Source organism: Microbispora rosea (genome assembly GCF_900156315.1).
Taxonomy (GTDB): domain Bacteria; phylum Actinomycetota; class Actinomycetes; order Streptosporangiales; family Streptosporangiaceae; genus Microbispora; species Microbispora rosea.
The window spans coordinates 1-225641 of record NZ_FTNI01000009.1 but is presented as its reverse complement, the minus strand read 5'-3'; the positions used below and the strand labels follow the sequence as shown (position 1 = coordinate 225641).

217 protein-coding genes, 3 tRNA genes, 2 pseudogenes and 1 riboswitch (1 of these 223 running past the window's edge) are annotated in these 225641 nt (G+C 70.6%); of the genes and pseudogenes, 113 read left to right on the top strand and 109 right to left on the bottom strand.

Going from position 1 to position 225641, the window contains the following annotated elements; genetic code table 11:
* From BXA11_RS15725 to BXA11_RS15710, 4 genes are all read right to left on the bottom strand, one after another.
* Nucleotides 1-797, bottom strand: partial view of an MFS transporter gene (locus BXA11_RS15725; RefSeq protein ID WP_076435141.1) — the 5' portion only. It extends 481 nt beyond the left edge of the window; the window shows 797 of its 1278 coding nt (coding positions 1-797); it begins with the start codon at nt 795-797; its stop codon lies off the left edge, out of view.
* Nucleotides 798-837: 40 nt separating this feature from the next.
* Complete coding sequence (locus BXA11_RS15720; RefSeq protein ID WP_204053969.1) at nt 838-1302, bottom strand: MarR family winged helix-turn-helix transcriptional regulator; 465 nt, start codon at nt 1300-1302, stop codon at nt 838-840.
* 131 nt (nt 1303-1433) lie between these two features.
* Nucleotides 1434-1859, bottom strand: a complete 426-nt coding sequence (locus BXA11_RS15715) for a hypothetical protein (RefSeq protein ID WP_030511762.1) — start codon at nt 1857-1859, stop codon at nt 1434-1436.
* 61 nt (nt 1860-1920) lie between these two features.
* A complete protein-coding gene (locus BXA11_RS15710) occupies nt 1921-2835 on the bottom strand; it encodes an AraC family transcriptional regulator (protein WP_076435139.1) in 915 nt (304 codons plus the stop codon).
* A gap of 171 nt (nt 2836-3006) precedes the next feature.
* Between BXA11_RS15710 and BXA11_RS15705 the strand changes: the two genes are divergently transcribed.
* Entirely contained in the window at nt 3007-4020 is a 1014-nt protein-coding gene (locus BXA11_RS15705) for an aldo/keto reductase (RefSeq protein WP_030511764.1), read from the top strand.
* A 34-nt stretch (nt 4021-4054) separates the two neighbouring features.
* On the opposite strand, the gene BXA11_RS15700 is transcribed toward BXA11_RS15705, so the two are convergent.
* Entirely contained in the window at nt 4055-5080 is a 1026-nt protein-coding gene (locus BXA11_RS15700) for a LacI family DNA-binding transcriptional regulator (protein WP_204053970.1), read from the bottom strand.
* Nucleotides 5081-5479: 399 nt separating this feature from the next.
* Between BXA11_RS15700 and BXA11_RS15695 the strand changes: the two genes are divergently transcribed.
* Together BXA11_RS15695 and BXA11_RS15690 are read left to right on the top strand one after the other, a co-directional pair.
* Nucleotides 5480-6937, top strand: coding sequence for a GH1 family beta-glucosidase (locus BXA11_RS15695; protein WP_143734289.1), 1458 nt, complete (start codon nt 5480-5482; stop codon nt 6935-6937).
* A gap of 135 nt (nt 6938-7072) precedes the next feature.
* On the top strand, nt 7073-7876 hold the full coding sequence (locus BXA11_RS15690; RefSeq protein ID WP_076435219.1) for an SAM-dependent methyltransferase: 804 nt from the start codon (nt 7073-7075) through the stop codon (nt 7874-7876).
* A gap of 104 nt (nt 7877-7980) precedes the next feature.
* Here the strand turns inward: BXA11_RS15690 and BXA11_RS15685 are convergent, their stop codons facing one another.
* Together BXA11_RS15685 and BXA11_RS15680 are read right to left on the bottom strand one after the other, a co-directional pair.
* On the bottom strand, nt 7981-9195 hold the full coding sequence (locus BXA11_RS15685; RefSeq protein ID WP_076435135.1) for a globin domain-containing protein: 1215 nt from the start codon (nt 9193-9195) through the stop codon (nt 7981-7983).
* Nucleotides 9196-9268: 73 nt separating this feature from the next.
* Nucleotides 9269-9697 (bottom strand): RrF2 family transcriptional regulator, encoded by a 429-nt coding sequence (locus BXA11_RS15680; RefSeq protein WP_030511769.1) that lies wholly within the window; start codon nt 9695-9697, stop codon nt 9269-9271.
* 123 nt (nt 9698-9820) lie between these two features.
* Between BXA11_RS15680 and BXA11_RS15675 the strand changes: the two genes are divergently transcribed.
* Nucleotides 9821-10387: a cysteine hydrolase family protein gene (locus BXA11_RS15675; RefSeq protein WP_076435133.1), complete on the top strand. Its 567-nt coding sequence runs from the start codon at nt 9821-9823 to the stop codon at nt 10385-10387.
* 167 nt (nt 10388-10554) lie between these two features.
* Nucleotides 10555-11202 carry a protein-L-isoaspartate(D-aspartate) O-methyltransferase gene (locus BXA11_RS15670; protein WP_239105235.1) on the top strand — a complete coding sequence of 216 codons (648 nt, stop codon included), beginning with the start codon at nt 10555-10557 and terminating at the stop codon, nt 11200-11202.
* Here the strand turns inward: BXA11_RS15670 and BXA11_RS15665 are convergent.
* The gene (locus tag BXA11_RS15665; protein ID WP_425293412.1) at nt 11190-12809 is read right to left on the bottom strand and encodes a fatty acyl-CoA synthetase; all 1620 of its coding nucleotides are present in this window, start codon (nt 12807-12809) and stop codon (nt 11190-11192) included. The genes BXA11_RS15670 and BXA11_RS15665 overlap by 13 nt on opposite strands.
* A 107-nt stretch (nt 12810-12916) precedes the next feature.
* Between BXA11_RS15665 and BXA11_RS43910 the strand changes: the two genes are divergently transcribed.
* Both BXA11_RS43910 and BXA11_RS15660 read left to right on the top strand, forming a co-directional pair.
* Entirely contained in the window at nt 12917-13072 is a 156-nt protein-coding gene (locus BXA11_RS43910) for a hypothetical protein (RefSeq protein ID WP_204053971.1), read from the top strand.
* Between the two features lie 28 nt (nt 13073-13100).
* Nucleotides 13101-13502 (top strand): annotated as a pseudogene (locus tag BXA11_RS15660) (inositol monophosphatase family protein); the annotation flags it as partial.
* A gap of 34 nt (nt 13503-13536) precedes the next feature.
* Here the strand turns inward: BXA11_RS15660 and BXA11_RS43660 are convergent.
* Both BXA11_RS43660 and BXA11_RS15655 read right to left on the bottom strand, forming a co-directional pair.
* Nucleotides 13537-13680, bottom strand: coding sequence for a hypothetical protein (locus BXA11_RS43660; protein WP_167769261.1), 144 nt, complete (start codon nt 13678-13680; stop codon nt 13537-13539).
* Between the two features lie 101 nt (nt 13681-13781).
* Nucleotides 13782-14654 carry a LysR family transcriptional regulator gene (locus tag BXA11_RS15655; protein WP_030511774.1) on the bottom strand — a complete coding sequence of 291 codons (873 nt, stop codon included), beginning with the start codon at nt 14652-14654 and terminating at the stop codon, nt 13782-13784.
* A gap of 117 nt (nt 14655-14771) precedes the next feature.
* On the opposite strand from BXA11_RS15655, the gene BXA11_RS15650 reads away from it, so the two are divergent.
* Nucleotides 14772-15635, top strand: coding sequence for an aldo/keto reductase (locus tag BXA11_RS15650; RefSeq protein ID WP_076435129.1), 864 nt, complete (start codon nt 14772-14774; stop codon nt 15633-15635).
* Nucleotides 15636-15661: 26 nt separating this feature from the next.
* Here BXA11_RS15650 and BXA11_RS15645 read toward each other — a convergent pair whose 3' ends face one another.
* Together BXA11_RS15645 and BXA11_RS15640 are read right to left on the bottom strand one after the other, a co-directional pair.
* The gene (locus BXA11_RS15645) at nt 15662-16504 is read right to left on the bottom strand and encodes an ACT domain-containing protein (RefSeq protein ID WP_076435128.1); all 843 of its coding nucleotides are present in this window, start codon (nt 16502-16504) and stop codon (nt 15662-15664) included.
* A gap of 113 nt (nt 16505-16617) precedes the next feature.
* Nucleotides 16618-16995: a VOC family protein gene (locus BXA11_RS15640; RefSeq protein ID WP_083744267.1), complete on the bottom strand. Its 378-nt coding sequence runs from the start codon at nt 16993-16995 to the stop codon at nt 16618-16620.
* 114 nt (nt 16996-17109) lie between these two features.
* Here BXA11_RS15640 and BXA11_RS15635 point away from each other — a divergent pair, with 114 nt between their 5' ends.
* On the top strand, nt 17110-17934 hold the full coding sequence (locus BXA11_RS15635; RefSeq protein ID WP_076435124.1) for an SAM-dependent methyltransferase: 825 nt from the start codon (nt 17110-17112) through the stop codon (nt 17932-17934).
* A 30-nt stretch (nt 17935-17964) separates the two neighbouring features.
* Here the strand turns inward: BXA11_RS15635 and BXA11_RS15630 are convergent, their stop codons facing one another.
* The 8 genes from BXA11_RS15630 to BXA11_RS15595 all read right to left on the bottom strand — a co-directional run bounded on the left by BXA11_RS15630 (nt 17965) and on the right by BXA11_RS15595 (nt 25318).
* Nucleotides 17965-18768 carry an ABC transporter permease gene (locus BXA11_RS15630; RefSeq protein ID WP_076435122.1) on the bottom strand — a complete coding sequence of 268 codons (804 nt, stop codon included), beginning with the start codon at nt 18766-18768 and terminating at the stop codon, nt 17965-17967.
* The gene (locus tag BXA11_RS15625) at nt 18765-19739 is read right to left on the bottom strand and encodes an ATP-binding cassette domain-containing protein (protein ID WP_076435120.1); all 975 of its coding nucleotides are present in this window, start codon (nt 19737-19739) and stop codon (nt 18765-18767) included. Before BXA11_RS15625 ends, BXA11_RS15630 begins: the two co-directional genes overlap by 4 nt.
* 28 nt (nt 19740-19767) lie before the next feature.
* Complete coding sequence (locus tag BXA11_RS15620; protein WP_076435216.1) at nt 19768-20613, bottom strand: DUF4097 family beta strand repeat-containing protein; 846 nt, start codon at nt 20611-20613, stop codon at nt 19768-19770.
* 86 nt (nt 20614-20699) lie between these two features.
* A complete protein-coding gene (locus tag BXA11_RS15615; protein ID WP_076435118.1) occupies nt 20700-21257 on the bottom strand; it encodes a toxin-antitoxin system HicB family antitoxin in 558 nt (185 codons plus the stop codon).
* 172 nt (nt 21258-21429) lie between these two features.
* Nucleotides 21430-22044, bottom strand: a complete 615-nt coding sequence (locus BXA11_RS15610; protein WP_076435116.1) for a TetR/AcrR family transcriptional regulator — start codon at nt 22042-22044, stop codon at nt 21430-21432.
* Nucleotides 22045-22061: 17 nt separating this feature from the next.
* On the bottom strand, nt 22062-23678 hold the full coding sequence (locus BXA11_RS15605; RefSeq protein ID WP_076435114.1) for an MFS transporter: 1617 nt from the start codon (nt 23676-23678) through the stop codon (nt 22062-22064).
* Between the two features lie 36 nt (nt 23679-23714).
* Nucleotides 23715-24668, bottom strand: coding sequence for a DNA polymerase domain-containing protein (locus BXA11_RS15600; RefSeq protein WP_076435112.1), 954 nt, complete (start codon nt 24666-24668; stop codon nt 23715-23717).
* Nucleotides 24669-24700: 32 nt separating this feature from the next.
* Nucleotides 24701-25318, bottom strand: coding sequence for a TetR/AcrR family transcriptional regulator (locus BXA11_RS15595; protein WP_204053972.1), 618 nt, complete (start codon nt 25316-25318; stop codon nt 24701-24703).
* Between the two features lie 86 nt (nt 25319-25404).
* Here BXA11_RS15595 and BXA11_RS15590 point away from each other — a divergent pair, with 86 nt between their 5' ends.
* The 6 genes from BXA11_RS15590 to BXA11_RS15565 all read left to right on the top strand — a co-directional run bounded on the left by BXA11_RS15590 (nt 25405) and on the right by BXA11_RS15565 (nt 31953).
* Entirely contained in the window at nt 25405-27549 is a 2145-nt protein-coding gene (locus BXA11_RS15590; protein WP_076435108.1) for an MMPL family transporter, read from the top strand.
* Nucleotides 27550-27585: 36 nt separating this feature from the next.
* Complete coding sequence (locus BXA11_RS15585; RefSeq protein WP_076435106.1) at nt 27586-28398, top strand: methyltransferase domain-containing protein; 813 nt, start codon at nt 27586-27588, stop codon at nt 28396-28398.
* 106 nt (nt 28399-28504) lie between these two features.
* On the top strand, nt 28505-29452 hold the full coding sequence (locus BXA11_RS15580) for a ribose-phosphate diphosphokinase (RefSeq protein ID WP_076435104.1): 948 nt from the start codon (nt 28505-28507) through the stop codon (nt 29450-29452).
* A gap of 43 nt (nt 29453-29495) precedes the next feature.
* The gene (locus BXA11_RS15575; RefSeq protein ID WP_083744265.1) at nt 29496-30209 is read left to right on the top strand and encodes a hypothetical protein; all 714 of its coding nucleotides are present in this window, start codon (nt 29496-29498) and stop codon (nt 30207-30209) included.
* A gap of 1 nt (nt 30210) precedes the next feature.
* Nucleotides 30211-31335: a CapA family protein gene (locus BXA11_RS15570; RefSeq protein ID WP_076435102.1), complete on the top strand. Its 1125-nt coding sequence runs from the start codon at nt 30211-30213 to the stop codon at nt 31333-31335.
* Between the two features lie 12 nt (nt 31336-31347).
* Complete coding sequence (locus BXA11_RS15565; RefSeq protein WP_076435213.1) at nt 31348-31953, top strand: CBS domain-containing protein; 606 nt, start codon at nt 31348-31350, stop codon at nt 31951-31953.
* 44 nt (nt 31954-31997) lie between these two features.
* On the opposite strand, the gene BXA11_RS15560 is transcribed toward BXA11_RS15565, so the two are convergent.
* The 5 genes from BXA11_RS15560 to BXA11_RS15540 all read right to left on the bottom strand — a co-directional run bounded on the left by BXA11_RS15560 (nt 31998) and on the right by BXA11_RS15540 (nt 36070).
* A complete protein-coding gene (locus tag BXA11_RS15560) occupies nt 31998-32738 on the bottom strand; it encodes an ABC transporter permease (protein WP_076435101.1) in 741 nt (246 codons plus the stop codon).
* Nucleotides 32735-33634 carry an ABC transporter ATP-binding protein gene (locus BXA11_RS15555; RefSeq protein WP_076435212.1) on the bottom strand — a complete coding sequence of 300 codons (900 nt, stop codon included), beginning with the start codon at nt 33632-33634 and terminating at the stop codon, nt 32735-32737. The genes BXA11_RS15560 and BXA11_RS15555 overlap by 4 nt, the downstream gene beginning before the upstream one ends.
* Nucleotides 33635-33744: 110 nt before the next feature.
* Nucleotides 33745-34413: a response regulator gene (locus BXA11_RS15550; RefSeq protein ID WP_076435100.1), complete on the bottom strand. Its 669-nt coding sequence runs from the start codon at nt 34411-34413 to the stop codon at nt 33745-33747.
* The gene (locus BXA11_RS15545) at nt 34388-35518 is read right to left on the bottom strand and encodes a sensor histidine kinase (protein ID WP_083744263.1); all 1131 of its coding nucleotides are present in this window, start codon (nt 35516-35518) and stop codon (nt 34388-34390) included. Before BXA11_RS15545 ends, BXA11_RS15550 begins: the two co-directional genes overlap by 26 nt.
* Nucleotides 35519-35617: 99 nt before the next feature.
* The gene (locus BXA11_RS15540) at nt 35618-36070 is read right to left on the bottom strand and encodes a MarR family winged helix-turn-helix transcriptional regulator (protein WP_076435098.1); all 453 of its coding nucleotides are present in this window, start codon (nt 36068-36070) and stop codon (nt 35618-35620) included.
* A gap of 97 nt (nt 36071-36167) precedes the next feature.
* Here BXA11_RS15540 and BXA11_RS15535 point away from each other — a divergent pair, with 97 nt between their 5' ends.
* From BXA11_RS15535 to BXA11_RS15525, 3 genes are read left to right on the top strand one after another with little or no spacing between them, the layout of a single operon-like run.
* Entirely contained in the window at nt 36168-36938 is a 771-nt protein-coding gene (locus tag BXA11_RS15535; RefSeq protein ID WP_030511796.1) for a pirin family protein, read from the top strand.
* A 26-nt stretch (nt 36939-36964) separates the two neighbouring features.
* Complete coding sequence (locus BXA11_RS15530) at nt 36965-37297, top strand: GNAT family N-acetyltransferase (protein ID WP_030511797.1); 333 nt, start codon at nt 36965-36967, stop codon at nt 37295-37297.
* The gene (locus BXA11_RS15525) at nt 37294-38256 is read left to right on the top strand and encodes a pirin family protein (protein WP_076435097.1); all 963 of its coding nucleotides are present in this window, start codon (nt 37294-37296) and stop codon (nt 38254-38256) included. The genes BXA11_RS15530 and BXA11_RS15525 overlap by 4 nt, the downstream gene beginning before the upstream one ends.
* Here the strand turns inward: BXA11_RS15525 and BXA11_RS15520 are convergent.
* The gene (locus BXA11_RS15520) at nt 38249-39712 is read right to left on the bottom strand and encodes an MFS transporter (RefSeq protein ID WP_239105237.1); all 1464 of its coding nucleotides are present in this window, start codon (nt 39710-39712) and stop codon (nt 38249-38251) included. The genes BXA11_RS15525 and BXA11_RS15520 overlap by 8 nt on opposite strands.
* A 118-nt stretch (nt 39713-39830) precedes the next feature.
* Here BXA11_RS15520 and BXA11_RS15515 point away from each other — a divergent pair, with 118 nt between their 5' ends.
* Together BXA11_RS15515 and BXA11_RS15510 are read left to right on the top strand one after the other, a co-directional pair.
* Entirely contained in the window at nt 39831-40754 is a 924-nt protein-coding gene (locus BXA11_RS15515) for an SDR family oxidoreductase (protein WP_076435095.1), read from the top strand.
* A gap of 1 nt (nt 40755) precedes the next feature.
* A complete protein-coding gene (locus tag BXA11_RS15510; protein WP_076435094.1) occupies nt 40756-41601 on the top strand; it encodes a MaoC/PaaZ C-terminal domain-containing protein in 846 nt (281 codons plus the stop codon).
* Nucleotides 41602-41641: 40 nt separating this feature from the next.
* Here BXA11_RS15510 and BXA11_RS15505 read toward each other — a convergent pair whose 3' ends face one another.
* A complete protein-coding gene (locus BXA11_RS15505) occupies nt 41642-42313 on the bottom strand; it encodes a TetR/AcrR family transcriptional regulator (RefSeq protein WP_083744262.1) in 672 nt (223 codons plus the stop codon).
* 174 nt (nt 42314-42487) lie between these two features.
* Here BXA11_RS15505 and BXA11_RS15500 point away from each other — a divergent pair, with 174 nt between their 5' ends.
* Both BXA11_RS15500 and BXA11_RS15495 read left to right on the top strand, forming a co-directional pair.
* Nucleotides 42488-43657, top strand: coding sequence for an acyl-CoA dehydrogenase family protein (locus BXA11_RS15500; RefSeq protein ID WP_030511803.1), 1170 nt, complete (start codon nt 42488-42490; stop codon nt 43655-43657).
* Nucleotides 43658-43659: 2 nt separating this feature from the next.
* On the top strand, nt 43660-45786 hold the full coding sequence (locus BXA11_RS15495) for an acetate--CoA ligase family protein (protein WP_076435093.1): 2127 nt from the start codon (nt 43660-43662) through the stop codon (nt 45784-45786).
* 65 nt (nt 45787-45851) lie between these two features.
* Here the strand turns inward: BXA11_RS15495 and BXA11_RS15490 are convergent, their stop codons facing one another.
* On the bottom strand, nt 45852-46541 hold the full coding sequence (locus tag BXA11_RS15490) for a class I SAM-dependent methyltransferase (protein WP_083744261.1): 690 nt from the start codon (nt 46539-46541) through the stop codon (nt 45852-45854).
* Between the two features lie 91 nt (nt 46542-46632).
* Here BXA11_RS15490 and BXA11_RS15485 point away from each other — a divergent pair, with 91 nt between their 5' ends.
* On the top strand, nt 46633-47247 hold the full coding sequence (locus tag BXA11_RS15485; RefSeq protein ID WP_076435092.1) for a TetR/AcrR family transcriptional regulator: 615 nt from the start codon (nt 46633-46635) through the stop codon (nt 47245-47247).
* Between the two features lie 69 nt (nt 47248-47316).
* Here BXA11_RS15485 and BXA11_RS15480 read toward each other — a convergent pair whose 3' ends face one another.
* Complete coding sequence (locus BXA11_RS15480; protein WP_076435091.1) at nt 47317-47913, bottom strand: hypothetical protein; 597 nt, start codon at nt 47911-47913, stop codon at nt 47317-47319.
* Nucleotides 47914-48040: 127 nt separating this feature from the next.
* Nucleotides 48041-48736 carry an alpha/beta fold hydrolase gene (locus tag BXA11_RS15475; protein WP_076435090.1) on the bottom strand — a complete coding sequence of 232 codons (696 nt, stop codon included), beginning with the start codon at nt 48734-48736 and terminating at the stop codon, nt 48041-48043.
* A 254-nt stretch (nt 48737-48990) separates the two neighbouring features.
* Here BXA11_RS15475 and BXA11_RS15470 point away from each other — a divergent pair, with 254 nt between their 5' ends.
* The 4 genes from BXA11_RS15470 (at nt 48991) to BXA11_RS15450 (ending at nt 51246) form a co-directional block, all read left to right on the top strand.
* Nucleotides 48991-49734: an AraC family transcriptional regulator gene (locus BXA11_RS15470; protein WP_076435089.1), complete on the top strand. Its 744-nt coding sequence runs from the start codon at nt 48991-48993 to the stop codon at nt 49732-49734.
* A gap of 202 nt (nt 49735-49936) precedes the next feature.
* The gene (locus tag BXA11_RS15465; protein ID WP_076435088.1) at nt 49937-50365 is read left to right on the top strand and encodes a cellulose binding domain-containing protein; all 429 of its coding nucleotides are present in this window, start codon (nt 49937-49939) and stop codon (nt 50363-50365) included.
* Between the two features lie 191 nt (nt 50366-50556).
* On the top strand, nt 50557-50898 hold the full coding sequence (locus BXA11_RS15455; protein WP_204053974.1) for a VOC family protein: 342 nt from the start codon (nt 50557-50559) through the stop codon (nt 50896-50898).
* Between the two features lie 9 nt (nt 50899-50907).
* Nucleotides 50908-51246, top strand: coding sequence for a YciI family protein (locus BXA11_RS15450; protein WP_076435086.1), 339 nt, complete (start codon nt 50908-50910; stop codon nt 51244-51246).
* Nucleotides 51247-51264: 18 nt separating this feature from the next.
* On the opposite strand, the gene BXA11_RS15445 is transcribed toward BXA11_RS15450, so the two are convergent.
* The 5 genes from BXA11_RS15445 to BXA11_RS15425 all read right to left on the bottom strand — a co-directional run bounded on the left by BXA11_RS15445 (nt 51265) and on the right by BXA11_RS15425 (nt 56588).
* On the bottom strand, nt 51265-51891 hold the full coding sequence (locus tag BXA11_RS15445) for a Uma2 family endonuclease (protein WP_030511813.1): 627 nt from the start codon (nt 51889-51891) through the stop codon (nt 51265-51267).
* 78 nt (nt 51892-51969) lie between these two features.
* A complete protein-coding gene (locus BXA11_RS15440; RefSeq protein WP_076435085.1) occupies nt 51970-54297 on the bottom strand; it encodes a hypothetical protein in 2328 nt (775 codons plus the stop codon).
* 156 nt (nt 54298-54453) lie between these two features.
* Nucleotides 54454-55581 (bottom strand): thiolase C-terminal domain-containing protein, encoded by a 1128-nt coding sequence (locus BXA11_RS15435; RefSeq protein ID WP_076435084.1) that lies wholly within the window; start codon nt 55579-55581, stop codon nt 54454-54456.
* Nucleotides 55578-56000: a Zn-ribbon domain-containing OB-fold protein gene (locus BXA11_RS15430; protein WP_076435083.1), complete on the bottom strand. Its 423-nt coding sequence runs from the start codon at nt 55998-56000 to the stop codon at nt 55578-55580. Before BXA11_RS15430 ends, BXA11_RS15435 begins: the two co-directional genes overlap by 4 nt.
* A 75-nt stretch (nt 56001-56075) precedes the next feature.
* Nucleotides 56076-56588 carry a VOC family protein gene (locus BXA11_RS15425; protein WP_076435082.1) on the bottom strand — a complete coding sequence of 171 codons (513 nt, stop codon included), beginning with the start codon at nt 56586-56588 and terminating at the stop codon, nt 56076-56078.
* Between the two features lie 178 nt (nt 56589-56766).
* On the opposite strand from BXA11_RS15425, the gene BXA11_RS15420 reads away from it, so the two are divergent.
* Nucleotides 56767-58089, top strand: coding sequence for an MFS transporter (locus BXA11_RS15420; RefSeq protein WP_076435081.1), 1323 nt, complete (start codon nt 56767-56769; stop codon nt 58087-58089).
* 3 nt (nt 58090-58092) lie between these two features.
* On the opposite strand, the gene BXA11_RS15415 is transcribed toward BXA11_RS15420, so the two are convergent.
* Nucleotides 58093-58728: a TetR/AcrR family transcriptional regulator gene (locus BXA11_RS15415; protein WP_076435080.1), complete on the bottom strand. Its 636-nt coding sequence runs from the start codon at nt 58726-58728 to the stop codon at nt 58093-58095.
* 74 nt (nt 58729-58802) lie between these two features.
* Between BXA11_RS15415 and BXA11_RS15410 the strand changes: the two genes are divergently transcribed.
* From BXA11_RS15410 to BXA11_RS15385, 6 genes are all read left to right on the top strand, one after another.
* Nucleotides 58803-59789 (top strand): daunorubicin resistance protein DrrA family ABC transporter ATP-binding protein, encoded by a 987-nt coding sequence (locus BXA11_RS15410; RefSeq protein ID WP_030511820.1) that lies wholly within the window; start codon nt 58803-58805, stop codon nt 59787-59789.
* Nucleotides 59786-60640 (top strand): ABC transporter permease, encoded by an 855-nt coding sequence (locus BXA11_RS15405; RefSeq protein WP_030511821.1) that lies wholly within the window; start codon nt 59786-59788, stop codon nt 60638-60640. The genes BXA11_RS15410 and BXA11_RS15405 overlap by 4 nt, the downstream gene beginning before the upstream one ends.
* Before the next feature lie 142 nt (nt 60641-60782).
* Nucleotides 60783-61895 carry a polyprenyl synthetase family protein gene (locus BXA11_RS15400; RefSeq protein ID WP_083744258.1) on the top strand — a complete coding sequence of 371 codons (1113 nt, stop codon included), beginning with the start codon at nt 60783-60785 and terminating at the stop codon, nt 61893-61895.
* A gap of 232 nt (nt 61896-62127) precedes the next feature.
* Nucleotides 62128-63501, top strand: coding sequence for a family 2B encapsulin nanocompartment shell protein (locus BXA11_RS15395; protein WP_076435209.1), 1374 nt, complete (start codon nt 62128-62130; stop codon nt 63499-63501).
* Nucleotides 63501-65795, top strand: a complete 2295-nt coding sequence (locus BXA11_RS15390) for a terpene synthase family protein (RefSeq protein WP_076435079.1) — start codon at nt 63501-63503, stop codon at nt 65793-65795. Before BXA11_RS15395 ends, BXA11_RS15390 begins: the two co-directional genes overlap by 1 nt.
* On the top strand, nt 65792-67123 hold the full coding sequence (locus BXA11_RS15385) for a family 2B encapsulin nanocompartment shell protein (protein WP_076435078.1): 1332 nt from the start codon (nt 65792-65794) through the stop codon (nt 67121-67123). The genes BXA11_RS15390 and BXA11_RS15385 overlap by 4 nt, the downstream gene beginning before the upstream one ends.
* Before the next feature lie 57 nt (nt 67124-67180).
* Here BXA11_RS15385 and BXA11_RS15380 read toward each other — a convergent pair whose 3' ends face one another.
* Nucleotides 67181-67945: an SDR family NAD(P)-dependent oxidoreductase gene (locus tag BXA11_RS15380; RefSeq protein WP_076435077.1), complete on the bottom strand. Its 765-nt coding sequence runs from the start codon at nt 67943-67945 to the stop codon at nt 67181-67183.
* 53 nt (nt 67946-67998) lie between these two features.
* Between BXA11_RS15380 and BXA11_RS15375 the strand changes: the two genes are divergently transcribed.
* The 4 genes from BXA11_RS15375 to BXA11_RS15360 all read left to right on the top strand — a co-directional run bounded on the left by BXA11_RS15375 (nt 67999) and on the right by BXA11_RS15360 (nt 70850).
* A complete protein-coding gene (locus BXA11_RS15375) occupies nt 67999-68343 on the top strand; it encodes an ArsR/SmtB family transcription factor (RefSeq protein WP_076435076.1) in 345 nt (114 codons plus the stop codon).
* 82 nt (nt 68344-68425) lie between these two features.
* Nucleotides 68426-69223 (top strand): IclR family transcriptional regulator, encoded by a 798-nt coding sequence (locus BXA11_RS15370; RefSeq protein WP_159454783.1) that lies wholly within the window; start codon nt 68426-68428, stop codon nt 69221-69223.
* Nucleotides 69224-69349: 126 nt separating this feature from the next.
* Nucleotides 69350-69901 carry a hypothetical protein gene (locus BXA11_RS15365; protein WP_076435075.1) on the top strand — a complete coding sequence of 184 codons (552 nt, stop codon included), beginning with the start codon at nt 69350-69352 and terminating at the stop codon, nt 69899-69901.
* A gap of 94 nt (nt 69902-69995) precedes the next feature.
* On the top strand, nt 69996-70850 hold the full coding sequence (locus tag BXA11_RS15360; RefSeq protein ID WP_076435074.1) for a sulfotransferase family protein: 855 nt from the start codon (nt 69996-69998) through the stop codon (nt 70848-70850).
* 7 nt (nt 70851-70857) lie between these two features.
* Here the strand turns inward: BXA11_RS15360 and BXA11_RS15355 are convergent, their stop codons facing one another.
* Nucleotides 70858-71055: a hypothetical protein gene (locus tag BXA11_RS15355; protein WP_030512484.1), complete on the bottom strand. Its 198-nt coding sequence runs from the start codon at nt 71053-71055 to the stop codon at nt 70858-70860.
* A 103-nt stretch (nt 71056-71158) separates the two neighbouring features.
* Here BXA11_RS15355 and BXA11_RS15350 point away from each other — a divergent pair, with 103 nt between their 5' ends.
* On the top strand, nt 71159-71791 hold the full coding sequence (locus tag BXA11_RS15350; protein ID WP_076435073.1) for a LysE family translocator: 633 nt from the start codon (nt 71159-71161) through the stop codon (nt 71789-71791).
* A 28-nt stretch (nt 71792-71819) separates the two neighbouring features.
* The gene (locus tag BXA11_RS15345) at nt 71820-72887 is read left to right on the top strand and encodes a DUF6461 domain-containing protein (protein WP_076435072.1); all 1068 of its coding nucleotides are present in this window, start codon (nt 71820-71822) and stop codon (nt 72885-72887) included.
* On the opposite strand, the gene BXA11_RS15340 is transcribed toward BXA11_RS15345, so the two are convergent.
* Together BXA11_RS15340 and BXA11_RS15335 are read right to left on the bottom strand one after the other, a co-directional pair.
* A complete protein-coding gene (locus BXA11_RS15340) occupies nt 72884-74263 on the bottom strand; it encodes a condensation domain-containing protein (protein ID WP_076435071.1) in 1380 nt (459 codons plus the stop codon). The two genes, BXA11_RS15345 and BXA11_RS15340, sit on opposite strands and share 4 nt — an antisense overlap.
* Before the next feature lie 249 nt (nt 74264-74512).
* A complete protein-coding gene (locus BXA11_RS15335; RefSeq protein WP_076435070.1) occupies nt 74513-74782 on the bottom strand; it encodes a DUF6191 domain-containing protein in 270 nt (89 codons plus the stop codon).
* 126 nt (nt 74783-74908) lie between these two features.
* Here BXA11_RS15335 and BXA11_RS15330 point away from each other — a divergent pair, with 126 nt between their 5' ends.
* From BXA11_RS15330 to BXA11_RS15320, 3 genes are all read left to right on the top strand, one after another.
* On the top strand, nt 74909-75823 hold the full coding sequence (locus BXA11_RS15330; RefSeq protein WP_076435069.1) for a DNA-3-methyladenine glycosylase family protein: 915 nt from the start codon (nt 74909-74911) through the stop codon (nt 75821-75823).
* A 130-nt stretch (nt 75824-75953) separates the two neighbouring features.
* A complete protein-coding gene (locus tag BXA11_RS15325) occupies nt 75954-76394 on the top strand; it encodes a cupin domain-containing protein (protein WP_083744256.1) in 441 nt (146 codons plus the stop codon).
* Nucleotides 76391-76717: a cupin domain-containing protein gene (locus tag BXA11_RS15320; RefSeq protein WP_076435068.1), complete on the top strand. Its 327-nt coding sequence runs from the start codon at nt 76391-76393 to the stop codon at nt 76715-76717. Before BXA11_RS15325 ends, BXA11_RS15320 begins: the two co-directional genes overlap by 4 nt.
* Before the next feature lie 309 nt (nt 76718-77026).
* On the opposite strand, the gene BXA11_RS15315 is transcribed toward BXA11_RS15320, so the two are convergent.
* Entirely contained in the window at nt 77027-78091 is a 1065-nt protein-coding gene (locus BXA11_RS15315; RefSeq protein ID WP_204053975.1) for a ferritin-like domain-containing protein, read from the bottom strand.
* A gap of 252 nt (nt 78092-78343) precedes the next feature.
* Between BXA11_RS15315 and BXA11_RS15310 the strand changes: the two genes are divergently transcribed.
* Nucleotides 78344-79624, top strand: a complete 1281-nt coding sequence (locus tag BXA11_RS15310) for a cytochrome P450 (protein ID WP_239105238.1) — start codon at nt 78344-78346, stop codon at nt 79622-79624.
* 56 nt (nt 79625-79680) lie between these two features.
* Here BXA11_RS15310 and BXA11_RS15305 read toward each other — a convergent pair whose 3' ends face one another.
* The 4 genes from BXA11_RS15305 to BXA11_RS15290 all read right to left on the bottom strand — a co-directional run bounded on the left by BXA11_RS15305 (nt 79681) and on the right by BXA11_RS15290 (nt 83093).
* Nucleotides 79681-79911: a hypothetical protein gene (locus BXA11_RS15305; RefSeq protein ID WP_076435067.1), complete on the bottom strand. Its 231-nt coding sequence runs from the start codon at nt 79909-79911 to the stop codon at nt 79681-79683.
* A 216-nt stretch (nt 79912-80127) separates the two neighbouring features.
* The gene (locus BXA11_RS15300; protein WP_076435066.1) at nt 80128-80883 is read right to left on the bottom strand and encodes an SDR family oxidoreductase; all 756 of its coding nucleotides are present in this window, start codon (nt 80881-80883) and stop codon (nt 80128-80130) included.
* Between the two features lie 128 nt (nt 80884-81011).
* A complete protein-coding gene (locus BXA11_RS15295; protein ID WP_204053976.1) occupies nt 81012-82235 on the bottom strand; it encodes a low temperature requirement protein A in 1224 nt (407 codons plus the stop codon).
* A gap of 123 nt (nt 82236-82358) precedes the next feature.
* Entirely contained in the window at nt 82359-83093 is a 735-nt protein-coding gene (locus BXA11_RS15290) for an SDR family oxidoreductase (protein ID WP_076435064.1), read from the bottom strand.
* Between the two features lie 817 nt (nt 83094-83910).
* On the opposite strand from BXA11_RS15290, the gene BXA11_RS15285 reads away from it, so the two are divergent.
* Complete coding sequence (locus BXA11_RS15285; RefSeq protein WP_076435063.1) at nt 83911-86139, top strand: alpha/beta hydrolase; 2229 nt, start codon at nt 83911-83913, stop codon at nt 86137-86139.
* Between the two features lie 793 nt (nt 86140-86932).
* On the opposite strand, the gene BXA11_RS15280 is transcribed toward BXA11_RS15285, so the two are convergent.
* The 6 genes from BXA11_RS15280 to BXA11_RS15250 all read right to left on the bottom strand — a co-directional run bounded on the left by BXA11_RS15280 (nt 86933) and on the right by BXA11_RS15250 (nt 92875).
* The gene (locus BXA11_RS15280; RefSeq protein ID WP_076435062.1) at nt 86933-88129 is read right to left on the bottom strand and encodes an LLM class flavin-dependent oxidoreductase; all 1197 of its coding nucleotides are present in this window, start codon (nt 88127-88129) and stop codon (nt 86933-86935) included.
* Nucleotides 88130-88164: 35 nt separating this feature from the next.
* Nucleotides 88165-88848 carry a class II aldolase/adducin family protein gene (locus BXA11_RS15275; protein ID WP_083744253.1) on the bottom strand — a complete coding sequence of 228 codons (684 nt, stop codon included), beginning with the start codon at nt 88846-88848 and terminating at the stop codon, nt 88165-88167.
* Nucleotides 88849-88892: 44 nt separating this feature from the next.
* Complete coding sequence (locus BXA11_RS15270; RefSeq protein ID WP_076435061.1) at nt 88893-89768, bottom strand: ABC transporter permease; 876 nt, start codon at nt 89766-89768, stop codon at nt 88893-88895.
* Complete coding sequence (locus BXA11_RS15265; protein ID WP_076435060.1) at nt 89765-90607, bottom strand: ABC transporter ATP-binding protein; 843 nt, start codon at nt 90605-90607, stop codon at nt 89765-89767. Before BXA11_RS15265 ends, BXA11_RS15270 begins: the two co-directional genes overlap by 4 nt.
* A 27-nt stretch (nt 90608-90634) precedes the next feature.
* Nucleotides 90635-91723 carry an ABC transporter substrate-binding protein gene (locus tag BXA11_RS15260; RefSeq protein ID WP_159454782.1) on the bottom strand — a complete coding sequence of 363 codons (1089 nt, stop codon included), beginning with the start codon at nt 91721-91723 and terminating at the stop codon, nt 90635-90637.
* Between the two features lie 117 nt (nt 91724-91840).
* Nucleotides 91841-92875 (bottom strand): ABC transporter substrate-binding protein, encoded by a 1035-nt coding sequence (locus BXA11_RS15250; RefSeq protein ID WP_076435057.1) that lies wholly within the window; start codon nt 92873-92875, stop codon nt 91841-91843.
* Between the two features lie 419 nt (nt 92876-93294).
* Between BXA11_RS15250 and BXA11_RS15245 the strand changes: the two genes are divergently transcribed.
* The gene (locus BXA11_RS15245; RefSeq protein ID WP_143734286.1) at nt 93295-93792 is read left to right on the top strand and encodes a hypothetical protein; all 498 of its coding nucleotides are present in this window, start codon (nt 93295-93297) and stop codon (nt 93790-93792) included.
* On the opposite strand, the gene BXA11_RS15240 is transcribed toward BXA11_RS15245, so the two are convergent.
* From BXA11_RS15240 to BXA11_RS15225, 4 genes are all read right to left on the bottom strand, one after another.
* The gene (locus BXA11_RS15240; RefSeq protein ID WP_143734285.1) at nt 93758-94828 is read right to left on the bottom strand and encodes a hypothetical protein; all 1071 of its coding nucleotides are present in this window, start codon (nt 94826-94828) and stop codon (nt 93758-93760) included. The two genes, BXA11_RS15245 and BXA11_RS15240, sit on opposite strands and share 35 nt — an antisense overlap.
* A gap of 418 nt (nt 94829-95246) precedes the next feature.
* Nucleotides 95247-95906, bottom strand: a complete 660-nt coding sequence (locus BXA11_RS15235; protein WP_083744251.1) for a class I SAM-dependent methyltransferase — start codon at nt 95904-95906, stop codon at nt 95247-95249.
* A 765-nt stretch (nt 95907-96671) separates the two neighbouring features.
* Entirely contained in the window at nt 96672-97289 is a 618-nt protein-coding gene (locus tag BXA11_RS15230) for a response regulator transcription factor (RefSeq protein WP_076435201.1), read from the bottom strand.
* A gap of 7 nt (nt 97290-97296) precedes the next feature.
* On the bottom strand, nt 97297-98505 hold the full coding sequence (locus tag BXA11_RS15225) for a sensor histidine kinase (protein ID WP_204053918.1): 1209 nt from the start codon (nt 98503-98505) through the stop codon (nt 97297-97299).
* A 155-nt stretch (nt 98506-98660) separates the two neighbouring features.
* Here BXA11_RS15225 and BXA11_RS15220 point away from each other — a divergent pair, with 155 nt between their 5' ends.
* The 5 genes from BXA11_RS15220 to BXA11_RS15195 all read left to right on the top strand — a co-directional run bounded on the left by BXA11_RS15220 (nt 98661) and on the right by BXA11_RS15195 (nt 104799).
* Nucleotides 98661-99191 carry a hypothetical protein gene (locus BXA11_RS15220; RefSeq protein ID WP_076435052.1) on the top strand — a complete coding sequence of 177 codons (531 nt, stop codon included), beginning with the start codon at nt 98661-98663 and terminating at the stop codon, nt 99189-99191.
* A 15-nt stretch (nt 99192-99206) separates the two neighbouring features.
* A complete protein-coding gene (locus BXA11_RS15215) occupies nt 99207-99695 on the top strand; it encodes a PH domain-containing protein (protein WP_076435051.1) in 489 nt (162 codons plus the stop codon).
* Nucleotides 99692-101230, top strand: coding sequence for a PH domain-containing protein (locus BXA11_RS15210; RefSeq protein ID WP_076435050.1), 1539 nt, complete (start codon nt 99692-99694; stop codon nt 101228-101230). Before BXA11_RS15215 ends, BXA11_RS15210 begins: the two co-directional genes overlap by 4 nt.
* A 716-nt stretch (nt 101231-101946) precedes the next feature.
* On the top strand, nt 101947-102333 hold the full coding sequence (locus BXA11_RS15200) for a TraR/DksA family transcriptional regulator (RefSeq protein WP_076435048.1): 387 nt from the start codon (nt 101947-101949) through the stop codon (nt 102331-102333).
* Nucleotides 102334-103209: 876 nt separating this feature from the next.
* A complete protein-coding gene (locus tag BXA11_RS15195; RefSeq protein WP_239105197.1) occupies nt 103210-104799 on the top strand; it encodes a flavin monoamine oxidase family protein in 1590 nt (529 codons plus the stop codon).
* 374 nt (nt 104800-105173) lie between these two features.
* On the opposite strand, the pseudogene BXA11_RS44550 reads toward BXA11_RS15195, so the two are convergent.
* Nucleotides 105174-105695 (bottom strand): annotated as a pseudogene (locus BXA11_RS44550) (SAM-dependent methyltransferase).
* 798 nt (nt 105696-106493) lie between these two features.
* On the opposite strand from BXA11_RS44550, the gene BXA11_RS42100 reads away from it, so the two are divergent.
* Nucleotides 106494-108179, top strand: coding sequence for a zinc-ribbon domain-containing protein (locus BXA11_RS42100; RefSeq protein WP_076435044.1), 1686 nt, complete (start codon nt 106494-106496; stop codon nt 108177-108179).
* Nucleotides 108172-108978 carry a hypothetical protein gene (locus BXA11_RS42095; RefSeq protein WP_143734283.1) on the top strand — a complete coding sequence of 269 codons (807 nt, stop codon included), beginning with the start codon at nt 108172-108174 and terminating at the stop codon, nt 108976-108978. Before BXA11_RS42100 ends, BXA11_RS42095 begins: the two co-directional genes overlap by 8 nt.
* Nucleotides 108979-109244: 266 nt before the next feature.
* Here the strand turns inward: BXA11_RS42095 and BXA11_RS15170 are convergent, their stop codons facing one another.
* A complete protein-coding gene (locus BXA11_RS15170) occupies nt 109245-109844 on the bottom strand; it encodes a hypothetical protein (protein ID WP_076435043.1) in 600 nt (199 codons plus the stop codon).
* A 297-nt stretch (nt 109845-110141) separates the two neighbouring features.
* Here BXA11_RS15170 and BXA11_RS15165 point away from each other — a divergent pair, with 297 nt between their 5' ends.
* Nucleotides 110142-110330 carry a helix-turn-helix transcriptional regulator gene (locus BXA11_RS15165; RefSeq protein WP_076435042.1) on the top strand — a complete coding sequence of 63 codons (189 nt, stop codon included), beginning with the start codon at nt 110142-110144 and terminating at the stop codon, nt 110328-110330.
* A complete protein-coding gene (locus BXA11_RS43655) occupies nt 110327-111571 on the top strand; it encodes a tyrosine-type recombinase/integrase (protein WP_239105196.1) in 1245 nt (414 codons plus the stop codon). Before BXA11_RS15165 ends, BXA11_RS43655 begins: the two co-directional genes overlap by 4 nt.
* A 142-nt stretch (nt 111572-111713) precedes the next feature.
* Here the strand turns inward: BXA11_RS43655 and BXA11_RS15155 are convergent, their stop codons facing one another.
* Both BXA11_RS15155 and BXA11_RS15150 read right to left on the bottom strand, forming a co-directional pair.
* Nucleotides 111714-112055 (bottom strand): hypothetical protein, encoded by a 342-nt coding sequence (locus BXA11_RS15155; protein ID WP_143734282.1) that lies wholly within the window; start codon nt 112053-112055, stop codon nt 111714-111716.
* Nucleotides 112056-112296: 241 nt separating this feature from the next.
* Nucleotides 112297-112370, bottom strand: a tRNA-Arg gene (locus BXA11_RS15150).
* A gap of 361 nt (nt 112371-112731) precedes the next feature.
* Here BXA11_RS15150 and BXA11_RS15145 point away from each other — a divergent pair.
* The 8 genes from BXA11_RS15145 to BXA11_RS15115 all read left to right on the top strand — a co-directional run bounded on the left by BXA11_RS15145 (nt 112732) and on the right by BXA11_RS15115 (nt 118804).
* Complete coding sequence (locus BXA11_RS15145) at nt 112732-113547, top strand: phosphotransferase enzyme family protein (protein ID WP_076435040.1); 816 nt, start codon at nt 112732-112734, stop codon at nt 113545-113547.
* A gap of 41 nt (nt 113548-113588) precedes the next feature.
* Nucleotides 113589-114548, top strand: a complete 960-nt coding sequence (locus BXA11_RS15140; protein ID WP_076435200.1) for a cobalamin biosynthesis protein — start codon at nt 113589-113591, stop codon at nt 114546-114548.
* Complete coding sequence (locus tag BXA11_RS43125) at nt 114545-114691, top strand: hypothetical protein (RefSeq protein ID WP_159454779.1); 147 nt, start codon at nt 114545-114547, stop codon at nt 114689-114691. Before BXA11_RS15140 ends, BXA11_RS43125 begins: the two co-directional genes overlap by 4 nt.
* Nucleotides 114692-114701: 10 nt before the next feature.
* Nucleotides 114702-115112, top strand: coding sequence for a thiol-disulfide oxidoreductase DCC family protein (locus BXA11_RS15135; protein ID WP_076435039.1), 411 nt, complete (start codon nt 114702-114704; stop codon nt 115110-115112).
* Between the two features lie 92 nt (nt 115113-115204).
* Nucleotides 115205-116113, top strand: coding sequence for an ABC transporter ATP-binding protein (locus tag BXA11_RS15130; protein WP_030509665.1), 909 nt, complete (start codon nt 115205-115207; stop codon nt 116111-116113).
* Nucleotides 116094-116894 (top strand): ABC transporter permease subunit, encoded by an 801-nt coding sequence (locus tag BXA11_RS15125; protein ID WP_030509664.1) that lies wholly within the window; start codon nt 116094-116096, stop codon nt 116892-116894. Before BXA11_RS15130 ends, BXA11_RS15125 begins: the two co-directional genes overlap by 20 nt.
* Nucleotides 116894-117946 (top strand): PucR family transcriptional regulator, encoded by a 1053-nt coding sequence (locus tag BXA11_RS15120; RefSeq protein ID WP_076435038.1) that lies wholly within the window; start codon nt 116894-116896, stop codon nt 117944-117946. The genes BXA11_RS15125 and BXA11_RS15120 overlap by 1 nt, the downstream gene beginning before the upstream one ends.
* Nucleotides 117947-118030: 84 nt before the next feature.
* Nucleotides 118031-118804, top strand: coding sequence for a glycosyltransferase (locus BXA11_RS15115; protein ID WP_143734280.1), 774 nt, complete (start codon nt 118031-118033; stop codon nt 118802-118804).
* A 48-nt stretch (nt 118805-118852) separates the two neighbouring features.
* Here BXA11_RS15115 and BXA11_RS15110 read toward each other — a convergent pair whose 3' ends face one another.
* The 8 genes from BXA11_RS15110 to BXA11_RS15075 all read right to left on the bottom strand — a co-directional run bounded on the left by BXA11_RS15110 (nt 118853) and on the right by BXA11_RS15075 (nt 126104).
* Nucleotides 118853-119815: a quinone oxidoreductase family protein gene (locus tag BXA11_RS15110; RefSeq protein ID WP_076435036.1), complete on the bottom strand. Its 963-nt coding sequence runs from the start codon at nt 119813-119815 to the stop codon at nt 118853-118855.
* A gap of 83 nt (nt 119816-119898) precedes the next feature.
* Nucleotides 119899-120933 (bottom strand): zinc-binding alcohol dehydrogenase family protein, encoded by a 1035-nt coding sequence (locus tag BXA11_RS15105; RefSeq protein WP_030509660.1) that lies wholly within the window; start codon nt 120931-120933, stop codon nt 119899-119901.
* Nucleotides 120934-121066: 133 nt separating this feature from the next.
* On the bottom strand, nt 121067-121438 hold the full coding sequence (locus BXA11_RS15100) for a winged helix-turn-helix transcriptional regulator (protein ID WP_030509659.1): 372 nt from the start codon (nt 121436-121438) through the stop codon (nt 121067-121069).
* Nucleotides 121439-121490: 52 nt separating this feature from the next.
* Complete coding sequence (locus BXA11_RS15095; RefSeq protein WP_076435035.1) at nt 121491-122168, bottom strand: HAD family hydrolase; 678 nt, start codon at nt 122166-122168, stop codon at nt 121491-121493.
* Nucleotides 122158-123252, bottom strand: a complete 1095-nt coding sequence (locus BXA11_RS15090; protein WP_076435034.1) for an ABC transporter ATP-binding protein — start codon at nt 123250-123252, stop codon at nt 122158-122160. Before BXA11_RS15090 ends, BXA11_RS15095 begins: the two co-directional genes overlap by 11 nt.
* On the bottom strand, nt 123249-124124 hold the full coding sequence (locus BXA11_RS15085; protein ID WP_083744248.1) for an ABC transporter permease: 876 nt from the start codon (nt 124122-124124) through the stop codon (nt 123249-123251). Before BXA11_RS15085 ends, BXA11_RS15090 begins: the two co-directional genes overlap by 4 nt.
* A complete protein-coding gene (locus BXA11_RS15080; protein WP_231513999.1) occupies nt 124112-124948 on the bottom strand; it encodes an ABC transporter permease in 837 nt (278 codons plus the stop codon). Before BXA11_RS15080 ends, BXA11_RS15085 begins: the two co-directional genes overlap by 13 nt.
* Nucleotides 124949-124952: 4 nt before the next feature.
* Complete coding sequence (locus BXA11_RS15075) at nt 124953-126104, bottom strand: ABC transporter substrate-binding protein (RefSeq protein ID WP_076435033.1); 1152 nt, start codon at nt 126102-126104, stop codon at nt 124953-124955.
* Nucleotides 126105-126216: 112 nt separating this feature from the next.
* Here BXA11_RS15075 and BXA11_RS15070 point away from each other — a divergent pair, with 112 nt between their 5' ends.
* Nucleotides 126217-126954, top strand: a complete 738-nt coding sequence (locus tag BXA11_RS15070; RefSeq protein ID WP_030509653.1) for a GntR family transcriptional regulator — start codon at nt 126217-126219, stop codon at nt 126952-126954.
* Nucleotides 126955-127045: 91 nt separating this feature from the next.
* Here the strand turns inward: BXA11_RS15070 and BXA11_RS15065 are convergent, their stop codons facing one another.
* The 4 genes from BXA11_RS15065 to BXA11_RS15050 are packed head-to-tail and all read right to left on the bottom strand — an operon-like array spanning nt 127046 to nt 130634.
* Nucleotides 127046-127963 carry a 5-oxoprolinase subunit C family protein gene (locus tag BXA11_RS15065; RefSeq protein ID WP_076435032.1) on the bottom strand — a complete coding sequence of 306 codons (918 nt, stop codon included), beginning with the start codon at nt 127961-127963 and terminating at the stop codon, nt 127046-127048.
* Between the two features lie 10 nt (nt 127964-127973).
* Complete coding sequence (locus BXA11_RS15060) at nt 127974-128591, bottom strand: 5-oxoprolinase subunit B family protein (RefSeq protein WP_076435031.1); 618 nt, start codon at nt 128589-128591, stop codon at nt 127974-127976.
* Nucleotides 128588-129376: a LamB/YcsF family protein gene (locus BXA11_RS15055; protein WP_076435197.1), complete on the bottom strand. Its 789-nt coding sequence runs from the start codon at nt 129374-129376 to the stop codon at nt 128588-128590. Before BXA11_RS15055 ends, BXA11_RS15060 begins: the two co-directional genes overlap by 4 nt.
* Nucleotides 129377-129392: 16 nt before the next feature.
* Nucleotides 129393-130634 (bottom strand): NRAMP family divalent metal transporter, encoded by a 1242-nt coding sequence (locus tag BXA11_RS15050; protein ID WP_076435030.1) that lies wholly within the window; start codon nt 130632-130634, stop codon nt 129393-129395.
* A gap of 188 nt (nt 130635-130822) precedes the next feature.
* On the opposite strand from BXA11_RS15050, the gene BXA11_RS15045 reads away from it, so the two are divergent.
* The 4 genes from BXA11_RS15045 to BXA11_RS15030 all read left to right on the top strand — a co-directional run bounded on the left by BXA11_RS15045 (nt 130823) and on the right by BXA11_RS15030 (nt 137036).
* The gene (locus BXA11_RS15045) at nt 130823-131521 is read left to right on the top strand and encodes a GntR family transcriptional regulator (protein WP_030509648.1); all 699 of its coding nucleotides are present in this window, start codon (nt 130823-130825) and stop codon (nt 131519-131521) included.
* A gap of 178 nt (nt 131522-131699) precedes the next feature.
* Nucleotides 131700-132938 carry an NHL repeat-containing protein gene (locus BXA11_RS15040; RefSeq protein ID WP_159454778.1) on the top strand — a complete coding sequence of 413 codons (1239 nt, stop codon included), beginning with the start codon at nt 131700-131702 and terminating at the stop codon, nt 132936-132938.
* A 161-nt stretch (nt 132939-133099) separates the two neighbouring features.
* Nucleotides 133100-133366 carry a DUF6504 family protein gene (locus tag BXA11_RS15035; RefSeq protein ID WP_030509646.1) on the top strand — a complete coding sequence of 89 codons (267 nt, stop codon included), beginning with the start codon at nt 133100-133102 and terminating at the stop codon, nt 133364-133366.
* Nucleotides 133367-133457: 91 nt separating this feature from the next.
* Nucleotides 133458-137036 carry a DNA polymerase III subunit alpha gene (locus tag BXA11_RS15030; protein WP_076435028.1) on the top strand — a complete coding sequence of 1193 codons (3579 nt, stop codon included), beginning with the start codon at nt 133458-133460 and terminating at the stop codon, nt 137034-137036.
* 904 nt (nt 137037-137940) lie between these two features.
* On the opposite strand, the gene BXA11_RS15025 is transcribed toward BXA11_RS15030, so the two are convergent.
* Nucleotides 137941-140799, bottom strand: a complete 2859-nt coding sequence (locus BXA11_RS15025) for a helix-turn-helix transcriptional regulator (RefSeq protein WP_083744246.1) — start codon at nt 140797-140799, stop codon at nt 137941-137943.
* 298 nt (nt 140800-141097) lie between these two features.
* Here BXA11_RS15025 and BXA11_RS15020 point away from each other — a divergent pair, with 298 nt between their 5' ends.
* Nucleotides 141098-141574 (top strand): DinB family protein, encoded by a 477-nt coding sequence (locus tag BXA11_RS15020; protein WP_076435026.1) that lies wholly within the window; start codon nt 141098-141100, stop codon nt 141572-141574.
* Here the strand turns inward: BXA11_RS15020 and BXA11_RS15015 are convergent.
* Entirely contained in the window at nt 141564-142406 is an 843-nt protein-coding gene (locus BXA11_RS15015; protein ID WP_076435025.1) for a LysR family transcriptional regulator, read from the bottom strand. The two genes, BXA11_RS15020 and BXA11_RS15015, sit on opposite strands and share 11 nt — an antisense overlap.
* 75 nt (nt 142407-142481) lie before the next feature.
* Between BXA11_RS15015 and BXA11_RS15010 the strand changes: the two genes are divergently transcribed.
* Complete coding sequence (locus BXA11_RS15010) at nt 142482-143192, top strand: CTP synthase C-terminal region-related (seleno)protein (protein WP_083744245.1); 711 nt, start codon at nt 142482-142484, stop codon at nt 143190-143192.
* Here the strand turns inward: BXA11_RS15010 and BXA11_RS15005 are convergent.
* Together BXA11_RS15005 and BXA11_RS15000 are read right to left on the bottom strand one after the other, a co-directional pair.
* Nucleotides 143161-144174, bottom strand: a complete 1014-nt coding sequence (locus BXA11_RS15005) for an LLM class F420-dependent oxidoreductase (RefSeq protein ID WP_076435023.1) — start codon at nt 144172-144174, stop codon at nt 143161-143163. The two genes, BXA11_RS15010 and BXA11_RS15005, sit on opposite strands and share 32 nt — an antisense overlap.
* A 20-nt stretch (nt 144175-144194) precedes the next feature.
* Nucleotides 144195-144908, bottom strand: a complete 714-nt coding sequence (locus BXA11_RS15000; protein WP_076435022.1) for a FadR/GntR family transcriptional regulator — start codon at nt 144906-144908, stop codon at nt 144195-144197.
* A 91-nt stretch (nt 144909-144999) separates the two neighbouring features.
* On the opposite strand from BXA11_RS15000, the gene BXA11_RS14995 reads away from it, so the two are divergent.
* From BXA11_RS14995 to BXA11_RS14985, 3 genes are read left to right on the top strand one after another with little or no spacing between them, the layout of a single operon-like run.
* Nucleotides 145000-145737 carry a (Fe-S)-binding protein gene (locus BXA11_RS14995; protein WP_076435021.1) on the top strand — a complete coding sequence of 246 codons (738 nt, stop codon included), beginning with the start codon at nt 145000-145002 and terminating at the stop codon, nt 145735-145737.
* Entirely contained in the window at nt 145734-147149 is a 1416-nt protein-coding gene (locus BXA11_RS14990) for a lactate utilization protein B (RefSeq protein ID WP_076435020.1), read from the top strand. Before BXA11_RS14995 ends, BXA11_RS14990 begins: the two co-directional genes overlap by 4 nt.
* Nucleotides 147146-147757 carry a LutC/YkgG family protein gene (locus BXA11_RS14985; protein WP_076435019.1) on the top strand — a complete coding sequence of 204 codons (612 nt, stop codon included), beginning with the start codon at nt 147146-147148 and terminating at the stop codon, nt 147755-147757. Before BXA11_RS14990 ends, BXA11_RS14985 begins: the two co-directional genes overlap by 4 nt.
* Before the next feature lie 25 nt (nt 147758-147782).
* Here BXA11_RS14985 and BXA11_RS14980 read toward each other — a convergent pair whose 3' ends face one another.
* Nucleotides 147783-148856, bottom strand: a complete 1074-nt coding sequence (locus BXA11_RS14980) for a baeRF2 domain-containing protein (protein ID WP_030509634.1) — start codon at nt 148854-148856, stop codon at nt 147783-147785.
* Between the two features lie 9 nt (nt 148857-148865).
* A complete protein-coding gene (locus tag BXA11_RS14975; protein WP_076435018.1) occupies nt 148866-149285 on the bottom strand; it encodes a DUF2795 domain-containing protein in 420 nt (139 codons plus the stop codon).
* A gap of 134 nt (nt 149286-149419) precedes the next feature.
* Between BXA11_RS14975 and BXA11_RS41320 the strand changes: the two genes are divergently transcribed.
* The 13 genes from BXA11_RS41320 (at nt 149420) to BXA11_RS14905 (ending at nt 166086) form a co-directional block, all read left to right on the top strand.
* On the top strand, nt 149420-150508 hold the full coding sequence (locus BXA11_RS41320; protein WP_083744244.1) for a GNAT family N-acetyltransferase: 1089 nt from the start codon (nt 149420-149422) through the stop codon (nt 150506-150508).
* 217 nt (nt 150509-150725) lie between these two features.
* Nucleotides 150726-151928: a sirohydrochlorin chelatase gene (locus BXA11_RS14960; RefSeq protein ID WP_204053917.1), complete on the top strand. Its 1203-nt coding sequence runs from the start codon at nt 150726-150728 to the stop codon at nt 151926-151928.
* Between the two features lie 22 nt (nt 151929-151950).
* Nucleotides 151951-153036, top strand: coding sequence for a nicotinate-nucleotide--dimethylbenzimidazole phosphoribosyltransferase (gene cobT, locus BXA11_RS14955; RefSeq protein ID WP_076435017.1), 1086 nt, complete (start codon nt 151951-151953; stop codon nt 153034-153036).
* 126 nt (nt 153037-153162) lie between these two features.
* Nucleotides 153163-154395, top strand: a complete 1233-nt coding sequence (cobA, locus tag BXA11_RS14950; protein ID WP_030509629.1) for a uroporphyrinogen-III C-methyltransferase — start codon at nt 153163-153165, stop codon at nt 154393-154395.
* Nucleotides 154392-156485, top strand: a complete 2094-nt coding sequence (locus BXA11_RS14945) for a dynamin family protein (protein WP_239105194.1) — start codon at nt 154392-154394, stop codon at nt 156483-156485. Before cobA ends, BXA11_RS14945 begins: the two co-directional genes overlap by 4 nt.
* Nucleotides 156486-156542: 57 nt before the next feature.
* A complete protein-coding gene (locus tag BXA11_RS14940; protein ID WP_076435016.1) occupies nt 156543-158174 on the top strand; it encodes a GTPase in 1632 nt (543 codons plus the stop codon).
* A 305-nt stretch (nt 158175-158479) separates the two neighbouring features.
* A complete protein-coding gene (locus BXA11_RS14935; RefSeq protein ID WP_076435015.1) occupies nt 158480-159286 on the top strand; it encodes a single-stranded DNA-binding protein in 807 nt (268 codons plus the stop codon).
* A gap of 222 nt (nt 159287-159508) precedes the next feature.
* A complete protein-coding gene (locus BXA11_RS14930; protein ID WP_076435014.1) occupies nt 159509-160561 on the top strand; it encodes a maleylacetate reductase in 1053 nt (350 codons plus the stop codon).
* The gene (locus BXA11_RS14925) at nt 160558-161496 is read left to right on the top strand and encodes a dioxygenase family protein (RefSeq protein ID WP_143734275.1); all 939 of its coding nucleotides are present in this window, start codon (nt 160558-160560) and stop codon (nt 161494-161496) included. The genes BXA11_RS14930 and BXA11_RS14925 overlap by 4 nt, the downstream gene beginning before the upstream one ends.
* A 312-nt stretch (nt 161497-161808) precedes the next feature.
* Nucleotides 161809-162402, top strand: coding sequence for a pyridoxamine 5'-phosphate oxidase family protein (locus tag BXA11_RS14920; protein WP_076435012.1), 594 nt, complete (start codon nt 161809-161811; stop codon nt 162400-162402).
* 199 nt (nt 162403-162601) lie between these two features.
* Nucleotides 162602-163903, top strand: a complete 1302-nt coding sequence (locus tag BXA11_RS14915; protein ID WP_076435011.1) for a GGDEF domain-containing protein — start codon at nt 162602-162604, stop codon at nt 163901-163903.
* A gap of 10 nt (nt 163904-163913) precedes the next feature.
* Entirely contained in the window at nt 163914-165578 is a 1665-nt protein-coding gene (ettA, locus tag BXA11_RS14910) for an energy-dependent translational throttle protein EttA (protein WP_076435010.1), read from the top strand.
* A 70-nt stretch (nt 165579-165648) separates the two neighbouring features.
* Nucleotides 165649-166086, top strand: a complete 438-nt coding sequence (locus BXA11_RS14905; RefSeq protein WP_239105193.1) for an acyl-CoA thioesterase — start codon at nt 165649-165651, stop codon at nt 166084-166086.
* 50 nt (nt 166087-166136) lie between these two features.
* Here the strand turns inward: BXA11_RS14905 and BXA11_RS14900 are convergent, their stop codons facing one another.
* From BXA11_RS14900 to BXA11_RS14885, 4 genes are all read right to left on the bottom strand, one after another.
* Nucleotides 166137-167687, bottom strand: a complete 1551-nt coding sequence (locus BXA11_RS14900) for a glycoside hydrolase family 13 protein (protein ID WP_076435009.1) — start codon at nt 167685-167687, stop codon at nt 166137-166139.
* Nucleotides 167688-167717: 30 nt separating this feature from the next.
* Nucleotides 167718-168101, bottom strand: coding sequence for a globin (locus BXA11_RS14895; protein WP_030509618.1), 384 nt, complete (start codon nt 168099-168101; stop codon nt 167718-167720).
* A gap of 34 nt (nt 168102-168135) precedes the next feature.
* On the bottom strand, nt 168136-169104 hold the full coding sequence (locus BXA11_RS14890) for a mechanosensitive ion channel family protein (RefSeq protein WP_239105192.1): 969 nt from the start codon (nt 169102-169104) through the stop codon (nt 168136-168138).
* 723 nt (nt 169105-169827) lie between these two features.
* Nucleotides 169828-170088, bottom strand: coding sequence for a hypothetical protein (locus BXA11_RS14885; RefSeq protein WP_030509616.1), 261 nt, complete (start codon nt 170086-170088; stop codon nt 169828-169830).
* 335 nt (nt 170089-170423) lie between these two features.
* Here BXA11_RS14885 and BXA11_RS14880 point away from each other — a divergent pair, with 335 nt between their 5' ends.
* From BXA11_RS14880 to purU, 4 genes are all read left to right on the top strand, one after another.
* Nucleotides 170424-172013, top strand: a complete 1590-nt coding sequence (locus tag BXA11_RS14880) for an NsdA family TPR-like regulatory protein (protein WP_076435007.1) — start codon at nt 170424-170426, stop codon at nt 172011-172013.
* 21 nt (nt 172014-172034) lie between these two features.
* Nucleotides 172035-172601, top strand: coding sequence for a GNAT family N-acetyltransferase (locus BXA11_RS14875; protein ID WP_239105191.1), 567 nt, complete (start codon nt 172035-172037; stop codon nt 172599-172601).
* 151 nt (nt 172602-172752) lie between these two features.
* Nucleotides 172753-174774: a tetratricopeptide repeat protein gene (locus tag BXA11_RS14870; RefSeq protein WP_083744243.1), complete on the top strand. Its 2022-nt coding sequence runs from the start codon at nt 172753-172755 to the stop codon at nt 174772-174774.
* A 126-nt stretch (nt 174775-174900) separates the two neighbouring features.
* A complete protein-coding gene (gene purU, locus BXA11_RS14865) occupies nt 174901-175749 on the top strand; it encodes a formyltetrahydrofolate deformylase (RefSeq protein ID WP_076435006.1) in 849 nt (282 codons plus the stop codon).
* A 10-nt stretch (nt 175750-175759) separates the two neighbouring features.
* On the opposite strand, the gene BXA11_RS14860 is transcribed toward purU, so the two are convergent.
* Nucleotides 175760-177823: a prolyl oligopeptidase family serine peptidase gene (locus BXA11_RS14860; RefSeq protein ID WP_076435005.1), complete on the bottom strand. Its 2064-nt coding sequence runs from the start codon at nt 177821-177823 to the stop codon at nt 175760-175762.
* A gap of 299 nt (nt 177824-178122) precedes the next feature.
* Between BXA11_RS14860 and BXA11_RS14855 the strand changes: the two genes are divergently transcribed.
* The 3 genes from BXA11_RS14855 to BXA11_RS14845 are packed head-to-tail and all read left to right on the top strand — an operon-like array spanning nt 178123 to nt 179736.
* A complete protein-coding gene (locus tag BXA11_RS14855; RefSeq protein ID WP_076435004.1) occupies nt 178123-178632 on the top strand; it encodes an HNH endonuclease in 510 nt (169 codons plus the stop codon).
* Nucleotides 178633-178643: 11 nt separating this feature from the next.
* Nucleotides 178644-179459 (top strand): GNAT family N-acetyltransferase, encoded by an 816-nt coding sequence (locus BXA11_RS14850; protein ID WP_076435003.1) that lies wholly within the window; start codon nt 178644-178646, stop codon nt 179457-179459.
* A 52-nt stretch (nt 179460-179511) separates the two neighbouring features.
* Nucleotides 179512-179736 carry an FmdB family zinc ribbon protein gene (locus BXA11_RS14845; RefSeq protein ID WP_076435002.1) on the top strand — a complete coding sequence of 75 codons (225 nt, stop codon included), beginning with the start codon at nt 179512-179514 and terminating at the stop codon, nt 179734-179736.
* 100 nt (nt 179737-179836) lie between these two features.
* On the opposite strand, the gene BXA11_RS14840 is transcribed toward BXA11_RS14845, so the two are convergent.
* Nucleotides 179837-180331 (bottom strand): helix-turn-helix transcriptional regulator, encoded by a 495-nt coding sequence (locus tag BXA11_RS14840; RefSeq protein ID WP_030509607.1) that lies wholly within the window; start codon nt 180329-180331, stop codon nt 179837-179839.
* A 606-nt stretch (nt 180332-180937) separates the two neighbouring features.
* Between BXA11_RS14840 and BXA11_RS14835 the strand changes: the two genes are divergently transcribed.
* Complete coding sequence (locus BXA11_RS14835; RefSeq protein WP_143734272.1) at nt 180938-181390, top strand: hypothetical protein; 453 nt, start codon at nt 180938-180940, stop codon at nt 181388-181390.
* Between the two features lie 48 nt (nt 181391-181438).
* On the opposite strand, the gene ilvD is transcribed toward BXA11_RS14835, so the two are convergent.
* Together ilvD and BXA11_RS14825 are read right to left on the bottom strand one after the other, a co-directional pair.
* Complete coding sequence (gene ilvD, locus BXA11_RS14830; RefSeq protein WP_076435000.1) at nt 181439-183277, bottom strand: dihydroxy-acid dehydratase; 1839 nt, start codon at nt 183275-183277, stop codon at nt 181439-181441.
* Nucleotides 183278-183385: 108 nt separating this feature from the next.
* Entirely contained in the window at nt 183386-184165 is a 780-nt protein-coding gene (locus BXA11_RS14825; RefSeq protein ID WP_239105190.1) for a nuclease-related domain-containing protein, read from the bottom strand.
* A 195-nt stretch (nt 184166-184360) separates the two neighbouring features.
* Here BXA11_RS14825 and BXA11_RS14820 point away from each other — a divergent pair, with 195 nt between their 5' ends.
* On the top strand, nt 184361-185788 hold the full coding sequence (locus BXA11_RS14820) for an amidase (RefSeq protein ID WP_076434998.1): 1428 nt from the start codon (nt 184361-184363) through the stop codon (nt 185786-185788).
* A gap of 22 nt (nt 185789-185810) precedes the next feature.
* Here BXA11_RS14820 and BXA11_RS14815 read toward each other — a convergent pair whose 3' ends face one another.
* The 4 genes from BXA11_RS14815 to pepN all read right to left on the bottom strand — a co-directional run bounded on the left by BXA11_RS14815 (nt 185811) and on the right by pepN (nt 191763).
* Entirely contained in the window at nt 185811-186782 is a 972-nt protein-coding gene (locus tag BXA11_RS14815; RefSeq protein ID WP_076434997.1) for a hypothetical protein, read from the bottom strand.
* A 9-nt stretch (nt 186783-186791) separates the two neighbouring features.
* Complete coding sequence (locus BXA11_RS14810; protein WP_076434996.1) at nt 186792-188261, bottom strand: DUF2207 family protein; 1470 nt, start codon at nt 188259-188261, stop codon at nt 186792-186794.
* A gap of 1 nt (nt 188262) precedes the next feature.
* Nucleotides 188263-188814, bottom strand: coding sequence for a LemA family protein (locus BXA11_RS14805; RefSeq protein ID WP_076435188.1), 552 nt, complete (start codon nt 188812-188814; stop codon nt 188263-188265).
* Nucleotides 188815-189198: 384 nt separating this feature from the next.
* On the bottom strand, nt 189199-191763 hold the full coding sequence (gene pepN / locus BXA11_RS14800; RefSeq protein WP_076434995.1) for an aminopeptidase N: 2565 nt from the start codon (nt 191761-191763) through the stop codon (nt 189199-189201).
* Nucleotides 191764-191945: 182 nt separating this feature from the next.
* Here pepN and BXA11_RS14795 point away from each other — a divergent pair, with 182 nt between their 5' ends.
* Both BXA11_RS14795 and BXA11_RS14790 read left to right on the top strand, forming a co-directional pair.
* The gene (locus BXA11_RS14795) at nt 191946-192554 is read left to right on the top strand and encodes a mycothiol-dependent nitroreductase Rv2466c family protein (protein WP_030509598.1); all 609 of its coding nucleotides are present in this window, start codon (nt 191946-191948) and stop codon (nt 192552-192554) included.
* A 95-nt stretch (nt 192555-192649) separates the two neighbouring features.
* Nucleotides 192650-194056, top strand: a complete 1407-nt coding sequence (locus tag BXA11_RS14790; RefSeq protein ID WP_076434994.1) for an aldehyde dehydrogenase family protein — start codon at nt 192650-192652, stop codon at nt 194054-194056.
* A 4-nt stretch (nt 194057-194060) separates the two neighbouring features.
* Here BXA11_RS14790 and def read toward each other — a convergent pair whose 3' ends face one another.
* Nucleotides 194061-194549, bottom strand: coding sequence for a peptide deformylase (gene def / locus BXA11_RS14785; protein WP_030509596.1), 489 nt, complete (start codon nt 194547-194549; stop codon nt 194061-194063).
* Nucleotides 194550-194657: 108 nt separating this feature from the next.
* Between def and BXA11_RS14780 the strand changes: the two genes are divergently transcribed.
* Entirely contained in the window at nt 194658-195128 is a 471-nt protein-coding gene (locus BXA11_RS14780; protein WP_030509595.1) for a ribose-5-phosphate isomerase, read from the top strand.
* Between the two features lie 17 nt (nt 195129-195145).
* Here the strand turns inward: BXA11_RS14780 and BXA11_RS43120 are convergent, their stop codons facing one another.
* Both BXA11_RS43120 and BXA11_RS14775 read right to left on the bottom strand, forming a co-directional pair.
* Nucleotides 195146-195310 carry a hypothetical protein gene (locus tag BXA11_RS43120; RefSeq protein ID WP_156081022.1) on the bottom strand — a complete coding sequence of 55 codons (165 nt, stop codon included), beginning with the start codon at nt 195308-195310 and terminating at the stop codon, nt 195146-195148.
* An 85-nt stretch (nt 195311-195395) separates the two neighbouring features.
* A complete protein-coding gene (locus BXA11_RS14775; protein ID WP_076434993.1) occupies nt 195396-196625 on the bottom strand; it encodes a GNAT family N-acetyltransferase in 1230 nt (409 codons plus the stop codon).
* A gap of 117 nt (nt 196626-196742) precedes the next feature.
* Between BXA11_RS14775 and BXA11_RS14770 the strand changes: the two genes are divergently transcribed.
* A complete protein-coding gene (locus BXA11_RS14770; protein WP_076434992.1) occupies nt 196743-197855 on the top strand; it encodes a PP2C family protein-serine/threonine phosphatase in 1113 nt (370 codons plus the stop codon).
* Nucleotides 197856-197860: 5 nt separating this feature from the next.
* Here BXA11_RS14770 and BXA11_RS14765 read toward each other — a convergent pair whose 3' ends face one another.
* Nucleotides 197861-198466: a response regulator transcription factor gene (locus BXA11_RS14765; RefSeq protein ID WP_076434991.1), complete on the bottom strand. Its 606-nt coding sequence runs from the start codon at nt 198464-198466 to the stop codon at nt 197861-197863.
* 190 nt (nt 198467-198656) lie between these two features.
* Between BXA11_RS14765 and BXA11_RS14760 the strand changes: the two genes are divergently transcribed.
* Nucleotides 198657-199961: a M50 family metallopeptidase gene (locus tag BXA11_RS14760; protein ID WP_030509591.1), complete on the top strand. Its 1305-nt coding sequence runs from the start codon at nt 198657-198659 to the stop codon at nt 199959-199961.
* A 26-nt stretch (nt 199962-199987) separates the two neighbouring features.
* Here BXA11_RS14760 and BXA11_RS14755 read toward each other — a convergent pair whose 3' ends face one another.
* From BXA11_RS14755 to BXA11_RS14735, 5 genes are all read right to left on the bottom strand, one after another.
* Nucleotides 199988-200497 (bottom strand): DinB family protein, encoded by a 510-nt coding sequence (locus tag BXA11_RS14755; protein WP_076434990.1) that lies wholly within the window; start codon nt 200495-200497, stop codon nt 199988-199990.
* A 40-nt stretch (nt 200498-200537) separates the two neighbouring features.
* On the bottom strand, nt 200538-201095 hold the full coding sequence (locus BXA11_RS14750) for a dihydrofolate reductase family protein (protein WP_076434989.1): 558 nt from the start codon (nt 201093-201095) through the stop codon (nt 200538-200540).
* 6 nt (nt 201096-201101) lie between these two features.
* Complete coding sequence (locus tag BXA11_RS14745) at nt 201102-201344, bottom strand: hypothetical protein (protein WP_030509588.1); 243 nt, start codon at nt 201342-201344, stop codon at nt 201102-201104.
* Between the two features lie 162 nt (nt 201345-201506).
* Nucleotides 201507-202346, bottom strand: coding sequence for an alpha/beta fold hydrolase (locus BXA11_RS14740; RefSeq protein ID WP_239105189.1), 840 nt, complete (start codon nt 202344-202346; stop codon nt 201507-201509).
* A gap of 17 nt (nt 202347-202363) precedes the next feature.
* Nucleotides 202364-202750, bottom strand: a complete 387-nt coding sequence (locus BXA11_RS14735) for a hypothetical protein (protein WP_076434987.1) — start codon at nt 202748-202750, stop codon at nt 202364-202366.
* A 91-nt stretch (nt 202751-202841) separates the two neighbouring features.
* On the opposite strand from BXA11_RS14735, the gene BXA11_RS14730 reads away from it, so the two are divergent.
* Together BXA11_RS14730 and BXA11_RS14725 are read left to right on the top strand one after the other, a co-directional pair.
* Entirely contained in the window at nt 202842-203393 is a 552-nt protein-coding gene (locus BXA11_RS14730; RefSeq protein ID WP_076434986.1) for a TetR/AcrR family transcriptional regulator C-terminal domain-containing protein, read from the top strand.
* A 212-nt stretch (nt 203394-203605) separates the two neighbouring features.
* On the top strand, nt 203606-203869 hold the full coding sequence (locus BXA11_RS14725; RefSeq protein WP_076434985.1) for a hypothetical protein: 264 nt from the start codon (nt 203606-203608) through the stop codon (nt 203867-203869).
* 98 nt (nt 203870-203967) lie between these two features.
* Here the strand turns inward: BXA11_RS14725 and BXA11_RS14720 are convergent, their stop codons facing one another.
* The 3 genes from BXA11_RS14720 to BXA11_RS14710 form a co-directional block, all read right to left on the bottom strand.
* Nucleotides 203968-204879: a coiled-coil domain-containing protein gene (locus tag BXA11_RS14720; RefSeq protein WP_231513991.1), complete on the bottom strand. Its 912-nt coding sequence runs from the start codon at nt 204877-204879 to the stop codon at nt 203968-203970.
* Between the two features lie 34 nt (nt 204880-204913).
* Nucleotides 204914-205052: riboswitch (cyclic di-AMP (ydaO/yuaA leader) on the bottom strand.
* Between the two features lie 70 nt (nt 205053-205122).
* A complete protein-coding gene (galT, locus tag BXA11_RS14715) occupies nt 205123-206181 on the bottom strand; it encodes a galactose-1-phosphate uridylyltransferase (protein WP_076434984.1) in 1059 nt (352 codons plus the stop codon).
* An 89-nt stretch (nt 206182-206270) separates the two neighbouring features.
* Nucleotides 206271-207074 carry a DeoR/GlpR family DNA-binding transcription regulator gene (locus tag BXA11_RS14710; protein ID WP_030509580.1) on the bottom strand — a complete coding sequence of 268 codons (804 nt, stop codon included), beginning with the start codon at nt 207072-207074 and terminating at the stop codon, nt 206271-206273.
* 138 nt (nt 207075-207212) lie between these two features.
* On the opposite strand from BXA11_RS14710, the gene BXA11_RS45740 reads away from it, so the two are divergent.
* A complete protein-coding gene (locus BXA11_RS45740) occupies nt 207213-207290 on the top strand; it encodes a 50S ribosomal protein bL37 (protein WP_373320643.1) in 78 nt (25 codons plus the stop codon).
* 105 nt (nt 207291-207395) lie between these two features.
* Here BXA11_RS45740 and BXA11_RS14705 read toward each other — a convergent pair whose 3' ends face one another.
* From BXA11_RS14705 to BXA11_RS14690, 4 genes are all read right to left on the bottom strand, one after another.
* Nucleotides 207396-207962 (bottom strand): TIGR03086 family metal-binding protein, encoded by a 567-nt coding sequence (locus BXA11_RS14705; protein WP_030509579.1) that lies wholly within the window; start codon nt 207960-207962, stop codon nt 207396-207398.
* Between the two features lie 87 nt (nt 207963-208049).
* On the bottom strand, nt 208050-209783 hold the full coding sequence (locus tag BXA11_RS14700; RefSeq protein ID WP_076434983.1) for an ATP-binding SpoIIE family protein phosphatase: 1734 nt from the start codon (nt 209781-209783) through the stop codon (nt 208050-208052).
* A gap of 162 nt (nt 209784-209945) precedes the next feature.
* The gene (locus BXA11_RS14695; RefSeq protein ID WP_076434982.1) at nt 209946-211304 is read right to left on the bottom strand and encodes a TrpB-like pyridoxal phosphate-dependent enzyme; all 1359 of its coding nucleotides are present in this window, start codon (nt 211302-211304) and stop codon (nt 209946-209948) included.
* 75 nt (nt 211305-211379) lie between these two features.
* Complete coding sequence (locus tag BXA11_RS14690; protein ID WP_076434981.1) at nt 211380-211877, bottom strand: DUF2087 domain-containing protein; 498 nt, start codon at nt 211875-211877, stop codon at nt 211380-211382.
* 20 nt (nt 211878-211897) lie between these two features.
* On the opposite strand from BXA11_RS14690, the gene BXA11_RS14685 reads away from it, so the two are divergent.
* On the top strand, nt 211898-212320 hold the full coding sequence (locus tag BXA11_RS14685; protein ID WP_308441085.1) for a VOC family protein: 423 nt from the start codon (nt 211898-211900) through the stop codon (nt 212318-212320).
* Between the two features lie 3 nt (nt 212321-212323).
* Here BXA11_RS14685 and BXA11_RS14680 read toward each other — a convergent pair whose 3' ends face one another.
* Entirely contained in the window at nt 212324-213085 is a 762-nt protein-coding gene (locus BXA11_RS14680) for an enoyl-CoA hydratase (RefSeq protein WP_076434980.1), read from the bottom strand.
* A gap of 170 nt (nt 213086-213255) precedes the next feature.
* Here BXA11_RS14680 and BXA11_RS14675 point away from each other — a divergent pair, with 170 nt between their 5' ends.
* Both BXA11_RS14675 and BXA11_RS14670 read left to right on the top strand, forming a co-directional pair.
* Nucleotides 213256-213639, top strand: coding sequence for a hypothetical protein (locus BXA11_RS14675; protein WP_143734270.1), 384 nt, complete (start codon nt 213256-213258; stop codon nt 213637-213639).
* Nucleotides 213640-213762: 123 nt separating this feature from the next.
* Nucleotides 213763-214527: a DinB family protein gene (locus BXA11_RS14670; RefSeq protein ID WP_076435186.1), complete on the top strand. Its 765-nt coding sequence runs from the start codon at nt 213763-213765 to the stop codon at nt 214525-214527.
* A gap of 328 nt (nt 214528-214855) precedes the next feature.
* Here the strand turns inward: BXA11_RS14670 and BXA11_RS14665 are convergent.
* Nucleotides 214856-214932 (bottom strand) — tRNA-Pro (locus tag BXA11_RS14665).
* Nucleotides 214933-215022: 90 nt separating this feature from the next.
* On the opposite strand from BXA11_RS14665, the gene BXA11_RS14660 reads away from it, so the two are divergent.
* Nucleotides 215023-215093: transfer RNA gene (locus tag BXA11_RS14660), tRNA-Gly, on the top strand.
* 324 nt (nt 215094-215417) lie between these two features.
* Here the strand turns inward: BXA11_RS14660 and BXA11_RS14655 are convergent.
* Both BXA11_RS14655 and BXA11_RS14650 read right to left on the bottom strand, forming a co-directional pair.
* The gene (locus BXA11_RS14655; protein ID WP_143734268.1) at nt 215418-215756 is read right to left on the bottom strand and encodes a hypothetical protein; all 339 of its coding nucleotides are present in this window, start codon (nt 215754-215756) and stop codon (nt 215418-215420) included.
* A 236-nt stretch (nt 215757-215992) separates the two neighbouring features.
* Entirely contained in the window at nt 215993-216382 is a 390-nt protein-coding gene (locus tag BXA11_RS14650) for an ATP-binding protein (protein WP_239105188.1), read from the bottom strand.
* A 366-nt stretch (nt 216383-216748) separates the two neighbouring features.
* Here BXA11_RS14650 and BXA11_RS14645 point away from each other — a divergent pair, with 366 nt between their 5' ends.
* The 6 genes from BXA11_RS14645 to BXA11_RS14620 all read left to right on the top strand — a co-directional run bounded on the left by BXA11_RS14645 (nt 216749) and on the right by BXA11_RS14620 (nt 225052).
* On the top strand, nt 216749-217615 hold the full coding sequence (locus tag BXA11_RS14645) for a helix-turn-helix domain-containing protein (RefSeq protein WP_030509567.1): 867 nt from the start codon (nt 216749-216751) through the stop codon (nt 217613-217615).
* A gap of 200 nt (nt 217616-217815) precedes the next feature.
* Nucleotides 217816-219210: a trigger factor gene (gene tig, locus BXA11_RS14640; RefSeq protein ID WP_030509566.1), complete on the top strand. Its 1395-nt coding sequence runs from the start codon at nt 217816-217818 to the stop codon at nt 219208-219210.
* 355 nt (nt 219211-219565) lie between these two features.
* Nucleotides 219566-220210, top strand: a complete 645-nt coding sequence (locus BXA11_RS14635; protein WP_030509565.1) for a ClpP family protease — start codon at nt 219566-219568, stop codon at nt 220208-220210.
* Between the two features lie 14 nt (nt 220211-220224).
* Nucleotides 220225-220872 (top strand): ATP-dependent Clp protease proteolytic subunit, encoded by a 648-nt coding sequence (locus tag BXA11_RS14630; RefSeq protein ID WP_030509564.1) that lies wholly within the window; start codon nt 220225-220227, stop codon nt 220870-220872.
* Nucleotides 220873-221106: 234 nt separating this feature from the next.
* Nucleotides 221107-222390 carry an ATP-dependent Clp protease ATP-binding subunit ClpX gene (gene clpX, locus BXA11_RS14625; RefSeq protein ID WP_030509563.1) on the top strand — a complete coding sequence of 428 codons (1284 nt, stop codon included), beginning with the start codon at nt 221107-221109 and terminating at the stop codon, nt 222388-222390.
* A gap of 73 nt (nt 222391-222463) precedes the next feature.
* On the top strand, nt 222464-225052 hold the full coding sequence (locus BXA11_RS14620; RefSeq protein ID WP_076434977.1) for a valine--tRNA ligase: 2589 nt from the start codon (nt 222464-222466) through the stop codon (nt 225050-225052).
* Nucleotides 225053-225641 lie beyond the last annotated feature (589 nt).

Here is a 225641-nt window from a genome sequence, read left to right as displayed (position 1 = left end):
CGCGGGGCGCCGAAGACCGAGAAGATCGCGACGAGGATTCCCCAGCCGGTGAAGACGAGGCCGAGCTGGTGCTCGTCGAGCTCCATCGGGTAGGGCGCGTAGCCCAGCACGGTGAAGAAGCCCCAGTTGTAGCAGAGCGCGGTCAGGCCCAGGATGAGCAGGCCGCGGTGACGCAGGGCCTTGATCGGGGCCGCGATGCTGGTCTTCTTCGCCGGGGTGGGCGTGGGCCGCACCAGGGTGACGGTGGCGATCAGCGCGATCGCCATCAGGACCGCGACGCCGTAGAACGGGCCGCGCCAGCTGATGCCGCCGAGTACGCCGCCCAGCAGGGGCCCGACCGCGATGCCGACGCCGAGCGCGGTCTCGTACAGGATGATCGCTCCGGCGAAGCCGCCGCTGCTCGACGCGACGATGACGGCGAGCGAGGTGGCGATGAACAGGGCGTTGCCGAGGCCCCAGCCGGCGCGGAAGCCGACGATGCCGCCGATGCTGCCGGACGTCCCGGCGAGGGCGGCGAACACCACGATCAGGGCGAGGCCCACGATGAGGGTGCGCTTGGCGCCGATGCGGCTGGAGACCCAGCCGGTGACCAGCATCGCCACGGCGGTGACGACCAGATAGCTCGTGAACAGCAGCGACACCTGGCTGGGCGTGGCGTGCAGTTTCGTACTGAGGGCGGGCAGGATCGGGTCCACCAGCCCGATCCCCATGAACGAGATCACGCAGGCGAAGGCGACCGCCCAGACCGCCTTCGGCTGCTTGAAGGGGTTGGAGACAGGGGCATGAGCAGAGCTCACCGGACCTCCTGGGAAGAAGCGAGGGGGAGCGCCCTGATCCCTACTCGTCTGCCGTGCCCTCGAGCAGGCGCCGGAGCAGGGGGAGGAACTCGCCGGCGACCCGCGTCAGCTCGCGCAGCTCGCCGGGGGACAGCGTGCCGAGCATCTCGGTGAGCCGCTCTCTGCGCCGGCGGCGCCGCTCGGCCAGCAGCGCCCGGCCGGCGTCGGTGACGCTGACCCGCACCGCGCGTCCGTCGAGGTCGTCGACCGCCCTGCACACCAGGCCTTCACGTTCAAGGCGCTGCACGAGCTGGGTCATCGACGGCTGGGTGACGGACTGGCGCGCGGCCAGGACGCTCAGCCGCTGCGGGCCGTTGCGGTCCAGGTACGACAGGGTCGTCGCGGCCGTGAGGCTGAGGTCGCCCTGCACGGACAGCCGCCGCACGGTGAGCACCGCGAGTTCGTCCAGGACGGCGGCGACCGCCTGGGGCTCCTCGGGGGGATCGGCGCTCGGGGTGACGGACACTGGTGTTCCTCCGGACGGGAAGTGAATTGCATAGGAAGCTTATACAACTGTCCGGAGTGCGCCGCATCGCCCCCCTCACCCAGGCTTCGCCCCCTCGCCCGCCTTGGGCGGGAGCGGCAGCGCCGGGCCGGTCAGCCGCGCCTGGCGGGAGGCCAGCCGTGACCCCAGCCGCCCTGGGCCATCGTCTGGAACGCCCACCCCTCCTCGGTGCGCACCAGCAGGTCGCCGTAGTGCATGCTCTCCCGCCGGCCCTCGACCGTCATCGTCGCCGTGGTCTCCACGAACACGAGGTTGGGGCTGAGGAAGTGCGGCGTCCGCACCGACTCCATGCCGAGCTCCGCCGTCCCGCCGCCCATGGCCTCCCGCATCGCCTCGACGTACTCCTCGCGCGTCCACTGCCGTACGGCCGCGAAGCCGCCCGGCACGTCGGTGGCCAGGTTCATCGGGAAGACCGCGAGATCGGCCAGCCGCTCGATCGTCCCCTGCTCGGCGAGCGCGTCGTACTGGGCGAACCAGTCCTCGACGCTCTTCAGTTCCTCGTCGCTCGGCTCGTACACGCACTCGGTCCTTTCTCTCCGTACGCTGTACCGTACAGCATACGGTACGAGCGCGATCGGGTCAGGCCGGCTCGTCCACCAGCTCCCGCCTGGTGTCCTCCTGTGCCATGGCGCTCAGTTGCGCGGCGTCCCGGCCGGGAGAGACCCCGAAGACCTTGCGGTACTCCCGGCTGAACTGTGACGGGCTTTCGTAACCGACGAAATAGCCGATGTCCGCCACGTTCCCCGACCGGGTCATGAGCAGAGTGCGGGCTGTCTGGAGACGGATCTGCTTCTGGAACTGGACCGGCGTCATCGACGTCGCCGCGCGGAAGTGCCGGTGAAAGGACGACGCGCTCATCCCGCAGAGCCCTGCCAGATCCGTGACGGAGAGCTGCTCCCGGTAGTGCTCGCGGATCCAGCGGATTCCCCGGGAGATGTGCGCGAGATTGCCGTCGACGAGGCCGATCTGCCGCACGAGCGCCCCCTGGTCGCCGTTGATGAGCCACCAGAGGATCTCCCGCTGGTATCCGGGCGCGAGCACGCGCAGGTCGTCCGGCCGGTCCGCGATGCGCAGCAGGCGTACGACGGGATCCAGCAACTCCGGTGAGGCGTCGCTCACCGCCATTCCGGTGAACGCCGGGGGCTTGCCGGCCGCGCCCGCCTCCAGCAGGAGCGGCGCGATGTCCGCCGGGCGCAGGGACATGCTGAAGACGACGAACGGCCTGTCCGGGCTGGCTTCCAGGGCCTGGCCGATCACCGGGAGGTCAACCGACACGACGAGGTACTGCCCGGCGCGGTAGTCGTACGGGACCCCGTTGAGCACCGTGCGTTTGACCCCCTGCGCGACGATCGCGAGCGACGGCGTGGAGAACGTGCCGACCGGGAACGTGGGCCGGTCCACGGACGCGATGGTCACTCCGTCCACGATCCCCCTGCGAAGGCCGACGGCGGTGTGGCGCGTGATCAGCCCCCGCATCTCGTCAAGCAGGTCCATGCGCGCCAGTCAACCAGCCCTGACCGGCTGACATCACCATGCCCGAGGGAGCCCGGCGCGCGAGATTGACAGGATCGTGCAAGGCGGCGGCAGGATCGGGTTCACGGCACGGCGGGCCGGCTTGGTGGGATGAAGAGGTCAGCAGCCCCGAATCCAGAAGGCAAGAACGACATGAAACGCAGAACTCTCGGCGCCACCGGAATGTCCGTCAGCGAGCTCTCCCTCGGCGCGATGATGTTCGGCAGCATGGGAAACCGCGACCACGACGACGCGATCCGCGTCATCCACCGCGCACTCGACGCCGGCATCAACGTCATCGACACCGCCGACGTCTACTCCCGGGGTGAGTGTGAGGAGATCGTCGGGAAGGCGATCAAGGGCCGCCGCGACGACCTCGTCATCGCCACGAAGTTCGGGCTGCCGATGGGCGAGGACCCCAACCGGCGAGGCGGTTCCCGGCGGTGGATCGTCCGCGCGGTCGAGGACAGCCTGCGTCGCCTGGACATCGATCACATCGACCTCTACCAGATGCACCGCCCCGACCATGAGACGGACGTCGGCGAGACGCTGTCGGCCCTGACCGACCTCGTCGGCGCCGGGAAGATCCGGGCGTTCGGCTCCTCCATGTTCCCCGCGGAGCTGATCACGGAGGCACAGTGGACGGCGCAGCGCACGGGGACATACCGGTTCCTGACCGAGCAGTCGATGTACTCCGTGTTCACCCGCAAGCCCGAGGGCGCGGTGTTCCCGACCGCCCAGCGCCACGGGCTCGGCGTCCTCACCTTCAGCCCCCTCAACGGCGGATGGCTGTCCGGCCGGGCCGATCTCACGACCGGCCACCGGGCCTCGTCCCAGCCGTCCCGGTACGACCCGGAGACGCCGACCGGCAGGCTCAAGGCCGCCGCGCTCACGGAGCTCGCCGCCCTCGCCGGCGAGGCCGCCATGACGCTGCCGCAACTCGCGGTCGCCTTCGCCCGCGCGCACCCGGCCGTCACGTCCGTGCTGATCGGGCCGCGCACCGCCGACCAGCTCGATGGACTCCTGCCCGGCGCCGACGTGGACCTGACCGACGACATCCTGGACCGCATCGACGCCATCGTGCCGCCGGGAACGGACCTCAACCCCGAGGACAACTACGCCACCACGCCGCCCGCGCTGCAGGACGCCCGGCTTCGGCGCCGGTGAGCCATACGCATGGATCGGTGAAGGATGAAGCGGGTCAGAGCGGGGGCGTGCTGGAGCCGCGTACGACGAGTGTCGTCGGCAGGACCCGGGGCGGCGGGGTGTCCGCACCGTTGATCATGGAGACCACCGCCTCCGCGGCGGCGGTGCCGAACCCCGCCTTGTCCTGGGCGACGGTCGTCAGGCCCGGCGGCACGAGCGCGGCCACCTCGATGTCGTCGAACCCCACCAGGGCGATGTCCTCGGGCACCTTCAGGCCGGCCTCGCCGATCGCGCGCAGCGCGCCGACGGCCATCTCGTCGCCCGCGACGAACACGGCGTCGGGCCGATCGTCGGCCTCCAGCAGGCGGCGCATCGCGGCGTGGCCGCCCGACAGGTAGAAGTCGCCCTCGACGACGAACTCGGGCCGGTGCGGCAGCCCCAGCCGGGACAGCTCGTCCTGGTAGCCCCGCAGGCGCTCGGCGCCCGGGCGCGTGTGCGCCGGGCCGGTGATCGTGGCGATGGCCCGCCGTCCCCGCTCGTGCAGGTGCTGTACGGCCAGGCGGGCGCCGCCCGCGTTGTCGGAGGTCACATAGGTGGCGCGGGAACCCTCGACGGGACGGTCGAGGCTGACGCAGGGGATGCCCGATTCGGACAGCCGCCGCAGTGAGGGATCCCAGGTGCCGCTGTCGATCATCACGACGCCGTCCAGGTTGTGCCTGCGCACGGCGCGCACGTAGGCGTCTTCCGCTCTCTCCCCGCCCGTGTCCCCGCTGGTGGCGAGCATGAGAAGGTGATATCCGCGCCCGCTGAGCGCCGTCTTCAGGCCGATGAGGATTTCCTGGAAGAACGGATGCCGCCAGCCGGGCCGGCGGTGGTCGGTGTCCCACACCAGGCCGACCATGAAGGACTTCTTGGTGGCCAGGGTGCGGGCCGACTCGTTGGGCTGATAGCCGATTTGGCGGGCCGTCCGCAGAACCTGCTCCCTGGTATTCGCGTTCACCACCTCGGGGTTGTTGAACACGCGGGAGACGGTCGCGGGAGACACGCCGCACAGGCGCGCCAGCTCTCTGATCGTTGCCACGGACCAAACGCTATCGCATCTCGCTGTAACCGGTTTCATGCAACCGGTTTCCCCAAAATAGGCAACCGCAGGAGAGCACGTCAACCAGTAAGCCGAATTTCCTCCCGTCACGTTTTCGTGACTTGACAACGTCCCGTCTTCTTATGTGTGATGGCGGACATCGGCTGGTGCTTTTTCGTTGCCACGGGCCCGGCCGCCATCGTGTCTCGCAGCCGCTTCCCTTTCTCCTGCGAGGGAGTTCAGGTGTCCGCTGCGGAACTCCGTCTGCCCGCGTATGTGCCCGCCGTACGGCTCGGCGGGTCCCGCGGCCTTCGGGGGAACGGTCCCATCGCCCGCACGGCATGCCGCCGTGCCCGGGCTGTTCACCGAAGCGGGCACGGAACCTGGAGCAAAGACGGAATGACGGCGACCGACGAACGCCTCGCCATGCCGCGGACCTTTCCCGCCGGCTTCGTGTGGGGCACGGCCACCGCGGCGTACCAGATAGAGGGGGCCGTCGACACCGACGGCCGGGGGCCCTCGATTTGGGACACCTTCTGCCGGGTGCCCGGCGCGGTGGCACGGGGCGAGTCGGGTGAGTTCGCCTGCGACCACTATCACCGCTGGCAAGAGGATGTCGATCTCATGAAAGACCTGGGGGCGGGGGCCTACCGATTCTCCGTTGCGTGGCCGCGGGTGCTGCCCGACGGCCGCGGACCGGTGAACCGGCGAGGGCTCGACTTCTACCGGCGGCTCGTCGACGCCCTGCGCGAGGGCGGAATCGAGCCGTACGTGACCCTCTACCACTGGGACCTGCCGCAGGCGCTGGAAGACCGCGGGGGCTGGCGGGTCCGCGACACCGCCGAGCGCTTCGCCGACTACGCCGAGGTGATGTACGACGCGCTCGGCGGCTCGGTCTCGAACTGGATCACGCTCAACGAGCCCTACTGCTCGTCCATCGTCGGCTACGGCGAGGGCCGGCACGCGCCGGGCGCCAAGGAGGGGCACGGCGCGCTGGCCGCGGCCCACCACCTGCTGCTCGGCCACGGCCTGGCCGTCGCGCGCCTGCGCGAGATGGCCAGGCCCGGTCAGCAGATCGGGGTGACGCTCAACATGTCGCCGACCGTCCCGGTGACCTCCTCGCCGGAGGACGTCCGGGCCGCGCGGCGGATGGATCTGCTGGTCAACCGGCAGTTCACCGAACCGCTGTTCGGCGGGGCCTACGCCGCCGACATGGGGGAGACGTTCGGCCGGATCACCGACTTCTCCTTCCGCAGGGACGGCGACCTGGACGTCATCGGCGCGCCGCTGGACTTCCTCGGGGTGAACTACTACTACCGGCTGCACGTGGAGGCCGCGCCGTACGAGGAGGCCGACCCTGCCCTGCGCTCGGCGTTCGACCTGGGCGTGCGCACGGTCACGCCGGAGGACGCGCGCACCAGCGGGCTGGGCTGGGTGGTGGAGCCCGAGGGGCTGTACGAGACCCTCGTCGGGCTGACCTCCCGCTATCCGGACCTGCCGCCCGTCTACATCACGGAGAACGGGTACGGCGACGACGGCGTGATCGAGGACAGCGGGCGCATCGACTACCTGCGCGACCACCTGACCGCGACCCGCGACGCGATGGAGGCCGGCGCGGACGTGCGGGGCTACTTCTGCTGGTCGCTGATGGACAACTTCGAGTGGGCGCGGGGCTACTCCGCCAGGTTCGGGCTGGTGCACGTGGACTACGACACCCAGGTGCGCACGCCGAAGGCCAGCTTCCACTGGATGCGCGACTTCATCACCGACCCGGTCGTCACCGCTCCTGTCACGACGGGCCCGGTCGACATCCTGGTCGCCGGCACCCCGGGGGGTGAGCGCCCGGCGGGGGACTGAGGGGGCCCGCCGTGCTACGGGGTTGACCGGCCGTGTCCTCGGCGCGTGCCGGTCAACTCCGCCTTTGACGCGCCGAATTCCGACTTATCGGATACCGTTGATCAAGGTACGAGCGCATCAGGGGCAGGGATGAACATGGAGCAGGGTCCCCCGGGAATCGACGTGACGATCCCCAGCGTCGCCCGGATCTACGACTACCTCCTCGGCGGCAAGGACAATTTCGCCGTGGACCGGGCGGCGGCCGAGAAGCTCATCGAGCTGACCCCGAACGCGCGGGAAGGCGTGCAGACCAACAGGCGCTTCCTCCGCCGGGCCGTGACCCTCATGGCCCGGGAGGGCATCCGCCAGTTTCTCGACATCGGCGCCGGGCTGCCGACGCAGGAGAACGTCCATCAGGTCGCGCTCCGCGAAGCCCCCGACGCGCGGGTGGTCTACGTCGACAACGACCCGATCGTGCTGGCCCACGGCCGGGCCCTGCTGGCCGACAACAGCCAGACGATCGTCGTGGACGGCGACCTGCGCGAGCCCGAGGCCATCCTCGGCGACCCCCGGATCACCGAGCACATCGACTTCGGCAAGCCGGTGGGCCTGCTCATGGTGGCCGTGCTGCACTTCGTCCCGGACACCGGGGACGCCGAGCGCATCGTCGCCACGCTGCGCGACCGGCTCGCCCCCGGAAGCGCGATGGCCATCAGCCACCTGTCGTACGGCGACCTCGACGAGGAGAAGATCCGCGAGGGACGCGAGCTGTACAAGAACACCTCCGCCGGGGCGGTCACCCCGCGGACCCACGCGGAACTGCTGCGGTTCTTCGACGGGTTCGACCTGGTGGAGCCGGGTCTGGTCGTGACAGAGGAGTGGCGGCCGGAGCCCGACGAGCCGAGGCTGCCGAGGATCCCGGGCGTGGACGGCTACGTCGGCGTCGGCCTGCTGCGCTGACCGGGCCCGGTGGGAAAGCGCGGTGAGAAAGCGCGGCGAGAGGGCCCGCTGAGAAAGCGCGGTGGGAGGGCCCGCCGCGGGCGGGCGGCGGGCCGGTCACCGGATCAGGCGGCCGCGATCCACAGGTCGGGGCCGAACACCTCGTAGTGGATGCCGGATGCGGGCACGCCCAGCTCGACCAGCTGCGCGCGCACGGCCCGCATGAACGGCAGCGGCCCGCACAGGCAGGCCACGACGTCCCCGGGCAGGTCGATCGCCGATAGGTCGGCCCGGCCCAGCGCGGTGACATGGCCGGCGACATGGCCGGCGGCGTGCGCCGCGTCGTCCACCTGGTCCAGCGGCAGGTCCTCGTACCACCGGTGAAGGGTGGCGCCGGGCAGGGCCGCGACCAGGTCCGCGAGCTCCTCGCGATGGACGTGCGCGTCCGGCGAGCGGTCGGCGTGCACGACCAGCACCCGTCGCTCCGACCCCGTGGCGGCCAGGTGGTCGAGCATCGACAGGATGGGGGTGACCCCGATCCCCGCCGAGGCGAGCAGCAGCGGGCCGTCGCCCTCGGGCAGGGTCAGGTCGCCGAAGGGCGCGGACACCGAGAGCACGTCACCGGCCCGGACATGCCCGTACAGCCAGTTGGAGACCTCGCCCTCGGGTGCTCCCTCGTCGCGCACCCGCTTGACCGTGATCCGCCAGTCGCCGCGCTGCGGGGCGTTCGACAGGCTGTACTGCCGGATCTGCCGCGCCCCGTCGGGCAGCGTCACCTGCACGCTGACGTACTGACCCGGCCGGAAGGGCATCGGCAGGTCCGGGCGCAGGAGGAAGGCGACCACGTCGGCCGTCTCGTCACGGCGCTCGATCACCGTGGCCCGCGTCCAGCCCCGGCCCGCCTCGCGGTAGAGGGCACGCTCCAGGCCGATCAGCGTCTCGGCCATGAGCCAGTAGACCTCGTCCCACGCCTGGGCGACCTCGGGCGTCACGGCGTCGCCCAGCACCTCGCCGATCGCGCCGAACAGGTACTTGTGCACCACGGCGTACTGCTCCTCGGTGACGCCGAGAGAGGCGTGCTTGTTGGCGATCCTGGAGAGCATCGTGCCGGGAAGCTCCCCAGGACGCTCCACCAGCACGGTCGCGAACGCGGCGATCGAGCCCGCGAGCGCGACGCGCTGCTCCCCGTTGGCCTGGTTGCCGCGGTTGAACAGGTCGCGCAGCAGCTCGGGGTTGTCGGCGAACATGGTGTCGTAGAAGCGGGCGGTGATGTCCTGGATCGCGCCCGCGATCACGGGCAGGGTCGCGCGGATGGTCGCGGCCGACTCCGGGGAGAGCATGAGATCCTCCAAATTGGTATCTAAGATGCAAATTTAACGCCATGAACCTGCTTGTTCTTCCCATTTGTGCAGGTCAGGAGAGGCTGAGCAGCACCGGCCTCGTCGACGAGGAGGTCAGTTGGTCCACCGTGATGGGATCGAGGGAGGCGTAGAAGGCCTGCTGCGCCGCGCGCAGCGCCCCGCGCAGGCTGCAGACGGCCCGCAGCGGACAGGGGATCTCCCCCTCGCAGGTGACGACCTCCTCCTCTCCCTCAAGCTCGCGGACCAACCAGCCGATCGAGGCCGTACGGCCGAACTCGGTCAGCTCCAGGCCGCCCCCGCGCCCCCGGCGGGCCTCCACGATGCCGAGGTGCTGCAGGCGGGCGATGGCCTTGGCGGTGTGGTTGTAGGGGATCGCCATCGCGTCGGCCACCTGGCGGGTGGTGAGTGACGCCCCCGGGTCCAGGACCGCCAGGCGCATGGTGACACGCAGGGCCAGGTCCGTGAACTTCGTCAACCGCACACCTCAGACGCTAGCAAATCGGCATGTAGCACTCCAATTTGGGGTGCTTCGTACGCAGGCTGAATGTCGGTGGCCGGTTCTAGGGTGAGACGACACGAGGTCCGCGACGAGAACGGGAATCCCATGACCACTCTTGCCGATCGCCCGAACACCGCGCTGCTGGTCGTCGACGTCCAGAACGGCGTGGTGGCCGGCGCCCCCCACCGCGACGCGGTGATCGCGAACATCGACACCCTGATCGGCAAGGCGCGCGCGGAGGACGTGCCGGTGATCTGGGTGCAGCACTCCGACGACCACGATCTCCAGCGGGGCAGCGAGAACTGGCAGTACGTGCCCGAGCTGGTCCGCGAGGACGCGGAGCCGCTCGTCCACAAGAGGTACGGCGACTCGTTCGAGGACACCGACCTGGAGGCGCTGCTCGCCGAGCGCGGGGTGGGCCGTCTCGTCGTCACGGGCGCCCAGACCGACGCGTGCATCCGCTCGACCCTCCACGGGGCGTTCGTCCGGGGATACGACGTGACGCTGGTCGGCGACGCACACACCACCGAGGACCTCACCGCCTACGGCGCGCCGTCCCCCGAGCAGGTGATCGCGCACACGAACCTCTACTGGCAGTGGCAGAGTGCCCCCGGCCGCCGCGGGGGGACCGTCGGCACGGCGGAGGTGACCTTCGCCGCCGACGCGGGCTGAGGTGCCGGCGCGACTGAGCTCCGGCGCGACTGAGTTCCGGCGCGACTGAGGTTCGGGTGCGGGCTCATGTTCCGGCGCGGGCTGGGGTTCCGGCGCGGCTGCGGGGGCATCACCGGGGTTGAGCGGGCCGCGGGGGACGGCGCCGCTCACCGCCGAACGTGAGCGTGGTGGACGTGACCGCAGCCGCCTGTCCCGAAGACCTCGTCCGGGCCGTCCGGGCGGTGGGCGTGCGCGACGAGCGCCTGCTCCGGGCCGTGCGCTCGACCCCGAGGGCCGGTTTCGTCCCCGCCGAACACGTCGCCCACGCGTACGAGGACGTGCCGATCCCCATCGCGCACGGGCAGGTGACCACCCAGCCGTCGCTGTCGGCCACGATGATCGAGGGACTCGGCCTGACCGGCCGGGAGCACGTGCTGGAGGTCGGCAGCGGTCTCGGCTACCAGACCGCGCTGCTCGCCCGCATGACCGCCGACGTGGTCAGCGTCGAGCTGTGGCCCGACCTGGTGCGCGGGGCGCGCCGAAACCTCGCCCGGCAGGGCATCCGCAACGTGGAGGTGCTCGTCGGCGACGGCGGCCGGGGGGTGCCCGAGCAGGCCCCCTACGACGCCGTCATCGTCTCGGCCGCCTTTCCCACGGTCCCCGCGCCGCTGGTGGAGCAGTTGCGGCTCGGCGGACGCCTGGTGCAGCCCATCGGCACGGGCGGCCGGGAGGAGGTCGTGCTGTTCGAGCGCACGGTCATCGGCCTCGAACCGCGCCAGGTTCTCATGCTGGCCCGCTTCGTCCGCCTCCACGGCCGCTACGGCTACCCCTCCTGACCGCCCGGAAGCCGCGCGCCGGGGATGCGGCCGGCCAGGGCGGCGTGGCGGTCCCTGAGCTCGCGCTTGAGGATCTTGCCGCTGGGGTTCTTCGGCAGCGCGTCCACGAACGCGACGGCCTTGGGCACCTTGAACGCGGCCAGCCGCGCCCGGACGTGGGCCCGCAGCTCCTCCTCGGTGACGGTCGTGCCCGGCCTGGTCACCACGATCGCGACGACCGCCTCGATCCAGCTCGGGTGGCGGACCCCGACGACGGCCACCTCCGCGACCGCCGGATGCTCGTAGACCACCTCCTCGACCTCGCGGCTGGCGACGTTCTCCCCGCCGGTCTTGATCATGTCCTTGATCCGGTCGACGACCGTGAGGTAGCCCTCCTCGTCCATCACCCCGAGGTCACCCGAGTGGAACCAGCCGCCGCGGAAGGCCTCGGCGGTCTTCCCGGGGTCGTCCAGGTAGCCGAGGATCGCGTGCGGGCTGCGGTGCACGATCTCCCCGATCTCGCCGGGAGGGACGTCGTTCCCGTCGGCGTCCACGACCCGCGTCTCGACGTTCAGCGCGGCCTGGCCGGCCGAGCCCGCCTTGCGGATCTGGTCCTCCGGCTGGAGCATCACCGCGACCGGCGCCATCTCGGTCTGGCCGTAGAAGTTCCACAGGCGCACGTCCGGCAGCCGCTCGCCGATCTCCCGCAGCACCTCGACCGGCATGATCGCCGCGCCGTAGTAGCCCTTGCGCAGTGAGGACAGATCGCGCCGGCCGAAGTCCGGGTGGCGCAGCAGCGAGATCCACACCGTGGGCGGCGCGAAGAACTTGGTCACGCGGTGGCGCTCGATCGCCTCCAGCACGGTGGCCGGGTCGGCCCCGGGAAGGATGTGGCTGGAGGCGCCGAGCTGGATGTCCGGCACCAGGAAGCAGTGCTGCTGGGCGCAGTGGAACAGGGGCATCGCGTGCAGTTCGACGTCGTCGCGGGTCATGCCGCCGTCGATGACGCAGCTCGCGTACTGGGCGATCAGCGCGGCGTGCGACAGCACGGCGCCCTTCGGGCGAGACTCCGTGCCCGAGGTGTAAAGGATCTGCGCGGGGTCGTCGGGCCCGATCGGCACGACCGGCTCGGCCGCGTCCTCCACCAGCAACGCGTCGAACGGCTCCCAGCCCTCCTCGGGCGCCGTGCCGTACACCATGCGCAGCCGCAGTCCGGCGGCCTGCTTGGCCGCGTCCCGCGCCACCGGCAGCAGCGCGTCCTGCGCGATCAGCGCGACCGCGCCGGAGTGGGACAGGACGTAGGCGATCTCGGCGGCGCCGAGCATGAAGTTGACCGGCACGAGGACGGCCCCGGCGCGGGCCACGCCGAAGATGGTCCGCACGTAGTCCACGCTGTTGCGCGAGAGCACGGCCACGCGGTCCCCGGGACGCACGCCCCGGGCGGTCAGCGCGCCCGCCACCCGCGTGACGTCCTCGTCGAGCTCCGCGTAGGTGCGAACCTGCGCGGCGTCCGCGACGGCCAGCCGGGCGGGATGCCGCCGGGCGGAGCGCCGGAGCAGGTCCGCGAGCGACTGGCGGCGGGCGAGGGCGACATCCGGCGAGGCGGGGGACATGAGCGGCTCCAGCACCTGAACAGAGGAAACTTCTGGATCAGACTAGTGAGAACCGATCGCCTTGGGGAGAGGGCCGCACCGCGCCTCACGAAGCCGCCGGGGGTCGTGGTAGTCCTGTCCTCGTGCCGATCACAGACGAGGAACTGGCCCTGACGGCGGCCCAGGCCGGAGCAGCCGTCGTACGCGCCATGTGGGGGACATCGCTGACCCGCGTGGCCAAGTCCCCGGACGACTTCCGCCGTCACGGCGGCGGCCTGCGCCGCCCCCTTCGCCGGTGAGGCGTTCTGGACGGACGGCGCTCACGCGTACGTCCGCCGCGAGGCCGGGGACGAGCGGCTCAGGCCGTCGGCCGAGTCGCGACTGGTGGACGTCAACCTCGATCCGCCGTTCCCGAACGCGCCGGCCTTCCGGGCCACCGGGCTCCTCGCCGACCCGGGTTTCGCCGAGCGCTTCCGCCCGCGGGTCGTCTCCACCACCCTGGCGGTGGCGTGGGTCGCCGCCGGCCGGCGCGCCGCGTACGTCACCGACGGCCACCTGCGTGACAGCGTGCACTTCGCGAGCGGGATCGCGCTGTGCCAGGCCGCCGGTTGCGTGGTGACCGGCGTCCACGGGGAGCCGCTGCACACCGGCGCGGGCGGGCTCGTCGTGGCGGCCGACCGGGAGACGCACCGCGCGCTGCTGGAGATCATCGCCCGCGGCGACCGGTGAGGTCGGGCGGCCGCCGGCGGAGCGGCCGCGGTGGTCAGATGCTCTCGGGCTCGCCCTCGTCCACCTGGTAGGTCGTCTCCCAGGAGGCGCCGCAGTGGCAACTGCTCCGCTCCAGCAGCTGGCCGTCCTCGGTGACGGCGTAACCGTCGTTGAGTCGGACGTGGACGTGCACGCTCATGGGAGTCGCCTTCGTGGTCGTCGGCTGTTCGGGGCCCTGGGGCCGAACCCCGAGGCTTATGACGTGTTATATACCAATTTGGGTGATTTTTGACTAGAAAGTCAATGTGAGGCGTGGTGGATTTTGTCAAGCAGCGCCGCCGCCGCGGCGCCCCCGGGCGCTCCGCTCACCGCCACGGTCTCCCACATCGGAACGGGGTCGGCGAGTTCCAGGAAGCGCACGCGAGCGGTCTTCGCGGAGAACGACCGGGGCACCAGGGCGACGCCGAGGCCGTTCCCCACGAGATCGAGCAGGGAGTGGACGTCGGTGACCTCCAGGGCCACATGGCGGTCGACGCCGGCGGCGGCGAGCGCCTCGTCGGCCCGCGTCCGGGTGCCCCAGTCGGGCGGGAAGTCCACGAACCGCTCGCCCCGCAGCGCCTTCAGCCCCACCTTCCCGGGCGTGGCCAGCGGGTGCCCCGGCGCGCAGGCCAGCACGAGCGGCTCGGCCGCGAGGGGGGTCACCACGACGTCGTCGGGCTCGTGCGCCGGACGGGACACCAGGGCGAGGTCGAGGCGGCCCTCGCGCACCTGCTCGATCAGCTCGCCCGAGCCACCGTGGCGCAGCCGGATGTCGAGGCCGGGATGGGACTCCACGAACCCGGCGAGCACGGCCGGCAGGTTCACCGCGTGCAGGCACTGCAGCGAGCCGATGGACAGCGATCCGCGCAGCAGGCCCTGGACGGCGGCCACGGCGTCACGGGCCGCGTCGCTCGCGGCGAGCGCCCGCCTGGCCTCCACCAGCAGCGCCCGGCCCTCGGGTGTGAGCCGCACCTGCCGGGTGTTGCGCCGGAACAGGTCGGCGCCCAGCTCCCGTTCGAGCGCCCGGATGGACGCCGACAGGCCGGACTGCGCGATGCGCAGACGATCAGCCGCTCGTGTGAAATGGCTCTCCTCGGCGACCGCCACGAAGTACCTGAGCTGCCGCAACTCCACCGCTTATCACCCACGCTGCTCAATGCGATCGGAATCTTCTGTTGGACGGCTTAATGCCGAATCCGCAGGATAGGACACAGAACTCTGATCTGTGTCACTTCGAAGGGGGATCTTCTTATGCGGACTCGCCGCATCGGCGACGTGCAGGTCGGCGCGATCGGTCTCGGGGGCATGCCGATGTCCATCGAGGGGCGGCCCGACGAGCAGCGCTCCATCGCGACCATCCACGCGGCCCTGGACGCCGGGGTGACGCTCATCGACACTGCCGACGCCTACCACCTCCACGCGAACGAGGTGGGCCACAACGAGACGCTGATCGCCAAGGCGCTGGCGAGCTACGACGGCGACACCTCGGACGTGCTGGTCGCCACCAAGGGCGGCCACCTGCGTCCGGGTGACGGCTCGTGGACGCTCAACGGCTCGCCGGACTACATCAAGCAGGCGTGCGACGCCTCGCTCAAGCGGCTGGGCGTCGACGCGATCGGCCTCTACCAGTTCCACCGGCCCGACCCGCGGGTGCCGTACGCGGACTCGGTCGGGGCGATCCGCGACCTGCTGGACGCGGGCAAGATCCGCTACGCCGGCATCTCGAACGCGAACCCCGAGCAGATCCGCCAGGCCAACGACATCCTCGGCGGCCGTCTGGTCAGCGTGCAGAACCAGTTCTCCCCGTCCTTCCGCTCCAGCGAGCCGGAGCTGGAGCTGTGCGCGGAGATGGGCATCGCGTTCCTGCCTTGGAGCCCGCTCGGCGGCATCTCCCAGGCGGGCGAGCTGGGCTCGCGCTTCGCGCCGTTCGCGGAGGTGGCGCGGGCCCACGACGTGAGCCCGCAGCAGGTGTGCCTGGCCTGGATGCTGGCCAAGGCACCGGTGGTGATCCCGATCCCCGGCTCGTCGCGGCCGGAGACGATCCTCGACTCGGTGAAGGCGGTGGACCTGGAGCTGTCGCCCGAGGAGCTGGGCCGGCTCGACGCGGCGGGCTGAGGATCGGCGCGCCCGTCCGGATCAGCTCACTCGTCCGCCCATTGACGGTGCCGGGCCGCCGCGGCCAGCGCGGCGGCCCGCGCCGTCTCGGTCGGCGTGAACGGCAGGTCCGGCCGCCGCGCCACCAGCACGCCGCCGCCGGGCACGGGGATGATCATCACGGTCGGCCCTTCCCCGGGAGCGGGCTCGCCCGGTCCCGGTCTGCCGATGTCCGCCGTGCGCAGCAACTCGGTCATGGCCGCGACCAGCTCGCCCGGGTCGTCGCGTACGCGCCGGCCCAGCAGCAGGGCCTGGATGCCGGGGTCGATGAGGTCCCTGACCTGGGCGGGAACGATGACGGCGTCCGCCCCGCCGGCCCGGTCGACCGCGCGCCACAGGTCGAGGGGCGTCAGGGAGGCCGGGGCCTCGACGATGAACTCGTCCAGGGCGTCGCCGCCTTCCGGCAGCGTCGACGCGCTCCCGGCGGGCGCGATCTGCAGGGCGAGGATGTTGCAGCGCAGCCGGGCGAACGCCCCGGCGAGCGCGGCGAGGCGGCCGGGGCGCTCGGCGACCCTGGCGCGCACCCGCCACAGGCTCGTGGGCTGCTCCGCCCTGACCCGCAGGCGTGGCCGTACGGCTCCCGGCGCCGACAGCCGCCGGTGCACGGCCGAGCCGAGGATCAGCGCCAGGCCGAGGCCGACGAGGACCACCGGGCCGGGGTCCCGGTGGCCGAGCAGGGTGGTCAGCACGTGGGCGAGGCCGACGGCGAGGAAGAGCGCGGCAAGCTCCGCGACCTCCCGCCGCCAGGATCGCCGGTGATGCGGGTGCCGGGGATGCGGGCCGGGAGACGCGTGACCGCCCCCGTCGGCGGCATTTCTCGGTTCGCTCATACCCCGGAAGTCTGACCAGGCGTTGTTACGCGGTCACCGTCTGTGGAGTGTCGCCCGCATTAATCCGCTTTCACACGCCCGCCTTCCTCGCCGCCAGATCATCAGGGTGCCGGTCAGCCCGTCCTGATCCACAGGCAGAACGGGTGTCCCGCCGGATCGAGGTAGACCCGCACGTCGTCCTGCGGCTGGTGGCCGGCGAGGGTCGCGCCCGCTTCGACGGCGTGGGCCCCGGCCGTGCCGAGGTCGTCCACCTCGATGTCCAGATGGAGCATCATCTGCTGCTCCCCGGACGCCGCGGGCCACACGGGCCGCTCGTACCGCTTCTCGGTCTGGAACGACAGGCCGGTCCCGCCGCCGGGCGGGCGCAGCGTCACCCATCCGGGCTCGTCGTCGCCGATCGGCCAGCCCAGCAGCCGCTGGTAGAAGAGCGCCAGCTCGCGTGCGTCGGGTGCGTCGAGCACCGCCGCCGTCAGGGTCATGCGTGGTGTCATGCGTCCTCCTGAGGTCGTCGTCATGGCGCTGCCCTGTTGCCCGCGGGTGAATCTCGGGGGATGATCTTCGTCGTACGGCATCGTGGGAGCGATCCCACCGAGGAGGGGCGACGTATGGACGACTTCGGATACGCACCGGCGGGCATCGATCCCGCCGTCCCCAGCGTCGCCCGGATGTACGACTACTACCTGGGCGGCAAGGACAACTTCCCGTCCGACCGCGAGGCCGCGGAGAAGATGCTCGCCATCGGCCGCCAGATGGGCAACGACGGGCGGGAGATCGCCCGGGAGAACCGCGGCTTCCTCGGCCGCGCCGTGCGGCAGCTGGCCGAGTCGGGCGTCACCCAGTTCATCGACATCGGCGCCGGGCTGCCCACCCAGGAGAACGTCCACCAGGTCGCGCAGCGGCACGCCCCGGGCTCGCGCGTCGTGTACGTGGACAACGACCCGGTCGTCCTCGTCCACGCGCGGGCGCTGCTGGCCGACAACCCGGACACGATCGTCATGAGCGGCGACCTGCGCGACCCCGGCGCCATCTTCGACGACCCGGAGGTGCGGGCCCACATCGACTTCACCCGGCCGTTCGCCGTGCTCCTGGTCTCGGTGCTGCACTTCGTGACCGAGGACGAGACCGCCGCCCGCACCGTGGCGGAGATCCGGGAACGGCTGGTCCCGGGCGGCCACCTGGTGCTGTCGCACATCTACAAGGGCGACATCCAGGAGGAGGTCGTCGAGGCGAGTAAGCAGGTCTACTCGGCGACCTCGTCCGGCGGGCTTGCGGGCCGGTCCCTGGCGCGGATCGCGTCCTTTTTCGACGGGCTGGAGATCCTGGAGCCCGGCCTGGTCCCCGTTCAGGCGTGGCGGCCCGACGTCCCGTGGGAGGTGCCGGCGGACCCGGGCGACTCCGGCATCCTGGGGGCCGTCGCCCGCAAGCCCTGACCGGGCCGGGCCCGTCGCCGGCGCGGGTGGTCAGGCGCTGACGGCCTTCTTGTAGAGGCGCGTCGCCAGCGGGATGAACACGACCAGGATGACGGCGATCCAGAGCAGCGACGCGGGAACGGCGTGCTGCAGGGGCCAGGCGTCCGCGGTCTTCATCGCGGCGCTGGTGTTGCCGAAGAGCTCACGCGCGGCCTGGGTGATGGTCGAGACGGGGTTCCACTCGGCGACGACGCGGAGCGGCGCAGGCAGATCGGAGCTGTCGAGGAAGGCGTTGGAGACGAACATTAGTGGAAAGGAGAGCGTGGTGGCGATGTTGTTGAAGCTCTCCGGGGTGCGCAGCGCCAGCGCGACGGTCGCGGTGAACCAGGAGAACGCGTAGGCGAACAGCAGCAGCAGCCCGAAGCCGAGGACGGCCTCGTGCGGCGCGGTGTGCACCCGCCAGCCGACGATCAGTCCCATCACCGCCATGACGACCAGGCTGGCGAGGTTCATCAGCAGGTCGCTGACGGTCTGGCCGATCAGCACCCCGGACGGGGCCATGGGCAGCGAGCGGAACCGGTCGAAGATCCCCTTCTGCAGGTCCAGGGTCAGTGTGTAGCCCGTGACCTGCGCGCTCACGAGCACGGCCTGGACGAAGATGCCGGGGAGCAGGAACTCCCGATAGGACATCCCCGGGACGTCGATGACGCTGCCGAAGACGTAGGCGAACATCAGCACGAACACGATCGGAAACATGATCGCGGAGCCGAGCAGGTCGGGCGAGCGCCTGATCTTCCGGGTGTTGCGCCTGGCGATGGTCCAGCCGTCGGCGATGGGCATGGTGAGCGCGTTCATCGGGTGGCCTCCCGGGCCTGGGGGTCGGTGCCGGACGCCTGGTGCCCGGTCAGGGTGAGGTAGACGTCGTCGAGGGTGGGCCGCCGCAGGCCGGCGTCGCGCACCCGCACTCCGGCGTCGGCGAGCAGGCCGAGGACCTGGCGCAGCGACTCGGGACCGTCGGTGACCGCGACGGTGATCTGGAGCGATTCCGGCACGGTCCGCACGGCGCCGGCGGCGAACCGGGCGAGGGCCTGCCGGGCGGTCTCCAACTCGGCGGCGTCGGTCACGGTCAGCTCGATGCGGCTGCCGCCGACCTGGTCCTTGAGCTCGTCGGCGGTGCCGCGGGCGATGGCGCGGCCGTGGTCGACCACCATGATCTGGTCGGCGAGGTGGTCGGCCTCCTCCATGTACTGGGTGGTGAGCAGCAGCGTGCTGCCCGCCGCGACGAGCTCCGAGATGGTGTCCCACAACGCGGCACGGGCGCGGGGGTCCAGCCCCGTGGTGGGCTCGTCCAGGAACAGCACCGGCGGGTCGGCGACCAGGGCGCCGGCGAGGTCGACGCGGCGGCGCATGCCGCCGGAGTAGCCCTTCACCGGGCGGTTGGCCGCGTCGGTGAGGTCGAAGCGTTCGAGCAGCTCGCGGGCGCGGGCCTTGCTGCGCTTCGCGCCCAGGTGGTAAAGCCGCCCGATCATCTCCAGGTTCTCGGCGCCGGTCAGGTGCTCGTCGACGGCGGCGTACTGGCCGGACAGTCCGATGGACGAGCGCAGCCGCCGGGCGTCGCCGACGACGTCGTAGCCGGCGACGGTGGCGCGGCCGCCGTCGGGACGCAGCAGGGTGGTCAGGACCCGCACCGTCGTGGTCTTGCCGGCGCCGTTCGGGCCGAGCAGGGCGAGCACCGTCCCTCGCGGGACGGTGAAGCTCAGCCCGTCGAGAGCGGTCACCTCGCCGTATCTCTTGACCAGTCCTTCGGCCGTGATCGCGTCGCTCATAGGGGGTCTCCTCAATCGTGTTCGGAGGTCAGGACCGGTGGATGTCGACGTCGCCCCAGTTGGTGTTCACGTGCACCTCGACGACCCTGTCGGTGGTCTCGGGGCCTTCCGCGGCGTCGAGGGTGTTGCGCACCACGCCGTTCTTGGAGTGCAGGTCCAGCCACGCGGCCGTGCCCTCGGTGATGCCGACGCCGACCTTGCCGTAGCCGGTCTCGAGGCGCATGGCGCCGCTCACCGCCGCGTGCACCCGGATCCCGCCGTGCGCGGTCCTGGCGGTGAGGCCGGCCTGCGCGCGGTCGACGATGATGTCACCGTGGGCGGTCTTCAGCTGCAGGTCACCGGCCGCTTCGCCGAGGGTGATGGCGCCGGTGGAGGTTCTCAGCGCGCCGGGGCCGTCGATGGTTCCGATCCGGATCGTCCCGGTGGAGGTGGTCACCTCTGCGGGGCCGATCACCCGGTCGACGGAGATGTCGCCGTACGACGCCTTGATCTCCAGGGGGCCGGTCTCCTCCAGGCGCAGGTCGCCGTACGAGCTCTGCAGGACGGTCTGGCCGAGCGGGCCGGTGGCGATGAGCTCCGCGGCGCCCTGGAGCTCGACGCGGGAGCCGGCGGGCAGTTCGACGGTCACCTCGATGGAGCCGCGCCAGGGCAGCAGGTATCGCAGGGCCTTGGGCTTGGGGTCCTTGATCAGCAGCCGTCCGGCGGAGAACTCGACGATGATCCGCTCGGCGGCCTGCACGCTCGCCTCGCTGGACGGGGTGCTGGGGCGCACCTCCACCACGGTGTCGGCGCGGTCGCTCGCGTGCACGCGGACCTGGCCCATGTAGATCTGGATGTCGGCGATGATCGGCTCGGGGGTGTCGAAAGCAGGCATGGCGGAGCCCTCCTCACGGGTCCGGTGGAACATCCCGGCCTCGGGGCCGGGCGAAGAGTGGTGGCGGGTGACGAGGCCGGGCGCCGCTAGCGCACCCAGCCGGTGTAGCTGCGCCCGCTGCGGGGCTGCTGCGGCCGGTCGGCGGGACCACTACCGGCGCCCGGCTCGAACGCGGCGGAGACGGCGCGGACCAGCCAGGCGTTGACCGAGATCGCCTGCCGGGCGGCCGCCTCCTCCACCCGCACCTTGAGGTGCTCGGGCAGCCGCAGGGTGACCCGCGCGGTGCCGCCCTCCTCGCCGGACGACAGACCGGCGGGCGGGACGGCCTCCGGTGCTCCGGGCGGTGCTGCCGGCGGCGCGGGTTCCGTCCCGCCGGTCGTGCCCTCCGGCGACGGGCCCGGCTGCGGTGGCGTCACCACGAACGCCGGGTCGCCGCCGCGCAGCCGCACGTCGACCGATCCCGGTGCGAGATCACGGGTGATCTCGTCCGCCGCCGCCGACAGCGCCTCCAGCAGGGTGAGCCTGGTCGCCGATTCGAGGGCGCTCGTGAGGCGTTCGGCAAGCGCGCGGGCGTCGGGCCCGCCCGCCTCGGCGGCGACGGCGAGCTGACGGCGGAGGTTCTCGACGTACGGCATCAGATCCATGGCTCAACTATGACGCCACTCTGACGTCACGTCAATCGTGAATGACGTCATTGTGCATCCCGGTGATGTCATGGCAATGTCACGGCTCGGGTGACAGCGGCAGGAAACGGCGCGGGACGACGCCGCTCTCAGGCACCGGCCGGCTCGTCTACCGGCCCGGCTCGTGCGGGGATCAGCGCAGGGCGCGGGTGAGCACGTCGAGGGTGATCTCGATGATGTCGTCCGGGTCCGCGTCCGCCGAGGGCTCCGGGTCGTGTGCCGCCGCGTCGGGCATGAGGCGGCGGGCTCCCGCCCGCACCACGCCCCACGCCAGCTCGGCCCTCAGCGCCGGATGGTCGGCCCCGGCCTCGCGCAGCGCGTCGGCGAGCGGTGCGATCAGCTCGCCGTGCAGCTCGTCCACCCGGACGCGGCACTCGCCCGGCAGCCCGATCGCCTGCAGCGCCGGGATCAGCGCGTAGTCGGGGCTGCCGACGAAGTCGAGCGCGGCCCTGCCGTACGCGCGGATCCTGGCGGGGAGCGAGGCGTCCGGGCCGGCGGGGGCGATGGCGGCGCGCAGGCGGGCCGACCAGCGGGGAAAGGCGTCCTCCACGAGCTGCGCCAGGATGTCGGCGGTGGAGGAGAAGTAGCGGTAGACGCTGGAGCGGGCCAGGCCGATCCGGGCGCCGACGGCCGCGGGAGTGAGCCCGTGCACGCCCTCGGCGGCCAGGATCTCCCGCGCCGCCTCCAGCAGGGCGGCGTGCTGGTTGGCCCGGTGGTCCGCGACGGTCGCCGCGCTGATCCTCGGCATTACCCCCTCCAGGGTCGCTATGTGTCCAGGTCGCGGCCTCCAGTATCCGGCCCGCCCGCCGTGGCCCGCTCCGGCGACTCGTCCTTCGCGACAGGGGTGCGGGGGAGCAGGAGGGTGACGCCGACCCCGGCCAGCAGCGTCAGCGCCGTGATGAACGTGACCCTGCGGGTCGCCTCGGAGGCGGCGTCGACCGCCACCGCGCGGATCACGGGGTCGCGGAGCGCGGGGATGGCGGCGCCGGCACTCTCCTCGACCGCGCGCGCCGCACTCGTGCGCACCTGCTCGGGCCGGTCGGCGAGCCCGCGCTCGACGGCCGAGCCGAGCCCCGACACCAGCACCCCGCCGAGGACGGCGACTCCCAGCGCCGCGCCGAGCTGGCGGACCGTGCTCTGGAGCGCGGACGCGCCGCCGGACAGCCGCGCGGGCACGTCGGCCATGAGGACGCCGGTGAGCTGTGCGGTGGCGAAGCCGATGCCCGCGCCGTAGAGGAGCAGCCACGGCACGGGCCGCCAGGCGCCCATGTCCGGAGACAGGGACAGGCCGATCCCGGCCGCGCCGACGGCCTCCACGGCGAGGCCGATCCGCACGATGGTCCGCGGCGACCACTTCTTCGACAGCGGGGGGACCAGTCCGCCCGCGAGAAAGGTGCCGAGGGCCAGCGCGGCGATGACGAGGCCGGCCCGGAAGGCGGTGTAGCCGAGCGCGGACTGCAGGAAGAGCGGCAGCACGAGGATCATGCCGAACTCGCCGAGCGCTACGATCACCGCCGCCATCGCGCCGTAGCGGAAACTCGGCAGCTCGAACAGCGTCAGGTCGACGAGCACGGGCAGGCCGGCGCGCTCGCGCCGCCGTTCGCGCACGACGAGGGCGACCAGCGCGAGGATGCCGATGCCGAAGGCGAACGGCACGGGGGAGACGCTCTCGAACCGCAGGCCGAACAGGTCCGCGGTCCGCCGCGGCTCGAACCAGCCGTACTTCTGGCCCTCGATCAGCGCGAAGACGACGCCGGTCGTGCCGAGCACGGCGAGGACGAGCCCGGCCAGGTCGCCGCCCGTCGCGTGGCCGTCCCGCGACTCGGGCACCCGCAACGATCCGAGCAGGAGCAGCGCGCCGATGGGCAGGTTGATCCAGAACGCGGCCCGCCAGCCGTGCTCGGTGACGAGCCAGCCCCCCGCCAGCGGGCCGGCGGCGGCCATGCCGCCGATGATGGAGCCCCAGACCGCGAAGGCGATCACCCGCTGACGTCCCACGTAGACGCGGTTGATGATCGCGAGGGTCATCGGCACGGCCATCGCCGCCCCCACGCCCTGCACGGCTCGTACGCCGATGAGCATGGGCCCGTTCACCGACGTCGCCGCCAGCACGCTCGCCAGCAGGAAGACCGCGACCCCCAGGGCGAACAGGCGCCGCCTGCCGTACCGGTCGCCGGCCCGGCCGAACGGGATGAGCAGCGCGGCGAACATCAGCGAGTAGATCGAGTTGACCCACTCCACGTCGGTGGCGCCGAGGCCCAGGTCGGAGATGATCGCGGGCACCGCCACGTTCACGATCGTGGCGTCGATGACGACCATCGACACGCCCGTGGCGAGCACGACGAGGGGGACCCAGCTCTGGCGCGAGGTTGGCGACGACATGTCGCGAACTATAGCAACACGATGTCGCCAACCTGCTCACGAAGTGGCGCGGCGGGCGCGGGCGCGGCGCTTGCCCTCGTGCATGGCCTGGACGCGGGCGACCGGGATCGTGTGGCCCTCCTCGATCAGGTCGCGGGGGAGCCGCTGGGGTTCCGGCATGAGCGCGGCCCAGGGGTCGCCGTCCCGCAGCAGCTCCGCGGCCGTGTGGACGGTGAAGTCGCCGGGGGCGACCCGCTCCAGGTCGTCCCAGGCCACCGGGAACGACACGGGAACGCCGGGCCGTACGCGCGGGCTGTAGGCCGCCACCACGGTCGCCCCGCCCGACCGGGTCGAGTCGATGAAGACCCTGTCCCCGCGGTCCTCCCGGATGAACGCCGTCGTGGCGAGGGCGGGATCGAGGCGCTCGGCGCGCACGCCGAGGGCGCGGGTGGCCGCGGCGACGTCCACCGTGGTGTGCGCCTCCAGCGGCACGAACACGTGCAGGCCCTTGGCGCCGCTGGTCTTCACCGCGCCCGACAGACCGGCGTCGGCCAGCGCCCGGCCGATCAGGCGCGCGGCGGCGACGGCCTGCGGGAAGGCCTCGGCCGACGGCGGGTCGATGTCGAGGACGAGATGGGTGGGGCGGTCCCAGTCGCCGGCGTGGACGAGGGCGGGGTGATACTCCACCGCCCTCTGGTTGGCGAGCCACAGCAGGGTGCGCCGGTCGTCGCACAGGGCGTACGACACGCGCCGCTGCGACGACTCGGCCCAGACGGTGACCGTCCGCACGAAGTCCGGGGCGTAGGAGGGCACGTTCTTCTGCATGAACGGCGCCTGGCCCTGCCGCACCCGGACCACCGACAGCGGCCGCTCGCGCAGCACCGGGATGACGCGGTCGCGGACCGCGTCCAGGTAGTCGACCAGGTCGCGTTTGGTCGCGCCCGCGCCGTCGAACAGCGGCTGGTCGAGGTTGGTCAGCGTGACTCCGTCGCGCACCTCATCGCTGGTCATCCGATCACCATGCCCCCGCTCGGGCCCGGGAATCAACCGTCCAGCGGGGCCAGGTAGCCGCGCAGCACCTTCTTCAGTTCGCGCACTTCGGCCTCCCGCTCCTCCTCGGCTGCCGCGACCACGACCGGCGTCATCGCCTGGAAGATCTGCACGAGCACGCGCGCGCTGCGGGTCCGCTCCGACGAGGACAGGCGGGGAGCCCGTACGGTGAGGATCGCCTCGACCCGGCCGAGCAGCGCCGACTGGATCGGCCCGGCCGCCGTCGCGAGGCCCGGCGGCATGTCCGGGCGGGCGAACAGCGCCTTAAACCCCGGGTTGGCGACGTTGAACGCCACCAGGGGATCGACGACCCGGTCGATCAGGTCGTCCAGGTCCCTGGCGGCGAGGTCGGCCGGGGCGAACGCCTCCCCGTGCGCGTCGCGCATCTGGGCGGTGAACCGGTCGGCGAGCGCCTGCGCGACGGCCTCCTTGCTGCGGAAGAACTGGTAGAGCGAGCCGGGGGAGATCCCGGCCGCCGCCGCGATGGCGTTCGTGGTCGTCTTCTCGTAGCCCTGCTCGGCGAACACCGCCGCCGCCGCGTCGAGGATCTCGCTCATCCGTCGCTCGCCGCGCGCCTGCCGCCGCCGGGGCCGCGCCTCCTCGCTCTCCATGGCACCCCTCATTGCGAATACGAGTTGTTGCTCGTATTCTCACCTAAAACACGAATGATCGCTCGTAAAACTATCAGGGGGAGCTCGTGCCGGCCGGAATCGTCGTACGCAGAGCGGGGTGGGTCGTCGTGGTGAGCGCGTTGATCACGCTCGTCGCCGGGGTCGTCGGCGCCGGGACCATCGGCGCGCTGTCCCTCAACAGGTTCGAGGCGCCGGGCTCGGAGTCGGCGCGGGCGCGCGACGACCTCGCCCGGCTGTTCCGCACCGGCAGCCCCAACGTGGCGTTGCTGGTCACCGCCCGCCAAGGGACGGTCGACAGCGGCCCCGTCGAGGCCGCCGGGCGGGCGCTGACCCGGGAGCTCGCGGCCTATCCCGGCGTCGGCGACGCCTGGTCGTACTGGACGAGAGACGCGCCTGCGACGCTGCGCTCCGGCGACGGGCGGCAGGCCATGGTGCTCGCCTGGGTGCCCGGCGACGCCGACAGGGTGCGCCGTGCCGTGCTGCCGGCCCTGACCCCGCGCTTCACCCGGAGCGACGCCGTGATCGACGTCCGGGCCGGGGGCTCGGACGAGGTCTTCCGCGCCGTCATGGAACAGGCCCGGCAGGACTTCGTCCGGGCCGAGCTTGTCGTACTGCCGATGGTCCTGCTGCTGCTGTGGCTGGTGTACCGGCGGCTCGCGGCGGCCCTGGTCACCCTCGGCGTCGGGATCTTCGCCGTGGCCGGGTCGCTGGCGCTGCTGCGCGGCGTCGTGCTCCTTACCGAGGTCTCGACGTTCGCCTCGAACATCGCCCTGGTCATGGGCGTCGGGCTCGGGGTCGACTACGGGCTGTTCGTGATCTTCCGGTTCCGCGAGGAGCTGCGGCGCGGCCTGCCGGTGCCCGAGGCGGTGACGCGGACCGTCCGCACCGCTGGGCGCACGGTGCTGTTCAGTGGGGTCACCGTCGCCGCCTCGCTGTCGGTGCTGTTCGCCTTCCCCTTCCCGTTCCTGCGCTCCTTCGCGTACGCGGGGGTCGCGGTCGTGGTCGCCGCGGTGATCGGTGCGACCGGCGTGCTCCCGGCCGCGCTGGTCCTGCTGGGTCACGCAGTCGCCCGTGCCGGCTCCGCCCGGGTCGAGCGCCGCGGGTTCTGGCACGGTCTAGCCCTGCGCGTCGTGCGCCGTCCGCTGGCGTTCGGCGGGGCGGCGCTGGCGGTCGTGCTGCTGCTCGGGTCGCCCTTCCTCGGCGTCCGCTTCGGGCTGCCCGACGACCGGGTGCTGCCGTCCTCGGCGCCTGTGCGGCAGATGTACGACCAGGTCAGGGCGGGCTTCTCACAGGAGGAGGCCGACGCGGTCCACGTGGTCGCGCCGGAGGGGAACGCCGCCCAGGCGGGGCCGTACGCCGCCGCGCTGTCGCGGGTCGAGGGGGTGGTGCGGGTGGACTCGGCCGCCGGGTCCTACGCGGCCGGCCGGCCGGTCCCGGGGCCCGCGGATACGCGTTTCGCCGCCGCGCGCGGCACCTGGCTGTCGGTGGTGGCGGCGAGCGACCGTCTCGACGCCGACGCGTCCGGGCTGGTGCGCCGGGTGCGGGCCGTCCCGGCGCCCTTCGCGGTGGAGGTGGGCGGCTACCCCGCGGAGCTGACCGACTACCGGGACGGCGTGACCGCGCGCCTGCCGCTGATCGGCCTGCTGATCGTGCTGGTCACGTTCGCGGTGCTCTTCGTCATGACCGGCAGCGTCGTGGCGCCGCTGAAGGCGTCGGCGCTCAACCTGCTGAGCCTGTCGGTGATGTTCGGTGCGCTGGTGTTCGTCTTCCAGGACGGCCATCTGTCCGAGCTGCTCGGCTTCACGCCGACCGGGTCCATCGAGCCGAGCATCCCCATCCTGATGTTCTGCGTGGCCTACGGGCTGTCGATGGACTACGAGGTCTTCCTGCTCGCGCGCATCAAAGAGGAGTGGGACCAGACGGGCGACGCCGTGGCGTCCGTGCCCGCGGGCATCGCCCGCAGCGCGCCGCTGGTCACCGCGGCCGCCGCCATCCTGGCCGCCTCGTTCGCGGCGTACGCCACGGGACGGGTGGTGTTCCTGCAGCAGCTCGGCGTCGGCATGGCGCTCACGGTCGCCGTCGACGCGACGCTGATCCGCGGCGTGCTCGTGCCGGCGCTGATGCGGCTGGCGGGTCCGGCCAACTGGTGGGCCCCGGCGCGGCTGCGCCGCCTGCATAGGCGGCTTGGTGTCTCTAGATGTGAGACATAATTGCTCAAATATCGAGACGTGTGGAAGGGTGTCCACATGGCACAAGAAACGGCCGTGTACACCCACGGCTTTCACGAGTCCGTCCTGCGCTCCCACCGCTGGCGCACGGCCGCCAACTCCGCGGCGTACCTGCTGGGCGCGCTGAAGCCCCACATGCGGATCCTGGACGTCGGCTGCGGCCCCGGCACCATCACCGCGGACCTGGCCGAACTGGTGCCGCAGGGCGAGGTGATCGGCCTCGACACCGGGCCCGGCATCCTGGAGCAGGCCCGCCGCGAGGCGGAGCGGCGCGGACTGGGCAACGTGAGCTTCACGACCGGCGACGTGCACGCGCTCGACTACCCCGACGCCTCCTTCTGCGTGGTGCACGCCCACCAGGTGCTGCAGCACGTCGGCGACCCGGTGGCCGCGCTGCGCGAGATGCGTCGGGTGACCAAGCCGCGCGGGATCGTCGCGGTGCGCGACTCCGACTACGCCGGCTTCGTCTGGTATCCGCAGATTCCGGCCCTGGACGACTGGCTGGACCTCTACCGCCGGGTGGCCCGCGCCAACGGCGGCGATCCCGACGCCGGGCGCCGCCTGCGCGCCTGGGCCAGGGAGGCCGGATTCAGCGACATCACCTCGTCGTCGTCCACCTGGTGCTACGCCACCCCGGAGGAACGGGACTGGTGGGGCGGGCTGTGGGCCGACCGCACGGTCCAGTCCTCCTACGCGGACCGTGCGGTCGAGGGCGGCCACGCCACGCGGGACGACCTGCGGCGGATCGCCGACGGCTGGCGGGAGTGGGCCGCGAGCGAGGACGCCTGGTTCAGCGTCCTGCACGGCGAGATCCTCTGCCGCGTGACCTGAGCGGTGCACCCGGGGGGACGCCCCCCGGACCCCGGTCCGGCCGCGCCATGCTTGCCTCCGGCGCCTACGGGGGACGGTGCCAGTGGGTGCTTGAGGGGGGGCGGCGATGAGGTTGCGGATCGTGGCAGGGACGGCCAACCGCCCGCTCGCCGCCGCCGTCGCGGCCGCGCTGGACCAGGAGCCGTCCGTCCCGGTGGTCGAGCGGTTCCCGGACGGCGAGTCGCGGCCGGTCGTCACCGGTGTCAGAGGCGCGGATGTCTATATGGTCCAGCCCACCGGGCCGTCCGTCGACGAGCACGTCATGGGGGCGCTGCTGCTCGCCGACGCCTGCCGGCGGGGCGGCGCGGCCCGGCTGACGGCGGTCGTGCCCTACGTGGGATACGCCCGGCAGGACCGGCGCCGCCGCGAAGGGGAGGCGATCGGGCTGCGGGTGGTGGTGGCCGCGCTCGCCTCGGCCGGGGTCGAGCGCCTGATCGCGGTCGACCCGCACACGGCCGCGCTGGAGGCGGTGTGTCCGATGCCGGTGGAGACGCTGACGGCGGTGCCCGCCCTCGCCCGCACCGCCGGGCGCGGCCTGCCGGAGGAGGCGGTGGTGGTCGCGCCCGACCTCGGCGCGATCAAGCTCGCCCGCCACTACGCCCGCCTGCTGGCGCGGCCCGTCGCGCTGGTGCGCAAGACGCGGCTGACCGGGGCGGACGTGCGGGCCGAGCAGGTCTTCGGCGACGTCACCGGCCGCCCCGCGCTGGTCGTCGACGACATGATCAGCACGGGCGCGACGATCGAGGCGGCCGTCGAGGCCCTGCTCGCACAGGGAGCGGTGCCGCCGTTCGCCGTCGCCGCGACGCACGGCCTGTTCGCCGGGGACGCGTGGGATCGACTGCGCCGTGCGGAGATCCGGGGCCTGATCCGGGGCCTGGTCGTCACCGACACCCTGCCGCAGGACGAGACGGCCCTGCCGTCGCTGGAGGTGTGCCCGGTCGCCCCGCTGCTGGCCGAGGCGATCGGCCGCCTCCACCGGGACGAGGGTATGGACGACCTGCTGTCCGGCGCCTGACGCCGCCCGGTGTCGGCGGGCGGCCAGGGGGGAGTATGGAAGTGTGACGTCCAGGACGCGGAGCCGTACGGCGGCGGACAGGGACCCGGCGTGCCTGCCGGACCGCGCGCGCCGTCTCGTCGAGACCCTGGGCGGCCGGTTCTCCCGCGAAATGGGCATCGACGTCGACCGGGGGGACCGCGAGGTCGAGCGGTGGCTGCTCGCGGCGACGCTGTTCGGCGCGCGGATCTCCGCCGCGATCGCCGTACGGACCTACCGGGCGATGGCCGAGGCGGGGGTGCGCGGGATCTCCGACGTCGAAGGCCGCACGTGGGAGGAGCTGGTCGAGATCCTCGACCGCGGCGGTTACGCCCGCTACGACTACCGCACGGCCACCCGGCTGCTCCGCCTCGCCGAGTCGGTGGGCGGCGAGGCCGGCGCGCTGCGCGGTGGCGGCCTGGACGAGACCCGCGCCGCGCTCGGCGCGCTGCCGGGCTGGGGCCCGGTGACGGTCGCGCTGTTCCTGCGCGAACTGCGCGGCGTCTGGCCCGGGGTGGACCCGCCGCCGGACGACCGGGCACTGGAAGCCGGGCGGCACGCCGGGCTGTTCGGTGCGGGGCACCACCCCCTCGATCGGCTGCGGGAGATCGCCGGCGAGGCGGGGCTGGACGTGCGCGACCTCGAAGCCGCCCTCGTCCGCCTGTGGCTGGCCCACCACAGGGACTTTCCCCACTGTCCTGGCGGCGCCCGTTGTGCGGTACTCACCGAGGAGGGGTGAGATGCGGTCGGCGGCGGGGGACCCGGTGACGCTGTTCCTGTGCGGCGACGTCATGCTGGGCCGGGGCGTCGACCAGATCCTTCCGCACCCCGGCGATCCCGCGCTCGAGGAGTCGTCCGTCCGGGACGCCCGTGCGTACGTCGAATTGGCGGAGGCGGCCAACGGCCCGATTCCGCGGCCGGGCGGTTACTCCTGGCCCTGGGGCGACGCCCTGGAGGTGCTGGACGAGGCCGCCCCCGACGTACGCGTGCTGAACCTGGAGACGAGTGTCACCCGCAGCCGCGACTTCGCGCCGGGCAAGCAGGTGCACTACCGAATGAACCCGGCCAACATCCCCGCTCTTGCCGTGGCCCGGCCCGACGTGTGCGTGCTGGCCAACAACCACGTGCTCGACTTCGGCGTACGCGGGCTCGCCGAGACGCTGGACGCGCTGGCGGAGGCGGGGCTCGACCAGGCGGGTGCGGGACGGGACGAGGACGAGGCGCGACGGCCCGCGATCGTGGCCCTGCCGGGCGGCGGGCGGGTCCTGGTGTTCGCGGTCGCGATGCCGTCCAGCGGCGTCCCCGGGGGATGGGCGGCGGTCCGCGACCGGCCCGGGGTGGCCTTCCTCGCCGGGCCGTCCCGCGACGCCGCGGCGGAGACGGTCCATTGTGTCCGGCAGGCCAGGCGGCCGGGGGACATCGTGGTCGTCTCCATCCATTGGGGTTCCAACTGGGGCTACGAGGTCGAGGACGACCAGGTCGCGTTCGCGCACGCGCTGGTCGAGGGCGGCGTCGACCTCGTCCACGGCCACTCCTCGCACCACCCCCGCCCGGCCGAGGTGTACCGGGACCGGCTGATCCTCTACGGCTGCGGCGACTTTATCGACGACTACGAGGGCATCGCCGGTTACGAGGAGTTCCGCGACGACCTGCGGCTGCTGTATTTCGCGACGGCCGAGGCGGCGTCGGGGCGGCTGCTGGAGCTGCGGATGGCGCCGATGCGGGCCGTGCGGATGCGGTTGCGGCACGCCTGCCCGGAGGACCGCGAGTGGCTGCGGGCGACGCTCGACGGCGTCTGCCGGGACTTCGGCGCGCGGGTCCTGCCGGCGCCCGGCGGCACGCTCGCCCTCGCACCGGCCGCGTAGGAGGTGGTCACGATGCTGGTCCGAGAGATCATGACGACGCCGGTGGTGACGGTCCGGCGCACGGCGACGATCAAGCAGGCCGTCCGCCTGCTGTACGAGCAGGACATCACGGCCGCTCCGGTGGTGAACTCGGCCGGGCGCATGGTCGGGATCGTCAGCGAGATGGACCTGCTGCGCGGGGAGTTCGGGGCCAACCCCCGGGCCTTCCTGCGTCCCGAGGCCCTGCCCACCGGCAGGCCGCCCGCGCTCGTCGAGGAGGTCATGACGCCGCGCGTCGCCACCGTCGGGGACGGCGCCGACACCATGGACCTGGTCGAACTGATGATCACGACCGGGGTGAAGAGCGTCCCCGTCCTGCGCGACGACGAGCTCGTGGGGATCGTCAGCCGCCGCGACCTGATGGGCCTGCTGGCCCAGGGGGACGAGCGGATCCGCGAGGACGTGCTCGCGGCGCTGCGCGACTGCGCCGACACCGCGTCGTTCGGCGCGGCCGTCCGGGACGGGGTCGTCGAGCTGTACGGCCCGGGCGACGAGCGGTCGGCCCGCATCGCCGAACTGGTCGCCAGGACCGTCCCCGGAGTGGCCGACGTCGTCTTCCCCGAGGGCCTCGTCAGCTAGGTCGCCGGGTGCGCGCCGTCCCGCCGTACCGCCCGGCGCGGGCGTCAGGCGTCACGCCTTCCGAGCAGGACGAGCGCGGCGAGCGCGGCGGCCGCGAGCCACAGGCAGAAGACACCGAATCCGGCCCACGGGGTCAGCACGCCCGGGGCCGAGGACATGATCCGCATCCCCGCCACGCTCGTGACGTAGGGCATGAGCCGCGCGCCGGCCCCGTCCGGGAGCGTCCCGGCGAGCTGCGGCAGCACGAAGAGCGCCACGATGACGGCCACGACGCCGCCCGCGGTGTGCCTGACCAGGGCGCCGAGGGCGAGCCCGAACAGTCCGGTCCCGGTGAGGTAGAGGGCGCATCCGGCGACCATGCGCAGGACGCCGGGCTCCTCCGGGGACGCGCCGTGGGAGCCGAGCACGGCCTGCCCCACCAGGAACGCCGCCAGGCACGTGAGCAGGTTGACGGCGAAGGTGAACACGGCGAACGTGGCCGCCTTGGCCGCCAGCATGCGCCCTCTGCGCGGCACCGCGAGCAGGGTGGTGCGGATCATGCCGGTGCGGTACTCCGAGCTGATCGCGAGGACGCCCAGCGAGGCCACGATGAGGGACGCGAACGGCGCCGCGCCCAGGGCCGTCCGGGTCGCCTCGCCCGCCGGCAATCGCTCCGCGTCGCGGGAGGCGATGGCGCTGTTGAGGTAGGCGAAGGAGACCATGACCACGACGAGGCCGGCCGTCGTCCACACGGTGGAGCGGATGGAGCGGAGCTTGACCCATTCGGAGCGCAGGAGGCCGATCATGGCCGCCCCGTCGTGAACTCGGCGCTGGCCTGGGTCAGCTCCATGTAGGCGGCCTCCAGGGACGGCTGCACCTCGACGAGCTCGTGCAATGCGATCCCGGCCGCCGCCGCGGCCTCGCCGGCCGCCCGTGCGCTGATGCCGGTGATCCGCACGTGGTCGCCGTGCGCGGTGGTGCTCCCCTCGGGCAGGTGCGACGCCAGCAGGGCCGTATCGGCACAGCGCACCCGTACGTATCCCTGAGAACTGCGCCGGATGAAGTCGGAGACGCCCGCGTCCGCGAGGAGCCGTCCCCTGCCGATGACGATCAGGTGATCGGCGGTCTGCGCCATCTCGCTCATCAGGTGGCTGGAGACCAGCACGGTGCGCCCCTCCGCGGCCAGGCGGCGCATGAGCGTGCGCACCCACACGATCCCCTCGGGGTCGAGCCCGTTGACCGGCTCGTCGAACAGCAGCACCTCCGGATCGCCGAGCAGCGCTCCTGCGATGCCCAGCCGCTGGAACATGCCGAGGGAGAACCCGCCGAGCCTGCGGTCGGCCACCGAGGCCAGCCCGACCTCCTCGAGCACCTCGCCGACCCTGGAGGCGGGCAGCCCGTTGCTGTACGCGAGACACAGCAGGTGGTTACGGGCCGAGCGGCCGCCGTGCACGGACCTGGCGTCGAGCAGCGCCCCCACCTTCCGAAGCGGCTGCTCGAACTCCCGGTAGGGCCTGCCGTCGATGTGCGCGTCGCCTGCGGTGGGCCGGTCCAGCCCGAGGATCATGCGCATCGTGGTTGACTTACCCGCTCCGTTCGGACCGAGGAAGCCGGTGACCCGGCCGCTTTTCACCGTGAAGGACAGCCCGTTCACGGCGAAGGTCCGGCCGTAGCGCTTGGTGAGATTCGCTGCGGTGATCACCCGTCCAGCCTCGCGGCCGGGCCTGCGGAAATCGTCCTCCGGCGGCACGGTCTCCCGCTGGGAGCCCGGCACCGGTGACCGGCGGCGCTAGGAGCGTGGTCCTGGGTCTCCTATTCGCCCGGGGTGATGAGGCCCGACTCGTAGGCGGTGATCACGGCCTGCGCCCGGTCGCGCGCTCCGATCTTCGCGAAGACGTTGGTGACGTGGTTCTTCACGGTGGAAGGCGCCAGGAGGAGAGCCGTTGCGATCTCGGAGTTGGACAGTCCCCTGCCGATGAGCAGAAGCACCTCGCGTTCGCGCTCGCTCAGCGCGCCCACCGCGCCCGCCGCGCCATGGCCAGCGAACCCGCGCGGCCTGCCGGCCCGGACGAACGCGCCGATCAGCCGGGTCAGCAGACGCGGCGCCACCGCCGACTCGCCTCCGTGAACGACTCGCACGCTCTCGACCAGGTCCTCGGGCGAGATGTCCTTGGGCAGGAATCCGGACGCGCCCGCGCGCAACATGTCCACGACGTACTCGTCCATGTCGTACATGCTCAGCGCCAGCACCCGGACTCCCGGCAGCGCCGCCGTGATCTGTTCGGTGGCGGCGATTCCGTCCAGGCCCGGCATGTGCACATCCATCAGCACCACGTCAGGACGCAGCTCGGCGCAGAGACGCACAGCCTGCTCGCCGTCGCCTGCCTCACCCGCGACGCACATGTCGCCCTGCGCGTTCACGATCATTCCGAATCCCTTGCGGACCAAGACCTGATCATCCACGAGCAGCACTGTGATCATCTTCCGGCCTCCTCTCCCGCATGGCGAGGGGCAGACGGGCATGCACCCGGAAGCCTCCCTCAGGCCGGGGTCCGGTCGTCAGAACCCCCTCGATCAGCGCCACCCGTTCGGCCATCCCGCGCAGCCCGAAACCACCACGGCTTCGCACCGGCGTTCCCGTCCCGTCATCGGTGACCTCCACCTCGACGGAGCCCGGCAGGTACGAGAGCCGGACGCGCGCACGCGCCGCCGGGGCATGCCTGCGTACGTTGGTCAGCGCCTCCTGGACGATCCGGTACACCGCGTGGTCGACGGCCGCGGGGAGGGGCACGGCCTCGCCGGTGACGTCCAGCTCCGCGGGCAGCCGGGCCTGCTCGACCAGCGCGGGCACGCCCGCGACGCCGATTCCGGTGTGATCCATGGGTTCCGCCGTGTCATCGGCCCTCAGCACATGCAGCAGTTGCCGCATCTCGGCCATGGCCTGCCGGGCGGTGCGCTCGGCCGTCACGAACGCCTCCTCCGCCGCGGCCCGATCGCTCGCCATCGTCGTGCGCCCTGCCCCGACCAGCACGTTGATCACGGTGATGTGGTGAGCGACCACGTCGTGCAGTTCTCTGGCGATGCGGCGCCGCTCGGCCGACACGGCGGTCTCTGCCGCTCGCCGCTTCCGGCGCTCCAGCAGCCAGTGCCGCGACAGCAGCAGCCTGCCGAGCAGGACGGCCGCGAGGATCTGCATGACGTTGCCCACCGGATTCACCGGATTGACCATCATGACGATCGTGACGTAGCCGACCGTGAGCGCCGTACCCGTCAGCCACACCTTCTCGCCGTGGCGGCCCAGACTGTACAGCGCGATCGTGGCCGCGGCCCCGACCAGCAGCGGTGCGGCCGCACCCGCGGCGACCAGCGCGGACATCGCCGCCAGATCCGCCCCCATGGTGATCGCGGCGACCAGGGCGGGCCGGGATCTGCGCACGAGCAGGGCCGGCGCTGCGACCGCGAGTCCCGCTGACACGTACGCCGGCCCCCGGAGCGTGAGAGCAGTGATCACGACGGCCAAGACCACGAGCCCCGCGTCGACCACATGGGGCCGGCTGACCGCCGCCCAGCCACCACGGTGAATCATGTTCCGACGCTACCCAGGCGGCACGGCCGCTGGAATGGTCAGATCGTGACGTCACGCAAGAAGGCCGGCCAGGACGCCGGTGCCGCCGCGCCGAAGGCTCTAGCCGAGCCGGTCGAGCACGTCCGCGGTTAGCCGTTCGAGCGCGGTGACCTGTTCGCGGGTGAGGCCGTCGAAGAACAGGCGGCGCACGGTCTCCACGTGCCCGGGGGCGGCGGCGGTGATGGCCCTGCGGCCCTGCTCGGTGATCACGACGTACGCGCCGCGGCCGTCGTCCACGCACTCCTCGCGCCGGACGAGCCCTCGGCGCTGCATCCGGGTCAGCTGGTGGGACAGCCGGCTCTGTTCCCATTGCAGGTCGCGCTGCAGCTCGTACGGCCGCAGCCGTCCTTCCTCCCGGTCGGTGAGGTGCACGAGGACGTCGTAGTCCGCCAGGGACAGACCCGAGTCCGCCTGCAGCTGCCGGTTGAGCCGGGCCGTCAGGCGGCCCTGCATGCGCAGGTACGCCCGCCAGGCGCGCTGCTCGTCCGCGTCGAGCCACCGAGGGCTGTTCATGGTCCCCAGGCTAGCCGGAATCAATGACTCGTCATGTATGTTGTCAGGCACCAGTAGATGACACATCATCTACATGGCGCCGAGGAAAGGGCACCCCATGACCACGACCACGCTGAACCCTCGTGTGGACGTCCGCCGGGCGGCCGAGCGTTTCGCCACCCGCATCTCCTGGCTTGACTCCAAGCACTCGTTCTCGTTCGGCGGCCACTACGACCCCGACAACACCCACCACGGGCTGCTGCTGGTCAACAACGACGACGTCGTCCACCCGGGCACCGGCTTCGAGACCCACCCGCACCGCGACATGGAGATCGTCACCTGGGTGCTCCAGGGCTCCCTGGTCCACCAGGACTCCGAGGGGCACAACGGCGTCATCTACCCGGGCCTGGCCCAGCGCATGAGTGCCGGCACCGGCATCCTGCACTCGGAGAAGAACGACTCCTGGCGGCTGACCGGCGGCGACACCCACGACAAGCCGGTGCACTTCGTTCAGATGTGGGTGGTCCCCGACGAGCCCGGCATCACGCCCGGCTACGAGCAGCTGGAGATCGAGAACGAGCTGCTGGCAGGCGGCCTGGTGCCGGTCGCCAGCGGCATGGACAAGCACGCCGGCGAGGCGGCGATCCGCATCAAGAACCGGTACGCCGCGCTGTACGCCGCACGCCTCCAGCCGGGTCAGAGCGTGGAGCTGCCCGAGGCGCCGTTCCTGCACCTGTTCGTACCCCGGGGGACCGTCACCCTGGAGGGTGCGGGCACTCTGGAGACCGGCGACGCCGTGCGGTTCACCGCCACCGGCGGGCAGAAGGTCACCGCGACGGAGCCCGCCGAGATCCTGGTGTGGGAGATGCACGCGACGATCGCCGCCTGACGACGACCACGGAAGAAGGAAAGCCGATGCAGCAGTCAGAACCGCAGGTCGCCGACAACCCGGAGGCGAGCCGCTTCGAGATCACCGTGGACGGCGCCCTCGCCGGGTTCGCCGAATACCGGCTCCATGGGCAGAGGATCTCCTTCACCCACACGGAGATCGACCCGGCCTTCGGGGGCCGCGGCCTCGGCTCGACGCTGGTCCGGGCGGCGCTCGACGCCGCCCGGGACGCCGGGCTGTCGGTCCTGCCGTTCTGCCCGTTCGTGAAGCGGTACATCGAGCGGCACCCGGACTACCTCGACCTGGTGCCCGCCGATCAGCGGGCCAGGTTCTTCGACGGCGGGGAGGGCTCGAAGTGACCCCCGGGGAGCCGGCGCTGTACGGCTGCACCGTCGCTGACGGCACGGAGCCGGAGAGCGTGCTCCTGCCCGGCCACGACGTGCCGCTCGGCCGCTACACGACCGTGCGGCGGCTGCTCCCGCAGCGCCCGCGCCGGATGGTCGGCGCCTGGTGCTTCGTCGACCACTTCGGGCCCGACGACGTGACCGGCCGGCCGGGCATGCAGGTGCCGCCGCACCCGCACACCGGCCTGCAGACGGTCACGTGGCTCGCGGAGGGGGAGATCCTGCACCGCGACAGCCTCGGCAACGTCCAGTCGATCGTGCCCGGGCAGCTCAACCTGATGACCGCCGCCCACGGCATCGCCCATTCGGAGCAGACGCCGCCGGAGCACCCGCCGGGCATGCACGGCCTGCAGCTGTGGGTCGCGCTGCCGGAGGAGGCCCGGCACGGCGAGGCGCGGTTCGAGCACCACGCCGCCCTGCCCGTGCTGCGCGACGGGGACGTCACGGTGACCGTCGTGGTGGGCGAGGCCGGGCCGCTGCGCTCGCCCGCCCTCGTGCACACCCCGCTGCTCGGGGCCGAGGTGCTGTTCGAGGGGCCGGGAGAGCACAGGCTGCCGGTGGACCCGTCCTTCGAGACTGCGGTGTTGGTCATGTCGGGCACGGCCGACGTGGCCGGGGTCTCGCTGAGCCCGGGCTCGCTGCTCTATCTCGGCCAGGGCCGTACGGCGGTGCCGATGGAGGCGGCCGGTCCGGCCCGGCTGTTCGTGCTGGGCGGCACGCCGTTCGAGGAGCCCCTGGTGATGTGGTGGAACTTCGTCGGCCGTTCGCACGAGGAGATCGCGCGGGCGCGCGACGACTGGATGAGGGGCGGCCGCTTCGGCGTCGTCCCGGGCGGGCAGGAGCCGCTGCCCGCTCCCGAGATGCCCACCGTGCGGCTGAAGGCCCGCGACCGGCACGGCCGCGTCCTCAGCTGACGGACGAGCCCGCCCGCCTTCTGGTGAAGCAGGTCAGCACGGCCAGCGCGGAGACGGCGGTCATGCAGGCCAGCGCCCAGCGGTAGCCGGTCACGAGCTGCTCGACCGCCGTGGACGAGACGTGGGACAGCGTTCCCGCGAAGACGGCGTCGTGCAGCCCGGCCGGCAGCGGCACCGTGATGATCGACAGCACCAGCGCGGTGCCGACCACCACCCCGGTGTTCTGCAGCATCAGACGCATGGCGTTCACGATCCCCAGCCGGTGCGACGGCACCCCGTCGAGGATCGCGGTCGTGTTGGAGGGCAGGAACATGCCCGAGCCGACGCCGATCAGCACGAGGGCGGCCATGAGCGCCGTCGACGAGACGCCGGGGGAGATCAGGCACAGCAGGGAAGCCAGGCCCGCCGTCGTCAGCGAGGTCGCGGCGACGGCCACCGTGCGCGGGCCGAGACGGCGCAGCAGGAAGCCCGACGCGACCGACGCCGCCATCGCCGCGATCGAGAGCGGCAGCACCTTCACCGCCGCGCGCACCGGGTCCTCCCCGCGGACGGCCTGGAAGAACAGCGACACGAGGAGCACCACTCCGACCCGGGCGGTCGAGTTGAGGAACGACGCCAGCGTCCCGAGGGCGAACGTGACGTCGCGGAACATCCGGATGTCCACCACGGGATGACGGGCCCGCAGCTCACGCACGACGAACAGCGGCAGCGTCACGGCGAACACGACGAGCCCGGACACCACCATCGGATGTCCCCAGCCGAGCCTGGTCACCTCCGACAGCGCGAGCAGCAGGCCGCCGAGACAGGCGAGCACGAGCGCGTTGCCCGACAGGTCGAGCCCCTGGTCGCGGCCCTGCGGCGGCCCGGGACGCAGGGCCACCGCGCCCCAGACCAGGCACGCGATGCCGAGGGGCACGTTGTACCAGAACACCCAGCGCCAGCCGAGGTGCTCGGTGAACAGGCCCCCGAGCGCCGGGCCGGCGAGCTGGGCGATGGAGAAGGACGCGGTGTAGACGCCCATCCCCTCGCCGAGCCGCGACTTGGGGAAGGCGTCGGTCACCAGGGCGGCGCTGTTGGTCAGCAGCATGGCCCCGCCCGCCGCCTGCAGCACGCGCAGCGCCACGATGACCCACGCGCTCGGTGCGAGCCCGGCCAGCAGGCTGGCGACGGTGTAGGTGGCCAGGCCGCCGAGGTACATCGCCCGCCGCCCGAACAGGTCGGCGAGCCGGCCGAACACGACCATGAGCACGGTCGTCGTGAGCTGGAAGGCGAGCAGGATCCAGCTCGCGGCGTCCGCACTCGCGTGCGTCTGCCGTACGACCTCGGGGAGCGCCACGTTGAGCGCGCTGCCGCCGAGCGCGGTCAGGACGCTGGCCATGCTCACGACCGACAGCGTCCGCCAGGCGCGGCGCAGCCGCTCCCGCTCGCCGGGGTCCGCCGCGATGGTCTGCGGCACGGCCGTCATCGAACGGCGAGCTGGATCATGACCGGCTCCTCCCTACCGAATTCTAGATTCCATTACTAGAATCACGTTCACACGCGGTCCGGTCAAGGTCGAGTCAAGGGAGCAGCGCATGGGCGGAATCATGGAAGGCCGTGTCGTGATCGTCACCGGTGCCGCGCGGGGCATCGGGCGGGGACACGCGCTGGAGTTCGCGCGCCAGGGCGCCAGGGTCGTCGTGAACGACCTCGGCGCGGAGGTCGACGGCACCGGGTCGTCCACCGGCGCCGCGGGCGAGGTGGTCGAGGAGATCAGAGCCATGGGCGGCGAGGCTGTGGTCGACGGTGAGGACGTCTCCGACTTCGACGGCGCGCACCGCATGATCGAAAGGGCCGTGGAGACCTTCGGCGACCTGCACGTCCTGGTCAACAACGCGGGCATCCTGCGCGACCGGATGCTCGTCAACATGACCGCCGACGAGTGGGACGCGGTCATCCGGGTGCACCTGCGCGGCACCTTCGCCCCGCTGCGGCACGCCGCCGCCTACTGGAGGTCCAGGGCCAAGGCCGGAGAGCCGGTGGACGCCCGGGTGATCAACACCACGTCGTCGTCCGGCATCTACGGCAACCCGGGCCAGGGCAACTACGGCGCGGCCAAGGCGGGAATCGCGTCGCTGACGATCATCGCGGCCAAGGAACTGGCGCGTTACGGCGTGACGGTCAACGCGGTCGCGCCCGCCGCGCTCACCCGGATGACCGAGAACCTCATCCCGGGCGGGCGGCGGCCCGTCGAGGGCGGCTTCGATCCCTCGGCGCCGGACAACATCGCGCCGCTGGTGGTCTGGCTGGCGAGCGCGCAGTCGCGGGGGATCACGGGCCGCGTCTTCAACGTGCGCGGCGGGCACATCAGCGTCGCCGAGGGCTGGCACGCCGGGCCGGGGGTGGACAAGGACGCCCGGTGGGATCCGGCCGAGCTGGGCGAGGTGATCCCCGCCCTGGTGGACAAGGCCGCGCCGAACGCCCTCACCAGCGGGCGCATCCCGGAGGGGGAGGGCTGACATGCCGCTCGACCACGGTCTGATCGGGGTGGAGAGCGCGCCGCACGAGCGGTCGTGGACGTCCGCCGACACCCTGCTGTACGCGCTGGGCGTCGGGGCGGGCACCGAGGAGCTCGCCTTCACCACGGAGAACTCGGCGGGGATCCGGCAGCGGGTGCTGCCGACCTTCGCGGTCCTGGCCGCCCAGGCCCCCACCGGACGGCGGCTCGGCGACTTCGACCCGGCCATGCTCGTGCACGCCGAGCAGGCGTTCGAACTGCACCGCGAGCTGCCGCCCGCCGGTCGCGTGCGGACCACCTCGACGGTGACCGGCATCTACGACAAGGGCTCGGGGGCGCTGGTGACGACCGAGGCCAGGGCGGCGGACGCCGAAAGCGGCGAGTCGCTGATCACGAGCCGCAGCTCGGTGTTCATCCGCGGCGAGGGCGGCTTCGGGGGCGAGCGCGGCCCCCGCGACGAGTGGGCCGAGCCCGGCAGGCCGCCGGACCACACGGTGACGTACGAGACCCGCGAGGACCAGGCGCTGCTCTACCGGCTGTCCGGGGACCGCAACCCGCTGCACTCCGACCCCGTCTTCGCCGCCCGCGCCGGCTTCCCCCGGCCGATCCTGCACGGGCTGTGCACGTACGGGATCACCGGGCGGGCGCTGCTGCACGCGGTGGCGGGGTCGGATCCGGCTCGCTTCGCGGCCATGTCGGGACGGTTCAGCAAGCCGGTCTTCCCCGGCGAGACGCTGACCGTCTCGATCTGGACGTCCGGCGACGGTGCGACGGCCCTGTTCCGCACGGCGAAGGACGACGGCACCGTCGTCATCGACCGGGGCAGGGCGGCCTTCCGCCCCGCCTGACGTGGAGGCGCGGGCCGTCACCGGGGCCAGGGCGCCGGGGTCAGCTCCCGGCGACCCCCGCTTCCAACGCACCTGCGGCGCCGGTCGTGCCTTCGTGGGTGGCCAGGGGGTCGCCGAAGCGGCGGATCAGCGCGATCGCCGCCTCGACGACCTCATGGGCCTCCTCCTCGGTCTCGCTGGTCGCGACCTCGCGGCCGGCCTCGCCGATCACGCTGGTGAGGACCGAGACCGTGAGGCGGTCGGTCGGCGTGTTCGCCGCGCCGAGCAGGACGGCGTTCTGCCGGACCCACTCCCGGCCGCGGGTGCGCCGCATCAGCTCGAACCCGGGCGGCCCGTCGCCGTCCATGAACAGCCGGGCCAGGTCGCGCCGCTGCCAGGACCCTTCCAGGAACGCCCTGGCCCCCTCGATGAACAGCTCGACGGGGTCCTTCACGCCCGCCTGCTTGGCCGCGGCGACGCCGGCGGCGGCGGCCTCCTCGTGGGCGGCCTGGTGCTCCTCGTACAGCGCGAGGAACAGCTCGGTCTTGCCCCCGAAGTGGTGGTAGAGGCTGCCGACGCTGGAGCCGGCGCGCTCGACGACGTCCGCGACGTTGGCGTCGGCGAAGCCGTGCTCGGAGAAGACCTCGCGGGCGGCCTGAAGCATGCTCTTACGCGTCTGGGCGGTGCGGCTCCACTCCCACGAGCCGCTCTTGCCGCCGGGCTTGCGTGCCATCTGGGCTCCTTGTTTCCGGGGACGGACGGTCCACGGCCGGCGCGTTTTCCAGGGACGGCACCATCGTAGCCGGTCGAATTCTAGAAACTGATTCCAGACCTCTTGACACCCCTTCGGCGGGGAACCAGGCTGGAACCGATTCCTAGAGAGAAATTCTAGAAAAGAGTCGCGTCGATGGACTTCTCCCTGAGCCCAGAGGAACTGCAGATCCGTGACACCATCCGCGCGTTCGTGGAGCGGGAGATCATGCCGCTCGAACCCGAGGTGCTGCGCAGCGAGCGCGCCGGCGGCCCCGGGCTCGATCCCGGGGTCCTCCGCGACCTGCGGCTCAAGGCGAAGAAGATGGGCTTCTGGGGCATCAACACCCCCGAGGAGTACGGCGGAGCCGCCCTGGGCGCGGTCATGTCCGCGATCATCGCCATGGAGATGGGACGGACGTTCGTGCCGTTCAGCTTCGGCGGGTCGGCCGACAACATCCTCTACGCCGGCACCGAGGAGCAGAAGCAGCGCTACCTCATCCCGACCATCGAGGGCGAACGCCGTTCCTGCTTCGCCATCACCGAGCCGGGCGCGGGGTCGGACGCCCGCAACATCCGTACGCGTGCCGTCAAGGACGGCGGCGACTGGGTCATCAACGGTGAGAAGACCTTCATCACCGGTGGCAACGAGGCCGACTTCGTGATGGTGTTCGCCGTGACCGACCCGGACAGGGGCGCGAACGGCGGCGTCACCTGCTTCCTCGCCGACCGCGACATGGGCTGGAAGTCCGAGCCGATCCCGACGATGGGGCAGTGGGGCCCGGCCTCGCTGGTGTTCGAGGACGTCAGGGTGCCGGAGGAGAACATCCTCGGCGAGCTCGGCAGGGGCTTCGAACTGGCCATGCAGTGGATCGGCCAGGGCCGCTACATGATCCCGGCGCGGGCGGTCGGCTCGGCCGAGCGCATGCTGCAGATGGCGATCGACTACGCCAAGATCCGCATGTCGATGGGCAAGCCGATCGCCGAATACCAGGCGATCCAGTGGATGATCGCCGACTCGCAGGTGGAGATCGAGGCGGCCAAGTGGCTCACGCTGCACGCCGCCTGGCGCGTCCAGCAGGGCATGGACGCCCGGCACGCCTCCTCGATCGCCAAGCTGAACGGCGCCGTCATGGCCAACCAGGTCGTCGACCGCGTGCTGCAGATCCACGGGGGCATGGGCTACACCAAGGAACTGCCGATCGAACGGTGGTATCGCGAGCTGCGCCTGTTGCGGATCTTCGAGGGCACCGACGAGATCCAGCGCCGGACGATCGCCCGCAACCTGCTCAGGGGCCACGCCCGCCTCGGCACGATCGGGGAGTGAGGATGCCGGTAGGAGAGCTGTTCAACCCCCGGTCGATCGCCCTGGTCGGGGCGACGGACAAGTCCGGCTGGTCGATCAGCACGCTGACCAACCTCCGTACGCACGGCTTCCGCGGGCCCGTGCACCTGGTCAACCCGCGCGGCGGCGTCGTGCACGGCGAGCAGGCCCACCGCAGCCTGTCCGACATCCCCGGCCAGGTCGACCTCGCGTACGTGATGGTGCCGACCACGGCCGTGCTGCCCGTGCTGCGCGAGGGGGCCAAGCTCGGCATCCGTCACTACGTGATCCTCACGGCGGGCTTCGGCGAGACCGGGCCGGAGGGCGCCGCCCTGGAGGCGGAGATCGTCGACTTCGCTCGGGAGAGCGACCTCACCGTGCTCGGCCCCAACGGCAACGGCTTCATCAACGCCGCCGCCGACGTCACGCCGTACGGCCTGCCGATCCCGTCCCCGCTGCTGCGCGGGTCGGTCGGGGTGGTGCTGCAGAGCGGCGCTCTGGCCAGCTCGGTGCTCGGCTTCGCCCAGGCGCGCAACGTCGGGGTCAGCCTGCTCACCTCGATGGGCAACGAGTCGCTCGTCACCGTCACCGACGTGATCGACTACCTGGTGGACGACCCGGCGACCAAGGCCATCGCGCTGTTCCTCGAGTCGGTCCGCGACCCGGCCGCGTTCTCCCGGGCGGCGCGCCGGGCGCTGCTCGCGGGCAAGCCGATCGTCGCGCTGAAGATCGGCCGCAGCCGGCTCGCCTCCCGCACCGCCCAGGCCCACACCGGCGCGCTCGTGGGCGACGACAACGTGATCGACGCGGCGTTCCGGCAGCTCGGGGTGGTGCGGGTGCGGTCGCTTGAGGACCTCATCATCACCGCGGGCCTGCTCGCCGAGGTGGGCCCGTTGCCAGGCCCGCGGATCGGCGTCGTCACGCCCTCGGGCGGCGCGTCGGAGATCATCGCCGACCGGGCCGAGGACGAGGGACTGGAGCTGCCGGCGTTCGCCCCGGAGACCGTCGCCCGGCTGCGGGAGATCGTGCCCGCCTTCGGGACCGTGCAGAACCCCCTCGACGTCACCGGCTACGTGCTCATCGACCGCACGCTGCTCGGCCGCGCGCTGGAGGCCGTCACCGCCGATCCCGGGGTGGACGCGGTCATGCTGCTGTCGGACCTCCCGCGCGTCGCCCCGCCCGACCCCGCCCCCGTGTACGCCACGTTCTCGGCGAGCGCCAGGCGCATGGCCGAGGCGCCGATGCCGGTCGTCGTCGTGAGCAACGTGCTGACCGACGTCACCGAGTTCGGCCGCGACGTCCAGCGGCAGGCCGGGTTCCCGTACGTCGCGGGCGGCATCGAGCACGGCATGCACGCCATCGGCGCCGCCGTCCGATGGGGGCGGGCCTACCGCGCCGCGGTCGAGGCGGCGGACGCGGCCGTCCCGGCCGAGGCCGCGGTGAGCGCCCCGGCGGTCGAGCCGGGGACCGGCGTGTGGGCCGAGCACCGCGCCGCCGCTCTGCTGTCGTCGGCCGGGATCCCGGTCGTGCCCGGCGAGCTGGTGCACGACGAGGAGTCGGCGGTGGCGGCGGCGGTCGGGTTCGGCTACCCGGTCGTCCTCAAGGCCGCCGCGGAAGGGCTGGGGCACAAGAGCGACATCGGCGGGGTCCGGCTGGGCCTGTCCGGCGCGCGGGACGTCGAGCGGGCCTACCGCGAGGTCGTGGCCGCCGCCGCGGCGGTCCCCGGCGCCGGCCGGGTGGGCGCGCTCGTCCAGCCGCAGCGCGGCGGCGGCGTGGAACTGCTGGTGGGCATCGTACGGGACCCGGCGTGGGGGCTCACCCTGGCCGTCGGCCTGGGCGGGATCTGGGTGGAGGCGCTGCGTGACACGGCGCTGCGCGTCCTGCCGGTGGACGCGGCCGAGGCGCGGCGGGCGCTGGACGAGCTGCGCGGCGCCGCGCTGCTGCGGGGCGCTCGTGGCACCGAGCCCGCCGATCTCGACGCCGTCGCGGCGGTCGTGGCCCGGGTCGCCGCCTTCGCCGGGAGCCTCGGCGACGACCTGGAGTCGCTGGAGATCAACCCCCTGCTCGTGCGGGGCTCCCACGTGGAGGCGCTCGACGCGCTCATCACCTGGCGAGACCGGCCCGGCCGCTGAGCTCGTACGCCTGTGCGCGGCGCGCACCGCCGCGCACAGGCGGTTCGCGCGGCGCGAGGTGGTTCTCAGGAAGGGGCATCGAGCGGACGAACGGCGGTGACGTAGTAGAGCACCGGTCCCACCGTGCCCGTGCTCTCGACGCGAAAGCCGGCGCCGGGAACCAGGTCGGCGAGCAGTTCCGGCATGGTGGGCCGCATGGCGGGACCGGCAAGCACGGCCGCGAGGCGGGCGGCGAGGGGGTTGGCCGGCGGGCGGAACTCGGCGATCAGCAGCCGGCCACCCGGCCGCAGGACGCGGAACATCTCCCTTACGGCGGTGCCGCGGGCGGAGACGGGCATGTGATGAACGGCGAAGCTGGAAACCGCGATGTCGAACGAGGCGTCGGGGAAAGGCATCGCCTGCCCCTCGCCCACCTGATAGGAGCAGTTGTCAGGTGAACGCCGACGGGCGTGGCCGATCATCGCCGGCGACGGGTCGAGGCCGGTCACCCGCCCTTCGCGACCCACAATCGGAGCCAGCATCCGGGTCAGGTAGCCGGTGCCGCATCCGACGTCCACGATCTGATGGCCCTGCTCGGCGCCCGACAGCGCGGCCAGACGCGTGAAAACGCCGCGGCGGCGTCCGAGGAAGCCGATTTCGGCCAGAACGTCGTAACCCCGCGGGTAATCGATCGTGCCGCCCCCGTCGCTGTGTCTTGAGTGACCGTGGAGGAGCTTTCCTGCGCTCAAGGGATTCTCCTTCTTGTTTCGGAACAATGTGTTCGGTTATAAATGATCGATTCGGGGCCGTGAGACGGTCAACAAGCAGATCCGGCAGGCTGTGCCGTACGGGACAGGGAAGGAAAAGGTGTCCGGAAGCCCGCGGCGGGAGAGCTCCGACCGACGGGTGCGGCGCACCCGCCGGGCCGTTCAGCAGGCGTTGACAGAGCTGATCCTGGAGAAGGGCTACGAGACGGTGACGGTCACGGACCTGATAAACCGCGCCAACGTCGGACGCTCGACCTTCTACGCACACTTCACCGACAAACAGGATGTGCTGTTCAGCAACCTGGACGAACTATCCGACCTCCTCCATCTTGCTCCCGCGTCCCGGCCGGGCGTGTTGTTCGCCTTCAGCCTGCCGATGTTCGAGCACCTTCAGGAGCAGCGCCGACTGGTGCGAGCACTGCTCGGACGGCGCGGGGGCGGCGTCGTGATGGCGCGCGGAGAGCAGATCATGGCCGCGGTCGTCCGTGACGAACTGCTGGCGGGCCTCCCCTCGGGAAGCACACCGCCGGCTTCGCTCGATCTGATGATCACCTGCGTCGTCGGGGCGTTCATGGCGCTGCTGCGCAAGTGGGCCGACGGCGAACTGACCGCCACCCCCGCCGAGATGGACGCGGCGTTCCGCGCGGTGGTGACGCCGGGCGTGGAGGAGGCGTTGGCCGCGAGTCCGCGAGGTCGCGGGCCCGCGCCCGGCTGACGGGGGGGATTGCGCTGCGGGCTCGGCCGGTGATCTCGCCGAGGCTTCAGCCGTGAGCGTCGGCCCGTCTCAGCTCCGCGTCCAGATCCACGCCTGGCTGTCCTCGTCGTACGAGGGGTTGCCGCCGACCGCGAACACCCGGTTTTCTCCGGGGATCGTGGCCAGGTCGAACACCTCCGGGTCGTTGTGGACCCTCGGGGTTTTCTCGTACGTCCAGCGGCGTCCGTCCCAGCGCTCCACGGTGGGTCCGCTGTCCCCGTCACCGGTCAGCGCCCAGAGACCCCCGGAGACGCCGGACGTCCCGGACACCACTCGGGGATGGCGCAGGCCCGGCGGCAGTGCCACGGACTGCCAGGCGCGGCCGTCCCAGCGCAGGATCGGGCCGCTCCGTCTGTTCTCGCCGGGGCTGCTCACGGCCCAGGCCTCGGCGTGCCCGGTCGCGGCGACGCTCTCCATCACGGCGCCGGCTCCGGCCGTTCTGGTCTCCGTCCAGGTCCCGCCGGACAGAGACGGAACCACCTCGGGCCGGGTGACCGCCGCCGGTGTGCCCGCCGTGGAGGCGGGGGAGTCGCGTGCGTCCACGCCGTCGCCCGAGCATCCGATCGCGGCGGCGCCCAGCGCACCGATCACGGCGAGCCGTCCGATCGCGCTGATTTCCGGTCGCATCGCCCAATGATCGGGGCATCGCGGCGAGATGTCCCCGGAATCGATGAAGCGGGCATCCTCGGACCCCTCTCAGACCCCTGTTCGGGCGGGGCTCCGCGGCTCGCTCATCAACCGGCGGGGGTGAAGCCTAACTGTTGGGTGATGCATCCGCGGTGCGGTCGCCGAGCAGTAGTGCGGCGACCGCCTCCGGGGCCTCGTGCATCGCGTCGTGGCCGGTCGGGAGGTCGTGGACCTGCCATCCGGGATCGGCCTGGAGCCGGGTGCGGAGTTCGGCGAACGGCGTCCGGTCTTCCCATCCCGAGCAGTAGACGAACTCCCGGCGGAGCACCTGGGCCGGCGTGCCTGTGAGCCGGATCGCCTGCAGGAACGAGGCGAGGGGATGAGGACGGCGGCGGGGATCGCCGCCGTCCGGCGGACGGACGGCGTAGCCCGTGCCCGCGGCGCCGGCCGCGATCACTTCCCGGAAGTACTCGTTCGCCGACGACCACCACGACTCGCCATCGCGCGGGACGAAGGCGTCGAGATGCACCAGCCGTGAGATCCGCCCGTCGGCGCGATCGGCGGCGGCGGCGATCACCATCCCGGCGTAGCTGTGGCCGACAAGCGTCGCGCTGGTGATGTGGGCACGATCGAGGAGCCGCAACACGTCGTCGGCGTGCGTGTCGAGGTTGGCAGTCGCGACCGTCGCGTTGTCGTCGTCCGGCCGCAGACCGGTCAGGGTCAGGGCGTGAACGGTATGACCTGCGCCCTCCAGCAGCGGAACCACCGCCTCATACGCCCAGGAGCCCTTCCAACCGCCGGGCACAAGAACGAACGTCGCCATGCGTTTCTCCTTCTCTCGCAAGCGGCGGCATCGAGGCACGCTGCCCCGATGCCAGGTGGTGCGGCCGGGCTGCTCTGCACGACCGGGAACCACGTCCGCATGGAGGAAGTGTCACGAGATCGCGGTGTGGCCGGCCACCGATAGGATGCCAATCGATGCCCGTTCGCCGCCAACCTCGCCCGACGGCCGGTGTGACGTCACATCTGTGGCCGTCCGGCGGGCGGCACCTCTGGCCGTCCGGTGAAGTCAGCGCAGTGCAGTCGCACGCACGGGGACACCTGGTGTACGCGGCGAGCGGCGTCTTGGCAGTCCACACCGAGCGCGGCACCTCGATCGTTCCCGCGAACCGGGTCGCCTGGACTCCGGCCGGGTTCACGCACTACCACCGCGCCCACGGCGACACCGACATGCGGATCGTCTTTGTCGCGCCGTCCCTCGCCCGGCTCATACCAGAGCGTCCCGTCGTGTTCCTGGCCTCCAACCTCGCCCGAGAGGTCCTGCTCGCCCTGACCGGCCCCCGCAACTACGACGACGACGCGCCCGCCTACAGCCGCTCCGCGCGCCTTCGCCTTCTTCGCGTCCTCGTCGACGACCTGCGCGAGGCACACGAACAGCCGCTGCACCTGCCGGAGCCACGGGACGACCGGCTGCAGGCCATCGCCCGGATGCTGCATGAGAATCCGGCGGACAACGCCCCGCTGGCCGAGCTCGGGAAGACGATCGGAGCCAGCACCCGCACTCTCAGCCGCCTGTTCCGCAAGGAACTCGGCATGACCTTCTACGAGTGGCGCACGCAGCTGCGCATCCACCACGCGCTCGTGCTCCTCGCCGACGGCCACGACACCACCCAGACCGCCTACGCCTGTGGATGGGCCAACCCGAGCGGCTTCATCGCGGCGTTCACCGACATCATCGGAACGACCCCGGGCCGCTACCGAACCGGTCGCCAGACCACCATTCCTGCGCGCCTGAAAAGCGCGATTAGCGACGTCGGGTAGGGCCGTTCCGCTGGCCTCCGTCAAGTGACCGGTATGTGGCCGGCGGTGAAACTCCCAGCTCGGTCAGCCCAAGCGGCGAACGTACGTGTGACAGGGCCGACGCGCCGCGGAATATGTCCCGGTAATTGTTTGACAGCGCATTTCGAGTGGCTCACGATCACATCGAAATCGGTTTCATGGGACGCCCCCCTGAGGGGGATCGATGCGTTTTCTGCGGGCTTCGTCGGGGATCGGTATTGCCGGGCTTCTCCTGGCCGCGTCGTTCACGGCGCCCGCCCGGGCGGCGCCCGCGGACGTGCCGGCCGGTTACGACTGCGCGGTGACCTACGCCAGCCTGGGGTGGACCACCGGTTTCACGACCAGAGTGACGATCACCAACACCGGGACCCGGGTGTTCAGCCCCTGGATCCTGCAGTTCGTCTTCCCCGGAAGCCAGACCCTGATGCAAGGGTGGAACGCGACCTTCTCCGAGACCCCGCCGAGCGTCCAGGCCGCCAGTCCGATCTGGCAGCAGAGCATCGATCCCGGCACGAGCTTCTGGATCGGCTTCAACGCAAACGGGGCCGACGAACACCCCACCGGCTTCACGCTCAACGGCGTCCCCTGCGCGGTGACCTTTGGGCCCTACTGAGGCGGCGCCGTTCCCCATCGAAGCGGCCTTTGGCCGTCAGGCCGAACCCGGGCCGGGGAGGAGGTCGGCGTGCATCGGCTCTCCGCAGTGGCTGCAGCGTGGGTCGACGTGGGCGATCTGGCCGCAGGCATGGTGACGGTAGAGGACGGGAGGCGTTCTTCGTCGGCCTCGGTCTGGAGGCCGCTCCGAAGATGGCCGTCGAAGGCGAGTTCCTGGACCCGGTGATCGGTATGACCGGCGCCCGCACCGAGATCGTCATGCTGCGAGCGCCCGGCGGAGGCGCGACGCTGGAGCTGTCGAGCTTCACGCGGCCGGATCACCTCCCGGGTTCGCCTGCCGCGCCGGCCAACGAGCTGGGCCTGCGCAACGTCGCCTTCGAGGTGCACGACCTTCACGCCGCGGTCGAGCACGCCGCCGCCGACGGCTACGGCCTGGTGGGAGGCGTCGGCGAATACGAAGGCGTATGGCGGATGGCCTACGTCCGCGGGCCCGAAGGAATCATCGTCTCGCTGGCCGAGCGCATCGAGAAGTAGGGAGACGTCATGAGCACGAGCGTGACCGACGAACAGATCCGGGTTCTGGCCGCGACCGCGAAGCCCTACAGCCTGGCGCTCCTTTCGTGGGGGCCGGAGAGGACCATGGACGGCGCTGACGCGATCGAGCTCGAACACCAGCGGCGTATGGTGTCGCTGCGCGCCGAGGGGGTGATCGCGATCCTGTGCCCGGTCGCCTCCGGCACCGTGTCCGGCGTCGCAATCATGACCTTGCCGGCCGAGGAAGCCGCGGAGATCATGGCCGGGGACCCCTGCGTTCGAGCCGGGATGATGCGCTGCGAGGTTCACCCGTGCCACGGCTTCCCCGGAGACGCCCTCCCCGTATGAGCATGCCGCCGAACGGGTTCAGAACTGTAGTTCGGCCCAGTCGACGGTGAGGGGGATCGGGTTGCTCACGACGGGAGCCTCCCCGGGCTCGTCCTTCATGAGGGTGCCGATGTGCTTGTAGAGCATCGCCGCCCGGTCCAGCCGATAGCGTTCGATCGCCGATACGCCGGTGCCGTCGATACGGACGATCCAGTAGTGCGGGATGCCGGCCTTGGCATACTCGCCGAGCTTGTCGGTCGTGTCCTGGGTCTCCGATCCCGGAGACACGATCTCCACGACAAGCAGCGCGTGCTCGGCGCGCAGACGCTCGCCCCGCTCTCGGTCGAGGCACCGGTAGAGCGCGACGTCGGGCCTGCGGTTGAGCAACGGCACGTCCCTCAGCCGCAGATCCACGTCGTTGTTGACGGTGAGGCACTCATGCCCCTTGCCCATGGCGGCGCGGGCATGTCGCTCCAGCAGGTTCGCCAGTCGCCTGCCGGCGGTCTGGTGATCAGGCGTGGGAGCCGCGCAGTAGACCACGTAGCCGTCGACGATCTCGATGGCCTTGGCGATCTCCTCGGGGAGCGCGTCGTACTCCTCCGCGGTGACGCGGTCGGGTTGAGGGCGAATGCTGAGAAGCCAACTGTCATCCGGCAGAGCTGTCATCCAGCGTCTCCTCGTCACTGTCCACTCGACGGAGCCAAGCCTACGGTCTGACGTGCCGAAGCGCCGCCGACGGAGCTGTCAGGGAGTCGGAGACGGCTGCACTCCGAAGGGGCCGCCACGGGGTCGGTGGGCATTCCCTCCGGCCTCGTTGTCCCAGCTGTCCAGACCCCAGGCCGAGCGCGCTTCACTCGTCAGTCTCCACGCCAACTCCGTGTTCGTGCCGAGGGCCGAGCGAGCGGACGCCAGCCTGTCGAACAGGCACTGCCCGTGTGAGTCGTCGGCGGCGGATCTCACCCGGTCCTCGTCCAGGTGTTCGTTGAACACGTCTTCCAACGTCATCGACAGATACAGGAAGGCGATCAGTTCTCGGCGCAGGAGATCCGCTTCCGAATCGGGCTTCCGCTGATTTTTGGGCGGTGCGGCCCGGACGTCATGGAGCAGGTCGGACAGCTCCTTCTCGGCGTAATATCTGACCTTGACCCTGTGGAGCACGTGCAGCAGCGCAGTGTCGTTCCTGATCGCCTCGATCTGGCTCAATACTCCCGTTTTCCGCCGGACGTCGTCTCTGACCATGTGCCTCACGATCGAATCGAACTCGTCGGGCTTCCCGCGTTCCGTGGCCGATCGGATGACGTGCCGAGCCGAACGAATAAGGTCGCGGGCCAACCCGCCGGAGAGTGCATGGCACAGCGCCACGTACGGCTCCGACAATCCGATCACCCGCCTGTAGAGCATGCGCCGTGACTCCCGATAGCTGAGCAGCTCCACTCGCAGAATCTCGTCGAAAGAGCTGTCGAAAGCGTCGCGAAGACGTATGCCCCTGCGTTCGAATGCCGTCAACGCGTCATCGGACACGGTTATGAGGAAGTAAACCCCGGGAACCCCGAAGATGCTTTTGATCTCGTTGAGGAACTTCTCTCCCTGATCGGCGGAGGAGATCTTGTCGAGTTCGTCTATGCCGATCACGACACGGCCTCCCTGTCTCCGTGCATGTGCGGACGTCATGCTAGCGAACACGCGGAACAGGCGAACGATCTCGGGATATCCCAGGGGCTGCTCCGTTCGGGAGACGCCGCGCGATCTCTGCCCGTCGAGACCCAGGCCCAGCTTCGTCCCGAGGCTCGCCTTCAGGGTCCCGGACCACGATTCGGTGTGCGTCTGGAGATATCTGATCCGGGCGAGATTTCGTAGCGCGGCCCTCCGCAACCGGCGGTCCGCGCGGAGCCTCGACCACTGTTTCACGAAAATTATCCCGCAGGCGCCGTAGAAGTACAGCACGACGGGGCCCCCGGTGACTAGCGCCACGGGCGACAGCGCGTGCTGCGGAGACGATCCGGAAAGATTGTGGAGCCCAAACCAGACCATTCCGCCGAATATCGCGTTCACGGGGATGCCGAACACGATCAATATGAACAGCTGTCCCAGTAGAAGCCGGCCCCGCCCTCTCCGCCCGACCTTGACGGCGACGGAGCGGCACAGCGCCGCGAACACATGGAGCACAAAATCGCGAGCCAGGTAGTCGACGGGCGCCGACACCAGGCAGCAGATGTCCGCGGAGGAGGCGTGCCGTCGAGGGGCGCAATAGAGCCGCAGCAACGACGACTTCCCCGCCCCGCGCGGTCCGGCTATTCCGATGCTCCCGCCGGTGAGCTGGCGGATGAGCTCGCCCACCTCCCGCTCGACGGGCGTCGGGACGTAATACAACGTGCTGTGCAGATCCCCGAGGCCGGGACTGGCCTTGACGGCGAAACGCCGGCTCAACCTGTCTTCGCGCGCCTGGTTCAACGCCAGACGGAGAGTGGGAACGACCAGGTCGCGCTCGACGACGGCGGACAGGAGCGCCTGCCGTCGCGAGATGTAGAACTTGCGATCCCAATTGCCGGTGACGATGAACAGGAATCGCTGCCCGGTCATCGTCTTCCGTACGCGCAGATGAATCGCGACGAGTGCGGCGGCCAGCAGTATCAGGCCGCCGACGAACCGGAGTTCGCCGAGAACGTCGAACAGGCCGCCCACCAGCAGGCCGATCGACAGGATCACACCGCCCGCGATGCCTCCATACGCGGCCAACCGGGGCACAACGCGGTTCCATGTGTCGTCCGCGGCGTCCTGCCTGGCGGTGCTGAGAGCCGCTTGATAGTCGCTGAGCGCACTGCAAAACCGGTCGTACTCGTCCGGGGCTTCACGTGCGATCTGTTCGAGCATGCCGGAGGCGATCTCGAGCAGCTGGCCTCCCTCGACGCCCACATCGGCCATCGAGTTTCGGATTTCCTCCTGGATCAGCATTCTCTTCAGGAGCCGCCGGAGTCTCGGCCGGAGCGCTCTGTCCGGAGAAATCTCTTCTTCTCCGCTGAGAATTTCATCGATCAGATCGAGGAAATCTTCGAGCCGCCGCTGAATGCTCATCTGCTGCTCCTGTGCCTTCCGGGCTCCCCGGAAGGTTCGGCCGGCTGGACGTCAACGCCCCGACATGTAGTCGCCGGGCGAGCGTCGGCCATTACAGCGGCGTACGCCGCCGTCGGCCCTCCGGCAGCGGGGGAGGGCCGACAGGGCCGGGCGGGGTCAGGGGCGGTGGCCGGCCAGGACGAGCGTGGCGGCGGAGGCGAACATGCCGCCGTTGCCGAGGACGACGCTGACTTCGGCGTCGGGCACCTGGGCGGCGGCCTCGCCGCGCAGTTGCCGTACGGACTCCTGGATGGCGAACATCCCGTACATGCCGGTGTGGGTGTAGGAGAGCCCGCCGCCGTTGGTGTTGAGCGGCAGGCGGCCGCCGGGGGAGGTGTGGCCCTCCGCGATGAACGGCCCTGCCTCGCCGCGCTTGACGAAGCCGAGGTCCTCCAGCCCGTAGATGGGCACGTGCGCGAAGGCATCGTAGATCATCAGGTGGTCCACGTCGTCGTGCGAGATGCCCGCCTCGGCGAAGGCGGCCTCGCCGGAGCGCCGGAAGGCGGCCGAGGTGGTGAAGTCCTCCATCTGGGAGATGATCGGCGACTCGGCCGACTCGCCGGAGCCGAGCAGGTGGACCGGCGACCTGCGGGCGCGCTCCTCGGTCGTCACGATCAGCGCGCCGCCTCCGTCGGTGACGAGGCAGCACTCCAGCAGGTGGAAGGGGTAGGCGACCATCCGGGACGCGAGCACGTCCTCGACGGTGATCATGTCCTGGTACATGGCCCGGGGGTTGCGGTGCGCCCATCGGCGCTGCGCGACGGCGACCTCCGCGAGCTGCTCGTGCGTGAGCCCGGTCTCCTTCATGTAGCGCAGTGCCGTCAGCGTGAACATGGTGGGCGGGCCGAGCACGCCGTACGGCAGCTCGAACTGGCCGATCAGCGAGTCGGGGCCGAGGGCCGGCCGGGGCGCGCCGACCCGCGACCGCCCGGACTCGCCGTGCGTGATGAGCACGGTGGTGCACATCCCGGCCCGGATGGCCGCCGCGGCGTGCCGCACGTGGAAGAGGAAGGACGAGCCGCCCACCCCGGTGCCGTCGAGCCAGGCCGGAGCGATCCCGAGCGCGTGGGCGATCTGGATCGGGCCGGGCACGCCGACGGTGGCGACGCCGTCGATGTCGTCCTTGGTCATCCCGGCGTCGGCGAGCGCGTTGCGCGCGGCCTGGAGGTGGAGCTGCGCGGTGGACATGTGGGGCAGCTTGCCGAGCTCGTCGGTCTCGGCCGCGCCCGCGATGACGATGTTCATCGGTTGGGACCCCCAGCGGGCTCGAAGAGGGGAACGTGCACGTCGCCGCGTTGCTCGAACACCACGCGCAGCTCCATGTCCAGGGGCAGGTTCTCCGGCATGATCTCGACACCCACGATGTTCGTCATCATGCGCACGCCCTCCTCCAGCTCCACGACCGCGATCGCGTACGGCCCCTCCTGCTCGAAGCCGGGAGCCGGGCGATGGCTGATCACGTACGAGTAGAGGGTCGCCCTGCCGCAGGAGGTCACCCATGTGACGTCGTCCGAGCCGCAGTGCGGGCAGGCGGGCCGTGGATAGAAGTAGTGCCGCGAACAGGCGCTGCAGCGCTGGATCCGCAGGAGTCCCTCCGCCGTGCCGTCCCAGAACGGCTGGGTCTCCGGCGTCGGCTTCGGGACGGGTTTGTGCGATGCGGTCATCGTTCTCCTCCGAGGCGGAGTAAGTCTTAGAGTCGGATTCTAGAACTCCAATCTAGAGATGGCGAGGGTCCGTTGTCACGGGCTCGGGACGCCGTTGCCGCGCCGGCCCCGACCGGCCAGCAGATCGTCGAGGGACGGCACCGGCTCGGGAGCGCGCGGCCCCGGCTGGGCGAGCTGGACCAGGACCCCGTGCGCCTCCTTCGGGTGGAGGAAGACCTCGCGCCAGCGGGGTTCGGCGAGGTTGAGGCCGAACAGCCGATAACCGCGCTCGCGCAGCGCCGCCACGGCGGCCTCGATGTCGGCGACGTGGAAGTTGAGGTGGTGGACCCCGCCTCTGCCGCGCGTGAGGTCGAAGAAGCTGTCGAAGAACGAGGACCCGGCCAGCGGCTCCATCAGCTCGATCTTGCTCCCGTTGGCGTAGCTGAGCTGGAGCGTCCGGTAGCCGTTCACCACGTTGTCGCCACCGCCGAGGTAAACACCTCCCAGCAGGTCGCGGTAGATCGGCAGCAGGTCCCGGATGCGCGGCGCGGCGACGGCCGTGTGGTCGAAGGCCGCGTCCAGCCCGGCCAGCTCCTCGGCGATGTCCACCTCGTCCTCCTTCGATCGAAATCCTAGAATCTCATTCTAGTCATTCCGTGCCGAAGAAACACATGCTCACAGCCCCTTGACTCTGGGCGTGAGGAGGCGCAGCATTCGTGGAAATGAATTCTAGAGCTTGCTTCTAGAACTCATCGCTGGGACGGGGGACGACGAGAAAGGCGTGTCTATGGGCCTGTCCTACGTACGCGAGCTCGACGAGTACCCCACGGGTGCGCGTCGCATGAAGATCCTCACGATGGCCGTGCTGGCCGTCCTCATCGGCTCCTATGAGGCGCAGATCGCCCCCGTGGTCCCGCTGCTCCTGAAGGACCTCGACATCTCCCTCGCGACGTACGGTGCGGTGTCCGGGGCGGCGGCGGTCGCGGGGGCCGTCGCGTCGGCGCTCGGCGGCAGGCTCACCGACCGGATCGGCAGGGTGCGCCTGCTGGTCCCGCTGATGCTGCTGACCGCCGTGTGCTGCTTCGCCATGACGCTCGTCCACAGCTCAAGGGACCTGCTGATCGCCAGGATCGTGCTGGCCTTCGTCGACGGAGTGGCGATGGCGAGCACCGCGCCGCTGGTCCGCGACTTCTCGCCGCGCCTCGGCAGGGCCCAGGCGTTCGGCTTCTGGACCTGGGGCCCGGTGGGGGCCAACTTCCTCGCCGCCGCCGTCGCGGGCTGGACGCTGCCGATCTTCGACGACTCCTGGCGGTCGCAGTTCGTCATCATGGGCTGCTTCTCGCTGGTCATCTCGATCGTCATCGCCTTCAACATCGCCGACCTGTCGCCCGAGCTGCGCGCGCAGATCCAGCACACCGAGCGCAAGGCCGCCGACGTCGTCGACCTGACCAGGCCGGCCAGGGTCTCCTCGCTGTTCGTGCGGCCCAACATCTGGGCCCACGTGGTCGGCATCTCGCTGTGGCTGGTGCTCTACATCACGCTCACGCTCTTCGGGCAGACCATGCTGGTCGGCGCTCTGGGCATCACGGCCGCCGAGGCGTCCACGATCATGGCGTGCTTCTGGAGCCTCAACCTGATCACGCTGATCGTCGCCGGCCGCGTCTCCGACCGCACCCAGCTGCGCAAGCCGATCACGCTCGCCGGCACCGTCGCGGCCGTGCTGGTCACCGCCTACCTGGCGTACATCCTCGGCGGCGAAGGCGTCTCCAGCGGCATGCTCATGATCGTCGGCGCGCTGCTCGGCGGCTCGCTCGGCGTGGCGTACGCCCCCTGGATGGCCAACTACTCCGAGGACGCCGAGGACGTCGACCCCCGGCTGCAGGGCACGGCATGGGGCCTGTTCGGCTTCCTCACCAAGGCGATCGCCGTGGTCGGCCTGCTGGTCATCCCGCACGTGGTCGAGGCCACGAGCTGGCAGACCTGGCTGGTGGTCTCGCTGGTGTGCCTGGCGCTGTTCGCTCCCGCCGTCTTCCTGTTCCACGGCCCCTGGCGGCGCGAGCGCGCCGCGACCGTGGACGGCCAGGAGGCCAGGGTCGCGGTGGCCGAATAGCGGTCAGGCCTGCGGGTAGCCGCCGAGGCCCTTGCCGAGCAGGCCGAAGACCCGTTCGACGTCCGCGCGGTGGGCGCGCCCGATCTCCTCGTCGGGCCCGCCCTCCCGGACCCGCTGCCGCAGCCGCCGGTAGAGCGCCCGCTGCGCGCCGACCAGCGTCGAGGCGACGATGCGGGGCAGCGGGTCGCCGGGCTCCGCGCCCGCCTCGGCCGCCAGCGCGTCGGCGAGCACCCGGGTGATCCGCTCGTTGACCTCGTGCATCTTCCGCTCCAAGGAGGGGTTGCCGCTGACGAGGTCGAAGAAGCTGCGCGGATGGACGAGGTCGCGCCGCATGCCCGGGATGAGCCTGGTCTGCGCCAGGCACATCGCGCGGAAGGAGTCGAGGATGGAGAACCCGGCCGGGCGGTCGGTGACCGCCGCCAGCGACATGGCCTCCCGGTCCTCGGCCCGGTAGAAGACCAGGTCCTCCTTGGTCGGGAAGTGGTTGAACACCGTCTTCTTCGACACCTGCGCGGCCGCCGCGATCTCGTCCACGGTGACCTCGTCGAACCCCCGGGCCCGGAAGAGCGCGTTCGCGGTGTCGGCGATGAGCTGCCGGGTCTGGTTCTTCTTCAGCTCCCGCAGTCCGCCCGCTCTCATGGGCACAGCGTATCGGCCTTCCTTGGTTACACCTGGTGTACTGTTACACCAAGTGTAATTGATGGGGAGGCGGGATGACGCATCCGGCGGTGGAAACCACCGGCCTGGCCAAGCATTACGGCGACGTCGAGGCCGTACGCGGCATCGACCTGACCGTGCACAGAGGGGAGATCTTCGGCTTCCTCGGCCCGAACGGCGCCGGGAAGTCCACGACGATCAGCATGCTCTGCACCCTGACCACGCCCACGGCCGGCGCGGCGCGCGTGGCGGGCTACGACGTGGTGCACGAACGCGACAGCGTGCGGCGTTCCATCGGGCTGGTGTTTCAGGACCCGACGCTCGACGGCTATCTGACGGCGGAGCGCAACCTGCGTTTCCATGCCGAGCTGTACGGCGTGCCCCGCGCGGACGTCGGTCCGCGGCTGCGGGGAGTGCTCGAGATGGTGGGGCTGTGGGACAGGCGCGCGGCCAAGGTCGCGACGTTCTCGGGCGGCATGAGGCGGCGACTGGAGATCGCCCGCGGCCTGCTGCACTCGCCGCGGGTGCTGTTCCTCGACGAGCCCACCGTCGGCCTGGACCCGCAGACCAGGAGCTCCATCTGGTCCTACATCCGGGAGCTGAAGGAGGCCGAGGACATCACGGTCTTCCTGACCACGCACTACATGGACGAGGCCGAGCACTGCGACCGCATCGCCATCATGGACGGCGGCCGGATCATCGCGCTCGACACCCCCACCGCGCTGAAGGCCGGCGTCGGCAAGGACCGCGTCCAGATCCAGACCGACGACGGCGCGGCGGCCGTCGCCGTCCTGGACGAGCGGTTCGGCATCAAGGCCGTCGCGTCCCGCGACGTCGTCGTGTTCCAGGTGGAGGAGGGGGAGCGGTTCGTGCCGGAGCTGTTCTCCCGCTCGGGGCTGTCGATCCGGTCCGTCAGCGTGGCCAGGCCCAGCCTGGACGACGTCTTCATGTCCTACACCGGCCGGTCGATCCGCGACGCGGAGTCGTCCGGCGGCGCGCGCGGCCCGGCCGCGCTCGCCGCGGCGCGAGGAGGCCGGCGATGACGCTGCCCATCACGGCGGTCCGGGTGCCGGGGCGCAGCGCGATGAGCGAGCTGCGCGCCGTCAAGGTGGTCTGGCAGCGCGAGATCATCCGCTTCTTCAACGGCCCGCTGCGCATCCTCACCTCTCTCGTGCAGCCGTTCCTGTTCCTGTTCGTCCTCGGCACCGGCCTGTCCCAGCTCACCTCGGGCGGCACCGGCGGGCTCGGCCTGCGGACCTTCCTCTATCCGGGCATCCTCGCCATGGCCGTCCTGTTCACCGCGATGTCCTCGGCCGCCTCGATCGTCTGGGACCGGGAGTTCGGCTTCCTGCGCGAGATGCTGGTCGCGCCGGTGTCCCGTGGGTCAATCGTCCTCGGCAAATGCCTGGGCGGAGCGACCGTCGCGGCCTTCCAGGGCCTCGTCGTCATCTGCATCGCGGGTCCCGTGGGCGTGCCGTACGCGCCGGGGCTGATGCTCGGCGTGTTCGGCATCCAGGTGCTGCTGGCCTTCACCATCACGGCCTTCGGGGTCGCGATGTCCGTGCGGGTCAAGCAGATGCAGTCGTTCATGGCGCTCAACCAGCTGCTGATCATGCCGTTGTACTTCATGTCGGGCGCGATGTTCCCCGCCTCGAACCTGCCCGTGTGGCTGACCGCGCTCAACCGGATCGACCCCCTCTCGTACGCCGTGGACCCCATCAGGCGGCTCGTCTTCGCGCACCTGGACCTGACGCCCGCCGTACGGGCCCGGCTCGCGCCGGGGCTGACGTGGGGCGGGTGGCACGTGCCCATCGCCGTCGAGGTGGCCGTCCTCGCCGTCCTCGGGCTCGCCCTGCTCGCGACCGCGATCGCCCAATTCGGTCGGGCCGACTGAGCGCAACGGCCGGCCGGGCCGGCAAGCGGTACAGCGCAGCTCGGCGAGAAGTTCCGACTATCGGAACGACCGGTTCTACTTTGCGTGTTCATTAAGTAACTTTCCGCAAGGGATACCGGCTCGCCGAGCGAGGAGGCCGTGCATGACCGCGGACACCGTGGACACGTCCATCAAGGGGATCACCGGCGTCGGTGACACCGGCGGCGTCGCCGCCGTCACGAGCGCCGTCCGGGGACGGGTCGACGAGCTGCTGGCCGGTTTCCTCGACGCCCGGCGTCCCCCGGTCGGCGATCCGGACGTCGCCGAGGGCTACCGGCTGCTGCGCGAGTTCGTGGTCGAGGGCGGCAAGCGCATCAGGCCGCTGCTGTGCTACTGGGGCTGGCGGGGCGCGGGCGGCGATGAGCCGCACGAGGACCGGGCCGTCATCACCGGCGCGGCGCTGGAGCTCTATCACGCCGGTCTGCTCATCCACGACGACGTCATGGACGGCAGCGAGCTGCGCCGCGGGCGCCCGACCATCCACAGGGGGCTCGCCGGGACTCCGCGGTGGGAGGGGGCGGAGGCCTTCGGCCAGTCCGCGGCCATCCTGCTCGGCGTGCTCGCGCAGGCCTGGGCGGACGAACTGCTCGCGGACGCCGCCGCCGGCGATGTGCGGGGGCGGGCGGCGCGCGAGCTGTTCAACCGGATGCGCACCGAGGTCGTCACCGGGCAGTACCTCGACATCCTGGCGCACGCCCGCGCCGACGCGGACGTCGAACAGGCCCTGACGGTCATTCGCTACAAGACGGCCCGCTACACCGTGGAGCGCCCGCTGCAGATCGGCGCGGCCCTCGCCGGGGCCCCGCCCGCCCTGCTGGAGGCGTACTCCCGGTTCGGCCTGCCGCTCGGAGAGGCGTTCCAGCTGCGCGACGACGTCCTCGGCGTCTTCGGCGACCCCGCCGTCACCGGCAAGCCGGTCCTCGACGACCTGCGCGAGGGGAAGCGGACCGTGCTCATGGCGTACGCGTACGCGCGGGCGCGAGGGCCGGAACGGGACCTGCTGCGGACCTGGCACGGCAGCCCCGGCCTGGACGAACGCCGGGCGGCCGAGCTCCGGCGGATCATCGTGGACACCGGCGCCCTCGGCGAGGTCGAGGACCTGATCGCCCTGCGGGCCGGGCAGGCGCTCGACGCGCTGCGCCACTGCGCGATCGCGCCGGAGGCGGCGCAGGCGCTCACGGTGCTCACCGAGCGGCTGACCCGTCGCGTCCGGTGAGACGCGCGACCGGCAGACCGCCTCTTTCTTGACTCCCGCCGCCGGAACCGCTCCGGCCGCCTCCGCGCGCGGCCGTACGGGCGGCCGGCGATGCGGTGTGGCCCTGCCCGGGCCGGCAGGACCCTGATCTCTGCTCCCCCCTCCGCCGCTCGGCGACGAGCGTGTCCAGTCACCGAACAACCGGCCGCCGTGCCGATCACAGATGGGGTGATGTGCTGTGACCGAAAACACCATGCCGACCGACAACCGGTTGAGCCTCAGCACCAGGGCCGCGCGCAACCTGGCCACCACGACCAAGACGCCGCCGCAGATGCAGGAGATCACCTCCCGGCATCTGCTGCGCGTGCTGCCCTGGGTCGAGGCGGTGGGCGGCGCCTACCGGGTCAACCGGCGGCTGACCTACCAGATGGCCGACGGGCGGGTGACGTTCGTCTCGACCGGGGCGGACGTGCGGGTCATCTCCGCCGAGTTGTGCGAGCTTCCTGCCCTGCACGGCTTCGGCGACGCCGACGTGCTCGCCGCCATGGCCGACCTGTTCATCCAGCGGGAGTACGAGGCCGGCCAGGTCATCGCGCGGGCCGGCACCCCGATGGACGAGGTCGTGCTCCTCGCCCACGGCAAGGTGGACAGGCTCGGCGAGGGGGCGTACGGCAACGAGACGCGCCTCGGGGTGCTGGCCGACGGCGAGTACGTCGGCGAGCAGATGCTGGTGAACGCGGACGCGCGGTGGGAGTGGACGGTCAAGACCGTGACGCCGTGCACCGTGCTCGCGCTCGGCCGGGAGGAGTTCGAACGGCTGCTCACCCTGTCGGACGGCCTGCGTGAGCACGTGCAGGCCTACCGGGAGGACCCGGACCGGCCGGTGAACCGGTATGGGGAGGCGGAGATCGCTCTGGCGGCGGGGCATGTGGGTGAGGCGACGCTGCCGGGGACGTTCGTGGACTACGAGCTGGGGCCGCGTGAGTACGAGCTGAGTGTGGCGCAGACGATTTTGCGGGTGCACTCGCGGGTGGCGGATCTGTACAACGAGCCGATGAACCAGACCGAGCAGCAGTTGCGGCTGACGATCGAGGCGTTGCGGGAGCGTCAGGAGCACGAGCTGGTCAACAACCGCGACTTCGGCCTGCTGCACAACGCCGACCTCAAGCACCGCATCCACACCCGTTCCGGCCCGCCCACCCCCGACGACCTCGACGAGCTGCTCGCCACGGTCTGGAAGAACCCGAACGTCATGTTCGCCCACCCCAAGGCGATCGCGGCCTTCGCCCGCCAGTGCAACGCCCGGGGCATCTACCCGCAGACGGTGGAGTTCAACGGCCAGAAGGCGCCGGCCTGGCGCGGGGTGCCGATGCTGCCGTGCAGCAAGATCCCGGTCAACGACAAGGGCATCAGCTCGATCATGGTCATGCGCCTGGGGGAGAAGGACCAGGGCGTGGTCGGCCTGCGCCGCACCGGGCTGGTGGACGAGTACGAGCCGGGCCTGTCGGTGCGCTTCATGGGCGTCGACGACAAGGCGATCATCTCCTACCTGGTCACCACCTACTACTCGGCGGCCGTCCTGGTCCCCGACGCCCTCGCCATCCTGGAGAGCGTCGAGGTCCTCTGATGTCCTCCTACCGGCTGCCGGACTTCTACCTCCCGTATCCGCCCCGGCTGAACCCGCATGTGGAGACCGCCCGGGCGCACACGCGGGGGTGGGCGGCGGACATGGGAATGCTCGACGACCCGGACATCTGGAGCGAGGAGTCGCTCGAAGCGATGGACTACGGCCTGATGTGCGCCTACACCCATCCCGACTGCTCCGCCCCCGAACTGGACCTGGTCACGGACTGGTACGTGTGGGTCTTCTACTTCGACGACCACTTCCTGGAGACGTTCAAACGCAGCAGGGACCTGGACGGCGCCCAGGACTACCTGGACCGGCTCGACGCGTTCATGACGGACGACCCGCCCGAGCCGGCCAACCCCGTGGAGCGGGGCCTGGCCGACCTGTGGCCCCGGACCGTGCCCGCCATGTCGCAGGCGTGGCGGCGCCGGTTCGTCCGGGTCACCCGCGACCTGCTGCAGGAGTCGATGTGGGAGCTGTTCCACATCGAGCGCGAGGCCGTCTCCAACCCGATCGAGTACATCGAGGAACGCAGGAAGGTGGGCGGCGCCCCGTGGTCGGCCGCGCTGGTGGAGCACGCCGCCGGCGCGGAGCTGCCGGCCCGGCTGGCGGACTCCCGGCCGATCCGGGTGCTGACGGAGTCGTTCGCCGACGCCGTGCACTTGCGCAACGACCTGTTCTCCTACGAGCGCGAGGTGCTGCAGGAGGGTGAGCTGTCCAACTGCGTCCTGGTCTGCGAGCGTTTCTTCGGCTGCGAGACCGCTCGGGCCGTGGAGATCACCAACGACCTGCTCACCTCCCGGCTGCACCAGTTCGAGCACGCCGCGCTGACCGAGCTGCCGGCCCTGTTCGCCGACGAAGGGGTCCTGCCGCCCGAGCAGGCGCTGGTCCTGAGCTACGTCAAGGGACTGCAGGACTGGCAGGCGGGAGGACACGCCTGGCACACCGCCTCCAGCCGATACACCAAGACGGCAGGAGGAAGCGGGTTCCTCGGGATGAACGTGGCCCGCGCCCACGTCACGGGCGCGGGCGGCCTGCGCAACCACACCCACCGGCCCTTCTCGGAGGCGGCGGTGCGGCTGCCGGAGCCGTACATGCCGTTCGAGGTGCGCGACAACCCGCACCTGGACGCGGCGCGCGCGGCGGACGTCGAATGGTGTGCCGCGATGGGCTTCTTCGACGGGGTCCCCGGCATTCCGGCGACCGCCGTGTGGAGCGAGCCGCAACTCGTCGGCTTCGACCTCGCCCTGTGCGCGTCCGGCATCGACCCGGACGCCACGGCCGACGAACTGGTCCTGGCCACCAACTGGCTGGCCTGGGGGACGTACGGCGACGACTACTACCCCCGGGTCTACGGGGCGGCGCGCGACCTGGTGGGCGCGAAGCTCGGCAACCGGCGGCTCAAGGAGTTCATGCCGCTGGACCTCGTCCCGCGCCTGGCCCCGATGACGGGGCTGGAACGCGGGCTGGCCGACCTGTGGCCGCGCACCGCAGGGCCGCTGCCCGAGGGCTCCCGCAGGGCCTTCCGCGTCGCCGTCGAGGAGATGATCGACAGCTGGGTGTGGGAGCTGGCCAACCAGGCCCAGCACCGCGTGCCCGATCCGGTCGACTACATCGAGATGCGGCGCAGGACGTTCGGCTCGCAGATGACGATGAGCCTGGCCAGGCTGGCGCCGGGCCGGGTCATCCCCGCCGAGATCCACCGGACCCGCGAGTTCCTCGGCATGACCGACGCCGCGCAGGACTACGCGTGCCTGCTGAACGACCTGTTCTCCTACCGGAAGGAGGTCCAGTTCGAGGGGGAGCTGCACAACGCCGTCGTGGTGCTCGGCACCTTCCTCGACCGCGCGCCCGACGAGGCGGTGACCGTGGTGGACGCGCTGATGACCAGCCGGATGAGACAGTTCGAGCACATCACCACCGTCGACCTGCCCGCCCTGCTCGACCGCATCGAGGCGGGGGAGACCGTGCGGGAGTCGGTCGGGGGGTACGTGTCCGACCTGCGCAACTGGATGGCGGCGATCCTGCGCTGGCACCGGCGGTCCCGGCGCTACTTCGAGGAGGAGCTGCGCAGGGGGCCGGCGGCCCGGTGGTCCCAGGGCCCGACGGGCCTCGGCACGGCCACCGCACGCATCCTCTCCCTGGCGCCGCCGGCACACAGGGCGCCGCCGGCGCTCACGGCGTCGTCGGATCACAGGGCGCCGGCGCTCGCGGCGTCGTCCGTGACGGCGCCCGCTCTCACGCGGTCTGACCTCGCGGCGCCGGCCCACCCGCTTCCGGCGGGGGCGCCATGACCGCGTCGCGCCTGACCCTGAGCACGGCCGCCGCGCGCAACCTGGCGACCACCACCAAGACGCCGCCGCAGATGCGGGAGATCACCCCCCGGCACCTGCTGCGGGTGCTCCCGTGGACCGAGGTCCAGGGCGGCGTCTACCGGGTCAACCGCCGGCTCACCTGCACGGTGGGGGACGGGCGGGTGAGCTTCGTCTCCACCGGGGCGCGGGTGCGGGTCATCCCGGCCGAGCTGGGCGAACTGCCGTCCCTGCACGGCTACGGCGACCTCGACATCCTCGGGGCACTGGCGGACCGGTTCGTCCAGCACGACCTGGGCCCGGGCGAGCCGGTGCCGCCGGGACAGGTCGTGCTCGTCGCCCACGGCAAGATCGCACGCGTCGGCCCCGGACCGTACGGCGGCGAGGCCCTGCTCCAGGTCCTGGCCGACGGCGACCACCTGGGAGACCTCATCGGCGCGGCGGCCGCGCCCGCCAGGGCCCTCACCTCCTGCATCCTCCTCGTCCTCGACCGGTCGGCGCTGGACAACCTGACCGCGCTCTCGGGCGGCCTGCGCGAACATCTCGCCCGTCCTCCCGCCGCACGGCCGGTGAACCGGTATGGGGAGGCGGAGATCGCTCTGGCGGCGGGGCATGTGGGCGAGGCGACGCTGCCGGGGACGTTCGTGGACTACGAGCTGGGGCCGCGTGAGTACGAGCTGAGTGTGGCGCAGACGATTTTGCGGGTGCACTCGCGGGTGGCGGATCTGTACAACGAGCCGATGAACCAGACCGAGCAGCAGTTGCGGCTGACGATCGAGGCGTTGCGGGAGCGTCAGGAGCACGAGCTGGTCAACAACCGCGACTTCGGCCTGCTGCACAACGCCGACCTCAAGCACCGCATCCACACCCGTTCCGGCCCGCCCACCCCCGACGACCTCGACGAGCTGCTCGCCCGCCGGCGCAGCTCGCACTACTTCCTCGCCCATCCCCGGGCCATCGCCGCCTTCGGACGGCAGTGCACCCGGCGCGGGCTGTATCCGGACGTCACCGAGGTGAACGGGGCGACGGTCATGGCGTGGCGCGGGGTGCCGATCCTGCCCTGCGACAAGATCCCGATCAGCGAGGGCGGGCTCAGCTCGATCATGGTGATGCGCACCGGGGCGGACAAACAGGGGGTCGTCGGCCTGCGCCGCACCGGGCTGACGGACGAGTACGAGCCCGGCCTGTCGGTGCGCTTCATGGGCGTCGACGACAAGGCGATCATCTCCTACCTGGTCACCACCTACTACTCGGCGGCCGTCCTGGTTCCCGACGCTCTCGGCGTGCTGGAGAGCGTCGAGGTGAACTGAGAAACGCTTGCGGCCGGGGCGCTCCCCGAGAGCCCCGGCCGCAGGCGGCCCCTCGGATCAGGCCAGCTCAAGACCGCCGTCCAGGGTGAGGACCTGGCCGGTGAGCCAGGTCGCGGCCGGATCGGCGAGGTGGAGGATCCACTCGGCAACCTCTCCGGGCTCACCACGCCTGCCGAGGGGGATGCGGCGGGCCTCGTCCTGCTTGGTCTGCTCGACGACGGCCGCGGGAAGACCGGCGGCGGTGAGTGCCTCACTCTCGGTCGGTCCGGGGGCCAGGGCGTTGACCCGGATGCCGTCTCCGGCGAGCTCCAGCGCCCAACTGCGGGTGAGCTGCTCGATCGCGGCTTTCGACGCGGCGTAATGCGCCGCGCCGGGCAGCGGGCGGTGGCCGTAGGTGCTCGAGATGTTGACGATCGACCCGCGTGTTTCGCGCAGGTGGGGCAACACGGCCCGGGCGAGCAGGCTGGGCGCGGTGACGTTGAGGTCGAACAGGTCGGTGACGCGCGCCGCCGTCGTCTCGGCCAGCGGCATGACCGCGGTCGCGCCGGCGTTGTTGACCAGCACGTCCACCCGGCCCCAGCGGCCGGCGGCCGTACGCGCGATCGTCTCGGGCGCATCCGCGGCGCGCAGGTCCGCGGCGAGCACGGCGATGCCCGGATGCTGCCGGGCGGTCTCCTCGAGGGCGTGTGCGCGGCGGCCCACCCCGAGGACCCGCGCTCCCGCAAGGGCGAAGGCGAGGGCGGCGGCGCGTCCGATGCCCGAGCCCGCACCGGTGACGACGACGACCTGGCCGGCGAAGCGGCCGTCAGCGTGTCCAGTCAACGCGACTCCAGTGTTCGATGTTCGATGAACAACGAACAAGCTACCATTGGCCCATGAAGCAGGCGCACCACCCCGAACTGGACGAGATCTCGCTCACCGCGGTCATGGCGGCGCTGAGCGATCCGATCCGGGTTGGCCTGGTCCTGCTGCTGGCCGACGGGCGGGAGCGTGGATGGGGGGAGCTGCGGGCCCCCGTCGCCAAGTCGACGCTCAGCCATCACCTGCGGGTCCTGCGCGACGCCGGGATCACGCGCACCCGTCAGGAGGGCACCCGCTGCTTCGTCGTGCTCCGCCGCGACGACCTGGAGACCCGCTTCCCCGGCCTGCTCGCCCCCGTGCTGGCCGCGGCCGAATGCGACGGGGTCGGCCGCCAGGTCGAGCTGGCGGCCTCGGCGTAGCAACCGCGTTCTCCCCTCATGCGCGGCGCGGCGCGGCTAAGGTGACCGCTGGCCGATCAAGATGTGCTTCGAGCGTCGCGGGGTGGGGTTGTTCGTACCGTTGGATCGCGCCCGCCGAGCGGAGGCGGCCTCCGCCCTGGGCAGCCTGGAACGCGGGATGGAGATCCTCCTGTGCCTGGCCGCCGGCATGCGGCCGATGAACCTTACCCAGGTGCACAGGTCCACCGGGTTCTCCAAGACCACCACTCATCGCCTGCTCGGGACCCTGCAGCGGCGGGGCCTGGTCACGCGTACGGGCGGCGACTACACGGTCGGCGGACGCCTCGCCGACCTCGTGGCGCCGCGCGGCTGGGCGGTCCAGGGCCGTCGCCTGCCCGGCTCACGCAGGGCGGTCCTGCCGCATCTGCTCCAGCTCTACGAGGTGACCCGGCAGACGGTCAACCTGGCCGTGCCGGACGGGTCCGAGGTCGCGTACGTCGAGCGGTTGTACGGGCACAACCGGGTGAAGTCGCCGTCGGACGGCGTCGACCGGGCGCCGCTGCACTGCACGGCCACGGGCAAGGTGCTGCTCGCCTACGACGCCGGTCTGCGCGCCGCGTTCCTCGCCGCTCCGGCCCCGCGCCGGATGACCGGCCGTACGGTGACCGCGCCGGTCGCGCTGGAACGCGAGCTCGCGGCCGTCCGCGGCGAGGGCGTGGGGTACGCGCGGGAGGAGTTCGCCGAGGGGGTGTGCTGCGTCGCCGCGCCCGTCTTCGGCCCGGACGGCGGGGTGTGCATGGCCGTCGCGGTCGCCGCGCCGGTGGGGGCGGCGGCGCTGCCGCGCCTGGGCGCGGCCGTGCGCAGAACCGCCCACCAGATCACCGGCGCCCTCCTCCTGTGATCCCCGCTTGCGGGATTGGGGCCGCAGGGCTCGGGGAAGGCTCGATCGAGCCGAGCGGCGGGACCTGGGCCGCTCCGGCCGCCGGCGCCGCGGACCGGCGTAGCCGTCGTGGTCTCGGGGAGAGTCATGCGTCGAGAACCGTACGCGTCCCGCCTGATCGGCCGGGCCGGTCTCGTCGCTGTGTCGGTGACCGTGCTGCTCACGGCGTGCGGGACGCAGGAGCCGCAGACGCGGCCGGGACCTGCGGCCGCGGGCGGCCCGGTGTCCACCACGATCCCCGCGGACACGGATTCCACGGCCACGGTTTCCACAGCGCCCTCGCCCAGCCCCTCGGTCGTCGCGGCCTCGGACCACCCGGACGCGTGCCGGAACGCCGACTGCGAGGTGGCGGTCCGCCAGGGAGACCGGTTGCGGCTCGACCGGAAGACCGGCCTCGACGCGATCACGATCGCCTCACTCGACCAGGGCGTGTTGCGGCTGCGCTTCGAGGCGGGCGCGGGCGCCTTCCACGTCGAGGGCATGAACACCGGCGTCAGCCAGAGCTGCGTCAACGGCCGCTGCCGGACGGAGGGCGGGCTGACGCTGGCGATGGGACGGCCCGGCAGGATCGGCGACATCCTCCTGCGGCTCGCGAGCGTGGCGCCCGACCACGCGGTGCTGGTCCTGTCGCCGGCGTGACCGTGACCGGCGCGCCCGGCTCGGCTGTCCCGACTTCGGAAATCCCCAGCCTCCGTTAACCGCGAGGCCACCACGCCTCCCTACGGTCGCGGCCATGGCATGGAAGAGCAGGGTCAACGCCGCCGTCGAAGGGATGACCGGTTACGTCATCACGCGAGCCCGGCCACGGGCCGTACCCGCCGCGGAGCCGAGAGACGAGCCACGCCCGCCCGCGGATCCGGCCGCCGACCGCCTGCTGCGCGCACCCGTCTTCGTGCTCTCACCGGTCAGGTCCGGCTCGACGCTCCTGCGCGTGCTGCTGAACAGCCACAGCAGGATCCACGCGCCGCACGAACTGCACGTCCGGCGGATCGCCGTGACCCTCACCACCGATCCCGTACGGCAGGCCATGGAGGCGGCCGGCCACCGTACGAGCGACATCGAGCACATCCTGTGGGACCGCCTGCTGCACCGGGAGCTGGTCCGGAGCGGCAAGCAGGTCCTGGTGGACAAGACGCCCAGCAACGTCTTCGCCTACCGCCGCATCACGACGTGCTGGCCGGATGCCCGGTTCGTCTTCCTCCTGCGCCACCCCGCCTCGATCGCCAGATCGTGGCACGAGGCGGATCCGCGGGCGCGGCCGATGGACGAGGCCGTACGGCACACGTTGCAGTACATGCGCCACCTGGAGGAGGCCAGGCGGCGTCACGACGGCATCGATGTCCGCTACGAGCGGCTCGTCGACGACACCGAAGGCGAGCTGCGGCGACTGTGCGCCTGGCTCGGCGTGGAGTACGAGCCCGGGATGGTCCGGTACGGCGACAAGGACCACGGCGACTTCGTGAAGGGCATCGGCGACTGGCGCGACAAGATCCGGAGCGGGCGGGTCCAGCCGGGCCGTCCGCTGCCCGCCCCGGAGGAGGTGCCGGAGGCCCTGCGAGAGATCGCGGCCGCCTGGCGCTACCTGTGATTCCCGATCACCAGTGGAACCAGTGAATGCGACGGCAACTGCTGCACACGAAGCAGGTGGCGTCGCGATTGGCCCAGTCGAGATTCATGAACGTCATGCCCGTCGTCTGGAGTTTCCACCGGCGCACCTCGAACAACTCGTTCTCGCACGTGTCGCATTTCAGATTGCGGCCGTTGGGGAGCGCGACCGGCTGCGGTTCGTCCATGCCTTTCATGCTATGTCGCACATTGTAGGTTTCTCTGGCGATGCGATTGGGTGTCGTTGTTCCGGGAGCTCGACCGGATGAAACGGCCGTTACGGTGGCCGTTGTGGATGTCTATGGTGCGATCGCCTCGTTCGCCGCGATCGTGGCGCTGCTCACGCTGACGCCCGGTCTGGATACGGCTCTGATCCTGCGTACGTCGTTGCTCGCCGGCCGGAGGCCGGCCTGGGCCGTCGTGCTCGGCATTCAGCTCGGCACTCTGCTGTGGGGCCTGCTCACGGCAGCCGGCCTGTCGGCTCTCCTCACCGCCTCTCAGGTGGCGTACGAGGTGGTGCGGTGGGCCGGTGTGGCGTACCTGATCTGGATGGGCGGCAGGATGCTCTGGCACAGCCGTACGAGCGGGGCCGACGACGCGGCGCCGCCCGATCCGGCGGACGCCGGGTGGGGACGGGCGTTCCGGCGGGGCCTGCTGACCAACCTGCTCAACCCCAAGGTGGGTGCCTTCTACGTCGCGGTGCTGCCCCAGTTCATGCCGCAGGGGGTGTCGCACGCGGTGATGGGCGTGCTGCTGGCGGGCGTCCACGTCTGCGAGGGGCTGGTGTGGAGCGCCGTGCTCATCGGGTTCACCGGCATCCTGCGCGGCTGGCTGCGCAGGCCGCCGGTCAAGCGCGCCCTGGACCGGCTCACCGGCCTCATCGTCATCGGCTTCGGTCTGCGCCTGGCGATCCAGCAGTCCTGACCGCCCACCTCGAATCGAAAGGGCGCCGATGACAGTCGACGAAGCGCGTGCGCACTACCTGCGGTTCCTCGAATCCCATCAGTGGCTCGCGAACGCGCTGACCTGGACTGTCGTGCACCCCTGGGCTGAAGCGCCGCCACCGGTCGACCTGATCGCGTCGAGACTGACCGGCGGGGGCAGCGCCGAAATTGTCGAGCTGCGGATACGGGAAACGGATCTCTATCCCATGGAGGTTGTCTTCGCCGGCGCTTCGGGGCCGTCGATGATGCTTCTCGAAGCAAACGGGGCGTACACGAGCGGCCCGGAGGTCATACGCAGGCTCAGCGAGAACGCTCGCGTATGGTCGTTGTCCTGGCATGTCAACGGTGGGGAACGGCTGACCTATGCGGCCGGTGGCGAGATCCTCGCGGAGGTTCCCGGGCTGTATCCCACGCTGCTGACCGGATCGCGCCCCGAGGCCGTCGCCGACGCGATCGGCCCTCTTCTGGACACGGTCGTGAGCCGTCGGTATCCGGTGACTAATCAGGCGGAGGCATGGGCGCACAAAACGGCCGCCATGGCCGTCATGGAGTCGTCCACCGGCGCCCGCATGAACGCTGAGTGGGCCGACGACATGCGGCAGGCGATCCTCATCGACCCTCCGCTCAGCGCGCCGTTCGAAGGGCTCGGGTTCGGACATGCGGAGCCGGACCTCGACGCCCGGCTGCGACACGCCCCCGAGTTCGCCCGGCGGGCGGTCCTGCTCCTGCTGACCCGGCACCTCACCGGACGGTTCGGACTGGACGATCCGTCGATCGCGGCCGCGCTCGACGCAGTCGCCGGTGGCGGACCGCTCGGGGAGGAACTGCGGTGGGATCTGCTGGAGACGCAGCTGCGGCTGCATGACGGCTGGATGCCCGTCATCCCCGAAGCGGACGCCCCCGACCGTGCCGAGAGGCTGCGCGCGGCGGCCATGGTCGCGGTCAGGCTCGCGCTGCTCGACGCCGCTGAGCGGGCGGAGAATTTCCAGGCCCTCACCTGTGCCCGGTCGGTCCTAGCGGGCGAATGGCCGTGCCTCCGGTCGGCTGTGGAGGAACTGCTGCCAGGTGAGACCTAGCCCGGGGTCCCGGCGTACGGGCCGACGCCGCACACTTCGGGGACGGAGGCGATCGGGACGTCCTCGGTGAGGGCGCGGACCAGCAGGGCCTCGACGCCGCGCAGCATCGCCTCGGCGGTGTCCTGGGGCAGGTAGGCGGTGTCCACGATGAGGCTGAGCTTCCCGGTGTCGGGGGCCGAGACGACGGTGAAGAACGCCTTGAACCGGACACCCGGCCAGGCGTTCGTCACGTACGTGCCGGTCCTCTCGGTGAGGCGGGCCACGTCCTCGTCGCGGTCGACGGGAGGCAGGCCCGGCCAGGTGCCGACGGTCCGCCTGTCGTTGAAGAACGCGTCGAGGTCGGGCTCCCGGCCGCGGCGGCGGCCGATCTCCTCGCGCATGGCCTGCATCTCGAACGGGTCGTAGTGCGCGTTGCGGTACGCCCTGAGCGCCCCGCGCTGCGCGGCCCGGCAGGCGGCGGCGAAGTCCGTGGCGGGAAGGTCGAGCACGAACAGGCCGTCCTGTTCCACGGTGCCGACCATCGCGCGGGTACGCGCGTCGCGGCGGTTGCTGTGCACGAGCTGCATGACCGCGCGCGGGCGGCCGCTCACGACGGCCAGCACGGTGGCGCAGGCGGCGAGCAGCACGCTGGTCGTGCTCATCGTCCAGCGCTCCGCCAGCCGCTGCGCCGCGACGGCGAGCGCCACCGACTCCATGCCGACCTCGATGAACCGCGGGTCGTCCGCGTCATGCGGCGGATGGTCGAACACGTCCAGCGGTCCGTCCGCCAGCACGGAGTGCCAGTAGCGGACGGACTTGGCCGAGCGGGCGGGGTACGGCTCCTCGCGCTCCGCGGCGGCCTGGTCCATCGGCTGCCACTCGGCCGGCTGCAGCTTCTCTCCGCGCAGCAGTGCCTTCCACTCCTCCGACAGCGTGTTGAGCGCCTGGAAGTCCACCGCCAGATGGGAGAAGGCGAGCGCCAGCGCCATCGGGCGGTCGTTCTTGACGACGACGGCGCCGCGCAGCGGCAGGTCGCGGTCGTGCGCGAAGGGCGTCCGGCCCAGCTCGCCCGCGACCCGCTCGGCGACCCGCAGCGCCGGGTCCTGTCCCGCGTCCACCAGGTCCACGGTCAGCTCGCCGCCGCGGCCGACCCGCTGCACGGGCCCTTCCGGAGTGAGGGCGAAGGTCGTCCGCAGGCTCTCGTGGCGTTCGAGCAGCACGCGCAGCGCCTCCAGGACGCTGCCGAGATCACGTCTGCCGTACACCGGGAGCACCCAGGGGCAGCTCAGGAAGGTCTGGCTGTCGCCCATCAGGTGCACTGCGCGCCACATCAGTCGCTGTCCCCAGGTCAGCGGCGCCTGGCCCTCCCGCGTGCCGCTGAACGCCACCGTCACCATGAGCCCGTCATCCCTTGGGAGGCCGGCTCGTCGGCGAGGCCGATCTCCCCACTGTCACCGAAAAGTTTCGACACGATGCTCGCTCCATGATCGGCACGGGAATGCCAGTTGGTCCGGTTTTGGTCACACCGGAAGGCCGCCGTGCAACGGAAGAATAGGCAACGAGGGTGGAAGGGCGACAGTGAAAGTCGGAAGTCTTCCGCCGAAAGCTTTCGACAAGCTCTGGCACAGCGTGCTCCGAAGCTGCGGCTACCTCTTGTCCGGCACGACGATCGTGATCTTGTTGCGGGCGGTGTCGATGCGGTTGGCGGGTGGCGCGCCGTCGGTCTCGTCGTCGCGGAGCATCGTCTCGCTCTGCCGCTGCTCCAGTTGCGCCCGCTTGCTGGAGAGGAAGGCCGCCGCGAACTCGTCGAATCCGGTGGCCGAGATGGACCGGCCGGACTTGCGGACCTTGGCCGCCCATCGCCACAGGCGTTCGAGCAGGGCTAGAAGAATCAGCGCGCACGCCAGCATCTCCATGATCCCGACCGTACCTCCCGTCCGCTCCGGTGTTCCTCGTTCTCGAGGATCCGGTCTGGCCCAGGGGGGCCGGGCAAGGCCGCAGGAAGAGATCGTTTGTCGGCCGGGCCTCGTACGATGTGGCCTATGACCAGGCACGGTTTCACACTCACGGCGGAAGGCCCGTTCGACTTCGGCGCCACACTGAGCTTCGTCGAGGACTGGCCGGCCACCAGCGGGCTGCCCTCCGACGGGCGGGCGCTGCGCTTCGCCTACTGCGCGGAGTCCGACTGGCTGCCGATCGGCGTGACCGTGACCGCCGCGCCCGAGGGGGTCGCCGTCGCCACGACGCGGGCCGCCGGGCCGCGGATCCGGGCCGAGGTGGCCCGCATCCTTTCCCTCGACGTGGACGGCTCCGGTTTCGCCGCGGTGGGCGAGGCCGATCCGGTGCTCGGCGACCTGCAGGGCAAGAGTCCCGGCCTGCGCCCGCTCTGCTTCTGGAGCCCCTGGGAGGCGGCGTGCTGGGCGGTGATTGTGCAGCGTACGTCGATGCTCGTCGCCGCCCGGCTCAAACAGCGCATCGCGGAGCGGTACGGCGCGAAGGTCGTCGTGGACGGGGAGACCTACACCGCCTTTCCTCCGCCCATGACGCTGCTGCAGGCCGGCGGTCTCGGCCTGCCCGCGCAGAAGGAGGAGTGGCTGCGCGGGCTGGCCCAGGCGGCGCTCGACGGCGTGCTCACCACCGAGCACCTGCGCGCGCTCGACCCCCAGGAGGCGCTGGCGGAGCTCCGTGCCCTGCCCGGCGTGGGGCCGTTCTCCGCCGGCCTGATCCTGATCCGCGGCGCGGGCGCGCCGGACGCGTTCCCGGGCGACGAGCCACGCCTGTTCGCGATCCTGCGCGAGGCGTACGGCCTGCCGGAGGACGCTCCGCCTGCCGCGTACCGGAAGGTGGCCGACGTCTGGCGGCCCTACCGCTCCTGGGCCTCCTTCCTCTTCCGCGCCTCCGGCTACGGACTCGTGACCGACGACCGGGCGCCGGGCCGGCCGGCGCGAGGCCGCTGAATTCTCCGCACGCGGCATCGGAAAAGACGATGAAAGGGCCGGGCGCCCTCCGTCACGCATCGGGACGCTGTCTTGTCTGAGCTGGTGTACGGCCGGATCGAGCCGGCCACCGTCTCGCGAAGGAAGCCCGATGAGCACAGAGCACGCTCACGTCCACCACCTTGAGAACCCCAGCAAGAGCGGGCCGCCGCCGAAGATCGACGTGGTCGGCACCGTGCCGGGGGCCCCGCCCGCGCCGGAGGGGGCCGAGGCGATGACGATCCTGGTCACGCTGGCGCCGGACAGCCCTGGTGCGCCGCCTCACCGGCACTCCGGGCCCGCGTACGGGTTCGTGGTCAAGGGAGCCATCGACTTCGAGCTCGAAGGCGAGCCCGCGCGGGTCGTCCGGGCCGGTGAGACGTTCTGGGAGCCCGGCGGGGACGTGATCCACTACCAGGACGGCAACCACCTCGCCGACGAGGAGTCGGTGTTCGTGGTGACGATGTTCTGCGCGCCCGGCCAGCCGATGTTGACCGTGGTCGGCCCGGAGGAGCTGGAAGCCCGGCGAGACCGTCGGGCGCCGCGGTCATGACCCGGGTTTCGCTGACCGCACTCGCCCGTGACCTGCTCGCACTCGCCCGGGAGGCGGACACCGGTCGCAGTGCCACCACCGTGCACGGCGGGCACGACCGTTCGCTGCGGCAGACCGTGATGGCCTTGCGACAGGGCGAGCACATCCACGAACACGAGCATCCCGGCGAGGTCACGGTGCACGTGCTGTACGGCCGTGTGCGGCTCGTCGCCGGGCGCGACTCGTGGGACGGGCGGCCCGGCGATCTGCTGGCCATGCCCGAACGCCGCCACCGCGTGGAGGCCGTACAGGATTGCGCGTTCCTGTTCACCACCGCGCGGTGAGAACGAGGCGCGGTGAGAACGAGGCGCGGTGAGAACGAGAAGGCGGGAACCGGCACCGGTTCCCGCCTTCGGCCTCCGCACGCCCGGCTCGCCGTTCCCGCGCATGCGCCACCGACGTGCGCCCGGGGCATCGACGCGCGGCCGGGGCATCGACGCGCGGCCGGGGCATCGACGCGCGGCCGGGGCATCGACGCGCGGCCGGCGCGCGTGGGTGCTCGTGAGCGCACGCACCGCCGGTTCGGCATCAGGGGCGTGACGAGCCGAAGAGCGCGCTCGCCGAGCTCGGCTCCCAACCGCGGCAGGCGTTCGTCAGCGCGACTCGGGCGGCACGTACTCGAAGGTGGGGCCGGCCGTGGTGCCGTCCGCGTCGGGCATCAGCAACAGGGCTTCGGCCTGGGCCTTGACCGCGTACATCGTGCCGACGGCGGCCCCCAGCATCTTCGGCTCGCCGTCGAAGGCCTGCTCCAGCTGGTTCAGCAGCGTGCAGTAGGTGCGGTTGAACTCGTCCTGCGCGGTGCGGATCGCGCTGCCCGGCGCGTGATCGGACAGCCGCGGATTGGGCCGCATCGGGCGCACGGCGGACGGGTTGACCGAGACCGGCTCACCGGTGGGCCCGGACTGCGGGGTGTCGCCGCGCCGGTAGCGCCGTCCGAGTTGGAGTTCCCTGAAGCGGTAGTAGTGGGCGACCTCGTCCCGGTCGGGGTGGAAGACGTCCTGGTCACCGTCCCAGACCTCGCCCCGGGCCGTACCCTCGCCCTGCTCGACGATCTCCTTCAGCGCCCCCAGCGCCGACTCCAGGTCCTCCACCGCGAACACCCACCCCGCGGTGTGCCGGAAATGGCTGCCGCTCACCTGGCGCGCGGGGTCGCCGCAGAAGACCTCCCGCTCGCCGAGCCGCTCGCACAGGTGGCGCAGGCCCTGTTCGATCGCGTCGTAGAACTGCCCGATCGTCTCGTAGCCGTCGCCTTCCGCCGGGGCGCCGGGCGGGGCCGGCCGTTCCAGGCGCAGGAACATCTCCAGGGCCTCCGGGCCGAACGGGAGCAACGACAGCTCCAGGTCGCTGTGGGGCAGCCGCCGGGGGTACGGCGGCAACATCTCCGGGATGTCGAGGCGCGGCCGGCCGCCGACGGCGTTGAGCAGGTTCGCGGCCAGAGCCAGGTGCAGCATCTCCTCGGCGAAGACGCTGCCCACCACCTCCACGGCCTCCGGGTTGTGCTCCGGATCGAGGGAGTACAGCGCGCACAGGTATGGCGGCAACGTCGCGTGTTCCAGTTCGACCGCCCATTGAAGGTGCTCACGCAGGCTGTCGAGGGTGTCGATCGGCGCCGGCCCGGCCGCGGCGACCGTTCCCTGCGGTTCCAGATCCTTCGTCAAAGTCCTACCTCTCCGGCGACAGTGTTCGTGTCCATGACCGCCCGGCGGCCTGGGTCTGCGGCGCTCGCCGCACCCCGTGGTGCCGACCGGTCGCAGGCTAAGACCGGACAGCCGCCGGACTTGTGACAGCCGCCGTGAACGTCTTCGCGGTTCACGAGCTCCTCCTTCGAATTCGTCCGTTGACGGATGGTGTGGCATTTCGTACGTTCCGCGTAGGCCGCACCCCGGGCGACCCGGACGGAAGGGGTTGCAGTGACCGCCGAGCTGGATCCGAACGGGACCGAGCCGACCATTGGGCCCACCATCGGGCCCACTCTTGAGCCCGGCATCGGGCCGGGTATCGGGCCGGAAATCGTGCCGGGGCCACTGGGCACGCCACCACCGGAGTTCGCCCGCAGACGCGAGTGCGGGCCGCTGGAGCCGGCGACCATGCCCAGTGGCGACCGCGTCCCGATGGCCGTGCGGTACGAGGACGTCCGGGCCCTGCTGGCCTCGCCCGCATCCAGCCGCAACCTGCGCATCCCCGGACTGCCGCGGTTCGTGAGCGGCGTCGGCATCGACGACGACCCGGACGCGCTGATCAACCAGGATCCGCCGGAGCACACGCGCTACCGCCGGATCATGCAGGGCACCTTCACCCCGCGCCAGATCGAACCGTGGCGTCCTCGAATCGCGGCGACCGCCCGAGAGCTCCTCGACGGCCTGGGCGACCGCTTCGAGCTGGTCCAGGAGTACGCGCTGCGGCTGCCGGCCCACGTCATCTGCGAGATGCTCGGCGTGCCGATCGACCACTACGAGCGGTTCGTCCAGTGGACGGACATGTTCCTCACCACCTCCACGGCCACCGAGCAGGCGCGTTACGAGGGCTACGGCGACTTCATGGCCTACGCCGCCGAACTGGTCGCCCAGCATCGCCTCTCGCCGGGCGAGGACCTCATCGACCTGCTCATCCAGGCCAGGGACGCCGACGACCGGCTGTCGGAGGGCGAGCTCGTCAACACGGTCTTCTCACTGATCACGGCCGGGTACGAGACGACCGCCTCGATGATCGCCCGTGGCGTGTTCCGGTTGCTCCTCCACCCAGGCCAGTGGGACGAGCTGGTCGCGGACCCGAGCCTGACGGCCACCGCCGTCGAGGAGGTCCTGCGTTTCGACGGGCCGCCCGCCAGCGCCTTCATGCGCCGCATCACCGAGGACATCGACCTGCCCAGCGGCCCGCTGAGCGCGGGGACGGTCGTCATGCCCAACCTGAACGCGGCCAACCACGACCCGCAGGCGTTTCCCGAGCCCGGCCGGTTCGACATCCACCGTTTCACCCACCACCCTCCCAACCCGCATGTGGCATTCGGTTACGGCGCGCACCGCTGCCTGGCCGCCAGCCTCGCCAGGGTCGAGCTCACCGAGGCCGTCAGAGCCCTGGTCACCCGCCGGCCCGCTCTCCGCCTCACCGGCGCGCCCGAGTCGGTGACGTGGACCGACGGCCTGGTCCTCCGGCCGGTCGCCCTGCACGTCACCTCTGCGGCGGACGCCTGACGAGCCGGGGCGGGCCCGCCTTGACGGGTCAGGCATGACCTGGTTCGGGGCCGTTTCTAGGCGGCGGGGTCGCTGGGCCGGAGGTCGTCTTCGAGCACCTCGACCGCGGCGAGCAGACCGCGCAGGCCGATCTCCTCGCGTTCGGCGTCTGCCGGGTCGAACAGCCAGTCGGTGACCTGCAGGCCGGCGGCGTCCTCAGGACGGCTGGACTCGACCTGAATCACCTCCGCCTCGACCTCGATTTCGAGCTCGTGCAGGAATTCGTTCTCGTCGCTCGGTGCGGCCATCGTTCCTCTCTCCGTGTCGTGGACGGACGGCTCGCCGGGGCGGGACGCGATGACCGCGGGGACCCGTGCGGCTCGGCTGGGGCAAGCGGCGCCGGCGGGACAGTGGCCCCGGCGGGACAGTGGCCCCGGTGGGACAGCGGCGCCGGTGGGACAGCGGCGCGGCCGGTGACGGCGGTCATCGCGTGCGCGCCCTCGGGCATGAACGGCCTCGTCGGCCTACTTGCCGGTGGCGGAGCGGCCGAGCCAGTCGCGGTAGCCGATGGTGCCGAGGCTGGCGTCGCCGATCGGGACCAGCGACCGCTCGGTGAGCTCGCTGCCGAAGTAACGCGCGTGCGGGTCGGTGACCACCTCGCGCGGGTCGCCCCAGGCGGTCAGCGCCTGCTGGAAGAACTCGTCCATCCAGAACTGCTCGGGCCCGGCGATCTCGACCCTGCCGTTCAGCGGCGATCCCAGGGCGGTCCGGCGAACCGCCTCGGCGACGTCGTCGCCCGCGATGGGCTGGAAGAGCACATGCGCCATGTGCACCTTGCCGTCCACCGTGGCGTCGTCCGCGATGCCGCGGTCGAACTCGAAGAACTGGGTCGAGTGCACGAGCGAGAACGGGATCCCCGACTTCTCGATGAGCTGCTCCTGGGCGATCTTCGCCGCGAAGTAGCCGTTGTCCGGCATCCTCTCGGTTCCCACGATCGACACCGCGACGTGGTGACCCACGCCCGCGTCCGCCTCGGCCGCGAGCAGGTTGCCCGTGGAGGTCTCGAAGAACTTCAGCACCGCGGTCCGCTCGAACGACGGCGAGTTCGACACGTCGACCACCACCTGCGCACCCACCAGCACCTCGGCGAGCCCCTCGCCGGTCAGGGTGTTGACGCCGGTGTTCGGCGAGGCCGCCACCGCCTCGTGGCCCTGCTCGCCCAGCTTCTTCACCAGCTTCGACCCGATCAGGCCGGTGCCGCCGATAACGACGATCTTCATCGCGCTCTCTTTCTGTCCGCCGGGCCGCCTCGTTGCCACCCGGTCGCCAGCTAAGACCGGACAGCCCCCGAGGTTGTGACAGCAGCCGCAAAGTTCACGTCAACTCGTCACCGGTCACGTGAGAGGGGTCATGACGACGTGCTCGCCGTACGGGACCCGGCGGCCGCCGACCAGATCGTGGCCGCGACCAGCAGAACGCAGACCGCCGCGATCGCCGCGACCGTGCCGGCGACGCCGATCCAGGGCGTCGCGAGCGGCAGCGACAGGACGATGACGACGCACGCCAGAACCGCGGCGGGGACCATGACGGGCTTTGCGACGACAAGCACGTGCACCGCCCACAGCAGGGCGAGACAGACCCCCACCGGTACGGCGACCGCGTAGCCGAGCGCCGGCGACGACGCCGCGACGTCGTGCCCGTTCCGCTCCACCGCCACCTCGAGCCCGGCGCCGAGGGCGGCCAGAGCCGCGAAAATCCCATAGTGGCCGTATCCCCACAGGTAGGACCGATTACGGCGGTCGCTGAGACCGTCTCCGGCGGGCCCGAGGAAATACAGCCACCACAGAGCGAACAGCAGGATGAGACCGGCGATCGCGATCACGACGAAGGAGCCGCCGACCGCGTCCGCCTCGAGTGCTCTTCCGACCCCTCTGCTCGCGGCCAGCACGCTCTCACCGAGCAGGATGATCGTGAACAGGCCGTAGCGCTCGGCGATGTGGTGCGGATGCCAGTGGGTGGCCCTGGCCCGCTCCGCCCACCACGGCACCGCGAGCTCCAGGGCGGCCAGGCAGACGAAGAACGGCAGGCCGAAGGACGAGGGCAGGACTCCGGTCTCCACGAGGACGAGCCGCGACAGCCAGCCCATCTGCAGGAGGGCGATGCCACCGGCGTAGCGGAACGCGGTGCGGCGCCTCGCCGGGTCTTCGAGACCGGCCCGCAGCCACTGGGCGACGAGCCCGATTCTCATCACGAGGTAGCCCAGCGTGATGACTCCATACTCGGAGCGGCTCGCCGCGGCGGGCACGCCGGCGGCGAGCACCAGCACGCCGGCCATCTGCACCATGGTCAGCAGCCGGTAGGCGACGTCGTCGGTGTCGTAGGACGAGGCGAACCAGGTGAAGTTCATCCACGCCCACCAGATCGCGAAGAACACCTGAAGGAACGGCACCAGCCCCGCCAGGCTGTGACCGTCGGCGATGTCGTGCGCGAACTGGGCGGTGACGGCCGCGACGGCGACGACGAAGGTGAGATCGAACAGCAGCTCAAGCTGACTCGAGACGCGGTGCGGCTCATCGATGGCGCGGGCGCTCATCCGTACCCGGATCCGGATCGTGGTGCCTGCTGGTGGCAAGGTCCTGCTCCTGTCGCTGCGCAACGTACGGTCGCCTCGAAGACAGGGCAGAGTATCCGATCTGTGACAACGCGGGGCCGAGACCGTGCGCGGTAGAAGAGCACGCGGCAGGGCGTCGGCGGGTCAGCGTGCGAGCCACTCCCGATAGGTGGTCGTGGCGATGACGGCTCCGTCCTTGGCGACGAGGGCGGAGCCCGGGGCGGCGGCGTACAAGCCGGCGCTGTCGTCGGTGACGACGGTGCGGCGGTCGCCACGGGCGGCGAGGGTGATCCTGCCCAGTTCGTCGAGCGCGAAGACCTCGGGGCCCGCGATGTCCAGCGTGCCTCGCAGCGGGACTCCCACGCTGACGTCGGCCACGGCCCGGGCGACGTCCTCGGCGGCCATGGGCTGCATGAGGGTGGCCGGCAGCCGGACGGTGTGCTCGTCGGAGGTCCAGGACAGCACCGTGTCGATGAACTCGAAGAACTGGGTGGAACGCACGATCGAGTACGGCACCGGGCCTGCCTTGAGCAGGTCCTCCTGCAGCACCTTCGCCCGGTAGTAGACCGAGCCGGGCACCAGGTCGGCGCCCACGATCGACAGGATGACCGCGTGGCCGACGCCGGCCGCCTCGGCGCCGGTCAGCAGGGTGTCCATCGTCTTGCGGAAGAAGGCGGGCGAGGCGTCGTCGAAGCTCTGTGGCTTCGTCAGGTTGACGACGACGTCGGCGCCGGTCAGCGCCTCGGGCACGCCCTGGCCGGTGAGCAGGTCCACACCGGTGGACCTCGAGTGCGGCACCGCCTCGTGTCCACGCGCGTTCAGAATCTCGACCACCCGGGATCCGATGAGGCCGGTTCCCCCGATGACAGCGATCTTCATGTCCTGGCCTTCCTGGTGCTCGGACACGACGATACGTGCCGGCGGGCCGGGTCGAGCCGGGGCCCTCGGGCACGCGGGTGATGGAACGGCCTCGCTCGTCGTCGGCATTGCCGACGCTCGACGGAGGGTCTGAGAAAGGGCGTGAGACACCCGCGCGCAATCGTTTGACGATTGCGCCGCCCTTTCCCGCCCGAGCCTTCGGGACGTACGGCAGGCGTGTCGAGAGGTATCGCAAGTTGCTTGCGTTAACAATCGATGTCGCTTACGTTGAAGATCGGCAACGGAGCCGATATCGAGTGCGATTCCACGGGTGGCGTGGCCGTCAAGGCCGACGGTGGCGAGCCCGCGGCGCACGTGTACCGACGTTCCGGGTCGGGTGACCCACAGCTTCCAGTCCTGATTCGGCTGAGGTGCTCAAGGGTGTGATGGAGGACGTTGACGCAGTCCGGCTCCGTCCTGATCGTCCGCGCCGACAGTGATTTCAATGGGGCGTACCCCGAGGGCTGGGAGCGGCGGCATCGGACCAGTGACTCGGATGCGAGGTCCCGCGCATACCGACGTCGCCGACGCGACCGATCAGTGAAAGGGCTACGCCGACTGCCGCTTCCGGCCTGCTCGGTGATCCGCGGCTTCCTCGCACCGTCGAGACCACGACGAGAACCCTGACACGCGCCGACGGCCGCACCCAGCGGTTCAGACGAACAGGGCGAACGTGCGACGGACGGAGGTGCAGGCACAGAACCAACCGCGCATCCACCGACGATCCAGGTCGGCCAGTTCGGGGCCTGTCCACTGCCGACGATGAAGGAGTTTCGGTATGACGTTATGGAATGACGGCAGCGTGCGCCCCACGGGCGTGCGCCGGCTTTCGGCGGCGATCACCGCCGGAGTCATGGCGATGGCGGCGGTGTCGCTCGCGCCGCCGCTGCCGGCGGCAGCGGACACCCCGTGGCTGAACGTGTCCGAGGACGGCTACGCGTCGTTCAATGTCCCTGACGCCTACGTCCAGGCCAACGCGGGCCAGGTGTCACAGGTGGTCATCGAGGGCAACTTCGGTCCCTCCTTCGCCTGGGCGGAGTACGGTCTGACCCGCCGGGGCGACGTCTGGTCGGGGGCCCTCGGTCCGCTCAAGCCGGGCCTGTACTACTACCAGGTCACCGGTGACGACACCAAGAGCTTCAAGGATCCGACGAACGCCGCCGGCGTGGGCTCCAAGCCTCTCTGGAGCACCTTCTTGGTTCAGGGTGATTCGGCGCGCCTGCTGGCGGACGCGCCTCAGGGGCAGGGCGGCAAGGTCGAGACCCTGACCTATGAGGTGAGGAAGAAGGAGCGGTCGGCGCTGGTCTGGACGCCGCCGGGCTACCAGGCCAAGGGACCCGGTCCCAAGGGACCCGGACCTCAGGGGCCGAAGGGTCCGGGGCCCAAGGGGTATCCGGTGCTGTACTTGCAGTCCGGCGCGGACAGGAGCGCCGGCGACTGGCTCGACCTCGGCCGGGCCAAGCAGATCCTCGACAATCTGTCGATCCAGGGCTCGGTGGAGGCGGTGGTGGTCGTGATCAGCGATGGTGACGGGCCGGGCGGCGACAAGGATCTGAAGGATCTGCGCAGGGCGGTCGGGGACAGGTACGACGTCCTGCGGGACCCGGCGCATCAGGCGATCGCGGGGGTGGGCGAGGGCGGGACGCAGGCGCTGCGTGCCGCGTTGACCAGCCCGGGTCAGTTCGCCTACGCCGGCTCGTTCTCCGGTCTTTTGGAGGACGGCGTCGGCCGGGTGGACGCCAAGGCGATCAACCGTGAGGTGAAGCTGGCGCGTCTGTACACCGGGAACGTGACCGACCCGGCCTACAACGCGACCAACCGCCTGACCAAGGCGCTGGACCGCGCCGGCGTCAGGTATGAGTTCGACGGCGTCAACCCTGACGGCGGGGCGAACTGGAACGCCTGGCAGGAGAATCTGATCGATTTCCTGCCCAGGCTGTTCCGCACCGTGTCGGATCACGGTCCGAGCGCCGGTCACGGGCCGTTGAAGGGCGAGTTCCACCCGCCGGCGGCCGGCACGACCCCGACGCCGTTCGTGGCGGAGGACGGCTTCGTCACCTTCGAGACCACGACCGACTTCAAGGACGCGCAGCACGTAACCGTGTGGGCCAACGTGGCTCCCGGCGGAAGCTGGCTGCGCCTTCCGATGTCCCGTGAGGGCGACCGGTGGCGGACGACCGTGGGTCCGCTGGACCCGTGGTTCTACTACTACCGGCTGATCGTGGATCGGGTCTCGGTCAAGGACGCGTCGAACCCGACGAAGGTGACCTCCGAACCGGCCTGGAGCACCTTCCTCGTTCCCGGTGAGAGGTCGCGTCTGCTCTCGGATGTTCCCGCCGGTCAGGGCGGAAAGGTCGAGAGCCTGACCTACCGCAGCAACGTGGCGAACCAGGACAGGACCGCGCTGGTGTGGACCCCGCCCGGTTACGATGCGACCCGCGCGGAGCCGTACCCCGTCTTCTATCTCCAGCACGGCAGCGGTCAGAGCTACACCGACTGGGTGGAGATGGGCCGCGCCAAGCAGATCCTCGACCACGAGTTCCTGGACGGCGACCTGGTGCCGATGGTGGTCGTGATGGGCAACGGCAACGTGCCCGACTTCAACAAGGAGTTGCTGGAGAACATCGTTCCCGCGGCTCGCTCCCACTACAACGTCTCCAGCGACCCGTCGCAGCAGGCCCTCGCCGGCCTCTCGATGGGCGGTGTGCAGACGCTGGGGGTGCTCAAGGCGCACCCTGGTGAGTTCGCCTATGTCGCGGCGTTCTCGGCCTGGTTCGGTGACGGCGCCGGCGTCGACGTGGCGGCGATCAACAGCGGGACCAAGCTGTTGCGCCTGTACGTCGGCGACCAGACCGACTTCGTCCAGCCATTGTTCATGGGGTCCCTCACCACCCTGAACAACCTCGGCATCCACTACGAGTTCGACGGGATCACCCCCGGACCGCACGGCTGGGACGTGTGGCAGAAGAACCTCATCGACCTGGCGCCCCGTCTGTTCAAGCGCTAGAAGGTCTCGTACGAGGCGACCACCATCGGCCGTACGCATAAGGATCGGCACGAAGGACGGGGCGCGGGGTTGTGCCACCCGTGCCCCGTCCCGGCCGATCGCGAAGTCCGCGAGCAAGCACGAAAGATCGCGAACGTCGCCACCGACCGGCTTGAGGCATTGAAGGCTCAGAATTCATAGGACTGGGAACCGGGCCAGTCCAAGGGGCTTATGTCACTCCGGGATTCCCGGCGCTTTCCGGGGCCACTGCATCTGGTGGCGGCGGCTTGACGCTGGCGAAGGACCTGTGTGATCGTGAGATTTGCGCTGACATCTGCTTTGCGCCGGTGAGACGAGTCCTCCACCGACACATTACAGATTTCAGCGACAAGTGCCGTTTCCTGATAGGCGGTCCTGTCGTGCCTGCGTTTCTTGCTGCGCTGATTACTGCTGTTCCCTGGCTGACCTGCGCATTCGTGTGCTGCCTCGTCTTGACATACGTCGCGGCTGTTCTGATGGCCCTGCTCCATTCCGACCCGCGGCGAAGGGCTGACGCAAGAGCAGTCCTGGACCGTCACGCGTTCACTGTGCTCCGGCGGCATAAACCGTAGGATCCACGGCGATCGCCGCTCGCTTCGCCCGCGGTGAACCTACGGGGCCGCCGAGCTCAGGAGTGGGTGGACGAGCGTCCGGATCCCTACCCGGCGATGGGTGGGCGTCGCTCCCGTCGCGGCTGACGGGGGCGGCCGGGCCCCGGCCGGTGACCTCGCCGGAGCACGGCCGTGGCCCGGCGAGGTCACCGTGTCGCGCGGGGTCAGCCGGCGGCGACGAGCGAGGAGGCCCCGGCCGGCGACGGCACGGCGGCCCGCGGCCGGGTGTAGCCGGCAGGCCGCAGCGGGCCGGGGTCGTCGTGCGTCACCGGCAGCAGCGGCATCACCTGCTCGCCGAACCGGTATGTCTCCTCCAGCAGCGGATTGCCCGAGACGATGAACGAGTCGATCCCCAGGGCGTGATACTCGCGGATGCGCGCGGCGACCGACTCGGGGCTGCCGACCAGCGCGATGCCGGGACCTCCGCGGATCAGGCCGAAGCCCGACCAGACGTTCGGGTAGACCTCGAGCTCCTGGGCGAAGCGCGGCTTGACGCCCTTGTGGAAGGCGAGCTGCCGCGCCTGCCCCACGGACTCCTGCTTCGCCGAATCGGCCTGCACCCGCGCGACGACGCTGTCGTCGACGTGGTCGAGCATGTCCTGCGCCGCCGCCCAGGCCTGCTCGTCGGTGTCCCGGACGATCAGGTTCAGCCGGATCCCGAAACGGATCGAGCGGCCGTGCCTCGCGGCCCGGGCGCGTACGTCCGCGATCAGCTCCGCGGTCTCGGCGGGCGGCTCGCCCCACGTGAGGTAGTTGTCGATGTGCTTGGCCGCCACGTCGCGGGCGATCGGTGAGGCGCCGCCGAACCACAACGGCGGGTACGGATCCTGCAGCGACAGGAACGCGGCCTCCGCCCCCCGCACCTTGAGGTGCTTGCCGTCGAAGTCGACGCGTTCCCCGCGCATCAGCGCCCGGTAGACGGTGAGGAACTCGTCGGTGTGCGCGTACCGCTCCTCGTGCTTGAGGTGCACGCCGGCGGCCTCGAGCCCGATGTGCCCGCTCACGATGTTCAGGATTACCCGGCCGCCGGAGTTCTGGTCGAGCGTCGTCGCGAGCTTCACCAGCGACGTCGGCGTGTACACCGAGGGGTGCACCGCGATCACGAACTTCATCCGGCGGGTGGTGGGCACCAGCGAGGCCGCCGTGATCCAGGGATCCATGCCGCCGGTCGGCTGGGTGGCGAGCAGCGCGCCGTAGAAGCCGTTGACGTCGATCGACTTCGCCCATGCCTGGACGTACTCGAAGTCGACCGGCCGCTTCCATCTCGGGTCCCACGGATACCTGCCGTCGTTGGCGATCAGGTACCAGAGGATTTCCAGCCTGCGCTCCGGGAGCGGAGGGAGAAGGTCGGTCTCGGTCATCGGCGCGCTCCGTGGGTCGTACATGGTCGTCGTTCTCAGGGGGCGATCGGCTTCGATCCGCCCAGGGCGGCGGCGTGGATCTCCAGGGTGGCCGTCTCCTCGATCGTGGCGACGAGGCGGGCGGTGCTCATCGGGCTGTCGTCGAAGGCGAGCAGCCCGTGGTTGGCCAGCAGGACGGCCTTGGTGTCGGGGTGCTCGGCGAGCAGGCCGGCGATGGACGCGCCGAGGTCGCCGTTGTTGCGCGCGCGGTACGGCGCGCAGGGGATGTCGCGGGTCTGCCCGCGGTTGACCAGCGGCTCGTAGTTGGCCGGGATCGGCCGATGGGCCAGGGCGAACGCGGTCGCGTGCGTCGAGTGCGTGTGGATGACGGCGTTCACCTCCGGACGGGTGTAGGCGAGGATGTGCATCTGGAGCACCTGCCGCACCCCGGGGCCGAGCTTGCCCGCGACCAGGTCGCCGTCCAGGGTGATCACTCCGAAGTCCTGCTCGCCGATGTCGGCGGGCAGCCCCTTCGCGTTGATCAGCAGGTGGCCGGGGGAGTCCGGCAGCCGGACGCTCGCGTTCGCCGAGTACGGATTCTGCAGCGCGCCCAGTTGGTGCAGCACGCGCACCGCCTGGACGAGCTCGGCACGTACGGCCGCGTCGGCCGGGGTCAGCGCAGGCTCACCGGCCTTCAGCCACTCGCCCTCGCGGACGGGGGCGGTCAGGGTTGAGGTCATGGTCTTCCTTCGTGTCGCGGGTCGGGCACGTTTTATGACGGGGGTCAGTCGTGGGTGCGGGTCGCGCCGAAGTGCCAGTGCAGGACCCGTCGTTCGATGAACAGGAACGCGGAATTGAGGGCGTAGCCGAGCATCGCGATGGTGACCGCGCCGACGATGAGGTCGGTCACCTGGAAACTCTGCTGCTGGATCATCAGGAGGTGCCCGAGGCCGTCGTTGCCGGCGATCATGCCGACGACGACCGAGATCACCAGTGAGGCGGCGAGCGCCGAGCGGAGCCCCACGAAGATCGAGGGGGCGGCGGCCGGGATCACGATCTCGGCCATCGTCTGCCGCCAGGTCAGCCCGAAGGTACGCGCGGTGTCCATCATCGTGCGGTGCGTAGAGCCCGCGCCCGAGTAGGCGTTGAGCAGGATGTGGAAGAACGCCGCCAGCGCGACCACGCTGATCTTCATAGCGTCGTCGATGCCGAGGTAGAGGATCAGCAGGGGGATGACCGCCGAGATCGGCATCGGCCGCAGCAGTTCGAGCGGGGGTTCGAGCAGCACGTAGACGAGCCGTACGCGGGCCATGAGTACCCCGATCACCACGGCCAGCACGGCGGCGACGCCGTAGCCGATCAGCATCGTGCGCAGGGTCTGCAGGGTCGCCGTCAGGAGCGGCCCGCCGAGGATCTGGTCCCACCACTGGACGGCGACGTCGGTCACGGTGGCGTACCTGGGCGAGGGGTTCGCCGTGGCGTATCGCTGCCAAGCGACCAGGGCCGCGGCGAACACGAGCCAGCCGAAGGCCCTGCTGCGCAGCGCGCGCAGGAACCAGGGGCGGCGCTTCGGCGCCCCCGCCGTGCCGGGGATCGCATCGGGGGTCGCGGGGAGCGGCATGGCGCCGGCGGTCCTCGTCACTGTGGGGTTGGTGGTCATTCGCCGGAGTCCTCTCCGTCCAGGACCAGGTGCAGCAGTTCACGCCGGTGGTGCAGGAACTCCGGCGACTCCCGCGTGGTCAGCTGGCCGCGCGGGCGGGGCAGACCGGTCCGTACGTCGGCCAGCACCCCGCGCCCTTCGGGATGCAGCACCACGACCCGGTCGGCCAGGTAGACCGCCTCGTCGATGTCGTGGGTCACGAACACCACGGTCAGCCCCTCCTCGGCCCAGGCATGCAGGAGGACGTCCTGCAGCTTGGCGCGGCTCAGGGCGTCCACGCCGCTGAACGCCTCGTCCATGAACAGCAGTTGTGGTCGCGCGGCCAGCGCGCGGGCGATGGCCGCACGCTGCTGCATGCCGCCGGACAGCTCCCACGGGTACCGGTCGGCCGCGTGGCCGAGGCCCACCAGGCCGAGGTAGTGCGCCACCAGCTCGTCGTGACCGCCTTCGGCCGGTTCGTACGCGTGCCGCAGCCCGAACCGGACGTTGCCCGCCACCGTCTTCCACGGCAGCAGGGACTGGGCGTAGTCCTGGAAGACGCAGCGCGCCTGGCGCGGCGGCCCGTCGATCGGTTGCCCGGCCACCCGGATCTGTCCCGCAGTGGCGGGGAGGAGGCCGCTGAGCAGCCGCAGCAGCGTGGACTTGCCGCATCCGGACCGCCCGACGAGGGCGACGAACTCCCCGGCGCCGATGTCCAGGGACAGCCCGCGCAGGGCGGTCACCTCCCGTCGGCGGGTGCGGTAGGTCTTCGCGACGTCGTCCGCCGTCAGCAGGGTCGCGGCGCTTCCGGTCGCGCTGTGCTCGGTCCCGGCCGCGGTGGGCGCGGCTGATGTCGCCATCGAGGCTCCCGGCGTTCGTGAGGATGATCAGGGGTTGGCGGCCGTGGCGGTGGGCCACAGATAGGGCGTGAGGTCGAAGGGCTTCTTCAGCGCGCCGAACCGCGCGCCCGTCTCGATCCACGCGTTCTCGGCGGCCACGTCGAACGGGCCGCTCAGCTCGCCGCTGGTCGCCGCCGACGCCTTGTCCAGCGCGCCGGGATACTTGGCCTCCAGCTTCGTGACGTCCGCGCCGCCGTACTTCACCAGCAGCGAGTTCTGCTCCTGTGGGGTGGACGACTGGAACGCGGTCACGCCCTGCCGCACGGCCCGGACGAAGCGCTGGACCAGGTCCGGGTGCGCCTCGGCGAAGGTGTGCAGCGCGCCGTAGCCGGACGTCGCCGCGCCCTCGGGCACGCCGGAGTCGAAGGTGCCGGCGACCGTGAGGCCGTACTGCGCCTCCCACGCGGTGACGTACGCGCCGCTGGTGGCCGCGGCGTCGAGCGTGCCCTGCGCCACCAGGCCACCGGAGGTGGTGCGGTCCTGCACGGTGGTGTACTTCGGGCCGTTCGGGTCGAGGCCCTGGTCCGCGAGCCACTTCTTGATCTGTACGGTGGTCAGCGCCTGCGCCGGCACCCCGAGCTTCTTGCCCGCGAGGTCCTTCGCCGAGGTGATGCCGCTGCCCGGCTTCGTCACGATGACGTTGACCGGCTGCCCGGGCTTCAACGCGTTGGCCGGGTTGATGATCGTCAGCTTGAAGCCCTGCTCGATCGCGGCCGCCCAGGCGAAGATGTCGGCCCACGCGATGTCGATGGAGCCGCCCTCGGTGGCCGCGACGAGCGCGGGGCCCCCGCTGAGCGTCACGAGCTCGACCTTGATCCGCTGCTTGTCGAAGAACCCCTTCTCGATCGCGGAGTAGACACCCGGGGGCGAGCCGGCGATGACGCCCACGCGGACGGTGTCCACGCTCTGCGCGGCCGACCCGGTCTCCGACGACGCCGCCGACGTGCCGCAGGAGGCCACCAACAACAGCGTGCCGACGGCGGCGACCGCCGTCAGGAACGACGGACGGCGGACGCGTGCACGACCGGCGGGCCGGGCCGAGGACCCACGGCCGCCGGAGGGGGATGTGCTGATCAACTCATGGCCTTTCGAGATGGCAAGGGGGGCCGGCGGGCACCGCGCGGCTCACCGCCGCTACCGGCCCGGACGGGCGTGGTGAAGAAGGACGACGCGGGGATGACGGGCGGCCGGGAGTCAGTGCCGCGCGGCCAGCCGCTCGTACGCGAGCCGCAGCGGCTCGGGGTCGATCCAGGAATCGAGGTCGAAGTCGGCGCTCAGGAAGCCGTAGCGCAGCAGGAACGCCTTCTGGATCCGCAGCAGGTCCACCCGCTCCTCGTCCAGCGTGGGGTGGAGCGTGCGGTGGAATCCCTCCCGGTAGGCGAGGAGCACGCCCTCCGCGCCCGATCCGGTCTCGGCCGCCAGCACCTCGCGTACGCCGTCCAGGTCGCCCGCCGCCCAGTCGGCCGCGCGCAGCGTCTCGACCAGGAACTCGACCACCAGCTCGGGGTGCGACTGCAGCAGGTCCTCGTGCACGGTGATCGGCCGCGGGGTTCCGTTGTTGACCCTGGACCGCCGCCACGGCACCGCGTCCAGGTCGATGCCGACCACCAGATCGCGAACGCGGGCGGCTTCCAGCGCCGCGGCGCCCTTGGCGTAGACCGCGTCGACCCGTCCGGCCGCCAGCTCGTCCAGCTCCCGGAACCGTGGCGCGGCGCGCTCGGCGCGGACGCGGCCCGGAGGCACGACCGGGTCGAGCGGCACCTCGACGAACTCCACGTCGTCGAGCGTCAGCCCGGCGAGTCCGAGCGCACCCTTGAATCCGTGCAGGGCCATGGCACGCGCGTGGCTGGTGTCCCTCGTGGCGGCCCATCCGGGGACGGCGATCCGCGCACCCCGCAGGGCGGCCGGCGAGGTGATCGGAGAGTCGGGGCGGACCACGATCGACTGTCCCTCGTCGATCCAGGTGAGCCCGACCAGGCGGGTCCTGACGCCCTCGGCCCGTGCCGCGATGGCGGGCACGTTGCCCCCTTCGCGGATCAGGCCGACGAGGTCGTGGTCGTAGTGGTGCCGGGCGATCTCCAGCGGCGCGTCCTGGAGGATTCCGATCTCGACGCCCAGGTCCGCGTACCGCGTGGCCAGCCGGCCGAGCGCGTAGGCGAGCCCACTGGCCGTCGGGACGGGACAACGGGTGAACCAGAGGGTGTCCACGGACTCGGCCGTCGCGGGCATGCTCCGCCCCTTTCCGCACCGTCTCCAGCGAGATGGCGCGTATTCCTAGTAACTCTGTAGGAATAGTAGGAGACGTATACGAATGGGGGCAAGGTCCTGTGATGCGCGTCACGAGTCAGGGGTGGCGGCCGCGAACGCCTTGACGTACCGGGACCAGGGCTCAGGCAGGGCGGCGAGCCGGGCGGTGCCGGCCCGGCCCCGGGCATGCGGAGGACGATCCAGCTCAGGAGAGAAGAAGGATGGGAAGAGGAGCGCGTCCTGAGGGAATGGTTTCCTCGACGAGGTGACGATTGGGCAACGCCCTGTACATCACCTCGGAGCGGTGGGCAGGGTGGTGCCTCATGACAACCCGACCCGCTACCCCTGCGAAGAGCGTGCCACTGGGCGTACTTACCGCGCTGGGATGGCAGGACTGCCACGTGGTCACGGTACGTGCGCTCAGCACATGGCGAGTAGTTGTGTGTGAGCTGAACGAGGCCGAGCACACCCTGCGGCAGGAAATCGGGTTGGTGCCCGCGGCAGACACCCTGCTGCTGCACTGCCGGGCGCATGTCGACCCGTCGTTCCTCACGCGGCCGTCACCAGTGCGTATCCGCGGAGCCATCGCCGCGAGGGCCTCATGGCGGTCGGTGATGACGAACTTGGCCGAGTTCGCCGCCTTCGGTGCCCGCGTGGGTGTCCTGCCGGCGAAAGTCGCGCGTCGGGATGCGGTGCAAGTCGAGGCCATGTACTACGGCTTCGGCTTGGTGACCGCCGAAGAGCCCTACGAGATGATCCAGGCGCCTGACACCTTCGTCGGCGCCGGGCTCGGTCCCGGACGCACCTGGGTCCACCGCCTCGTCGAAGAAATCGTCTATGACGCCATACTGTCGCAGCAGACCGTCAGTGCCGGGACCTGGGCAGCCAGGCATTCATGAAATCGGGCGGCTTCCATGTGAGGCGGTACTCGTCTTTCATCCACCAGTAGCAGCCCAGCGCATCTCTGATCGCCCGTTCCCATGAGTCCGGGCCGGTGATTTGCTGGTGAAGTTCCTCCAGAATGCTGATGTTGTGGATGGCCAGGCTCAGCTCAGCGCAGGTGGCGAACCGGTCCATGGTGCGGTTACCGCATTCGGCGCACCAGCAGCGCCACAAATTTTCATCCAGATCCTCATGGCCCCGGGCAAGCGCCCAGCCTTCGGCGATGCGTCCAGCGTTCATGAACGTCATCAATCGCGGGACGATCGCATGTCTCGCCGGCACTGGTGGGGGAGGAGGACCTTTCTTGTTGGCGGGATACAGATGCCGCAATGCGGATGTAACTCCGACCGCAGCCCAAGCAGCACCGTAGGCGATCGCCCCTAATCCGGAGATGTCCGTACACAGGAGGCTGATCGGTACCTGTGCCTGGTCTAGTAGCTGTTTCAGCCCGCTGACCGCCTTCTGCGTGCCGAGCGGGTCGGTGGCGTGCTCCAAGACGAGCGCCACTGGCACCTGGTGCTGATTCACCTCGCCGGTCAACAACTTCACGCCGGGCTCCGCAAGCCAGGAGATGTGAAGCGGGAGGACAGCACACACATTGTCTCCGGCCATAGTCGTCTGCTCCAGGATCGCGACCAAGGCCGCTCGATCGCCTTCTCCCACGTACCCGGAATCGGTGAGCACAATTGCCGTATCCAGGGCACGTTGGCTCTCGATCCAGGCAGGATCAAACCTCGCCGTTCCCCGCGGTCGGTTGCGCCCTGCGTAACGACGACGATCGACCAGGATCGGGCAGGTCGGCTTTCGAGTTATCCCGGCTGCGGCGATCAGTGCACCGGCTCCGCTTACTACAATCCCAGCGTTGTCGTCGTGGCCTACCGACGAAAAGACTTCTGCCTTATCGGCTGGGACTTGTGCGAGCAGGCGGCTGGTTGAACCCCACTCATTGCGGTTACGATCCTCAGACCATTGGCTTGCGTCGGTGGTGTCCACTGCGATCTGACCCCTCCGTCCCTCGCCTCAGAAGGAGCATCTCGATCCTTTTCGACATTCACCGCACGTCCGCCGACAGTCAAGACAGATTTGAATTCCCTATCCGTGACAGATAAGGGCCTGATCGGCTCTTCTTCGAAGCAGCCCGCGATGTTCCCGGAGTACGCGGTAGGAATCAGAGCTTGTGAACGTGTGCCCTGCTCCCTCCATGAGGGCCGGGGCGCTGGCATGTGAGCGTGTACTGGCGCCGGGAGGATAAAGCGCTACTACGAGAAGCTCGACGTCCCCGGTGTCGATGACGGCCGCGCGTAGATGACGGCGTGACCAGGCGGCAACTGGCGTTCTTGGGGCGGGTCTCATACCGCAGAGTCCCGGAAGCGGTGCACGACCCCACCCGCGCCAGCGACTGACTGATCGTTCAGGCCCGGACGGCTCTGACCGCCAGGACTGAGGGAATGGAGTTTTCGAGCGGCTCGGTCACCCGGTCGATGTTCAGTCCCGCGTCGATGAACGCGTTGATCAGGTCGGGCAGTGGCACGTGGCTCATGCCCACCCGGTCGCGGACTCCGCCCTCGCGCCACCATGGCGACCGTTTGTGCCACCCGTTCAGGCGGTATGTGGGGTGGATGATCATCGCTCCATCCGGGCGCGGCTCGATGTGAGGGCCGTTGAAGCACGGGTGCACGCCGTAGAACAGCAGCGTCCCACCTGGCAGCAGTACCCGCGCGACTTCCTTCACCAGGCCGGCGAAGTCGTCCATGTCGGTGGAGACCCACAGCGCGGTTACCGTGGCGAAGGTGCCCGGGGCGAACGGGAGCATCGTGGCGTCAGCGTGCAGGAGTGGGGCGTGATCCCTGTTGCGGGCTCGGCGTAGCTGGTCGGCCGAGCGGTCCAACCCGATGACGGTGCGGCCGGTGGAGCGGATGGCCTGGAGGTAAAGGCCGGTACCGCAACCGATGTCCAGGCACAGACCGTTCCCAGGTCCGAGAAGATCGACGATCCAGGGGATGTTGGTGCCGGCGCTGGGCCCGATGTAGTCGTCGTACCATTCGGCCTGGCCGTCATATCGGGCGGTCATGATTCATTCATACACGGGGATCCGCTGCTTCGCGTGGCCTTGGGGTTCCTGAACGGGAGCACACCTATGGGGTGAAGAGCGATACGCTCGACGACTCGGGCTGGAGCATTGCGGCGGATCTCGTCGGCGTCGATATTGAGGGCCATTTTTCGGCTGGGTCATTGCTGCGTCATCCAGGGCGGCGTGTGCTTCGGGTGGCGTGGGAACATGGTGAGCTCCTCCGCGTAGGCCCATTGGGGAATCTGGAAGTCGTCCCGAATGGGAACTCCCTGTCGAAGGTCTGCATCGATGCCGTGTACGCCCTCCTGCGGCGGCTGTATTCAAGCTCGCATCTGAACCAGGTACCCTCCTCAGGCTTGTATTCGGCTCGCTTGAGCTGATGAAACAGCTCATCCAGGCCGTCCACGTCCTGCGCCTGCTCGGAACCGCTGGCTAACGTGTAGACAGTCAGGGTGGTGCTGAATGTGCCGAGCTGGCGTCGAAGTATTCGTGCATTTCGCCAGCGCTTGGGCGCTTGGGAGACCACAAGTTCCCCAATTTCGACGCAGAGCTTGTGCGTTCGGTCATGCGACATGGTGCGCAGGAGCACAAGCGCACCTACCGGCGCTGGCAGCGCGAAGCGCCGATGCACCTGTGGCAGCTCGATCTGGTCGGCGGGGTGCCGCTGGCCGACGGACGGGAATGCTCGCGACCACCTGACGTCCCCCGCCGTACCAGGTTGGCGTGCTCAAGCGCCCACCCGGGATCGCCTTCTGCGGAATCGGGTCAGGACAGCAGGCCGCGTTCCAGCGCCGTCATCACCGCCGCCGTGCGGTCCGAGACGCCGAGCTTCCTGAAACAACGCAGCAGGTACGTCTTGACGGTCGCCTCGCTGATGAACAGTTGGTCGCCGATCTCGGCGTTGGTCAGGCCCTGGCCGACCAGCCGCAGCGCCGCGCACTCGCGCTCCGACAGCGCCGGCTGTACGGGAGTCCTGGCGCGGAAGAGCTTGCCCGCGAGCGATGGGGTGAGCACGGTCTCCCCGCGGGCGGCGCCCTGAACCGCGCCGATCAGCTCCTGCCGCGAGCTGCCCTTCAGCAGGTAGCCGGCCGCGCCCGCCTCCACCGCCCGGAGGATGTCGGTGTCGTCCTCGTACGTGGTGAGGATGACGACCTTGCTGCCCGGCAGCCGCCCCAGTATGTTCCGAGTGGCGGCGACACCGTCCATGCCGCCCATGCGCAGGTCCAGCAGGATGACGTCCGGCCGCAGCACGTCCGCCTGGACGACCGCCTCTTCTCCTGAGCCGGCCTCGCCGATGACAGTGATGCCGTCGGCGGACTCCAGCATCGCGATGAGGCCCTCGCGGACCACCGGATGGTCGTCGGCCAGCAAGACCTTGATCAGCTGTCCATCAGCCACGGGCCGCCTCCATGGGGATGTGCACCTCGACAGTCGTGCCCGCGCCCGGCCGGCTGCCGATCGTCACCGTTCCGTCGATCTCCGCCACCCGGGCCCGCATGCCGCGCAGGCCGTACCCGCCCTGGGCGTCGTCCGGGTCGAAGCCCTCGCCGTCGTCCCGGATGAGCAGGCGCACGGCGTCCGGCTCGAAGGTCACCTCCACGTCCACGCCGCGGGCCCGCCCGGCGTGCTTGCGGACGTTGGCGATCGCCTCCTGCACAGCGCGCAGCAGGACGACGTTGACGGGCATCGGCAAGGGCGCCTCCTGCCCGTGCACCGAGGTGCGCACGTCGAGACCGGTCTCGGCGACCAGGCCGTCCGCGTGCCTGCGTACGGCCTGCACCAGCGACCCTCCGCGCAAGGTGGGCGGCGTGCGAGCGGCGACGAAGTCCCGCGCCTCGGCAAGGGAGTCCTTGGCCACCTGCCCGGCCCGCGACAGATGGCCGGCCGCCTGTTCCGGCTCGTCACGCATTCTGGACTCCGCGGCATGGATCAGGCTGATGATGCTGGTCAGGCCCTGGGCCAGGGTGTCGTGGATCTCCCGGGCCAGGCGTTCGCGTTCGGCCGAGATGCCGGCCTCGTGCGACAGCCTGGCCACCCGCTCCCGGCTGCGCCGCAACTCCTCAATGAGCTGGGCGCGTTCCTTGCTCTGCTGGGTCACCCGCTTGATCCACAACCCGAGCAGGATCGACAGCGCGAAGCTCAGCAGCGAGATCGCCAGCACGCCCCAGACATCCGCACCGTCGGCCCAGACCAGCGTCAGAGGAAAGAGGTTGACGACCCCGAGCAGGCCGACGGCCCACGTCATCGGCAGGCTCATGATCAGCATGGGAGACACGGCGAACAACGCGAAGGAGCCGATGAGGCCGAACGTCGTGGTGATGCAGAACAGCAGCACCAGCCCGAACGCGAACACCAGGTTGCGCGGCCCGTACGTCTTTTCGATCATCGGGCGACGGCCGAGCATGGCATACCAAGGCACGATGAGCGTCAGCGCGCCGATCGCGAGGGAGTGGCCGAGCCCGGAGTCGGCCGAGATGAACAGCAGCACCGATGTGACCAGGTAGGAGACCGCGAAGAAGGCGTCCCACAGACCGAACCAGCCGATCCTCAGCTCGGCCTCCTCGCTCTGCCGTCCGTTCGCCTCAGGCCGTACTCGCACGTCATCAGTCGTACCACGCCCGCACGTGTCCATCGATCGGTTGACAACCGGACCAGCCGTTCGGTCGTCTCGGCGCGAACGCCGGATTTCTAGCGTGGGAAGCGCGAAACGTGCAATCGGCACGGATATCCAGCGATTCGGAGAATCAGTCCCCTATGAGTCAGTTCCTTGCCGCCCTCATCGCGAGCGGAACCATTCTGCTCATCATCCTGGCCACCGACCTGGGACAACGCCGCATCACCATCATGCGGATGTCGCGCTCGGTGATCGCCGTGGCCGTCATCATCGCCATTTTCGTCCATTCCTTCCCGACGCAGGGAAACGACCTGTCGCTGCAACTCGTGGGAGTCGGCACCGGACTGATCGGCGGTCTGATCGCCGGCGCGCTGCTGCCCGCCCACCGGCGTGAATCCGGTGAGCTTTACACCGTCGGGGGCATCGGATACGCGCTGGTGTGGATCGTGGTGTCCGCCGGGCGGGTGATCTTCGCCTACGGGGCCGAGCACTGGTTCGCCGAGGGCCTGGTCCGCTTCTCCATCGACTACCGGATCAGCGGGGCCGACACCTACGCCAATGCCTTCGTGTTCATGTCGCTGGCCATGGTCCTGGCGCGCACCGCCGTGCTGGTGACCAAGATGCGCAAGCTCAAGGCGGCGGCCCAGCCGCACCTCGCCGTCAGCCGCTGAAGGAAGGCGACGACAATGAGCGATCTTAGGCTCCGGCCGCCCCGCAACCGCGTCGCCTGCCGGTCGATCGGCTGGTGGAGCGCGCAGGCCGCGGTGTTCGCCCTCCCCTTGCCGCTCACCTTCGCGATCCTGTGGGCGAGCATCCCCCCGACCCGTGAACTGTTCATGTGGCTCACCCTGATCTCCCTCGTGCCCGGCCTGCTCTACGTGGCCGTCATGCCGTACTGGCGCTACCGGGTGCACCGATGGGAGGTCACTGGCGAGGCGGTCTACGCGGCCTCCGGATGGCTCTGGCAACAGTGGCGGGTCGTGCCGCTGTCCCGAGTGCAGACCGTGGACACGCTGCGCGGGCCGTTGCAGCAGCTGTTCGGACTGTCCGGCGTCAGCGTGACCACCGCCTCCTCCTCCGCGGTCCGGATCAACGGACTCGACCGCGAGATCGGCGACGAACTGGTGGCGTACCTGACCAGCCGCACCCACGTCGTACCGGGGGACAACGCATGACCTCCACCGCCACCCCGCACCGCGGGCGGCTGAGCGGCCGGCTGATCGTGGTCAGCCTGGGCGTCCCGGCCGCGCCGCTCGCCCTGTTCCTGCTCAGCCTGCTCGTCGCAGGCGGTGAGACGAACCTGCAGGTCCTCATCACTCTCGGCTCGTTGTTCCTCACCTGCCTGGTCGTCGGCGGGTTCGGGCTGGCACGGCTGCTGACCACCCGCTACCACCTCACTGGAGAACGGCTGGAGCTCAGCTCGGGCCTGCTCTTCCGCAGCCGCCACGCTGTCCCGCCGGCACGCGTGCGCAGCGTCGACGTGACCGCCAACCCGCTGCAACGCCTGCTCGGCCTCACCACGCTCAGGATCGACACCGGCGGGCAGGGCGGCGGGGGGCTCAAGCTGGACGGTTTGACCGCGGCGGACGCCGCCGAGTTGCGCCGCCGGATCCTCCAGTGGCGCGAGACGGGTCACGCCCTGAACGTGACCGAGGACGCCGGCCTCATCTGCGAGCTGGATCGTGCCTGGCTGCGGTACGCGCCGCTCACCGTCTGGGGGGTCGGCGGCGTCCTGGCCGCGGCGGGCAGCGTCTACCGCACCCTGCACGAGATGAAAATAGACCCGCTCGAACTCGGCGCCGTCCAGGACCTCGTTCGCCGTTTCGGCTCGGTCCCGCTCTGGTACGGCCTCCTGCTGGCCACGCTCGCCCTCATCGCCCTCGGCGCGGCCTGCTCGACGCTCACCTTCATCGAGAACTGGAGCGGGTACGAGCTGCGGCGCGCGGAAGGAGGCGTCCTGCGGGTGCGCCGCGGCCTGCTGGCCACCCGGTCCGTGAGCATGGAGGAGAGCCGACTGCGCGGCGTCGAGTTGGTCGAGCCGATCCCGCTGCGCTGGGCCGGGGGCGCCAAGCTCAACGCCGTCACCAGTGGCCTGGGCGACCGGGACGAAAACCGCAACCGCCGCGCCCTGACCCCGCCGGTCCCCCGCGCAGAAGCCCTCCGGGTCGCCGGCCAGGTACTCACGGAAGAGTGGCTGCTCAACAGGGCGGGTCTGACGCCGCACCCCCGCGCCGCGCTGCGCAGGCGGATCAACCGGGCGCTGATCGCGGCGGTCCTCGTCGCCGCCGCCCTCGCCGGTCTCGGGCTGTGGCTCGGCCAGGCGTTCGTCACCGCCGGCTGGATCACCGGCGTGCTGCTGGCGCCGATCCTGACGGTCTTCGCCTGCGACGCCCACCGCACCCTCGGCCACGGACTGCGTGGCCACCATCTCGCCATGGCGTACGGGACGTTCGCCCGGCGGACCGTCGTTCTCCGGCGGGACGGGATCATCGGCTGGATGGTCACCCGATCGCCGTTCCAGCGCCGCACCGGGCTGCTCACTCTCGGAGCCACCACCGCGGCGGGGGACGGCGTCTACAAGGTCCGGGATGTGTCCGTGGACCAGGGCCTGGAGCTGGCGGAGGCCGCGGTGCCCCGTCTGCTAGCCCCGTTCGTCGAAAGCGTGGCGTCGAATTCACCAGGGCGGAGGATGCGCGCCGGCGCCCGCTGAAGAACCCTGGAGAGTGCACTCCAGTTCCTCGACCGCGTCCGTGCCGGACGCGGTCACGCGCTCGGAGCCGCCGTCGCTGGCGTTGGGGGCCGGTAGCGACTTGGCGCAATTGTCCTTCTGGCTTCCGTTTGAGTTGTGAGTGAACTCCTTTTAGTCCGCCGACTCGCCTGAGGACCCACCTCCACCTAACGAGTCGCATTACAGGTATCTCGCTCCGGAGCTGCACATGGTGCCTAACACGAAGCTCCTGAATGCCGCAGGCGCCGTATCTCGCACGGCTCGGCTCGGCGTGCAGCAGATATCTAATACGTCGGCCGATACTTCAGGTGGCGCCATCGCCAACCTAATGATCGCTGATCATCATGGGCTCTGCGCCCAGCCTGGCCGCGCACCAGGCCCGACCCGAGGAACTGGCCGCGTGGATCCGCGCCCACTGGCACATCGAGGCCCTACACCACATCCGCGACGTCACCAACATCATCGCCCAAGCCAAGCGCCGCCATGCCCAAGACTCCACCCCCTGCCTCCTCACTCTTGGCCCCGCGACTCTTGGCCTCGCGTAATCAAACCAGACAAAACGAGAGAACACCGGAGCCCTGGCCCCGGCGAAGGCCACCTGAAAACGCTCCCCTCCCTTGGATAAGTGCTTCGTGACCGGCCGCCCGAGCCGGCCGAAAGGGCTGCGAATAACCTGGTTGGGAAGGTGAGGAACCGTGATGACCGAAGACCATCGGGACGCCGCGCTTTCCCCCTCGGAGCAGGCGACCATGCGAGAACTGCTCGACGCCGACCGTCAGATGACCACGGCCCGCGTCGCCATGCTGGGCCGTGACCGGGACGAGATCGTCGAATCGTCGGCGCTGACGGCCTCCGACGACGAGCATGACCCCGAGGGAACGTCCACCGCCTTCGAGCGGGCCCACGTCCAGGCCCTCCTCGAACAGGCCCTGACACACCTCGCCGATCTGGACCTCGCCTTCGAGCGGCTACGCGAGGGGAGCTACGGGATCTGCGAGAAATGCGGGCAACGCATCGGCATCGAGCGCCTGATGGCCCTCCCGGCTACCAAGACCTGCGTCATCTGCGCGTCCGGCCGCCGCTGAGCTGTTGAGGGGTATCCCGTGGGATCCGACGTCAACAGGGATGACTAGAGAACGCTATCGACTCGTTGGGTGCCCTCCCAGGTCCTCAGCCTCGGATATTCGCTTGGGAATGCAATCAGGTGCACCCAACAGGTGAATCGTACGGAATGGGATCGCCGTCTGTTGGTGAGTGGGGACGGGAAAGGACTCGTCGGCCGCTGCGTTCAGTCCAGCGTGGGTCAGCCGGCCCTTGTCGACGAAGCCGAGGGGATGCTCAGGCTCGCGTGCCATCACTGCGGCAACGGCCTCACGGAGCCCGACGACGGTCTCGCAGATGGCCAAGACATCATCAGTTGTCAGCTCTGGCGGCTCGCAAGGGCTCGACACCGCGCCTCAATTCGCTCCCTTCCCCGGCCAGCGGCACAGGGAAGGTCTGGGATGCCCAAGGTCGTGGAGGATCTCCCCCGCCCCTATGGATCACCTGCCCCTGGCTGGCCGGTCCCTCGCTGTGCACTGGGTGTGGGGACGGTGGACGTGAGGGGGCTCCACGACCGCCAAGCCGGGGGAGGTCAGATGATCAGACGGCTACCCACCGAGACAGGGGCGTGGGGGGATCGATGCGGGGACGTGGCCGACGACCCGTGTTGCTCCACTGGACGCCTCCGGCGGAGGCGCGCTCCGGCTCCGGGATGCCCGCGAGCTGGAGAGCGCGGGCCGGAATTGGCTGGGGTCGGAGCCCGCGCATCCCTTCCGATGTCGACCCGGGCGGAGCCCAGGAGGCACGCCCAGAGCGCCGCCATTCCTGAGGAAATCCTGAGAAATCCTGCCGAAACGTGATCGTTGATCTACGGCAACAGATCGTGCTGACACTGACCTCCACAGATCATGGAGGTGGCTGTGAGCTACAGCAGGCGCGGATTCCTGACCGCAGTGGGTGCCACTGGAGGCGCTGGAGCACTCCTGGCGACGATGGGCGCGCTCGGTCTCGCACCCACCGCGGAGGCGGCGACCGGTGCTTCATTCGTCCCCCCGCAGCCGTCCGACTTCACACTCACCGGCAGAGGCGCCAAGAAGGTTGTCGTGCTCGGCGCCGGGATTGCCGGCCTGGCCACGGCGTACGAGCTTGGCAAGGCGGGCTACGACTGCACCGTCATCGAGGCCCTCGACCGGGTCGGCGGCCGCAACTGGACGATCAGGGGCGGCGACAGGATCACTGAGATCGACGGCTCCACCCAGATCGCTCGGTTCTCCGACGGTCTCTACCTCAACGCCGGGCCGGCCCGGCTCGCCCAGTGGATGGTCACCGTCGACTACTGCCGCGAGCTCGGCGTCGATCTGGAGGTCTTCACCAACTCCAACGCCCAGGCGTACATCTTCAACGAGGCCGCCGGAATGACCGCGCCGGTCCGCTGGCGCACGGCGAAGGCCGACGTGTACGGCTACATCTCCGAGCTGCTGTCGACCGCCACCGACGCCGGCGCGCTGGACGGCAAGCTGACCGCGGACGACAAGGAGCGCCTCCTGACCTTCCTGCGCGGGTTCGGCTCGATCGGCACCAAGGCGAGCGGTTTCACCTACACGGGCGGCGAACGCCGGGGATACAGCACCGACCCGGGCGCGGGCGAGCAGCCGGGCACGGAACTGGGCCCGGTGCCGTCCCTGTCGGAGGTGCTCGCCAGCGGCGTCGGCCAGCGGTTCTCCTTCGAGTTCGGCTATGACCAGGCGATGCTGATGTTCCAGCCGGTCGGCGGCATGGACGCCATCCCCAAGGCGTTCGCCGAAGCCGTCGGCAAGAACAAGATCTTGCTGCGCTCGAAGGTCACGAAGATCACCGACCTGGCGGACGGGGTCGAGGTCGAATACCAGGACAGTCACGGCAGGACGCGCACGATCAAGGCCGATCTCTGCGTGGCCGCGATGCCGCCGCACATCCTGGCGAGGACGCCGCACAACCTCGGGCCCGACGTGCAGGCCGCGCTGTCCACGCCGGTCGTCACGTCATCCGGCAAGATCGGCCTGGAGTACCGCCGGCGCTGGTGGGAGACCGACGAGAACATCTACGGCGGCATCACCAACACCGACCTTGACCTATCCGTCCTCTGGTATCCCTCCTACGGGTACGGTGGGCGGCGCGGGCTCGTCGTCGGCTACTACAACAACGGCGCCAACGCGGACGCCTACGCCGCGCTCACCCACCCGCAGAGGGAGAAGCGCGCGATCGAGCAGGGCATGAAGATCCACGGCGCGAAGTACCGCGACGAGCTGGTGAGCTCCGCCTCGGTCTCCTGGAAGCTCCAGCCGAACATCGAGGGCGCCTGGGTCAGCTGGCCGTCCCGCCTCGGCGGCTACCAACTGCTCAACAGACCGGCCGGCCACGTCCACTTCGCGGGTGACTGGCTCAGCTACATGATCGCTTGGCAGGCGGGTGCGCTGGAGTCCGCCCGCAAGACGGTCACCGACATCCATCAGCGGGTCCTGGCGAACTGACTCGGAAGGCGCCACCGGCCGCCGGGCGGACGTCGTCACGCCCGGCGGCCGGAGGCGACTCGAACCGATGGCCACGGTGACCTCATCGTTTTCTTGCGTGCACGACCGGACCGCGCGGCTGGTACTCCACATCCAGCCCGGCGCACACTCCCACACCCAACGGATTCCTACCGTGTGTAATCCCACCGCCGATCCACCAGTGGTAGCGCCAGCCCTGCGGCCCGAACTCCACCCACACATCGACCCATCCGTCAGCGGCCGACCCCATCGACACCAAGGCCACCCCCTGGTACTCGCGGACACCGCTTGTGATCCCGAGATGACCAGTTCACCCTGTAGCCGCTCAGCGAGCACTTCGACCGGAGACGTCCCGCTCACCGCTTGACCCCGATCCCGCCCAGGAACGGGACATCAGGGTCCGAGGTCAGCACCCGCTCATCCGGCCGCCACCGCCGCAGGTTCACCCGACCCGGCTCAACCAACTCCAGACCCTCGAAGAACCAGCGGACCTAACCCGCCGAACGCGGCACCACCGGCGCGTTCGCCCGCTCATACGGCCGAGCCGCCGCCGCGTACTCCGGCCGCGCCTTCACATGCGTGACCACCAGATACGACCCCGGCGCCATCGCTTCCACCAGCGCCCCGACCACCCCGTAAGGGTCCTGATCCTCAGGGATGAAGTGCATCACGGCCACCAGCAGCACCGCCACCGGCCGCGACAGATCCAAAAGCCCGCCTACCTCCGGATCGGCCTGTCTACGCCAAGTGCATCGAGGGGCAACGCGAGATGGCCAACCGCAAGATCTTGGACGCGCTCGCCGTATGAAGGACCTTAAGCGATCGACAGGACCCCGGGAGATCTCTCGGGGTCCTTCGCCGTACGGGCCTCGAACCATTCCACGAGGCGCCGAAACGCCGGGGTGAGAATGCCCAGGTCAAGCGGGGGATGGGCTGATGAGCGGAGCGCGCCCTGAGGGATTCGAACCCCCGACCGTCGGATTAGAAGTGGATCGCCGTTTCTCGGCCAAAGGATGCGCTGACCTGCAGGTGATCGCTCAGTCTCTCTCGCCTGGAGCAAGGCTATTCCGAGCATGTTCCGGATCTTGCCGCACGTGTCTAAGGGCCGACTCGGGGTGCGATTGCTGACATCCTGCTTGCAGACCGGGCTGACCATTAGGGCGTACGGCCGCGACCTGGGCGACAGGCAGCCCGTGAGTGGCCGTGAGTTCCCCCTCTTGACCGCCCTTAATGGCACGGCGATCATGCCCTCGACCTGCTGCGGCAAGAGTATGCATAATCTTTCCTTATCTCTGTGATAGCCACCCGACCGTGGATCCATCAAGGGCAAGAGGCGCTCCTCGGCGACTCCTCACCAGACGTGCGAGCGAGCGCGCTTCAACGAGGAGTCGCGCGAAGTACACGACCGTCTATGTCAGCCACTGTCCCGTTTCGCCCTCGCCCCCAGGTAACTCAGCAGTTGGCCGGCCCTCGCTCATCGCTGTGCACCTGGTCCAGCCAGGCCCGCCGGTGTCTCTACACAGTCGTGACCGCTCATCCGCAGCCCATCAACCTGACCCAGCGGCGGGAGGGAGACGCACGGCTGTCACTGACTCTCTCACTCCATACATATGGCAGGACGCAGTGTCATTGGTAAGGTTTCTTTCGTCGCCAGACGTCTAGACCAGGGAGACAAGATGTCAGAGGATGAGCGGTCTGGCAGCATCTTTGAGGCGCGGGCTGAGCACCTTACCCGCGGCGAGCTGGAATCCTGGACCGCCCTCTCAGAGCGCGAAACCAAAGTAGTAGCTAAACTGAAGGCTACTGGCGCCAAACTACTGATTGGACCTCGCGGTTCCGGTAAATCTACGCTAATGCTTCTCGCTTACTATCAGCTCCTGGATAGCGGTGACGTTTTTCCTGTCTACGTCAACTACGCTAAACATCTTGCGCTTGAGCCGATCTTTAAGGCTCGCCCTGATGCCACAGAGCTTTTTAGACAGTGGGTTCTTGCAAAGGTGATCCTCGGCCTTCACGAAACAGAGGCATCGACAGGAAGAACAACTCCAGGAGAGTCAACCGACCGCCTAGCGGCGTCACGGGAGTTTATAGAAAGCCTCGAAGTTGGAATCGTTCCCAACGAATTCCAACGAGTGTCTCCCACTCAGTTAATTTCACACATTAATGCTTATGTGGCATCGGCTGGACGCAAGAGAGCAGTATTGCTGTTTGACGATGCAGCGCACGCCTTCTCTGCACAACAGCAGCGTGAGTTCTTCGAGATCTTTCGGCAACTCCGCACACGAACGATCGCTCCGAAGGCGGCCGTATATCCAGGAGTTACTAACTACTCCGCAAACATGCATGTCGGCCACGATGCAGAGGTACTTGAGGCTTGGTACCGGGCGGACGATCCAGCTTTCTTGGAAACAATGCAAGCGGTGTTGAGTCGGCGACTTCCGTCCGAGATGCACGAGGAATTCCACGGCGACCGCGTTGAACTACTGCACTACCTAGCTCTGGCCTCATTCGGCATGCCGCGTAGCTTCCTTACGATGATTCAAGAAGTGCTCGACTACGATGAAGACGAGGGAGCACATAAGCCTCCTACAAGGCGACGTGCAGATCTAGCCATTGAGAGAAATGTGTCGATCGTCCGCACCGTATTCGAAAGCACTGGGGAAAAAATACCCAGGTACTCAAACTTGATCACGGAAGGTCGACGTCTCGAAGATTCGTTTCTGAAGAATCTATCTCGCTTCAATGCAAGTAAGGGTGTGGGCCAGAAGACAGTGACCATAGGAGTAAAGCGCCCACTTACGAAAGAGTTCCAGCATGTTGTAGACCTCATGGCATACGCGGGAATAATTCGGACGCTCGACTCCCAGTCTCGAGGGAGCGCCGGGGTGTTCGAGCGCTACGAGATGCATTCTTCGTTCATCATCAACGCCAATGCGCTCTCCCTAGGGCGAAGCCCATCAACACGTGAGATCGTAAGTGCGTTGATCAGACGTCCGCCATCTACCCTAGTGCGGGGTAAACCCGAGACCTTCCTCGGCGATGACTACCGGTCGCGATGCACATTGAACCTTACCCCATGCAGCAATTGTGGTGCGGCCCGCGTAAGTGAAGATGCCCAATTCTGCATGAAGTGCGGAAAGCCGCTGACTGATAAGTCAATTTACCATGAGATTCTTCAGCGCCCTCTTAGCGACCTGCCAATTCCAGAGAAGAAGAAGAAAGCACTGGCGAAGACAAGCCTTAGCTCCATTCAAGACGTTCTGCTTGACGTCGAATTCAAGGAACTGTTGCGAGGACCCTATATCGGACCTGTCTGGGCTAAAAAAATATATTCTGCCGCCGAGGAGTACGTGAGTGTCTAACTCACCGGAGGTTCGCGTATGCGACTCGAGTCCAAGCGTATTATTAGACATCGCCTCCGCTTGTCAGCCGCATACGGAAAGTCGCCAGGCACCTATTGATGATTACTATGATGCAGCTGAATCAATCACGCTAGTAGGAAAACCAAACCTCCTAGCAGACCATTCGGTACTCGGCCGACTACTGTTGCTCGGTCATGTTGGAGCGACAGAAGCCTACCTTCGATCGTTACTCGTGGGTCTTCTTAATATATGCCCACTGTGCAAAGCCCATGCCGGTGCTCAAGTCATCCCCTTCGCCAGCGTCCACTATTACGATGCCAATGAGGTCGCTTACGGACTATTCGATGGGACCAGTTTGGCGGGCGGGCCGGAGATCAAAAAGGTGGTCAAGAAACTGACCGATATCGACCTTCCGAACAATGGAGCTTTACATACTGCTCTTCGGAAGTTCGATGTGTTGTGCCATCTTAGACATGCTGCGGTCCATGCCCATGGGAGCATTGGCACCGGAAATGCGGCAGCACTCGGCGTCGCCAATGCCGGTCGCCGCTTAATTCTGGACATTGACCTAGCCAGGGTTCATGAAGCTGCCATGATATGCCGAAGCCTCGTCCAGGAGATGAATCAGCACCTTTTTCAGTCAACCTTCAAAAAGTGGCGCGACAAAGGTTTACTTGTTCGCGACTATTCCGCAGATCGACAGCGATTCCAATCTCTGTATTCATTGTTCCGAAGTAAGCGCGACGTGCCATCGAAGGCACTGCCACCAAAGGCGGCATATCAACGACTTATGTCTTAATTTCGTGCGCCTTGCTATGCGCGCGGCCCGGCCCCTGCTCTTCTCTCGTCCTCCTCGTAGCTGCCGACCCCCGGGACGGGACCGCCGTGTCAAGGGTGAGCGAAGCTGATCGCGAAGCGACGCCGCAGGCGCCCTTGACTCGGCGGGCACGGCCGGGACACTTGAGCAGCGAGGAGGACGGTGGTCACCAGGTATCGAAAGCAGATGATCCGGCGTCACCGCGGACCGCGAGCATGCCGTTCGGCGCACCGCCTGTTGAGATGCCCTTACAGATAGTCCCGCCAAAACGAGACCGTTGCATGCGGCTGCCATGTCTCGGTGCGTTCGGGGCGCGGGTCCTGGAACTCCTGGTTAATGTAGTCGAGCAGGTTGGTCCCGTAGTAAATGATGTCCGTGCCCCGCATGGATAGGACCGGATGTCCGAAGGTTCCACGTCCGGCCGGCAGGAACCGATGCGCATAGACCGGGACCATTCTGGGAACATCCGCCAATCGCACCCGGGCTATTTCGACAGCCGCAAGAGGGTCGTTCGGCCGCTCGCCCCAACTCGATCGCCAGTGGCCACGCTCGACGTCCCACAGGAGATAGTTGACTGGCCACTCGACATGTTTGCGCAGCGCCTCAGGGTCACCGTTGCGCCAGTCGGGCCAGGGGTTCTCCCACGTCTGGCCCTCTTCCCAAGGCTGACGCACGGGTAACCCTGCTGCCAGGAAAGCGTGGTGGTCGTCGGCGAACTCGAATCCGTACTCGTGCTCGATGCGAGCAAACCCCGCCTCGGAAAGTCCTTCCTCAATTTCACAGCAGCCCAGCTGAGCCAGGCGACGCGCGGCTTCCGTACCCAGCCGGGAACCCTCTTTACCGACCACCCTCCGAACATAGCGCCTACAGCTTGTAGCGCTGGCCTAGCCAGGGGGCACGTGTCAGCGATAGCGGGTGGAACCGGGGGTCTGGCGGTGTGTGTTGCCGATGTCAGCGGGCTTATTGGTGGGCGGAGGAGAGTAAGGCGGGCGGCCCGAGCTGCCGGCGGCCGGGACCGGCCGCCAGGCCGCATGCCCGGCCGCCGAGCGGGCGTAGGGCCGCGAGGCGGCGCGCAGCGCCGCCCTTGACCGGCTCCAGGCCGAGGCAGAGGGACAAGTTCTTTCGGCAACTGAAGGGAGGGCGGCATGAGAAAGGACGACAAGCTGATGACGGTCCCCGAGATCCTCGACGAACTCGGCGTGTCCGTCCGCACCTTCTACCGCTGGCGCGAGATCGGCAAGGCACCCCAGGGCTTCAAGCTCCCCAACGGCGAGATTCGCATTTACCGCAGCGAGTTCGCCGCCTGGTTGGAAAGCCTCCGGGAGGCGGCGTGAACCCGACCTACAACGTGAAGTTCTGGGAGATCCGCGCGAACAAGACTTCCCAGGGGCCAGGGAAGCCGAAGCGGGTCGTCTCGCACACCGTGCGGTGGACAGTGGACACCCGCGAGAAGTCCTCGACGTTCCGAACGAAGGGCCTGGCCGAGAGCTACCTGTCGGACCTGCGGCAGGCCGCCAAGCGCGGCGAAGCCTTCGACCTTGAGACCGGGCTCCCTGAATCCATGGTGAAGGCGAAGAACGCTCGCACGTGGTTCGCCTTCGCCGTCGCCTACGTCGAGACCCGCTGGCCTCACTCGGCGGCCAAGAGTCGGGAGGGCATGACAGACGCGCTCTCCAACGTCACGCCCGTGCTCACCAGCGACCGGCCGGGCCGACCCGATGACGAGGCCCTACGGCGCGCTCTCCGAGAGTTCGCGCTCGTGCCGGCTGGCCGTCGTCCGGCTCCTACGCCTGAGATCGCGGGCGCGCTGCGCTGGCTGGAAGCGGCTTCGTTGCCTCTCACTGCCTTGGAGGACGCGAAGCATGCACGGGCGGCCCTGGAGGCTCTCGCGCTCCTCCTCGACGGCTCCGCAGCGGCAGCCTCGACCTACCGGCGCAAGCGGGCCGTGTTCCATCACGCCCTGGACTACGCCGTAGAGCTGGAAGAGCTTTCGGCAAATCCGCTCGACCGGGTGAAGCTACGCCGTCCCAAGTCGACGGATGAGATCGATCGGCGCGCGGTGGTGAATCCCGCCCAGGCGCGCGAGCTGTTGACGGCCGTGACCTACTGCGGCCGGACGCGGGGGCCAATGTTGGCGGCCATGTTCGCCTGCATGTACTTCGGCGGCCTGCGTCCGGCTGAGGCGGCCGGGCTGCGTGAGAAGGACTGTCATCTTCCCGAATCCGGCTGGGGCCTGCTCACCCTGGAGAAGACCAAGCCGCAGAGCAACAAGCGCTTCACCGACTCGGGCAAGACCCACGACGATCGCGGGCTCAAGCACCGCAGCGAGAAGGACACGCGGCAGGTACCGATCCCGCCCGAACTGGTCGCCATCCTCCGCGAGCACATCGAGCGGCACGGCGTCGGTGACGACGGACGGCTCTTCCGTACGAGGACGGGTGGTCTCATCTCCGGCTCGGCCTACTCGAAGGTCTGGAAGGAGGCACGGAGCTACGCCTTCACGCCGAGCAGGTCGCCTCTCCTCTCGCTGCCCGGCCGTACGACCTGCGCCACGCGGCCGTCTCGCTGTGGCTGAACGCGGGAGTCCATGCGCCGGAAGCCGCAGAGCGGGCCGGCCATGGCATAGACGTGATGCTCAGGGTCTACGCCAAGTGCATCGACGGCCAACGCGACGTCGCCAATCGGCGCATAGAGAGCGCGCTCGTCGGGTGACCCTGTCAGTCGCCATCCAGGTGAAGCTCCAGCGCGGGATTCGCTGCGCACTGTCGGGCAAGGTCCTCGAACTTGCGGATCACCCGGACGTCTTCGGCTGTCACGGCGAAGGCTCGAAGCCGAGCAAGCTCTTCGATGAACTGCGGCATCTCAGCCGATGTCAGGATCACGCTCCCGTACGGGTCGATTCTCTCCAGCATCGGATTCATGCTGCGCCCACGGATCTGATCGACGAGGCGAACGAACGAATCATTGTGATCCAACGCCGTGGCAGCGGGCGTAAGCCTCCTGCTCTTGGGGCTGGACCCTGGTTGTTCCACCCGCATCAGCACGGCGTCGACGCCCATGATCACACCTTACTCAGGGCCCGGTTCCCCGCCGGGCCCTTCGGCGTGCCTGGGCCCCGGGATCGTTCCGGAGAGCGGCGGAATCCGCCTGGCGACCTGCGGAAACGTGGCCAAGATCATTCCGGATATATTCCGGGAGTGGCCGCCTGGGGCTGCATCTGGTGGCGTCCGGCTGCATCCTCCGTGACGGCCCGATCATGTGAAAGGCCAGCTCAGAGGGCATCTGGGCTGGATGGGGGAGCGCGCCCTGAGGGATTCGAACCCCCGACCGTCGGATTAGAAGTCCGATGCTCTATCCAGCTGAGCTAAGGGCGCTCGTGCCTAATTCTGCATGATCCGGGGACCGGGTACACACCCGGTTTCCCGGACATGGGCCGGCGCATGCCGCCTGTGGGCCTGTGGGCCTGGTCGCCGGGGCCGCCCGGCCTGCGTCGATGCCACTCGGACACGCGCCCGTGCCCCCTCTGGGGGATGGCCCGATTCGGCGCAGGAAGGCCAGGAGGGGTTCCACGTGCCCGCGCAGGCCATCCTCGAAGGCCGCGACCCCGTCCCTTCGATGCCGGTGGCCGTCATGCCTTCTCGCCCCGTGGATGATCGTCCGCATGGCGAGACGTTTTCCTGTTCTTCGTGCTTTCCGGCGGAAATGTGATCGCCTGCGGGGCTAAAATCCAGCGCCATGTCCGTACGCGAGATCCCGCTCATCGGAGACGTCTCCGAGGGGGTCGTGCGGGTGGGGGCGACGGTGCGGCGGCCGATGCGTTCCACGTCGCCGTCGGTCCACGCGCTGCTGCGCCACCTGGAGTCCGCCGGGTTCGACCGGGCGCCGCGCGTTCTCGGCACCGACGAACGGGGCAGGGCGATCCTCACGTACGTCGAGGGTGTGGTGCCCGCGCATCCCCTGCCGGCGTACGCGGTGAGCGACGAGGCGCTGATCACTCTGGCCCGGCTGCTGCGGCGCTTCCACGACGCGGCGGCCTCGTTCCGCCCGCCGCCCGGCGCCGTCTGGGAGGACGGCTCGGCGCCGGAGGGCCCCGCCGAGCTCGTGGGCCACTGCGACGTCACCCCGGCCAACGTCGTCTTCCGGAAGACGACGCATGAGCTCCTGCCGTACGCGCTGATCGACTTCGACATGGCCAGGCCGACGACGCGGCTGTTCGACGTGGTCACCACGCTGCGGCACTGGGCGCCGCTGGCCGATCCGCTGGACCGCGACCCGGTGCAGCGGTTCCTGGACGCGGCGGCCCGTGTGCGGGCGTTCTGCGACGCGTACGGCCTGCCGCCGCGGGACCGGCTCATGCTGGTGGAGACGGCCAGGATGCGGTTCGGCCGCTCCTACGCGCTCATGCGGGACCGGGCCAGGACGCTCGGCGGCGGCTGGGCGCGCATGTGGGACGGCGGCGCGGGCGGGCGGATCAGGCGTGCCGCGGCCTGGCTCGACGCCAACGAGGACGCGATCCAGCGCCGCCTCCTCGGCGACGAGCCCCTCTCATGACAAACGGGCACGTACGGCAGAATGCCTGCGTGACCCGGATCATGGACGGTGCCACGGCGGCGGGACTGCTCGCCGGGGCCGCGATCGACGCCGCGGTGGGAGATCCCCGGCGCGGTCATCCCGTCGCGGTGTTCGGCAGCCGGGCCGCCGCCCTCGAAAAGCGCATATATCGCGACTCGCGGTTAGCGGGCCTGGCCTACACCACCGTCTGCGTCGGCGCGGCGACGGCCGCGGGACTGCTCGCCGAGCGGGTGACCCGGTCGAGCCCGATCGCACGCGCCGCGGTCACCGCCGCCGCCACGTGGGCGGTGCTCGGCGGCACGACGCTGGGCAGGGAGGGCACGCTGATGGCCCGCTCGTTGCGGGAGGGCGACCTGGCCGCCGCCCGCGCACGCCTTCCCCATCTGTGCGGACGCGATCCGTCCGGGCTCGACGCCGCGGAGCTCGCGCGGGGCACGGTCGAGTCGATCGCGGAGAACACCTCGGACGCCGTCGTCGCCCCGCTCGTGTGGGGGGCGCTCTTCGGCGTGCCCGGCCTGCTCGGCTACCGCGCGGTGAACACGCTCGACGCGATGGTGGGCCACCGGTCGCCGCGCTACGCGAGGTTCGGCTGGGCCTCGGCCCGGCTGGACGACGTGGCCAACTACGTGCCGGCCCGGCTGACGGCCCTGCTCACCACGGGTCTCGCCGGTCTGGTGGGCGGCTCTCCCCGCCGCGCGGCCGCCGTGTCGATCAGGGACGGGCACCGCCATCCCAGCCCCAACTCCGGGCGCTGCGAGGCGGCCTTCGCCGGCGCCCTCGGCGTGCGTCTCGGCGGGGCCAACGACTACGGCGGCAGGGTGGAGCACCGTCCGGAGCTGGGCGACGGTCCCCGCCCGTCCGTCTCGGACATCCCCAGGTCCGTACGGCTGGCGCACGCGGTGTCGTACGCGTCGGTGGGCCTGGCCGTCGCCGCACGCCTGGTGCGCGGACGGGCACGCCGAAGGGAAGATCGACGATGAGCGTGCTCGTCCTGCTGCTGGTCTCCGCGGTCGTCTTCAGTCTCGCGGTCGCGGTGATCCTCGTCGTCGTGCTGGCGGTGCGCGCGTCGCGGCGGCCCGCGCCGCCACCACGAGACCGGAATGATCCGTCCCAGGATTGGTAGGTACGCCGGCATGAGCGGAGGAAATCGAGGGAGCCGGGAAAACGGCGGAAGCGGGGAGAACCGGGTCCTGCTGGTCTTCGACGGCGACTGCGCCTTCTGCCAGGCGTGCGTGAACGCCGGGCACCGGATCCTGCCGTACATGCCCGCCGTGCGGGCGTGGCAGGGCCTCGACCTCGACGCGACGGGCCTGACGCGCGCGGAGGTCGAGACGTCCGTGCAGCTGCTCGGCCCGGACGGGCTGCGCGCCCACGGCGCGCGAGCCATTGCGCTGCTCCTCGTCCTGCAGCCGCGTACGGCCTGGCGCGTGGCCGGCCGGGTGATGCTGACGCCACCGGTGAGCTGGGTGGCAGAGGCGGGCTACCGGCTGGTCTCGCGCTACCGCCATCTGCTGCCCGGCTCCGCCACGTGCGGCACGTCTTGACCTCCGCTTTGCCGAAGGTGCGAACGAACGCGACCGGCAAGTGTCCGGAAGCGGGCATACCCCGCGGCTGACGGGAGCGCCACCATTGCGGCATGACAGCAGTGGTGGAGACCGAAGGACTGACGAAGTTCTACGGTACGAGACGAGGCCTCGAGGACCTCACCCTCGAAATCCGGCCGGGCGAGGTCTTCGGCTATCTGGGGCCCAACGGCGCCGGCAAGACGACGACGATCCGGCTGCTCCTCGACGTGATCCGGCCGACGTCGGGCCGGGCGACCGTCCTCGGCGCCGACACCCGCGATCCGCGCGTACGCGCCAGGATCGGCTACCTCCCGGGCGAGCTTGCCCTGGAGGGCCGGGAGCGGGCCCGCAACTACCTGCAGTTCCTCGCCGACGTGCGCGGCGGGGTGAGCCGCGGCAGGATCGACGAACTGGCCGAGCGGCTCGACGCCGACCTGTCCGTCAGGATGGGGGAGCTGTCCAAGGGCAACAAGCAGAAGGTCGGGCTCATCCAGGCGTTCATGCACGAGCCCGAGCTGCTCATCCTGGACGAGCCGACGAGCGGGCTCGACCCGCTGGTGCAGCAGGAGTTCCTGGCCATGGTCCGGGAGGCGCGCACGGCCGGCCACACGATCCTCATGTCGTCGCACGTGCTCGCCGAGGTGGAGCACGTGGCCGACCGGGTGGGCATCGTGCGGGCGGGCCGTCTCGTCGCGGTCGAGGACATCGCCGCGCTGCGCGAGCGGGCCGTACGGCACGTGGAGCTCCACTTCGACGCGCCGGTCCCGAAGGAGTCGTTCGAAGGGCTTCCCGGCGTACGCGACGTGGTCGTCCAGGGGGCGAGCCTGCGCTGCACGATCGACGGCAGGCCCGACGCGCTGATCAAGGCGGCGGCCCGCTACACCGTGGTCCACATGGTCAGCGCCGAGCCGGACCTGGAGGAGATCTTCCTGACCTACTACAGCGAGGAGGAGGGCCGTCATGCCCACGCTGGTGCGTAAGACCCTGGTGGAGTATCGCCGCGCCCTCATCGGATGGACGGTCGGGCTGTGCGCGTTCCTCACGATGTACATCTCGATCTACGCGAGCATGATGAACGACCCCGAGACGTTCAGCAAACAGGCCATCGCCAAATATCCCGGCGCGTTCAGGGACCTGATGGGCGGCATGTCCGACATCGCGACCGGGCGCGGCTACCTGCAGGCGGTCGCCTACCAGCTCCTCGGCCCGCTGCTGTTCACCATGTGCGCCGCGATCCTCGGCAACCGGGCCATCGCCGGCCCGGAGGAGGCCAGAACGCTGGAGCTCACGCTGACGCTGCCGATCGACCGCAGGCGGCTGCTCCTGGAGCGCTGGGCCGCGCTGGCGCTCGGCCTGCTCGCCGTGGCGCTGGTGACGCTGGCCGTCGCCACCGGGGCGGCGTCCGCCGCCCACATGGACGTGCCGTTCGGCAGCATCCTCGCCGCGCACACGGGGCTGTTCCTGCTCGTGCTGTTCTTCGGGACGCTGACGCTGTGCGTGGGCGCGGCCTTCGGGCGCAAGCAGGTCGCGCTCGCCGTGGTCGGCGTCTGGGGCGTCGCCGGATACATCGTCGAGACCATGGGCAGGAGCATCGACGCCATCTCCTGGCTGCGCTGGCTCTCGCCCGTCCACTACTACCTCGACGGCAGGCCGCTCTATCAGGGCTGGCCGTACGGTGACTACCTTGTCCTGCTGGGTGCGACGGCCGTCCTGCTCATGACGGCGCTGCTCGCCTTCGAACGGCGTGACGTAGGAGTCTGATGGACAGCGTTCTCGCTCGCGTGAGCGAGGCGACCGGGGTGCCCGCCGACTTACTCGGCGGGTTCCTGTCGGTTCTGGCCGCGTCGGCCGCCACCGGCAGGTTGCCCGGTCGCGCCGACATGGACGGCTTGCGCGAGTGCGGCGCCCTCGCCGCCGAGCGCGGCATTCCGCTGCGGGTGCTCGCCGACGCCTGCCTGCACGCCGCCGAGATCACCGCCGGCGGGGCCTTCGGCGCCGTACGCCGCGGGATGGCCGCCTACATCGAGGGATACGAGGAGGCCCAGCGCGCCGCACTCCGGCAGGAGGAGGAGGCCCGTCGCCTGTTCGTCGACGACCTGCTGCAGGGCAGGGCGGACGCCGAACGCGCCGAGCACTTCGGCCTGCGGCTCGCCGGGGGATACATCGTGACCGTGGCGAGGCCGCGGCCCCCGGTGGCGGCCGGGGATCCGCTGGCCGCGAGGATCGAGCAGGCGATGGTGGCGAGGTTCGGCTCGCACAACATCCTGGTCGCGGTCCGCGAGGGCCTGCTGGTGTGCGTGGCTCCGGCCGCGCTGGCCGCCGCGAGCGGCGAGTTCACCCACCACGTGCGTGCCGCGCTCACCGACTGGCGGGTGGGGGTGGGCCGCCCCCACCAGGGCCCCGGCGGCATCGTCACCTCCTACCGGGAGGCGGTCAACGCGATCGACCTCGGCGAGCGGCTCGGCCTGCGGGCCCAGGTGCTCAAGGCGGCCGATCTGCTGGTCTTCCCGGTGCTGCTGCGGGACAGGGACGCGATCGTGGACCTCGTCTCCACCGTGCTCGGGCCGCTGACCTCCGCGCGCGGCGGGCCCGAGCCGCTGCTGGAGACGCTGGAGGCGATCTTCGCCTCCCAGGGCAACCACACGGCGGCGGCGCGCAGGCTCGGCGTCAGCACCCGGGCGATCACCTACCGGCTGGAGCGGATCAGGAGGCTGACGGGCTTCTCACCGAGCGATCCCACACAGCGGTTCACCCTGGAGACGGCCGTGCTCGGGGCCCGCCTGCTGGAGTGGCCGGCCCACCCTCTGGCCTGATCGAGGCATCCCCCGCCACTTTCAAGGTATAGGCGGCGGGGGAACTTGCGGCAAGACCCCGGCGACAGCGCACAATCGGGGGCCGTGAGCCGGGTCGGCCCACGGGTCCAGGCCCCGCCGACGCCCGAGCAACGCCGGCGGATGATCGAGGGCACGGTCGCCGTCCAGTTCGCCGCGATCCCCGCGGCGGCCGAGGGCTGCGACGTCATCGTGGCGGGCGGGGCCATGTCGATGGCCGCCCACTCGGTGGCGGAGCGGCTGGGGATCGCCTACGTCTACGTGAGCTACTGCCCGGTCACGCTGCCGTCGCCGCACCATGCCCCCGTGCCCGTCTGGGGGCAGGCGCCGGCGGACGCGACGGCAGGCAACCGCGCGCTGTGGGCCGAGGACGCGCGGCGCTGGAACGGCACCGTCGGCGCCGCGATCAACGCACACCGGGCCGCGGCCCGCGCGCTCGGACGCCGCGTGATCGTGCTGCGCGGCTGGGCCGGCCTGTCCCCGGCGGACGACGGACCCGATTGCCTGCCGGTCGACGAGGTCGACCAGCAGGCGCTGTTCCCCCGGGTCGCCGCCGTCGTCCACCACGGCGGCGCGGGCACCACGACCGCCGCCGCGCTGGCCGGGGCGCCCCAGGTCGTCGTGCCGCAGCTCTACGACCAGCACTACTGGGCGCGGCGGGCCGGCGATCTCGGGATCGGGATCGCGGATCCGCCCGCCGCGCCGACCGCCGAGTCGCTGGCCGAGGCGCTCGGCCGGGTCCTCCATCCCGATGTGGCGGCCCGCGCCGCGTCTGTGGCGGGCGAGGTGCGCACCGACGGCGCCGAGGTCGCCGCGCAGCGCCTGATCGATGGCGCCTGATCGATGGCGCCTGATCGCCATGGCGGCGTGAGGGCGGCTGTCCGCAGGTCAGGGGACGAGCAGCAGCTTGCCGGTCGTCCGCCTGCCTTCCAGGTCGTCGTGGGCGCGCCGGGCCTCGGCGAGCGGGTAGCGCTGGGAGATGTGCACCTTCACGGCGCCGGAGGCGACCCAGCCGAGCAGGTCGTTCGCCCGTGACAGCAGTTCCTCGCGTGTCGCCGTGTAGTGCGCGAGCGTGGGCCGGGTGAGGAACAACGAGCCGCCCGCGTTGAGCCGCTGCGGGTCGAACGGCGGGACGGGACCGCTGGCCGCGCCGTACAGCGCCATCATGCCGCGCGGCCGCAGCGACGCGAGCGACCCGTCGAACGTGGCGGCGCCGACCCCGTCGTAGACGACGTGCACCCCGGCGCCGTCGGTGATCTCCTTGACGGCCTCGGTGAAGCCCTCGTAGCCGACGACCTCGTCGGCGCCGGCCTGCCGCGCGAGCTTCTCCTTCTCCGCGCTGGAGACCGTGCCGATCACGCGGGCGCCGCGCAGCTTGGCCATCTGGACGAGCAGCAGGCCCATGCCGCCCGCCGCCGCGTGCACGAGCACGTCGTCGCCCGACCGGATCGCGTACGTGGAGTGGGTCAGGTAGTGCGCGGTCAGCCCCTGGAGCAGCACCGCCGCGGCCAGATCCGGCGCCAGCCCGTCGGGCAGCCGGACCACCTTGTCCGCCGGGATCACGGCCTTGGCCGCGTACGCGCCGATCGCGCTCGCGGAGCCGACCCGGTCGCCGGGCACGACGTCGGTCACCCCGGGCCCGACGGCCGTGACGGTCCCGGCCGTCTCCGAGCCCGGGACCAGCGGGAGCGGCAGCGGATAGCGGCCCTCGCGGTGGTAGACGTCGATGAAGTTGACGCCCGTCGCGGCCACCTCGACCAGCACCTCACCCGGGCCGGGCTCGGGATCGGGCCGCTCCGCGTACTCCAGCACCGAAGAATCACCGTAAGCGGGGACGACGATGGCACGCATGCGCAACTCCTGTCTTCGGGCTCGGTTCCTGTGATCCCCAACCGGCCGCGCCTCGCCCGTTGTTCCCGGCGGAGAAGGGTTGGTCAGAAGCCCGTCAGGGTGAGCTTGCCGATGGCGGTGCCCGATTCGAGGATCCGGTGGGCCTCACGCAGGTTGGCGGCGTTGACCGGACCGAGGTCGCGGCCGGCGGTGGTGGTGAGGACCCCGGCGTCCACGAGCCGGGCGACCCGGTCGAGGATGCGGTGCTGGTCCACCTGACGCGGCGTCGGGAACAGCGAGTGGGTGAACATGAGCTCCCAATGGAACGAGATGCTCTTCGGCTTGAGCACGCCGATGTCGAGGGAGTCGTGATCGTCGATGGCGACGACCGCGCCGAAGGGGGTGAGCGCCTCGGCGTAGGCCGTGAGGTTGCGGTCGGTGCCGATCGTGCTGAAGACGTAGTCCACGCCGCCGGGCGCGACCTCGGCCAGTTGCTTCGCCAGCGGTCCCCGGTGGTCCACGATGTGGTGGGCGCCCATCCGGCGGGCGAACTCCACCGTCTCGGGCCGGGAGGCCGTGCCGATCACGGTGAGCCCGGTCAGGGCGCGGGCGAGCTGCACGGCGATGGAGCCGACGCCGCCCGCGGCCGCGGTCACCAGCAGCGTCCCGGTCTGGCCGAGCGCGTCGCCGCGCAGGCCCAGCCGCTCGAACAGGCCCTCCCAGGCCGTGAGCGAGGTCAGCGGCAGCGCGGCGGCCTCGGTGAAGGACAAGGTGGCGGGCTTGCGGCCGACGAGGCGCTCGTCCACCACGTGGAAGCGGGAGTTCGCACCGGGCCGGTTGAGCGCGCCGGCGTAGTAGACCTCGTCGCCGGCCTCGAACAGCTCCACCTCGTCGCCCACGGCGACCACGGTGCCCGCGGCGTCCCAGCCGAGCACCTTGGGCTCGCCGCCCGGGTCGCTGTTGCGCCGGACCTTGTAGTCCACCGGGTTCACGGCGACGGCCTCCACCCGGACCAGCAGGTCGCGCGGGCCGGGTTGCGGCACCGGCAGCTCCACGTCCAGCAGGCTTTCCGGGTCGTCGATGGGAAGGCTGCGCCGGAAGGCGACGGCGGGCATGGTCCCGTTCTGGGTTTCGGTCATGTCTGTCCCCCTGCGCTACATGAATGCCGTGCCGGTTCGTACGGCTCGGCGGTATCACCTGCACGCTATCCACCGACGGCTGGTTACCCGCAAGGGACATGAGTACCCATCGGGAACCATCGAGGTCAGGAGGCTAGTCCTGGCCGGGGAAGCGGTCGATGTTGCGCTCCACCCACGTCCGCAGGTGGGCGAGCGGGACGTTGGCGTCCCGGCCGAGCGGAGTGAGGCTGTATTCCACCCGCAGCGGCACCTCGGGATACACGTCGCGGTGGATCAGGCCGTGGTCCTCCAGACGGCGCAGGGTCTGGGTGAGCACCTTGGGGCTGACGCCCTGGAGCCGGGCGCGCAGCGCGCCGAAACGCTGCGGCCCGTCGTCCAGGGCGCCCAGGGCCAGCGCGCTCCACTTGTTGGCCAGCAGGTCGAGCATGTTGCGGCACGGGCAGGCGGCCGAGTAGACGTCCTTGGGGTCGTCGCAGCCGGCCTTCACGGTGTTCATGGCACGCATGCTGCGACGATACCCAAAGGGAACTGAGATTCGCGTAGTGACCGGAGTCGGCTCAAAGGGGGGCGCGGGAGACCAGCCGCCGCAGCAGCGGCAGATCGACGCTCTCCAGTGTCGGCACCGCCGTCACCGCGTTCGTCCCGCTCGTCGTGTTCGTTCCGCTCCCCGCGCCCGAGGGCCCGACCACGATGACGGCGCACCCGGCGGACCGGGCCGAGGCGACGCCGGTCGGGCTGTCCTCGATCGCCACGCACGCGGCCGGGTCGACGCCGAGCCGCGCGGCGGCGGCCAGGTACGGATCGGGTGCGGGCTTGTTCCTGGCGCTGTCCCCGGCGGCCACCGACAGGCGGAAGCGGTGCCCGCCGACGGTCTCGAGCACCAGGTCCACGACCGGCCGGGGGGACGCGCTGACCAGTCCCGCCGGGATCCCGGCCGCGTGCAGGGCCTCCAGCAGCGCGACCGCGCCGGGAAGCATGGTCACCCCGTTCTTCAGCCGGCGGGTGAACGCGTCCGTCAGCAGGGACTCCACGGCCCCCGCCCCCGGACCTCCGGAGATGTGCAGGGCGGCGTCCTCGACCGACAGGCCGAACAGCGCCTCCCGGTCGGCCTCCCCGAGAGGGGAGCCCAGGCCGTCCGCGACCTCCACGCAGGCGTCCCACCACAGGTCCTCGGTGTCCACCAGCGTGCCGTCCATGTCGAACAGGACCGCCGCCGGGCACGCCCTAGACGACATCGGGTTCGGGGACCGCCGTCGCGGCTCCGGTCTCCGAGCGGGCCGACACGAGCACGGGCCGCTCGACCAGCCCGACCCGTACGGCGGTTCCGGGCGCGAAGCGCGCCGAGTCGTGGCCGGGGACGTCGGCCAGCACCTCGGTGCCGTCGCCGAGATGGACCCGCAGGCGGGCGGTGGAGCCGCGGAACGACGACACCATGACGATCCCGTCGCCCTCGGCGCCGGACGCGTCGACCGGCGTGACCAGCACGGCCTCGGGCCGCACCAGCACGTCCACCTGCGCCGTGTCCGGCGCCCGGCCCTCCACGGGCAGCGTCTGCCCGAGGACGGTGACCCGGTCGCCCGACACCAGGCCGGTCAGGTGGTTCATCGCGCCGACGAACTCGGCGACGAACGGGGTCGCCGGCCGGTCGTACAGGGTGGCGGGGTCGGCGACCTGCTCCAGGCGGCCGTCGCGCAGCACGGCGACCCGGTCGGCCATCGACAGCGCCTCCTCCTGGTCGTGCGTCACGAAGATCGTCGTGATGCCGAGGGAGAGCTGCAGGCGGCGGATCTCCTCGCGCAGCGTGACCCGCACCTTGGCGTCCAGCGCCGACAACGGCTCGTCCAGCAGCAGCACCCTGGGCTCCAGGGCGAGCGCGCGGGCCAGCGCCACGCGCTGCTGCTGGCCGCCGGACAGCTGGTGGGGGTAGCGTTCGCCGACCGAGGGCAGGCCGACCAGTTCGAGCAGCTCCTGCGCGCGGGCGTGCCGCTTGGCGGTGGGCGCCTTGCGCACCCGCATGCCGAAGCTCACGTTGTCCCGGGCGTTGAGGTTGGGGAAGAGGCTGTAGGACTGGAAGACCATGCCCGCGTCGCGCCGGTTGGCCGGCACGCGCGTGATGTCGGCGCCGTCCACCAGCACCTCGCCCTCGTCGGGCTGCTCGAAGCCGGCCAGGCAGCGCAGCGCGGTGGTCTTGCCGCACCCCGACGGGCCGAGCAGTGCGATCAGCTCGCCGGGCTCCACCGTGAGGTCGAGCCCGTCCAGCGCGACCGTGCTGCCGAACCGCCGCCGCAGGCCGCGGAACTCGACCCGGGCGCCGTTCATGATCCACTCCTTTGCCTCGCGCCGGCGGAGGACAGGGCGAGCAACAGCAGCCAGGTGATCAGCAGGCTGAACACCGAGACGGCCACCGACACCTGCGCCTGAGAGCCGGAGATCCGGTAAATCCAGTTGGGGAAGGTCTCGAAGCTGAGTAGCCGGGCGATCGTGAACTCCCCGAGCACCAGCGCCAGCGTGAGGAACGACGCGCTCGCCATCGCCGACCGCATGTTGGGGATGATCACCCGCAGCAGCACGTGGGGCCACGACGCCCCGAGGTTCCTGGCCGCCTCCGACAGCGTGCGCACGTCGATGGCGCCCAGGCCCGCGTCGAGCGAGCGGTAGGCGAACGGCAGCGCGAGCACGACGTAGGCGAGCACGAGCACCACCGGGAAGTCCGGGTTCTGCACCGCGATCATCGTCTGGTACAGGGGCGTGGTCGCCAGGTAGTCGGGCCCCCACCGCAGCACGGTGCTGATCCCGGCCACGAACGTGATCGGGGGCACGACCAGCGGCAGCGTGCAGACCACCTCGAGCACCGGCCGCAGCCGCGGCGCGCCGAGCCGTACGGCCACCGCGGCGGGCAGCGTCAGCAGCAGCACGAGCACGATCGTGGCGACCCCGAGCCCGAGCGACAGCAGGAGGCTGCCGCCGAAGCCCTCGGCCGAGAAGATCTGGCCGTACGCGTCGAGCGAGAAGCCCTGGTTCGGCACCTCGACCGTGAAGACGAACGACGCGATCAGCGGGACGAGGAAGTAGACGGCGGCGAGCACGAGGACGACCCCGCGCCACACCCGGGGACGCCGCGGCCGGCCGCCGCGCGCGGGCGCCGTTCCGGTGGCGACCTGCGTGGTCACCTGAGGGGTCAGCGAAGCCATCGGGCGCTCCTTCGCTGCAGCGGGAGGTAGACGGCCATGACCAGGCCCGCGACCACGATCATGTCAAGGCTGAGGGCCAGCGCGACGTTCTCGTGGCCGATCAGGACGTTGCCGGTGAGCGCGTCGGCGATCTTCAGCGTGACCAGCGGGACGGTGGACCCGACCATGGCCTGCGCCGTGGCGTAGGCGGAGAACGCGCCGCCGAACAGCAGCACGACCCCGCCGAGCAGCGCCGGTGTCAGCACCGGAATCCCGACGTACCGCCAGAACTGCCAGGTGCTCGCGCCGTTGTTCTGCGCGGCCTCACGCCACTGCGGGCGCAGCCCGTCGAGCGCGGGCACGACCGTGAGGACCTGCAGGGGGATGGAGAAGTACAGGTAGACCAGGGTGAGACCCCAGAAGTTGTACAGGCTCCACCCGTGCTGGCCGAGGCCGAGTGTGGTGGTGACGACGCCCGAGTTGCCGAGCGTGGCGATCCAGGCGAAGGCCAGCGGCACGCCGCCGAAGTTGGCCAGCACGCCGGAGGCGGTCAGCACCGCCTCGCGCAGCGTACGGAACCTGGAGGTCACCACGGCCTGGGCGAGGAAGGTGCCGAGCACCCCGCCCAGCACCGCCACCAGCGCCGAGATCTTGACGCTCCCGAGCAGGGCGGTCAGGTACGCGCCCTGGAGCGACTCGGTGAGGTTGGCGGTGCTGAACGCGCCCTCCTTGGTGAACGTGCCACCGAGGAGGACCAGCATCGGCACGCCGAAGACGATGACGACGAAGACCAGCAGCGGCACGGCCGCCCACCGGCTCTTCGATCGCGTACGGCTGTCGCGCACGATCTCAGCCCGAGACCGCCGCGCCCCACCCGCTCGCCAGGACTTCCTTGGCCTTGTTGACCTGGTCCGGAGTCGGGAAGGAGGGGGTGCCCTCGACCTTGGGGAGCTGGGCGACCATGGCGGCGTCCGCGCTGCCGTCCTCCTGCATGGAGGGCAGCAGCACCGGGCGGGCGTAGCCCTTCAGCCACAGGTTCTGGCCCTCGGCGCTGTAGAGGAACTCCTGCCAGAGGCGGGCGGCGGCGGGGTGCGGCGCCCACTTGTTGATCGCCTGGGCGTAGAAGTTGGCGTACTGGCCGTCGGCGGGGATGGCGATCTTCCAGTCCACGCCCTTGGAGGAGAACTCCTTGGCGTAGCTGGCCTGCAGGTAGTCCCAGTCGAGGGTGATCGGGGTCTCGCCCTTCTCCACCGTGGCGGGGGTCGCCTCGACCGGGTTGAAGTTGCCGTTCTCCTTGAGCTTCTTGAAGAAGTCGATGCCGGGCTGGATGTCGTCGAACGAGCCCTGGTTGGCGAGCGAGGCGGCGTAGACGCCGGCGAAGGCGGCGCCGGCCTTGGTCGGGTCGCCGTTCAGCGCGACCATGCCCTTGTATTCGGGCTTGAGCAGGTCGGCGAACGTCTGGGGGCAGGTCTTGACCCGCTTGGCGTCGCAGCCGATGGAGATGTAGCCGCCGTAGTCGTAGTACCAGGCGCCGCCGGTCTCCTTCTGGCCGTCGGGGATCTTGTCCCAGCTCTGCACCTTGTAGGGCGCGAACAGGCCCTCCTGGGCGCCGCTGAGCGCGAAGGCGCTGCCGAGGTCGAGCACGTCGGGGGCGCGGTCCTGGCCCTTGAGGGTCTTGACCGCGTTGATCTCGTCCTGGCTGGAGCCGTCGGGGTTGTCGCTAGTGATCTTGATGCCGTACTTGGCCTCGAACGCCTTGATGACCTCGCCGTAGTTGGCCCAGTCCGGCGGCAGCGCGATGGTGTTGAGCTTCCCTTCCTTCTTGGCGGCCTCCACCAGCTTGTCCAGCCCGCCGAAGTCCTGGGCGGAGGTCGCGGAGGCGGCCTTGGAATCACCCGCCCCCGAGCCGCCGCCGGCGGTCGTGGGGGCGGCGCCGCATGCCGCGATCACTGAGGTGGTTATCGTGAGCGCGGCCACGAGGCCGGCGGTACGTGTGGACAACGGTCCCTCCCACTGTGGTGCGTGGATCGAACTTAGGCGAACTTGTACAAACAAGCCAGAGCTAGTAAGTCGCATATCGATGTCAGTCGCGTGAACGGAAGGGCTCAGCACGATGGCGCGCTACGAACAGATTGCGAGTGACCTGCGGGACGCCATCGTCAGGGGGGACTATCCGATAGGCGCTCAGCTCCCTTCCGAGGCTGAGCTGGCCTTACGGTATTCGGCGGCGCGCGGGACCGTTCGCCAGGCCGTCGCCCTGCTCGCCGCCGAGGGACTGGTGGGGTCCCGGCAGGGCGCGCGGCGCATCGTGCTCGGCAGCGAACGCAGCCAGAGCTTCGCCGAGCTGCACAGCTTCGCCCAGTGGGCCCGCTCGATGGGCTACCGCGCCAGCGGCACCGTGCTGTCCTCCCGGCGCCGCCCTTGCTCGCCCTCCGAGGCCGTACGGCTGTCGCTGGAGCCGGGGGAGGAGGTGCTCGACGTGCTGCGGCTGCGGCGGCTCGACGGCGAGCCGGTGCTGGTCGAGCGCACCGTCTACGCCGGCTGGATCGCCCCCGCCGTCGAGCGGCTCGACCCCGAGTGCGAGTCGGTGACCCAGGAGCTCTACGAGTCGGTCGGCCTCGTCTTCGCGTACGGCGAGCACCTGATCGACGCCGTGGCGGCCGGCAGCGAGGACGCCCGGCTGCTCGACGTGCGGCGGGGCAGCCCCCTGCTGCGCCAGCGCCGCGTCACCACCACCCAGGAGGGCAGGCCCGTCGAGTGCTCCGACGACCGCTACCGCGCCGGCAGCGTGACCTTCAGCATCCGCAACTCCACCGCCGCCAACCCCCTCGTCCGCCGCGCCGGCGACTGATTCGGCGGCCTCGGGGGCACACCGCGGCCTGCGGCGTCACCCTCGCGGGGGGTCAGGCCCGCGGGGTCGAGTTCCATCGGAGCCTCCTCGGTCAGTGGAACCGATGGCCGTCGGCCAGCCGGAAACGGACCTGCTGCCCGGGGCGGGCCTGCGCCGCCCGGTCGACGTGGTGGTCGCGCACCACCGCGATGACGGGATATCCGCCGGTCACGGGGTGATCCGCGAGGAAGAGCGTCGGCTGCCCCGACGGCGGCACCTGCAGCGCGCCGAGGACCATGCCCTCGCTCGGCAGCTCCCCGTCGCGCGCGCGCTCGAGGCGTGGCCCGCGCAGCCGCATGCCGACCCGGTCGCTGTGCGGGGTGACCTCGTACGGCTCGGCGCACAGGGCCGCCAGGGCGCCGGGGGTGAACCAGTCGTGGCGTGGTCCCGGTATCACGTCCAGCATGAGGAGGCCGGACTCCGGCTCGGGCACCGGGGCGAGATCGGCCGCGGGAAACGCCGCGGGCGCCGGCCCGACCGGGAGCACCGATCCGGCCGCCGGGCGTGCCGGGCCGAGGCCGGAGAGCAGGTCGGTGGCCCGTGACCCCAGCACCTCGGGGACGTCGATCCCGCCGCGGACGGCGAGGTAGGTGCGCAGCCCGCGGGGCGGCACACCGAGCCGCAGTGTGGCCCCGTCCGGGAGGTGCTCGACCGACGCGTGCCCGACGCCGCGCATGCGTCCGTCCGGGGAGGTGACGGTGGCGGGACACGGGGCGCCGGTGAGCGCCACGAGCAGGTCGCCGGCGGCGCGCACCTTCAGCCCGCCCAGGGTGACCTCCAGGCAGGCGGCGTCCTCGGGATTGGCCAGCAGGCGGTTGGCCAGCCGCAGCGCGCCCCGGTCGGCGGCGCCGGAACGCCCGACGCCGAGATGGCTGTGCCGGCGCCGCCCGAGGTCCTGCACCGTGGTGAGGGGACCTGGGGCGAGCACCACCAGCGCCCGCCGAGGCTCGCCCGCCGTCGCCCCGCTCACGTCGCCCCGCTCACGGCAGCGCCTCCGCGAACCGCACCCGGACCCCCGGGCGCAGCAGGGCGGGCGGGTCGGCCGCGATGTCCCACACCACGGTCTCGGTGCGGCCGATCAGCTGCCAGCCGCCTGGGGACTCGCGCGGGTAGACGCCGCTGAACTCTCCGGCGAGCGCCACGGCGCCGGTCGGCACGCGTACGCGCGACTCCGTCCGCCGGGGCACGGCCAGCCGGGGGTCGCCGCCGATCATGTAGCCGAAGCCGGGGGCGAACCCGCAGAAGGCGACCGTCCAGGGGGTCTGGGTGTGCGCGGCCGCCACCTCGCGTTCGGTGAGCCCGGTCAGCCGGGCCACGTCGGCGAGGTCGTCGCCGTCGTACAGGACGGGGATCACCACCTCCTCGGTCGTCACGCGGCGGCCTCCGGCCGGTCGTGCGGCCAGGACGGCGGACTCCACCTCGGCGTGGCGCGTCGGCGGCTCGAACCGGACGAGCAGCGTACGCGCCGCGGGGACGAGGTCGACGATTCCGGGCGGGGTGTCGGCCGCGAGGGCGTCGTAGAGGGCGACCACCTCCTCGAGACGGCCGAGCTCGACCAGGACGGCGTGCTCGCCGCAGCGGTGCAGCCGCGCGTTCACATCGCCCCCCTTGTGAACGGCGCCGGCTCCGCGGCGAACGGCGCCAGGCCGATGCCGTTCTCCTTGAGCGCGTCACGGACCTCGATCGCCATGGCGACGGCGCCGGGGCTGTCGCCGTGCACGCAGATCGAGTCCGCCGTGACGGTGAGCGGCGTCCCGTCGAGGGCCTCGACCGGTTCGCCCCTCGCCATGCGTACGCTGCGCTCGGCGACCAGGGCGGGGTCGTGCAGGACGGCGCCGGGCACGCCGCGCGGCACCAGCCTGCCCTCGCGGGTGTAGGCGCGGTCGGCGAAGCATTCCGCGACCGTGGTGAGGCCGGCCCCGGCGGCCTGGCGCAGCCACGCCGAGCCGGGGAGGCCGAGCACGGGCAGGCCGGGGTCGTAGGCCCGCACGGCCGCGACCACCGCGGCGGCCTGCGCCTCGTGGTGCACGATCGCGTTGTAGAGCGCGCCGTGCGGCTTGACGTACCTGACCCTGGTGCCCGCCACCCGCGCGAAGGCGTCCAGCGCCCCGATCTGGTAGATGACGTCGTCGGCGAGTTCGACGGGCGGCACGTCGACGAAGCGCCGCCCGAAGCCCGCCAGGTCGCGGTAGCCGACCTGGGCGCCGATCACCACACCGCGCGCGGCCGCGGTCTCGCAGGTGCGCCGCATGATCACCGGGTCTCCCGCGTGGAACCCGCAGGCGACGTTGGCGCTCGTGACGATCGACAGCAACGCGTCGTCGTCGCCGAGCGTCCACCGGCCGAAGCCCTCGCCCAGGTCGGAGTTGAGGTCGACGCTCATGGTCGGATAGGACACGTCAGCTCCAGAGCGCGCTGATCCCGCTGAGGGAGTTCCAGCCGAGGTAGATGGTCAGCGCCCAGGCGAGCACACCGATGCCGAGCAGCCAGACCGGGTAGCGGTACCCGCCCATGAGATCACGGCGGCGGGCGGCGACCCAGAGGATCACCGCCAGGCCGACGGGCAGGATGAGGCCGTTGAGCGCTCCGGCCAGGATCAGGAGGTTGGCCGGAGCCTTGCCGATGAGGAGGAAGACCGCGGTCGAGACCACGATGAAGGCCACCGTGATCCACGAGCGGTAGCGGTCCGTCCGGGGCGAGAAGCTGGCGAGGAAGGACACCGACGTGTACGAGGCGCCGATGACCGAGGTGATGGCGGCGGCCCACAGGACGACGCCGAACAGCCTCAGGCCCAGCTCGCCCGCCGCGCTCGCGAAGATGTCGGCGGCCGGGTTCGCGGAGTCCGCGGCGAGCCGGAACCCTCCGGCCACCACGCCGAGCGAGGCGAGGAAGAGGATCACCCGCATGACTCCGGTGACCAGGATGCCGGTGATCGAGCCGCGGGAGATCTGCCCGGCGTTCCGCGGTCCGGTCACGCCCGCGTCGATCAGCCGGTGCGCGCCCGCGTAGGTGATGTAGCCCCCGACCGTGCCGCCGATCAGCGTCGTGACGGCGAGGAAGTCGACCGTGTCCGGCAGGACCGTCTGCCGCAGGGCCTCGCCCACCGGCGGGTGGGAGACGATCGCCACGTACAGCGTCAGCGCCACCATCACGACGCCGAGGACGACGACGATCCGGTCGACGGCCACCCCGGCCCGCCTGCTGAGGAAGATGGCGACGGCGATCAGGGCGGACACCGTGCCGCCGATCTTGACGTCGATCCCCGCGAGGGCGTTCAGGCCGAGTGCCGCGCCGCCGACGTTGCCGACGTTGAACACCAGGCCGCCGAAGGCCACGAGGACGGCCAGGACATATCCCGAGCCGGGCAGCACCCGGTTGCCCAGCGTCTGGGCGCGCATCCCGGAGACGCCGATCACCCGCCAGACGTTCAGCTGGACGGCGATGTCGACGAGGATCGAAGCGACGATCACGAACGCGAACGCCGCCCCGAGCCGCGCCGTGAACGTCGTCGTCTGGGTGATGAAGCCGGGGCCGATGGCGCTCGTGGCCATGAGGAACATCGCGCCGAGCAGCGCCGAGCGCCGCCCTCCGCTCGTGATGCCCGGGGACGAGGCCGTCTGGGTGCCGGGGGGTGGGTTCATGCGGGACTCCTTTGCTCACCTTCCCTGGAAATTAGAGGATTGTTCAACGATTCATCAAGCCTCTTGTGGGTTACTTCTGAGCTACAACTCCCTGTGATCATGTGAAATCCAATCGTGATCACGGGATCCTGCCGGCGTGCCACGACCTAAGCTGGGAGTGATCCGGCGGTCGAGAAGGGGTTGCGGCGATGACGGCTATGGCGGACTGGGCGGCACGGTTGAGCGCGGCTCGGCCGGTGCTCGATCGGGCCAGCGCCGCGGAGCTGGTCGCCGACGTCCTGCGGGAGAACGTCATCGACGGCTCCCTGCCGCCGGGCACCCGCCTGTCGGAGGAGACGATCGGCAACCTGCTCGGCGTCTCCCGCAACACGCTCAGAGAGGCGTTCAGGCTGCTGTCGCACGAGAACCTGCTGGTGCACGAGCTGCACCGCGGAGTCTTCGTCCGCAAGCTCGCCGCGGCCGACGTGGCGGACATCTACGCGATGCGCCGCATCCTGGAGACGGCGGGCGTACGGGCGGTCGTCACGGCCCCGCGGGAGGCCGTGGAGGAGGTGGGGCGCCACGTCGAGGAGGGGCGGGCGGCCGCGGAGAACGGCGACTGGGCGGCCGTCGGCACCGCCAACATGCGGTTCCACCGCGCGATCACCGCGCTGCTCGCCAGTCCCCGGGTGGACGAGACCATGGCGCGCCTGCTCGCCGAGCTGCGGCTGGCCTTCCATGTGATGGGCGAGCTCAGGACCTTCCACGAGCCCTATCTGGGGGACAACGCGCGCATCGCCACGCTGCTGAGCGACGGCGACCACGAGCGGGCCGAGCGGGAGCTGCTCGCGTACTTCGACATCGCGGAGGCCCAGCTCCTGGCGGCCTACGCGGAACACGCGGGCTGAGTCACGGAGCCGGTCCCGGCCCGCCCGCCGCACCCGCGGCACGGCGCGGGCGGGCCGTGCTCGGTCCCGGCGCCCGCGCCGGGCACGCCGATACCGTCGGCACTCTGCTGTCCCGCGCGCCGGACAGGTGCCTCCTGTTCCGGCAGAACCGGACGCGGAGCCGCCGCGTCCTATGCATATGCGGACGCGGATTCTGGGTGTGACGGCGGCGCTGGCCGCGATGGCTCTGCCGGCGGCGTGCGCGTCGACCACCCCCCGCGATCTCGAGACCTGGAACGAGACCGACACCGCGAACGCCACGGCCGCCGCGCGGGAGCGGCCGTCGCCCTCCTGCCTGACCGGCTCGCCCACGCCGGAGCCGGACGAGGAGGGCGGGCGGGCGGGCGCATGGCGCGTCGCCTACTACGACTACCGTGACCGCGTCCGGGGCCTGGCCGTGACCCGCGAGGGGACCGTGTGGGCGGCCGGCGCGCGCGTGCCGGAGCCGTGCGGGCCCGAGACGAAGGCGCCGCTGGTGCTGCGCGGGGACGGCGGGCGGTGGCGCGAGGTTCCGGCCCCGCCGCTGACCGAGCCGCGCGCCGTGGCCGCCTCCTCCGACCGCGACGTGTGGCTGTTCGGCGAGAACGCCGCCGCGCGCTGGAACGGTCGGAGGTGGACCGCGGCGCCCGGTCCGGGTGCGGAGCCGCAGCGGGTGCACGCGGCGGCCTCCGGCGACGTCTGGGCGATCCTGAACGCGAACTTCCTGGACGGGGCAGGGGGAGCCGAGGGTGCCTGGGCGTCCCGGGCGGAGCTGCGGCACTGGGACGGCGCGGCCTGGCGAACGGCCCGGCCGCCGCTGGTGGCCAAGGGTCTGGACGGCCTCCCCGGCGGCGAGGTCTGGGTTGCCGGTTCCAGCCGCGGCCGGGCCGCCGTCGCCCGCTGGAACGGCTGGTCCTGGAGCACGGTCCCGCTCCCCGCGGTCCCCGCGCTGCACCGCGGCCAGCTCTCCGAGCTCGTGGACGTCGCGGTGGACGGGTCGGGCAGGGTGGCGGCCGTCGGCTGGGTCGCGTGGGTCTGCGGCACCGAGGAGGAGGACGTGACCTACTGCGGCAGCACGCTGTTTCTGCGGCGGGAGAACGGACGGTGGAGCTACAGCCTGCCGTCCGAACCCGAGCTCGATCCTCAGCTGCGGCTGGAGGCGGACGGCAAGGGCGGCTTCTGGCTGTTCTACGCGAAGAACGAGTGGAACACGTCGATTGGCCACCTGTCTGGCGGAAAGTGGACGTACGGGACGTTTCCGGCGGGTCCGCTCGGGCACACCCGGGTGGCGGCCGTCGCCGGCGAGCCGGGGACGGCGCGCGTCTGGGCGGCGGTGGTGGACGACACCGAACGAGAGGAGCCGCCCTATCGGGGCGGCGGGATCTGGCTCGGCGAGTGATCCGCGGGCGGGCGCGCTTCCTGGGATTTCGCACCCGGGAACGGACCGCGCCGACTTGCGTTCACCGTCCTGGGAACGTATGTTCGAAGTAGCGGCGATTCTGCCCGAATCATCCGCCCGTCTTCCCCCGGGTGGCCACGAAGCCACAGGGAGAAGGAGTCTTGAGCAGACTTTACGGCGATCCGATCGAGGTGTGGGTCCGGGACGGACACCCTGCTCAGTTCGTCTGGCGTGACCGGCTCTACACCGTCCGCGAGATCCAGGACCACTGGGTGGTCGCCAGGGAATGGTGGAAGACCTCGGACGCCGATCCCGGCGAGCGGCGCTTCTGGCGAGTGGGGGCCGCGGCCGGCAAGGAGGTCGGGACCTATGAACTGCGCTTCGACACCGCCAGTGGCGGCTGGCTCCTGCTGAGGGCCTGGGACTGATGGGAACGCTCCAGCCACCCACGACGACCGGGGGACGGGCCGCTGGAGGACGGAACGCCGGACGGGCCGGGGGACGGACGGGGGTGCGCCTATGACGCACGCCTTCGCCCACCTGCACGTGGCGTCCGCCTTCTCGCTGCGGTACGGCACCGCGTTCCCGGCCGCCCTCGTCCGGCGGGCCGCCGAGCACGGCATGGACACGCTGGCGCTGACCGACCGCGACGGCCTCTACGGCGCGGTCAAGCACGTCATCGCCTGCCACGAGCAGGGCGTCCGCCCGGTCGTCGGGGTCGATCTCGCCCTCGACGGCGCCTCTGCCACGCCGGGTTCTTCCGGGCCGGGTTCTTCCACACCGGACGACCTGTTCGGCGGCGGCCTGCCGTCCGGCCGCACGCCGCGGGGCCGCCACAGCGGACACGGGCACGGCCGGGGGACGGCGGCCGATCCGGCGCGGGTCGTCGTGCTCGCGCACTCGGACGGCTGGGCCTCGCTGTGCCGCCTGGTCACGGCCGCCCACCAGGCGGGGGAGCGCGGCGCGCCGTACGTCACGCCGGGGATGGTGGCCGAGCACGCGACCGGCCCGGACGGCGGGCCGCGGCTGACCGTGCTGCTCGGGCCCCGCTCCGGCGTCGGCCGCGCGGTGGCCGAGCGGCGCGACGACCAGGCCAGGGCCCTGCTGGCCGCCTGGCGCGCGGTGGTCCCCGACCTGGTCGTGGAGGTGTCCGACCTGTACGGCTATCGCGACGCGAACACCGCCGCCCGCATGATCGGGCTGGCCGACTCGATGGGCGTGCCGGTCGTGCTGACCAACGCGGTCCGCTACCTGGACGCCGCCGACCACCAGGTGGGCAACGTGCTCGACGCGGCGCGCAAGCTGGTGCCCCTCGACGGGCGGCACCTCGACGACCCCACGGCCCACGCGTATCTGAAGGACGGCGCCGAGATGGCGCGGGTGGCCGCGCGGATCTGCGGCGGCGACACCGGCCGGGCCGAGCGGCTGCTGGCCGAGACGCGCCGTGTGGCCGGCCGGTGCGTGCTCGACCCCGTCGAGATCGCACCCCTGCTCGACCCCGAACGGCCCCGGCTCCACCTGCCGGAGGTCGGCGAGGATCCGGTGCCCCTGCTGCGGCGCCGCTGCGAGGAGGGGCTGGCCCGGCGGGGCCTGGAGCGCTCGGCCGAGGCCCGCGACCGGCTCGCCGCCGAGCTCCACGTCATCGAGAAGAAGCGGCTGTCGGGCTACTTCACGTCCGTCGCCGGCATCACGGACATGATCCGGGCGATGGGCGTGCGGTGCGCGATCCGCGGTTCGGGGGCGGGCAGCCTGGTCAACTACCTGATCGGCATCGGCGAGGTGAACCCGATCGAACACGGCCTGCTGATGGAGCGCTTCCTGTCGGAGGGCCGCAAGGGCCTGCCCGACATCGACATCGACGTGGAGTCGGCCCGCCGCCTCGACTGCTACCGCGCGATCCTCGACCGGTACGGCGAGGACCGGGTGGCCTGCGTGTCGATGATGGAGACCTACCGCGCCCGCAGCGCGATCAGGGACGTCGGCGCCGCGATGGGCCTGCCGCCGCACGAGATCGACGTCATCGCCAAGGCGTTCCCGCAGGTGCGGGCCAGGCAGATCAGGGCCGCGCTGTCCGACCTGCCGGAGCTGCGCGACAGCGGGCTGAACGACCGGTCGCTGGAGACCGTGTTCCGCCTGGCCGAGCGGCTCGACGGGCTGCCCCGGCACATCGCGCTGCATCCCTGCGGCGTGCTGATCGGCAACTCCACGCTGCGCGACCGCACGCCGGTCGAGCGCAGCCTGCTGGAGTTCCCGATGTCGCAGTTCGACAAGGACGACGTCGAGGAGGCGGGCCTGCTCAAGCTCGACGTGCTCGGCGTGCGCATGCAGTCGGCGCTCGCCTACGCCCTCCAGGAGGTCGAACGGGTCGAGAACCGGAAGATCGACCTGGACGCCGTCCCGCGCGACGACCGGGAGACCTACGACATGATCCGCCGCAGCCGCACGATCGGCTGCTTCCAGATCGAGTCGCCGGGGCAGCGCGAACTGGTCGCGAAGCTGGAGCCGCGCACGATGCACGACCTGATCGTGGACATCTCGCTGTTCCGCCCGGGACCGGTCAACTCCGACATGGTCACCCCCTACCTGGAGACCCGGCACGGCTTCCGCGAGGCGCGCTACCCGCACGAGTCGCTGCGCGACGCGCTCAGGGAGACCAACGGGGTGGTCGTCTTCCACGAGCAGGTCATGAAGGTCATCGACGTCATGACCGGGTCGGGGCTGTCGGAGGCCGACCGGGCCCGCCGCGCGCTCGGGACGCCGGAGGGCCGCGAGGCCGTACGCGCCTGGTTCGTGCCGCTCGCGAGGGAGAACGGCTACGCCCACGACGTCGTCGAGCGGGCGTGGAAGGTGCTCGACGCGTTCGGCGGGTTCGGGTTCTGCAAGGCGCACGCGGCGGCCTTCGCGCTGCCCACCTACCAGTCGGCCTGGCTGAAACGGCACCACACGGCCGCGTTCCTCGCGGGCGTGCTCACTCACGACCCCGGCATGTACCCGAGCCGGGTCATCCTCGACGAGGCCCGCCAGTGCGGGGTGGACGTCCTGCCTCTCGACGTCAACCGGTCGGGGAAGACCTGGCTGGTCGAGCGTACGGGCCCGGCGGAGGGCGGTCCCGGGGAGTTCGGCCGCGGATACGGCCTGCGGGTGCCGTTCTCGGCCGTCCGGGGGGTGAGCGGGGCCGAGGTGGACCGCATGGTCGCGGGCCGTCCCTACACCTCGCTGGCCGACTTCTGGGAGCGGGCCCGGCCCTCACGGCCGGTCGCCGAGCGGATCGTGGAGGTCGGCGGGTTCGACGCGCTGCACGGCCTGCGGCCGGGGGAGCCGCGCTGGCGGCCGGGACGGCTGACCAGGCGCGACCTGATCGCCCAGGTCGGCGCGCTCGACCGCGGCTCTCCCGCGGGCGCGGAGGGGCAGCTCCCGATGGGATTCACCGAACACGTCATGCCCGGAGAACTGCCGGAGATGACCGAGGCCGAGGCCGTCGAGGCCGAGCTGGAGATCCTCGGCATGGACGTGAGCCACCACGTCATGGACTTCTACCGCGACCTGCTCGACGCGATCGGCGTGACGCGGGCCAGGGATCTGCTCCGGCAGCGCAACGGCGCGGAGATCCTGGTCGCGGGGGTGAAGGTCGCCACTCAGACGCCCGCCGTGCGGTCGGGGCAGCGGGTCATCTTCACCACTCTGGACGACTCCACCGGCCCGATCGACCTGACGTTCTTCGAGTCGGTGCAGGCGCACACGGCCGCGACCGTGTTCGGGTCGTGGCTGCTCATGGCCAGGGGGGTGGTGCGCCGCACCGGGGGCCGGGCGGTCTCGCTGCGCGCCGTCCACTGCTGGAACCTCGCCGACCTCGACCGGGTGTGGCGCACCCAGGGGCTCGACGCCGTACGCGCCCTGATCAGCGAGGTGCCCGTGCCCGGCGCAGGGGTGGGCGGACGGCCCATCGAGTACGGCAACGGCTTCCGGGTGTCGCCCTACTCCGACAACGGAGCCCCGCCGGCCGTACGCGAGGGGCGGTTCCTCGGCCAGCCGTCCGCGCCCCAGCGGCGGCTCTGGCACGCCAGCTCCGGCAGCTCGGGCCCGCCGCCCGGCCGGTGATCCTCCTCGCCGCCGTCCGTGGGCACGGCGCCCGCCCGGCCTCCCGCGGGTGCCGCCGGCATGCCGGACGGCCGTTCTCCGTGGCCGAGGCGGACCTGCGGCCGCACGGCGGGCCGTGCCGCCCGGTTCCCGCCCGTGCCCGTGTGCCGGGCGGTGATCTCGTGGACGGCCGACGCGCACAGGAGCGCCGCGACGGCGACCGCGGCGGCCTGGGGTGTGCCAAGGCCGGTCAGCCCGTCCCGTGCCGGGCCGGCGAACACGAGCCCGAGCGCGGCCAGCCAGCTCACCCACCAGCAGGAGAGGACGACCAGCCACCGCGTCCGGTCCCTGCCGTCGTACGGCTCGCCCCGCGCGGGACCGCTCCGGCGGGGGCGCCCCGCCGGGCCCTCGCGCCAGGCCAGGTCGGCGAGGAACGGCGGGACCACGAGGTTGACTCCGGGCACGAGGCACGCCGCCGCGAGCACGACGGGCGGCGTGGCCGGGCGCACCGCCCGCAGCCACGACAGGTAGGCGGCGGCGCACGCCACGGTGGCGCCGATCATCAGCAGAACCAGCACGGCGAACGCCGTGGCCGCGCCGCTGACGGTCCGGGCGGCGGGAGAGGCGGGATCGCCTCCGAAGGCCGCGATCTGCGCGGCCAGCCGCCTGCCCCGGCTCTCCTCGAACACGGCGAGAGCGGCCACAGACACGACCTGAGCGGCGAGGGCCGCGTACACGCCGGCGGCCGCCCGGCTCAGCGCTGACGATGTGGACCGCATCTGTTCTCCCCCCGCGCCGGGTGTGTGACCTGCCTCACTCTTATCCCGTCCGCGATCGCGCTAATCCGGTCCGGGACCACCTCGCGAGGAAGGGCGGTCCACGCGATCAAGCGAGAACAGAACCCCGCTCCGACCGGAAGACCCGCTCAATCACCCTTGATGAGCTCGGGGCACATTTCGGCGACGATGCGGGCCAGCTCGGTACGGGATGCGATGTTGAGTTTGCTGAACATCCGGCGTAGGTGGGTGGACACCGTGTGCGGCGACAGGAACATCCGCTGGGCGATCTGGCGGTTGGTCATCCCCCTGATGATCAGGCTGGCGACGGCGCGTTCCGTGTCGGTGAGGCTGTCCCAGCCGAAGGCCGGCCGCTCGACCTGACTCCAGTGGCGACGGCGCACACCAAGCGCCCGCAGCCGGGCTCGCACCCGCGCCACGTCCCAGAGCGCACCGATACGCCCGTAGCCGTCGAGCGCCTCATCCAGGCTGTCGACGGCCTTCGCGATGGAGTCGGGGTCGGACGCGGTGGCCAGCAGGACACCGAGGTCTTCGGCGACCAAGGCGCGTGCCCACGGTTCGGGTTGATCGGCGGCGGCGGCCAACGCACCGGCGTCCTGGTAGAAGAGGCCGCGGGCGTGGGCGAACGTGACGGCGAAGACGGGAAAGTCCGGGTTGTTCCGGGCCAGATACTCGGCCGTGTCAAGGATGGCCCGCGCATACGGACGGTTCGCCGCGGCCAGGGCCAGCCGGGTCATCCAGGCGGCCGTGAGAGGCGTCGTGAGGAGTGCCCAGCGCCGTTTCTCCTCGTCGGTGTAGATGGCGTCGAGTATGTCGACCGCGCGCCCGGGATCTCCCTGGGCTTCGGCCACCGCCGCCATCACCCACTTCTCCCACACGGATCCGTACAACATCTCGGGCGCGGCCTGGATGGACTGGAAGCGTTCGATGTGCCGGACCGCGGCGTCGATGTCGCCCTGCCGCAGGGCGATGACAGCGAGGATGGACAGCCCGACGCGGATGAACCCGTGGGTGCCGAGTTCTTCGGCGGTCATGCTCCCGGCCTGGGCCTCGGCGGCCGCGTCGTCAAGTCGGCCGGTGCCCAGATGCAGAACGGAGCGGAACAGCGCGGGTTGTGCGGCGAGCACGGTCAGCCCGAGGTCGTTGATCTCCTCCTCGGCGGCCTGGATGGCGACGTCGGCCGCGTCGAACTCACGCATGGCCCTGTAGTAGAGGCTCAGTATCAGGCGCGTGTACGGGCGCTGGATGGCTTCGGCGGTGCCGCGGTCGGTGATGCGCAGGGCTTCGCAAAGGTGCGTGAACGAGTCGGCGATCCGCCCGTCGACCATGGCGAACTGCGCGAGCAGCAGGAGTGCTCCGACGACCGCCGCATCGGCGTGCTGCTCGCGGTCGGCCAGAACGGCTTCCGCCTGCCGCCGTCCTTTCCGGAAGTCGTTCAGACAGGTAAGCCCCCAGAACATCGTCCATTCGGCGATGCCGCGAAGGTCCTCGGGCAGGTCTTCGCGGGCGAGCAGGTTTTCGGTCTCGGATATCGCGTCCGCCGGCCGGCCGTTCAAAAGCAGGATGTGCGCCAGCGCGCATCGCAGGCGAGCAGCGGGGCGGGGTGGGGCCCTGCCGAGTGCGGAACGGGCGAGATCGGCCGCCTCGGCCAGCCGTCCGATGACCGTCAGGGCGTCGACGGCTGTGGCGGCGCGACCGAACCAGTCGGGGTCGGCGGAGTCGCTGAGTTCGAGCGCCCGCAGGGCGAGGTCGGCGGCGGTCTGCGGTGAGGACCGCAGCACCTCGCGCGCCGCCCGGTCGAGCCCGAGCAGCGCGGAGGTATCGCCGCGACCGGCACTGTGGATGAGGTGCGCGGCGGCGGGAACCGCCGACCCGCCACGTTTGAGCAGCATCGTTCCCGCATCGTGGTGCATGGCCCGGCGTACGGAGTCGGGGATGGTCCCGATCACCGCCTGCCACAGCAGGTCGTGCCGGAAGGACAGTTCGCCGCCGGCGGGTTCGACGATGCCCGCCGACATCGCCTCCTCCAGCATCGGCAGCAGAGCGCTGGTCGATTCGCCGAGCATTTCGGCCAGATCCTTCACCGAGAACGACCGGCCGAGGATCGCGGCGCATTGAAGCAGGTACCTGGTCCGTGCCGACAGTCCTTCCAGGCGTTCCTGCATGATCGCCTGAGTGCGTGGCGGGGACGCCGCCATCCGCGCGCGGCCGTCGGCGATCTGGAAGACGCCCTCCCTTGTGAACTTCTCCAGGAGATCGACGAGCAGGAAGGCATTGCCGTCGACGATGCCGGCCAGGGCCAGCACGTCCGGCTCGGGTGTGGCCCCGAGGACGTCGGTGACGACGTCGGCCACCGCTGCCTCGTCCAGCGGCCCCAGCGTGATCCGGGTCGCGCCGTCACGTTCCAGCAGGTCGAACAGACAGTTGAGGCGGGGGCAGTCGCCGCTGCCGGTCGTACGGGCCAGCATCCACACGAGCGGATAGGAGGCGAGGTCTCTGGTCATCGACCGCAGCGCCAGCAGGGTGATCGGATCAGCCCAGTGCAGGTCGTCCAACGCCAGGAGCATCGGTTCCCGGGCCACCCGCTGCTCCAGCTGTCCCTGCAGGTGTTCCACCAGCAGCAGCCGCTGATCGGCGTGACTGTAGACGCTCATCTGAGCGGCCACGGGAAGCGCATAGCTCGATTCCCCGAGCGCCGAGGTGAGCGGGGCGAGGGGGATCAGCTGGGTCAGTTCGTCCGCCGCGCCCTGCGCGACTCCCAGCTCCGCCCTTGCCGCGGCGGTGGTGGTGATGCCGAGCATGCGGCTCTTGCCGACGCCCGACCGGCCTTCGACCAGGAGGACCGCACCCCGGCCTACCCTGGCTTCCTGCAGCACTCCGGCGACAATGGTCCACTCGCGGGCGCGACCGCGCCAACCGGGCCACGATGATCGGCAGAAATCGGACCAATCATCAGTTCCGCGATCGGCATCGGTCAAATGCCCCATAAATCCATAAATCACCCATATGTCGGTCGTGTCAAGCGCGAGGCCGGAGGGGCCTGCGACGCCTCCGTCTTCGTGACATCCCCTTTGCCGGCACGCCGTCACCCACTCGCGAATGTAATGCCTCTACCTGGATTTATCCTCTTTGGTTCCGGACCAGCCGGGCCGGAAGCTGGGCGATCGCCTCGGATGGCTCGGTCGTCTATTTCCGGAAAACGGTCGGCAGGACCTTTCGGCGGGCGTCGAAACGACGCGGCCCTAGCCTGCACGGGCACATGCCCTCGCACCCTGGAGGCCGTTCATGACCGACGCCCCGCCGACCGACGACCGCGAGCCCGCGCGGGTCGTGGCCGAGATGATCGACCACGTGCTCCGCCTGGCGGCGACCTGGACCGCCTGGGACGGCCTGCCGGTGCCCTCGGAAGATCGGATCTACACCCCGCACAAGGCGATCCGCCGGGTGGCCGACCATCTCGTGGACCATCTGGCGGAGATCGAGGACCGGCTGGCCGGCCGCGTGCCCCTGCCCGACCACTGGCATGCGTCGATGATCACTACTGCGGCCGACCTCGCTCCGTTCACCGAGCAGGATCTCGACGAGGCCCGCAGCAGGCTCACCCGGCTCGCCCGGATCTGGACGGCCCGTCTGGAGGTGCTGAGCCCGGAGCAGCTCGACCACTCGCCCGGGGCGGGCTGGACACTCCGCCAGGTCGCCTTCCACCTCGGCGGGTCGGTCTACTACGCCGACGCGGTGGGCGACCTGTCGCTCAGGAGGTGAGCGCGCGGACGACCTCGGCGGCGGGACCCGGCGGAAGGGCCGCGTGCACCAGTTCCACCCGGTGGACGATCCTCGGCGCGACCAGCGGCACCCGGACCCCGCACGGCGCGGCGGACGCGGGCAGCAGGGTCAGGCCGTGCCCGGCCGCGGCCAGGCGCGCCGCGACGGCCGGGTCGTGGCCCTCGTAACGGATGCCGGGCCGCAGCCCGTCGAGCCGTGCCACCGCGCGCAGGCGGTCGAGCGGCATCACCTCGGGGGCGTCCACCCACAGGGCGTCGGCCAGGTCGTCCAGCCGCAGGCCGGGCCGGCCCGCCAGCGGATGTCCTTCGGGCAGCACGACCACCAGCTCCTCCTCCCGTACGCCCACGGTGGTGAGCGGCCCCGTGTCGGGGAGGTTCAGCGGGTCGGAGGGCGCGGCCGGGCCGTCGGCCAGCGCGAGGTCGGCCTCGCCCGAGGCCACCAGCGCCACGGCCGTCGCCGCGCCCGCGATGCGCAGCGTCGTCACCCCGGCCAGCGCCGCCGCCGTGTCCGCGGTGAGGGCGAGCGGGCCTGCGGCGACGGTGAGGGCCCGCGGCTGCGCGGACAGCCGCGCCACGTCCGCCCGCGCGGCCCGCAGCCGCAGCAGCAGCGGACCCGCGTGCTCCAGCAGGCGCTCGCCCGCCCGGGTCGGCCGTACGGGACGGCGGGTCAGCAGCGGCACCCCGAGGTCGGCCTCCAGCGCGGCGATCTGCTGGGACACCGCGGGCTGGGTGTAGCCGAGCCGGTCGGCCGCGGCCGAGAACGACCCCTCGGCGACCACGGTCACGAACGTGCTCAGCAGATGAGGGTCCACGACATCAGCATCCCTTATACGAACACCGGAAATCATCATTTGTCATTAAGTTCGCACGTCGCCAGCATGGAGGTCATGAGACCCCGCATCGCGCTGGTGGGCGACCGGTCACCCGCCGTCCGTTCCCACACCCGCATCCCGCTCATCCTCGACGCGCTACGCGAGCGTGAGGGGCTGGACCTCGACGCCTACTGGATCAGGACCGACGAGGTCGCGGATCTCGGCGGGTTCGACGGCGTCTGGATCCTGCTCGGCAGCCCCTACCGCAGCGAGCAGGGCGCGATCACGGCCGCGCGGACCGCCAGGGAGAACGCGATCCCGCTGCTCGGCACCTGCGCCGGTTTTCAGCACGCGCTGCTGGAGTACGCCCGTCACGTGTGCGGGCTGAGCGTGAGCCACGCGGAGAACGACCCGGCCGCCCCCGACCCGCTGATCAGGCAGCTCGCCTGCTCCCTCGCCGGTCACGAGGCGGCGGTCCGGCTCGTCCCCGGCTCGCTCGCCGAGCGGATCGTCGGCGCCGACCGGACCGTGGAGCGCTACTTCTGCTCCTACGGCCCCGATCCCGCCTATCTCGAAACGCTGGAGGCGCACGGCCTGCGCTTCACCGGCCACGACGAGGAAGGAGAGGCGCGGGTGGCCGAGCTGCCCGGCCACCCCTTCTATCTGGTCACGCTGTTCCAGCCCGAGCTGGCCGAACGGCAGCCGCACCCGCTGGTGCGGGCCTTCGCCGTCGCCGCCGCCGGGCGGGCCGCGCTCACCCGAGGACCAGATCCCGTACGGCTCTGAGCGTGGGCTCGTCACGGGGGCCCATGACGAGCAGCGTGGTGACCGGGCTGCGGCGCCACAGCTCCAGCCGCTCCCGGATGCGGCCGAGCGGCCCGAGGAGCGCGATGCCGTCGGCCAGTTCGTCGGGGATGGCCGCGAACGCCTCGTCACGGCGGCCGGCCAGGTACAGCTCCTGGATGCGGCGGGCCTGCTCCGCGTAGCCCATGCGGCCGATGATGTCGGCGTGGAAGTTGCGGGTCTTGGCCCCCATGCCGCCGATGTAGAGCGTCAGCATCATCTTCACGCCGTCGAGTGCGGCCCTCAGATCGTCGGTGACGACCACCATGACCATGGCGGCGACGTCGAAGGCCGGTTTAGCGCCGGACAGGGCGTCGCCGTACATCGCCTCGATCTTCTCGGGGAAGGCGAACAGCGGCAGCCAGCCCTGCCCGATCTCGGCGGCGAGCGCGACGTTCTTCGGGCCCTCCGCGCCCAGGTAGACGGGGATCTCGGGCCGCAGCGGGTGGGTGATCAGCTTGAGCGGCTTGCCGAGGCCGCCGGGCAGCGGAAGCGGATAGTGCGGGCCCGGGCTGGTCACCGGCTCCTCCCGCCGCCAGACCTTCCGCATGATCTCCACGTACTCGCGGGTGCGGGCGAGCGGCGCGGCGAACGGCTGGCCGTACCAGCCCTCGACGACCTGCGGGCCCGAGGCGCCGACGCCGAGCAGCAGCCGGCCACCCGTGAGGTGGTCGAGCGTCATCGCGGTCATCGCGGTCGTCACCGGGGGCCGGGCGGACAACTGGGCGACGCTGGTGCCGAGCTTGATGCGGCTGGTCCTCGCGCCATACCAGGCCAGCGGGGTGAACGCGTCGCTGCCGTACGCCTCGGCGGTCCACACCGACTCGTAGCCGAGGCGCTCGGCGGCCAGCACCACCTCGGTCGCGTCGTCGGCGTTCCGCTGCCAGTACCCGAGGTTCAGCCCGAGTCTCAGATCATCGGCCACACGCGTGATTAGAACACGTTCTATGAATCCGGGCCAGACTCCGGATAGGCGCGGGCGAGGTGCTCGGCGACCGCGGCCGCGGCGGCTCCGGCGTCGCCGTCCTCGATCGCCCGGTGAATGCGCCGGTGGTCGTCCTGCAGGCCGCCGGTGTCGCCGAGCCGTACGACCGCGTCCACGGCGTAGCGGCGCAGGGCGTCGCGCAGCGCGCGCACCACCGCCACGATCAGCCGGTTGCCCGCCGCCTCGGCGAGGGCGAGGTGGAACGCGATGTCGTGCTCGACGAACTCGGCGGGGTCGCGGGCGGCGTCCATGGCCGCGATCGCCTCCGCCATCCGTGCCGTCGCGGTGCGCGCGGGAGCCGCCGCCGCGCGGGCCGCCGCCCACTGCTCGATCATCAGCCGGGTGTCGATCACCTCGCGCATCGAGAGCGTGGCGAGGCCGAGGTGCAGCCGGAGCAGGTCGGTGAGCGCGTCTCCCGGACGGGAGGTGAGCACCGCCCCGGCGTCCGGGCCCCGGCCGGCCTGCGACGCGACCACCCCGAGGGTCTCCAGCACGCGCAGCGCCTCCCTGACCGACGACCGGCCCACGCCGAGCTGCTCGGCGAGCTGCCGTTCGCCCGGGAGCCGGTCGCCCACGGTCAGGCCGTCGGCCGCGATCCGCTCCTCGATGCGGGCGAGCACCTCCTCGAAGGCGCGCGGCCGGGCGTCCGTACGCCGGCGTTCTCCGGTGGTCACCTCGGCTCCTCACGACGCCGGTGTCGCCGCGGGCGCACCAGGATGTATGGTCTGACCATATTTGGTCTGACCATACACGCCGGGAGGGCATGTGCGGGTAGCCCTGTTCGTCACCTGCGTCAACGACACGCTCTTCCCGGACACCGGGCGGGCGGTCGTGCGCCTGCTGCGCCGCCTCGGCGTCGAGGCCGACTTCCCCCGCGCCCAGACCTGCTGCGGCCAGATGCACGCCAACACCGGCTACCGGGACGAGGCCGTACGGCTGGCCCGGCGCAGCGTGGCGGCGCTGCGCGGCTACGACGCGGTCGTCGTCCCCTCGGGCTCGTGCGCGGCCATGATCCGCGAGCAGTACCCGAAGCTGGCCGGGTCGTCCGGTCCCTTCGCCGACGCGGTGGCGCAGGTCGTGCCGAAGACGTACGAGCTGACCGAGTTCCTGGTCGACGTGCTAGGGGTGACCGACGTGGGGGCCTACTTCCCCCACAAGGTCACCTACCACCCGACGTGCCACTCCCTGCGCGGCATCCACCTGGGAGACCGTCCGCTCACACTGCTGCGCCAGGTCAAGGGACTCGAACTGGTGCCGCTGCCGGGCGCGGAGGAGTGCTGCGGCTTCGGCGGCACCTTCGCGCTGAAGAACGCCGAGGTGTCGGCGGCGATGTGCGCCGACAAGGTGCGCGCGGTCCTCGACACCGGCGCCGAGGTGCTGTGCGCCGCCGACAACTCCTGCCTGATGCACATCGGCGGGATGCTCGGCCGCCAGAAGTCGGGCGTGCGGGTGACGCACCTGGCCGAGATCCTCTGCTCGACCGAGACGGCGGGGGCCCGATGAGCGTCACCTTCCTCGGCATGCCGCCGACGCGGCCCTTCCCCCGCAACGCCGCGAGAGCCCTGCGGGACTCGCAGCTGCGGTTCAACCTGCGCAAGGCGACCAGGACGATCAGGGCCAGGCGGGCGAGCGTCGTCGCGGAGGCGCCCGACTGGGCCGGGTTGCGCGAGGCCGGCCGGGCGATCAAGGAGCACACGCTCCGCAATCTCGACAGATACCTGGTGCGGCTGGAGGAGGCGGTCACGGCCGCCGGGGGCCACGTGCACTGGGCCGCCGACGCGGCCGAGGCCAACCGGATCGTCGCCGGGCTGGTGAAGGCCACGGGCGAGACCGAGGTCGTCAAGGTCAAGTCGATGGCCACCCAGGAGATCGGCCTCAACGAGGCGCTGCTCGAGCATGGCATCACCGCCTACGAGACCGACCTCGCCGAGCTCATCGTGCAACTGGGCGACGACCAGCCCTCGCACATCCTCGTCCCGGCGATCCACCGCAACCGCGCGGAGATCCGGGAGATCTTCGCCGAGCACATGGCCGGCTGGGGCAGGCCCGCCCCCGAGGACCTGACCGACGACCCCGCGGCGCTGGCCGAGGCGGCCAGGCTCCACCTGCGTGAGCGCTTCCTGAAGACCAAGGTGGCGATCTCCGGGGCCAACTTCGCGATCGCCGAGACCGGCACGATGGTCGTGCTGGAGTCCGAGGGCAACGGCCGCATGTGCCTCACGCTGCCGCGCACCCTGATCAGCGTGGTCGGCATAGAGAAGGTGCTGCCGACCTGGCGCGACCTGGAGGTCTTCCTGCAACTGCTGCCCCGCAGCTCCACGGGGGAGCGGATGAACCCCTACACCTCCATGTGGACCGGCGCGGCCGAGGGCCAGGAGTTCCACCTGGTGCTGCTCGACAACGGCCGCACCGGCGTCCTCGCCGACGAGGTGGGCCGGCAGGCGCTGCGCTGCATCCGCTGCTCGGCCTGCCTCAACGTCTGCCCGGTGTACGAGCGGGCGGGCGGCCACGCGTACGGGTCGGTCTATCCCGGGCCGATCGGGGCGATCCTGACGCCGCAGCTGCGCGGCATGGGGTCCGAGCTCGACCGCTCGCTGCCGTACGCCTCCTCGCTGTGCGGCGCCTGCTACGAGGTCTGCCCGGTGGCCATCGACATCCCGTCCGTGCTGGTGGACCTGCGGTCCCGGGCCCGCCACCCCTGGCCGGAGCGCGCCGGGATGGCGGCGGCCGGGTGGGTGCTCGAGCGGTCGGGACGGCTCGCGCGCCTGCAGCGCGCCGCGGGACGGCTGCGCCGGCTCACTCCTCGGCGGTTGCCGGGGCCGCTCGCCGGCTGGACCGACACCAGGGACCTGCCGGAGATGCCGGAAGAGTCGTTCCGCGAGTGGTGGGACCGCACGGACGGAGGACGCCGATGAGTTCCCGCGACCTGATCCTCGCCCGGGTCCGCCGCGCCCTCGCGGGCGTGCCCGACGTCGAGATCACCCGCGCCTACCGCGGGCCCTCGGAGAGGCCGGGCGAGATCGGCCTGTTCGAGGAGCGGGTCCGCGACTACCACGCCGTGGTCCACCTCGTGGACGAGCCGGGCGTGGCGGAGCGCGTCGCGCTGTCACTCGCCGCGCGCGGGGCGCGGCGGGTCGTCGTGCCGGCCGGGTTCCCCGCGCCGTGGCTCGCCGCCGCGGACGCGGAGGCGGTCGCCGACGACCCGCCGCTGAGCGCCGCCGACCTCGGCGCCGTGGACGGCGTGCTCACCACCTGCGCGGTCGCGATCGCGGAGACCGGAACGATCGTCCTCGACGCCGGGCCGGGCCAGGGCAGGCGGGCGCTCTCGCTGGTGCCCGACTATCACCTGTGCGTGGTGCGGACCGCCCAGATCGTCGCGGGCGTGCCGGACGCCGTCGCCCGGCTCGCCCCCGCGCGGCCCCTGACCTGGATCAGCGGCCCCTCGGCGACCAGCGACATCGAGCTGAACCGGGTCGAGGGCGTGCACGGCCCCCGCACGCTCGAAGTGCTGATCGTGACCTGAGCTCCACCCGGGCCCGAGGTTTCGGTCAGAAGCGCAGCAGCGCGCCGATCCCGTCGGGCGACTCCAGCCGCGGGACGAACCACAGCTCGGCGTCGGTCGCGGCCACCGCCCGCGCGAGGGCGGCGTCCGCGCGTTCCCGCATGGGCTCCCCGACCCCCCAGGCGGCCAGCTCCGCCGGGTCGGTGGACAACTGCGTGGGCTCAGGGCCGATCCACATCATGGCGGTGGAGGACGGGTCGTCGTGCATCAGCACCGTGCCCACCCGCCGGTCGCGCAGCGCGCGTGCCGTCTCCGTCAGGCCCGCCACGGCGTTGCCCGCCGCGTACGTGTCCAGCAGTTCCTCGCAGCGCCGCTCGGTCCAGGCCCGGCAGGCCCCTTCGACCGCCCGGCGGAAGTGGTCCAGGTCGGCGCCCGGGGCCCGGCTGCCGTGCTCGGCCACCGTCAGTCGCCGTACGACGTCCTTGGCGAGGTAGTCGGTCACGAGCCCGCGGGCCTTGGGATCGCCGGCCAGCACCACGACCTCCGCGCCGATGCCGTGCGCCTCCTTCTCCACCACCTCGGCGAGGGCCACGGCGTTGCGGCGCCAGCCCTCCTCGACCTCCCGGTCGAAGTTGGCCTGCGACCGGCCGCCCTGGCCGGTTTTCTGGAGCGACCGGTCCGGGTCCGCCACCTCCACGGTCAGCTCGCGCCGCCGCCCGTCGGCCACCACGGTGACGTCGCCCCCGGCCCGGTCGGCCAGCACCTCGACATGCGGGACGTGCTCGCCGCGCTGCGCGAGCAGCGGCACCACGTGGGGGAGCGGTGACCACCGTGCGGTCTGACGGCGCGGACGGTGGGCGAGCGCCTCGGTGAACACGACCTCGCCGTCCCTGGCGAAGGCCGCGCGCCCGGGCGCGGCCCACACCGGGTCGGACATCAGCTCCCCGATGGGATCGAGGGCCGAGGCCGGCGCCCCCTCCTCGGCGAGCCGCTCCCTGAGCTGCGCCCACCGGCGCTGGACCACGTTGGCCGCGCCCTCGGACGACCGGTCGGTGTCCACGTATACCGAGGCGTACGGGCCGCTCCGCTCGTACAACCCGCGGATGAAGTCCAGTCTCACGGGCCCTCCCTACCAGCGCTGGCGTTCCACTCCGAGTCCGAGGGCCTCCGCGACCTCCGCGATGTTGTGAAATGTCATTTCGGGCAGCCGCCGTACGGCGTCGATCACGGCGTCGGGGGCGTTCTTGTGCTCGGCGTGGGCGAGCAGCTTGGCCGGGTCGGCGGGGAAGCCGGCGTCGCTGAGCCAGGTGGCGAGGTGGCTGCGGCGCTCCACGTCGGCGGGGGTGATGCCGAGCGGCGTCCCGGGCTCGCGACCGGGCGGGTGCCGACGGGGCGGCGACATGTCTTCTTCGGGCTGCTGCGTCGGCTCGGGCTCGCGCCACTCCTCCACCCGGGTGCGTCCGGCGCCCTGCACGAGGCCTTGCGTCTCGTGCTTCTGCTCCTCGTCGAGCCGGCGGCCGTGTTTGTCGCTGCCGCGCTGGATACTCATGACCTCACCTCCCGATTAGGGTCACTGACGTGCCTCGTACCCGGACCGCCTGCCCCAAACATCGGGAGCGGTGAGGCCGTGTCCCACATAATCCCCGGCGGGCGAAAAATCCGCTCATGTGATGGAGTGACGCATTGTTCGACGAGCGCCTGACGATCAACACGGAACGGCTGATCCTGCGGCCGTTCGGTCCCGGGGACGCGGGCCAGGTGCGGGCCGTCATCGAGGACGGAGCGCACACCACGGCGCTGCCCCCGGGCGCGCCCGGGCACGCGACCGGCATCGCGCAGTGGCTGTCGTACGGCGTGCACGAGCTGTGGCGCTCGGGCCAGGGCATCCACCTCGCCATGCACGCGCGGGACGGCGTGGTCGGGTCGATCAGCGTCTTCAAGGCCCAGTGGGGCACGGGCATCGCCGAGGTGGGATACGGCGTGCATCCCGCCTACCGCCGCAGGGGATACGCGACCGAGGCGGTCCGCGGTCTCGTCGGCCGCCTGCTCGGGGAGGGCCCGCTGCGGCGGATCGAACTGCGGGCGAACGCCGACAACCTCGCGTCGATCAGGGTCGCGGAGAAGGCCGGCTTCATCCGCGAGGGACTGCTCCGCGGCGCGGGATTCGAGGACGACGGCCCCCACGACCTGGTGGTCTTCGGACGGCTGCGCGGCGACGAGCGGTCGGTCCCGCGCCGCAGGATCGAGAGCGAGCGGCTGGTCCTGCGGCCCTTCGCCCGGCAGGACGCCTTCGACGTGGCCGACGCGGTCAAGGGCGATCCCGAGATCGCCCGGTGGATGCCGTGGGCCGAGGGTTACACGCTGGAGCGGGCGCTGGAGTGGTGCACCCGGCTCGCGCACGCGAACGGCCCCGGCTATGGTGGCAACTTCGCGATACAGCCGAAGGACGGGGAACGGCTCGCCGGAGCCATCGGCGTGCAGCGTGAGGACCACGAACGCGGGGACGCCGAGCTGGGCTACTGGATCGCGCCGTGGGCCCGCCGCAGGGGATACGCGGTGGAGGCCACGCGACTGGCGACGGCCTACCTGTTCGACCTCGGGTTCCACCGGGTCCACCTGCTGGTCGCGACGGGCAACCGCGCCAGCCAGGCGGTCGCCAGGAAGGCCGGGTTCATCGAGGAGGGCATCATGCGGCGGGCGCTGCCGGTCCCGGGAGGCTGGGCCGACGCCGTCCTGTTCGGCATGCTCAACGGGGAAATTTCATGGCAATAGGTAAAGAATCCCCCTAGTCCCTGTGCCCATCGGTCAAGTGGCCACCATGATTGGGGGCCGGAAGGCTATCCTCGCCAGCCGTGAGCCTCCCGCCGGCCGGCGAGTGCGCGTCCAGAAGCGGGAGATCCCGTCCCGGCATGCACACGGGCGGCGCCGGCCCGGACGGGGCGGGGGATTGTGAACGACACGCAGGTCAACTGCAGGGGAGATCAGCCAGATGAAACCGCCGCTGCTGCTCATCGGCCACGGCACCCACGATGAGACCGGCGTCGCCGAGTTCGGCAGGTTCGTTCACCGCCTCCGCTGCCGCCTTGACGGGCTTCCCGCCGAGGTGAGCGGCGGCTTCATCACGAACGCCCGCCCCCCGCTCGGCGACTCCATCTCCTCTCTCGTGGCCCGGGGGCACCACCACCTGATCGCGGTCCCGCTCAGCCTGACCGGCGACCGGCGCGCGCTCGGCGACATCCCCGGCACCATGGCCCTGGAGCAGGAGCGGCACCCCACGCTCGAATACGACCTCGGCCGCCCCCTCGGGCCCGACCCGCGGGTGCTCAAGCTCCTCGCGGAGCGGCTCGCCGACGCCCGGGCGGAGATGCCGCGGTTCGTGACCGACGAGCCGCCCGCCGAGATCGCGCCCGGCGAGACCGCGGTCGTGCTGGTCGGGCACGGCTCCACCGACCCCGCCGTCAACGCCGAGGTCCACCGGGTCTCGCGGCTGTTCTGGGAGACCCACGCCGCCGACCTGCTGACCGTCGAGACCGCATACGTGTCGCACACCCGCCCCGGCGTGCCGGGCGGCCTGGAGCGCTGCCGCAGGCTCGGCGCCAAGCGCGTGATCGTCCTGCCGTACGTCCTGTTCGCCGGCGGAGTCCTCGAACGCATCTGGGCGCAGGCACTGGCCTACGGCGCCAACCACGAGGGCCTCGACATCCGCTGCGCCGAGGTGATCGGCGACTGCGAGGGCCTCGCCGACGTGGTGATCGACAGGTATGAGGAGGCGCTCGCCGGAGGCGGTCAGTCCTCGGCGCCGGCCGCGCGCCGCCCGTCCGCGGTGCTGCCGGTGACCCGGCCGTTCCCCGCGGGCCGTACGCCGGTGGACCCGGGCGCCGAGAGGGACGCCGGCCTCGTGACCGCCATCGCCCCGCGGCTGAGCGGGGCGAGGGAGACCGGCGGTGCGCCGCTGACCCCCTCGCTCGTGGACCCTGCCCCCCTGGACCTGGAACCGCTCGACGTGGACGCCTTCGAGGCCGAGGCGTTCGACGAGACGTTCGACGCCGAGACGCCGGAACCGGAAGCGGACGGCGAGATCGAGGCCGATAGCATGATCGGCGCGGTCGGCCGCGGCGAGGCGGGGGAGGAGCTCCGCGGCGATGCGCCGGACGGGCCGCTCGCCCAGCCCGGAATCGCCAGCGCGGTGTAGCCGCCGCGCAGAAGGAGAGAGCATGACGTCCCTCGGCGAGACGATCGGCGCCATCCGCCCGGTCGAGCCCGGCCCCATGGCGGAGGCCAGGGCCCACCAGGACCGGCTCACCAAGCCGAGCGGCTCGCTCGGGGTGCTCGAGGACGTCGCGGTGCGGCTCGCCGGCATCGCCGGAACCTGCCCGCCGCCGCTCCCGGTCCCGGCCGCCCTGGCGATCTTCGCCGCCGACCACGGCGTGCACGCGCAGGGGGTGAGCCCCTGGCCGCAGGAGGTCACCGCGCAGATGGTGGCCAACTTCACCGCGGGAGGCGCGGTCGCCAACGTCTTCGCCGCCGAGGTGGGCGCGTCGGTGACCGTCGTGGACGTGGGCGTCGCGGCCGACCTGCCGCCCGCGCCCCGGCTGCTCGCCCGCAAGGTCGCGTACGGCACGGCCGACCTGTCGCAGGGGCCCGCCATGACGGAGGAACAGGCCACCGCCGCCCTGACGGCCGGGATCGAGGTCGCCCGCGACCTGGTGGACGCGGGTGGCCGCTGTCTGGTCACCGGAGACATGGGCATCGCGAACACCACCGCCTCTGCCGCCCTGATCTGCGCCTTCACCGGCAGGCCCGCCGCCGAGGTCACCGGCCGGGGGACCGGCGTCGACGACGCCACCTACGAGCACAAGATCGAGATCGTACGGCGTGGCCTGCGGGCCAACGGGATCACCGAGGCGGGAGCCGTACCGGGCGGGCCCGGCGAGGCGCTGCGCGTGCTCGCGGCGGTCGGCGGCCTGGAGCACGCGGCGATCGCCGGTTTCGTGCTCGGCGCCGCCGCGGCCCGGGTGCCCGTCATCCTCGACGGGGTGATCGCCGGAGCCGCGGCCCTGGTGGCCGGCGCGCTCGCGCCCGACGCCGTCGGCTACTGCCTGGCCGGGCACCGCTCGGCCGAGCCCGGCCACACGGCCGCGCTGGCCCATCTGGGCCTCGACCCGCTCGTCGACCTGCGGCTTCGGCTCGGGGAGGGAACCGGCGGGCTGCTCGCCCACCCCCTGATCAGCGCGGCCGCGCGGGTCATGCACGAGGTCGCCACCTTCGACTCCGCGGGCGTGGCGGACAAGGGCGAGTGAGGCGCCGCCGGCCCGCGGCGACCGCCCTGTGGACTCACAAGTCTCATCCTGTGAATGTCGCCCGAGCCCAGCGGGTAGGTTTGCCTCCTAACAATGCACACTTGACGCTCTAGGGAGACAGGGGTCATGGCGCCCTACCTGCTCGGCCTCCGCCTCGACGGGCGGCGGGTGCTCGTGGTCGGCGGGGGACGCGTCGCTCAGCGACGGGTCCCCGCACTGCTCGACGCCGGAGCCTCCGTCACCCTGGTCTCGCCCAGTGTCACGCCGGCGCTGGACGACCTCATCGCCACGGGCCGGGTGACCTGGGAGCGACGGCCCTACCAGGTCGGCGACTGCGACGGCGCCTGGCTGGTGCACGCCTGCACCGACCATCGCGACGTCAACACCGCGGTCGCCGCCGAGGCCGAGGCGAAGCGCATCTGGTGCGTGCGGGCCGACGACAAGGACGCCTCCGCGGCCTGGACTCCCGCCAGCGGCCGGGTGGACGAGGTCGGCGTGGCGGTCACCGCGGGTGGCGACCCCCGCCGCGCGGCCGGCATCCGCGACGCGATCGTGGGCGCGCTACGCGACGGCACCGTGGACGCGCGGCGGCACCGCACCAAGCCCGTCGGCGTCGCGCTGGTGGGCGGCGGCCCCGGCGACCCCGGCCTGATCACGGTGCGGGGACGTCAGCTCCTGGCGCAGGCCGACGTGGTCGTGGCCGACCGCCTCGCGCCGCGCGCGCTCCTGGACGAGCTGTCGCCCGACGTCGAGCTGATCGACGCGGCGAAGGTGCCGTACGGCCGGTCGCTGTCCCAGGAGAAGATCAACGAACTGCTCATCGAGCACGCGCGCAAGGGCAGGTTCGTCGTACGGCTGAAGGGCGGCGACCCGTTCGTCTTCGGCCGCGGCGGCGAGGAGATGATCGCCTGCGCCCGGGCGGGCATCCCGGTGACCGTGGTGCCCGGGATCACCAGCGCGGTCGCGGTCCCCGGCGCCGCCGGAGTCCCGGTCACCCATCGCGGGGTGAGCCAGGAGTTCCACGTCATCTCCGTGCACGTCGCGCCCGGCGACCCCAGGTCCACCGTCGACTGGCCCGGGTTGGCGGGATCGTCGGGAACCCTGATACTTCTCATGGCGGTCGAACGGATCAAGGAGATCGCCGAAACGCTGGTCCGAGACGGACGTTCACCGGAAACTCCCGTGATGGTGGTACAGGACGGTACTCTTCCGACGCAGCGAGCCGTTGCCGCGACGCTGTCGACCGTGGCGGAACGGGTGACCGCGGCCGGAGTGCGGCCTCCGGCGATCGTGATCGTCGGCGAGGTCGTCAAGGTCGGCCAGGAGATCGATATGGTGCGAGCGGAGCGGATCCCGTGAGATCGGCAGCCAGGAACACGCCCGACCACGGGACCGGCGCGGGTTCGGGCGACGCCGTGACCGAGGAGCCGGACATCGCGGGGCCGGATCTCGCTGACCGGGACGCCGGGGAGCACCCGGAGTCGCCGGGGGAGCAGACCGTCGCGTTCCGCCCGATCCGCGACGACGAGGACATGATCGAGGACGCCCCCGTGCGGCCCGGTGAGGAGTGCGAGGGCGAGCCTGCGGACGCCGACGGCGAACAGGACCCGGCAGACGCGGCGGCCGCCGAGGCCGCGCAGGACGCGCAGAGCCTTGAGGACGACCCGGAGGGCGCCGAAGACGCGGAGCACACCGACGACGCCGATGGCATGGAGGACATCGAGCGAGCCGAGGACGGCGAGGACGAGCCCGACGGCGATCGGGTCCGGTCCTTCCCGATGCCGGAGCCGGTCTCGGCGGCGCTGACCGAGGCGCTCAACCAGCTCCGTACGGCGGTGAAGGGCCTGCACTTCGGTCTCGACGTGCCGGGTTCCGAGGAGGCGCGCAAGGCGCAGGCGTCGGTCCTGGCGCAGCTCGACGACTACGTCATCCCGCGGGTCCACATGAGCACCGCGCCCGCGCTGATCGTCGTGGCCGGTTCGACGGGGGCGGGCAAGTCCACCATCGTCAACTCGCTCGCCGGAGGGAAGGTCTCGGCCACGGGAGTGCGCCGTCCCACCACGGCGACGCCCGTGATCGTCTGCCATCCCGACGACCACGAGTGGTACGCGCGGGGCGACCTTCTCGGCGGTCTGAGAAGGCTCGACGAACCCACGCGGGACGCCCCGCCCGGCAGCGTGGTGCTGACGTCGAGCCCGTCCCTGCCCCGGGGACTCGCGCTGCTCGACACGCCCGACATCGACTCGGTCGTGGAGGAGCACCACGAGATCGCGCACCGCATGCTGGACGCCGCCGACCTGTGGGTGTTCGTCACCACGGCGTCCCGGTACGCCGACGCGCCGTCCTGGGGCCTGCTGCGCCGGGCCAAGGAACGCGGGGCGCGCCTGGTCATCGTGCTGTCCCGCGTGCCGCACAGGTCCCGCGAGGTCGTCGTCAAGCACTTCGGCCGGATGCTGAAGGAATACGGCCTGGGCGAGGTCGAGTGCTTCGTCATCAACGAGACGTCCGTACGCGACGGGCGGCTGCCCGAGATCGAGATCGCGGATCTCCGCATCTGGATGTCCGCCCTGTCGGCGGACGACGAGCGGCGTGAGGCGGCGGTCAAGTCGACGCTGAACGGCGTTCTGAACAGCTTCCGCACCCGGCTGCCCGCGCTCGCCCGGCACCTCGAAACCCAGGTCGCCCTGCGTGCCGATCTGCGCTCCGACGTCGACGCGGCCTACATGGGCGCCCTGACGCGGATCGACGAGGCGACCAGGGACGGCTCGCTGCTGCGCGGGGAGGTGCTCGCGCGGTGGCAGGACTTCGCCGGCACGGGCGACCTCATGCGCACCCTCCAGCTGCGCCGCGGCGCCAAGGGCCACCAGCAGGGCCCGGAGCGGGTGCGCGGGCTGAAGGCCGCCCTGCGGGCGGGCCTCGAAGCGCTGGTCAACTCGGCCGTCCAGCAGGCCGCGGAGGAGGTCGTGGCGCGCTGGCGGCAGCGGGCGGGCGCGGGCGACCGGCTGGCCGCGACACCGGGGCTCGGCCGCCCGGCGGAGGAGATCGCCCGCAGGACCACCAGGACCATCACCGCCTGGCAGGACCACGTCACCGAACTCATCCGCACCGAGGGCGTGACCAAGCGGTCGGTGGCCAAGCTGATCTCCTTCGACGTGGAGTCGCTCTCGCTGATCTTCATGATCGGCCTGCTCGGCTACGGCGCCACGGACGCCCCGGCGGGCGCGGGCGCCGGCGCACTGCCCCAGCGGCTGCTGCGCGGCCTGCTCGGCGCCGAGTCGCTGCGCAACATCAGCGCCAAGGCCCGCAGCGATCTGCGCGCCCGCGTCGGCCTGCTCTTCGACGAGGAGACCCTCCGATACGTCGACGCGCTCGACAGCGCCGGAATCCCGGACGAGGCCGCGGCGACGCGGCTCTACCAGGCAACGTACAACCTCGAGGTCGCACGATGACGGAGCCGATCCGGCAGATCACGCCGGGGTACGTCTCCGCACCACGGTGAGGAATCCATGACGGCTGTCAGCACCGCCGAAACGCAGCACGGGCTCGGCTCCAGGCTCGCCGCCCTGGCCAAGATCGTTGAGCTGGGGCAGGGCCGGCTCGACCCGGCGCTGGTCACAGAGGCGGCCCAGCTCCTGCTGCGCGCCGGCGACCGGCTCAAGCTGTCGTCCGACCACACGGTCGTGGCGCTCGCCGGGGGCACCGGGAGCGGGAAGTCGTCCCTGTTCAACGCCGTCTCCGGGCTGGAGCTCTCGCCCATCGGCGTACGCAGGCCGACCACGGCGCGCACCCACGCCTGCGTGTGGGGCATCGACGGCGCGGGCCCGCTGCTCGACTGGCTGCAGATCCAGTGGCGGCACCGGTTCGCCCGCGCCAGCGCCCTCGACAAGGGCGAGAGCCAGCTGCACGGGCTCATCCTGCTCGACCTGCCCGACCACGACTCGATCCGCGCGCTCACCGACCACGAGGCCCACCGGCTGATCCAGGTGGCCGATCTCATCGTGTGGGTGCTCGACCCGCAGAAGTACGCCGACGCCTCGGTGCACCGGCGTTACGTGACCGAGCTGAACGGGCACGACGCGGTGACGGTCTTCGTGCTCAACCAGTCCGACCGGCTCACCCCGGAGGAGCAGGCGGAGTGCGTGGCCGACCTGGAGGAGCTTCTCCGGCGTGAGGGCGTCACCCGTCCCCGGGTGGTCGCGACGTCCGCCACCACCGGCAAGGGCGTCGACAGCCTGAAGGCCGTCCTGGCCGAGTCCGTGGCCGCCCGGCGTGCGGCCTACCAGCGCCTGGAGGCCGACCTCGACCGGCTGGTGCTGCGCCTGGTGAAGGACGTGCCGGAGTTGCTGCGGGTGGAGTCCACGGTGGACGGCGCGCGGCGCGCCGGGCTGGTCGAGGCGCTGTGCGACGCGATCGGCGTCTCCGCTCTCGGCGAGGCCCTCGAGAACGTGTACGCCGTCCGGTCCGCCGAATGGGTCGGCTGGCCGTACGCGCGGTGGGCGGCCCGGCTGCGGCCCGACCCGCTCAAGAGCCTGCGTCTGGGGGCCGTGAAGGACGACATCCGCGGCCTTGTCGCGAGTTCGGTCACCGCTCAGCCCGCCGAGGTGGACAACGCGGTGCAGACGCTCGCCGACGGGCTGACTGCAGGCATGCCGGAGGTGTGGCGCGACGGCGTGCGCGAGGCGGCCCGCTCGCGGGTGGACGAGCTTCCCGAGGCGCTGTCGGGCGAGCTGTCGGAGGTGGCTCCGCCGCTCGACCGGGTCCCGGTCTGGTGGTGGCTGCTCAAGATCTGGCAGTACCTCCTGGTGCTCATGTTCGTCGCGAGCCTCGCCTGGGCGGGCGCGATCCTCGCGTACGGCGTCTTCAAGGCCGGCCGTCCGCCGGCCGAGGTCCTCGGCGACGTGGCCGTGCTGCCCTGGGTGGGGCTGATGATGATCAGCGTCCTCGGGCTCGGCCTGTTCTCGGCCATGTCGAGCAGGAACTTCGTGGTGCTCGCCGCGGGCAAGGAGCGCGACCGGCTGGAGCACGACATGAGACGCCGCGTGGGCGTCCTGGCGCAGGACATGGTCGTCCAGCCGCTCGAACGCGAGCTGAACCGCTACAACGAGTTCTTCGGCGCGATGGCGGCCGCCCGGCGCTGAACGCCTTTCGCTGAACGCCTGCCGCCCGACGGACGCGGCGGGCGTCGAACACCTGCCGCCGGACGGGCGCGGCCGGGCGTCGAACGCCTGCCGCGGGACGCGCCGCCCTGCGCCGCCCCGCGCCGGACGTCCTGCCCCGCGCCGGACGTCCCGCCCCCCGCTCCCGGTCGAGCGGGGCGGCCCCGGAGCGTTGTCCACAGGCGTGGCTTCATCCACAGAACGGGTTTCTGGCCCGTGAGGCGGTGCGATGCGCGGCCAGTGTGTCCCCCGAGCCCGGCGAGTGACCGGGCCGGGGAGGCACTTCGATGAACGACATCTACGTCACGCTGAGCGGGAACGTCACCGACGATCCCCGGCAGTATCAGTTCCGCGACGGCTCGCGTGTCACCTCGATGCGGATGGCCGTCAACAGGCGCGTCCTCGACCAGCAGACCAACACCTGGCAGACCAGGGACACCACCTACTACACCGTGCGCTGCTACCGCGGGCTGGCGGACAACGTGCAGCAGTCGATCCGCAGGGGACACCCGGTCGTGGTGTACGGCAAGTTGCGGATCAAGCAGTTCGAGCGCGACGGCGAGCAGCGGTTCTGGGCGGAGATCGAGGCCAGTTCGGTGGGCCATGACCTGAAGTGGGGCATCGCCACGTTCGAGAAGCCGATCCGGGCCTACTCGGCGGGCGCGCCGAGCGACGGCGAGCGCCACGCGATGGAAGACGCAACGCGGGAATGGGAGCTGACCGCTCCCAGCGGTTCCAGCGGGCCAAGCGGGCTCAGTGGGCTCAGTGCGGCGTCCGTCGCCGGCGGAGACGACGAGGCGTTCGATGCCCTCGTCGGCGCGCGGGGCGCGAACGACGCGGCTTCGTCGGTGGCCGGAACGCCGGCGGCCGCCGGAGCCTGGCAGGGCGACGAGGCGCCGCGGACCGGCGGCGCGGGGGAGATCGACGCCGAGGAAGGCACAACAGGAAGCACGACGGACGCGGCCTCGGACGGGGAGATGGACGCGGCCTCGGACGGGGCGACGGACGCGGCCTCGGACGGGGCGACGGACCCGGAGCGTGCCGTGCGGGACAACGGCGACGCCGCCTGGCTCCCGCCCGCGCTGGCGGCCTAGTGGGGTGTCCACGGGCCTCACGTGCCTCACGGGCCTTGGCCGGGTCGGTCCCTGTCCTGAAATCACCGATCTGTACTATGACCGGGCCAAACTTCGAGAGACAGAGGAGTCAGGCGTGCTGCTGGTCTGCCCCGACGCGTACATCGCCCGGCGTGCGATGAGCCTGCCCGACGATCCGGCCGGCACCCTGCGCGCGGCGGGGCCGAAGCCGCTGGGGCGGGCATGAGGTTCGTCCACGAGACGCTGCCGCAGCGCGTCGTCTTCGCCTCCGGCGCCTCGCCGGAGGCGGTCGCCGAGGAGGTCTCCCTCCTCGGCGCCCGGCGGGCCATGCTGATCGCCTCCGGCCGCGCGGCCGCGCTCGCCGACCCGATCGCGGCACGGCTGCCGGTCGTGCTGCGGCATGAGGAGGTCGTCATGCACGTCCCGGTCGAGGTGGCCGGACGGGCGCGGACGGCCGCCGCGGCAGCCGAGGCCGACGTCGTGGTCACCGTGGGCGGAGGCTCCGCCACCGGACTGGGCAAGGCCGTCGCCATGATGACCGGCCTGCCGGTCATCGCCGTCCCGACCACCTACGCCGGCTCCGAGGCGACCAACGTCTGGGGCCTGACCGAGGGCGGGACCAAGACCACCGGCGTCGACGACAAGGTGCTGCCGCGCTCGATCGTCTACGACGCCGGGCTGCTCACCTCGCTGCCCGCCGACATGAGCGTGGCGTCGGGGCTCAACGCGCTGGCCCACTGCGTCGACTCGATGTGGGGACCGCGAGCGGACCCGGTCGACCGGGCACTGGCGGGCGAGGGCGTCCGCGCCCTGGCCGCCGGGCTGCCCGTCGTCGCGGCGGACAGCGGCGCGATCGAGGGCATCGAACAGACGCTGTACGGCGCCTACCTCGCCGCGGTGGCGTTCGCGTCGGCCGGCTCGGGGCTGCACCACAAGATCTGCCACGTGCTCGGCGGCATGTTCGATCTGCCCCACGCGCAGACCCACGCCGTCGTGCTCCCGCACGTGCTGGCCTTCAATGCTCCGAGCGCGCCCGAGGCCGAGCGGCGCATCGCGGCGGCCTTCGGCGCCGCCACCGCCGTCGGAGGGCTGGCGGCGCTGCGGGCGGAGGTCGGCGCCCCCCGTGCGCTGAAGGACTATGGAATGCCCGAGGAAGGCATCGCCAAGGCGGTCGCGCCGATCATGGCCGCCCTACCGGCAGGCAACCCGACCCTCGTGACCGAAGAGAACCTCACCGCGCTGTTGCGTGCCGCGTGGGAAGGAGAGCGTCGATGAGCATCCACGTGAACCCGGGATCGGCCCAGGCCGGCGCTCAGGGCCGCGTCCACCGGGAGATCGATCCCGGGCAGGAGGCCGTCGAGGCCAAGCTGGTCGAGAACGTCGTCGCCTCCTTCGCCGACTGCCCGGACCCGCGGCTGAAGGAGCTGATGGTCGCACTGGTCAAGCACCTGCACGCTTTCATCCGCGAGGTGCGGCTGACCGAGCAGGAGTGGGGCGCCGCGATCGACTTCCTCACCAGGGCCGGTCACATCACCGACGACGTGCGTCAGGAGTTCATCCTGCTGTCGGACACCCTCGGCGCCTCGATGCAGACCATCAACGTCAACAACGCGGCCTACAAGGACGCCACGGAGGCGACGGTCTTCGGCCCGTTCTTCGTCGGGGACGCCCCGCACGTCGAGCTGGGCGGCGATGTCGCCTTCGGCGCGCCCGGAGAGCCGTGCTGGGTCGAGGGCACGGTGACCGACACCGACGGCAACCCGCTCCCGGGCGCGCGCATCGAGGTCTGGGAGGCCGACGAGGCCGGCCTCTATGACGTGCAGTACGACGGGGGCAAGCGCACCGCGCGCGGCCACCTGTTCTCGGCCGAGGACGGCGGTTACCGGTTCTGGGCGCTGACCCCGACGCCCTATCCGATCCCGGACGACGGCCCGGTCGGGCAGATGCTCACCGCGGTCGGCCGATCCCCGCTGCGGGCAGCGCACCTGCACTTCATGGTCAGCCACGACAACGGGCGCACGCTGGTGACGCACATCTTCCCCGAGGGCGACCCGATCGGCTGGAACGACTCCGTCTTCGGAGTCAAGGAGTCGCTGATCAAGAAGTTCGAGCGGCAGCCGTCCGGCACTCCGATCCCTGACGGGCGAACGATCGAGGGCACCTGGAGCAAGGTGCGATTCGACATCGTGCTCGCCCCGCCGGGCGTCTGACGGGCGTTGTCGTCTTCACCCCGCCGGGCGTCTGACGGGCGTTCTCGTCTTAACCCCCGCCCGGCGCGTGACGGGCGTCCTCGTCTCGAAACCCGGGCGTCTTCGTCTTGAGACCCTGCCGAGGGCTTCGACCTTCGGGACCCGGAGCCGTCTCCGCTCCCACGCCCGCGTTCCCACGCCCGCGTTCCCACGCCCGCGTTCCCACGCCCGCGTTCCCACGCTCCCACGCCTCCCGCTCCCACTGGGCTGTCCGCTCTGCCGCTGGGCCTCCGCGCCCGTGTTCTGCGGGATCATCCCGGCCATACTCGGGGTATGGGGAAGAGCTATGAGCGAATAGACGGGAGATTGCGTGCCTTCATCGAGGCGCAGCACATCTTCTTCACCGCGACCGCGCCGCTGGACGGCGAGGGCACCGTCAACCTTTCACCCAAGGGCCTGACCGGCTCGTTCGCCGTGATCGACGAACTCACCGTGGCCTACCTGGACTTCGCCGGCAGCAACGCCGAGACGATCGCCCACCTGCGCGAGAACGGCCGCATCACCCTGATGTGGTGCGCCTTCGACGGCCCTCCTGCCATCGTGCGGGTGCACGGTCGCGGAGAGCCGGTCTTCCGCGACGATCCACGGTGGGCCGGGCTGATGCGCTACTTCCCGGACGTCGACCCGAGCCGGCACGGCCTGCGGGCGATCATCGTCGTGACCGCCGAGAAGATCCGTGACACGTGCGGGTACGCCGTCCCGTTCATGACCTATGAAGGGGACCGCCCGCTGCACGGGTCGCGGTTCGAACGCGAGACCGACGAGTCGCTCGACGCGTACTTCCACAAGAAGGAGCACGTCACGACCAGTATCGACGGCCTGCCGGGGCTGCCTCTGCCGCTGCCGCCGCTTCCCCGCACCACATAGCATTCGGTGGGCGAAGCCGGCCTGCTCGCCGCCCCAGGACGACGCGAAGCCCGGGTCAGGCAATCCGCCGCAGATGCGCGTCTAGCCCATCAGATGCAGATGGCCATCGTGTCAAGGTAGCGGTTCCCGTCGCGCATCGCACACTCCGCAACTATTGTGTTACTCATCGTGAGATTGGCTTCGGCCACTGGGGGGCGGGATGACGGCAACCGGTCAGACCTCGACCAGACCGCGAAGCGCGATCTGCTCGCGAAACCGCTGGCCGCTGCTGGCCCAGCCGCCCGCCCTCGTGTCCTATGTGTGCGCGATCGTGGCGTTCGATGCGGTCCTGATCGCGGTGCTGGCGAAGTCGACCGCGTTCCACGCTCCCCATCTCGCCATGTTCGGGGCGCTCACCGTGTGCGGTGCGGTGTGCATCGAGGCCACCCGCCGCCTCGGCATGCCGGCCGGTGTGTCCCGTGACCTGCTGTCCGCCTGGTGGTTGCCGGTGGCGTTCCTGCTTCCGCCGGTCTACGCCCTGCTCGCGCCCATACCGATGCAGATCCTGCTCCAGCTCAGGGTCCGGGCGACCGTGCTGTACCGCCGCGTGTTCAGCGCGGCGGCGATCGGGCTCGCGGCGGCGTCCGCCTCGGCCGTCTTCCACCGCTGGGTCCCCTTCCCCACGGATCTGTCCGCGGGGAAGGGGGAGCCGATCGCGGTCGCGGCGGCCTGCGCGGTCCTGTTCACGGTGCTCAACACCGCGCTGATCGCGGTCGCGGCGCACGCGTCCGACCCGGAGACCCGCTGGGGCGAGGTTCTGTGGGACCGCGAGCGCGTCCTGCTCGACGCGGTCGAGCTCTGCCTCGGTGTGCTCGTCGCCGTCGTCTGCGGCCTCAACCTGGCGCTGCTGCTGCTCGTGCTGCCGCCCGTCGTGCTGCTGCAGCGAAGCCTGCTGCACGCCCAGCTCCAGGCCGCGGCCCGTACGGACCCGAAGACGGGCCTGCTGAACGCGGCCGCCTGGCAGCGGGAGGCGGACACGGAGATCGTCAGGGCCCAGCGGACCGGGGACGCCCTCGCGCTGGTCCTGGTGGACATCGACCACTTCAAGAAGGTCAACGACACCTACGGCCACCTGGTGGGCGACCAGGTCCTCGCCCAGGTGGCCGCCACCCTCCGTACGCAGCTGCGCGAGTACGACGTGGTGGGGCGGTTCGGCGGCGAGGAGTTCGTCGTGCTGCTGCCCGGCGCCGACGTGCACGAGGCGAGGCGGGTGGCCGAGCGGCTCCGCGCCCGGGTGGGCCGGATGGTGGTCCCCGCCGAGCAGGCGACGGTCACGGTCACGGTCTCCGCCGGGGTGGCCATCATGAACGTCCACGGTGAGGACCTGATCGAGCTGCTGGCCGCCGCCGACCTCGCCCTCTACCGCGCGAAAGAGCTCGGCAGGGACAGGGTCTGTCTCCCTGCCGCCCCAGTGGCCCCACCTCCCCGCAGCGCGGACGGCGCTGCCGGTGCGATCCCCTAGGCTTGAAGGCATGCCGGAGTACATCTACACGTTGCAGCGCGTGCGCAAAGCGCACGGTGACAAGGTGGTTCTCGACGACGTCACGCTGTCGTTCCTGCCAGGGGCCAAGATCGGTGTCCTGGGCCCGAACGGCACGGGCAAGTCGACGCTGCTCAAGATGATGGCGGGGCTGGAGCAGCCGTCCAACGGCGAGGCCCGGCTGATGCCCGGCTTCACGGTCGGCATCCTGCTGCAGGAGCCGTCGCTCAACGAGTCGAAGACCGTCCTCGGGAACGTCGAGGAGGGCGTCGCCGAGACCAAGGCGATGCTCGACCGGTTCAACGAGATCGCCGAGCAGATGGCCACCGACTACAGCGACGAGCTGCTGGAGGAGATGGGCCGCCTGCAGGACGCGCTCGACCACCGCAACGCGTGGGACCTCGACAGCCAGCTCGAACAGGCCATGGACGCGCTGCGCTGCCCGCCGCCCGACGCCGAGGTGACCAAGCTCAGCGGTGGCGAGCGGCGCCGGGTCGCGCTGTGCAAGCTGCTGCTGGAGCAGCCCGACCTGCTGCTGCTCGACGAGCCCACCAACCACCTCGACGCAGAGAGCGTGCAGTGGCTGGAGCAGCACCTGGAGAAGTACCCCGGCACCGTCCTGGCCGTCACCCACGACCGCTACTTCCTCGACAACGTGGCCGGCTGGATCCTCGAGCTCGACCGCGGCCGGTGCTACGCCTACGAGGGCAACTACTCCACCTACCTGGAGGCCAAGGCCGCGCGTCTGAAGGTCGAGGGCCAGAAGGACGTCAAGCGCAAGAAGCGCCTGGAGGAGGAGTTGGAGTGGGTGCGCTCCAACGCGCGCGCCCGCCAGACCAAGAGCCGCGCCCGTCTCCAGCGCTACGAGGAGATGGCCGCCGAAGCCGACAAGTACCGCAAGCTCGACTTCGAGGAGATCCAGATCCCGCCGGGCCCCCGCCTGGGCACGACGGTCATCCGGGCCGAGAAGCTGAGCAAGGGCTTCGGCGACCGGCTGCTCATGGACGAGCTGTCCTTCGACCTGCCGCGCAACGGCATCGTCGGCATCATCGGCCCGAACGGCGTCGGCAAGACCACGCTGTTCCGGATGATCACGGGGTCCGAGACTCCGGACACCGGGTCCATCACGGTCGGCGATACCGTCAAGATCTCCTACGTGGATCAGAGCAGGGCCGGGATCGAGCCGAACAAGAACGTCTGGCAGGTCGTCTCCGACGGGCTCGACCACATCAAGGTCGGCAACGTCGAGATGCCCTCCCGGGCGTACGTCGCGGCGTTCGGCTTCAAGGGCCCCGACCAGCAGAAGCTCGCGGGCATCCTGTCCGGCGGCGAGCGCAACCGGCTCAACCTCGCGCTCACCCTCAAGCAGGGCGGCAACGTGCTGCTCCTGGACGAGCCCACCAACGACCTCGACACCGAGACGCTGTCCAGCCTGGAGAACGCGCTGCTCGACTTCCCGGGCTGCGCCGTGATCACCTCGCACGACCGGTGGTTCCTCGACCGCATCGCCACCCACATCCTGGCGTGGGAAGAGGGCTCGAACTGGTTCTGGTTCGAGGGCAACTACGCCGACTACGAGAAGAACAAGGTCGAGCGGCTGGGCGCGGACGCCGCCCGCCCGCACCGCGTCACCTACCGCAAGCTCACCCGCGACTGAGCGAGTCCACTTCCGCGGGCCTCCGTGCCCCGCCGCCGGGCGGGGGACGGAGGCCCGTTAGGTTTGACCGGTGACCGAGCTACGCCATCCTCCAGAGCAGCTGACCCGCTTCGTCTTCGAGCGCAAGGTGCGCTTCGCCGACATCGACAGCTTCGGTCACGTCAACAACGTCCGCTTCCTCGACTACCTCGAGGACGCGCGGGTGTCGATGCTGTGGGAGCGGCCCCGTGAGATCGACGGCCGCCGGCAGGACCTGGTGGTCGCCCGGCACGAGATCGACTACCGGCGGCCCCTGACCTTCCGCGCCGATCCCGTGCGCGTCGAAGTGTGGGTCACCGAGATCTCCCGGGTGCGTTTCACCCTCGCGTACGAGATCCGCGACGACGAGACGCTCTACGCCGAGGCGCGCACCGTCATGGTCGCCTACGACGCCACGGCGGCCCGCCCCCGCAGGCTCGACGAGGACGAGCTGGCGTATCTCAAGCAGTTCTTCGCCGTCGCTCCGTGACCGGCCACGGCGGCCGGAGCCGGCGGCCGGTCCGGAGAGACGGGGCGGGATCAGCCGGTGAGCAGCCAGGCCGCCGTGTCGGCGGGAAGGGCGGTGCCGTCGAGCGGGCCGCTGGTGATCAGCACCTGGTCGTGGGGCGGGAGCGCGACGGCGCCCTCGCCGCAGTTGATCACACAGATCAGGCGGCCCCGCTGGAAGAGCAGCGTCTCCTCCGGCGACTCCAGCCAGGTGATCGCGTCGGGCAGCGTGCCGCGCAGCTCCCGCCGCGTCTGCAGCACCCGGCGGTAGAACCAGAGCGTCGAGGACGGGTCGGCCGCCTGCCGTTCGGCCGTGAGGTCTGTCCAGTCGGCCGGCTGCGGCAGCCACGATCCGCCGGACCCGAAGCCGTACGGCCGCTCGGTGCCCGACCAGGGCAGCGGCACCCGGCAGCCGTCGCGGCCCGGCACCTCGCCGTTCGACCGGGCGAAGATCGGGTCCTGGCGCGCCTCCGGAGGCAGGTCGGTGACCTCGGGCAGCCCGAGCTCCTCACCCTGGTACAGGTACGCCGACCCCGGCAGGGCGAGCATGGCGAGCAGCGCGGCGCGGGCCCGTGCCAGACCGGCCCCCGGGTCGAGGGACCCCTGGCCATAGCGGGTCACGTGCCGTACGACGTCGTGGTTCGACAGCACCCAGGTCGGTGAGGCGACGGCCTTGAGGGTGTCGTCGATGACCTTCCTGAAGGCCGTGGCCGACCAGGGGGCCTCCAGCCAGGCGAAGTTGAAGCTCTGGTGCAGCTCGTCGGGCCGCACGTACAACGCGAGGTCCTCGGCCGAGTCGGTCCAGACCTCGCCGACGGCGACGCGGGTGCCGGGATAGGAGTCGAGCACCCGCCGCCAGTCGCGATAGATGTCGTGCACCTCCGGCCGGCTCCAGATCGGCGACCTGGAGGTGAAGCCCGGGTCGGTGTCGGGCAGCCCCTCCGCCTTGATCAGGCCCATTGCGACGTCGATCCGGAAGCCGTCCACCCCCCGGTCGAGCCAGAACCGCAGGACGTCGAGGAACTCCTCCCGCACCTCGGGGTTGCGCCAGTTGAAGTCGGGCTGCTCGGGCGCGAACAGGTGGAGGTACCACTGCCCGTCGGGCACCTGGGTCCACGCCGGGCCGCCGAAGGTCGACAGCCAGTTGTTCGGCTCTCCGTGGCCGCTTCCACCGCCCTCGGGGCCGCCGTCCCTGAACATGTACCGCTCGCGCTCCTGGGAGCCCCTGGGGGACGCCAGGGCCTTCTGGAACCACGGGTGGGCCGACGAGCTGTGGTTCGGCACGATGTCCACCATCAGCCGCAGGCCGTGCGCGTGCGCGTCGGCGACCAGGTCGTCGAAATCGGCCAGCGACCCGAACAACGGATCGACGTCGCGGTAGTCCGCCACGTCGTAGCCGCCGTCGGCCATGGGGGAGGGATAGAAGGGGGTCAGCCAGATCGCGTCGACGCCGAGCTCGGCGAGGTACGGCAGGCGGTCGCGGATTCCCGCCAGGTCGCCCGTACCGTCGCCGGAGGCGTCGGCGAAACTGCGGACGTAGATCTCATAGACAACGGCATCACGCCACCAGGGGGTTGTTTCCATGAGTCTTGGGCTGCCCGCTGCTTCCGTTACTTATGCGTTGACCATGCTGTGGGCGGCGTAGACGAGGTAGTCCCACAGCTCCTTCTCGCGCTCGGCCGGCAGGCCGAGGGAACGCACGGCGTCGCCCATATGCCTGAGCCAGGCGTCTCGTGCCGCCTCGTCGACGACGAACGGCACGTGCCGCATCCGCAGCCGGGGATGGCCGCGCCGCTCGCTGTAGGTCCTCGGGCCGCCCCAGTACTGGATGAGGAACAGGCGCAACCGCTCCTCCGCGCCGCTGAGGTCCTCCTCGGGGTACATCGGGCGCAACAGGGGGTCTTCCGCGACGCCCTCGTAGAACCGGCGGACGAGGCGCTCGAAGGCCTCCTCGCCGCCGACCGCGTCGTAGAAGGACAGGGTCTGCTCGCTGGTCACGGTTTCAGCCTAAGACAGTTACCGATCGGTAAGGTCAGGCGGCGAAGGTGAGGCTCTTCTCGTCGAAGGCCCGTTTCACCCGCAGGCGCAGCTCGCGGGCGACCTCCAGGTGCCGCGCCGGCACGGTCTTCGCGCTGATCCGGAAGATGACGGACGAGCCCGAGACCGACTCCAGGCCGAAGACCTGCGGTTCCTCGACGATGACCGTGTCCCGGTACTCCGGGTCCTCCCACATGTCGTGTGCGAGGCCGTTCAGCAGCTCGCGGACCGTCGCCACGTCGCTGTCGTACGGCACCGGCACGTCCACCAGGGCCCTCGACCAGCCCTGCGACTCGTTGCCGATCCGGGTGATCGTGCCGTTGCGCACGTACCAGACCTTGCCGTCGGAGTCGCGCAGGCGGGTGATGCGGAGCGTGACGGCCTCCACCGTGCCGACGGCCACCCCGGTGTCGATCACGTCGCCCACGCCGTACTGGTCCTCCAGCAGCATGAACATGCCGGCGATGAAGTCCTTGACGAGCTCCTGGGCGCCGAAGCCGACCGCCACTCCGATGATGCCGACGCTCGTGAGCAGCGGCGCCAGCTCGACCCCGAGCTTCGCGAAGATCATCAATGCCGCGGTGCCCAGGATCACGACGGACGCGAGGCTCCGCAGCACCGAGCCCATCGTCTCGGCGCGTGCCCTGCGGCGCTCCGTCATGATCGCCGCCGCTGCCTCCGTGCTCGTCAGCACGCTCTTGCCGCGCAGCCGTTCCGGCAGCACGCCGACGCTGGCCCGCACGGTGAGCCGGGTGATCAGCCGGTGCACGACGTTCCTGACGACCAGCGCTCCGGCCAGGATGAGGGCGATCAGCAGCAGCACGTCCACGATGCCCGCCACGAGCTGCACCCAGGCGGGGAAGTCCTTCTCCGGAAAGGCGCTGTTCAGGACGGTGCAGAAGATGCCGTCGTTGTTGTCACACGCCTTCGCCACCTGCTGGCCGATCACATCGAGATCCGGCACGGTCGGCTCTGGGGTGGGCGTTGCGGGCGACAGTGGTAACACGAGGTGGATCCCCCCCGGATCGGATCAGCGGCAGTTCTTGAACGTAGCCAATACTGCCGACTGATCCGGCCTCCGTCACATCGCCGGGGAAGACGGAAGCGCGTCCCGTCCGGGGCCGCGGAGGGCGGACCGGACACGCTCCAGTGACGGTGTGGCAGGACGCGGGCGCGCACCCGGAAGCGCGCTCGACGCCCTTCTCCAAGTGGGGATCCCCCCCGATCGCCGCCCGGCCCCACCTGCTCGACAGGGCCGGACGGCGGTCCATGGCGACCGGCGATCCGGTCGGTCCGCCCGCGAGACGCGGACGGGTCGGGGCGGGCGGGACGCCGCAGCGTCGCCGTCGCACCGGGGCGGCGTGACGGCCACGCTCCGCACCGGGCGTCCTGCCCGCCCCCCAGGTCGTGTCTGACAGATCATGGCCCTGCTGTGCGTGGCCCAGGCGGCGCCTCGCTGCGTTCTCGCCCCACCCACGAAGATTGCTCGCAAGCTCACAATCTCCGCGGGGGCCGGAATCGTCGCCCATAGCTCCGCTATGGGCTCCTCCTCCGCCTTGCGATGCATCCACCTGGATCCACGCTCGACGGGCAGCATCTGTCAGACACTCCCCAAGGCCGCGGTGGATGCGGCGGCCCACGGCGACTGCGCTTTCGCCGGCTTTCATCTCGGGGCCGCCGCCTTCCCCTACTCGCTCACCGCGGCAAGCACGCGGGCCACCTTCGTGGCCGCTCCGGCGGGGTCGTCCGCCCGGTGCATCCGCTCACCCCAGGACCACCAGTAGTCGGCCGCCTGACAGACGACGTTCTCCGTGAGGCTCGTCGCGTCGGGGTTGATCACGCGTACGTAGGCGCGGCCCGACGGTGTGCGCACGACTCGCGCGAGCAGACCCCGCGCATCGAGTTCGGCCACCAGATGTTCGAGGCGCCGGAAATCGTCCTCCCCCACCGTAGGTCCTCCTTCATTTCCGTTCGCGGGCGGAATGCGTACTTTGCGTTCCCGTCTGTTCACTCTGGTGCGCCAAAGATGGCTCACAGAAGTGCTCGGGTCAACGAGGGCGAGAAGCCGCTGAGGTGGAGGAAAACCCATGTTGGTTGAAAGAAAACCCCTATCGGGAGACGATCCTTAGTCGGCACGTTCAGGTTGGGGGCTTGGCTGCGCCAACTATGGTCCATCATTATGGTGTCGGCGGAGTGCGACGAGTAAGTCACTCTCCGTCACGAAGCGAGGACCGCTCGAGACCACGGGCTGCGACTGCGGCCGGCCACGAGAGAGGGGCCGGAATGTCCGGCAGGCAACACAGGGAGACGGAGATCGCGCGCCGGATCCGGGCGCGGGGCCTGGCCACCGGGCGCAGCCTGGCCCAGATCGCCGAGGAAATCCACAACGACTGCGGGCCGCAGTTCGGCACGACTCGGATCAAGGCGCATCGCCTCTCGCACGGGGTGGCGCTCGCCGATGTGATCGAGCAGGTACGCGCTCTCTTCGAGAAGGACGGAAAAGCCGTCCCCGGCATCGGTGAGACGCTACTGTCCGCGTACGAGTCGGGCATGAAGCGGCCCGGCCCGGAGTATCTCCACTACCTGTGCTCGGTCTACCGGGTGGAACCCCTGGCCCTCGGGTTCGAAAGCCCGTGCATCTGCGGCCACGGACATCTGGCCGAATCAGGTGGCGGGGCAGCAGACCAGGACAGACCTATCACTTCACCCGCTCCGTGGGGTGCGCCGCCCCCGTCGGGCGGCGGCACCCATCCGGTGGACGGGGGCGAGGAGGACGAGAACGTGCTACGGAGGACGCTGTTGAAGCTCCTCGCCGGCGGCACCGTCGGGGCGGTTGGGCTCGAAGGGCTCAACGAAGAGGTGCTCGGCGCGGTGGAGAACCTCCGCCGGCGGATGGACGAGACGATGGTCGCCGCCACCGTCTCGCCGGCGATGCTCGACCAGTGGGAGCAGGCCACGTTCGGCTTCGGGCGGCAGTACATGAACACCCCGCCCGTACGACTGCTCTGCGACGTCATGCTGGAGTTCACCGCCGTACGCAAGGCCCTGGACCGCCGGCAGCCCATCGACGTGCAGGAGCGGCTGTGCCGGATGGCCGCCCAACTGGCCGGGCTCTCGGGGATGATCATGATCGACCTCGGGGACCAGCGGATGGCCCGCTCGTTCTTCCGCACCGGCCGGATGGCGGCGGACGAGACCGGCGACCGGGCCCTGCGAGCCTGGGTCACCGCCCGCGAGGCGCTGGTCCCGCTCTACTACGGCGACCCGCGTGAGGCGCTCACGCTGGCGAAGAAGAGCCGCGACCTGGCCGGCCACACCCCTTGTGCGGCGCGGACCATGGCGCCCGTCGTCGAGGCGAGGGCGCTGGCGAAGATCGCCGGTGTCAACGGCTCGCGGCACGAGGTGGTCGAGCAGGCCAAGCGGGCCCTGCACCGTGCGCGGGCGGCCTTCCAGCAGATGAACGACAGCGACCGGGAGGACCCGGCGTTCGGCTACACCGAGCGGCAGCTCTACTTCTACCAGGGCGACGTCCTGGTGAAGCTGGGGCAGACGGTGGAGGCCGACGTGATCCTGCAGCAGGCGCTCGACAAGTACACCGACGAGGACCTGCTCGACCAGACCCTGATCCGGTTCGACCGGGCGATGTGCCGGCTCATCGACGGCGACGTCGAGGCCGCGCTCAAGCTGGGCGAGGAGGCCATCGAGCTGGTCGACAAGGACTACCGGACCGACCTGCTGCTCAAACCGGCGTACGACCTGGTGAAGGAGGTCAGGGCCAAGCACGGCGACTCGCCCCGGCTCCAGGCCTTCTGCGAGATGCTCAAGCAGAGCCGGGTCACGATCCCGCCGGAGCTGCTCCGGGACGCCGGGTGACGTGGGTACCGAGGAGGACGTGTGGCAGGAGACGCGCTGGCGGGAGATCTCGAGCCGGGAGATCCCGTGAGAGGCGGGGAGAGCGGGCCCGCGCCGCTGAGGATCCGGCGATACCGCTGGTCCGACCTCGACGCGGTGTGGTCCCTCCATCAGATCGGCCTGGCCCAGGTGGGCGTGGTGCCGGGTGACGGCGTCTACTACGACGACGACTTCCCCCGGATCACCGAGGTCTACCTGACCGCGGGGGGCGACTTCCTGGTGGGGGAGGTGCCCGGGGTGGGGCTCGTGGCGATGGGCGGCCTGCGGCGCATCGACGCCGACACGGCCGAGATGTGCCGGCTCCGGGTCCACCCCGATCACCAGCGGCGCGGCTACGGCGGGCGGATCACGCAGGAGCTTGAGGATCGGGCGCGCGGGCTGGGCTACAGGACGTTGCGCGGCGACACCACCTTGCGTCAGGTCGCCGCGCTGGAGCTCTACCGCAAATCCGGGTGGCGGGAGCTGCGGCGCGAGGTACGTGGCGACAACGTGGTGATTTACATCGAGAAGCAGCTGAATTCCGTAGTCTCGCCACTTTTCTCCCGATAGATAATGCTTCCATCCCTTGGCGGACAGCTGATCCCTGCGAATACTTGTGCCTTGTCCGCAAGAGTGGGGAAAGAGGCATGATGAAGAAGATCATTATCCGCAAGCCGGGAACGACCAAGCTCAGCGGCACCTCGAGCGTGATCCACAAGGGGTGAGGGACCACCCGAGCCACATCTGGGTCCGGGGAGACCTCTCCCGGGACCGCGTGGCGGCCCTTCGCGCGCTCGTCCGGGAGGTGCCGCCTCCTGTGGCGCCCGTCGTCAACGGGCACCGCCGGCTACGCGGTCCGTACACGATCGGTGGCGCGATCCTGCGTGCCCTCGTCCCGGTCGCCTTGGAGCGTTCCCCGGGCCTGGTGGCGGAACACGACATCGAGATCCGCGCCGTCGCACCGAGCCTGCGCCCTGTGGTGCCGGCGCGGCGGCAGACCATCGAGGCCCGCCTGACCGAGGACGAGCGGATTCTGGTGCCCGCGCCGCGTCGCACGCTGCGAATCGCCAACGGGATCGCCGAGTTCGTCCGCGACTGCCTCGAAGGGCCGCGGACGCTGCTCGTGGACAATCTGCACGAGGCGGATCCGGCCGACCGCGAGCTGCTGCGCGTCCTGGCGCGCCGGGTGCCGGATCTGACCCTGGCCATCGGCTCTGCGGAGCCTCCGGGGGAGAGCACGGGGGAGGGCGCGCGGCTGGTGGAGGCGCGGGCCCAGGGCGGGCCGCCCGACGACTACGTCGCCTCGGACTGTACCTCCGACGACCCCCGGGCCTACCGCGCGTACCTGTCGCTGCCGCCGGAGGAACGCGCGCGCCGGCACGGCCGCCGCGCCGCCGAGCTCAGGGCCCACCCCGCGGCGGCGGAGCACGCCCTGGGCGCCGTGCCGTACCACCTGGAGCACGGCGGCGACGTGGACGCGGCGGTGCAGGCCCTGTGGGCCGCGGTGGACCACTGCGTCACCGAGGGCTTTCTGCACGCGGTCGTGGAGCTGGGGTCGCGCGGCCTGCGGCTGGTGGAGCCGGGGTCCGACCTGTGGTGGCGCTTCACCCACCGCACCGCGACCGCCCTGGCGGGGCTGGGCCGGCGGGCACACGCGCAGGAGCTGTACGACCAGGCCCGGAGGGTCAGCGTCGATCCGGCCGTGCACGCCGCCGCCGCGTACGGCACGGCGATGCTCGACGCGCGCGACCGCGATCCGGCGCGGCGCGACCTGGCCAGGGCCAGAGCCTGGATCAACGAGGCGATAGCGATCTCCACGCTGCTGCCCGACCGGCGGACGCGGGCCTTCAAGCTCGGGTTCGACCAGAACGGCCGTGCGCTGATCGAGCTGCGGGAGGGGCGGGCCGACGAGGCGCTCGGCCTGGTGCGGTCGGCCATCGACCTGGCCGAGTGTGACCTTCCGCCGCAGGCCCACCCCGTGCACCGGATGGTGCTGTTCGCCAACCGCGCGCAGCTTCTCGCGCGCCTGGGCCGCGGGGAGGAGGCGCTGGCCGACCTCGACCGTGCCGTCGCGATCGACCCCGGCTTCCCCGACCACTATCTCGACCGGGGCAACCTGCTGTTCGAGATGGGACGTACGGACGAGGCGCTGGCGGACTACGAGACGGCGATGCGGGTGAGCCCGCCGCTGCCCGAGGCGTACTACAACCGGGCGGAGCTGCGCCTGGCCGCCGGGGATCTGGACGGCGCCCGCGCCGACCTCGACCACGTGATCGAGCTCGACCCCGGCTACCTCGACGCGTACGTCAACCGGGCCGGCGTGCTGGAGATGCTCGGCGAGCACGAAGCCGCCAGGCGCGACGTCGAGGCGGGGCTCGCCCTCGACCCCGGCAACGCGCACCTGCACGGCGTGCTCGGGCAGCTGGAGACCGAGGCGGGCCGCTACGCGGAGGCCGCCCTGGCCTTCGACGCGGCGCTGGCCACCGACGCCCGCCTGGCCTCGGCCTGGGCGAACCGCGCGACCCTGCGGTTCGAGACCGGCGACGCGCCGGGCGCCGTCGACGACCTGACCCGGGCGATCGAGCTGGGTGAGGACGCGGCGCTGTACTTCAACCGGGCCACCGCGCTCGACGCGCTCGGCCGCGGCAGGGAGGCGCTGCTCGATCTGCGCCGTGCGCTGGCCCTGGCCCCCGACGACCCCGACGTGCGCGCGGCGCTGGAGCGGCACGAGAAGGCGGGATGAGGCGAGGGAGCGCTCACGGCGGCCGGCCGGCCGGTTGTCCGCCGTCTTCGTCTCCACCGGCCCGCGCCCGCTGACCGGCTGGCCCTACCCTTGAAGCCGACACCGTCCCCCGTCGAGGATCTGAGCATGAGCGCTGAATATGTGCTGACCCTGTCCTGTCCGGACCGGCCCGGAGTGGTCGCGGCCGTCTCCGGGCTGCTGGCCGGGAAGGGGTGCAACATCATCGAGAGCCAGCAGTTCGGCGACCCGGTCGAGGAGCGGTTCTTCATGCGCGTGCAGTTCTCCAGCGGGCGCGCCTTCGACGAGCTGCAGGCCGCGTTCGCCTCGCTCGCGTCGGAGTTCGCCATGGAGTTCCAGCTTTTCGACCTCGCGGTGCGGACGCGGGCGCTGGTGCTCGTCAGCCGGTTCGACCACTGTCTCAACGACCTGCTCTACCGGGTGCGCTCGGGCCTGCTGCCCATCGAGATCGTGGGCGTCTCGTCCAACCACCCCGACCTGCGCCCCCTCACCCAGTCGTACGGCGTGGACTATCACCACCTGCCGGTCACCGCGGAGACCAAGCCGCGGCAGGAGGCGGAGATCCTCACGCTGGTCGACCACTATCAGGCCGACCTGGTCGTGCTCGCCCGCTACATGCAGGTGCTCTCACAGGAGATGTGCGCCAAGCTCGCCGGGCGCATGATCAACATCCACCACTCGTTCCTGCCGTCGTTCAAGGGTGCCAAGCCGTACCACCAGGCGTACTCCCGGGGCGTGAAGTTGATCGGCGCCACGGCGCACTACGTGACGCCCGACCTCGACGAGGGGCCGATCATCGAGCAGGAGGTCGCGCGGGTGAACCACACCCACTCACCCGAGGACCTCGCCGCGATCGGCCGTGACCTCGAATGCCAGGCGCTGGCCCGGGCCGTCCGCTGGCACGCGGAGCACCGCGTGCTGCTGGACGGCCACAAGACCGTCATCTTCCCGCGCTGACCTCCGCGACTCAGCCGACCTTCAGGCCGGTGTGCCGGGCCAGGAACGCGAGCTGGTCGGCCGAGAGCTCGACCGACCTGCTCACGGCCCGGGCGCCGTGCCCCACCTCGGTCTCGTTGCGCAGCAGGATCGGCCGGTCGCCCGCCTGGGCGTGCTGCAGGGCCGCCGCCATCTTCCACGCGTGCAGGGGATGGACGCGGGTGTCGGAGCCGAACACGGCGAACAGCGTGGCCGGGTACGACACCCCCTCACGCACGTGGTGGTACGGCGAGTAGCCCCACAGCCAGGCGAACTCCTCCGGCACGTCGGCCGAGCCGTACTCGACGTTCCAGGTCGCCCCGAGACCGAACTTCTCATACCTGATCATGTCGAGCAGCGGGGCCAGGCAGACGACGGCCGCGTACAGGTCGGGGCGCTGGGTGAGCGCCGCGCCGACGAGCAGGCCGCCGTTGGAGCCGCCGGAGATGGCGAGCCGGTCCTGGCTGGTGACGCCGGTGGCGATGAGGTGCTCGGCCGCGGCGTGCAGGTCGTCGAAGACGTTCTGCTTCTTGCCGAGCATGCCGTCCCGGTGCCACTGCTCGCCCTCCTCGCCGCCGCCGCGAAGCTGGGCGACCGCGTAGACGCCGCCCGCCTCGACCCACGCCAGCGTCGTGGCCGAGAACCCGGGGTTCATCGGGACCCCGAAGCCGCCGTAGCCGTACAGGATGGTGGGACGGGGCCCGGAGCCGGGGCGCGAGGTGATCAGCATGCGCACCTCGGTGCCGTCCTTGGACCGGTAGACCACCTGCTCGGTCGTCGCCTCGGGCACCTCCACCGCGCCGGGAGGCGCCTCCCAGAGCGAGGTCTCGCCGGTCAGCGCGTCGTAGTGGTACACCGCGGTCGGGGTGATGCCGTCGGTGTAGCTGAACCAGGCCTCGTGCCCGCCCTCCGGACGCTCGAAGATCCCCCCGATGGAGCCGAGCCCGGGCAGCGGGACCTCGCCGATCCGCTCGCCGCTCTCCAGGGCGTGGACGGAGATCTCACCGATCGCGTGGCGGGTCCAGCCGACGAGCAGGACCGGCTCGTCCATGCCGTCGAGGATCGCGAAGTCGGACAGCACCGCCTCGGCGTCCTCGGGGATCAGGTCGCGCCAGTGCTCACGGCCGGGCGTCTCCGGCGACGTGACGCAGACGCGGCCACGCGAGGCGTCGAGGTCGGTGAAGACGTAGAGCCGCCCGTCGCGGCCGAAGTGGAGCCCGGTCTGGGCGTCGACGTCCTGCTGCACCGTGATCAGCTCCGGCGCCTGCGGCGACGAGGCGACCAGGTCGGCCACCCACAGGTCGTTGCGCGGAGCGGTTCCCCGCGAGGCGGAGACCGACAGCCATCTGCCGTCGAGGGAGACCGAGACCCCGTAGTAGTTGGTCTTCTCCAGGCCTTCGCCGAAGATCAGCACGTCGTCGTCGGGAGAGGTGCCGAGACGGTGCAGGTAGACGCGGCGGTGGTACTGCTCCTCGCCGGCGGGGACCAGCGAGGGCGCGAGCCTGCGCACGTAGTAGAACGCCTCCCCGCCGGGCAGCCAGGCCACAGGGGAGTAGCGGCAGCGGTCGATCGGCCCTTCGACGATTTCTCCGGTCGCCACGTCGACGACGTACAGGCGCGACTCCTCGTCACCGCCGACCGAGATCTGGTACGCCAGCCGGTTGCCCTCCTTGTCCGGCTGGTAGGAGTCGAGCGTGGTCAGGCCGGAGGGGTCGAGGGCGGTGGGGTCGAGCAGCACCCGCTCGCCGTCCCCGTCCGCGACGTACAGGACCGGGTGCTCCTGGTCGGGGGCCCGGCGGGTGAAGAAGCGGCGCTCGCCGCGCCAGGACGGCGTCCCCACCGACCCGGAACGCAGCAGCTCGGCGATGCGCTCCCGGAAGTGGTCGCGCCCCTCGAGCTCGGCGGACCGGAACAGGGTCTCCTGCGCGTCCAGCCACTCCTTCGTCGCCGGATCGTCCGGATCCTCCAGCCACCGGTACGGGTCGGGGACGGGCGTTCCGTGGAGATCGTCGACGATGTCGTCACGGCGGGCTGGTGGGTACGGCACTCGGCTCATGCTGGCACTTTAAATCAGCCGGACGACTGCGGCGGTACATCGACCGTACCCGGCCAAGACGGGAATAAAGGGGTGAACCGCTGGGCATAGATGCAGCAGGCGTCCCGTTCGTTCACCCCCCAGACCCTTTATGGGGTGGCGCAGGGGCCGCCGAAAAGGCCACACTTTGGTGAGGGGCGGTGCCGTGGTGACGATCCGCTGGGCCGTCCGGCGGAGGTCCCTGTGACGGAAGCACCCGGGTCCCAACCGACGGGGCCACAACCCAGGCGCACAGCCGAGACCGCTGTGGAGGCCGGCTGATGCGCCAAGTCCTGCTCCTGAACGCCACATACGAACCGCTGACCACGCTCTCCCTGCACCGGGCGGTCATCCTGGTGCTGAGAGAGAAGGCAGACGTCGTCCATCGCGACGGCAGGGGCGCGGTCCTGCGCTCGGCCACCCGCACGCTCGACGTCCCGTCGGTGATCCGGCTACGGCGTTACGTCCGCATTCCCTACCGGACGCGCATCCCGCTCACCCGGGCGGCGCTGATGCGCCGGGATAATTTCCGCTGTGCCTACTGCGGCCAGCGGGCCGAGACCATCGACCATGTGATCCCGCGGTCGCGGGGAGGCCCCCACACCTGGGAGAACTGCGTCGCCTCGTGCACGCCGTGCAACCACCGCAAGGCCGACAGGCTGCTGGAGGAGCTCGGCTGGGCGCTGCGCGTGGCCCCCGTGGTGCCGCACGGCGCGCACTGGCGGCTGATCGGCGCGCAACTCGACGGCGATCCGCAGTGGGCGCCCTACCTGTCGGAGACGGCGGCCTGACGGATGCCGTCATGAAATGGACGATCACCGCCGACGTGGAGGAGTACGCCACGGCGGCGGAGCCCTGGCTGCTGCGCGATCCCGTCCGCAGCACGGTCATGCTGACCGTGCTGCGGGGGATCCGCAGCGGTCAGTTCACGGTCGATCCCCTGCTGGCCTGGCTGGAGGACGGCGACGTCGTGGCGGGGGCGGCCTGCCATACCCCGCCCTATCCGCTCGCGCTCGGCGACGTCCCGCTCGCGGCGCTTCCCCTGCTGGCGCGCGACCTGATCGAGCTGGACCACGACGTGCCCGCGGTCGGCGGTCCTGCCGCCGTCGCCGAGGCGTTCGCGGGCGCCTGGTGGCGGCCCGAGACACGCCGCCGGGCCGAGCGGCTCTACCGCCTCGGCACGCTGCGGGCTCCCTCCGCGCCGGGGAAGCCACGCGTCGCGGGCCCCGGAGACCTGCCGACGGCCGTCTCCTTGATTCGGGAGTTCCAGCGGGAGGCACACGTCGAGCGCACGGCCGACCCCACTCCGGTCGTCGCCGCCCGTGTCAACCGGGAGGAACTGGTCGTGTGGGAGGACGACGACCGGCCCGTCTCCATCGCCGGTGTCTCCGCGCCGATCGCCGGCATGTCGCGGATCGGGCCCGTCTACACCCCGCCTGATCTGCGGGGACGCGGGTACGGCAGCGCCGTCACCCACGCGGCCAGCAGGAAGGCGCTGGACGACGGCGCCACCGAGGTGCTGCTGTTCACCGATCTGAGCAACCCCACGTCGAACTCCATCTACCAGCGGCTCGGCTACCGGCCCATCGCCGACTACACGACCATCCACTTCGCCTGAGTCGCGTCCCCGGGACGCCCGCGTCCGCCGCGCCGGGCCGTAATCTGGACGCATGCCTCGCTATGACTACCGTTGCCGCGCGTGCGGGTCGACGTTCGAACTCAACCGTCCCATGGCGGAGGCCGGCGACCGGGCGGTCTGCCCCTCCGGCCACGACGACACCGTGAAGCTGCTGTCCACCGTGGCCGTCACGGGCAGGGCGTCCGGGGCTCCCGCCGTTCGTCCGTCGGGCGGCGCGGGCGGCGGTTGCTGCGGCGGTGGCTGCTGCGGCGGATGATCCGATCTGTGTCCGGCCCTGTGTCCGGCCCTGCGGCCCGCGGGGCGTGGCGCCACGCCCCGCGGGCCGCTGAGTCAGGCCGGTGGGTCAGGCCGGTGGGTCAGGCCGCTGACGGGCGGCTGGCCCGCGAGCGCCGTTGGAACGGCAGGTAGCGCTGCGGCAGGTGCGCGCGGGCCGGTAGGTCGGTCGGCTCCACCGCCAGTATGCGGTCGAAGCGGAACGCCCTGATCGAGCGGCGCATGCGGCACCAGCCCACCAGATACCAGAACTCGCCGTGGACCAGGCAGGTCACCGGCTCGACGTCGCGGACCGTCATCCGGCCCGCGGCGTCGTGATACTGGATGCGGATCACCAGGCGGGCGGTGATCGCGTTGGCCACCGCCCGCGCCCGCCGGGCGACGTCGGTGGGCAGTGGAGTGGTCAGGGTGGTCAGGGTCGTGGCGATGACGTCGTCGTCCAGATCGAGGTGCTCGAAAGCGTGGCGCAGACCGCGCCGTGCGGTGACCGACTGCGGGCCGGCACCGAGGTGAGCGAGCGACAGGGCGAGGGCGGCGAGTTCCTCGGCGGTCAGCGAGTGCCGAATGACGTTGGCCATATCTCGACAATAGCGACGAGGACCGACATTTTTCCGAACGCGTGCTCGGGAAAGGCGATACGTTGGTCTGTCCTCCCGGTCACCGTTTCCTGTCCGGGACGCCTGACCGCCGACGCGGGAAACCGGTCGTCGCGTCGATGCCCGCCACTGTAGCCACTCCGGCGTGTGCCCGCCCGTCGAGCCATACGGCCACGGTCCCCATGGGCACCGGCGGTGGCGAAGACCGGAGCGGCGGCGACCCGCTCGCCGCCTGCGCGTGGCTCGCACCGGCGGCGGGCCGTGAGCCGCGCCATCCGGATGGACGGCTTCTCGGCCGCCGCGGACGGCTGACACCCTGAAACTTTCACGGACCGGGCTCCACCCGGAAATCACGATAAGTCGGGCGTTCGAAACATTTCGCCAAATCGCTCCTAAATTATCCGCAATCACCGCTGCATATTAGATTTCGGCTACTTGGTCGGCTGGTATTGCGTTTCGGGTCATCGGCTGGGCGCCCTTTCCGCCGGTGCGACGTTACGGCCTGCCGAAAACGCGGGTGATTGACCGTTTCTGTGGGAGGTGGTGCATTCGTTGTGACTGAATTGAAATGAGGGAGAAGGGACAGCAATGTTCGCTGCGAATCCAGCCCGGAGAGTGCTCGCGCTCGGTGCGGCGCTCGTGACCACCGGCGTGCTGAGCCTCGCGCTCGCGCCCAGCCCCGCCATGGCCGACACCGTCACACTGAACGCCACGGTGGACTGCCTCAACTACAACAGCTTCGGGGACACCAGAGACTGGTACCCCATCTCCGTCGTAGGGGTGCCCTACACCAGCATGGTCGCGGTCCCGGCCACGCACGCGTGGCAGTTCACGAAGACGCTGGCCAGTGGGACGACGGCCGTCAGCGTCTCCGCCATATGCAGCGAAGGCCATATGTACGACTTCGCCGGCTCCGCCGGCAGCGTCAGCATCCCCGCGGGAACCACCACCGTGACCGCCACCTGGGGCTGCACGACGGCCCCGGTCTATCCCGGTCCGTGGATGACCAACTGCAGCGTGCAGTCGGTTTCCTACAGCTGACCGGCAGGAGAATGCGGGGCCGCCTCCGGCGAGGCGGCCCCACACGATCTAGCGGGAGAGCTGGGACAGGTCGCGGGACGCGCCGGTCGAGGCCGACGTGGTCAGCGCGGCGTACGCCTGCAGGGCGGCCGACACCGGGCGCTGCCGGTCGCGCGGCCGGTAGCCGCCGAGGTCGGCCAGGAGCCGCTCGCGGCGGGCGGCCAGCACGTCCTCGGCCACCTTGAGCTCGATGGAGCGGCCGGGGATGTCGATCTCGATGACGTCGCCGTCCTCGATCAGGGCCATCGCGCCGCCCTCGGCGGCCTCCGGGGAGGCATGGCCGATGGACAGGCCCGAGGTGCCGCCCGAGAAGCGGCCGTCGGTGATCAGCGCGCACGCCTTGCCCAGGCCCTTGCCCTTGAGGAAGCTCGTCGGGTAGAGCATCTCCTGCATGCCCGGGCCGCCCTTGGGGCCCTCGTAGCGGATGACGACCACGTCGCCGGCCTTGACCTTGCCGCCGAGGATGCCCTCGGAGGCCTCCTCCTGCGACTCGAACACGACCGCCGGACCCGAGAAGCGCCAGATCGACTCGTCCACGCCGGCCGTCTTGACCACACAACCGTCCTGCGCGATGTTCCCGTACAGGATGGCGAGGCCGCCGTCCTTGGTGTACGCGTGGTCGAGGTCGCGGATGCAGCCCTCGGCGCGGTCGAGGTCGAGCGACTCCCAGCGGGCGTCCTGCGAGTAGGCCTTCACGGTGCGCACGTTGCCGGGGGCGGCGTGCCACAGCTCCAGCGCCTCGTCGGTGACCTGGGGGGACTGCGGGTCCCACTTGGCGATGTACTCCGCGATGGAGGCGGAGTGGACGGTCGGCAGGTCGCGGTGGAGCAGGCCGGCCCGGTCCAGCTCGCCGAGGATGCCGGGGATGCCGCCCGCCCGGTGCACGTCCTCGACGTGGTACTTCATCGTGGCCGGGGCGACCTTGCAGAGGCAGGGCACCCGCAGCGACAGCTCGTTGATCTCCTTCAGCCCGAAGTCGACGCCCGCCTCGCGGGCGGCGGCCAGGATGTGGAGGATCGTGTTGGTCGATCCGCCCATGGCGACGTCGAGCGCCATCGCGTTCTCGAACGCCTCACGGGTGGCGATGCTCCTCGGCAGGACCGCCTCGTCGTCGTTCTCGTAGTAGCGCCGGGCGAGGTCGACGATCTGCCGTCCGGCGTTCTCGAACAGGGTCTTGCGGGCCTTGTGGGTCGCCAGCGTGGTGCCGTTGCCGGGCAGGGCCAGGCCGATCGCCTCGGCGAGGCAGTTCATGGAGTTGGCGGTGAACATGCCGCTGCACGACCCGCAGGTCGGGCAGGCGTTCTCCTCCATCTCCAGGAGCTCGGCGTCCGACACGCTCGCGTCGGCGGAGGCGATCATCGGGTCGATCAGGTCGAGCTTGCGGCCGGGGACCTTGCCGGCCTCCATCGGGCCGCCGGACACGAAGATCGTGGGAATGTTGAGCCGGAAGGCGGCGAGCAGCATCCCGGGCGTGATCTTGTCGCAGTTGGAGACGCAGACCAGCGCGTCGGCGCAGTGGGCGTTGACCATGTACTCGACCGCGTCGGCGATCAGCTCGCGGGACGGCAGCGAGTAGAGCATGCCGCCGTGGCCCATCGCGATGCCGTCGTCGACGGCGATCGTGTTGAACTCGCGCGGAATGGCCCCCGCCTCGCGGACCGCGCCGGCCACCACGTCGGCGACCTCGCGCAGGTGCACGTGGCCGGGCACGAACTGGGTGAAGCTGTTGGCGATCGCCACGATCGGCTTGCCGAGGTCGCTGCCCGCTACGCCCGTGGCCCTGAGCAGCGCGCGGGCGCCGGCCATGTTCCTGCCGTGAGTGACAGTGCGGGACCTGAGAGCGGGCATCGAGGGACCCCCATCCGGAGACAACTGAGTCTTCAAATGGTACGACCACTGCCCGGCTGCCGAGACCCGCTGTCCACGAGTCGGGACGTGTCTACCCGGGAAACCGCTCTACTCGGGATACCGCGCGGGCAGTACGCGTGCGGCGGCCTGGTAGATCGCGTCGATCTCCGCGGTGGTGAGCGATCTCTCCCGCTTGGTGATCCACTTGCGCACCAGCCCGCCGGAGAAGACGTCCACCTCACGGATGTTGAGGATGCGCCACGGGATCGGCGGCCCGTAGATGGCCAGGGACGGCACCACGGTGATCTCCCGGCCGAGCGCCTTGCTGATCAGGTCGCTGGCCTGCGCCGCCTCCCACCGGGCCTCGTCGAGCCGCGGCTTCTGGTTGAACGGCCCGTGGAAGAGTTTGCGGTGCGACTGGACCCGTACGGGCAGCCGTTTGTCCCACTTCTCCGAGTCCACCGCGTACACGCCGGTGGGCCCGACCACCAGGTGGTCGATCTGCGCCTCGCTGCCGGGGATGGCCCGGGCGTGCAGCGTCTTGTAGCCGTTGCGCTCCAGCTTCTTGAGCTGGGCCTCCGTCTGACGCTCCGCCGCGGAGGCGCGCCGCCACGCGGGGATGGTGGAGACCGTCCTCGCCCGGTAGACGGCGTCGGCGACGCACGCGAGGATGGCCGCGGTGAGCCCGAGCCGCCAGCTGGTGAAGAGCACGCCGAACACCACACCCGCCGCGACCGCGATCACGGCCCGGCGGCGCAGGTGGCGGTATCGGGTGTCCTGCCACAGGCTGATCAGCGACGTGCGCTCGACCGGCGCATACGTGGGAGACGCCGGCGCCTCAGGTGGCGCCGAAGGGCGTTCCGCCTGCTCTGACGATTGGTCACCCACCCAGATAGGTGACGTATCGTGACCGTCTTCTGGCGCTAGACCGGTATCCACATCACTCACGGTAGTTGAGCCGTCAGCGGCTTGCCTAGTGTTGGATGGTTCATACTTTTGTGGCCTGCTTGAGCCGATTCGTTGCGCGGAAGTGCGGGTATCTTCTCTAGATATCCGCGGCCCAGAGGCCTACCGTTCGGTAGCGTGGCGCACATTCACGATCTTACCGCTCTTGAGCAGGCGGCAGCCGTACGTACGGGTGAACTTTCTCCTGTCCAGATCACCGAGCATTACCTGGAGCGCATCGAGCGGCTCGATCCCGGCCTGGGGGCGTTCGTCACGGTGACCGCCGACCGGGCCCTGGCCCAGGCGCGCGAGCAGGAGGCCCGGCTGGCCGCCGGTGACGCCGAGGACCTGCCCCCGCTGCTGGGCGTGCCGATCCCGATCAAGGACCTCAACTTCGTCAAGGACGTGCCGGTCTACTTCGGCTCGGCCACGTACGAGGGGTTCGTCGCGCCCGCGGACGACAGCGTGGTCGAGCGCCTGCGGGACGCCGGCACGGTCATGCTGGGCAAGACCAGCACCCCGGAGTTCGGCATGCCCTGCTACACCGAGACCTACCTGCACGAGCCGACCCGCACGCCGTGGGACACCACGCGGTCGGCCGGAGGGTCGAGCGGGGGAGCGGGGGCCGCCGTCGCGGCCGGTCTCGCGCCCGCCGCGCAGGGCAGCGACGGCGCGGGCTCGATCCGCATCCCCGCCTCCGTCTGCGGCCTGTACGGCATCAAGCCGAGCCGCGGCCGCATATCCGCGGCCCCGATCATGCCCGACCTCGCGGGGCTGTCGACCAACGGGCCGCTGGCCAGGAACGTCGCCGACGCCGCGGCGCTGCTGGACGTCATGGCCCACAACAACCCCGGGGACCTCTACCACGCTCCCGCGCCGGGGCTCGGGTCGTTCTCGGCCTACGTCGGGCGGGACCCGGGGCGCCTGCGGATCGCCAGGTTCGCCACGCCCGCCGTGCCCGGCGCGGAGGTCCACCCCGACGTGCTGGCGGCGTACGAGAGCGCCTCGGCGCTGCTGGAGTCGCTCGGCCACGAGGTGGAGGAGATCGCGCCGCCGTTCGGCCCGGACGTGGTGCCGGAGTTCGTCAAGATGTGGTTCAGCTTCTCCTGCATGCACCCCGTGGCGGAGGGACTGGAGCCGAAGCTGCGCCCGCTCACCGCGTGGCTGCGCGAGCGCGGCCACGCGATCTCGGCCCCCGAGTTCCTCCAGGCGCAGTCGACGCTCCAGCTCGCCACCCGCTTCGCGCTGCTGGTGACCGACGCCTACGACGCGGTGCTCTCGCCGACCGTCACCCAGCCGCCCGTGCCCGTCGGCTGGTTCGAGGACGTGGAGTCGCCCGAGGAGACGTTCGAGCGGATGATGCGCTTCGCGCCCTTCGCGGCCATCTACAACGTGAGCGGCCAGCCCGCGGTGAACCTTCCGCTCCACTGGACGGCCGACAACCTCCCCATCGGCGTCATGCTGGCCGGCAGGTACGGCGACGAGGGGACGCTCATCTCTCTGTCGTCCCAGGTGGAGGCGTCGGTCGGCGGTTTCTGGGGGGATCGCAGGCCGCCGGTCTGGTGACGGCCGGACGCTGGGGAGCGCGTCACCCCCGCAGCAGCTCGACGACGTACGCGGAGACGTCGGCGAGCAGCGTGGCCGGCCGCACCGGCGCCGCGGCCACGGCGGAGAACAGGGTGGGAAGCCCCGGCAACGGGAAGCCGTCGTCGGTGGTGACCCCGGCGGCCGCCTCGTGCTTGGCCAGCGCGGCGCGGCTGCGCTCCCACGCCTCCAGCACCTCCTCCGGCGACGGCACGCCGAAGCCGTGGCCGACCGGGGCCGCGTGGCGCAGCCGTACGAGCGGGGTCTCGGCGAACGTCAGCGCGATCCGGCAGCGGGCGGACAGGTCGTCGAGGTCCGGCACCCAGTCGAGGGCGGGGCAGGGGGTGCGGCACCGGCCCGCGCAGGTGGCGAGCGCCCCCGCCACCTGGCTGTGCTGCCGATCGAAGTAGGCCCGCCAGCCCGCGGGCGGCTCCACGGCCACGCGCAGCGTCCGCTCGGCCGCCGACCGCTCCGCCCGGGTGTGGTCGCACTCCCGGTCGGGCATGACCCCGAACCGGCTGCCGGGAGCGCGCAGGCCCTCCGGCCAGCGGGCCGGGTCGCCCGCGTGGCCGAGCGCGGGCTCGAAGGCGAGCAGCGGAAGATACTCGCTGCAGATGTGCACGGCCGCGATCATCGAGCTGAGCTCGCGCCGCCGCCAGCGGGCCTCCACGACCTCGAGGAGCAGCGCGTACGCCGGCCGCAGCGAGTCGAGCGCGCCGCGCGGCTGCTCCCTCGGAGTCTGCGGCATGTGGCACGCGCGGGCGCGTCTGCGCAGGTCGGCCGGCACCGTCTGAGCGTCGAGCTCGGTGTGGAAGTCCTCCGCGTCGAGCGTGAGCAGCCGCTGGCCGAACTCGCAGACCGACGCGACCAGGGCCGCCCGCCCTCCCTCCCCGAGCACGGCCGGCGCGAGCGCGCCGACGTCGCCGAACGAGTACCTCCCGGCCAGGGCGATCAACAGGTCGTGGGCTGAGTGCACCCGACGACCTTACTCAGGGCGCCGGCGGTCATCCGCCCCGCCGTCGTCGGCCCGGGACGCGCGAGCGGGGCGGTCGGGCAGGACGCGCACCTCGCCGAGGTTCTCCGGCGCGTCCACCAGGTGCTCGCCGGTGTCGTCGTAAGAGGCCCGCAGCCGGGAGTCCTCGATCACGTCGATCCGCCTGATCCAGCCGAGCCTGCGCCCCGCCGTGGCCCGCACCGTGTCGCCCTCCCGCAGGGGACGCCACATCTCCTCGCTCAGGCACATCGCCCTGACCTCGCGGGAGTTCCCCTCGTCGATCGCGCACCAGTACGTCCACTTGGCGGTGTCGTCGGCCTTGCTGCCGTCCCGGAAGCGGCGCAGCCGGACGATCCGGCCCTCGACGGCCGCCGCGCCGCCGAGGTCGCCGATCGCGTAGACGACCGGCAGGCCGGCGACCGCCAGGCCCACGGCGAGGGCGGCGGGCAGGACCAGCCCGTCCGGCCACACGCCGAACGCGGCGGCGACCACCAGGAGGATCCAGGTGGAGAACCCGGCGAACCAGCCGGCCGCGAGAGCCCGCAGGATCGTCGCCCCCGGCGGCCGGCCCCACAGCAGCCGTGAGGGGTAGCGGACGTTCACGACGTGCCACATCCCGCCATGGTCGGACCAGGCCCGGCTGTCGTCGGCGGGGGTGCTGACCGGAAGGTTCCCGACGGCCCGCGGCGCGAGCCCGAGTGCGGCGGCGTACGCGAGGTGGCGGCCCCAGATCGTGACCGAGGCGGCGGGCTGCTCGGCGAACCGTCCGGTCGCCCGCAGGTGCTCGCGGACGCCGAGCCAGTGCGCGGCGGCCGCGGCCCCCTCGGCCGTGCCGCGCTCCCCGTTCAGCCTGTCCATCAACGCCACGAGAAGGGCGAAGGACAGGATCGCCGCACCGGGCCCGCCGCCGTGGTCCGCACCGGCGTCGCCCGCGCCGACCGCGATGCCGATAGCCACGGCGGGGACCACCGCCGCCGCGCCGAGGAGCAGCGCGTGCGCCCTGCTCCAGCGTGGCCGGGACAGGCCCTGCTCCCGCGCCTCGACGATGACCTTCCTGCGGAAGCTCTTCCACCACCGGCGCAGGTCGCGCGAGCCCTCGGCCAGCGCTCCCGTCGCCACCACGCCGTCGACGGCCAGCGAGCGCACGTGGTCGTAGACGAGCCGCTCGTACGGCCTCAGTCCGCCCGGCTGCCCACGCAGCCGTACGAGGGACAGCCCGGGGCCGATCTCCTCGACGGCCACGACGCCCCTGGCGGCGAGGTCGAGCAGGGTGGCCGAGGCCGCCTCGTCGCACAGCCGCCAGTCGCCGGTGATCAGGTCGACCACCGCGGGGGACTGCCCGGCGAGCGCCCCGGTGGCCGGCCCCGGCTCGACGTCCGGGTTTCTCGTCGCCACGGCGAGCGCGAACAGGAGCAGCAGCCACAGGCCGGTCGCCGCCGCCGCGGCCATCCAGAGAACCATGTCAGAACCCGACCTGGACGGGGCCGCGCTCCTCGCCGGGCGCCTGGAAATACTCGCGGGCCGTGAAGCCGGTCATGCCCGCCACGAGGTTGGCGGGCACCGTCTGGATGGCGTTGTTGTAGGTCAGGACGGCGTCGTTGTAGTACTGCCGGGAGTAGGCGATCCGGTTCTCCGTGGCGGCCAGCTCCTCCTGGAGCTCGGCGAAGCCGGCGCTCGCCTTGAGGTCGGGGTAGGCCTCGGCCACCGCGAACAGGCTCTTCAGTGCGCCGGACAGCATGTTCTCGGCCGCCGCCCGCTCTTCGGGGCCGCGGGCGCCGATGGCCTGAGAGCGCGCCGTGACGACGGCCTCCAGCGTGGCCCGCTCGTGGGCGGCGTAGCCCTTGACGGTCTCCACGAGGTTGGGGATCAGGTCGTAGCGGCGCCTGAGCTGCACGTCGATCTGCGCCCAGGCGTTGTCGACGGCGTTGCGGGCGCGTACGAGGCGGTTGTAGGCGGACACGAGCGTCGCGACGAGGACGGCCACGACGGCGAGGACGACGAGCATGGGGATCATGGCGATCACGGGCCTCCTGCACGGACGGTAGCCCCGGACCGCCCGCCTTGTGAGCGGCCCCGGCGCACCCATCGCACCGCCGGTGCCTTGCACCGCCCTTGCACCCCACTTGCCCCCACTACCCCGCCGTGATCTTGCAGTTTGTCGCAGGCGTACGCGGTGACCTGGGGGGCGACCCTTCGTGGTCTTGCAGTGCTCGGCGCCGCCGGGTGATTCGCGCAGCTCGCGCCGTACGACAAAAGTCCGTGATCTTGTACCCGATTCGCCGGGCTGCAAGATCACAGACTGTCTTCATGCTGGTGGAGGAGGGAACCCGCCGAATCAAGCAAGATCACCAAGGGTGATAGGGCAGCTCGGCGGGGTCCTCTGCGACAAACTACAAGATCACGCGGAGGTGTCTCGGGCTCGGGCGCGCAGTGCTCGGCTGACGCCGTCGGCGCCCTCGAGCAGCAGGCGCCGCAGCCCGTGTGGCGGCTGCGTCTCGGTGATGTGGTCCTGTGTGCGGGCCACGGTCTCCGGACGGATCAGCAGCGCGGGGTAGCAGCCGATGGCGAAGTTCTGCGCCATGTCGGAGGTCCACTCGCTCCAGATCCGCCCGATCTCCTCGAAGTACCGGTCGCCGTACGGCTCCAGCAGCTCGGGGTGCTGCGGGTCCACGAAGCCGAGGATCGTGGCGCGCAGCAGCGCGCCGCTCAGCTTCCCTCCCACGATCGTCGCCCAGGTCTCGGCCTTGGCCTCCGGGGTCGGGATCGAGGCCCGGCTGGTGGCCGCCGAGCGCTCACCGGTCGCCGTGGCGTCCCTGGCCAGCTCGGCGTCGATGTCGGCCGCGCCGAGGACGCCGCCGGACACGAGCGACTGGATGAGCGTCCAGCGCAGGTCGGCGTCGACGGCCAGGCCCTCGGGCGCCTCGGCGCCGTCGAGCACGCCCTTGAGGAACGCCAGGTCCTCGGATGAGGTGGCGGTCGCCGCGAGGGCGTTGACGTACGCGAGCTGGTGGTCCGAGCCCGGCTCGGCCGCCGCGACGAGGCGGCGCAGCGCGCCGGCCAGCTCGGCCAGGCCGGTGGCCCGCCACGCCGGGTCGGCGTACTGCTGCACGGCCTGGCGGGCCTGGCGCAGCACGGTCTGCAGGACGGTGATGTCGCGCACCGCGTCGATGCCGGAGACCACGAGCTTGACGTAGTCGCGGGTGGCCATCTCCGCGTCCCGCGTCATGTCCCAGGCGGCCGACCAGCACAGCGCGCGGGGCAGCGACTCGGTGAACGCGGTGATCCCGCCGCCGACGAGGGTGTGCAGCGACCGCTCGTCGAGCCGGACCTTGGCGTAGGTGAGGTCGTCGTCGTTGATCAATACCAGGTCGGGCTGGACCTCGCCGACCAGCTCGGGCACGGCCGTACGCGCGCCGACGACGTCGAGCTCGACCCGCTTGGTCCTGGTCAGCACGCCGTCGCGCAGGGAGTACAGGCCGATGGCCACCCGGTGCGAGCGCAGCGTCGGGTGCTCCTGCGTGGCCTCCTGCAGCACGTCGAAGCTCAGGAACCGGCCCTCGCCGTCGGTGGTGAACGACGGCCGCAGCGTGTTGACGCCCGAGGTCTCCAGCCACTCCTTCGACCAGGACGACAGGTCGCGCCCGGAGGTGCGCTCCAGCGCCGACAGCAGGTCCTGCAGGGTGGTGTTCTTCCAGGCGTGCTCGTTGAAGTAGTCGCGCACCCCGGCGAGGAAGTTGTCGAGCCCCACGTACGCGACGAGCTGCTTGAGCACCGAGGCGCCCTTGGCGTACGTGATGCCGTCGAAGTTGACCTCGACGGCCTGCATGTCCGGGATGTCCGCGGCGATGGGGTGGGTGGAGGGAAGCTGGTCCTGCCGGTAGGCCCAGGCCTTCTCGACGTTGGCGAAGGTCGTCCACGCGCCCTGGCCCCACCGGGTGGCCTCGGCCTGGCACAGCACGGACATGTAGGTGGCGAACGACTCGTTCAGCCACAGGTCGTCCCACCAGCGCATGGTGACGAGGTCGCCGAACCACATGTGCGCCATCTCGTGCAGGATCGTCTCCGCGCGGCGCTCGATCAGCGCGTCGGTCACGCGCGAGCGGAAGACGTAGTCCTCCAGGAACGTCACCGCGCCCGCGTTCTCCATGGCGCCCGCGTTGAACTCCGGCACGAACAGCTGGTCGTACTTCCCGAACGGGTAGCGCAGGCCGAAGACGCGGTGGAAGAAGTCGAAGCCCTGCTTGGTGACCTCGAAGATGTTCTCGGGGTCGAGGTACTGCGCGAGCGAGCGGCGCACGTAGATTCCGAGCGGGATCCCGTCGTGCTCGTCACGCACCACCGCGTACGGCCCGGCGATGAGGGCCGTGATGTACGTCGACATGACGGGAGTCGGCGGGAAGTGCCAGCGCTTGGCGGCCTGCAGCGTGCCGTGCCGCCCGTGGTGCTCCTCCAGCGACTCGACCGCGTCGGGGGCGGCGTTGGACACCACCTCCCAGTCGCCGGGGGCGAGGACGGTCAGCTCGAAGGTCGCCTTGAGGTCCGGCTGGTCGAAGCAGGCGTACATGCGGTGCGCGTCGGCCGTCTCGAACTGACTGTGCAGGTAGACCTGCTGGTCCACGGGGTCGACGAAGCGGTGCAGGCCCTCGCCTGTGCGCATGTAGGAGCAGTCGGCGTCCACGCGCAGCTCGTTGTGCCCGGCGAGGCCCGGCAGAGGGATGCGGCCCTTCTCGGCGTCGTAGGTGCTGATGTCCAGCTCCCTGCCGTTGAGCACGACCTTCCTCACGTGCGCGCCGTGGAGGTCGATGAACGTGTCCGCCCCCTCACGGTCCGACGTGAAGTGGACCGTCGTGATGCTCTCGAACCGCTCCTCGCCCTCGGTCAGGTCGAGTTCGACCTGGTAGGACTGAACGGAGAGCAACCGAGCACGCTCCCGAGCCTCGTCCCGTGTCAGATTCCCTGCCACACCCGCTCCTCATCGCATGGTCAACGCCCCCGATCCCCGCCGCCCCGTCGCGCCAGGGATTGCATGAATCCTGCCACGCCGCGGCGACAAGGCGGATTCGAGATCGCTCCTACCTGGAATAGGAGATTTCCTGCCCGGGTTGACGACCGAGGGAACCATAGTCCGTACGAGAGGGTGTCACAGTGTCCGACCGAAAGCTTGTCGATTTCTGGTTCGACCCCGCCTGCCCCTGGGCGTGGATCACTTCGCGCTGGATCCACGAGGTGGCCGCGCTGCGTCCGATCGACGTGCGCTGGCACATCATGAGCCTGGCGGTGCTGAACGAGGACAAGGACATCCCCGCCGACTACCGCGATCGGATCAAGCAGACGCTCGGCGCGGTGCGGGTGCTTGCCGCCGCCGCGGACAAGTACGGCGAGCAGGTCCTCGGCGACCTCTACACCGAGATCGGCAGGCGCTTCCACGACGAGGGACGCGAGCGCGGCCGGGACACGATCGCCGAGGCCCTCACCGCCGCCGGGCTCGACCCGGCGCTGGTGGCCGCGCACGACTCGGAGGAGTACGACGAGGAGATCCGGCGCTCGCACGGCGAGGGCATCGACCTGGTCGGCCAGGAGGTCGGCACACCGGTCATCGCCGTCGAGGGCGCGGCGTTCTTCGGCCCCGTCGTCTCGCCCATCCCCAGGGGCGAGGCCGCCGCGCGTCTATGGGACGGCGTTCTGCTCGTCGCCGGCACCGACGGCTTCTTCGAGCTGAAGAGGTCGAGGACCCGCGACCCGATCTTCACCTGAGATCTTCACAGGCTCCTTCACCTCGCGTGAATCCACCGGAAAGGTTTCTGTCGGAGGGCTCGCCATCTGACAACCGAGGCGCAAGGATGAGTGACATGCGTCACCTCTACGTGAACGGAGCCTGGGCCCCGTCCTCCTCCCGCGAGGCCGTCGACGTCGTCAACCCCGCGACCGAGGAGGTCGTGGACCGGGTGCCCGCCGGGGCACCCGCCGACGTCGAGGCCGCCGTCGCCGCCGCCCGTGCCGCCTTCCCGTCGTGGTCGGCCCTGGAACCGGCGGAACGCGCCGCGTTCCTGGGGGCGGCGGCCGGGCTGCTGCAGGAGCGCGCCAAGGAGATCGCGGCCACGATCGCCACGGACATGGGCGCCCCGCTCACGCTCGCGCTGAAGGTGCAGACGCTGATGCCCGCCGAGGTGCTGGCCTCCTACGCCGACCTCGCCAAGCGGTACGAGTTCGACGGCGGCCGCACGGGCAACTCGCTCGTCGTGCGGGAGCCCGTCGGTGTGGTCGGCGCGATCACGCCGTGGAACTACCCGCTCCACCAGGTGGTGTGCAAGGTGGCTCCGGCCCTCGCGGCCGGCTGCACCGTCGTGCTCAAGCCGAGCGAGGTCGCGCCGCTCGCGGCGTACGCGCTGGCCGACATCTTCCACGAGATCGGGCTGCCGCCCGGCGTGTTCAACATGGTCAGCGGCCACGGGCCGGTGGTCGGCGAGGCCATCGCCGCCCACCCGGACGTGGACATGGTCTCGTTCACCGGGTCCACCAGGGCCGGTCGCCGGGTCGCGGCCCTCGCGGCGGAGACCGTCAAGCGGGTGGCCCTGGAGCTGGGCGGCAAGTCGGCGAACATCATCCTCCCCGACGCCGACCTGGAGAAGGCGGTCAGGAACGGCGTCGCGGGCGCCTACCTCAACTCGGGCCAGACCTGTTCGGCGCTGACCCGGATGCTCGTCCACTGGGACCAGTACGACGACGCCGTGCGGCTCGCCGTGGAGGCGGCCGGCGCCTACGTCCCCGGCGATCCGTTCGCCGAAGGCACCCGCCTCGGGCCCCTGGTGTCCGCCGCCCAGCGCGACCGGGTCGTCAGGTACATCAACCGCGGCCAGGAGGAGGGTGCCCGCCTCGTGCTCGGCGGGACCGACAACCCCATGGAACGCGGCTACTACGTCGAGCCCGCGATCTTCGCGGGCGTCTCGCCCGGCATGGCGATCGAGCAGGAGGAGATCTTCGGCCCGGTGCTGTCGATCATCCCGTTCTCGTCGGAGAACGAGGCCGTCGAGATCGCCAACGGCACGCCGTACGGGCTGTCGGGAGCCGTGTGGGCGGGCAGCGAGGGCAGGGCGCTCGCGGTCGCGCGCCGCCTGCGCACCGGGCAGGTCGCCGTGAACGGCGGCCGGTTCAACACCATGGCGCCGTTCGGCGGCTACAAGCACTCCGGGATCGGCCGCGAGCTCGGCGAGTTCGGCCTGGAGGAGTTCCTGGAGATCAAGGCCATCCAGTTGTAGGACGTCAGGGCGCCTGCAGGAGGATCTTGCGGCGGTCGTCCTTGCCCAGCCGGTCGACGTACAGCGTGCCCTCGAGGTGGTCGAACTCGTGCTGGAAGCACCGGGCGAGCATGCCCCTGGCCTTGACGGCGACTGGCCGGCCGAGCTTGTCGACCCCGCGCAGGGTGACCCCGGCGGCGCGGGGGGTCGGGGCGTACAGCGGCTTGCCGGTCTCCTTGCCGGGCACCGACAGGCAGCCCTCCTCCTCGACGACCTGCTCGGTGTCGTCGATCGTCAGCTCCGGGTTGATCACGTGGCCCTTGCGGTTGCTGATGTCGTAGACGAACAGCCGCCGGCCCACGCCGATCTGCGGCCCCGCGAGCCCGACGCCGTCGGCCTGGTACATGACCGCGAACATCTCGTCGATCAGCCGGCGCAGCTCGCGGTCGAAGTCCGTCACGGGTTCGGCGGGGGTACGCAGGACCGGGTCGCCGACATACCGAAGCTCGTGCATGACACTCCTGTCAGGCCGGAGGGTGTAAGGGACGCAGGCCCATATCGGCTATTACTCTAGTGGAGCCCGGGGTCGTCCCCGCCAGAGCCTTTCTGGGAAACTTGTGGCGTGCGTGTCTACATCGGTGCCGACCATGCCGGCTACGAGCTGAAGAATCATCTGGTCTCCTGGCTCAAGGAGCAGGGCCACGACGTGGAGGACTGCGGTCCCCACGTCTACGACGCGGAGGACGACTACCCGCCGTTCGTGCTGCGCGCCGCGCAGGGCGTGGCCGGCGACGCGGGCAGCCTCGGGGTGGTGATCGGCGGCTCGGGGAACGGCGAGCAGATCGCCGCCAACAAGGTGCGGGGGGTGCGTGCGGCCCTCGCCTGGAACGAGGAGACGGCGAAGCTGGCCCGCGAGCACAACGACGCCAACGTGATCAGTCTGGGGGCCCGGCAGCACACGCCGGAGGAGGCCGCCAGGTTCGTCGCGCTCTTCCTGGCCACGCCGTTCTCGGGGGCCGAGCGACACGCCCGGCGGATCCGCCAGCTGGCCGACTACGAGACCACCGGCGAACTGCCGCCGCTGCCCGCCTGAGTGCCTCTGACGTACCTCTAGCGGGCCCCGTCCCTGTCCCGGCCCCGGCGGGGCTCCCGCCGGGGCGTCTCGTCACGCAGCGGCCGCTGATCGGCGGCCTCCTGCTGCTCGGTCGTCGGCCGGGACACGTCACGGGCCCGCATGGCCGTGATCGCGGTGATCTGCAAACTCTGCAGCGCCATGTCCAGAAGCCTACGCGGCCCGAAGGCCGCGCGCTCCCGAGGCCGCGCGGTTCCACGGGCGCGCGTAGCGGCGGCCGTGCACGGATCAGAACACCCGGCAGCCCCAGGGAGCCGGGTCCCACGCCATGGCGGCCGACAGCTCGCTGAGGGCCCCCGGCCGGTGCTCCCGCACCAGCCCGGCGTCAGCCGCGGCGCGCAGGGGGCGCCCGCCGAGGTACGCCGCGCCCAGCACGTCGACCGGCAGCGTGAGGTCGGCGGGCGCGTCCGTCGGCTCGCAGGACGCCTTGTCGGTGACGAGGCGCCGGCGGCCGGCGTTCCACGGGCAGGACTCGTCCACGATCTCCAGGACCAGGTCGGCGGGGGCCGCGTACGCGCGGGCGGACAGGGCCCTGTCCACGTCCACCAGGCGGATCCACAGGTCGTCGAACCAGATCGCGTTGAGCTGGCGGGGTTCGGCCAGCAGGTGCATGATCGGGTCGTCCACCGGCCGCCGCCCGGAGTGGACGACAGAGCACAGGTCCCGGTCGAGGACGCCGCGCCAGACCAGCGCGTACGCCGCGGGATCGGAGGCCATCAGCTCCAGGAGCCGGACCTCTCCTTCCGGCACGGCGTGCTCGTTCCAGTCGGCCTTCGCCCGGAACAGCGCGTAGCCGCGCGCTCCCGTTGAATCCTCGGCGATGAGGCAGCGCAGCGGACCCATCCCGCCCCGGTCGTGCTCGGTGTCCGGGACGACCTCGGTCCGCCAGAACCCGTCGGACCTCGCGTACATGCCGGGACGGCCGGGCCGTACGGCGTCGTAGACCCGCTGAAGGGCGGCCAGCGCGTCCGCCGGGGTGGCCGTGCGCAGGCGCAGCGCGGGGTCGGCGGGGGCCGAGCGCGTGAAGGCCGAGCGGTGGGTGGGGATGCGGAAGGACAGGGTGTCGGCGGCCCTGCCGTACCCGAAGCGTCCGTAGATGCCCGCCTCGCTGGCGTAGAGCGCGGCGACGGCCTCACGCCCGTTCTCGTGCAGGTCGTGCAGCTGCCGGGTCATGAGCGCGGTCAGCACGCCGCGGCGGCGATGCGAGGGGAGCACGCCCACCGACGTGACGCCGGCCACGGGGATCGGCCCGCCGGGGACCGTCATCTCGAAGGACAGGGCACCGGCGCAGCCGACCATCAGATCGCCGTCGAAGGCGGACAGCAGGCGGTCGAGCTCCAGGACCTCGCGCCAGCGGTCGGCCATCTCCAGGGGGTAGGTGCCGCTGAACGCCTCGTAGTCGACGGCGACGAAGGCCGGCCACTCGGATTCCTCGATGGGGCGAACGGTGATGCTCATCAGAGCACCGTAGAAGCGGCCCGCAGCGTGGGGCGACCCAATATCCGTGCCGGATGATCTAGACGTTGGTCAAGCAGGTACCGCCACCTGGGATGTCCGGATACAGTCGAGGCCATCATGAATTCCCGTCCGGCGCCGCTGATCCCTCCTCGGCTGCGCGCGCTCCTGGCGCGTGTGCCACTACTGGTGCCGTTGGTCCGTTTTGTTCGGAAAGTTTGGTCGAAGGACCGATACCTCCTCGTCGCTCTCGTCCTGCTCACCGTCGTGGTCGCCGTGCTCGACGCGGACGTGTCGGCATACTGGTTCTCGCCCTCGCTGCTGATCCTCTTCACGCTGATCGGCGGCCTCCAGCTCCGGCTGCGCAGTCTCGCGCTCCTGCTGTGCGCGGTCGTGGCGGCCCTGACCTACATGGGACCGGTCAGGGGAGTGCTCAGCGTCGGGCCGGGGCTGCTCATCACGATGGCCTTCACCGCCGCACTGGCCTGGACGATGGCCCGCACCCGCGGCAAGCTCGGCGTTCAGGGCCTGCGCGGCGACGCGATGCTGCTGGAGCTGCGCGACCGGCTCAAGCGGCAGAGCGAGCTGCCGCCGCTGCCCAAGGACTGGGGCGGCAAGGTGGTGCTGAAGCAGGCCGGGGGATCGTCGTTCGGCGGCGACTTCGTCGTCTCGATGCGGGAGGGCGACCGGGTCCAGGTGGCGGTCGTCGACGTGTCCGGCAAGGGCGTGGACGCGGGAACCCGCGCGCTCATGCTGTCGGGCACCTTCGGCGGCCTGCTCGGCTCGGTGGACGACTTCCTCGTGGCGTGCAACTCCTACCTCCATCGCCAGCTCGGCGACGAGGGGTTCGTCACCGCCGTCCATGTGGAGCTCGATCTGTCCACCGGGGAGTACACCATCACCTCGGCAGGGCACCCGCCCGTGGTCCGGTTCGACTCCGGGTCGGGCACGTGGCGGGTCTCCACGGCGAAGGGCGTCGTGCTCGGCGTGGTGCCCGACCTCGCCTGCGAGACCGACAGCGGGGTGCTGCGCAAGGGCGACGCGCTCATGCTGTTCACCGACGGGCTGATCGAGCAGCCCGGCCGGGACATCGACGCCGGGCTCGACCGGTTGCTCGGCGAGGCCGAGCGGCTGCTCCCGTCGGGATTCCGCGACAAGGCCCGGCAGCTCGTGCAGTCGATGTCCTCCGGTCACAACGACGACTGCGCGCTCGTCCTGATCTGGCGCCCCTGAGCTCCCTACAGCCAGCCGGAGTCGGTCGCGATCCGCACGGCGTCGACGCGGTTGCGCGCTCCGGTCTTGACGAGGATGCGCGACAGGTGGTTGCGCACGGTGCCGACGGACAGGCCCAGCTCGGCCGCGATGTCCTTCGAGCGCCCGCCCCCCGCCGCGAGCCGCAGCACGTCGTGCTCCCTCGGCGTCAGCGGGCAGTCGGCGGCCTCCAGCGCGGCGACGGCAAGCTCGGAGTCGACGACCCGGCGTCCTGCGACCATCCGGCGGATGCCGTCGGCGAGATGCTCGGGGGCCACCTCGATGCTCAGGTAGCCGAGGACGCCCGCCGCGAAGGCCCGCTTGACGTGACCCGGGCTGGGCTGCGCCGACAGCAGCATCACCCGGCAGCGTGGCGCCTTCTCTCCCAGCCGCGCGGCCGCCGCGAGCCCGTCCACTCCGGGCAGGTCGGCGTCGACGACGGCGGCGTCCGGCCGCACGTCCAGGGCCGCGGGCACGATGTCCTCGCCCGACCCGACGTCCGCGACCACCCGCAGGTCGTCCTCCCCGTCGAGGGACGCGACGAGGCCTCGCCGCACCAACGGAAGGTGTTCGGCCACCAGGATCCGGATCAAGATGCTCCCCTCTGGACGTCTCTCAAAGGGTGATCGCTCAATTGCATACTGTCAACGAAGTGTCCCCAATCGGTCACACACGGGCAAGCCGAACCGGCACCGGAAAAGTCTTCGCCCTCGTGCGGGTGGGCTACGCTCGAAGGGTGCTTCGTCCGCCAGGGCACCTTCTCCTATTCGGGGGTACGCGCTGATGAGCTGGCTCTTCGTGGCCGGATTCGGGATCCTCTTCGTCGGTCTGCTGGTCTCCATCGCCCTTCACGAGATCGGGCACCTCGTGCCCGCAAAGCTCTTCGGCGTCCGCGTGACCCAGTACATGGTCGGCTTCGGGCCCACAATGTGGTCACGCAGGCGGGGCGAGACCGAGTACGGCGTGAAGTGGGTCCCGCTCGGCGGTTACATCCGCATGATCGGCATGCTGCCGCCGCGCCCCTCCGACGAGCCCGGCAGGCTGCGCAGCGTGTCCACCGGTCCCTGGCAGGGCCTGATCGAGAACGCGCGGGCGGTCGCTTCCGAGGAGATCCGGCCGGGCGACGAGAACCGGGTCTTCTACCGCAAGCCCTGGTGGCAGAAGGTCATCATCATGGCCGGCGGCCCGGCGATGAACTTCGTGCTCGCGTTCGTGCTGTTCGCGGTCGTGATGATGGGCTTCGGCGTCCGCGAACTGACGCCTGTCGTGTCCTCGGTGTCCAAGTGCGCCATCCCCGCCGCCGAGGCGGGGCACCGGGACTGCAAGGACAGCGATCCGCTGACGCCCGCCGCCAAGGCCGGTCTGCGGCCCGGAGACCAGATCGTCGCCGTCGGCGGCGCGCAGGTCCCCGACTGGGAGGCCGCGCAGCAGCTGATCCGGGAGCACGGCGCTGGGGTGACGACGCTCGGCATCGAGCGGGGCGGGCAGCGGACCGACGTCCAGGTCGACTTGATCGCGCAGGATATGCCCTCGCTGACCGACCCCGACAAGATCGAGAAGAACGTCGGCTTCCTGGGCGTGAGCCCGACCACCGTCGTCGTGAAGAAGGGCCCCGGCTACGTCGTCGGGCAGATGTGGGACCTGACCGAGCGCACCGCCGTCGCGATGGTCAACATCCCCAAGAAGATGGTCGGCGTGTGGAACGCCGCCTTCTCGGGCGAGAAGCGCGACCCGAACGGGCCGATCGGCATCGTCGGGGCGGGCCGCATCGGTGGAGAGATCGCCGCCTCCGACCTCTCGGTCGAGAACAAAATCGAGATCTTCATCAACCTGCTCGCCGGGCTGAACCTCGCGGTGGGCATGTTCAACCTGATCCCGCTGCTGCCGCTGGACGGCGGTCACATCGCCGGCGGGCTGTGGGAGGGCGTCAAGCGGGCGTTCGCGCGGGTGCGCCGCAGGCCCGTCCCCGGTTACGTGGACGTGGCCAAGGCGCTCCCGCTGACGTACGTCATGGCGGCCGTGCTGGTCGTCATGGGCGGCCTTCTCATCTACGCCGACCTCGTCAACCCGGTCCGCCTGTCCGGCTGAGCCCGCCCGGCCCCTCCGGGCGGGGGCTACTCGCCCGTCGCCCCGTCGATGCGCTCGCGCAGCAGATCGGCGTGGCCGTTGTGGCGGGCGTACTCCTCGATCATGTGACACATGATCCACCGCAGCGAGTGGTGGACTCCCTGACGGCCCGTCTTCGTCGTCGCGTCCAGGTCCGCGCAGGCCTCCTCGGCCGCCCGCGCGTGCTCGATCTCCGCGTGCCAGGTCGCGAAGGCCTCCTCGGCGGACGCGGTGTCCACGTTGTCGAACTCGCCGTCCGGGTCGTCGTCGCTGTAGTAGATGCCGCCGAGGTCCTCGCCGTTCAGCCGCCGCCGGAACCAGGCTCGCTCGACGTCGGCCATGTGCCGCACGAGGCCGAGCAGCGACATGCTGGAGGGCGGCACGGAACGCAGCCGCAGCTGCTCCTCGCTGAGGCCCTGACACTTCACGGCGAGGGTCTCACGGTGCCAGTCCAGCCAGGCGCGCAGCATCGCGCGCTCGCCCGCGACGACAGGGGGATCGATACGTGTGTCGGTCATCCCGGCATCCTGCCGTGGCTTCGGCGCGCAGTCACATCAATTAGCCCGAGGAGGCACCCGGCCGGTATTCGAGCAGGACGATGCGGGAGTCGAGGACCCTGGTGCCGGCCAGCTGCAGCCCGGTCCGGGGATAGCCGGCGTAGGCGGGCTCCCGGCCGTCGCCGCCCAGCGTGAGGGGGAAGACCATCACCCGGAGCCGGTCGATCAACCCGAGCTCCATCAGGCTTCTCACCAGCGTGAGGCTGCCGATCGAGCGCAGCGGCACGTCCGACTCCCGCTTGAGCGCCGTGATCCGCTCGGCGAGATCGCCGCGTACGAGCCGGGTGTTCCTCCAGGAGAGCGGCTCTCGCAGGGTATTGGAGAAGACGGCCTTCGGCAGGTCGTTCATCCGGGTGCTCGCCTCGTCGGTGGCCTCGGACGAGATCGCCGCCAGCGCCTCGTAGGTGACGCGTCCCATGAGCATCAGCTGCGGCTGCTCGGTCGCCTCGCCTATCCAGGCGTCGAGGCCGGGACCCGAGTAGCCGAAGAAGGCGCCCACGTCCACGCCCGCGGCGAAGCCGTCCACCGACACGAACAGGTCCGCTATGAGTTCAGCCACTGGGAGTCACCCCGCTTTCCGCGCCTGCCGGCGCCCCACCACGCGGACGAGCCGGCGTGACCCTCGGAAAAGGAGCCGGGCGAGGCCGAAGAGGAACGCGACCTCGAACATCAGGGCGCAGATGAGCATGCTCTCGTCGAGGAGCCGCCCGCCGATCCGGCCACTCGTCCAATCACGGACGACAGGCGTGACGACCATGCCCAGCGCATATCCGATCATCACCAGCGCCTCTTGGCGCGCAGCACGCATGAGCCGATCGTAGGGCTGTCGCGTCAGGTGGCGCTCCTAATGCGGAAGGGCCGGCCTATCTGCTCGCAGGGACTCGCTCCGGCTGCTCGCCGGAGTCAGGCCGGTGCACTGCTCCACCAGGCGGCGAACGCCGTCAGGGGCGCCGGCGATGGCCGCCGCCCGTCATCGCGCGCCGAAGAATTCGCGTAGGGCCTGGGCCACGACGAGCGGGACTCCATCATCCTCCGGCCCCGAATGCCCGGCCCCAGGCAGGTCGATGCTTCGCGCGTGCGGGAGCACCTCGGAGAGTTTCCGGAGCGCGAGACGCAGGTATGCCGCGCTCTTCGTACCGCCGAGGAGCAGCACCCGCGCATCGAGCGCCGCGTAGTCCATTACCGTGTCGGCCATCTCCCTGATCAGCTGCATGTCGAATCGCAGCGTCGGGATGAGCGCCTCGACCGTCACCTCATCGGGGGATCCGTCGCCTTGCAGGCGCGCGCCGATCGTCAGGAGCGGCACGAGGGCGAAGCGGGGGATCCTGGTGAACAACGACGGCCCGGTGTTCAGGCCTTTCATCCCCGTGACCAGCGCGGATACGGATCTCCCCGTAGCGATCTCGCGGTCGAAGCGCGCCAGCCAGTCCGTCGGCACCGAGCCGCCGATCGACAAGGGAGGCTCGTACAGGGCGATCCGCTCAAGGGAGGGCGTGACCAGGGCGGTACGCAGGACGACGAGCGCGCCGGAGCTCAGGCCGAAGACCTGCGACGCGCCGGTCGCCGTGACGAGCGCCCGCAGGTCTTCGACCTCCCGCTGTACGCCGAAGCCGGCGCCGTGAGGGCCGCTCAGCCCACGTCCGCGCCGGTCGGGCACATAGACGGTGAACGAGGTCGACAGAGCGGCGGCGAGCTTCGTGAAGTGCTGCGACGCCAGCATCCCGCCGTGTACGAGGATCAGCCCGGGTCCTTGGCCACTGCGGCGGTAGCCGATCACGGTTCCGTCGGCCGAACCAACGTGTTCGCTCACGGTGCGCGGCGAATCCTTCATCGTGCGCCTGCAGCCGGGACGAACGTGTGCATCGCCCGCTTGCCGGCCTCCACCGCCGCGGTCCCGCGTTCCAGCAGGTCGTGCCGGTAGTCGTCCAGCGCCGAGACCAGGTCTCGCAGGTCGGGATGCCGGCCGTCGATCAACTCCAGCGCCGGTTCGCGGGAGTCCTCCCGGCCCGGCGTGGTCGCCGCCGGATGATCCGGCGGTACGAGCAGCACCCACCTCGCGTAGCTCTCCCTGCGGCGCATGGGCAGGCCGGGAACGAGTCCGGCGGCGGCTTCGCGGGGTTCCCTGGCGAACCGCATCCTTCCCGGCATCAGGGTGATCCCCGGTCCCTTGACCATCGTGCCGAGCCCCGCCCCGATCACCAGGACACGTGTCATCGTGCTCCTCCATGACTAGGTGAACAACGTTCACGTGTACATTGTTCACGTAGTTGGGGAAGGACTGTCAATCCCCATTCAGGAGGACGCGATGGGGCAGCGGCGCACCGAGGTGCTGCAGGCGGCGATCGAGCTGCTCGACGAAGTAGGCCTGGACGCTCTCACCATGCGGCTGCTGGCGAGCCGGCTCGGGGTGCGAGCAAGTGCCCTGTACCGGCACTACCCCAGCAAGCAGGCCCTGCTGGACGCGATGGTCACGCACCTGGTCGGCTCGGCGGACGACGTCGTTCCGCTCTCCGGCACCTCCTGGGACGAGCTGTTGCGCGGCGTGGCGTCCGACGTGCGCGAGGTCATGCTGGCCCACCGCGACGGCGCCCGCCTCATAGCCGGCTTCCACCACCCGGGTGCCGAGGCCGTCACCACTTTCGAGCGCCTCATCGCCGCTCTGATCGCCGCGGGTGTTCCCGCCGACACGGCCGCCATCGCCGTGGACACCGTCCTGGCCTACGTCAACGGCTACGCGATCGAGGAACAGGCCCGCAAGACCGGAGCCGACGGCTGGCCCAGAGAGCGCCGGGACCGTGCCTTCCACGACGGTCTCGAATTGATCATCGCCGGTGCCCGAGGAACTCTGTCGTCCTGACGCCGGCTTCGGCCGCGTCGCCCCGCTACCCGTCGGCTGCACACCACTTCTCACGGGTGCGGATATCGCCGGTGCCGCCGGTTGCGAGCCACGCTCCGTGCAGGCCCTGGCCTGATCACGGCACAACTGCGACCCTGGTGTCCAGGCTGACTTGAGAGGATTCCATTGGTCCGCAGCATCGAGCCCCTGCCCTTAACCCTCACTTCGGCGCCGTGACCGAAAAGAGGGGACGAGACGACTCCGACGACTTCGCGGGGGTCAGCCTCGGCGCCATGGCCTTCATCGTGACCGTCATGGCCCTGAGACACCCTTGGCAGTCGCTCAAGGAACTGCTCAGGGTGGTCCGTCGTCTTGGCCGCTGGGCGCTCCGGCTCGTAATGGCCCCTGCCGGGCTGGTGGCCGCGATCGTGTTCACACGTCAAAGGGATCGACGCCCCACCTTCGAGGACTACCTGCACGGCCGCGACGAGGAATGAGCCCACCTGTACCCGGATCGCCTGGTACGGCAACCGGCGAAGGCACTGGACGCCCCGAGGGGAGCCCGCCCGCGTAACCGCCGGGTGGGGCGGACGGCTCAGTACATCGAGATGTGCACGTGGTCGTAGTGGTTGGCGGTGATTCCGCCGCGGTCGGACATGGTCCGCCAGCCCGGATGGCCGAGGTTGTAGATGCGCTGCTGCCAGATCACGTACATCACGCCGAGTTTCGGCCCGTTCTTGATGGCCCAGGCGGCCAGGCTGTCGCCGAGGGCCTTCATCTCGGGGGAGGGCATGGCGCCGCCCGAGCTCATCATGAAGTCGCAGGCGCGCCCGAGGGGGTGCTCGCCGCTGTTCTCCGCCCGGTAGCAGCCCACCGGAAACTGCAGGGTGAAGTGGCTTTCGACCTCGCCGCGCATGAACCGCATCCGGGGCGTGATGTTGTCGGTGCCGCTGGGCAGCTCGGGCGCCCACGACCCGCCCGCGCGCTTTCCCGGCGCGATAGGGATCAGCGCGTCGAGCTTGTCCTTGATCTCGTCGATCAGATCCTCGGCGTCCTCGCGCTGACCGGCGACCTCGGCGGCCTGCGCCTTGAGCTGCGCGGTCAGCGTCTTGGCGGCGTCCGCGGCCCGTTGCCGTTCGTCGCGGACCAGGTCGAAGTGCGCGAGCCTGGCGGCCTGCTCCTCTTTGAGCTGGTAGTTGAGCGCGGCGGTGTTCATGTCGGGCAGCGCCATCGCGCTCTCGGTCTGGTAGCGCAGCCCGGCCATCTGCCGTACGGCGTCGCTCGCGGCCTTATAGTCGGCCTCGGCCTTGGCCAGCCGGCCGCGGGCCGCCTTCTCCTCCACGCCGGCCTTGGCGAGGGCGACGCGTTTGGCGTTGTAGTCGCCGATCAGCCGGTCGACCTTCTTCCGCAGGTCCGCCAGCTCCTTCTTGAGCTGTTTCTCCGTCGGTTTGGGATCGGCCACACCCGGCGCCGCCGTGCCGAACACGAGGACGGCGGAGGCGAGCACGCCGACAGCCAGGGGGAACGCGCGGGGCAGAGCCCACTCCTCTCCATCTGCCGACCGGGTTAGCTGACGGGTTCGGGCTGGAGAAGCCCGGGCAGGTCACTGCCTTGACCCCAGGTGCGTGATTGGGTCCCCGGCTCCCGGGCGGGGCGCCCGGGATTAGGCGTACCGGTTGTGACGGCCGGTGTCAGGGATACTAGTGGTAAAGAAACGGTGACTGCCACCAAAGCCGCAACCAACTGGAGATCAAGCCGTTATCGCCTCGCGCAGCATCCGGGCGGCCTCCTCCGGCAGCACGTCGTTGACGAACGCGCCCATGGCCGACTCCGATCCGGCCAGGTACTTCAGCTTGTTCGGCGCGCGCCGGATCGTGAAGAGCTGCAGGTGGAGGTAGGCGAGGTCGCGCCGGTAGGAGACGGGGGCCTGGTGCCAGGCCGCGACGTACGGCATGACGACGCCGAACAGCCCGTCCAGCCGGCGCAGCACCTCGATGTAGAGCGGCGCGAACGCGGCCCGCTCCTCGGGCGACAGTGCCGGGATGTCGGGCACCCGGCGGTGCGGGTAGACGTGCACCTCGAACGGGTAGCGTGCGGCGGCAGGGACGAAGGCCGTCCAGTGCTCGTTGGCTGCCACCACCCGGGGGCCCCTCCGCTCGGCGGCCAGGACGTCCGCGAACAGGTTGCCGCCCTGGTGGCGGGCGGCGGCGTCCAGCATCTGCCGGGTACGCGGCGTGACGTACGGATAGGCGTAGATCTGCCCGTGGGGGTGCGGCAGCGTGATGCCGATCTCGGCGCCGCGGTTCTCGAAGCAGAAGACCTGCTCCACGCCGGGCAGCGCGGACAGCTCCGCCGTGCGGTCGGCCCACGCCTCGACGACCAGCTCGGCCTGCGCGTCGCTCAGCGAGCTGAACGACGCGTCGTGGTCGGAGGTGAAGCAGACCACCTCGCACCGCCCGATCCCCGGCCGCACCTCGCTCAGCCCGCCCACCTGCTCGTACGCGCCGGTGTTGAAGCTGAACGACGGGAAGCGGTTCTCGAACACCGCCACCTCGTACGGCGAGGGGATCTCCGAGCCGGGATGGCCCGGGCAGAGCGGGCACTCCTCCGCGGACGGCAGGTGCGTGCGCGTCTGGCGATGCCGGGCGACGGCCACCCACTCGTCCATCAGGGGGTCGTAGCGCAGCTCGGAGGCGAGCGGGCGCGGCGGCAGGTCCCTGGTGTCGACGGCGCTGTGGTCGGCGTCGTCGCGCCGGTCGAAATAGATGAGCTCACGGCCGTCGGCGAGATGGGTGATGGTGCGCTTCACAGAGCGGTCTCCAGCTTCACGGTGCGGTGTCCCGGGTCAGAGCGGGCTTACAGGGGTCCGGGGACAGGCGGCCTTCCAGAGGTCCGGCGTCACAGCGCGGTCTCCATCTCGGTTTCCCCGGAGGGGTCGGCGAGGAGGAGCTCGCCGGCGTGCTCCGACAGCGCGGCGCGCGCCTCCTCCGGCAGGCCGACGTCGCTCACGACCACGCCGGCCTCGTCGAGGGCGGCGATCGTGCTGATGCCGATCGTCCCCCACTTGGTGTGGTCGGCCAGGACCACGAGCTGCTGGGCGGCCGCGATGAGGGCGCGGTCGGTCTCCGCCTCCAGCAGGTTGGGCGTGGTGTAACCGGCCCGGACGCTCATGCCGTGCACACCGAGCATGAGCGTGTCGACGTTCAGGGAGCGGACGGCCGCCACGGCCACCGGGCCGACCAGCGCGTCGGACGGCGTGCGCACGCCGCCCACCAGCACCACGGTCTGGTCGGGCCGTCCCGCTCGGTGGAAGACGTCGGCCACCTGCACCGAGTTGGTGATCACGGTCAGCTCGGGCACGTCCACCAGATGGTGGGCCAGTGTCCAGGTCGTGGTCCCGGCAGAGAGGGCGACGGAGCTGCCCGGCCGTACGAGCATGGCGGCCCGGCGGGCGATGGCCTCCTTCTCGGCCTGCTGCCGCACCGACTTGGCGGCGAAGCCCGGCTCCTCCGTCGAGCCGGCGCCGGTGGCGGTCGCCCCGCCGTGCACCTTGACGATCAGGCCCCGCTCCGCGAGGACCTCCAGGTCGCGGCGGATCGTCATGTCCGAGACCCCGAGATCGCGTACGAGCTGCGCGACGCGCACCCCGCCGGTTCTGCGTACCCTCTCCAGGATCGCCTGCTGCCGTTGCTGGGCCAGCATTCACCACTCCTGTCAACAGATTCAAACAAATTATGCCCCACGTACGTGGGTACGTGTTGAGTTGGGGTCCGCCCCTTGCCGCCTGTGGGCCGGGGGAGGACAGTGAGCGAAAGCCATACTCGACGGAAGGCGGTCGTGATGGGTAGACGCGCACGCAAGTCGAAGGCACGCAAGAAGAAGAAGGCCAACCACGGCAGGCGGCCCACAGGGCGTTAGCCCTAGCGGGGTGGGCTGTGTGGTAGCCCTCGCGGGTAAGGCTGCCCGCCAGCCCTGTGTGTCGGTCTGTGCGATAGACGGAGTCAGTAGGTCCCGGGGCAGGGCCTAAGGATTCCTGCCCCAGGCGGCGAGCAGGTGCGTCTGCTGGTCGGCGTCGGCCGGGAGGCCTTGCTCGTCCCCGAACACCCCCGCCTCGCGGTAGTCCTCCCGTGCCTTCTCGAACCATTCCGAGCAGGAGGCGACCAGTGCGGGGTCGAGCCGTTCCGGCCCGCCGATGGCACGTGCCAGGTCCCAGGTGTGGATCAGTACGTCCGCGAACAGCTCGGTGATGTACTCCTCGCCCTGCACGTCGCCGAACGACAGGTGGGTCACACTGGTCAGGGCGCCCTCGGCGTACACCGCCTGGACGGCGCCCTGCGCGGACGCCTCGAACGCCTTGAGCGGGTCGTCGCCGAGCACGTCGCCCTCGAAGGCGTCACCCACCTCGGCGACCGTACGGCCGGACAGCAGCTCGGGGGCCCACAGGTTCTCGGCCACGACGTGGTTGACGAGCCCGCGAACGTCCCAGTCGACACAGGGAGTCGGCAGCTCCCACTGTCCCCGGCGGACGAGATGGAGGCGGTCCCCGAAACCGTCCAGCGCCCTGCGGTACGCGTCACGGATGTCGATCATGTCCCCTCCTCGCCACGAACTCCCCATTCGAACGTAACTCTTCTCAACGATCAGTCATACACGCTCGCTGGGGAGGGAACGCCCGGGTCAAGGGAGGTGCTGCTCGACCCAGACGATCTTTCCGTACGGGGTGGGCCTGGTGCCCCAGCGGTAGGCGAACCGCTTGATCAGCTGGAGACCGCGGCCGGTGTCCTCGTCCGGGGTGGCCGTGCGCGGGGTGGGCGCGGCGGGGGAGCCGTCGACGACTTCGACCACCAGGGTGCGGCCGCGCAGCATGCGCAGCTCGATCGGCGGCCAGCCGTGTTTGAGCGCGTTGGTGACCAGTTCGCTCACGATGAGCTGGGTGCTGTCCACCAGGCCGCTCAGTCCCCACCTGTGCAGGGTGCTGCGGACGAAGCGGCGGGCGTGCGAGACGAACCGCGGGTCGGACGGCAGCGGGCAGGTCGCCACCTCGTCCGGGTCGAGGTCGCGGACCCGGGCCACCATCAGGGCGATGTCGTCACGCTCGTGACCCGACCGCTGGCTGCTGATGATCACGTCGCACATGTCCTCCAGGTCCTCGACCGGACCGGCGAGCAGACGGCGCAGCCCCATGATCCCGGCGTCCAGGTCCCGCTCCCGGCTCTCCACGAGGCCGTCGGTGTAGAGGGCGAGCACGCTCCCGGGCGGCAGGATCATCTCGCGCGATTCCAGCGGGTCGCTGCCGATGCCGAGAGGCAGGCCGGAGGGCAGGTCGATGATCTCGGTCGACCGGTCGGGGTGCAGGAGTATCGGCGGCACGTGGCCGGCACGGGCGAGCGCGCAATTGCGTGTCACCGGGTCGTAGACGGCGTAGATGCACGTCGCGATCTGGCTGGGGTCGAGGTCCTGGCTCATCAGGTTGAGCCGGAACAGCACCTCGTCGGGCGGCAGGTCGAGGCTCGCGAGCGTACGCGCGGCCGTGCGGAGCTGGCCCATGGTCGCCGCGGCTCTGGTTCCGTGGCCCATGACGTCGCCCACCACCAGGGCCGTACGGCACCCGGGCAGGGCGATCACGTCGTACCAGTCGCCCCCGACGCCCATCAGGTCGCTGGCCGGCAGGTAACGGGTGGCGATGTCCATGCCGAGCGCCTGCGGCAGCTCGACGGGCAGCAGGCTGCTCTGCAGGGTCAGCGCGGTCCTGCGCTCCCTGGTGTACAGCCGTGCGTTGTCGATGCACACGGCGGTGCGGGCGGCCAGGTCCTCGGCCACCACCACGTCCTGCTCCTCGAACGACCGGCTGCCCGGGTGCCTGGTGAAGATCACACAGCCCAGGACCCGTCCCCGCGCCCGCAGAGGCACCACGAGGAACGACGAGTCGGTCAGAAGCGCGGCGACCGCCTCCTCCCGGTCCATGCTGGCGCCGATCAGCCGGGCGCTCTCCTTGTCGAGCGCCGGGTACATCAGCGGTTTGCCGCCCGCCATGCACTGGGCCTGGGGGAGGATCGCCGGATAGATCGTCGCCTCGCCGACGGGGAACGCCTGCACCCAGGCGTCTGGGTCGGCACCGGCCACGCCCAGGGCGACCCTGCGTACGAGGGTGGTGCCGTCCACCGGCCTGGACGACAACTCGCCGTCCGCCGTGAGGCGGTCCTGCACCATCACGGCCGCCGCGTCGGCGAAGCGGGGGACCGCCACGTCGACGAGCTCCCGGCTCGTCTCGGATAAGTCGAGCGTGCTGCCGATCCGCCGGCTCGCCTCGTTCAGGAAGGCCAGCCGCTCGTGCGCGGACGCGGCGCTGCTGCGGCGCCACTGCGCCCGGTTTCCCGGGGCGGGGTCCTTGATGACGCAGTTCCGGTTCAACGAATTCTCCGGAGAGAGCGGATGGTGTTCCAGAATCGTATGGAGGTGATACCGCGCATTTCAGCCGTTTGACATGAGTGCTCCGGTCGGTATGACGGAGCGATGGCGCAGCCGTACCCGCCGGTCAAGGGACGAAACGGATATCCGTGAGCATGCGTCACATCAGACGGCGGGCAGATGCGCGAGGGCCGCGTCGATGCGCTCCTGCGGGAGCGTGAAATCCTCCAGGCGCCCGGCGAGACGGCTCTCGTAGGCGGGCAGGTCGAAGTGGCCGTGCCCGCACAGGGACATCACGATGACCTTCTCCTCTCCCGACTCCGCGCACCGCAGCGCCTCCGCGATCGTGGCGGCCACCGCGTGGGAGGGCTCGGGGGCCGGCACGATCCCCTCGGCCCTGGCGAAGCGGATGCCCGCGTCGAAGCACTCGGTCTGCGTGACGGCCACGGCCTCCACCAGGCCCAGCTCGTACACATGCGAGAGCAGCGGCGACATGCCGTGGTAGCGCAGCCCGCCGGCGTGGATCGGGTCGGGCACGAACGTGTGCCCCAGCGTGTGCATCTTCATCAGCGGCGTGAACCCGGCAGTGTCGCCGAAGTCGTACGCGTAGGCGCCTCGCGTCAGGGACGGGCAGGCGGCGGGCTCGACGCTCCGCAGCACGGGGTCCATGCGCCCCGCGAGCTTCTCGCGCAGGAACGGGAAGGCCAGCCCGGCGAAGTTGGAGCCGCCGCCGGTGCAGCCGATCACGACGTCCGGAGTCTCGCCGAGGATCGCCAGCTGCTCCAGCGCCTCCTCGCCGATCACGGTCTGGTGCAGCAGGACGTGGTTGAGCACCGAGCCGAGGGCGTATCGCGTGTCGTCGTGCTGACCGGCGACCTCGACCGCCTCGCTGATCGCGATGCCCAGCGACCCCGTGCAGTGGGGGTCCTCCGCCAGGATCCTGCTGCCCGCCGTGGTCACCGCCGACGGGCTGGCGTGCAGGGTCGCGCCGTAGATCTTCATCAGCGTGCGGCGGTAGGGCTTCTGGTCGTACGACGCCCGGACCATCCAGACCTCGCAGGCCAGGCCGTACTGGGCGCAGGCGAACGCCAGGGCGGAGCCCCACTGGCCCGCGCCGGTCTCGGTGGTCAGCCTGCGTACGTCCTCCCGTGCGTTGTAGTACGCCTGGGGGACCGCGGTGTTGGGCTTGTGCGAGCCCGACGGGCTGCCGCCCTCGTACTTGTAGTAGATCCGCGCCGGTGTGCCGAGGGCGCGCTCGAGGCGCCGGGCGCGGATGAGGGGCGTCGGCCGCCAGAGGCGGTAGACGTCGAGGACGCCGTCAGGGACGGGGACGAACCGCTCACCCGACACCTCCTGCTCGATCAGCGCCGCAGGGAAGAGCGGGGTGAGATCGTCGGGGCCGACCGGCTGCAGCGTCGCCGGATGGAGCACCGGCGGGGGAGGCGTGGGTAGGTCGGGGACGACGTTGTACCAGTTCCGGGGAATCCGGGACTCGTCGAGAAGGACCCTGGTCGGCTCGCCCATGACTCCCAGTGTCCGTGCCGGGGGCCCATCGGGAAAGGGCGTCTTCCGATGTGGCCGGACCCGGCCACACCTGCGTCAGGTGGTTCCGCCCGAACGCCAGTAGACGTTGGCCTCCCGGCTGAGGAACCCCTCGTCCACCAGGTAACGGCGCAGCGCGGCGTAGTCGTCGTGGAACGCCCGCAGCGCCACGTCGACCTCCTTCTCCGGGTAACGCACGCCGACGTCGAACACCTGGGCGATGTAGTCGAGCACCATCAGCCGTTTGGCCCTCTTCGCCGGAATGGAGACGAGCCGCCCGTCGACCAGGAACGCGTCCATCGGGTCCGCCGGCGTTGAGGGGATCGTGCGCAGCAGGTCGCGGAAGGTCTCGGGCCGAGCCTGCCAGCCGTCCCCGTTCCGTACGGCGAGGCCGCCCCGCTCCAGGCGGTCCAGGGCCTTGGCCGCCACGTCCGGCTCGAGCCCGGTGACCTTGTCGAGCGGCTCACCGGGACGCAGGACCAGCCCGGCGAGGACGCGCAGCGTGTCGTCCTGCCCGAGCAGCCCGAGCACGCGGGAGATGTGCTTGTCGATCACCTGTCCACGGTATTGCGTAGATGAAGACAGTAGGAAACCTGGAGGGCGACGTGACCGCTCAACTGGACCACACGATCGTGCACAGCAGCGACCGCTTCGCGTCCGCCCGGTTCCTGACCGGGCTGCTCGGCGAGCCCGAGCCCGGCGCGTTCGGTCCGTTCGCCACGGTCCGGGTCGGCAACGGCGTGACGATCGACTACGCCGACTCGATCGTCGACCGGGACCGGATCGTCATGCAGCACCTGGCGTTCCTCGTCTCCGAGGACGAGTTCGACGACATCCGCGCCCGCATCGCCGAGCGGGGCCTGCCCTACTGGGGCGGCCCCCACCACCAGGAGCCGCAGCAGATCAACCACCGGCACCACGGCCGCGGGGTGTACGTGGACGACCCCGACGGCCACGCCATCGAGTTCCTCACCCACCCGTACGTCGAGGAGGAGTGACCTTCAGCTGGTCTGGGTCCGGCCCCGGTCGAAGACGGCACGCCTCCGGGCGGCGAAGTCCTCGGGGCTGGTGATGGCGAGCCCGTCCCGGCCGGTCTCCAGTTCGGCCCGCAGACCGTCGGCGCCGGTGCCGTCGCGCAGGAGGTCGTAGATCTCCCGGATCCTGCGGAGCGTCTCCGGCGTCGTCGTCGCGATGCTCTGTGCGAGCTCGACGGCCCGGGGGAGCAGCCGGTCGTGCGTGACGACCTCGTTCACCAGGCCGATGCGCAGTGCCAGGGGAGCGTCGACGAAGTCTCCGGTGAACGTCATCTGCCGGGCCCAGGACTGCCCGACGGCCTGGCTGAGCCGGGCCGTCATGCCCCAGGAGGGCACGATGCCGACGCGGGTGTGGGTGTCGGCGAACCGCGCCCGTTCGCTGGCGATCCTGAAGTCGCACGCGAGCGCGAACTCCAGGCCACCGGTCACCGCCACGCCGTTGACCGCTCCGATGACGGGCGCCGGGAAGTCGCGCAGCGGGAGGATGGAGTCGGGATGGCCGATCTTCACTCCCGCTTCCAGCTCGCCGAGGTCCAGCCCCGCGCAGAAGGCGGGGTCGGCCCCGGTGAGGACCAACGCGCGCAGGTCAGGCTCCTGCGCGAGCCGCTTGAGCGTGTCGTGGAACTCTTCGAGCAGCGACTTGGAGATCGCGTTGTACTTGCGCGGACGGTTCAGCGTCACGACCGCGACGGCCTCGGAGGGCCGGTCGACGAGGACGAGGTCGCCCATGGTGCTCCTCAGGGTTCCGGGGGTACGGCGAGAACAGGTTATAGAAACGTGCCGAGCCCCGTCCGTCACGCCGGTGCGCGGGTGGCGTGGTCGCGGGCTCAACGGTCAGCCGGGCCGTCCGGCTCGAACTCTGGCCACGATCATGGTAGGCATCGTCCATGCGGCGCTCCGTGGCGATATCTCTGACCACTGCGCTCGTCGCCGCCTTCGGCGCCGCTGTCGCCGCCACCTTCGCGCTGATCCTCCCCGGCCCTGCTCCCACCACGACGGCGTCGGTGCGGCAGACGACATCGGACCTCGGCGCGCCCAGGATGCCCAAGCTCTGGTTTCAGGACGTGGAGACCGCGACAAGAGCGGTCGCCGCTCTCGGATTCGTCCCGGAGATTCACACGCTGATCGACGAGGAGATGAAGGTCCCGGCGGATTGGATCGTGCTCGGCCAGGCACCGGCGCCGGGAACTCTCCTCAAGAGCACCATGCGGATCGAGTTCGACGTCACGCGCAAGGACATGCCCGTGCCCAGCCCCACCACGGCGAGCGCACACCCCTCATGAGCCATGGAGGCCAGACGATCAACGCTGCTGCGAGGATGATCAGGCGGCAGCCTATTGAGGACCCACACCCTCACGCTGTGCTACTCATTGACGCAGGCGGAACGGATTCGGGAAGCTGTCTCGATGCCTGCTGCATACGCCCAGAGTGACCAGTTCCGTGGTGCCCGCATCCACCTATGCGATCTTGCCGGCCTTGAGATTCGCGATTGCGAGGTCAGCGGCCTGAAGATCGTGGACTGCTATGGGGGCGACGTCTACCTCGGTGGCGCCTTCGAGCGTCTCGTCGTCAACGACGTCGACGTGACCGCCTACGTCGAGGCCGAGCTCGACCGGCAGCATCCCACGCGGGTGCTGGCGCGTGACGCCGCGTCCTCCGCCGACTACCGGGCTGCTTGGGATGCCATCGAGACGCAATGGCAGGCGACGCTCGACCGTGCCAGGCTCCTGCCCGAGGCCAAGCTGCACGAGCAGGTCAACGGCGAGTGGTCGTTCGTCGAGACCCAACGGCACCTGCTGATGGCCTGCGATGCCTGGCTTGGAAACGCCGTGCTCGAGGAGGATGCGCCGTATCACCCGTTGGGCCTTCCTCACGGCGGGATGCCGACCGACGCAGCGGCGAAGCTCGGGCTCACCCTCGAAGCCACCCCGACGCTCGACGAGGTACTCGCGCCGCGGCTCGCTCGCATGGCCACGATGCGGCGTGTCGTCGACGGGCTCACCGAGGCCGAACTCGACCGGGTGTGTGGTCGCAAGCCGGCGGACCCATATCCAGACCAGGAGTACGTCGTGCGCCGCTGCCTCAAGGTGGTGCTCAAGGAAGAGGCCGAGCATCACCGTTACGCGGTACGCGACCTCGCCGTGCTCGAGGCCGGTGCCCGAACCGGGTGAAGGTGCCCACCGAGCAGGAGCGCTGACCGGTTGCGCGACTTCCAGCCGCAGTGCTGCAGCGACTCCGGCTCCGCAGCGCCCGTCCAAGGCACTGACGTTCGCCCAGACCTTCCGTGTCCTGGTGTGGGCGCGCCGGCACCCGGGCCACAGCAGTACGGCTGTCACAGAGATCGTCTATCGCGAGCAGATCCGGCCGGTGTTGCAGACGGGGCCGTGGCGATGGACCGTCTCGACGGGGGCTCGGAGCCGTAGTCACCCAGTCAGTCACCCAAGGGACGGACAAGGCCGCTTCCGATCGCCGGAGGCGGCCTTTGACATGCAGGAGTGCTGGTCGGGGCGACAGGATTTGAACCTGCGACTTCTTGCTCCCAAAGCAAGCGCGCTACCAAGCTGCGCCACGCCCCGTCTCGTCGGGTACGCGAACAGTCCGAGACTCCGGTACGCTTACGCCCTGACGACCGGATGAAGTCTAGACCAGATGGACACCGGGCGCGCGCGGACGTAGCTCAATGGTAGAGCCCCAGTCTTCCAAACTGGCTACGCGGGTTCGATTCCCGTCGTCCGCTCTCATCATGAAAGGCCAGGTCACCCGTATGGGGAGCCTGGCCTTTGTGATCTCGCGACACGGTTTCCGATCTTCCGTGCCAGACACGTGCCACTTCAAATTTTCGATCCTTGTCCGGTCGCCGTCGTGAACGCCTGCCCGAGCGCTTCCGCGGTCGTCTGATCACGGGTCCTGCGTTGGCGTGCAGGCAGATCAAGGCCGCCCGAGTGGACGAGTGACCCATGCGCGCCATCAGCTCCTTGAAGCTGACATGAAAGTGGAGATGCGAGCGTTGGCTCCACCGTTGTGAAGGTGGATTCGTGTTCGTGGAGGATCCGGCCTCACTTCAATGTTCGGTGGTGATCCTTCTTGCCACCACCTCGATCTCCCGGGGACCGATCAGTCTGAGCCAAACCAGCTCGCTGTCGTTGTTGTGAAGGTGAAGAAGGTGATGGGCGTCAGCCGGCCAGGCTCCCGCCCTCGGCAGATCGCCTACAACGGCCTCGTCGATGAAGTCGCCCCTAACATCCGGGCTGTCCATCCTCATATGGACAACGCCATTCAGCTCGATTACAGCAGTGTCATCGTCTCCGCTAGTAAGGCTGATTCTCGCAGTGCTGGCGACGGAGTCGACTTGGACGACAACCGCGTCCAGGAAGTATCCGCGGTAGGCGCTGAGGTCCATGCGCGACACGGTAGTCGAGCACTGAGACCGGACGTGGAGGTCCCGACATCGCATCGTTAGAGGAGCCGTCGTTGCTTCCTGGCGAAGCCTGCGCGGCCCCCCGGGTTGGGCCGGATCTCATCAGTGATAAGAGCGAAGGCAGCCGTACGGGTGGAGCCCGAACTCATCTCGCGCCAGTAAGGCCGGGGAGTGAGGGGAAATCACGGGGACTTAGCGGGCGGACGCTGGAAAAACGGTCAGTCGCCGGTGCGGAAGAGGGCCCAGACGGCCTTGCCGCCCTCGTCCAGTGCGTCCCAGCCCCATGCCTGGCTGTAGGTCTCGACGATGTAGAGGCCGCGTCCGTGCTCGGAGACGAAGTCGGGCTGCACGGGCGACGGCGCCTGGTCGCTGGGATCCGACACGGCGAGCAGCACGTGCGGGGCGACGCGCACGAGCGTCAGTGTTATAGGCCGGTCGCCGACGCGGTTCACCGGATACAGCGCGTAACGGACCGCGTTGGTCACCAGTTCGCTCACGACCAGTGCGGCGTCGTCACTCAGTTCCGACAGGCCCCACTGCTGCAGCGTCGTCCGCGTGACGTCGCGCGCGGTCTTTACGGAGTCGGCCTGCGGTGCCAGGGGGCACATCGTCGTATCGGACGCCCCTGCCGCCCTCCGGAACCAGCCGAATCCCACGTCACGGGTCAGCTGGCCACCGGGTTTGGGCTCGTCCGACATGGTTGCCCGTACCTCCCGCTGGCCTAGATCGAGGACTGGTGCACATTTTGGCCCAATATGCACCTAGACATGATGGATCAGCGCCTCCCGCCGCTGCAAGACCCAAATGCACGTGCAACTGTCATGTGCAGACGCACACGACGGTCGTGCTAACCGTCAGGGACACGTAGATCAGACCTTGTCATCGGAGCCTGAAGTGGTGACACTGTGTGGGCTGGGGGTGTCGTGCGGGTCGTCCCTTGGCGGCACACAGGGCCGAGGTGAGAGGGAGGCGCCGTGATACAGATCCAGGCTGGATCGGGTCCGACGGCTCTGCGCATCCTTCTCGGTTCCCAGCTCCGCAAGCTCCGTGAGAGCAAGGGCATCAGCCGTGACCAGGCCGGCCAGTGCATCCGGGCGTCCGAGTCGAAGATCAGCCGGATGGAGCTGGGCCGGGTCGGGTTCAAGGAACGCGACGTGACCGACCTTCTCGCCCTTTACGGGGTGGAAGACGAGGAGACGCGCGATGTCGTGATGAACCTGGTCGAGCGGGCCAACGAGCCCGGCTGGTGGCACCGGTTCAACGACCTTCTGCCCTCGTGGTTCCAGGCGTACGTCGGCCTGGAGGAGGCCGCCGAGCGCATCCGCACCTACGAGGTGCAGTTCGTTCCCGGCCTGCTGCAGACGAAGGAGTACGCACGGGCCGTCATCATGGCCGGCGCGGTCGGCGCGGCGCCGGAGGAGATCGCCAGGCGGGTGGACCTGCGGCTGGAACGCCAGCGCATCCTCGACGGCGAGGACAGTCCCAAGTTCTGGGCTGTGATCGACGAGGCCGCGCTGCGCCGCCCGATCGGCGGCGTCGAGGTCATGCGGGGTCAGATCCAGCACCTCATCGACCTGATGAACCAGCCCAACGTGACGATCCAGGTCATCCCGTTCAGTTATGGCGGACACGCCGCAGAGGGTGGAGCCTTTAGCATCCTGCGGTTCGCCGATCCCGACCTGCCCGACATCGTGTATGTCGAGCAACTCGCCAGCGCGCTCTACCTGGATAAACGGGAAGAGGTCGACCGCTACAGCGAGGTCATGGAACGGCTCTGCGCGGTCAGCACCACCCCCACCGAGACGGTGGACCTGCTACGGCAGATCATGGCCGACCTCTGACAGTCGCTCCCGGGGCTCATCTGCTCTAGACTGCCCTTGGCGTTGGACACCCGCCACAGTCGAGCATGCCCGGACAGGTCGCGTGCAGGCGAGACGGTGATCCTGCGCCTTTCACGTGGGCGCGGCGCGCGTTACTGTGCCGCGGTTGCCGTGCACGACGTGCCCGCGATCACCAGATGCTGGATCAAGGAGACCACCCCGTGAAGACCGCTGTCGAGGAGCTCAGCCCTACCCGGGTCAAGCTCACCGTCGAGGTGCCGTTCAAGGAGCTCGAGCCGAGCCTGCAGGCCGCGTACAAGAAGGTCGCGCAGCAGGTGCGCGTGCCCGGCTTCCGTCCTGGCAAGGTGCCGGCCCGGATCATCGAGCAGCGCTTCGGCCGCGCGGTGGTTCTCGAGGAGACCCTGAACGACGCCCTGCCCAAGCTGTACGGCCAGGCTGTTGACGAGACCGACGTCTTCCCGGTCAGCCAGCCGGAGATCGAGGTCACCAAGATCGAGGACGGCGAGCAGGTCGAGTTCACCGCCGAGGTGGACATCCGCCCCGCCTTCGACGTCCCGGACTACCAAGGCGCCGAGGTCGTGGTCGACCCCGCCGAGGTGACCGACGAGGACATCAGCAGCCAGCTCGAGGCCCTGCGTCAGCGCTTCGCGACGCTGACCGGCGTCGAGCGGCCGGCCCAGAACGGCGACTACGTCGTCATGGACCTGCGTGCCGAGATCGACGGCCGCAACCTCGACGAGCAGCAGGCCGCCGACGTGTCGTACGAGGTCGGCGCGGGCTCGGTCCTGGAGGGCCTGGACGAGGCGCTGCAGGGCATGGCCGCCGGCGACGAGAAGACCTTCCGCACCACGCTCGTCGGTGGTGAGAACGCCGGCGAGGAGGCCGACGTGATCATCAACGTCAAGTCGGTCAAGGAGAAGGTTCTGCCCGAGCTCGACGACGAGTTCGCGCAGCTCGCCAGCGAGTTCGACACGCTCGACGAGCTCAAGGACAGCATCCGCCAGCAGGTTCGCCGCAACAAGCTGGTGGACCAGGTCGTGCAGGGCCGCGAGAAGGCGCTCGACGCGCTGCTCGAGAAGATCGACATCCCGCTGCCCGAGAGTGCGCTCCAGGCGGAGATCGACGCGCGCAAGCACAACCTCGAGCACCAGGTCGCCGAGAGCGGCCTGAGCCGCGAGGCGTACCTCCGCCTCCAGCAGACCACCGAGGAGGAGCTGTTCGCCGAGTACGAGGAGACCTCGGCCAAGGCGCTGAAGTCCGGCTTCGTGCTCGACAAGATCGTCAAGGCTGAGGAGATCGGCGTCAGCGAGCAGGAGCTGACCGACTTCGTGGTGCGTCGCGCCATGCAGATGGGTGTCGCGCCGAACACGCTGGCCCAGCACCTCGCCGACAACAACCAGCTTCCGCTGGCGATGATGGAGATCGTGCGGGAGAAGGCCAAGACCCTCATCGGTGACGCGGCCAAGGTGACCGACACGGCCGGCAACGAGGTGGACGTCAAGGCCATCTACGCCGAGCTCAACCCCGAGCAGGAGGCTGTGGGTGTGGAGGAGGCGGGCGCCGGGGAGTCCGCCGACGAGGCCAAGGAAAGCTGATTTCCGAGGCTCTCGCCTGACTTCTGCCGCCGATCGGCCGGGAGGCCGATCGGTGTGGCGGTAACGGTGAAACCCCCGTCGCACTAGGGTGCGCCGGGGGTTTCCGGTTATATTCGGGCAAATCCCTGCAAATTTGTTTCTTACCGCGTGTCGGGGAGCAATCGTACGGCTGAGATCAGTGAGCCCCCGGCTGTGCAGCCACGGCGGGAAACACGGGCGATGCGGGGCGGGGCCTCGTCGCGGGCCGGACATGCGCCGTCAGCGAACAGTACGGCGCACGGGCATGACCTGTCTGCGTCGCGCGTTAAGGTCACAAGCAAAGCCAATCGATTACGACGCATCGGAAGGTGACGCTGTGACCAGCCCGCCGACCTTCTTCCCGACCGGTGGTTCCGGCTTCGAGGCCCGGAGCCCGGAGGGTGGCCCCTCCCGCCTCGAGGACCAGCTCTACCAGCGCCTGCTGCGCGAGCGGATCGTGGTGCTCGGCACCCAGGTCAACGACGAGGTGGCCAACCGGCTGGCCGCTGAGCTCCTGCTCCTCGCCGCCGATGACCCCGATCGCGACATCTGGATGTACATCAACTCCCCCGGTGGCTCGGTGACCGCCGGCATGGCGATTTACGACATGATGGAGTACGTGCCGAACGACGTCTGCACGGTCGCCATGGGCCTGGCTGCCTCCATGGGCCAGTTCCTGCTCTGTGCCGGCGCCCGCGGCAAGCGGTACGCGCTTCCGCACGCCCGGATCATGATGCACCAGCCTTCGGGCGGCATCGGCGGCACCGCGGCCGACATCGCGATCCAGGCCGAGCAGATGCTCTACGTGAAGAAGACGCTCGCGGAGCGGATCGCTTTCCACACCGGCCAGCCGCTCGACCAGATCGAGCGCGACTCCGACCGGGACCGCTGGTTCACGGCCGAGGAGGCCAAGGACTACGGCTTCATCGACCACGTGGTGCGCAGCGCCCGCCAGGTGCCCTCCGAGGGCGCCGTCTCGTGACTGGAGCTTCCCAGATGAGTGAGCTGATCCGGCCGGGTGACATCAACGGCCGCTACGTCCTTCCCTCCTTCGTCGAGCGCACGTCGTACGGCGTCAAGGAGATGAACCCCTACAACAAGCTGTTCGAGGACCGCATCATCTTCCTCGGCGTCCAGATCGACGACGCTTCGGCGAACGACGTGATGGCGCAGCTGCTGACGCTGGAGTCGCTGGACCCGGACCGCGACATCAGCATGTACATCAACTCGCCGGGTGGCTCGTTCACCGCGATGACCGCGATTTACGACACCATGCAGTTCGTCCGGCCCGAGATCCAGACGGTCTGCCTTGGGCAGGCGGCCTCGGCCGCCGCGGTCCTGCTGGCCGGTGGCACGCCGGGCAAGCGGTTCGCCCTGCCCAACGCCCGCGTCCTGATCCACCAGCCCTACACCGAGGGCGGCGGCCAGGGCAGCGACATCGAGATCCAGGCTCGTGAGATCCTGCGGATGAGGTCGCTGCTCGAGGAGATCGTGGCGAAGCACTCGGGCAAGGCGGCCGACGAGGTCCGCCGGGACATCGAGCGTGACAAGATCCTCAGCGCCGAGGAGGCGAAGGCGTACGGGCTGGTGGACGACATCATCCCGTCGCGGAAGAAGCGCGCGGCGGCGGTCGCCGCTTCCTGAGGGAGTTGCCGCACCGGAACGGTGCCCATTTGGGCACGTTCCGGTGCGACTCACCGCTAGGGGGCTCACTGAGGGCCCGAGAGACGGTAACGTCGAAACCTGAGCGGGATGACGTTTTCGCACCGGATCGTGATCGCCGGATCATGACACAGGTTCATGAACCGGATCGCGAGCAGGGTGCGGACGGAAGCGACCGCGGCGGCAGGGGCGGTCCCACGCAAAGGAGTATCTGGGGTGGCACGCATCGGCGACGGGGGAGACCTGCTGAAGTGCTCGTTCTGCGGCAAGAGCCAGAAGCAGGTCAAGAAGCTCATCGCCGGACCAGGCGTCTACATCTGCGATGAGTGCATCGATCTCTGCAACGAGATCATCGAGGAGGAGCTGTCGGAGTCCTCCGAGCTCAAGTGGGACAACCTCCCCAAGCCGCGCGAGATCTACGAGTTTCTCGACGCGTACGTCATCGGGCAGGACAAGGCGAAGAAGGCGCTGTCGGTAGCGGTCTACAACCACTACAAGCGCGTCCAGTCCGGGGAGCGGGGCCGTGACGACGGCCTGGAGTTGGCCAAGTCCAACATCCTGCTGCTCGGCCCCACCGGGTCGGGCAAGACGCTGCTCGCGCAGACCCTCGCCAAGATGCTCAACGTGCCGTTCGCCATCGCGGACGCGACCGCGCTGACCGAGGCCGGCTACGTCGGCGAGGACGTGGAGAACATCCTCCTCAAGCTGATCCAGGCCGCCGACTACGACGTCAAGAAGGCCGAGACCGGCATCATCTACATCGACGAGGTCGACAAGATCGCCCGTAAGAGCGAGAACCCGTCGATCACGCGGGACGTGTCGGGCGAGGGCGTGCAGCAGGCCCTGCTGAAGATCCTGGAGGGGACCACGGCGAGCGTGCCCCCGCAGGGCGGGCGCAAGCACCCCCACCAGGAGTTCATCCAGATCGACACCACGAACGTGCTGTTCATCTGCGGCGGCGCCTTCGCCGGCCTCGAGAAGATCATTGAGTCGAGGGTCGGCAGGAAGGGCATCGGCTTCAACGCGATCATCCACTCGAAGGAGGAGATGGACTCCTCCGACATCTTCTCGGACGTCATGCCGGAAGACCTCCTGAAGTTCGGCATGATCCCCGAGTTCGTCGGCCGTCTCCCGGTGATCACGTCGGTGCACAACCTCGACAGGGACGCGCTGATCCAGATCCTCACCGAGCCGCGCAACGCGCTCGTCAAGCAGTACCGCCGCCTGCTCGAACTGGACAACGTCGAGCTGGAGTTCTCCGACGACGCGTTGGAAGCCATCGCGGACCAGGCCATCCTGCGCGGCACCGGCGCCCGCGGGCTGCGCGCCATCCTGGAGGAAGTCCTCCAGTCCGTGATGTACGAGGTGCCCTCCCGCCAGGACGTGGCCCGCGTCGTCATCACCCGCGAGGCCGTGCTGGAGCACGTGAATCCGACCCTGGTGCCACGCGACCAGCTGCAGGCCAAGCAGCAGCGGACCCCGAGGGAGAAGTCGGCCTGACGCGGGCCTTCGCCGGCGCTTTGTCCACAGGGCGTGCGGCGACGGCTCGGGTGGCGTCCGGACATCCCTAGAATTGGGCACCGTGACTACGTCTGAGCTGCCCACCCAGTACGCCCCCGTCGATGTCGAGACCCGGAGCTACGAGCGCTGGGTATCGGCGGGCTACTTCACAGCGGACCCGGGCAGCGGGCGCGAGCCGTACAGCATCGTGCTTCCCCCGCCCAACGTGACCGGGTCGCTCCACGTGGGCCACGCCCTCGACCACTCGATCCAGGACGCGCTCACCCGGCGAGCCCGGATGCGGGGCATGGAAACGCTGTGGCTCCCCGGCATGGACCACGCCGGCATCGCCACGCAGAACGTCGTGGAGCGCGAGATCGCCAAGGATGGCCTGTCCCGCCACGACTTCGGCCGCGAGGCGTTCGTCGAGCGCGTCTGGCAGTGGAAGGAGGAGTCCGGCGGCCGGATCCTCGGCCAGATGACGAAGCTCGGCGACGGCGTGGACTGGTCGCGTGAGCGCTTCACGATGGACGAGGGGCTCTCCCGGGCCGTCCAGACGATCTTCAAGAAGCTGTTCGACGACGGGCTCATCTACCGCGCCGAGCGCATCATCAACTGGTGCCCCCGCTGCCTGACCGCCCTGTCCGACATCGAGGTCGAGCACAGCGACGACGACGGCGAGCTCGTCTCCATCCGCTACGGCTCGGGCGACGAGGAGATCGTCGTCGCCACCACCCGCGCCGAGACCATGCTGGGCGACACCGCGGTCGCCGTCCACCCCGCCGACGAGCGCTACGCGCACCTGGTCGGCAAGCATGTCGAGGTTCCGCTCACCGGCCGGCGCATCCCGATCGTCGCCGACGAGCACGTGGACCCGTCCTTCGGCACCGGCGCGGTCAAGGTCACCCCCGCGCACGACCCGAACGACTTCGAGATCGGGCGCCGCCACTCGCTGGAGTCGCTCGTCATCATGGACGAGCGCGGCATCATCACCGCCCATGGGCCCTTCCAAGGCCTCGACCGGTTCGAGGCACGGCCCGCCGTGGTCGCCGCGCTGCGCGAGCAGGGCCGCATCGTCGCCGAAAAGCGGCCGTACGTGCACTCGGTCGGACATTGCTCCCGCTGTAAGACCGTGGTGGAGCCGCGCCTGTCGCTGCAGTGGTTCGTCAACGTCACACCGCTGGCCAAGGCCGCGGGTGACGCGGTGCGTGACGGCCGCACCCGCATCCACCCGCCGGAGCTGGCCAAGCGCTACTTCGACTGGGTCGACGACATGCACGACTGGTGCATCTCACGCCAGCTGTGGTGGGGGCACCGGATTCCCGTCTGGTACGGCCCGGACGGCGACATGGTCTGCGTGGGGCCGGACGAGGAGCCGCCGGCCGGTTACGAGCAGGACCAGGACGTCCTCGATACCTGGTTCTCCTCCGGCCTGTGGCCGTTCTCCACGCTGGGCTGGCCCGACGCCACACCCGATCTGGCTCGCTTCTATCCGACGTCCGTGCTCGTCACCGGCTACGACATCCTGTTCTTCTGGGTGGCGCGGATGATGATGTTCGGCTTGTACGCGATGGACGGCCAGCCGCCGTTCCGCACTGTGGCGCTGCACGGCATGGTGCGCGACCAGTTCGGCAAGAAGATGTCGAAGTCGTTCGGCAACGTCGTCGACCCGCTCGACTGGATCGAGCGGTACGGCGCGGACGCCACGCGCTTCACGCTGCTGCGCGGTGCCAACCCCGGCTCCGACGTGGCGATCAGCGAGGACTGGGCGGCCGGATCCCGCAACTTCTGCAACAAGATCTGGAACGCCACTCGCTTCGCGCTGATGAACGGCGCCGTCTCCGACGGTGTGCCCGAAGACCTCACCGCTGCCGATCGGTGGATCCTGTCGCGCCTGCAGGAGGTCGTCACGAGTGTCGACGCGGCCTTCGAGGAGTTCGAGTTCGCCAAGGCGTCCGACGCCCTCTACCACTTCGCCTGGGACGAGGTCTTCGACTGGTACGTCGAACTGGCCAAGGTGCAGTTCGCCGAGGGCGGCGCGGTGGCCGAGAACACCAAGCGGGTTCTCGGGCATGTCCTCGACGCGCTGCTCCGGCTGCTTCACCCGCTCGTGCCGTTCGTGACGGAGGAGCTGTGGCGGGCTCTGACGGGCGGGGAGTCGATCGTGGTCGCTCCCTGGCCTTCGGCTTCGCCGGGGCTGCTCGACCCCGTGGCCGAGCAGGAGATCTCCGCGCTGCAGAACCTCGTGACAGAGGTGCGCAGGTTCCGCTCGGATCAGGGCCTGAAGCCCGGCCAGCGGGTGGCCGCGCGGCTGTCCCTGTCCGGTACGGCTCTCGCCGCCCATGAGGGAGCGATCCGCGTCCTGCTGCGTCTGGACGAACCAGCGGACACCTTCAACCCGACAGCCAGGCTCACCGTCGGCACGGTGCTCGTGGAGATAGACACGGCCGGAGCCATCGACGTCGCCGCCGAGCGGAAGCGGCTGGAGAAGGACCTGGCCGTGGCACGCAAGGAGCAGGCTCAGGTGACGGCCAAGCTCGGCAACGAGCAGTTCATGGGCAAGGCGCCGGAGGACGTCGTGGCGAAGGTGCGCCGGCGGGCCGAGCAGGCCGCCGAGGACATCTCCCGTCTCGAGGCCCAGCTCGCCGCGCTGCCGGCTTAGGCCTTCAGCCTGTGCGCCCTCGTCGTGGCGAGGGCGCACAGGCACTCCTCGCTCTGTGGCGGGGGAGGTTTGAAGGGCATGGAGACAGGGCAAGACCCTAAAGTTGCCCAAGTTGTGCGCAGCACCGCTGGACGGGTGCTAGTCTTTCTGCACGCGCCGAGAACCGGCGAGCCTGAATCCCCCTCCGGGGATCGGCTGCTAGGCTCTCAGCGAATCCCTTCTTCTCGGACCCGATCTTGGGATGTTTCGTCGCGATTCGACGGACATTCAGGGATCAGGTAAGTTAGAGGGGTTGCCCCGGAAACGGGGGGTCGAAATTCCTGTCGGTCGGCGGGTTTCGGGTCAAGAAGTCCCGGTGGGGCGGATTTGACACGAAAGAGCCGGTCGGGAAGAATTAAGACCAGCAAGACAAAAGAAAAACAAACGGTGAAACGCCCCGGAGCGTGGGACCTTCTAAGTGAGGTTTCGGGTGATGGTGGTCGCGTCCGTTTCTTGAGAACTCAACAGTGTGCTAAAAGCCAGTGCATGAAATCATGCATGACCCCGTCATAGCGGCACTCTTTGTGGTGTCGGTGACGGATTCCTTTGA

Excerpts from the sequence above, each read along its gene's own strand:
- BXA11_RS14920 (WP_076435012.1), top strand. The coding sequence starts at position 161,809 with ATGGGGAAGAGCTATGAGCGAATAGACGGGAGATTGCGTGCCTTCATC.
- BXA11_RS15135 (WP_076435039.1), top strand. The coding sequence starts at position 114,702 with ATGAGCGGAGGAAATCGAGGGAGCCGGGAAAACGGCGGAAGCGGGGAG.
- BXA11_RS15390 (WP_076435079.1), top strand. The coding sequence starts at position 63,501 with ATGTCCTCCTACCGGCTGCCGGACTTCTACCTCCCGTATCCGCCCCGG.
- BXA11_RS15165 (WP_076435042.1), top strand. The coding sequence starts at position 110,142 with ATGAGAAAGGACGACAAGCTGATGACGGTCCCCGAGATCCTCGACGAA.
- def (WP_030509596.1), bottom strand. The coding sequence starts at position 194,549 with ATGCACGAGCTTCGGTATGTCGGCGACCCGGTCCTGCGTACCCCCGCC.
- BXA11_RS14930 (WP_076435014.1), top strand. The coding sequence starts at position 159,509 with ATGAGGTTCGTCCACGAGACGCTGCCGCAGCGCGTCGTCTTCGCCTCC.
- BXA11_RS15610 (WP_076435116.1), bottom strand. The coding sequence starts at position 22,044 with ATGCCGAGGATCAGCGCGGCGACCGTCGCGGACCACCGGGCCAACCAG.
- BXA11_RS14735 (WP_076434987.1), bottom strand. The coding sequence starts at position 202,750 with ATGACACGTGTCCTGGTGATCGGGGCGGGGCTCGGCACGATGGTCAAG.
- BXA11_RS14835 (WP_143734272.1), top strand. The coding sequence starts at position 180,938 with ATGTTCGCTGCGAATCCAGCCCGGAGAGTGCTCGCGCTCGGTGCGGCG.
- cobT (WP_076435017.1), top strand. The coding sequence starts at position 151,951 with ATGACGTCCCTCGGCGAGACGATCGGCGCCATCCGCCCGGTCGAGCCC.
- BXA11_RS15570 (WP_076435102.1), top strand. The coding sequence starts at position 30,211 with ATGCGGTCGGCGGCGGGGGACCCGGTGACGCTGTTCCTGTGCGGCGAC.
- BXA11_RS15030 (WP_076435028.1), top strand. The coding sequence starts at position 133,458 with ATGACGCACGCCTTCGCCCACCTGCACGTGGCGTCCGCCTTCTCGCTG.
- BXA11_RS15250 (WP_076435057.1), bottom strand. The coding sequence starts at position 92,875 with ATGCCCGCGACGGCCGAGTCCGTGGACACCCTCTGGTTCACCCGTTGT.
- BXA11_RS42100 (WP_076435044.1), top strand. The coding sequence starts at position 106,494 with ATGTCAGAGGATGAGCGGTCTGGCAGCATCTTTGAGGCGCGGGCTGAG.
- BXA11_RS15105 (WP_030509660.1), bottom strand. The coding sequence starts at position 120,933 with ATGACCGAAACCCAGAACGGGACCATGCCCGCCGTCGCCTTCCGGCGC.
- BXA11_RS15675 (WP_076435133.1), top strand. The coding sequence starts at position 9,821 with ATGACCACTCTTGCCGATCGCCCGAACACCGCGCTGCTGGTCGTCGAC.
- BXA11_RS15265 (WP_076435060.1), bottom strand. The coding sequence starts at position 90,607 with ATGGCGACATCAGCCGCGCCCACCGCGGCCGGGACCGAGCACAGCGCG.
- BXA11_RS15430 (WP_076435083.1), bottom strand. The coding sequence starts at position 56,000 with ATGACCGCATCGCACAAACCCGTCCCGAAGCCGACGCCGGAGACCCAG.
- BXA11_RS14760 (WP_030509591.1), top strand. The coding sequence starts at position 198,657 with ATGAGCTGGCTCTTCGTGGCCGGATTCGGGATCCTCTTCGTCGGTCTG.
- BXA11_RS15335 (WP_076435070.1), bottom strand. The coding sequence starts at position 74,782 with ATGGAGATGCTGGCGTGCGCGCTGATTCTTCTAGCCCTGCTCGAACGC.
- BXA11_RS15280 (WP_076435062.1), bottom strand. The coding sequence starts at position 88,129 with ATGACCGAGACCGACCTTCTCCCTCCGCTCCCGGAGCGCAGGCTGGAA.
- BXA11_RS14960 (WP_204053917.1), top strand. The coding sequence starts at position 150,726 with ATGAAACCGCCGCTGCTGCTCATCGGCCACGGCACCCACGATGAGACC.
- BXA11_RS14655 (WP_143734268.1), bottom strand. The coding sequence starts at position 215,756 with ATGGACCTCAGCGCCTACCGCGGATACTTCCTGGACGCGGTTGTCGTC.
- BXA11_RS15305 (WP_076435067.1), bottom strand. The coding sequence starts at position 79,911 with ATGGCCGCACCGAGCGACGAGAACGAATTCCTGCACGAGCTCGAAATC.
- BXA11_RS15125 (WP_030509664.1), top strand. The coding sequence starts at position 116,094 with ATGCCCACGCTGGTGCGTAAGACCCTGGTGGAGTATCGCCGCGCCCTC.
- BXA11_RS15275 (WP_083744253.1), bottom strand. The coding sequence starts at position 88,848 with ATGACCTCAACCCTGACCGCCCCCGTCCGCGAGGGCGAGTGGCTGAAG.
- BXA11_RS15600 (WP_076435112.1), bottom strand. The coding sequence starts at position 24,668 with ATGACCAGCGATGAGGTGCGCGACGGAGTCACGCTGACCAACCTCGAC.
- BXA11_RS15480 (WP_076435091.1), bottom strand. The coding sequence starts at position 47,913 with ATGCGACCGGAAATCAGCGCGATCGGACGGCTCGCCGTGATCGGTGCG.
- BXA11_RS15450 (WP_076435086.1), top strand. The coding sequence starts at position 50,908 with ATGAGCACGAGCGTGACCGACGAACAGATCCGGGTTCTGGCCGCGACC.
- BXA11_RS15070 (WP_030509653.1), top strand. The coding sequence starts at position 126,217 with ATGGCGCGCTACGAACAGATTGCGAGTGACCTGCGGGACGCCATCGTC.
- BXA11_RS14710 (WP_030509580.1), bottom strand. The coding sequence starts at position 207,074 with ATGCTGGCCCAGCAACGGCAGCAGGCGATCCTGGAGAGGGTACGCAGA.
- BXA11_RS15440 (WP_076435085.1), bottom strand. The coding sequence starts at position 54,297 with ATGAGCATTCAGCGGCGGCTCGAAGATTTCCTCGATCTGATCGATGAA.
- BXA11_RS15690 (WP_076435219.1), top strand. The coding sequence starts at position 7,073 with ATGGAGCAGGGTCCCCCGGGAATCGACGTGACGATCCCCAGCGTCGCC.
- BXA11_RS15435 (WP_076435084.1), bottom strand. The coding sequence starts at position 55,581 with ATGAACATCGTCATCGCGGGCGCGGCCGAGACCGACGAGCTCGGCAAG.
- BXA11_RS15620 (WP_076435216.1), bottom strand. The coding sequence starts at position 20,613 with ATGCCTGCTTTCGACACCCCCGAGCCGATCATCGCCGACATCCAGATC.
- BXA11_RS15685 (WP_076435135.1), bottom strand. The coding sequence starts at position 9,195 with ATGCTCTCCCCGGAGTCGGCCGCGACCATCCGCGCGACCCTGCCCGTG.
- BXA11_RS15595 (WP_204053972.1), bottom strand. The coding sequence starts at position 25,318 with ATGGAGAGCGAGGAGGCGCGGCCCCGGCGGCGGCAGGCGCGCGGCGAG.
- BXA11_RS15320 (WP_076435068.1), top strand. The coding sequence starts at position 76,391 with ATGACCCGGGTTTCGCTGACCGCACTCGCCCGTGACCTGCTCGCACTC.
- BXA11_RS15285 (WP_076435063.1), top strand. The coding sequence starts at position 83,911 with ATGACGTTATGGAATGACGGCAGCGTGCGCCCCACGGGCGTGCGCCGG.
- BXA11_RS15625 (WP_076435120.1), bottom strand. The coding sequence starts at position 19,739 with ATGAGCGACGCGATCACGGCCGAAGGACTGGTCAAGAGATACGGCGAG.
- BXA11_RS14845 (WP_076435002.1), top strand. The coding sequence starts at position 179,512 with ATGCCTCGCTATGACTACCGTTGCCGCGCGTGCGGGTCGACGTTCGAA.
- BXA11_RS15300 (WP_076435066.1), bottom strand. The coding sequence starts at position 80,883 with ATGAAGATCGTCGTTATCGGCGGCACCGGCCTGATCGGGTCGAAGCTG.
- BXA11_RS15560 (WP_076435101.1), bottom strand. The coding sequence starts at position 32,738 with ATGATCGGCCTCCTGCGCTCCGAATGGGTCAAGCTCCGCTCCATCCGC.
- BXA11_RS15120 (WP_076435038.1), top strand. The coding sequence starts at position 116,894 with ATGGACAGCGTTCTCGCTCGCGTGAGCGAGGCGACCGGGGTGCCCGCC.
- BXA11_RS14745 (WP_030509588.1), bottom strand. The coding sequence starts at position 201,344 with ATGCGTGCTGCGCGCCAAGAGGCGCTGGTGATGATCGGATATGCGCTG.
- BXA11_RS15585 (WP_076435106.1), top strand. The coding sequence starts at position 27,586 with ATGGCACAAGAAACGGCCGTGTACACCCACGGCTTTCACGAGTCCGTC.
- BXA11_RS15090 (WP_076435034.1), bottom strand. The coding sequence starts at position 123,252 with ATGAACGGCGCCCGGGTCGAGTTCCGCGGCCTGCGGCGGCGGTTCGGC.
- BXA11_RS14755 (WP_076434990.1), bottom strand. The coding sequence starts at position 200,497 with ATGACCGACACACGTATCGATCCCCCTGTCGTCGCGGGCGAGCGCGCG.
- BXA11_RS15010 (WP_083744245.1), top strand. The coding sequence starts at position 142,482 with ATGAGACCCCGCATCGCGCTGGTGGGCGACCGGTCACCCGCCGTCCGT.
- BXA11_RS15025 (WP_083744246.1), bottom strand. The coding sequence starts at position 140,799 with ATGGGGCATTTGACCGATGCCGATCGCGGAACTGATGATTGGTCCGAT.
- BXA11_RS14900 (WP_076435009.1), bottom strand. The coding sequence starts at position 167,687 with ATGGAAACAACCCCCTGGTGGCGTGATGCCGTTGTCTATGAGATCTAC.
- BXA11_RS15710 (WP_076435139.1), bottom strand. The coding sequence starts at position 2,835 with ATGGACCTGCTTGACGAGATGCGGGGGCTGATCACGCGCCACACCGCC.
- BXA11_RS14775 (WP_076434993.1), bottom strand. The coding sequence starts at position 196,625 with ATGAGCATCACCGTTCGCCCCATCGAGGAATCCGAGTGGCCGGCCTTC.
- BXA11_RS15565 (WP_076435213.1), top strand. The coding sequence starts at position 31,348 with ATGCTGGTCCGAGAGATCATGACGACGCCGGTGGTGACGGTCCGGCGC.
- BXA11_RS14790 (WP_076434994.1), top strand. The coding sequence starts at position 192,650 with ATGCGTCACCTCTACGTGAACGGAGCCTGGGCCCCGTCCTCCTCCCGC.
- BXA11_RS45740 (WP_373320643.1), top strand. The coding sequence starts at position 207,213 with ATGGGTAGACGCGCACGCAAGTCGAAGGCACGCAAGAAGAAGAAGGCC.
- BXA11_RS15040 (WP_159454778.1), top strand. The coding sequence starts at position 131,700 with ATGCGGACGCGGATTCTGGGTGTGACGGCGGCGCTGGCCGCGATGGCT.
- BXA11_RS14770 (WP_076434992.1), top strand. The coding sequence starts at position 196,743 with ATGAATTCCCGTCCGGCGCCGCTGATCCCTCCTCGGCTGCGCGCGCTC.
- BXA11_RS15605 (WP_076435114.1), bottom strand. The coding sequence starts at position 23,678 with ATGTCGTCGCCAACCTCGCGCCAGAGCTGGGTCCCCCTCGTCGTGCTC.
- BXA11_RS14935 (WP_076435015.1), top strand. The coding sequence starts at position 158,480 with ATGAACGACATCTACGTCACGCTGAGCGGGAACGTCACCGACGATCCC.
- BXA11_RS15395 (WP_076435209.1), top strand. The coding sequence starts at position 62,128 with ATGCCGACCGACAACCGGTTGAGCCTCAGCACCAGGGCCGCGCGCAAC.
- BXA11_RS14880 (WP_076435007.1), top strand. The coding sequence starts at position 170,424 with ATGTCCGGCAGGCAACACAGGGAGACGGAGATCGCGCGCCGGATCCGG.
- BXA11_RS15100 (WP_030509659.1), bottom strand. The coding sequence starts at position 121,438 with ATGCGTGCCATGAACACCGTGAAGGCCGGCTGCGACGACCCCAAGGAC.
- BXA11_RS15365 (WP_076435075.1), top strand. The coding sequence starts at position 69,350 with ATGCGTCGAGAACCGTACGCGTCCCGCCTGATCGGCCGGGCCGGTCTC.
- BXA11_RS15200 (WP_076435048.1), top strand. The coding sequence starts at position 101,947 with ATGACCGAAGACCATCGGGACGCCGCGCTTTCCCCCTCGGAGCAGGCG.
- BXA11_RS14860 (WP_076435005.1), bottom strand. The coding sequence starts at position 177,823 with ATGAGCCGAGTGCCGTACCCACCAGCCCGCCGTGACGACATCGTCGAC.
- BXA11_RS15505 (WP_083744262.1), bottom strand. The coding sequence starts at position 42,313 with ATGGCACGCAAGCCCGGCGGCAAGAGCGGCTCGTGGGAGTGGAGCCGC.
- BXA11_RS43125 (WP_159454779.1), top strand. The coding sequence starts at position 114,545 with ATGAGCGTGCTCGTCCTGCTGCTGGTCTCCGCGGTCGTCTTCAGTCTC.
- BXA11_RS15355 (WP_030512484.1), bottom strand. The coding sequence starts at position 71,055 with ATGGACGAACCGCAGCCGGTCGCGCTCCCCAACGGCCGCAATCTGAAA.
- BXA11_RS14730 (WP_076434986.1), top strand. The coding sequence starts at position 202,842 with ATGGGGCAGCGGCGCACCGAGGTGCTGCAGGCGGCGATCGAGCTGCTC.
- BXA11_RS14940 (WP_076435016.1), top strand. The coding sequence starts at position 156,543 with ATGACGGCTGTCAGCACCGCCGAAACGCAGCACGGGCTCGGCTCCAGG.
- BXA11_RS15705 (WP_030511764.1), top strand. The coding sequence starts at position 3,007 with ATGAAACGCAGAACTCTCGGCGCCACCGGAATGTCCGTCAGCGAGCTC.
- BXA11_RS14705 (WP_030509579.1), bottom strand. The coding sequence starts at position 207,962 with ATGATCGACATCCGTGACGCGTACCGCAGGGCGCTGGACGGTTTCGGG.
- BXA11_RS15210 (WP_076435050.1), top strand. The coding sequence starts at position 99,692 with ATGACCTCCACCGCCACCCCGCACCGCGGGCGGCTGAGCGGCCGGCTG.
- BXA11_RS15420 (WP_076435081.1), top strand. The coding sequence starts at position 56,767 with ATGGGCCTGTCCTACGTACGCGAGCTCGACGAGTACCCCACGGGTGCG.
- BXA11_RS15630 (WP_076435122.1), bottom strand. The coding sequence starts at position 18,768 with ATGAACGCGCTCACCATGCCCATCGCCGACGGCTGGACCATCGCCAGG.
- cobA (WP_030509629.1), top strand. The coding sequence starts at position 153,163 with ATGGCGCCCTACCTGCTCGGCCTCCGCCTCGACGGGCGGCGGGTGCTC.
- BXA11_RS14975 (WP_076435018.1), bottom strand. The coding sequence starts at position 149,285 with ATGAGTATCCAGCGCGGCAGCGACAAACACGGCCGCCGGCTCGACGAG.
- BXA11_RS15645 (WP_076435128.1), bottom strand. The coding sequence starts at position 16,504 with ATGAGCGAACCGAGAAATGCCGCCGACGGGGGCGGTCACGCGTCTCCC.
- BXA11_RS15580 (WP_076435104.1), top strand. The coding sequence starts at position 28,505 with ATGAGGTTGCGGATCGTGGCAGGGACGGCCAACCGCCCGCTCGCCGCC.
- BXA11_RS15020 (WP_076435026.1), top strand. The coding sequence starts at position 141,098 with ATGACCGACGCCCCGCCGACCGACGACCGCGAGCCCGCGCGGGTCGTG.
- BXA11_RS15045 (WP_030509648.1), top strand. The coding sequence starts at position 130,823 with ATGACGGCTATGGCGGACTGGGCGGCACGGTTGAGCGCGGCTCGGCCG.
- BXA11_RS15640 (WP_083744267.1), bottom strand. The coding sequence starts at position 16,995 with ATGACACCACGCATGACCCTGACGGCGGCGGTGCTCGACGCACCCGAC.
- BXA11_RS15290 (WP_076435064.1), bottom strand. The coding sequence starts at position 83,093 with ATGAAGATCGCTGTCATCGGGGGAACCGGCCTCATCGGATCCCGGGTG.
- BXA11_RS15515 (WP_076435095.1), top strand. The coding sequence starts at position 39,831 with ATGGGCGGAATCATGGAAGGCCGTGTCGTGATCGTCACCGGTGCCGCG.
- BXA11_RS43660 (WP_167769261.1), bottom strand. The coding sequence starts at position 13,680 with ATGAGCGTGCACGTCCACGTCCGACTCAACGACGGTTACGCCGTCACC.
- BXA11_RS15095 (WP_076435035.1), bottom strand. The coding sequence starts at position 122,168 with ATGTCGTCTAGGGCGTGCCCGGCGGCGGTCCTGTTCGACATGGACGGC.
- BXA11_RS15085 (WP_083744248.1), bottom strand. The coding sequence starts at position 124,124 with ATGGCTTCGCTGACCCCTCAGGTGACCACGCAGGTCGCCACCGGAACG.
- BXA11_RS15375 (WP_076435076.1), top strand. The coding sequence starts at position 67,999 with ATGAAGCAGGCGCACCACCCCGAACTGGACGAGATCTCGCTCACCGCG.
- BXA11_RS14840 (WP_030509607.1), bottom strand. The coding sequence starts at position 180,331 with ATGGCCAACGTCATTCGGCACTCGCTGACCGCCGAGGAACTCGCCGCC.
- BXA11_RS15400 (WP_083744258.1), top strand. The coding sequence starts at position 60,783 with ATGACCGCGGACACCGTGGACACGTCCATCAAGGGGATCACCGGCGTC.
- BXA11_RS14670 (WP_076435186.1), top strand. The coding sequence starts at position 213,763 with ATGCCTGCTGCATACGCCCAGAGTGACCAGTTCCGTGGTGCCCGCATC.
- BXA11_RS15455 (WP_204053974.1), top strand. The coding sequence starts at position 50,557 with ATGGCCGTCGAAGGCGAGTTCCTGGACCCGGTGATCGGTATGACCGGC.
- BXA11_RS14630 (WP_030509564.1), top strand. The coding sequence starts at position 220,225 with ATGAGTGAGCTGATCCGGCCGGGTGACATCAACGGCCGCTACGTCCTT.
- BXA11_RS15155 (WP_143734282.1), bottom strand. The coding sequence starts at position 112,055 with ATGGGCGTCGACGCCGTGCTGATGCGGGTGGAACAACCAGGGTCCAGC.
- BXA11_RS15235 (WP_083744251.1), bottom strand. The coding sequence starts at position 95,906 with ATGACCGCCCGATATGACGGCCAGGCCGAATGGTACGACGACTACATC.
- BXA11_RS15050 (WP_076435030.1), bottom strand. The coding sequence starts at position 130,634 with ATGAACCCACCCCCCGGCACCCAGACGGCCTCGTCCCCGGGCATCACG.
- BXA11_RS14850 (WP_076435003.1), top strand. The coding sequence starts at position 178,644 with ATGAAATGGACGATCACCGCCGACGTGGAGGAGTACGCCACGGCGGCG.
- BXA11_RS14695 (WP_076434982.1), bottom strand. The coding sequence starts at position 211,304 with ATGGGCGAGCCGACCAGGGTCCTTCTCGACGAGTCCCGGATTCCCCGG.
- BXA11_RS15410 (WP_030511820.1), top strand. The coding sequence starts at position 58,803 with ATGACGCATCCGGCGGTGGAAACCACCGGCCTGGCCAAGCATTACGGC.
- BXA11_RS43120 (WP_156081022.1), bottom strand. The coding sequence starts at position 195,310 with ATGGCGCTGCAGAGTTTGCAGATCACCGCGATCACGGCCATGCGGGCC.
- BXA11_RS15650 (WP_076435129.1), top strand. The coding sequence starts at position 14,772 with ATGCGGACTCGCCGCATCGGCGACGTGCAGGTCGGCGCGATCGGTCTC.
- BXA11_RS15550 (WP_076435100.1), bottom strand. The coding sequence starts at position 34,413 with ATGATCACAGTGCTGCTCGTGGATGATCAGGTCTTGGTCCGCAAGGGA.
- BXA11_RS15445 (WP_030511813.1), bottom strand. The coding sequence starts at position 51,891 with ATGACAGCTCTGCCGGATGACAGTTGGCTTCTCAGCATTCGCCCTCAA.
- BXA11_RS15270 (WP_076435061.1), bottom strand. The coding sequence starts at position 89,768 with ATGACCACCAACCCCACAGTGACGAGGACCGCCGGCGCCATGCCGCTC.
- BXA11_RS15535 (WP_030511796.1), top strand. The coding sequence starts at position 36,168 with ATGACCACGACCACGCTGAACCCTCGTGTGGACGTCCGCCGGGCGGCC.
- BXA11_RS15220 (WP_076435052.1), top strand. The coding sequence starts at position 98,661 with ATGAGTCAGTTCCTTGCCGCCCTCATCGCGAGCGGAACCATTCTGCTC.
- BXA11_RS15130 (WP_030509665.1), top strand. The coding sequence starts at position 115,205 with ATGACAGCAGTGGTGGAGACCGAAGGACTGACGAAGTTCTACGGTACG.
- BXA11_RS14925 (WP_143734275.1), top strand. The coding sequence starts at position 160,558 with ATGAGCATCCACGTGAACCCGGGATCGGCCCAGGCCGGCGCTCAGGGC.
- BXA11_RS15475 (WP_076435090.1), bottom strand. The coding sequence starts at position 48,736 with ATGGCGACGTTCGTTCTTGTGCCCGGCGGTTGGAAGGGCTCCTGGGCG.
- BXA11_RS15500 (WP_030511803.1), top strand. The coding sequence starts at position 42,488 with ATGGACTTCTCCCTGAGCCCAGAGGAACTGCAGATCCGTGACACCATC.
- BXA11_RS15495 (WP_076435093.1), top strand. The coding sequence starts at position 43,660 with ATGCCGGTAGGAGAGCTGTTCAACCCCCGGTCGATCGCCCTGGTCGGG.
- BXA11_RS14805 (WP_076435188.1), bottom strand. The coding sequence starts at position 188,814 with ATGATCCCCATGCTCGTCGTCCTCGCCGTCGTGGCCGTCCTCGTCGCG.
- BXA11_RS15540 (WP_076435098.1), bottom strand. The coding sequence starts at position 36,070 with ATGAACAGCCCTCGGTGGCTCGACGCGGACGAGCAGCGCGCCTGGCGG.
- BXA11_RS15415 (WP_076435080.1), bottom strand. The coding sequence starts at position 58,728 with ATGAGAGCGGGCGGACTGCGGGAGCTGAAGAAGAACCAGACCCGGCAG.
- BXA11_RS15345 (WP_076435072.1), top strand. The coding sequence starts at position 71,820 with ATGACAGTCGACGAAGCGCGTGCGCACTACCTGCGGTTCCTCGAATCC.
- BXA11_RS15110 (WP_076435036.1), bottom strand. The coding sequence starts at position 119,815 with ATGCGTGCCATCGTCGTCCCCGCTTACGGTGATTCTTCGGTGCTGGAG.
- purU (WP_076435006.1), top strand. The coding sequence starts at position 174,901 with ATGAGCGCTGAATATGTGCTGACCCTGTCCTGTCCGGACCGGCCCGGA.
- BXA11_RS14855 (WP_076435004.1), top strand. The coding sequence starts at position 178,123 with ATGCGCCAAGTCCTGCTCCTGAACGCCACATACGAACCGCTGACCACG.
- BXA11_RS14990 (WP_076435020.1), top strand. The coding sequence starts at position 145,734 with ATGAGCGTCACCTTCCTCGGCATGCCGCCGACGCGGCCCTTCCCCCGC.
- BXA11_RS15360 (WP_076435074.1), top strand. The coding sequence starts at position 69,996 with ATGGCATGGAAGAGCAGGGTCAACGCCGCCGTCGAAGGGATGACCGGT.
- BXA11_RS14985 (WP_076435019.1), top strand. The coding sequence starts at position 147,146 with ATGAGTTCCCGCGACCTGATCCTCGCCCGGGTCCGCCGCGCCCTCGCG.
- BXA11_RS15635 (WP_076435124.1), top strand. The coding sequence starts at position 17,110 with ATGGACGACTTCGGATACGCACCGGCGGGCATCGATCCCGCCGTCCCC.
- BXA11_RS14650 (WP_239105188.1), bottom strand. The coding sequence starts at position 216,382 with ATGTGCCCCCTGGCACCGCAGGCCGACTCCGTAAAGACCGCGCGCGAC.
- BXA11_RS15530 (WP_030511797.1), top strand. The coding sequence starts at position 36,965 with ATGCAGCAGTCAGAACCGCAGGTCGCCGACAACCCGGAGGCGAGCCGC.
- BXA11_RS15330 (WP_076435069.1), top strand. The coding sequence starts at position 74,909 with ATGACCAGGCACGGTTTCACACTCACGGCGGAAGGCCCGTTCGACTTC.
- ettA (WP_076435010.1), top strand. The coding sequence starts at position 163,914 with ATGCCGGAGTACATCTACACGTTGCAGCGCGTGCGCAAAGCGCACGGT.
- BXA11_RS15055 (WP_076435197.1), bottom strand. The coding sequence starts at position 129,376 with ATGAGCGTCGACCTCAACTCCGACCTGGGCGAGGGCTTCGGCCGGTGG.
- ilvD (WP_076435000.1), bottom strand. The coding sequence starts at position 183,277 with ATGCCCGCTCTCAGGTCCCGCACTGTCACTCACGGCAGGAACATGGCC.
- BXA11_RS15465 (WP_076435088.1), top strand. The coding sequence starts at position 49,937 with ATGCGTTTTCTGCGGGCTTCGTCGGGGATCGGTATTGCCGGGCTTCTC.
- BXA11_RS14685 (WP_308441085.1), top strand. The coding sequence starts at position 211,898 with ATGAAGACAGTAGGAAACCTGGAGGGCGACGTGACCGCTCAACTGGAC.
- BXA11_RS15615 (WP_076435118.1), bottom strand. The coding sequence starts at position 21,257 with ATGGATCTGATGCCGTACGTCGAGAACCTCCGCCGTCAGCTCGCCGTC.
- BXA11_RS15545 (WP_083744263.1), bottom strand. The coding sequence starts at position 35,518 with ATGATTCACCGTGGTGGCTGGGCGGCGGTCAGCCGGCCCCATGTGGTC.
- BXA11_RS15325 (WP_083744256.1), top strand. The coding sequence starts at position 75,954 with ATGAGCACAGAGCACGCTCACGTCCACCACCTTGAGAACCCCAGCAAG.
- BXA11_RS14810 (WP_076434996.1), bottom strand. The coding sequence starts at position 188,261 with ATGGTTCTCTGGATGGCCGCGGCGGCGGCGACCGGCCTGTGGCTGCTG.
- BXA11_RS15695 (WP_143734289.1), top strand. The coding sequence starts at position 5,480 with ATGACGGCGACCGACGAACGCCTCGCCATGCCGCGGACCTTTCCCGCC.
- BXA11_RS15385 (WP_076435078.1), top strand. The coding sequence starts at position 65,792 with ATGACCGCGTCGCGCCTGACCCTGAGCACGGCCGCCGCGCGCAACCTG.
- BXA11_RS15140 (WP_076435200.1), top strand. The coding sequence starts at position 113,589 with ATGGACGGTGCCACGGCGGCGGGACTGCTCGCCGGGGCCGCGATCGAC.
- BXA11_RS15215 (WP_076435051.1), top strand. The coding sequence starts at position 99,207 with ATGAGCGATCTTAGGCTCCGGCCGCCCCGCAACCGCGTCGCCTGCCGG.
- BXA11_RS15510 (WP_076435094.1), top strand. The coding sequence starts at position 40,756 with ATGCCGCTCGACCACGGTCTGATCGGGGTGGAGAGCGCGCCGCACGAG.
- BXA11_RS15340 (WP_076435071.1), bottom strand. The coding sequence starts at position 74,263 with ATGGTGACGGTGGCGTTCAGCGGCACGCGGGAGGGCCAGGCGCCGCTG.
- BXA11_RS15145 (WP_076435040.1), top strand. The coding sequence starts at position 112,732 with ATGTCCGTACGCGAGATCCCGCTCATCGGAGACGTCTCCGAGGGGGTC.
- BXA11_RS14915 (WP_076435011.1), top strand. The coding sequence starts at position 162,602 with ATGACGGCAACCGGTCAGACCTCGACCAGACCGCGAAGCGCGATCTGC.
- BXA11_RS15405 (WP_030511821.1), top strand. The coding sequence starts at position 59,786 with ATGACGCTGCCCATCACGGCGGTCCGGGTGCCGGGGCGCAGCGCGATG.
- BXA11_RS14680 (WP_076434980.1), bottom strand. The coding sequence starts at position 213,085 with ATGGGCGACCTCGTCCTCGTCGACCGGCCCTCCGAGGCCGTCGCGGTC.